Origin of the sequence: Ensifer sp. 22521, assembly GCF_052044795.1 — a bacterium.
Taxonomy (GTDB): domain Bacteria; phylum Pseudomonadota; class Alphaproteobacteria; order Rhizobiales; family Rhizobiaceae; genus Ensifer.
The window spans coordinates 1-226,327 of record NZ_JBQENM010000003.1 but is presented as its reverse complement, the minus strand read 5'-3'; the positions used below and the strand labels follow the sequence as shown (position 1 = coordinate 226,327).

Here is a 226,327-nt window from a genome sequence, read left to right as displayed (position 1 = left end):
TGTGCGGCACGAGCAAAAGCAGCGTCTCGCGCTCGCGCACCCGATAGGTCCGGTTCTCGTAGCGCAGGTTTCCAGCACCCGCGATCGTGTGCTGCAGCACCGTGAACGGCGTATTGCCGCGCTTCCGCCCGTCCCAGTCATAGGTGGCATTGGTGCGGACTTCATAGCCGGTGCTGGTAGGCATCGTGTGCAGGCTCTGGCGCCCCCGCGGCAGCGAAACCGTTCGCATGATCGGGCCATTATTGATCAAATCTTGCAGCATAAAATTACCCATGAAAGCACAATACCGCTCTGGCGGGGTCGGCGATTATACACATAATGACGGCCAATCGCGCAACAGTCGGCTCTTGTAATCGAATGGAAAGACGGATCCGCGGTCAGGTTGCACAGGCGGCGGGTCAGGATTTTTGAATTAATTTTACCCTTCGCTTGAGAGCGCGCAGTCCAGGAGGAGTGAAAAGGGCATGGCAAGTTTCAAGATCGCCATCATCGGCGCCGGCAGCATCGGCTTCACCAAGAAACTGTTCACCGACATTCTCGCCGTACCGGAACTGCGCGATATCGAGGTGGCGCTGACGGATCTCAGCGCCCGCAATCTGGAGATGATCAAGGCGATCCTTGACCGGATCGTCGAGGTCAACCGCCTGCCGACGAAGGTGACGGCGACGACCGATCGGCTGAAGGCGCTGGAAGGCGCCCGCTACATCATCAGCTGCGTTCGCGTCGGCGGTCTGGAAGCCTATGCCGACGACATCCGCATTCCGCTGAAATACGGCGTCGATCAATGCGTCGGCGATACGATCTGCGCCGGCGGCATCCTCTACGGCCAGCGCAACATCCCCGTCATTCTCGATTTCTGCAAGGACATCCGCGCGGTCGCAGAACCGGGTGCCAGGTTCCTGAACTATGCTAACCCGATGGCGATGAACACCTGGGCGGCGATCGAATACGGCAAGGTCGACACGGTCGGCCTCTGCCATGGCGTCCAACACGGCGGCGAGCAGATTGCCGAGATCCTCGGCGCCGGCGAGGGTGAACTCGACTACATCTGCTCCGGCATCAACCATCAGACCTGGTTCGTCGATGTCAGGCTCAAGGGCCGCAGAATAGGCAAGGACGAGCTCATCGCCGCCTTCGAGGCACATCCGGTGTTTTCGCAGCAGGAGAAGCTCCGCATCGACGTCTTGAAGCGCTTCGGCGTCTATTCGACCGAGAGCAACGGCCATCTCTCCGAATACCTGCCCTGGTACCGCAAGCGCCCGGAAGAGATCAGCCGATGGATCGACATGTCGGACTGGATCCACGGCGAAACCGGCGGCTACCTCAGATATTCGACGGAAACCCGCAACTGGTTCGAGACCGAGTTTCCGCAGTTCCTGGAAGCTGCCGGAAAGCCGCTCGATCCCAGCAAACGCTCGAACGAGCATGCGAGCCACATTCTGGAGGCGCTTGAGACGGGGCGTGTCTATCGCGGCCACTTCAACGTCAAGAATTCAGGCGTCATTACCAACCTGCCGGCTGATGCGATCATCGAATCCCCCGGCTTTGTGGATCGCTTCGGCATCAACATGGTCTCGGGCATCACGCTTCCCGAAGCCTGCGCCGCCACCTGCCTCGCATCGATCAACGTCCAGCGCATGTCGGTGCATGCGGCCGTGACCGGCGATCTAGACCTTCTGAAGCTCGCAATGCTGCACGATCCGCTCGTCGGCGCGATCTGCACGCCGGAGGAGGTCTGGCAGATGGTCGACGAGATGGTGGTCGCTCAAGGTCAGTGGCTGCCGCAATACGCCCACGCCATCGACGGCGCGAAGGAGCGCCTGAGCCGCGCCACCGTCAAAACGCGCGAGTGGAACGGCGCCGCCCGACGCCAGGTGCGCTCGCTCGACGAACTGCGTGCCGAGCGGCAGGCGGCCCGCGCCGCCGGCTGACCGATTGCGGAGCCGGCCACGTGAGGAGACGTGGCCTGCTACCGCCAACTGCCCGCACTTGCGGGACATTCCTGGACTTTTCGAGGAGGAGGTCGCCTGCGGGCGGCGAACAGATGAGGGAGAATCTGAGCCAATGACCAGCCACAGACTGACGAAAATGGCGAGCCTGCTGCTCGTCGGCATCTCGACCTTCGCCCTTCAGGCGGCGGCCTCCGATCCATCAGTCGTGCCCGAGCAGCCGCCATTCCCGGCCCAGGGCAAGATCACCTATGTGCCACGCGACTCGATCGCCGAATTCAAGGCACTGCCGGAATACAAAGAGCCGGCCTGGGTCACCGAAAAATACGTCAAGGCCGGCAAGCTGCCGCCGGTTGCCGAGCGCCTGCCGAAGGAGCCGATGGTCTTCAAGACCGGCAACATGCCCGATGGCGTCGGCGTCTATGGCGACACGCTGCGTCACGTGATCGGCGGCCGGCCGGAAGGCTGGAACTACTCGGCCGGCCAGAGCCAGGGCTGGGGTGGCATCGACATCGGCATGTCGGAATGCCTGACCCGCACCGCACCGCTCTTCCAGGTGGAAGCGAACGACGTCGAGCCGCTGCCGAACCTTGCCAGGAGCTGGGACTGGTCTGCCGACGGCCACAAGCTGACAATGCATCTCGTCGAGGGTGCGAAATGGTCGGACGGCGACCCCTTCGACGCCGACGACGTCATGTTCTACTGGGACGACAATGTCCTCGACCCGAATGTATCTCCGCTGAACGGCGCAACGCCTGAGACCTTCGGCGCCGGGACGACGCTGAAAAAGATCGACCAGTACACGGTCGAATGGACCTTCAAGGAGGCCTTCCCGCGCCAGCACCTCTATGCCATGGCCTATGGTACCTTCTGCCCGGGCCCGTCGCATATCCTCAAAGCCAAGCATCCGAAGTATGCCGGCACGACCTACGACCAGTACAAGAACGCCTTCCCGCCGGAATACATGAACATCCCCGTCATGGGCGCCTGGGTGCCGGTCGCCTACCGTGCTGACGATATCATCGTGCTGCGCCGCAACCCGTACTACTGGAAGGTAGACGAAGCCGGCAACCAGCTCCCTTACATCAACGAGCTGCACTACAAGCTCTCGACCTGGGCCGACCGCGACGTGCAGGCGATTGCCGGTTCCGCCGACCTCTCCAACCTCGAGCAGCCGGAAAACTTCGTCGAGTCGCTGAAGCGCGCCGCCCAGGATACGGCACCCGCGCGCCTTGCCTTCGGCCCGCGCCTCATCGGCTACAATCTGCACATGAACTTCTCGGCCAATGGCTGGGGCGAGCCGGACGAGCGGGCTCAGGCCGTGCGCGAACTCAACCGCAACGAGGATTTCCGCAAGGCCGTGACCATGGCGGTCGATCGCAAGAAACTGGGCGAAGCCCTGGTCAAGGGTCCGTTCACGGCGATCTATCCGGGGGGACTTTCCTCCGGCACCAGCTTCTATGACCGGGAGTCGACCGTCTATTATCCCTTTGACCTCGATAGCGCCAAGGCGCTGCTCGAAAAGGCGGGGCTGAAGGACACCGACGGCAACGGCTTCGTCAACTTCCCGGCCGGCAAGGCCGGTGGGCAAGACGTCGAGATCGTGCTTCTGATCGACAACAGCTACGCGACCGACCGCAACCTGGCCGAAGGCATCATCGGGCAGATGGAAAAGCTCGGCCTTCGGGTCGTGCTGAACTCGCTCGACGGCAAACAGCGCGATGCGACGAACTATGCCGGCCGTTTCGACTGGATGGTTCACCGAAACGGGCCGGAATACGCATCGGTTGTGCAGAACACGCCGCAGCTTGGCGCAACGGGTCCGCGCACCAGCTGGCACCACCGCGCGCCGGAGGGTGGACAGGTCGATCTGATGCCGTTCGAGCAGGAGCTTGTCGATACCATCAACAAGTTCATCGCCAGCAACGGCAATGCAGAGCGTGTCGCACTGATGAAGCAATATCAGAAGATCGCGACGACGAACCTCGATACGATCGGGCTTACCGAATACCCGGGGGCGCTGATCATCAACAAGCGCTTCGCCAACGTACCGACCGGCGCACCGATCTTCATGTTCAACTGGGCGGAGGACACGATCATGCGCGAACGCCTCTTCGTGCCTGCGGACAAGCAGGGTGACTTCGAGCTCTTTGCTGAACAGCTTCCGGGCAAGCCCGGCGAGAAAGGCCTCAGCAACTGATGCCACGCTGCTCCTCCGGTCGCAGGCCGGAGGAGCGCTCCATCACCCCAACCGACAGAAGGAAACGGCATGTTCAGGTTTCTGCTTGTCCGCATTGCCTCTGCCATCCCGGTGCTTTTGGTGCTGAGCGTTGCGACCTTCGCTATCATCCAGGCCCCGCCCGGAGACTATAGCGATTACATCCGCTCGCAGCTGATCAACCAGGGCGGCGCGTCCTACGAGGAAGCGGAAGCCCAGGCCCAGGCCTATCGCAAGGAGCATGGGCTCGATCAGCCGATGGCGGTGCAATACGTCAACTGGATGACCGGCATCCTGACGCGTGGCGATTTCGGCCACAGCCTCTATTACAACAAGCCGGTTGCCGACGTCGTCGGCGAGCGCCTGCCGCGCACGCTGGCGCTGGCGCTCGTCTGCCACATCTTGGCGTCGGTGATCGGCATTTCCTTCGGCATCATCGCGGCGACCCGGCAATATTCCTGGATCGACAGCCTGCTTTCGACGGTCGCCTTCCTCGGCATGACGGTGCCGCGCTTCCTGATGGCGCTGATCATCGTCTATATCCTCGTCTTCCACTTCAATGTCAGCGAAATCAACAGCTTCCACTCGGCCCGCTACGGCGGGGCGCCGTGGTCCTGGGATAAATTCGTCGACCTCGTCAAACATGTCTGGCCGGTCGTGGCGATCGCCACCTTCGGCGGCCTCGCCTACAATATGCGGGTGATGCGCGGCAATCTGCTCGACACGCTGAACGCGCAATATGTCGAAACCGCCCGGGCGAAGGGCCTCAGTGAAGGGGCCGTGGTCATGCGCCACGCGGTTCCGAACGCACTGCATCCGCTGATCATGTATCAGGGCGTGGTGCTGCCCTACATGCTGACGGGCGAGATCGAGACCGCGATCATCTTTGCGCTGCCGACCGTCGGTCCCGCCATCGTCGGCTCCATGTGGGTGGGCGACGTCTATGTCACCGCCACCTTCATGCTGGTGCTGTCGGCAACGCTCATCCTCGGCAACATCATCGCCGACATGCTGCTCGCAGCACTTGATCCGCGCGTGCGTCTGGGAGGAGCCCCGGCATGACCGCCGAGATTGAGACGACCCTTCCGCTCGTTGTCGAACCCAAGCACGAGCAGCACAATGAAAGCTACCAGGCGCTCGTCTGGCGGCGGCTGAAACGCTCCTGGACGGGCATGCTCGGGCTGGTCCTCGTCGGCCTGCTGATCTTCATGGCGCTCTTTGCCGACTTCCTGTCGCCGGTTGATCCGAAGGCAACGGGTGTCGCCTTCGCGCCGCCGCAGGCGATCAGCTTTGCCGACAAGGACGGCAACTTCGTCTTCCCGCCGCGCAGCTACCCGCTGAGCGAGGGCACGGAGCTTGACCCGATCACCTTTCAGCCGATCATCGGCCCCGATTACGACAATCCGCAGATCCTCGGCTTCTTCGTCAAGGGCGCGCCCTACCGGCTCTTCGGCCTGATCCCGGCCGAGCGTCATCTCTTTGGCGCGGTCGATGGCTCGCCGGTGCATCTGCTCGGAACCGACAAGTTCGGCCGCGACGTGCTGTCGCGCATTCTCGTCGGCTCGCGCATCTCGTTGATGATCGCCCTCATCGTCGTCTCGATCGTCACCATCGTCGGCACGACCGTCGGCATGGCGTCGGGCTACTTCGGCGGCCGCTTCGATGTCTGGACGCAGCGCTTCGTCGAACTGGTGCTCGCCTTCCCGCAATTGCCGCTCTATCTGGCGCTGACCTCGCTGATCCCGGTGACGGCACCCACCAATGTCTTCCTCGCCTTCGTCATCATCGTCATGTCGGCGCTCGGCTGGGCGCAGATGTCACGCGAGGTGCGCGGCAAGACGCTGGCGCTTGCCCGCATCGACTATGTGCGGGCGGCCATCGCCGTCGGCGCCAGCGACCGGCGTATCATCTTCCAGCATATCCTGCCGAACGTGATGAGCCATGTGATCGTCGCCGTCACGCTGTCGATCCCGCAGGTGGTGCTGCTCGAATCCTTCCTCGGGTTCCTTGGGTTTGCGGTCAAGCCGCCGCTCATTTCCTGGGGGCTGATGCTGCAGGATACCTCCACCTATTCCGTCATCGGGTCCTATCCCTGGATACTGTCGCCCGTCGCCTTCGTGCTTGTCACAGTCTTCGCCTTTAATGCTCTTGGCGATGGCCTGCGCGATGCCATCGATCCCTATTGAGGAGGACGCAACATGTCAGAGACAATCGACGCCCTCTCAGCTGCTCCGCCTGAGCGCAAGGACCTTGCCGAACGAAACGGCCGGCCGATCATCGACGCCCGCAATGTCGCTGTTCGTTTCAAGGTCGAACACGGCATGGTGGAGGCGGTGAAGGACGTGTCCTTCCAGCTCTACCGCGGCGAAACCATCGCCATCGTCGGCGAATCCGGCTCTGGCAAATCGGTGACGGCGCGCAGCGTCATGGGGCTTCTCTCCAAGCGCGCCACCATCGCTCCGCAGTCGCGCATCGACTATGACGGCAAGGACGTGCTGAAATTCTCGCCGCGCGAACGACGCGGCTTGCGCGGCAACCGGCTGGCGATGATCTTCCAGGAGCCGATGAGCTCGCTGAACCCTGTCTATACGGTCGGCACGCAGATCATCGAGGCGATCCGGGCGCACCGTAGGATCAGCCGCCGCGCCGCGACGGAGCGGGCGCTCGAACTGTTGCGCCACGTGCGGATCCCGGACCCGGAACTGCGGCTCAATCAGTATCCGCACCAGCTTTCTGGCGGCCAGCGCCAGCGGGTGATGATCGCGATGGCGCTTGCCAACGATCCTGATGTGCTGATCGCCGACGAGCCGACGACGGCGCTCGACGTCACCGTGCAGGCGCAGATCCTCAACCTGATCCGTGACCTGCAGCGCGAACTCGGCATGGCGGTGATCCTGATCACCCACGACCTGACGGTCGTGCGGCAGTTCTCCGACTACGTCTATGTCATGCAGTATGGCGAGGTGAAGGAGCACAACACCACGGCGGCGCTCTTTGCCAACCCATCCCATCCTTACACGAAGCGGCTGCTCTCTTCGGAACCTTCGGGTGCTGCCAAGCCGCTGCCGGACAACGCGCCGATCATTCTTGACGGGCGGGACGTGAAGGTCTCTTTCACGCTGAAGAAGGGCGGCCTGTTCCGCCCGCAGTTTTCCGAGCTCGTCGCCGTCGACAGGCTGAGCCTGAACCTGCGCAAGCATGAGACACTGGGGCTCGTCGGCGAATCCGGCTCGGGCAAGACGACCTTCGGCCAGGCGCTGATCCGTCTCATTAATGCCGATGGCGGCGAGGTCTTCTTTGACGGTATCCCGATCCACGACAAGGACCGGACCGCGATGCGGCCCTTGCGTTCGCGCATCCAGATCGTGTTTCAGGATCCCTTCGCCTCGCTCAATCCGCGCATGTCGATCGGTCAGATCATCGAGGAGGGCCTGGTCGTCAACGGCATCGGTCTGAACCGCAAGGACCGGCTCGACCGGGTGGTGGACGCGCTCACTGCCGCCGGCATGCCGGGCAACATCCTGTCGCGCTTCCCGCATGAGTTTTCCGGCGGCCAGCGCCAGCGCATCGCGATCGCCCGGGCAATCGCGCTCGAGCCGGAATTCATCCTGCTCGACGAGCCGACATCGGCGCTCGATCTCTCCGTCCAGGCCCAGATCATCGAGCTCCTGCGCAAGCTGCAGGACGAGCGGGGATTGAGCTATCTCTTCATCTCCCATGACCTCAAGGTCGTGCGCGCGCTCTGCCACCGGGTGGTGGTGATGCAGCATGGCAGAATAGTCGAGGAGGGGCCGGTGAGCGAAATCCTTTCCAATCCCAAGACCGCCTACACCGAAAGGCTCGTTAGAGCCGCCTTCGATGTGGCAGCATGACCACGAGAAAACAGAGGCAATCCATGACCAGACAACCCAAGATCACCTTCATCGGCGCCGGATCCACCGTCTTCATGAAGAACATCATCGGCGACGTGCTGCAGCGGCCGTCCCTGTCCGCCGCAACGATCGCGCTGATGGACGTCAACCCGCAGCGCCTTGGTGAAAGCGAGATCGTCGCCGGCAAGCTGGTGCGCACGCTCGGCGTCAAGGCCAAGATCGAAACCCATTCCAACCAGCGCAAGGCGCTCGAAGGCGCGGATTTCGTTGTCGTTGCCTTCCAGATCGGCGGCTATGAGCCCTGCACGGTTACCGACTTCGAGGTGCCGAAGAAATATGGCTTGCGCCAGACGATCGCCGACACGCTCGGTGTCGGCGGCATCATGCGGGGCTTGCGCACCGTGCCGCATCTCTGGAAAATCTGCGAGGACATGCTCGAGGTCTGCCCCAACGCGATCCTGCTGCAATACGTCAACCCGATGGCGATCAACACCTGGGCGATCTCTGAGAAGTATCCGACGATCCGCCAGGTTGGCCTTTGCCACTCCGTCCAGGGCACGGCCTTCGAACTGGCGCGCGATCTCGATATCCCGGTTTCGGAGATCCGCTACCGCGCCGCAGGCATCAACCACATGGCCTTCTATTTGACGTTCGAACACAAGCAGGCCGACGGCAGCTTCCGCAATCTCTACCCGGATCTGGTGCGTGGCTACCGCGAGGGACGGTTTCCGAAGCCCAGCCACTGGAACCCGCGCTGCCCTAACAAGGTTCGCTATGAGATGCTGACGCGGCTCGGTTACTTTGTCACCGAAAGCTCGGAGCACTTTGCCGAATACACGCCCTATTTCATCAAGGACGGCCGTCCGGATCTGATCGAGAAGTTCGGCATTCCACTCGACGAATATCCGAAGCGTTGCGTCGAACAGATCGAGCGCTGGAAGGGGCAGGCTGCCGCCTTCAAGGAGGCCGAGACGATCGAAGTGGCCGAAAGCCACGAGTACGCCTCCTCGATCATGAACTCGGTCTGGACCGGTGAACCCTCGGTGATCTACGGCAACCTCAGGAACAATGGCTGCATCACCTCGCTGCCGGCAAACTGCGCCGCGGAAGTTCCCTGCCTGGTCGACGCATCGGGCATCCAGCCGACCTTCATCGGTGATCTGCCGCCGCAGCTGACGGCGTTGATCCGCACCAACATCAATGTCCAGGAACTGACGGTTCAGGCACTCATGAGCGAAAACCGCGAGCATCTTTACCACGCCGCTATGATGGATCCGCACACGGCGGCCGAACTCGACCTCGATCAGATCTGGTCGCTCGTCGACGATTTACTGGTCGCCCATCGCGACTGGATCCCGGAATGGGCGCGCGTGTCGAAGAAGGTCCAGGCGGCTTAGCTCTTTCTCCCGGCTAAGCTGCGATCGAGCCCCGGAACCCTGGTTCCGGGGCTTGTCCTTTCGCTATACCTGGGCGGTTTGGGCTAGCGGCAGCACGATGCGCATGCAGGCGCCGCCGGAAGCCGAGCGCGCAACGTCGACGTAACCGCCGTGCAGGTGGACGATGCTCTGCACGAGGTTGAGGCCGAGGCCCGCACCCTTGCCGTTCCTCGTTGAGGCGCGTCTTGTCCGGTCCCGGTGGCAGCGAGGCGATGCGGGCGCCAAGGATGGCAACCGGCCGTACGCAGTTCGTGCGCGGCCTGCGCCAGGAAGCGCTTGTGCCTTGAACAGCCGTCGTCGAGCCCGGCCTGGCGCGATAGGTTCGTGAGGTGGCGTTGCGGTAACGGGAGGGCGAAGCGGAACTGCGGCGATCTCGATGTCGACGTCGTCCGGCTGGCCTTGACCGATATCGTCGACCCGCCGTTCGCACGGCGGATCATGACGCTCCACAACAGGCTGACATTGGATGCGAAGGATGTCGATTTCCTGTCGGGCCTCGGCCGGCGGCTGCTTATCTAACATCGCGGATACCAGCGATTCCTGGACCGCATCAGGCGTGCACCACGGATGGGCGTATCAGCGCCTTGTCAAATTGGCGCTCACGCAATCTCAAATAACAGTAAATACTAATACAACCTCTCTGAATAAGGCTTTCGATGTGATAAACTCATCGCGGGAGCAACAGCCGGCTTAGGAGATGTCGGCCTCCGTTTCATCTCGCAGTTCAGTCGTTCGTGGATGTCGAGGCAGTGTCTCCACCATGCCGGACCAGGTCAGGCCGTCCGCAAAGTCGACCTTTGACCAGAAACTCGGATTGGGAGGTGTATGATGGTTCGCAAAGTGTTTCTCATCTTGGCTGCCGCGGCGTCCGCGCTTGCGATCAACGGAGCCGCTTGGGCCGATTTCACGGTCCTCGTGCCATCGAGCAGCGAGGGTGATGGCCTTAGGGCTGCTGCTGACGACTACTCGAAGATGAAGGGCACGAAGGTGGAGATCGTGCAGGCGCCCTATGCCAACGTCTTCGAACAGGGCGCCAATGCAGGGGCAACCAAATCCGGCGTATTCGACATCATCCTGATGGATGACCCGTGGATTCCGTTCTTCGCCGAGAACGGACATCTCGAGGATTTGACACCATACTTCAAGAAAGCGGGCCTGGAGGGGCCGGACACCGACTTCCTGTCGAAGTCGCTGGCGATCTGCCGCAACCCTTACAATACCGGCCCCTATGTTTGTCTGCCCTATGTGGGAAACGCCCAGATGTTCTTCTATGACGCCGCCAAGTACAAGGAAGCCGGCGTCGACGCTCCCAAGACCTGGGATGACGTCTTGAAGGCGAGCCAGGCGCTGACCAAGGACGGCGGCGGCCGCTATTTCGGTTATGTCTTCCGCGGCGGTCAGGGTAACCCGGTCGTGGCCGACTTCATGCCGATCTTCTGGTCCTACGGCGCCGATATGTTCAACGAGGATCGCACAAAGGTGACGATCGACACGCCGGAAGGCGCGGCCGCGATGAAGACCTTCATGGCGCTCCGCGACGTTTCGCCAAAGGGGATCGAGAGCTACAACGCCAACGAAGTGGGCACTGCGCTTGCCGCCGGCACCGCCGCCTCGTCTATCAACTGGCCGAACTGGGTTGCGACCTTCGAGGATCCAAGCCAATCGAAAATGGTCGGCAAGATCTCCTACAGCCCGATTCCGGCGGGCACGAAACCGGGCAGCTCGGAAATCGGCCATTGGACCATGGGCATCATGTCGGCGTCCAAGAACAAGCAGGAAGCCTTCGACTTCATGCTGTGGGCGACCTCGCCCGAGCAGATCAAGATCTCCGCCGAGCGCGGCAATCCTCCTGTGCGAACCTCGGTCTTCACCGACCCGGAACTGACCAAGCAGGAGAAATTCCGCCATTACCCGGTGCTGATGGAAGCGATCCAGGCCTCGACGCCACGGCCGCGCCATCCGAAGTGGCCGGAGATCGAAAATGCCTTCGGCATCGAGCTTTCCAAGGTGGTCGCGGGCACGATCACGCCCGAGGAAGCGCTGAAGAACTCACAGGCAGCGGTCGAAGAAATCACCGGCCTTAAATAATAGGCGGACGCATATATCGGCGGGGCCACAGACCCTACTCTCGCGGCCGCACCGGCATCGGTCCGGTGGGGTCGCACTTGAGGTCTGTATGGACAGCGCCTGCAGGAGAAATCGATGTTGAAGCCCGGCAAAGGCACACCGGCGGCGTCGCGCCGACTGGGTGGCGCGTTCGAACATTGGACCGAGCGGCACCTGCGCTACCTGATGCTGGCGCCGACTATGCTCATCCTTCTGGCGCTGACGATCTTCCCCAGCCTCTACATGTTCTATGCGGCGGTCTACAAGATTAGCCCCAATCCCGATCTGCCCTGGCAATTCGTCGGTCCAGGCAATTTCGCGCGGCTCTTGACCGATGCACAATTTCACGTCGCGCTGCGCAACACTGCGGTCTTTACCATCGTTTCCGTGGCAGTGGAGTTCGTGCTCGGTCTCGGCCTGGCGCTGCTTCTTGATCGGTTCATTCGACGGCTCACCTTCTTGAAGACCGTGCTGATGATCCCGATGATGCTGCCGCCAATCGCCGTCGCGATCACCTGGAAGATCATCTACGAGCCACAGTTTGGCGTGCTGAACGAAATCATGTTCCGTCTCGGCCTTCCACTGCAGGCCTGGGCGGGCGACGTGAACCTTGCGATGTTTTCGATCATCGTTGCCGATGTCTGGCAATGGACGCCTTTCATCTTCCTTCTGATGCTGGCGGGGCTGGCAAGTCTCCCGGTCGAGCCCTACGAGGCGGCCGCGCTCGATGGCGCCTCGTCCTGGCGGCAGTTCTGGGATCTGACACTGCCGTTCCTCAAACCGGTGATCGCCATTGCGCTTTTGCTGCGCGTCATGGATGCGCTGCGCCTTTTCGATCTCGTCTTCATCCTGACGGGAGGAGGTCCCGCCGATCGCACCAAGGTCCTGAGCCTCTATATCTACCAGGTCGCCTACCGCTTCGCCGATCCCGGCTACGCGGCGGCGATATCGCTGTTCGTCCTGTTCGTGACGATCGTTCTCAGCACCTGGTTCATGAAACGCATGCGGCTGGCGGATTGACGATATGGCGACGACGACCCTCCCCACACGCAGCCGCACCAGAGAATGGCTCATCCGCCTGTCCGCCTATCTGGCGATCCTCGTCGCTTTGGTGTTCACGCTTTTTCCGATCTATTGGATCGCCGCGAACTCGTTCAAGTTCGACATCGATATCTTCGCCGTGCCGCCAGAATGGCTGCCGCGCAACCCGACATTGAAGCACTATGACGAAGCCTTCATTCAGCGACCGTTCCTGCGTTACGCGCTGAACAGCTTCCTCGTCGCGGCTGGCACGACCATCGTTTCCGTGGTTTTTGGTACGATGGCGGGTTATGCGCTGGCGCGCTTCAGCTATCCCTGGCAATGGCGCAAGCAGATTTCCTTCTGGATACTGTCGACGCGGATGATGCCGCCGATCGTCAGCATCATCCCGCTCTACCTGTTCTTCAACTACTTCGACATGCTGAACACGAAGTCGGCGCTGATCATCGCCTACACGGCCTTCAACCTGCCGTTCGCCACCTGGATGATGAAGAGCTATTTCCAGGACCTGCCGGTCGAACTGGAAGAGGCGGCGATCGTCGACGGCGACACGCGCTGGGGCGCATTTCTCCATGTCGCTTTGCCGCTCGCGCGTCCAGGGCTTGCGGCGACGGCCATCTTCTGCCTGATCATCTCCTGGAACGAGTTCCTGCTTTCCCTGATCATCACGCTCACCGAGCAGTCGCAGACGCTGCCGATCGGCATCGCCGGGCGGGTGACGCAGTACAAGACCTATTGGGGGGAAATCAGCGCCGCCGGCTTCATGGCCTGCGTGCCGATCGTCATCTTCGCTTTCATCGTTCAGAAGCATCTCGTCCGGGGGCTGTCTCTCGGGGCGGTCAAGGGGTGAGACGATGGCGTCCGTCACGTTCAACAACGTCTCCAAGAAGTTCGGCGAATTCCTCGCGGTGGCCGACTTCAATCTGGAGGTTCGGGACAAAGAGTTTCTCGTCCTCCTCGGCCCTTCCGGCTGCGGCAAGACCACGACGATGCGCATGGTTGCCGGTCTCGAGGAAGCGACATCGGGTGACATCTTCATCGATGCGGAGCGCATCAATGGCGTGCTGCCGAAGTATCGCGACGTGGCGATGGTCTTCCAGTCCTATGCGCTCTATCCGCACCTGACCGTCGAGGAGAACATCGGCTACCCGCTTAGGATCCGCAAAGTGCCTGAGGAGGAACGCAAGCAACGTATCTTCGAGGTTGCCCGGCGGGTGGAACTCGAGACCATGCTCTCCCGCCTTCCGAAGGAGCTCTCCGGCGGCCAGCGCCAGCGCGTCGCGCTCGCCCGTGCGATCGTGCGCACACCGCGCGTCTTTCTCATGGACGAGCCGCTCTCCAATCTCGACGCCAAGCTGCGCACCCAGATGCGCTCGGAGCTGAAACATCTTCAGCACGAGTTGCAGGTCACGACGATCTACGTCACGCATGACCAGATCGAGGCGATGACGCTGGCGCACCGGGTGGCAGTCATGAACAAGGGTGTGATCGAGCAACTGGGAACGCCGCGGGAAATCTACAGCAATCCGCGCACGCTGTTCGTCGCCGGCTTCATCGGCTCTCCGCCGATGAACCTCATCCCGGGGGAGGCGCGCGACGGAGTGTTCACAAGGGCCGGCTTCAGGGTCGGTGGGCTCGGCCGGGCGACCGTTTCCCGTGCCGTCCTCGGTGTTCGCCCGGAAGATGTCCAGGCAACGAGCCCCGCAGACCCCGATGTCAATCTGGTTGCGCCGATCTATTCGGTCGAGCTCACCGGCGAGAACACGCTGGTCAGCCTGCGGCTCGGCGCTCAATTGCTGACCTTGCGGGCAGACAAGAATTTCGCCGGCCAGATCGACCAGCCGATCGGCATCAAGGTCGTGGCCGACCGGGTATTTCTCTTCGATGGCGAGTCTCAGCGTCGTGTCGATTTCTGATTTCCGGGTGGCGGCCGCAGTCGTCGCCATCACGTTTGCGGCAGGGGCAGCCGTCGCTGATGACGGCCCGATCACCGGCAATCCGCTCGTCGATATTCCCGCCGGCCCCTTCGTCTTCGGCCGTGACGATGGCCCGGACAACGAACGTCCGGGCCAACTGGTGCTGGGCCACGTCTTTGCCATCAACCGCACCGAAATCACCAACCGTCAGTATCAGGATTTCGTGGCTGCAACGGGTCATCGTCCTGCGTTCTATGCCGACCACCCGCTTCTTGGTTTGGACGATCATCCTGTCGTCGGCGTAAGCTGGGCGGATGCCGATGTCTTTTGCCGTCACTACGGCCTCACCCTTCCGTCGGAGCAGCAATATGAGAGAGCGGCGCGCGGAACCGAGGGACGGGCGTTCCCTTGGGGCATGGCGCCGGCAGATTATCGGCGGGTCAATGCCGGCACGACAATCTGTTGCTCCGGCGATGCGAGCGACGGCTATCCGATGACCGCGCCGGCGATGTCGTTTGCCGCCGGCGCGAGCGGCGAGGGGGTACTCAATCTCATCGGCAATGTCTGGGAATGGACCAGTGATCTCTATGCGCCCTATGAACCCAAGGGAGCCATGGGTGGCAGATCGTATCGCGTACTGCGCGGCGGGTCCTGGAACAGCGATCCCGCGCATCTTACCACAACCTATCGTTTGGCTTATGATCCGGATTTCCGGTTCTCGGCCAATGGCGGCTTCCGATGCGTCCGTTCCGGCAGATGATGATCCTCGTCGCCTTTTTGCTTCTGGCAGCAGATGCCGCTGCCGAGCCGAAGGTCGCGTCAGGCTATCGGCTCGAAAGCTTTAGCAAAACCGGCGCCGCCTTCGCCGGCCTTTCTCGCGACGGCGAGGCTCTGCTCGTCACCGATCTCGCCAGTGGCCGGCTCTATCGCCGCATGCCGGGCGGCGATTTCGATGCGTTCGGTCCGGTCTTTCCCCATGGGCTCGATGTGATCGGCGATCCGACCGGTCCCTATCGCGTGTTTCGCGCCGGGGACAAACTGATCGTCGCCCAAGGCTGGACGCCCGCAAACGGCGCTGAGGGACCCTATGATCATGCGCTCATCGCGATCGACGGTACCGGCGGACGCCATGTTATCAGCGCCCATTTCTGGAACCCGTTCGACCTTGTCGCCGGCGAGGATGCCTATTACGTCGTCGACTCCGCGCGCAATAGTGTCGAGCGTCTTGGGGTCGATGGCCGCAAGCAGACGATCATGAGCTTCCACCGACTGCCGCAACAGGCGACCGCGTTGGAGACGCTCTCGCCGACGGAGTTCAAGGGTGAAGACAGCTACGAAGTCGACGCCGTGCCGACCGGTATCGCGCTTCGCGAGGGGCGCCTCTATGTCGCGCTGTTCGGCGGCTTTCCCTTCCTCGCCGGTGCCGGAAAGGTCGTTTCGATGGCCGAGAAAGGGGAGCGAACGGAGGTGCGGCTGGACGTTGAAGGCCTGAACGCACCGGTCGCCATCGCCTTCGACGACGAGGGGCAGATGCTCATCCTCGAACACGGCCTATACGACCAGCAGCAAGGGTTCCGGTCAGGAAGCGGCCGGCTGTTGCGGCTCGACAAGGCGACGGGCCGCCGGGAGACGGTTGTCAGTGGGTTGACGCGACCGGTTTCCATCCTCGTCTGGGATGTGAGGCAGATCGTCATCTCCGAACTTGGCGGCACGCTCCTCTTCCTGACACGCGAGGAGAGGCGCTGACGTCGCAGTTGCCGGGGCCGACTATCGTGACCTCATGCAGAAAATCAAAGTGCTACAGCGACCTTGCGCATCTGATATGACGCGCGGCGCTGCAGAGTGTGGCCGAGCCTCAACTCGCCCGCGCCTCCAGCCAGTTTTGCCACTCCGCCTCGCTGCCGTGGAAGACGTTGAGGTCGATCTTGCCGTCGACGCCGTGCGACAGGCCCGAGCCCGAATACTGCCAGAACAGCCACTTGCGGTTCGGGTAGACCTTGGACGGATGCTGGGCCACGGCCCTCAGCCAGAACGGATACTTCTGGAATGCGCCCTGCAGGTTGTCGGCATAAAAGTCCGGGGCGGTGTAAATGATCGGGCGCTGGCCGTAATGCGCCTCGAGCTTGTCCATGAAGACTTGCATCTTTTCGCGCACGCGTTCGGGCGACAGGCGGCGCTTGCAGCTTGATTCGCCGTTGTATTCGACGTCGATCACGGGCGGCAGCGCGCCGGGCTCGCGCGGAACGTTGCGAATGAACCAGTCGGCCTGCTCGCCGGCGGTGCGGCACCAGTAGAAGAAGTGATAGGCGCCGCGCCGCATGCCGGCCGCCTTGGCGGCGCGCCAGTTCTTCTTGAACATCGGGTCCAGATGGTCGCCGCCGTCGGTCGCCTTGATGAAGGCGAAGTTGGCCCCTTGAGTGCGCAGCTTTGGCCAGTCGATCTCGCCCTGCCAGCGGGAGACATCGACGCCGTGAACGGCCATCTTGCGCGGATTTTTGGCGCGGCCGAAATTGATCGGCTTGGCGTCACGGAAACGGTGACCATAGATCCGTGAGCGCCCCTGCGGCATTGCCTGCGTCACCGGATTGTCCGGTGCGACGAAGGCGACCGGGCGCGCGCCCGGAACGGGCATGGCCAGGGTCGTGGTTGTCGTCGTGGTATTGGCCGCGGGCGCGAAGGCTTCGGGTTCCGGAACCGGCCCGGCCCAGGCGAGCATTTCCTGCGGCGGTGCGGATTGGACGTTCTGCGGCGGCGTGACCTCGGCCACCCTTGCGCCGACATTGGCGACGGGTACCGGCGCGGCCGAAAGCACGACCGAACTGGTCGTTTCTCGCGACGGCCGCGGTGCGATCGTGTCCAGGCTCGAACTGGAAGAGCAGCCGGAGACAAGGCCGGCAAAGATGATTGCGGTCGCAGCTGAAAGACGCATGGGCACCCGTACGCAAAACAACGTCGACGGCAATCGCCGGCCGACAGGTGTGAAATAGCTAACGGAAGCTTACCCAAAAAGTTTGAATCCAATCTTACCAAGCCGACCCAACTTCACGCACTGGAGGTTGCAATCGGGGGGGCAGATTGACGCAGGCGCCGGGACGCTCTCAACCAGGGCTATATTCGACGCCGAGGCTCGTTCGTTGCCGCTTGCCGGTCCGATATTCGAGATTGCGGGCAATGGTTTCGTCAAGCGCACCCGAGGCGTCGGTGATCATCGTTGGCGCGAAATGCGAGCGGAAGCCTTCGCCGACACGAAAGGCCGGCGTGTAGAGCGGCCCAAGCGGCTGCGTCGTCGTGACATAAGTGAGATTGCCGTCGCTGCCCGAACGGGTCGGAAGACCATGGCGATGCATGATAGAGGGCAAGGCGAGGCGCAGGCTGTTGGCCAGCAGATGGATCATCTGCCGGCCCGAAAGCGAGCGACGGTAATTGCGGTAGAAGCCCAGGCAATGGCGCAGGATTTGGGTCCGGTTGCCGTCGAGGCGCGATAGCTTGCGGGCAAACAAGGCGACATCGTCAAGGTTGTCGAGGGGATGGGTCATCAGCGTGAACCCATCCATGTCGCGTAGTTTGGCAGAAGGAAGGAAGCGGCCCTCTGCGGCGCATTCGTCAAACAGGGGTGTGCCCAGCAGCGGGATCGTCAGGCTCAGGAAGGCCGGCAACGGCATTCTGCTCTCGCCGGTGATGAAGGCGAGTTCGTCCTGCATCGCCTGCATCGTCTGCGAAGACGGGTCGAACATCAGCCCGTACTGGAAGGCGACTCCGGCTTTGAGGCAGGTCTGAATGGCTTCCAGCTGCGGCACCACGAGGTTCTGTTTCTTTTGGTAGCGCTTCAACTGCGCTTCGTTCAGCGTCTCGACGCCGCTGAAGAGGCCGAGACAGCCGGCCGCGCGCACCGCTTCGAGATTGTCGGGGTCGCGAAAGAAATCCCCGGTGACAAGTGCAATCCAACCCTGAAACAGTCCCTCTTTCCAAAACGAGCGGATCAGGTCGAGCTTGGCATGGAAGGCGTCCTTGCTGTTGCCGTAGAAGTTGTTGTCGATGAACAGCACGTATTTCTTGGCCGGGACATTGCGCAATTGCGCTTCGATATAGCCGAGGTCGTAGCTGTGATAGCGCCGGCCTTCGGCGGTGAGCGCACAGAAGCTGCACTTGAAATTGCAGTAGCGGCTCGTCTCGACATAGCTGACCGGGCCGCCCCAGCCGGCGAGGTCGAAGCGCGGCAGGATCGTTTCGGAGACGGCCCATTCGCCGAAAACTTCCTTGATAACGGCCTGCATCTCCTCGACGTCACCTTCGCAGGCGTAGTCGAAGGTTTCGGCGCTCGAAACCGGCAGATTGCGGACGACCGGTCCGCCGGCGACGATGACGCAGCCTGGCGATTTCGTGCGGGCATAGGCGGTCAGATGGCGCATCCGGTCGAAGGCGGCGGTGACGCCCGTCAGCACCAGCATGTCCAGTTCCGCGAAGGCCGCCTCGTCGACGAGCGGTCCGTCGTGAAATTCGCTGTAAGCGCGAAGGCTCACGCGATTGCGGGCAAAGGCCCCCGCCAGGAACAGGTGGCCGGTTCCCTGCGGGATGAAGTCGGGGCGACCTTCCGGATTTCTGGTCTCGTCGAAATGCGCAAGCACGATCAGGACGCGCGGCACTCGATACTGGTTCACGCATGGCCTCCCTCGAACGCAACAACCGGGACATGGGGCGGAAACTCGGGCTGATCGAGCTGGAGGACTTGGCCCCAGGTGTTTTGCCGAACGGCAAACATTGTCTCCAAGGCCTGCCGCGCCGCAGCATCCTTCGGCCCCGCCGGGTGGCGCAACGAGGCGAGCGCCACGGCCGGCATCTCCAATTGTATCGCCTCTGCGAAGGCGTATCGCGCCACCCGCTCGGCGCGTCGTTGCTGGCCGTGATGCAGGTAAAGGGTCGCCTCGCCGAGTGCTGCCGTTGGGCGGCCGATCGGATAGACGCGCGCGAACCGCTCGAGCTTTCGCAGGACAAGCTGCGCCGCTGCCGGGTCGCCGCCCTCCGTGTCGCTCGCGACGTCGAACAGCCGGGCAAGCGCCGGCAGGGTTCGCGTCTTCATTGCCGGGTTGAGCGTCTGGCACCAGGAGAATGCCCGTTCGAACCACGCCTTTGCTTCGCCCGCGTCACCCTGCCGCCGGGCGGCTTCCACCAGAAGCGATGCGCCCTCGATGCAGTGTACGAGTTCCAGTCCTTCGGGCTTTGCGGTGATGATCTGCCTGAGTTCATCGAGATCGGCGTCGATGGCGGACCACCGGCCAAGCGCCGCATGGCCCCTGAGGCGGCCGAGCAGGCCGCAGCCAAGCACCTGGGTGTCGCCGCGCCTGCGGCCCTCTTCGCAGATGCGCTGAACCAGGATTTCCCATGGTGCTATGCCTTCGAAAGCGGAGGTCAGCAGCCAGGGGCCGGAAATCGTCTCGAGGCCAACGGCCACTTCACACCAGCGTCTCAAATCGCCGACGGTCGAGGCGTTGTTGAGGCCGGCCTCGAACGCCCGCTTGCCTTCACGCCAATGGCCTATGCCGATTTGGTACATGCCCGACAAAAGGTCGACGCGCACACGCGTTCCCAGTTGATCCACGCGCTCCGAAAGGGCGGCGGCCAATCGGCTGTAGTGCTCCGCCTGTTTGTGAAGCGGGATCACGCCGCATATGGCGCCGAGGCTCGCGTAATTGGTAGCGGTCGTCGGCGAGACATATTTGTTTCTTTCGGCAAGGTTCGTCGCCCGAAGCGTCGCATGGATCAGCCGCAGCTTCTCGCTGGTGAAGTAGTAGATCCGTGTCAGGTCCTCATGCGCCTTTGCCGCGAGAAGGAACGGATCGGATGGCGACCGCGAGATCTCGCGTTCCAGGATCCAGTCCTTGTCTCCATGGGTCACACGACGCCACACCTGTTCGGCAAGATCGAGAACGAGATGCAGCGCGAGGCCGGCGGAGGTGCGCGGAAGCGGCAGGCCGGAAAGCCGTAGGCCCTCCTCATAGGCATGCCTTGCAGCTTCGGCGCGGCCGAGGTTGAGACTGGCCTCCCCGAGCAGGAAACAGGCGGCCGCCCGTCGGGCAGGCGTGATCGTGATGGAGAGCTCGCGCGCGGTCTTGAAAAAGCGCTCGATCAGGTCGACGACAGCGGCATTGTCGAACTGGCGCAGACGCAGCTCGGCGACACGATCCAGGTAGTTGAATGCCAGCGCTGCATCGCCGGCGCGCTCCCAATGGCTCAATATGCGCGGCAGATTTTCCGCATTGTCGGGCTGCCCGCTCTCTTCCATCGCCTGGGCGATGGCGCGATGTGCCTCACGGCGCTGTTCCGACAGCATGCTGTCGTAAATGGCCTGGCGGATGACGGCGTGGCTGAATGTGAAACGGCCCGGACGGTCGTCCATGGGTTTGATTAGATGGGCCGCCTGCAGCCGCTCGATGCTTGCCTCGATGTCCAAGGCGGACTTCCTGATCGGTGAAAGCGCCTGGAGTTCGGCGATGGAAAAGGTCGCGCCCATGGCGCTTGCGATCTTCAGGAGAGCCTGGAGCTCAGCCGGGAGCTGGTCGGTTCGGGCGATCACGGTGACCTTGGCCGTATTGAGCAAGGTCGCTTCGTTCGAACGGGCTTCGGCGAGCGACAGGGGGACCTGGGTTTCCGCAGCCTTCGGCAATCGCCGTTCGCCGATCATCCGGCAGATTTCGCGTATGAGCAGCGGGTTTCCCGCCGACTGTGCATAGACCGCTTCGCAAAAGCCATCTGCCGGGGAGTTGCTGCCGATCGACGCGCGCACCAGTGAAATCGTGCCCTCGAAATCGAGGGGCAAGAGATCAAGTGTCTGCGCACCATTGTAATGTTGTCCGGTCCACCGCGTCAGGTCCTGTTGCGTCCTGGCCGTGCGGGTTGACACAACGACCGGGATCGGCGCCGTTCCGGAAACCAATCGGCCGAGCAGCTGACCGGATGCCTCGTCCAGCCAGTGGACGTCCTCAAGCACTACAAGGCCGCGCCCCCAGGAAAGGCTGTCGGTCATCAGATCGCGCAGCAATTCACGCAGCCGGTGCGACCGCCCGTCGCCTGACATCGCCCGGGTCTCGACCGTGTCGGTCAAGGTGAGGTTGATGGCATCGTTCAGCAACGGCGCCAGATGTGCGAGTTCCGGTCGGTGGGCGAAGAACTGCATCACCTGATCCGAGGCTTCGGCGCCGCGCAGGTCGCCGATACCAAGCAGGTCGCGGATCACTCCGCGCCAGGCAAAATAGGGCACGTCGCTTTCGATATCGTCGGCATTGCCGACCAGAACCTGGCTTCCACGGTCACGGCAGGTTTCGACGAAGGAACGAAGCAGCGCCGATTTGCCGACGCCGGAATCACCCTTAACGATCATCACGCCGGTGGCCTGTCCTCTGCCTGCGCGCTCCACATACGCGTTGAGTGCTGCAAGTTCGGCCGCCCGGTTGAAGAGAACGGGGGACTTGGTGTCGATGGTCGCGACGGTCTCGGCAATTGGCGCGAAGGCGACCACGCCGCCGCGCATGCCGGGCACGGCAAGTGTCCAGGGACCGGAAAAAGCAATCTGGCCGGCAGTCTCCTTCGCCGTTGCCTGGTCGACGAGAATGCGGCCTGCGGCAACGCTCGCCAGCCGGGAGGCCATGTTCACGGCGGCTCCAACGACAGTGTAGTCGGCACGATGGATCGTCCCGAGCGCGCCGCAGAAACTCTCGCCGGTCGAGATGCCGGCCGACAGGCCGAGATCCGGCTCGTCGAGTTCGTTCGACAGGCGAAGGGCGGCGATGATCGCCCGGCGCGCATTGTCGGCATGTTTTTTGCCGGGCAGGCCGAAAACGGCGAAGACTTCGAGCCCGCCGGAATGGAGCGCTGTGTGCAGGATCTCTCCACCGGTGCGGCCGACGACGGCAATCGATCGTGCTACGAGCTTGTTCAACCGATCGAGATCCGTATCGAGATCGCGCCCGACGATATGCACGAAAAGCGCGGTCACGATCCTGAGGTCTGCGAGCCATTGTGAAAGCGGTGAGAGCAGGCGGCTGCGCAGCGAAAGCGGTAGATAGGCTTCAAGCCGGTCGGTTGCGGAGCCCGGCTGAGTGCGGGGCGCTTCCTTCGTGGCCGAGCAGGGCTCGATGCTTTCGAGGCGTGTGGTCCCTTCCCGGTTCAGCCCGCCCTTGGCGCGCCTGCCGATCAGCTGCCACGCGGCATCGGAGACAAGAATTTCTCCGGCGTCGCTCAGTTGGCCGCCATGATCGGCCTGGGCCAGGCAGTCGCCTCCGACGATCAGCCAACGCTGGTCCGCGCGCGGCAGCAGATGCAGCAGCGTAATGGCGCCGGCACCGACGGCGATGCGCAGTTGAAGCGCGTCTTCGGGATTGCCCGGCCCGCCGATTTGCTCGCGGATACGTTCTGCACAATAACAGCTGCGCCAGGCCGTCTGTTCGAGATCATCCGGGGACGGTGCCCGCCAGCCGGCAATCAGGCTGTCGCCGGCGAAACTCAAGACCGTGCCGCCATGCTCCTCGATATGGTTGATGAGCTCGCCCATGAAGGCGTTCAGAAGCAGGCTGACGCGTTCGGCGCCGGCAGCGCGGTCGCTTTCGGACCATTTGGCGGTCAAACGCGTAAAGCCGGAAATGTCGGCGAAAAGCAGCGAGCCGAGAAAGTCTTCCCGAGCGGGGGCAGCCGATTCCGTTGCTGCCGGGGAGGACCATTGGACCAGGGCTCCGGACAGGTAACGTTGGAACTCATATTTGCCGGCGCCACCAACCACGCAAAATTCTCCCCAAGATTTTAGAGTAACACGCCTCCCGTCTGACTGAAAGTCGACTCACGCTGATCTACGGGACCCCAGTAACGGCAAGTAAATATCTGTTTCGCGCGGCTTTCGGACGGAGTAATGTTTGCCCGATTGTTCGAGGGGGTCTCGCAACAGGAGGGGACAATGGAGGTCGACTGGGCTGGTCCGGTTGCCGCCGTGACGCGCCGCGATGTCTTGCGGCTGGTTTCGGCGGGCGTGCTTGCAAATGTGCTTTCCGGATGCCGGCATCTGCCTTTGCCCGGCGCCTGCAGTCTCAGTCACCCGATCATCGACGTCCATTGCCATTTCTTCAACGCGGCGGATGTGCCGGTGGATGGCCTGGTTCGCTACGTGGCGCTGCGGGAGAAGATGCCGGAGAAAAGGCTCTCCGCGAACGCTGAGGAGGCGAAGGGGCTGGAAAATGCCCTGGTGGTCTTTCTCGTGACAGCGCTTGGCGATGTCGCGCCCAAAGCCAAACATGAACTTGCTGTTCTGAAAAAAGGCGCTCGGCGCCTTTCCGACGCCGAGCTCGCGCGGCGCAAGGACGAGCAATTGCGCGTCGCGGTAAGGGATCTGATCGCGCGCGCAGGCGAGCAACGATCGACGTTTTCGAGGCGCAGTCTTGGCGAATCCCCTGACTATGACGGTTTGCTGCGCCAGCTCGGCGGAACTCCCGATCTGCCCCAGACATTCCAGCGGCGTTCGGGCGGCGGCGTGAGTGAAGCGGATGTCGATACCGTCGCCACCGCCGCAAAGGCGCACGACCAGATCGGAACCTATCTTTCCTTCGTCCGGCTGATGCAGGACTACCGGGAAAACCTGGCGGAAGCCTATGTCAAGATCTTCGCTTCCAAATGTCGGCTCTCTCTGATCACGCCGAGCATCCTGGACTTCGATAAATCGCTTCACGGGACATCATCGCCACAGCGCGACCAGATCGACGTCATGGACGAGGTCCAGCAGATCGTCACCAGGAAGCACGGCATCCGCATGCACAGCTTCGTCGGCTTCGATCCGCATCGGGAAGCGCAAAGGCCGGGTTCATCGCTGGCAAACGTCCAGTACGCGATCACGGAAAAGGGCTTCATCGGTGTCAAAATCTACCCGCCGATGGGCTTCAAGGCATGGGGCAATGCGGATCCGGCGATCGATGGCGCGCTGAAGCGGCTCTACGCCTGGTGTCGCGACAACGATGTGCCGATCATGGCCCATGCGGAAAACAGCATCGGGGCCGGCTGCGGCTACGGCAATCTTGCAAGCCCCGCCTATTGGAAGAAGCTGCTCGACACGAACCAGTACGATAAGCTGCGGATCAATCTCGCGCATTTCGGCGCCTTCGACGAAATCCTGCGCCCGGGGGCGCCGACAGGCGTGATGGTCTCCTGTGCCCAGGACAAGTTTTCCGGGCCGCCGACCTGGGAAGAGATCATCGGCAGGACGATCGATCACGAGCGTCGCCCGAACCTGTTTGCGGATCTGAGCTATCTCAGCGAACTGGTCAGCAGCGACGACAAGAATCTTCACACGAAGATCCGGCAGCTGTTGGACGAATGGCTTGATGATTACGACCCGGACGCCCGCCATCTCATGTTCGGCACCGACTGGTCGATGATGGCGCTGGAGAAGGACTACAACGCCTATGTTTCGAGAATAGTCGAGCAACTGACGCTCGCCAGCGTCAGCGACGAGCACCAGCAGAATATCCTCTGGAGGAACGCTTCCCGCTTTCTCGGTCTCGACCGGCCCGGCAAAACCCGCGACCGGCTTACCGCCTATTGCGACAAGCACGGCCTGGGTTCGGCCTGGCTTTCAGAACTGGCGATTGCCTGAGGCAGAGCCACGGCGTCAGGTGATCCCGCTGTTTCCCTCGATCAGCGCCACGGCGCCGTGCGTGCAATCCACTCCCGCGTCCGCCCCTCTGGATCGGCATTCAGCGTGATATCGGTGACGACCGCGGCGCTGTCGGCGCCATGCTCGAAGACGCCGGCAATCCGGTCGATATTGAGGCCGCCGATCGCAACGAGCGGCAGCGGCGTGACGCGCTCCCGCCAGGCGGAGAGGCGCGGCAGCCCCTGCGGATCCCATTTCATCTGCTTGAGGATCGTCGGATAGATCGGTCCGAGCGCGACATAGTCGGGTTTGGCGGCAAGCGCCGTCTCCAGCTCCCTCTCGTCGTGGGTGCTGAGGCCGAGCTTCACGCCGGAAGAGCGGATTGCGGCAAGATCCGCATCCGCGAGATCCTCCTGGCCGAGATGGACGAAATCGCAGCCCTCGTCGATTGCGAGGCGCCAGTAATCGTTGACGACGAGCTGGCACCCATGACGGTCACAGATCGCCTTGGCCGCGCGGATCTCATCGCGAAGCTCTGCTTCCGGACGGTCCTTGACGCGAAGCTGCACCAGTTTCACGCCGAGCGGCACCAGCCGCCCGATCCATTGGGCACTATCGACGATGAGGTAGAAGGGGTCGAGTTTCACGCGAACACCGCCTTTCCGATGACGGGCGTGGAGGGAACGGCAAAATCGCGCGGTTCGAGCATGCCGGCCTCGAAGGCGTCGCGTCCGGCTTCGATAGCCCGGGCGAAGGCGGAGGCCATGAGGGCCGGTTTCGTTGCCCCGGCGACGGCGGTGTTGAGCAGAACCGCGTCGAAGCCGAGTTCCATCACTGTCGTTGCGTGTGAGGGCCGGCCGATGCCGGCATCGACGATCAGCGGCATATCCGGAAAATGGGCCCGCATGGCGCGCAGCGCCGGGATGTTCTGTGGCCCCATGGCGCTGCCGATCGGCGCGCACCAGGGCATCAGCACCTTGCATCCGGCCTCGACGAGGTGCTCGCCGACCACGAGGTCGTCGGTGGTGTAGGGGAAGACCTCGAAGCCTTCGGCGCAAAGGATGCGTGCTGCTTCGACCAGCCCGAAGACATCGGGCTGAAGCGTATCCTGATGGCCGATGACTTCGAGCTTGATCCAGTTGGTGCCGAAGACCTCGCGCGCCATCTTGGCGGTCAGCACCGCCTCCGACACCGAGTGGCAGCCGGCGGTGTTGGGCAGCACGTGCACGCCGAGCGACCGGATCAGTTCGAAGAAAGCGCCGCCCTGACGGCCGCCGGCGGTTTCGCGGCGCAGCGAAACCGTGACAATCTCGGTCGCCGACGAACGAACCGCGTCTTCGAGCGCGGCAGGCGAGGGGTAGCGGGCGGTGCCCAGAAGCAGGCGGGAACGCAGTTCCTGTCCATAAAGCGTCAGCACGTCTCAGCCTCCTTTCATCGGCGAGAGAATTTCGATCCGGTCGCGATCGCTGAGGGAATGGGCCGAGCGGTCGGCTCGGTGCACCAGCTCGCCGTTGACGGCGGTGGCAAGCCAATCCCCTTCGAAGTCGAGTGCGGCCAGGAGTTCGGCAAGGGTCGTGACTGTGAGGTCGTGATCCTCGCCGTTGACGGTCAATTTCATGCGGCGTCTCCCTTCAGGTTCTGGGCAAGGGCAAGGTTCGCCGCTTCCTCGGCCAAGGCCGGTGAAAGCAGGAAGCCGTGGCGATAGAGCCCGTTGAGCGTGATGGTGTTTCCGGCGCGCATGACGCGCGGCAGATTGTCGGCAAAGGCCGGCCGGACGCCGGTGCCGGTTTCGAGAAGGCGCGCCTCGCCGAAGGCGGGGTGAAGCGCATAGGCAGCGTTCAGCAATTCCATCAGCGAACGGGCGGCAATCGGACCGCCGTCGTCGGTTTCGATCATGGTCGCGCCGCACATGAACAGACCATTGCCGCGCGGTACGATGTAGAGCGGGATGCGCGGGTGGATGAGACGGACTGGCCGCGACAATTCCACTTCGCCGGTCTGCAGATAGAGCATCTCGCCGCGCACGCCGCGCAGGCCGGCGATGGCGCCGATCCGCGAAGCGCCGCTACAGTCGGCGATCAGATCGCTGTCGCTGCTACTATCCGCCTCGCCGATGAAGGCGACGCCGTTCTCGACGAGCTTTTGCCGCAGCAAGACAAGCGCCCGGCGCGGGTCGAGATGCGCCTCGCCGGGGAAGAACAACGCCTCTCGGAAGCGACCGGCAAGCGCCGGCTCCAGTCTCGCGATCGCTTCTCCGTCGAGCCATTCGAAGTCGGACGTGCGCGAAGCGAAGCGTTTGAGTTCGCCGACGTCTCGCGGCGGAGCGACGACGAGGGTGCCGTTGCGTGACACTTCGCCCGGAAGCGCACGGTCCCACCAGTCGATGGCGCCGATGCCGCGCGTCAGCACCGTTTCCTCGGCGCTCTCGCGTTCGCACCAGGGCGCCAGCATGCCGCCGGCAAACCACGACGCCGCCCCGCCGAAGTCCGGCTGCCGCTCGGCAACGGCCACCTCGACGCCACGGCCGATCAGCTCATGTGCCAAGGTCAGCCCGACGACGCCGGTGCCTTTGATCAGGACGCGCACGGTCAATGCGCCCAGCTACGGCGAGCCGAACGTCGGTCTGAAGGAAGCAGAATCGCGATGAAGATACGCATTGCCGAGGCTCCATTGTTGGAGACCCAGTTCGGACCGGAAGAGAGGGAAGGACGCCTTGCCGAGATCTGCTCGCGCGAACGCGAATGCGGCAGCGATGTCTGCACCGTCCCTACGCCAGTATGAACTGGATCAGGTTCAACGGGTCACTGCGCCGCGGAAGTCGCCTAGCAGAATCTCAGCCCCTTGTCGGGACACCCCTGGTGAATGCTTCAAACTGAGCGGCTGGAGCGGATTTTGTCAAGGGCTGCCGGCGTGTACCTCGCGTGCGGTTCTTCGGTTGAAAATTATCTATAAAAATTGAAGAGGCATGTGTTCTTGCGGCTCGGCGGTGTCCGTAGCGGGCATCGGTCGGGAGATCTGCGGATGGTGCGAGGCGCAAGGTCCGCAAATCTGGGCATTTGGCGGCTGCTCTCATTGCCATCAGCTGATGCCGCCAAGGCGGAGAGTTGCGGCATTTGCCCTTCTCGCCGCATCCGTTGAATCATATGAAAGCACGCTATGATTGAAGTAGCAGAGTGCGCTCTCCTTTTGGGTGGTTGCTTGATGCGGTGCCCGTGAAAATTATAGATAATAATGGATTCTATCTATTTTGCTTTGCCGCAAACAGGGAAGTGAACGAACATGCTGGATACAAACAGATCGACCGAGCCGACCTCGGGAGCCACCAAACCCGCCAAAACCGGTTGGAATCTGGCCGACGCGCAAAAAATCTATAATTTGCCGTTCAACGACCTTCTGTATCGTGCGCAGTCCGTTCACCGCGCCCAGTTCGACCCCAATGCCATCCAGATGAGCCGCCTGCTCTCGATCAAGACCGGCGGCTGTGCCGAAGACTGCGGCTATTGCAGCCAGTCGGCGCACTACCCGACGGGGCTGAAAGCGTCGAAACTGATGGAAGTCGAACGGGTTCTTGCAGAGGCACGGAAAGCGAGGGATGGCGGCGCGACGCGCTATTGCATGGGCGCCGCCTGGCGCAGCCCGAAGGAGCGCGACATGGAGGCGATCGTCGCCATGGTCCGCGGCGTCCGGTCGCTCGGCATAGAGACCTGCATGACGCTTGGCATGCTGACGCCGGAACAATCCGGGCGGCTCGCAGATGCCGGGCTCGATTACTACAACCACAATGTCGATACGTCGGAGCGCTTCTACGGCGAGATCATCACCACCCGCAGCTTTGCCGACCGGCTGGAAACGTTGGCAAACGTCCGCGAGGCCGGCATCAAGGTCTGCGCCGGCGGCATTCTCGGCATGGGCGAGACGGCTGACGATCGGATCTCGATGTTGGTGACGCTCGCCAATCTGCCGGTGCCCCCCGAAAGCGTGCCGATCAACATGCTGATTCCGATCCCAGGCTCGAAGCTTGCCGATGCGGCGCCCGTCGATCCGATCGATTTCGTCCGCACCATCGCACTCGCCCGCATACTCATGCCCGCGTCTCACGTCCGCCTTTCAGCCGGCCGCACCGACATGAGCGACGAGATGCAGGCACTCTGTTTCTTCGCCGGCGCCAATTCGATCTTCGTCGGCGAAACGCTGCTGACCGCCGACAACCCGGGCGAGGATCACGATGCGGCACTCTTCCGCCGCCTCGGGCTGAAGCCGATGGCGCCTACGGCAGAACCGGAAGCGGCCGAATGACCGCGGGCTTGCTCCACCGCTACGAGAAGACGCTTCACGGCCTTGAACGCAAAGGGCGTCGGCGCGAGCTTGTCGCGGTTGGTGGCGTTGACTTCACCTCCAACGACTATCTGGCGCTCGCCGGATCGCCGCGGCTGAAGGCCGCAATTGCCTCAGCGATCGACCGCGGCCTGCCGGTCGGGTCCGGCGGTTCGCGGCTGTTGCGCGGCAACCATGCGGAACATGAGGCGCTGGAGGCGGAGGCGGCAGCGTTCTTTGGCGTGGAGCGAACGCTACTCTTCGGCAGCGGTTATGCGGCCAATGCCGCCTTGTTTTCGACGCTGCCGCAGCGCGACGACATCATCGTCCACGATAGCCTGATCCATGCGAGTGCCCATGAGGGTATCGCCGCAAGCAGGGCCGGCGCGGTTGCGGTCAAGCACAACGACGTCGACGCCTTCGCCGATGCGATCGGCACTTGGCGAAAGCGCGGCGGCATGGGACATCCGTGGATTGCCGTTGAAAGCCTCTATTCCATGGATGGCGACCGGGCGCCGCTTGCGGATCTCGCTGCACTGGCCGCGCGGCATGATGGTTTTCTGGTGGTCGACGAAGCGCATGCGACCGGCGTTTTCGGACCCGACGGCCGTGGTCTGGCCGAGGAATTGGAAGGCCGACGGAATCTCGTTGTGCTCCATACCTGCGGCAAGGCGCTCGGCGTTTCCGGCGCCCTCGTTGGCGCAAACGCCGTGCTTTGCGACTATCTTGTCAACCGTGCCCGCAATTTCATCTATTCCACGGCGCCATCGCCGCTGATCGCTGCCGCCGTGCGCGAGGCGCTTGTGACACTGGCGGATGAGCCGCAGCGCCGGGCAGCGTTCGATGATCTCCGGACCTTCGCCAATCGGGCGCTTGCCGAAACCCTCGGCGTCGAAGGCAGCGGCTCGCAGATCCAGCCCGTCCTGATCGGCGACAACGGTCGCGCCGTGCGGATTGCGGCGCGGATGCGCGCCGAGGGTTTTGATATCAGGGCGATCCGTCCACCGACTGTTCCCGAAGGGACGGCGCGGCTTCGGATCGCGATCACGTTGAATGTCGACCGGCCGGTCATCGCGCGCATGTTGGAGCGCTTGAAAGTGGCGATGGCGGAGGAGCGGTCATGATGCCCCGTTTCGTCGTTACCGGCACGGATACCGGCATCGGCAAGACGATATTCTCCGCGGCGCTGACCGACGCGCTTTGCGGTTGCTACTGGAAGCCGGTGCAGTCGGGACTCGATGAAGAAACCGACAGCGAGGCTGTAGCGCGGCTCGGTCGGATCCTGCCCGAGCGCATCCTGCCTGAGACCTATCGGCTGAGGACACCGGCTTCTCCACATCTGTCGGCGCGGATCGATGGCGTGTCGATCCGACCTGAACATCTCTTGCCGCCCAAGGTCGACCGCCCGCTCGTCATCGAGGGGGCAGGCGGGCTTCTGGTGCCTCTCACCGAGCGGAGCGTATTTGCCGATGTGTTCGCGCGCTGGCAAATCCCGGTCATTCTCTGTGCCCGCACCGGGCTCGGCACGATCAATCACACGCTGCTGTCGCTCGATGCGCTCCGAAGCCGTGCGATCCCGGTCCTGGGTGTCGCCTTCATCGGCGACGAGCAGGCGGATAGCGAGGCGATCATCGCGGAACTGGGGGAGGTTCGACGGCTTGGGCGGCTGCCGCGGCTCGACCCGTTGACGCCGGAACGGCTGCGGCAGGCGTTTCGCGAGAATTTCAACGTCGACGATTTGCTGGAGGTGCCGGCATGAGAAATTCCACCGTCTGGTATCCCTTCACCCAGCATGCATTGGAGCCGGCGATGCGACGCGTCGTCCGGACCGAGGGCGCCTATCTCATCGACGAACACGGGGCGGCGATCCTCGATGCGATTTCGTCCTGGTGGGTCATCACCCACGGCCACCGGCATCCCGCCATCATGGAAGCGATTCGCATGGCCACGGAGACCCATGATCAGATCATCTTCGCTGAATACACCCACGCGCCGGCGGAAGACCTGGCGAGAGGGCTGATCGAGATCGCGCCACCCGGGCTCGCCCATGTGTTCTACTCCGACAGCGGCTCGACCGCGGTCGAAGTCGCGCTGAAGATGGCACTTGGTTTCTTCCACAATCTCGGCCGGCCGCGAAACCGTATCTGCGTGCTCGAACATGGCTATCATGGCGATACGATCGGCACGATGTCGGCGGGGGAAAGGGGCGTCTTCAATGCGCCTTACGCGCCGTTGCTCTTCGCCGTCGATCGGCTACCGTTTCCGGAGCTGGATCAAGAGCAGACGACGCTCGATGCCTTCGAGGCGGCCTGTGCCACCGGCGAGGTTGCGGCCCTGTTAATCGAACCACTGCTCCTCGGTGCGGGCGGTATGAAAACCTACGAGCCTTCCGTGCTTGCCGAGTTGAAACGGATCGCCGAACGGCACGGCAGCCTGTTGATCGCCGACGAGGTGATGACCGGGTGGGGAAGGACGGGCAGGCTGTTTGCCTGCGAGCAGGCTGGCATCACGCCCGATATTCTTTGCACCTCGAAGGGACTGACCGGTGGCGCGCTGCCCTTGGCGGCGACACTCTGCACGGCCGAGATCTTCGAGGCGCATCTCTCGACAGATCGACGCAAGACGTTCTTCCATTCGAGTTCCTATACGGCCAATCCTATCGCCTGCGCGGCAGCGCTCGCCAATCTCGCCGTCTGGAAAGAAGAGCCTGTGCGAGAACGGATCGACGCGTTGACGGAGCAGCAGCGTCGGCATGTCGCTCGCTTCGCCGACGATCCCCGGTTCAGCGATACCCGCCAGCTCGGAACGATTGCCGCGCTGGATCTCAAGGTTCCAGCAGGTGGCTATCTCTCCGAGATCGGCCCGCGGCTCAGGGCCTTCTTCCGCGAGCGGCGATTGCTGATACGCCCGCTCGGCAATGTCATCTATCTGATGCCACCCTATTGCGTGACCGCCGATGAGCTCGACCGGGCCTTTGGAGCGATCGACGAGGCGGCATCGCTTTTCGCGGCAGGGCGGCTGTGAGCGCCGCACGGTCATCTCGCGTTGTCGGTTTCGGCCATGCCGTGCCGGCACGGCGCGTTGCCAATGCCGAGATCGAAACGAAGCTCGGTCTCGATCCCGGCTGGATCGAGCGTCGTACCGGCATTCGCGAGCGGCGTTGGGTCGAGGATGGCGAGACATTGACGGGACTTGCGTCGAGCGCCGGCGCGGCGGCGCTCGAGGATGCCGGCATGCCGCGGGGCGATGTCGCACTGACCCTGTTGGCGACCTCCACGCCCGATCATCTCCTGCCGCCTTCCGCACCTTTGCTCGCCCACCGGCTCGGGCTCACCCGTTCCGGCGCGATCGATCTGGCCGGTGCGTGCTCGGGGTTCCTCTATGCTTTGACGTTTGCCGACGGCTTTGTCCGTTCGCAGGGAAAACCGGTATTGGTGGTGGCGGCCAACATCCTCAGCCGACGCATCAATCCGGCGGAAAGAGCAAGCGCCGTTCTCTTTGCTGATGCAGCCGGGGCTGTTGTCGTCGCGCCTTCCGATGATCCGCAGACCGGTTTGCTTGGCGTTGACCTTGCCGCCGACGGCAGCCGCTACGACCTGATCTCAATCGCAGCCGGCGGCAGCAGCCAACCGTTCTCACCGGGCCTGCAGCCCGAGGATTTCCTGATGACGATGCGCGACGGGCGGGAGATGTTCGCCCAGGCGGTGGAGATGATGACAGCCTGTGCCGTCCGCGCAATGGATGCCGCCGGCTGCAATCCCCAAGAGATCAGCCGCTTCGTGCCGCATCAGGCCAATGCCCGGATCTTTGACGCCGTCTGCGATCGCCTTGCCATCGAGCCTGCAAGAACCGTACGGATCATCGCGGACTACGGCAACTCGTCCGCCGCGACGATCCCGCTGTCACTATCGCTGACGCATAAAAATCGGCCGTTCGCTCGCGGGGAGAAGCTGCTGTTGACGGCAGCGGGCGCCGGGCTCACCGGAGGCGCGGTGGTGCTTGGCTGTTAGCCGGTGCGAGACGGGTGCGGAAATCGCGCGAAATTTTCGCGCCTCACTTGGGCAGGCTCGCAGTCAGGGCGTCCCAGGCGCTGCGCAGGATCCGCGGCGTATGAGGACTGGCTGCAGCTTGTATTCCTCCTGCAGCGCGTGGCTGCCGAGCACGCCGTCCAGCGCCAGCCGAGCGATCTCGTCGATCGGCTGGCGGATCGTCGTCAGGCGCGGCAGCACCAGCGAGGCAAGCGGGATGTCGTCGAAGCCGACGATCGAAAGATCGGTCGGCACGCGCACGCCCATGTCGCCGGCGGCGCGCAGAAGACCGATCGCCTGCTGATCGCTCGCAGTGGCGATCGCCGTCGGGCGCGTTGCTGCCGCTTGTGTCAGCATCTGCTTACCGAGCTCTTCGCCCGAGCGGTAGTCGAAGTGACCTTCGACGACCTGCGGGGCGACGTATTCGCCTGGATGGGTCGTGCGGAATTCCTCGAGTCGCTGCTTAAAGCCGTCGCGGCGCTCGCCCGACACCTCGGTCGAACTCGGTCCGCTGATGTAGCCGAGCCGGCGATGCCCGAGTGCGAGCAGATGATCGGCGGCGAGGTAGCCGCCCTGCCTGTTGTCGACGGCAACGAGTGCATGCCCGCTCAAGGGCCGGTCGACGGTTACCGTCCGCGTGCCGGCGACAAGTCCGTCGACGAGACTGTTGCTGACGGGAACAAGGATCAAACCGGCGGGCAGGCGCCCGAGCAGTGTCTCGATCTGCTGCCTTTCGGCCTCCGGATCGTCATGGGTGTTGGCAAGCAGGACCGAATATCCCTCGGCCGAAGCAAGCATCTCGACATGCTTGGCAAGCTCAGCGAAGAAGGGATTGGTGATATCGGGCACGACGAGCCCGATGATGTCGGTTTTGGCGAGCCTGAGACTGCGGCCGAGGATGTTCGGGCGATAGCCGATTGCCTCAATCGTTGCTTCCACTTTCTTCCGGATGTCTTCGCTGACGGTCTTGTTCTTGGCAAGGACGCGCGAAACGGTGCCCACGGAGACACCGGCACGCTGGGCAACATCCTTAATCGTCGGGTTCAAACGGTCGGCTCCAGTCCCATTTTCCGCATCGGCTGCGGTTAGAAATCATGCAGCAGATCAAAGCGTTATCGCAAGCCCCCGGGGTATCGGGTGGCGGCTGGTTTCTTCCTTTTAAATCAGAGAATGCCGGCAACAGATAGCGACTTCCAGCACAAATTTCACCGCGATGAAACGTTTCATATTGACAGCAGAGAGATGTTTCGCTCTTCTTGGCGGCAGAAGCGGTTCATTCGCATTCACTTGATGAAACGTTTCATCGATGGTTGGAGGACCGTCGTTTCACCGGAGGAGAACCCATGAAGCTTTCAAGATTCGCATCTATCGTCGCGCTCACTGTTGCCACTGCGCTCCCGACGATCGCGATGGCCGCCGACAAACCCGTCGTTGGCCTCGTCATGAAGTCGCTTGCCAACGACTTCTTCAAGAACATGCTCGAAGGCGCAGAGGCGCATGCAAAGAAGCGGGGCGACTACGAGCTCAAAGCCATCGGCATGCAGAACGAGACGGATTTCGAGAGCCAATTGAACGGCGTCGAAAACTTCATCACCCAAGGCGTCGACGCGATCGTCATCGCACCAGCCGACTCCCGCGCCATGGTCGCGCCGCTGAAGAAGGCGATGGACGCCGGCATCGTCGTCGTCAACTTCGACGTCTCGCTCGACGAGCAGGCGAAGAAGGATGCGGGTGTCGACCTCGCCTTCGTCGGTCCTGACAACCGCGGCGGCGCCAAGATGGTCGGCGATGCGCTCGCCAAGGACCTTGGCGCCGGCGGCAAGGTCGTGATCCTCGAAGGCAACCCGGGCGCCGACAATGCGGCGCAGCGCAAGCTCGGTTTTGAAGACGCGGTCGCCGCCGGCAAGCTCGATCTTCTCGATTCCCGCACGGCTCATTGGGAAACGGAAGAGGCGAATGCCGTCTTTTCCACCATGCTGACGGCGCATCCCGATATCCAGGGTGTGCTCGCGGCCAACGATTCGATGGCGATCGGGGTGGTCAAGGCGCTCGATGCGGTCGGCCGCAATGACATCAAGGTCGTCGGCTTCGACAACGTGCCAGCGGTCGCGCCCATGCTGAAGGACGGCAAGCTGCTCGCGACCGTCGACCAGTTCGGCTCGGAGATGGCGGCCAATGCGATCGACAAGGCGCTCGCCGTCGTCGCCGGCGGTCCCAAGCTTGAAGGCTGGGTCAAGACCGACATCAAACTCGTGACCAAGGACGACGTGAAATAGCCCAGAGATTGCTTCTACCGCACCGGGTGTCGCCCGGTGCGGCTTAGGCAGGAACAGCGGACGCGGGATGCGATTGGCTCCCGTTCGGAACTGCTGCGTTTCAAAGGGCTAGATTATGATGAACACGGAATCAGTGCGCGCGGATGCGGCTGACATTTCGACGCGGCCCGTTCTGGAGCTGCACGATGTCAGGAAGGCCTTCGGCGGCACCAAGGCGCTGAACGGCGTCAGCCTTTCTATTGAGCCAGGCGAAGTGCATGGCCTGATCGGCGAGAACGGTGCCGGCAAATCGACACTGATCAAGGTTCTCTGCGGCATCGTCCGTCCGGACGAGGGCGCGATCAACCTTGCCGGACGGCTCTATGCGCCGACGACGCCGCGCGAGGCCAAGGCCAACGGCCTCCAGGTCGTGCACCAGGAATTCAACCTGCTGCCCTATCTCTCAGTGGCGGAAAACATCTTCATCGAACATCTGCCGCGCAATGCACTTGGCGTTGTCAGGCTGCAGGAGATGCATGCCGGCGCGCGTGCCGCGCTCGACGCCATCGGACTCAGCGACATCGACGTGCGCTGGCCGGTCGAGCGGCTCGGCATCGCCCATCGCCAGCTCGTCGAAGTTGCCAGAGCGCTGATGACGGAAAGCCGCATCCTCATACTGGACGAACCGACGGCAACGCTGACGTCGCGCGAGACCGAGCGGCTGTTCAAGATCATCAACGAGCTTCGCAGTCGCGGCGTGTCGATCATCTTCGTTTCCCATCACCTCGACGAAGTCTTCCGCATTTGCGACCGAGTGACGGTGCTGCGCAATGGCGAGACGGTGTTCTCGCGGCCGATTGCCGAAACCAACCAGGACGAACTGGTGCGCGCCATGGTCGGCCGCAAGCTGCAACAGCAGATGGCGAGCGAAATGGTGTCGTTGGCGCGCCCCGAAGAAGCGCTGTCGCTCGTCAACTTCCGCCATCCGCAATCGCCCCATGCCCAAGGCATCTCGCTTCAGTTGCACAAAGGCGAAATCCTCGGGATTGCCGGTCTCGTCGGTTCGGGGCGCACCGAGCTCTTGCGCGCGATCGCCGCTGCCGAGCCACCGCTCTCCGGCGCGCTTCGTCTTGAGGGTGCGCCCGTTTCCTTCCGCTCGCCGCGCGAGGCGATCAATGCCGGCATCGGTTTCGTCACCGAGGACAGGAAGGAAGAGGGGTTGATCCTCAACATGCCGATCGCCGCCAATGTCACGCTCGCGTCTCTCTCGGACGTGTCGCGCGCCGGCATCCTCGACAGGAAGGCCGAGATCGCGGTGACGGAGCGGCTCGGTGCCGAGCTCAAGCTGAAATATGGCGGGCCGGGCAGGAATGCCGCGACCCTTTCCGGCGGCAACCAGCAGAAGGTGGTGCTCGCCAAGTGGCTGGCGCGCAATCCGAAAGTGCTTTTGCTCGACGAACCGACGCGCGGCGTCGACGTCGGCGCGAAGGCTGAAATCTATGCGCTGATCCGCCAGTTCGCCGAGCGTGGCCTGGCGCTGCTGGTCGTCTCCTCCGAACTGCCGGAGCTGATGACGCTGTCGGACCGCATCCTGGTGATGTCGCAGCACCGCGTCGTCGGCGAACTGTCGCGGCCGGAATTCTCCGAAGAACGTATCCTGCAATATGCCTACCAGGGCGAGCAGCAACAGGCGAGGCACTGAGATGCAAGCACTCGAAAAGACACAAGCAAGCGACACCGCCGATACGCGCCGGCTGACGGGCTGGTCGCCGAAGGTGCTCCTGCGCGATGCCGGTATCGGCCTGGCGCTGCTGCTTTTGATCGTGTTCTTCTCGGTCAGCACCGAGCATTTCCTGACGCCCAACAACATCTCCAATATCCTGACGCAGATCACCATCAACCTGATCCTCGCCGTCGGCATGACCTTCGTCATCCTGATCGGCGGCATCGATCTTTCCGTCGGCTCGATGCTCGCCTTCTGCGCCGTCGTCGGCGGCACGGTGCTGACGATCCCCGATCTCTCTGTGTTTCAGGCAGTAGCCCTTGCGACCCTTGCGGCCGTCGGCACCGGCGTGGTCTGCGGCTTCCTCAATGGCTGGATCAGCGCCTTCTGGGGGCTGCCCTCCTTCATCGTCACGCTCGGCATGCTGAATATCGCGCGCGGCGCAGCACTTCAGGTGACGGATGCGCGGACGATCTATTCCTTCCCGCCGAGCTTCAACGCCTTCGGTTCGCAGATGATCCTCGGCATACCCGTGGTCTTCCTGATCGCACTGGTGCTCGTCGCGATCGCCTGGTTCGTGCTGTCGAAGACGGTGTTCGGCCGGCTGCTCTATGGCATCGGCAACAACGAGGAGGCCGTGCGCCTCGCCGGCCACTCGCTGATGTTCTACAAGGTGGCGGCGTTCACCATCGCCGGCGCGCTCGTCGGCATTGCCGCCATGGTCTACATGGCCCGCCTCAACATCGCGAGCCCGATCATAGGCATCGGCTTCGAGCTCAATGCGATCGCGGCAGTCATCATTGGCGGCACCAGTCTCAACGGCGGCCGGGGCACGGTCATCGGCACATTGCTCGGCGCCTGCATCACCGGGGTTCTGGCCAACGGCCTCATCCTGTTCGGGCTCAGCGACTTCATGCGCCAGATGATAACAGGCGTTGTCATCATCCTCGCCGTGATCATCGACAAATATCGCGAGCGGCTGACGGGCATTTGATCGGGGCGGCTTGCCGCCCGCTCCCAACCAACGAGAAACGTTCATGCGCGCTGCTGGGGCGATAAGGCCCGCATGCATCGCAGTTTCGTGCCCGGATTTCCGTGGGCAGAGACAAGCTGAGGAAAGGATAGGCTGATGCTTATGAATGTTGACCCGGCACTGAATGCGGACGTGTTGCACGCGCTTCGCTCCATGGGCCACGGAGACCGGATCGCACTCGTCGACGCGAACTTTCCGGCCGACACGATTGCCCGCAACACCCGGCTTGGCCTGCCGCTGCACATTGCCAATGTTTCGGCTGCGCGCGCAGCCAGAGCCATCCTCTCCGTCATGCCGCTCGATACGCCGCTGCAGCCTTCCGCCGCTCGAATGGCACCAGAAGCCAAGGCGGGGGAGTTGCCGGATGTCCAGCGGGAGGTGCAGGCCGAAATCGCACGCGCGGATGGTGACGCGCCGAAGATGTACGCGATCGAGCGCTTCGCCTTCTACGAGGAAGCAAGACGCGCCTATTGCGTTATCGTGACCGGCGAGGCGCGCCTTTATGGCTGCTTCCTGTTCACCAAGGGCGTGGTTCCGCCCGCCAGCCATTGGGACGAGGCGATGTGACGGAAGTCGGCATCGTTGCTTCCTCGCCGCGCGGCATAATTACGCTCGGCCCGAGGCAGCCGGAAGCGCCAAGGACGCTGGTACCTTGACCCAGGCCGCGCCCGTCTGGCCGTGGTGGAAGCCATTGGAAAACGGGACTCCCGGATAAACGGATTCGAGCCTTGACAGGCTTTCGTCGATGGCGCGCCGGCCGGCGATCGCGTCGCCATAGATCTCGGCGACGGCGACCATGTCGCAATCCTGTGGCGATAGCCGGATCCGAGAGACGCCGGCGGCGGCAAGTTCGGGCAGTTCCTGCATCAGCGCCTGGCAGGTGTGCGACATGGTCTGCACGCCGTTCAGTGCGAGGAAAGGTTGACGGTCGAGCGTCTCGACGGTCAGGCCATCCGTGTCCTCGCCGCAGATGAACTGGCAATTGTCCTTGATCAGGCCCTTGGAACGGGCATGGGCGCAGCGCGCCGAGATCGCCAGCGGCACGCGACCGAAGGCGAAGATCTCGAAAGCGAGGCCCGGATTGTCCTTGATGATGCCGCGCACCGATGCCATCGGCAGTTCTGGCGGCAGACAGATGCTCGTCGCTCCCCTCGATGCCAATAGCCTGGCGGTTGCGCCGTTGTAGACGTTGACCAGCGGCCCGACTGAATGCGGCCTGCCGGCAAGCAGGTGCAGCGCGGATAGGTCGTTGGCCTCGATCGGGTAGGTGCTGTCACGCACCAGCCCGCGCACGAGCTGGCTTTCGCGTTCCAGCGCCACCAGCGCCAGCGAGGCGAGGCTCACCTCTTTGCCGGCACTCTCCAGCCGCTCGATGACCTCTCCGACATGCGGCTCGATGAAATGCAGCCGCTTCGAGCACACGGCCTCGCCGATCGTTACATGGGCGATCGGCGCTTCGTCGGCGATGCGAAAGTAGAAGTCGCGCCACTTGGGGCCGTCCCAGAGATAATAGACTGGGCCGAGGCTCAAGGCGGGTTTGGATGGGCTCGTAGATGTGGTCATGGGCCGATTACCTCCAGCGCTTTTCATAGGCGCCTGTTGTCGTCTTCCGGCCTTCGCTAAGCGCTTTCAGCCGCGATACCAAAGCGGGCCGCTCGGCGGCGCCGGCGGTCAGTGCCCGCCGCATGACCGAGACGACCTCGGCAACATAGGCCTTGCCGCGCTGCCGCCCTTCGATTTTCAGCGCGCTGACGCCCGCACTGCGCAGCGCATCGATATGGTCCATCACGTCGAGCGAAACCGGATCCTCAAAGGCATAACCGCGTTCGTCGGCAATATCGAAGCGCCCCTTGCAGAGCGTCGGGTAGCCGGCGGCCTCTCCGGCCGGGAAGCGGTTGATCGTGTAGTCGCCGAGCTCGGAGACGAGTTCGCGCCCGTCCTGGCGGTAGCGCACATGGCTTGCGGGCGAGCAGACGCCGTTCATGTTGGGCGACTTGCCCGTGGCGTAGGAAGAGAGCGAGCAACGCCCCTCGGCCATGACGCAGAGGCCGCCAAAGGCGAAGACCTCGATCTCGCAATCGATCTGTTTGGCTAGCCGGGCGATGTCGGCGATCGTCAGCGTGCGTGGCAGCACGACGCGTTTTGCCGCGAAAGCCTCGACAAGGAAACGAACGGCATCGGCATTGGAGGCGGAGGCTTGCACGGAGACATGCAGCCGCTGTTGCGGATGGCGTGCGACCGTGTAGGCCATCAGGCCGAAGTCGGCGAGGATGACGGCATCGGCGCCGAGTGCCACGGCGTCGTCCACCGCCTGGTGCCAGAGCGTCTCCTGGCCGGCGCGCATGAAGGTGTTGATCGCGACGAAGGTCATCACCTTGCGCTGCTTGGCATAGGCAATTGCCGTCCGGAGTTCCTCTCGGGAGAAGTTCAGCCCGGGAAAATTGCGGGCGTTGGTTTCGTCGCGAAAACCGCAATAGACCGCGTCGGCGCCGGCATCGACGGCTTCGCGGAAGGCGGCCGGCGTGCCGGCGGGGCAGATCAGTTCCATTGGGGAGCCTCCTCCTTGAGAACGCGGCCAAGTGCGCGCTCGCGGATTTCCTCCGTGGCGCGGCGCACGAGCGGTGCGAACGGCCCACTCATGTCAGCAAGATCGCGTGGGAGATCGATTTCGCAATCGTCGAGTGCGTTGCGCAGCGCCAGCATCGCCTCCATGTCGCCGCTGACGGTGAGATCGCGCGAGAAGAAGACGGCGTCGCCATCGATACGGCCTTCAAGCAACGCCAGCAGCAGCACCAATTCGCCTTCCATGCAGGCATCGGAAGCCGGCGCGCGCTCCTTGCGATGGACGGAAATGCGCGGCACGGCCGGTTCGACGAGAAAGCCGATCGGCAGATCGGAGGGCAGGAAGGCGTAGCGTTTGTTGGCATGGTCAGCCAAGCGATCGAAGAGGCCGGGATGGGTCTCGATCACGCGGGTGAAGACACGTTGCACCACGCTTTCGATGGCGATGATGGGAACGAAGCTGAGAGGTGCGGTGATCGCGAGCGGAAGTGACATTGTTACCTTTTGGGGCTACCTGCGAAGCGACGGAATCGGACGATGCGGCGCATGCTAGTCGCCCGCCGTCTGCGGTTGTTTGCGCCACGTCAAAGACAAGGGCCATTCGCCGCCACAAACAGGCTCCATGAACAGGACCTTCCGCCCGTCCCAGGGCTTTGCAACGCTTCAGGATTTTGTCGATACGCTCGAGCGCGAGGGCGACCTGAAGCGCATCTCACGGCCGGTTTCGCTGGTGCACGAGGTGACCGAGATCCACCGCCGCGTGCTTGCGGACGACGGGCCGGCGCTTCTTTTCGAGCAGCCGATCGATGCCTCTGGCGCCGTGCAGCCGATCCCGCTTCTCACCAATCTCTTCGGGTCGGAACGCCGGATCGAACGCGGTTTCGGCCTGATGCCGGGAGGGCTCGATGCGCTTGCCGCCGAACTGGCGGAACTGCGCGACCCCAGAGCGCCGCAGTCGCTGCGCGACGCCTGGGATCGGCTGCCTCTATTGAGATCGGCGATGTATATGCGGCCGCGAAAGGTAACGCGCGCACTCTGCCAGGAGGTCGTCTGGCGTGATCACGAAATCGACCTCGGGCGCCTTCCGGTCCAATGGTGCTGGCCGGGCGAGCCGGCGCCGCTCATCACCTGGCCGCTGGTGATCACGCGCGCCCCGGATGATCCGCTGGATGTCAATGTCGGCATCTATCGCATGCAGGTGCTCGGCCCCGATCGTGCCATCGTGCGCTGGCTCGCGCACCGCGGCGGCGCCCGCCACCACCGTCTGTGGCAACGGCTGGGTCAGGATATGCCGATAGGGGTCGTTATTGGCGCCGACCCGGCAACGATCCTAGCTGCCGTCATGCCGCTGCCCGACGGGTTGAGCGAGCTGAATTTCTCAGGACTGCTGAGGCGCGGCAGGACACAGCTTGTGAAGGCGAAGACCGTGCCGCTTTCGGTGCCGGCCAATGCGGAGATCGTGCTGGAGGGTACCGTCTCTGCCGTCGAAACGGTAGAGGAGGGTCCCTATGGCGACCACACCGGCTACTATAATTCGGTCGAGCCGTTCCCGGTCATGCGTCTGTCGGCGATCACCATGCGCCGGAACCCGCTTTATCTCTCGACCTATACCGGCCGGCCGCCGGATGAGCCCTCGCGGCTCGGTGAAGCGATGAACAGGCTGTTCGTGCCGCTGGTTCGCAAGCAGTTTCCGGAGATATCCGATCTCTGGCTGCCTCCGGAAGCCTGTTCCTACAGGGCCATGGTCGTCTCGATCGACAAACGTTACCCGGGACAGGCCAAGCGTGTGATGATGGGGCTTTGGTCGATGCTGCCGCAGTTCAGCTACACCAAGCTGATTATCGCCGTCGATCCCGATATCGACGTGCGCAACTGGTCCGATGTGATATGGGCCTTGGCGACTCGTTTCGATGCCAGCCGCGACGTGACGGTGATCGAGGGCACGCCGATCGACTATCTCGACTTCGCCTCGCCGCGCTCTGGCCTCGGCGGCAAGCTCGGGCTCGACGCCACCAACAAGATAGGCACCGAAACCGATCGCGACTGGGGGCGGGTCCTCGAAATGTCGCCAGAGGTCATCGGTCAGGTCGATGCGATCTGGGCCGGTCTCGGGCTTGGAGGACTGACACGATGACCCGAATGAAGATCGTGCTCGGCGTCACCGGCGCTTCCGGTGCAGCGATTGCGGTGCGCATCGCCGAGCGGCTCAGCGATATCGAAAGCGTCGAGCTGCATCTCGTCCTGTCGCCGGCGGCGCACCGCACACTCGCGCACGAAGTTGGCGCGGAGGCGCTTCCGTCGTTGTTACGTAGGGCTACCCGAACCTATGACCACGCCGACATCGGTGCGGCGATTGCGAGCGGATCGTTTTCGACGGCGGGCATGATCATTGCTCCGTGCTCCATGCGCACGCTTGCTGCGATCTCTGCCGGCATGGCCGACAACCTTGTGGTTCGCGCCGCCGACGTGCATCTGAAGGAGCGCCGCAGGCTGATACTGATGGCGCGAGAGACGCCGCTGCATCTCGGTCACCTGCGCAACATGTGCGCCGTCACGGAAATGGGGGCGATCATCATGCCGCCCGTGCCGGCCTTCTACCATCGACCTGAAACCGTGGACGCCATCGTCGACCATCTGGCGGCGCGGGCTATCGACCTCCTGGCGCTGCCGATCGCCCCGCTGGCAAGGGCCTGGCAAGGTGAAGGCTAGTCGAAGGCAGCAGCCTGGAGCAGCGGGTCGGCGCCGAAGAGGACCTCGTGACCGCCAAGCAGCAGCCAGACGGCAATCGCGACGGTGGCAAAGGCGGCGATGATCATCACCGGATCGGCACGCAAACGGGTTTCGCCCCGAAGAATCGCTGCGAAGGGCCAGACCGATGTGCCCTTCGAGGCCGCTTGCCAGCCGTCACCGAGACGACGGCGTGCGCGCTTTTCGAGCATGAAAAAACCGCCGACGGAAAACAGCGCGAAGCCGCCGAAAAGCACGAGCGAGCGCAGGTCGCCATTGGGCACGATGTGACCGGCGGCCCAGAGGAGGAAGCCCCAGAGCACCGGATGACGGGTGATCGTCACGATGGCGCCGGGCCGCTCGTTGCCCTGGTAGATCGAGATCGACAGCGCGTTCTCGCTGAAGAGGCCGGCCAGCACGAGAAAGATCCCTAGCGGCGCCAGCATGAAGGTCATCCACGCCTGCCAGGCGGCCGGTTCCCAGAGCGGGATGAAATCGAGCTGCAGCGCTGCGTGAAAAACGAACCCGAGAGCGAGCAGCGACAGCAGCGAGTAGACCGCGAAATAGGTCGAGCGGCCGAGCCGGTCGATCAGGCCCTGGCGCAGCGCCGGCCAGGCCGGCACCAGATGGAGCAGGAGGAAGACGGCGAAGGCGAGGAGGAAATAGGTCATGTCGATCTCCTCACGCATGGCGCCAGAGAAGCAGGCGTTCCGTTGCCACGTGGCGGCGAACGGTTTCGAAGAAGCCCCGCAACATGTAGCCGATCGCATCCCAGCTGAGCGAAGCCCTGTTGTCGAGAACGGCCTTCAGCACGTGCACCAGTTCGGCGGCTGCCCGATCGTCCTGGTCGTGTTCGGCGCGCAGTCGGGCGATCAAGGCGTCGCGATCATCAGTCGCTCGCCGGCCTTCGACTGCAGGAAACAGGATCATTTCCTCCAGCGCGTGGACGCGCCGGAGCTTTTCCGGAAGTTCCGTCATGATCACGCGGCAGCTTGTCAGGTCGATGCGGCGCGGAATGGAATCGGCGAGCGTCTCGAGGCGATCGCACAGCGAAAGAAGCTCGCGGTAAGCCTGTCCCAGCTCGTGGTGTTCCGAAAATTGCTGCTGCATCGATCTGCTCCGTTGAGTGTCGTGCTTGAACTACACCCAACGGCAACGGTCCTCTTTGACATTTCTCAAAGTCTGCGGCGTGACCGTTCATGGCTCGGACGCTTGTCTCGCGCGATACGAACGCGTTGGCGACGGGCGTCCTTGTCACAGCAATCAGATTGTGACTTTGAGTTTGCAAGCCCGGAACACGGCCGCGGCCCTTGGCCGGGCCGTCGGCGTCATTCACGGACGCGGTGTCAATCGATCAAGCCATGCAGTCAGTCTTGATCTTTCGCGGACCAAACCATTCTGATTGAAGTGGTGAACACAAAAATGCGCCCATGAATCCTCGTAGGCCATCTCCATACCTCCGGTGACCGCAGTCGTGCCTAGCCCGATCTCTGCGTAGGTAAACTCGAAACTGCCACTCGGACGTGCCATCGCAATGTGGAACGGTTGACCAGTAAACTCGTTGATCATCGGCCGACCGCTGCTGCGCATGACGCCGGGTATCTCTACTCTGGCGGTTCTGAGTTCCAGGTCCGCTTCAAGATAAATCGGCAGGAACAATGTCTCGCAAAACTCCGAGCATGTGGATGCGAACACGGAGAACAGATTGCTGAGTGGTGCGCCTGCTTCGCCCGAGATGATCGCTTCAAGCGCGCTCCGTTGCGCTTGATCCGCACGCTCGTCGATAACGATCAGGCGCTGGCCGTTTCCATCCTTGATTTCACCTGGCCACTTGTACATCGCCGCCCAGTTCAGGCCCGCTATCGGCGTATCGCCAAAGTAGCCTTCCACAATGTTGCCGACGAATGCCGACTGACAATGGCCGTGGGTGCTCGGCAGGTTGAACTGGCAGCCGCAGTTCATGGCGCAATTGCAGTTATCGTAAGTCTCGCTCTTGAATAGCCATTGGTCGATCATACCCTGATCCTCCCCTAGTTCGTGAGAGAGGGCAGCTCGTCAGGCTGAACTCTTCTGCATCGCTCCGCGCCCGCGACACACGCCCAGTTTGGATGCGGAAGAAACCGAAGCTGAGCAGTGCTGACAATGTGTCAACCGCGAGGCTCGAACTCCCATTATAGCATGACTCGGAAGGGCCGCTCACCGCTCCAAAAGAGGACTCTGACAAGCCGTCCGCGAGCGTGGTTATGAGTCCACTTCCTTGCGTCCAGGCAGCTGGCGCCGCGGAAGACTTCGTGCCTCAGCGATCGAGGAAGAGAACGATCGCGATGGCAACAGAGGAAAGGATCGCCGACAACGTCGCGCCGCGCTGAAGCACGCCCATGCGGTAGAGCACGAGGGCGAAGACGATGATGATGGGGGTGGCGACGGAAAGGCCGATCTGTGCGTCTGTCATCGGAAGGCTCCTTTGTTTCCCGCCAATAGCCCCGCCCCCTGCCGCCTTCTTTGCTCAATCGCAAAGACAGGGTGGGCGCCCGTGCCTAGCTCAAGCCTCAAGTTTTTGAAGCGGGATGAGGAAAAGTGTGTGCGGTTTTCCGCCCGCATCCCGCTCTAGCCCACGGAGGCGCTGACATGGATGCGCGCAGTCATCCGATTGCCGCGACGGCGGAAGAGGACACGACGGACACACTGCTGCTCTGGGTGCTCGTCTGGAGCGAACTTGCCGCCTTCGGCATTCTGCTTGCCGGTTTTCTGCTTGTCGGTCTCGTCCAGCCGGACGCGTTTGTTGCCGCCCGTTTGCATCTCGATCCGCTGCTTGCCGGTATCAACACGCTTGTTCTTCTGACCAGCGGCTGGCAGGCGGCCCTGGCGACAAGGCCGCGGGCGTCGCTCGGGCAGCGCCGGCGGGCGCTGGTGAATGCCGCGCTTATCGGCTTTGCCTTCGTGGCGATCAAGCTCTTCGAATACAGCACGGAGGCGGGCGTCGCCGGCGATCCTGCATTCGGCTCCTTCTTCGAACTCTATTTCCTCGTCACCGGTTTCCATCTGCTGCACGTCGTCTTCGGTGCCTTTGTGCTGCTCATCGTTGCGTGGCGCCCGGCATCCGGCAACGTCACCCTGATCACCACGCTGTGGCATGTGATCGATCTGGTCTGGATCGTGATGTTTCCGCTCGTCTATCTCGTGTGAGTGAAATGACCGACCGAAATCCCCGACAATTGTTCAACACCTGGCTCGTGCTCGCCGTGGTCGTGCTCGCGGGCATGGCGTCGATGGCGATCGCCGGACCGACGGCCCCCGTCGTCGCGGTCTTGCTCGGGCTCGCCGTCGTCAAATGCCGGTTTGTCGCGCTCAATTTCATGGGGCTCAGGCAGGCGCCGTCCGCCCTTCGCTTAGGCCTTTTGATTTGGCCCGTAACGCTCGTCCTGCTCGCCGCAGCGAAGCTGGTGTTGAGCACTGTTCTCTTCATCTGAGCTCACCCGCCGACTTGTTTGCCGAAACGCAAAGAAGCCGCCGCCGATTTCCCTAGACATGGGTTCGCCCCGATTGTTGCCGGCGTTGGAAGTACCGACGCCACACGGGGAGGGGATCAGATCAGCCGGCCGCGCTCTTCGCGGCCAACTGAAATCGAAAGGACCACGTGATGGCAGAACGCCTCACCAAAACCGGGGCCCGTAACGTCTTTTACGGCGGGTCCTTCTTTTTCTTCGCAATCTTCGTCGGGCTGACAGCTCACAGCCACTACTACATGCGGACGACCTCGACGGATGAAACGACGCTGACCGATGCGGTCGCACGCGGCAAACACGTCTGGGAAAAGAACTCTTGTATCAACTGCCACACGCTCCTGGGCGAGGGCGCCTATTTCGCGCCCGAGCTCGGCAATGTCTGGAAGCGCTTCGGCGGCGAGGCCGATCGAGACGGCGCCCGCGAAACGCTCAAAGCCTGGATGGCCGCCCAGCCGACCGGCATCGAGGGGCGGCGACAGATGCCGCAGTTCAACCTCTCCGAACAGGAACTCAACGACCTCGCCGATTTCCTCGAATGGACGAGCCGCATCAAGACCCAGAACTGGCCGCCGAACGAGGCGGGTTGAGCAGAGCAATTGGAGTGTGACACCATGAAATACCAAACCCAGAAGGTCGCGATGCTCTACTTCTACGGAGCGCTCGGCCTGTTCCTCGCCCAGGTGCTGTTCGGCGTGCTTGCCGGCACCATCTATGTCCTACCCAATACGCTCTCCGAGCTCCTGCCCTTCAATATCGTGCGCATGGTCCACACCAACGCGCTGATCGTCTGGCTGCTCATGGGCTTCATGGGCGCGACCTATTACCTGCTGCCGGAAGAGGCGGAAACCGAACTCTACAGCACGAAGATCGCCATTGCGCAGTTCTGGATCTTCCTGATCGCCGCGGCCGTCGCCGTCGTCGGCTACCTCCTGCACATTCATGAGGGGCGCGAATTCCTCGAACAGCCCTTCGCAATCAAGGTGGGAATCGTCATCGTCGCGCTGATGTTCCTCTACAACATCACGCTGACGGTGCTGAAAGGCCGCAAGACCACCGTCACCAACATCCTGATCTTCGGGCTCTGGGGTGTGGCGATCTTCTTCCTTTTCGCCTTCTACAACCCGATCAACCTGGCGCTCGACAAGATGTACTGGTGGTACGTCGTTCACCTCTGGGTCGAAGGCGTCTGGGAGCTGATCATGGCATCGGTGCTCGCCTTCCTGATGATCAAGCTCAACGGCATCGACCGCGAAGTCGTCGAGAAGTGGCTCTATGTCATCGTCGGCCTGGCGCTCTTCTCCGGTATTCTCGGCACAGGCCACCACTATTACTGGATCGGTGCGCCGGGCTACTGGCAGTGGATCGGTTCGCTGTTCTCGACGCTCGAAGTGGCCCCCTTCTTCACCATGGTGATCTTCACCTTCGTGATGACCTGGAAGGCCGGCCGCAAGCATCCGAATCGCGCAGCCCTCCTCTGGTCGATCGGTTGCTCGGTCATGGCCTTCTTCGGTGCCGGCGTCTGGGGCTTCCTGCACACGCTGTCTTCGGTGAACTACTACACCCACGGCACGCAGGTGACCGCGGCCCACGGACACCTCGCCTTCTTCGGCGCCTATGTGATGCTGAACCTGGCGGTCATGGCCTATGCCATCCCGGAGATCCGCGGCCGCGCGCCCTATAACCAGTGGCTGTCGATGGTGAGCTTCTGGACCATGTGCACCGCCATGTCGGTCATGACCTTCGCGCTCACCTTCGCCGGCGTCCTCCAGGCGCATCTGCAGCGGGTGCTCGGCGAAAGCTACATGGACGTCCAGGACCAGCTCGCGCTGTTCTACTGGATCCGCCTCGGCTCTGGTGCCGTCGTGCTGATCTCGGCGCTGATGTTCATCTGGGCGGTTCTCGTCCCCGGCCGCGAGCGCAGCGAGAAGCTCGCCGGCATCGTCCAGCCTGCCGAATGACGAGCCAACCGGCGCGGCTTGCCGCGCCGGCACCCCCAAGAATTCCCACCATGGAGACTTGCAATGAGCCCTGTCCAAACCGCCGTCAGCCGCGCGGCGCTCGATATTCCCGCTTATAGTCCCTCCGGCAATGAATGCGCGCTTTTCGAAAGCGCCTGGGTGCGGCAACTGCCGCTGCTCCTCAAGGGACCGACCGGTTGCGGCAAGACCCGTTTCGTCAGCCACATGGCAGCGAAGCTCGGCCTGCCACTTTCGACCGTTTCGTGCCACGACGACCTTGCCGCCGCCGACCTTACCGGCCGCTATCTGCTGAAAGGCGGCGACACCGTCTGGGTCGACGGCCCCCTGACCCGCGCCGTGCGCAACGGCGGCGTCTGCTATCTCGACGAGATCGTCGAGGCCCGCAAGGATGTCGCCGTGGTCCTGCACCCGCTGACAGACGATCGCCGCATGCTGCCGCTCGAACGCACCGGCGAACTGCTCGAAGCCCCGTCGAGCTTCATGCTGATCGTTTCCTACAATCCCGGCTACCAGAACCTTCTGAAGAGCCTGAAGCCCAGCACAAGGCAACGCTTCGTGGCGATCGAGTTCGACTTTCTGCCGCGGAACGAAGAGATATCAGTCGTTTCCCAGGAAAGTGGATTGCTGGAAAGCCAGGTGGCGCCGCTCGTCAATCTCGCGCAGCGGCTGCGCGCGCTTAAGGGGCATGACCTGGAAGAAGGCGTGTCGACCCGGCTGCTCGTCTATTGCGCCTCCCTCATTGATGCCGGCACGCCGGTCAGGGACGCGGTGCGGGCAGCGATGATCGAGCCGCTCACGGATGAACCGGATGTGCGTGCGGCACTTCTCGAAGTGGCCGGTTCGCTGATTGCCTGAGGTGGACCATGCTTGATTTCCTCGAGCTCGAAGAGACCGTCGGACGAGCCTGGCACCGCTTCGTCGGCAATACCAGAACCTGGCGACGTTACCCGGAAGAGGCGGTGAAGCTCGCCGACATGATGCCGGTGCTCGCCGTATGCTTTCGCGGTCACGGCGGTGAGGCGGCGGTGCAGATCGTGCCGGCCCGCGGTCGCACGTCGGGCCATCGCTTGCGGTGGCGGCAGCGCATGGGGCTCGGCGAAGAGAAGCTCGTCCAGCCGGCGCGCGACCACGCGTCGCTGATGCTGCCGGGCGAGATCGACATCTTTCCGACGAAAGACCTGAACCGGGATCTCTATCACTGGCTCGTCGCCTATATGGCGACGATGCCCGTTGATCCCATCGACGAAACCGATCCGCTCCGTCGCGACCTGGCGCTGGTATCGCGCGCCCAGGAAACGGTCGAGGAAGTATTCCAGCGGTTCCCCGGTCTCCGGCGGCGCTATCGGCGCCTGGCCGAGGCGACGCTTGCCGAGCGGCAGCGTGGCGCGCTGCCATCGATCGAGCAGCATCTCGAAAATCGTATCCTGCGCCTGTTGCGCAAGGTCGTAGGTGAGGCGGATGCGACGCTGCCGGTGATCTTCCCGCATCGCGCGCCGCCCGGTTACCTGCCGATGCTGCCGATGCCGCTTTGGCCAGACACGTTGCTGCGCACAGAAACGACGACCACGCGCGACGAGGATGTCGCCGCGACACCGGGCACTCAGAGTGCGGTTGCCGAAGTCGAACGCCACGTCGCCGTGCGCGAAAATCCGGAAAACCGCAAGGGGGAGCGCAGCCCCTTCATTCTCAACCGCTTCGAAAAGATCCTCGCCATGGCCGAAATGGTCAATGTCGACCGTCCCGGCGACGACAGCGACGACCACGACAGCAAGGCGGCCGAGGAACTCGACGACATGACGCTTGGCGAGCGCAAGGGACGCCCCTCGGCACGCTTCCGCTTCGATCTCGACCTGCCGCCGGAAGCCGTCGATGCGACGCCGTTGACGGCCGAGCTCAACTATCCCGAATGGAACTACCGAACCGGACAATACCTCAAGGACCATTGCCGGGTGCTGGCGACGCCTGCCTCGGCCCAGGAAGAGCGGACCGAGCTCACGGAGGAAAGCAAGAGCCTGATCCGCCGGGTGCGGCGCCAGTTCGAAGTGCTGCGCCCGCGGCACGAGATGCTGCGCGCGCAACTCGACGGCGCCGATCTCGATCTCGATGCGGTCGTGCGCGCCCGCACCGATCTCGCCGCCGGCGGCCAGGGCAGCGACCGCATCCATCTGATGAGCCGGCCGCAGGTGCACGACCTGGCGGTGACGATCCTCGTCGACGTTTCGCTGTCGACCGATTCCTGGTCCGACAATCGGCGGGTGCTCGACGTCGAGAAGGAGGCGCTGCTGATCCTTGCGCACGGGCTGTCGGCCTGCGGCGACAACCACTCGATCCTGACCTTCACCTCGCGACGGCGCGACTGGGTGCGGGTCGAAACGGTGAAAGCCTTCAACGAGGCGATGGGACCTCTGGTCGAAGCGCGCATCGCGGCGCTGAAGCCCGGCTATTACACCCGCATCGGCGCTGCGATCCGCCATGCCTCGGCCGAGCTTCGCCGACAACCGAACCGCAAGAAGCTCTTGTTGGTTCTTACCGACGGCAAGCCCAACGACATCGACCATTACGAGGGGCGCTTCGCACTCGAAGATAGCCGTCGCGCGGTCACGGAAGCACGGCGCAGCGGCATCAATACCTTCGCCGTCACGGTCGACCGCGAGGCGAAGTCCTATGTGCCTGCCATGTTCGGCCAGAACGGCTACGCCGTGGTCGGCAACATCTCGCGCCTGCCCGCGGCACTGCCGGCGATCTACCGCAATCTGGTGGGATAGTGGAGGTGGTAATCAGCCGAGAAGACAAGAAGGCCCGGCAATCGCCGGGCCTTTCGCGTTCAAGACGGGATAAGATCGCTCAAGCCGCCTTGCTGTGTACTCTCTGGGACTCATCGATATAGGCATCGAAGGCGGCCGCCACCGCGCGGATGACGAAGCGGTGTTCGGGGCGGACCGCGATGACGCCAGCCGCAATGTCGATCACGCCATCCTGCCGCAGCTCGGCCAATTTGCCGTTGCCTTCGACGAGCGACTGCCCGTCCCGGCCGTGCGCCGCGGCGATCGCGGGAATATCGACACTGAAATCGCACATCAGCCGTTCGATGATCGCGGCGCGCAGCCGGTCCTCGTCGGTCAGCCGGTAGCCCTTGGTGGTTGCGAGGCGGCCCGAGGCGATCCGGCGCGCATAGACACCGGGCGGCACCTCGTTCTGCACATAGCCGTCGCGCGAGCGGCCGATCGCCGAGGCGCCGAAACCGATCAGCGTCTCGCAGTTGTCGGTGGTATAGCCCTGGAAGTTGCGGCGAAGCCGGCCGGTCGCCTGGGCGGTGACGAGATCGTCGTCAGGCAGGGCGAAATGGTCGAGGCCGATCTGCCGGTAGCCGGCCTTGATCAGCGCCTCGCCGATGGCCAGCGCCTGTTCGGCGCGGGCGCTACTGTCCGGCAGTGCCGTCTCGTCGATCATGCGCTGATGCTTCTTGAAGCTTGGCACATGGGCGTAGCCGAAAACGGCGAACCGCTCCGGACGCATCGTGACGGCCGCTTCGACAGTCTCGATGCAGGAGCGCACCGTTTGATGCGGCAGGCCGTAGATCAGGTCGAAATTGATCCCGCCAATGCCGGCGCCGCGCAAATGGGCGACCGCTTCGGCCGTCTGCTTCTCACTTTGAATGCGATTGATCGCCTTCTGCACAACGGGATCGAAGCTTTGCACGCCAAGGCTGGCGCGCTTGACGCCGCCTTCGCCGAGCGCCTCGGCCATGGCGAGTGTCAGCCGGCGCGGATCGATCTCGACGGCGACGTTGGCCGACGGCGACAGTGCGAAGCGCTCACGCATCAGCGTCATCAGCGCGAGGAATTCGCGCGGCTCGATGATCGTGGGCGTGCCGCCCCCGAAGTGCACTTCCGCGACAGGCAGCGGCCTGCCGACGGTGTCGGCGACCATGCGGATCTCGTCTCTCAGCACGTCGAGATAATCGAGGATCGGATCGTCCTTCTTGGTGATCGTCGTGTGGCAGCCGCAGTACCAGCACATCGAGCGACAGAAAGGGATGTGCAGATAGAGCGACACGTCCTCACCTGCGGGGATCGCCTTCAGCCAGTCGCCGTAGGTGTGGTCGTCGACCGTTGCGGCAAAGCGTGGGGCGGTCGGGTAACTCGTGTAGCGCGGCAGGCGCATTTCACCGTATTTCAGGAGCGCGGAAGCTAACATTTCGTCCTCATCTGGGTGCCGATGGATGCACCTTTCTAGGCCTCGCGGCCCGGCAACTCTTTGCGAAAAGTCAAGGACGGGGGTGGTCTCGGCCAAACCGGGATTTGTTTGCGCTTCGACAAAATGTCGCGGGGCCATCGTCGCTAGGTTGCGGATATCCGGGGCGTGTGCGCCGGCGTTTCCCGGACCATCATCAAACGACGGCGCCTAGAGCGGATGACCATGACCATTGCAGAGACCGACAAGCCCTTCATCGATGTGCGGACCATTCCGCCGGTGGAGCGCCATCCGAAAATCTTCGGCATGCTGAATGCCCTTGCCGAGGGCGGCGCCTTCATCATCATCAACGACCACGATCCGCGCCCGCTGCACTACCAGCTGGAGACGCGCTATCCGGGCGAGTTCACCTGGGAGTATCTGGAGCAGGGACCGGCTGTCTGGCGTGTCGAGATCGGCCGGCAGCAGTCCTCCGGCTGCGATTGCTGCTGCGGCGGGCACTGAGCCTACGGTACGCCTCAAGAGCGGGATCGGGAAAAGTGTATGCGGTCTTCCGCTCACATCCCGCTCTAACTTACGAGAATCGATCACGTTTCTGGTTTTTGGTCGGCGCGACCAAAGCCATCGTGATCTAGGGGATGAACCGCCATGTTCGCAGCAACGCTATCCCGCTGGACGATGTCCTACTTCGCGGCGGCGCTGATCTTTCTCGTCCTTGGCGAGATCATGATGGTTCTCGGCTACGGCTACCCGGTCTCAGCCCTCGAGGCGCCCGAAACGCTGGCGCTCGTCCATGTCGTCGTCCTGGGCTGGTTGAGCCTGTTGATGACCGGCGCGCTGCTGCAGTTCGTGCCCGTCCTCGTCGGCCGGCCGCTTTCCTTCCCGAGCGTCGCGCTGCCGGCGCTCCTCTTCCTCATCGCCGGCATCGCCGGCCTGACACTTGGTTTCGTCAGCCTGTCCGGCGCGATAGATCTTCCGGTGACGCTGCTTCCTGTGGGAGCCGCTTTCTCAATTGTCGGGTTTTCGGTGCTTGGCTTTGCTTTCGCAGCCACGCTCTGGCATGCCCGCCCCCTGCCGCTCCCGGCCCGCTTCGTCGCGGTCGGTCTTGCTGCGCTCATCGGCACGATGCTGCTCGGCGGCGTCTATGCCGGGGTACTGTCGGGGTTGATCGATGCGGAAGCTGCGATCGACCTGACGATCGATGGGCTTTCACTGCATGCTTCCCTGGGCCTGTGCGGCTGGTTGAGCTTCACCACCATGGGCGTCAGTTATCGGCTTTTGACCATGTTCATGCTGTCGCCGGACAAGGAGCGGACGAGCAGTCGCGTGGTCTTCGCGCTTGGTGCCCTTTGCCTCGGCCTTCTTGCAGCGGCGGTGCCGGTCATTCTCGCGGGTACTTTTGGTCGCTCCTCGCTCCTACTCCTCGCCGTTGGCTCCGGCGCTGCCGTGGTGGCGATCTATATCGCCGATATCCTGCGGATCTATCGGGAGCGTCGCCGCAAGGCGATCGAGCTCAACAGCCGCGCCAGCATCGGCGCCTTCGCGTCGTTGATCGCTGCGACTGCGCTGTTCGTCGCGCTGCTCGCGACCGGCCGTCTCGACGCGGGTTCCGGTGCCGTTATCTATCTCGTCGCCTTCGGCTGGCTGACGGGCATGGGCCTCGCCCAGCTCTACAAGATCGTGCCGTTCATGACCTGGCTCGAATGCTACGGGCCGGCGCTTGGGCGTATGCCAACGCCAAGGGTTCAGGACCTCGTCGTCGAGGTCTCGGCCCTTCGCTGGTTTTGGCTCTATTATCTGACGGTAGCGCTCGGTACTCTGGCCCTGCTGATCGGTAGTGTTGTCCTCTTTAGCTTTGCGAGCCTCGGCCAATTGATTGCCGTCAATGCGCTCATCCTGGAGTTCGTGCGAACACGGCGTCTGATCAACGTTCCGGCTGAACTTCGATTGCCTGATGGACTTGTTCGACCAGGCCTGTTTTTGCCATCCATTCCTCACGGAGGTTCCCATGAGCCAAGATCCCTATGAACTCGATGTCCGGCCACTGTTGCGCGGTGGCAGCGACCCGTTCCAGGCCATCATGAATGCCGTTGACAGTCTGGCGCCGGGCCAGGCGCTGAAGCTGATTGCAACCTTCCGGCCCGTTCCGCTCTACAGCGTCATGGCCGGGCGTGGCTTCACCCATCAGGACCGCCCGCTCGACAATGGCGACTGGGAGGTTCTGTTCACGCCCGAAGGAGACGTCGACGAGATTAGGCTTTCGGTCGGCGAAACGGATCTCGACACCTGGCCGGACCCGAGCCGCCAGCTCGACCTGACGGAACTCGATCCGCCCGAGCCGATGGTGCGCATTCTGGCGACGGCCGAGAAAATGGCGGAGGGTGAAGTGCTGTTCGCGCTGCTCGCACGCGAGCCGCTGTTCCTCTATCCGGAGCTCGCCAAGCGCGGGCACAAATGGGCCGGCAATTTCGATGCGACCGGCGAGACCTACCGCATCCTTGTTCGCATTGGCGGGAGGCAATCTCATGTCGGCGCCTGAAACACTGGACCTCGAAGCGAAGATCCGCGATGCGCTGCGCATCATCATCGATCCTGAAATGGGCAAGAATGTCGTTGATCTCGGCCTGATCTATGACATCGACGTCCAGGAAGGCGGCATCGCCCGCGTCACCATGACGACAACGATCAAAGGGTGCCCTGCGACGGCCTTCCTCAAGGAGGCCGTGCAAAACTGCGTCTGGTATGTGCCAGGTGTCGAATATGCCGAGGTCCGCCTGACCTACGAGCCGCCCTGGACGCCTGAGATGATGGCCGACGGCGCGACCGAATTCGCGCACGGCGGCATCTTCTAAGAGTTGTCTTGCAACAAATAAAAGGCGCCGCTGATGCGGCGCCTTTTTTCTTCGGGTTCGAACGTGCAGTCAGGATGACGCGCGGGGCGATCGGCGATCGCAGACCAGCATCGGCCCGTATTCGAGCGCGAACAGCGCGAAGGCGGCAATCCACAACACGCCCGAAAGTGCAATCAGATGATGATAGTGTGCGGGCAGCACCTCTGCCAGCGGCCGGATCAGTGCTGCGGCCATGATGGCGACATAGGAGGCGGTGGTGAGTGCTGATCCCACCAGGGGCCGTCCCGTGTGGCCGCGACTGGCGCGGGTCATGACGGCGAGCATCATCGAGGCAATCACGCCGACGGTCAGCACGTGCATGACCGGGTATTCGCTCAGGAGTTCGACCGCTCCGGCGGCGACGGCCAGGAAGCCGAGCGGCACGAAGGCATAGGCTGCGTGCAGCACGAAGAGTAGCGTCTCCGGCCGGGTCGCCCATCCGCGCCAGCGGAACAGCCGCACCATGTGGAAGGCGCAGGCGACAAGCGCGATCGTCCCCGTGACGATGTGATCAGGTGCGAAGGTCCAGGCAGCGAGCGCCGCGACACCGATCAGGATCGCCGCGGTGTCGAAGCGGTTATAGGGCACCGGGAAATTTGTGCGCCCGACCTTGTTCAGCCAGTTGCGCGTGAAGCTCGGCACAATGCGTCCACCAACGATCATGATCAGCATGGTGTAGGCGCCGATCGCCAGTCGCGCCGCGGCATCGACGTCGAGGTCGCTGAGAACCGAAAGGTGAAAGCAGATATTGGCGGCGGACAGGAGCACCAGCCCGCCGATGACTTTCAGATCCTTCCATTTGCGACCGACGATCACCTCGCGCGCGCAGATCAGCAGGAGCACCGGCAGGAACAACGCTTCTATACCGGCCGCGACAGGCAGGCCGATCAAACCGCTCGATAGCAGAGCAATCCGGCCGACCACCCAGAGCCCGAAGAGGGCGGCGAGCGGACCGCCGGAGACCGGCAGCCTTCCCGTCCAGTTCGGGATCGCCGTCAAAAGGAAGCCGCCGAGGACGGCGGAGGAGAAGCCGAACAGCATCTCATGCGCGTGCCAGTGGGCGGCGCCGTAGTTGCCGGCAAGATCGAGCCCGAGAATCAGTGCCGAGATCCACAGCACCATGGCACCGATCGCCCAGAGCGCGGCACCGAGAAAGAACGGCCGGAAGCCATAGGAGAAAAGCACCGGCCCGGTGGTGGAGAGTCCGCGCGGGATACCGCCGCTCGGTTTCGGTCTTATGAGTCTGTCCAACATGATCGTCGTCCTCGTCGTGGGTGCTTGCGGACTTGCGGATGAGGCTTGATCTATCAATGGCTTCAGGGGGGCTCTTTGCGAAAACGCAAGTATCGCGGCCCCGCTTCGCCAGGTGTGTTCATGGGGGACAAAGAAAAACGATCGCCTCGAAACGATTTGTTCCAAGACAAAGACGCGATTCGTCTGTGGTTCTATTTCTTTTGTGACTGCTGGGGGACCGGTGGTCGAGACCGGAGGTGAGGCCGCCCAAGTCGGCGCCGCCCACCCTAACTCGTTGAATACAGGCGCGTTTCGCAGAAGGCCAATTCCGGCCGCTGGAGCGCGTCGAAGGAGAGCAAGATGACTGAACAACTTCAGATGACCCGCCGGACGATGCTTGCCGGCGCTGCCCTGGCGGGCGCGGTTGCGCCGCTTCTCCATACCGCTTCGGCACAGGCGGCCGGCGCCGTCACGGCAGCGGGCGCTGCCCCCGTCGATATCTCGACCCTGCCGCGCGTGAAGGTCGACCTCGTCAAGCCGCCTTTCGTCCACGCCCATGAACAGGTCGCCAAGACCGGACCGCGGGTCGTCGAGTTCACCATGACGATCGAGGAAAAGAAGCTGGTGATCGACCGCGAGGGCACCGAGATCCACGCGATGACCTTCAACGGCTCGGTGCCTGGCCCGCTGATGGTGGTGCACGAGAACGACTATGTCGAGCTCCGGCTGATCAACCCGGCGACCAATACGCTGCTGCACAACATCGACTTCCACGCCGCAACCGGCGCGCTGGGCGGTGGTGCGCTGACGCAGGTCAACCCGGGCGAGGAAACCACGCTTCGCTTCAAGGCCACCAAGCCCGGTGTCTTCGTCTACCATTGCGCGCCCGAAGGCATGGTGCCCTGGCACGTCACCTCGGGCATGAACGGCGCCATCATGGTGCTGCCGCGCGAGGGCCTGAAGGACGAGAAGGGTCAGCCGCTGACCTATGACAAGATCTACTATGTCGGCGAGCAGGATTTCTACGTGCCGAAGGACGAGGCCGGGAACTACAAGAAGTACGAAACCCCCGGTGATGCCTACGAAGATGCGGTGAAGGCGATGCGCACGCTGACCCCGACCCACATCGTCTTCAACGGCGCGGTCGGCGCGCTGACCGGCGACAACGCTCTGACAGCGGCTGTGGGCGAGCGCGTGCTCGTCGTCCATTCGCAGGCCAACCGCGATACGCGGCCGCACCTGATCGGTGGGCATGGTGATTACGTCTGGGCGACCGGCAAGTTCCGCAACCCGCCGGATCTCGACCAGGAAACCTGGCTCATTCCGGGCGGAACCGCGGGCGCTGCCTTCTACACATTCCGCCAGCCGGGTGTGTACGCCTACGTCAACCACAACCTGATCGAGGCCTTCGAACTAGGTGCTGCCGGCCACTTCAAGGTCACCGGCGATTGGAACGACGACCTCATGACTTCGGTCGTCAAGCCGGCGTCGATGTAGACGGCTGAAGCAAGGTGATTGCGGGGCCGCGATCTGCGCGATCCCGCACGCGAACAAAGGCACGCGCTCGTCAGCGCGTGCCCTTTCCCCGGAGACCTCCCATGGCCAGCAACAAGAAATCTGCGGTTTCGCTCCTCTCGCTCGCGGCCCCGGCCGTCCTTTTGGCCGCAATCGGTGGCGTGCTTTCGGCGAAGGTGGGGCTGTTCGATGATCTCAAGGACGGCGTCGACCTGTCGATCAGGCCGCCGGTGACCGTGACGATCGCACCGCGTCAAATGAGCTATCGGGCGGAGGGACACTTCCTGAAGAACGGCTTTGCTGTCGATGCGCCCATCGTCGTTGCGGCGCTCGAGCAGCCGCTCGAGATCATGAAGTACCAGGTGACGCGTCAGGATTTTGAACGCTGCATCGCCGACGGCGCCTGCCAGCAGCCGGAGGGCGGCCATGGTGCCGGCCTGTCGGGCGTGCCGATGACCGGGGTCAACTATACCGACGCGAACGACTATGCAGCATGGCTGACCAGGAAGACCGGCGAAATCTGGCGTCTGCCGACCGACCAGCAATGGGCCTTTGCCGCCGGCTCCAAGTTTCCTGACGATGCGCTCGGGATCGACGGCAGCAAGGACAATCCGGCGCTGCGTTGGTTGGCGGACTACGAGCGCGAGGCGAGCCGGCAGCGGGCGAAGGACCCGCTGCCGCAGCCTTCGGGCGCTTTCGGCGAGAACGAATACGGCGTTGCGGATCTGGACAGCAATGTCTGGGAATGGACAGAGACTTGCCACCGCCGCGTGACGATCGGCGACGATGGCGAGGTGCTGAAGGAGCAGCCCGCCTGCGGCATCTTCGTCGTCAACGGCAAGCACCGGGCGTCGATGAGCTTCTTCATCCGCGATCCGAAAAGCGGCGGCTGCGCCGTCGGCGTGCCGCCGGACAATCTCGGCTTCCGGCTCGTGCGCGATGGCCGCTGGTATTCGGGCTTCCTCTACGTCTTCGAACGCCGGCTCCAGGGCGCCGGGTGACATGGCGTGGTCGGGGAAACCGCTGGGGCCTGTCCGTCTCAGCCGACATAGGGTCCGATACATGCTTTTGCCCCTGGATCGTCATCGATCCAGGGGCAAAAGCATGTGGCGATCGTGGTGCGATAGCGTGCTTTGCGCATCTGACAGGACGTGCGGCGCCGTGGTCCTTTTGCAGGGTTCCGGGCTGTGCTAGAGCAGAGCAACTCAAACGGCAGGATGTAGGGCCAAAGTGGCTGCACTCGATCGCACACTCGTCAAATCGCTCCCTCTTTTCCAGAAAATGAGCGATCAGGAACTGGATTCGCTGCTGACGCGCGCCACGGTGCGGCGTGTTCCGCAGAACGAAGCCGTGTTCGAGCAGGGTGCGCAGGCCGACTTCTTCTTCCTGCTGCTGCACGGCCGGCTGAAGGTGACCCAGGTCACCAAGGACGGGCAGCAGATCATCGTCCGGGTCGTCAATCCCGGCGACCTCTTCGGCTTTGCCCGTGCGCTGCAGCGCAGGGACTATCCGGGAACGGCGACAGCCGCGACCGAGAGCCTGGTTCTCGCCTGGCCGACGGAGCTCTGGAACGTCTTCGTCGAGAAGAACCCTCACCTCGCCGTCAACGCCATGCATACGATCGGGCAGCGTCTCGACGAGGCGCATACCCGCATCCGCGAAATGTCGACGGAAGAGGTCGAACGCCGCGTCGCGCACACGGTGCTGCGGCTCGCCGAACAGGCCGGTAAACCCGACGGCGGCGGCATCCGCATCGACTTCCCGATCTCGCGCCAGGATATCGCCGAAATGACCGGGACGACGCTGCACACGGTCTCGCGCATCCTCAGCGCCTGGGAAGGGCAGGGTCTCGTCCAGGGCGGGCGGCAGAAGCTGACGCTCAAGGACATTCCAGGCCTGCGGCGCCTGGCGGAGCGGATTGGCGGCTAGAATGGTCGGCCGTACACCAGAGCGCGATCCTGCGACGTTCTTCCACATCGCATGACGGCCATTCACTTGCGAGTGACGAGCTATTGAGAACCCACCCCGCCAATGGCAAGATTGCACAATGTCGACGGGAAGGGATCTCAGATCACGGTTTACGGTGGTTCAGGGTCTACTTTGGAGCGACGATCCCGGGATAGAAGTCACCGTCGCCGCCTTCGTAGTTGCCGCTGTAATCGCCACCGCCGGTTTGGGAGCATGCGGCGAGGCCCAGAACTATTGCCAACAAGATTGTAGCGCGCATTTTTCTACCTTTTTCAGTTCATCGTTCACGACAGGGCTGTCGAAATTCCGTCCTATCATGTGGGGGATCAACCGATATCGGGCAATCCCAATGGCAGGATTTTGCTAGGGTTTTTCCGCCCGAACAGCGTAGCGATGCTGGGACTGCCGTGCCAGACCCTTGAAGACATTCCAGTTCCTGGCCTGGGTGCGATGGATTTCACGGAGGTCCCTGTCGACGGTGATGTCGACGAAGCCGGCCTTCTGCAACAGTTCGACGACGGCCTCGGCGCGGGCGCCCTCTGAGAAATGCACGCGGGAGAGAATGCTGCGATGCGTCGCCATCATCTGCGGTGAACCGGTCGACGTTTCCGCCCTGAAGAGGCCGAGGCGTTGTCCCCAGGCGCTGAGCTTCGAGAACAGCCGCTCGAGTGCTGTGGTGTTCACAAAGTCGCCATCGACAATCAGCAGCGTGCCGCCCGGTTTCATGACACGCAGCCATTCGGCAAAGGCTGCGGCCGGATCGACGAGTGTCCACACCAGGTGCCGGTTGACGATCACATCGTAATGGCCGTCAGGCTCCATGGTATTTTCGGCGTCGCCGAGCGCAAAGCGGATCGAGCGGCCACGCTTGCGGGCCTTTTCGCGGGCGCGTTCGAGCATGGGTTCGGCCCAATCCAGGCCCTGCACCTTGAAGCCGAGTTCGTCGAGCAGATGCGAGATGACGCCCGTCCCGCTGGCAAGGTCCAACGCGGCGCGCCCGGCGCCAGGCCCGAGGTGGCGTAGAAACAACGCGTGCCAGGCCGCGCGCTCCTCCTCCGAGAAGATCTCGTGTCCCGGTGACAGATCGAAGGTCGCGGCGCGCTCCGACCAGTAGGCCTTAATCTCATCCCGCAGGTTGTAGTTCTGCCGATCCGTTACATCGCTCATGTCGATACCGCCGTCTCTGTTTGGAGGCGTTCTAAAAGATAAATGTTGACTAATAAAGTCATGAAACATTAGATCGCGTCGATTTTTCCAGCGGAGCAGAAAACAATGCGGTTTTTCAACAGGGTGGCTGCGGCCGCCACGGGCTTTTGCGTGCTTTTTTCGACGGCAGCCTTCGCTGATGTCGTGACGCTGAAAGACGTGACCGGCCGCGATGTCGAGGTCAATGTACCGGTCGAGCACGTGATCCTCGGCGAAGGGCGCCAGATCTATTTCCTCGGTGCGCTCGACCGTGACGAGCCGTTCAAACGCGTCGTCGGCTGGCGTGACGATCTCTCCAAGGCTGACCCGGAAAGCTACGCCGCCTATCTCGCGAAATACCCTGATATCGCCAAGCTGCCGACCTTCGGCGGCATGAAGGACGGCACTTTCGACATCGAGCAGGCGGTGGCGCTAAAGCCCGATGTTGTCTTGATGAATGTCGATGCCAAGACTGCGACGGAGGAGGCCGGCTACATCGAGAAGCTCGCCAAGGTCGGCATTCCGCTCGTCTATGTCGACTTCCGCGAAAAGCCGATGGAAAACACCGAGCCGAGCATGCGTGTAATGGGCAAGCTGCTCGGCGAGGAAGAGAAGGCCGAGGAGTTCATCAAGTTCCGCGCCGACAGCATCGCCAAGGTGACCGACGTTTTGGCGAAGGCCAACCCGAAGAAGCCGCTGGTCTTCGTCGAGCGCGCCGGCGGTTACTCCGACGATTGCTGCATGTCTTTCGGCAACGAGAATTTCGGCAAGATGGTCGAATTCGCCGGCGGCGTGAACATGGCCAAGGACATCATTCCCGGCACCTTCGGCACGGTCAATCCGGAGCAGATCATCGCTGCGAACCCGGACCAGATCATCGTCACCGGCGGCAACTGGCAGGGTTACGTGCCGGGCGGCGCCTGGGTTGGGGTCGGTTATGGCGCGGATGTAAAGGAAGCGGCCCGCAAGCTCGAAAACCTGACCAAGCGCCCGGCCTTTACCGGCGTCCAGGCGGTCAAGGACGGCCAGGTCCATGCCATTTGGCACCAGTTCTACAACAATCCCTACCAGTTCGTCGCGATCCAGCAGATCGCCAAGTGGCTGCATCCGGATCTCTTCGCCGACCTCGACCCGGAAGCGACGTTCAAGGAGCTGCATGAGCGCTTCCTGCCGCTTCCCTATGAGAGCGGCTACTTCGTTTCGCTGACGGCCAGCAAGTAAGCAGATCGACAGCCGGAGGAGGGGAGGTCTCTACGGCGCCGCGCGTCTTATTAGACGCGCAAAGGTCGCCGTAGCACTTTGAATTGCTGCATGTTTTCGCCCTTAAATCGCATGCGATTTAAAAAAACAGCAGCAGCGTCGCGATCGAAAGGAATGAGAATGCCGATCTTCAGGAAAATCGCGTCGGCGATGATCGCCGCCATAGTGCTGGCGGCTCTGCCGGCTAGTGCCGCGGAAATCATCGACGTTACCGGCCGCCGGGTCGAAATCGCGCTGCCCGCCAAGCGCGTGCTGCTGGGCGAGGCGCGGCAGATCCATGTCGCGGCGGCGCTGAAAGGCGAGCATGTCTTCGACACGATCGTCGGCTGGCGCGACGATCTCGTGAAAAAGGATCCGGATTCCTACGCCGCCTATGTCGAGCGCTTCCCCGAGATCGAGAAGCTGCCGCGTTTCGGCTATATCCCTTCAGGCGATTTCAGCCTCGAAGCGGCGATCGCGTTGCAGCCCGATGTGTTGACCCTGAACCTCGAGGCTGAGAAGGCCGTCGAGGAATCCGGCTTCATCGAGAAGGCGGCGGCCGCCGGCATCGCCGTCGTCTATCTCGATTTCCGCGTCGATCCGGCTGCCAACAGCGAGAAATCGGTCGCAATCCTCGGCCAGCTCTTCGGCGCCGAGGCAAAGGCGCGTGAATTCATCGAATACCGCAATGCCCAGATCGCGTTGGTGACGGACCGCCTGAAGAAGGCGGGGGCAATCGCACGCCCCAAAGTCTTTATCGAGCGCTCTCCCGGTATCACCGGCGACGTCGTCTGCTGCCGAACCTTCGGTCCGGCCAATTTCGGCAAGATGGTGGAAGAGGCCGGCGGCCACAATATCGGTTCGGACGTGATCAAGGGCACCTTCGGCGACCTCAATCCCGAGCAGCTCATCGTCAGCGATCCCGACCATGTCATCATCACCGGCAGCAACTGGTCGGCGGAATCCGATCTCAACCAGTTCGTCAGCGTCGGCCGTGGCGCCGATACGGCGGCGGCTGAAGAGCGTCTGCGCGGCCTGATGCAGCGCCCGGGCTTTCCCGGATTGAAGGCGGTGAAGGAGGGCAACGTTCACGCCGTCTGGCATCAGTTCTATGGCGCGCCTTACGAGTTCATTCCGATCCAGCAGTTTGCCAAGTGGTTCCATCCGGAGCTCTTTGCCGACCTCGACCCGGATCGGACTTTCCGAGAGTTTCACGAGAAGTTCCTGCCGGTGACCTATCGCCCGGGCTATTTCGTTTCGCTTCCGAAGGATGGTGAGTGATGGTTGCCATGACCGACCAGGTTTCCGGCATGGAAGGACGAGGGCGCTACCGCGCCCTCGTCCTGCGCCGTTTGGTGTTGATCTTCTGTCTCATCGGCGCGCTGTTTGCGTCCGTCGCTGTCGACATGGCGCTCGGCCCCGCGAACTATCCGCTCGCCGATGTGCTGACGGCGCTGTTCCGGTCGGAAACCGTGAGCGACCAGCTCCGGGTGGTGATCTGGGACATCCGCATGCCGATCGCGCTGATGGCCGTGACGGTCGGCGCCTCGCTGTCGGTCGCCGGCGCGCAGATGCAGACGATCCTCGCCAACCCGCTGGCAAGTCCGTTCACGCTCGGCATCTCCGCCGCTGCCGGTTTCGGCGCGGCCCTCGGCCTCGTTGCCGGCGTCGCGGTCTTTCCGGTTGCGGTCCAGTACATGGTGCCGATCAACGCCTTCCTGATGGCGATGCTGGCGGCGCTCTTCATCCACTTCGCCTCCACCATGCGCGGCGTCACAGTGGAAACGATCGTGCTGCTCGGCATCGCGCTCGTCTTCACCTTCAATGCTGCGCTGTCGCTGCTCGAATACCTCGCCTCCGAGCAAGCGCTGGCCGCGGTCGTGTTCTGGACGATGGGCAGCCTCACCAAGGCAACATGGCCGAAGGTCTGGATCACCGGCGCCGTGCTGCTGTTCGCCTTGCCGCTCTTTGCACGGCACGCCTGGGCGCTGACGGCGCTCCGGCTCGGCGACGACAAGGCGGCGAGCTTCGGCATCAATGTTCGCCGGCTAAGGCTCGAGGCGATGATGACGGTCAGCCTGCTTGCGGCGATCCCGGTCTCCTTCGTCGGCACGATCGGTTTCGTCGGTCTCGTCGGGCCGCATATCGCCCGCATGCTGGTCGGCGAGGATCAGCGCTTCTTCCTGCCGGCCTCGGTGCTCTGCGGCGCGCTGCTGCTTTCGGTCACCTCGGTCGTCAGCAAGATGCTGATTCCGGGCGCGGTGCTTCCGATCGGCGTCATCACCGCGCTCGTCGGCGTGCCCTTCTTCTTCGTGCTGATTTTCACCAACAGGAGGCGTGCATGGTAAGCCTGACGCTGGAAAAGGTTGGTGCGAACTATGGCCGGCGCGTGGTGCTGTCGGACGTCAATACAGGTGTCCTTAGGGGCGGTGGCCTGACGGCGGTGATCGGTCCCAATGCCGCCGGCAAGTCGACGCTGTTCAAGCGCATCGCAAGCCTGACGTCCGGGCCCGGCACCGTCCACCTTTCGGACACGTCCAAGGGGCCCGAGGGCATCTGCTACATGCCGCAGGATACCGGCGCCAATGCCGTGCTCACCGTCTACGAGTCGGTGCTTCTGTCGGCCAAGCAGGGTTCCGGCTGGAAGGTGAAGGACGCCGAACTCGCCGAGATCGACCGGGTGCTCGGCGAGCTCCGGATCGCCGACCTCGCCTTTCGCGGTCTCGGCGAGCTTTCCGGTGGCCAGCGCCAGCTTGTCTCCATAGCCCAGGCCCTGGTGCGCAAGCCCGAAGTGCTGTTGATGGACGAGCCGACCTCGGCGCTTGATCTCTTCCGCCAGATCGAGGTACTCGGCTTCATGAAGCGCCTGTCGGCGCAGTCGGGCATGGCGGTGCTGATCGCGCTGCACGACCTGAACCATGCGCTGCGCTACTGCGACGACACGATCGTCATCAGCGGCGGTTCGGTGCTGGCGAGCGGCCCGACCCATGAGGTCATCACCGCGGACATGCTGCGCTCGGTCTACCGCGTCGAGGCGCGTGTGGAGGCTTGCTCCATGGGGCGCCCGGTCGTCATCGTCGATGAGTCGCTTTAGGCGCCAGAACAATTCCATGAAAATTTGAAGCGGTTTCCGTCTGGAACTGCACCAATTTAAGAGGCTGGAAAGCACTTCGCCGCCGAGGCGGCGAAGTGCGGCTTCTGAGATCAGGTCGGCTTGTGCCCCTTCAGGCCGTAGAAGGCGATATAGGCATAGCAGGCGACGGGCATCAGGAAGGCAAGGTGGATGCCGATGTTGTCGGCAAGGCCGCCCTGAACCAGCGGCAGCAGCGCGCCGCCGACGATTGCCAGGCACAGGATGCCGGAGCCCTGGCTCGTGTATTTCCCGAGGCCGTAGAGCGCCAGGCTGAAGATCGTCGGGAACATGATCGAGTTGAAAAGCCCGATCACCAGAACCGACCACATGGCAACGCTGCCGCCGGCAAAGACGGTTAGCAGCAACAGCACGATCGCTGCGACTGCGTTGAAGGCCAACGCCTTGCCGTCGTCGACGAAGCGCATCGCAACCGCGCCGATGAACCGGCCGACCATCGCTCCGCCCCAGAAATACATCACATAATGGGCGGCTTCGGCTTCGGAGAGGCCGGCAATATCGGGCTGGTTTAAGAAGTTGACGAGGAAGCTGCCGATGCTGACCTCCGCGCCGACATAGACGAAGATGCCGATGGCGCCGAGGACCAAGTGGCGGTAGTGCCAAGCCGACTTGCCGTCGGTGATCGGCTCGATCTCGTCATGCACTTCGACGGTCGGCAGCTTCAGGGCGGCGAAGAGCGCCGCAAGCAGCAGGAAGGCGGCGGCAAGAAGCAGGTAGGGCATCTTGACCGCGCTTGCTTCGGCGAGCCTCAGCGCGTCGAGCTGCTCCGGCGTCGCGTCGGCGGTGGCGACGACAGCAGCCGACAGGATCAACGCCGCACCGAACATCGGGGCCAGCGTCGTGCCGAGCGAGTTGAAGGCCTGGGTCAGGGTCAGGCGGCTCGCGGCCGTATCCGGCGGACCAAGCACGGTCACATAGGGATTGGCCGAAACCTGCAGCAGCGTGATGCCGCTTGCCAGCACGAAGAGAGCACCGAGGAACAGCGCATAGATGCGATAGCTTGCCGCCGGGACGAACAGCGCGCAGCCGATGGCGGCGATGACGAGGCCGAGCACGATCCCCCATTTGTAGCTGATGCGCTTGACGAGCGCGCCGGCGGGCAGCGAGACGATGAAATAGGCGCCGAAGAAGCAGAACTGGATCAGCATCGACTGCGTGTAGTTGAGCGAGAAGACGTTTCTCAGATGCGGGATCAGAATGTCGTTCAGGCACGTGATGAAGCCCCACATGAAGAACAGTGAGGTGAGCGCGAAGAGGGCAAATCGATAGCCCGTCGCGTCCGGTGACGCGGATGAGGCCGCGCGCGTGGGCTCAGCGCCCTTGGTGATGATACCTGCCAATGGATTAACCTCATGATGTCGTTGACGCCGGAGCTTGGGCCTTGGGAGGGCGTCGCATTGGACGCGCCGGCGCTTGGGAGCACGAAGATATCCGGCTGCGCGGCGCTTATACCGCGCGCGTAAGGCTTTGACAGTGTGAAAGGTAGGATTTCCCCGGTCGCAGGCCCGTCGCGAGGGCTGGCTATCGGTCAGAGCGTGGCCAGTTCGCGATTGGTAAGTGTGCCGACATGGGCCCGTTTGATGTCGAGCTTCCGTTCGAGCGCCGCCATGATGTCCTCGCTGAAATCGATCGATGTCAGTTCGGCGATTTCAGGCAGGGCTCCGGGGGTGAAGACGTTGACCTCAACGAGCTTGTCGCCGACCACGTCGAGACCGACGAGGAACATGCCGTCGCGCACCAGCTTCGGCCGCATCTGTTCGGCCACCGCGAGCATTTCCGGCGTGACGACGGCGGCGACGGGCCTGCCGTTGACATGCATGTTGGAACGTAGCTCACCTTCCGCCGGGACGCGCCGAACCGCAGCGTAGGTATCGCCGCGTTTGAGCGGCCGGCCGTTCATCAGGAACAGCCTGACGTCGCCTTCCGTTGCTGCCGGCAGATATTCCTGTGCGATCACATAGCCCATCTCGCTGACCGCCTCGAAGATCTGGTTGAGGTTCGTCTCGTGGCTGGAGCTAACCTTGAAGACGTTCTTGCCGCCGGAGCCCTGCAGCGGCTTCAGAATGACACCTTCCGGGTGCTCGTCGACAAAGGCCCTGATCTCCTCGATATGCTTCGAGATCAGCGTGGTCGGCCGGACGATTTCGGGAAAGTCCTGGAGATAGAGCTTGTTCTGCGCCCGCGTCAGCCCGTCGGGATCGTTGACGACGATTGCCCCGCGCTCGGCCGCAAGCCGCCCGAAAATCACGCCCGCCTGGGTGGCCCAGGGGCGCGGACCGGCGTCTTCCGACGGGTCGCTTCTCAAAAACAGAACGTCGACGTCGGCGATGTCCAGCGTCTCACGCCGCGTGGCGCCGCTCCGCAACGCGGCGATGAAGGTTTCGGCCTTGCGCGGCTTCGCCGCGCCGAGGTTGAGGGCGTGGATCATCAGGCGGCCATCGGGCCTCAGGATGAAATCACCAGGGGTGACGTAGACGATCTCGTGGCCACGGGCGAGTGCCGCAAGCGCAAGCGATGTCGTCGCATAGACCGTCTCTTCGCCCTCGATGGAGTTGACGAAAAAGGCGATGCGCATTTAGTTTCCTACTCTGCGACCATGTCGAGCGGGGTAATTCCCCTCTGGGCTCGCTGAAGTCGGTCGCGCGCTTTGACGTCATCGAGGAAAATAGGGCGAATGGCCGCGGCACCAAGGAGGCCGCGCAAATTGAGTTCCTGGATCGCACCGAAATGCGACGCGGCGATCTTGCCCATCCAGAAGGGCTCGAGACTGCCGCCGTCGGCGAGATGCTCGAGAAGCTGCAACAGGCCGCGCAGGTAGATCGCGTCCTTGACCAGCCCGCCGCCGCGATAGATGCGCAGCGTAATGTTGAAGGCCTCGGCGGTGCCGAAGCCGTGGCCGTCGACGAGCAGCCGGTAGGTGTCCGGAAACGGTGCGCCGTCAAGCAGGGCCGCGCAGCCGACGACTCTCGCCGCAAGCACCCGCAGCCGGTCCGCGGTCATGCCGGCGCTCAAGTATTCGGCGAAAACGGCAAGCCCTTCCTGCATGCCCTCGTAACCCGCAAGCCCGGAGCGGAGGATCCTGAGGCCCTGCGCCGAGCCGTTGAAGTAGGTTAGCAGGTGTACGCCGACCTCGTGGTTCAGCAGCGCCTCGACGCGATCGGGGTCGAGTGCCGAGCTTCGCGCGATTAGCAATTGGCCGCGCGAGACGAGCAGGCCGGCTGGCAGGTCGTCGCGAATTTCGACGGAGGCGGTGAAATCGGCGGACTGGCGCCGATAGGCTGATATCATCGCCTGGGCTCGCTCCCTTATGTAGTCGCAGTCGCGCTTGTTGCCGGATGTCGGAGACGAGGCGCCATCGGCTGCGGTGCGCGCGAGGATGTCGGACGCGGCGTTGAGAAGGTCGCTTTCCACCGGGCCGTAGAGTGCGCGGCCGAGTTCGACGAATTTGCGGGTCTCGCGCGCGGATATCATCGAGAGCTGCAGATCGACCTCCTGCTGCTTTTCCCGATAGAGGGCATAAAGCAGCGGATCTTCGAGGTGTTCGAAGTTGAGGGTGAAGAGTTTGCGCTTGGCCGTTTCGATCTGCAGCGCCAGCGGCCGATAGTAGAGGCGGGGGCTTCGGGAAAAGCCGCTCGACGCGAATTCCGCCCAGGCGGTTTCGGCGTTGATCGGCGTCACCGCGAGCAGGAAATCGAAGCTCGAGGCGATCTCGTCGATGCCGCGGTCGGCACGCACGACCGCGTCGACGAAGGCTTTCCGGCCAAGGGCGCGATGCGTCGGTAGCCGGAAGTCATCGGACCGCGCGCGGGCGAAGGCCGCAACGGCGCGGAGCCCAGCATCGAAGACGCTCGCAACCAGCCGCTCGCGCAATTGCGGATAGATGCGGCGGGTGCCCGGCTCGCAGTAGATGGGGGCAAAACGCACGGTGAGATGGGGATAGTCGAGCGCCAGGGTCTTTCGCCCTGCCCGTGCCTCCGGTTGCCGCTCGACAAGCGTCACATGCGGGGTCCGGAACTTTCCCTCGATCGTCGCAGCGGTCTCGATCAGTGCTTTCGCGGCAACCTGCTCGGCGCCGCTTAGCCCGGCGACGACCTCGATCAGGAAGGGCGGCAGGAACGGCGCGTCCTTGGCCGGCGGGTCATCGCTTTCGAGCTCGGCAAACTCGAGAACGATGAACATGCCCTGCCGCTCTTCGATCACGCGGCCGACCCGCTCGATGACGACGGCGGCGATATCGACGCTCGGAGCCAGCAGATAGGCGGCATTCGCCTGGGCGATATCGCGCGCGACCGGCTGCTGGTGCTCGGCTGCGATATGGACGCAGAGGAAGGGAAGCAGGCGGTCGATGTGCAGCCGTCCACCCTCGCCGAAGTCCCGTCGCACGGCGCGACCATCCTTCAGTCGGGCAATGGCTTCATCGAGCCACTCCGGGTCAGGGCTCGCGCGCATGGGTCTCCCGTCCGTCATCGCTGCCTCGCGAGCGCCTCGGTCAGGATCGGAACGAGTGATCCGACCAGTGTGCGCAGCGACCTCAGCGCTTCGAGGTCTGGCTTGCCGGTCCACTCGTCCATGAAGGTCTTCTTGAACTCGATCGCGATCGCGCAGCCCGTATCGGGAAAGTGCTCGTGGATGAAGCGCGTCTGTTCTCCGCGTCCCTGGAAGGCAATGTTTTCACGCACATCCACAGGCCGACCCGCGAGCGTGGTGGCGCTGATGGCAGCGACCAGCGTATCGATCACGTCGGCCCATTTGGCCCGATCCATGGAGGAGGTTCCGATGTTGATCTCGGGTGCCTCGGCGATATCGGCCGGTTCGGCCTCCGGCCCCTGCCGCCGATGGTTGTAGCTGTGTATGTCGAGCACGATGAAGCGCTGATGGCGGCGCTCGATCGCCGTCAGCATCGACCGGAGCATGGCATAGTATTCGTCATGGACGGCAAGGGATGTTTCGATCAACTCCGCAGGCGGCTGCTCCCGCCAGACGGAAAGACCCCAGGCCTGTGCGGGCTGGAGGTAGACGGCGCCTACGCGGGCACGATTGATATCGACCTCGAAGCGCGAGCGATGGACGACGATGCGGTTGGCAAGGTCCCGGATGATGAATTCGGTGAACGGGTCCTCCTCGCGCAGCCTTTCTTCCTCCGTCAACGCCACCAGCGCCCGGGCATCGCTGCGCATGGCATGCCCATTGTGGATCGCGGTGCCGACGATCGGTCCATCGCCGCGATTTACGGTCCACCAGGCGTTCTGCGTGGCTGAACGGAACTGTTCCGTCGGCTCGCGTTGCATGTTCGCTCCCGCATGCCCTCACTATGGGCGCTTCGGGAATGCAACTCCCGGGCACGCCCGAGAGTTCCGCAATGATTCAAAATTCCATGGCAGATCAGTCCGGTTCGGGGTGCCGTTCTCGGTTCCCGCTTCAGCGCGATGACACCCCGATTTCGCCGAGGATCCATTGGCGGAAGGCGCTGATCTTCGGTGAATTGCGCCGCGTCTCCGGGTAGACCAGCCAGTAGGCATGGTCGTCGTTGCAGAGAAGATCGAAGGGCTGGACGAGGCGCCCATCGGCCAGCTCGGCGGCGAAGAACGCCGGCGTCAGGATCGCCACGCCCTGGCCGGCCGTGGCGGCGTTGCCCTCATAGGCCTGCGCGCCCATGCTGGCGCCGGGACGACTGGAAAGCCCCTCTGCTGGCACATTCGCGGCCGCAAACCATTTCGCCCACCAGGGATCGCCGGGATCGAGCAGCGGCAGACCCAACAGATCGGCCGGCTCCTTCACCCCGCCGATACTGGCCGCGAGGCTCGGGCTGAGCATAGGGGTGAAGTCGGCGTTGATCAGCCGGTGCGCCGTAAGCCCCGGCCAGTCGCCGCGGCCTGAGCGAATGCCGATATCGACCTCCTCGCGGCTGAAGTCCACCAGGTGAGGCTCCGTTTGAAGGCGGACGGCAAGGGAAGGGTGGGCGATCTGAAAGGAGCCAAGACGCCGCGCCAGCCAATTGGAGGCGAACGTGGCGATCGTGCTGATGACAAGCGTTCCCTGGGCGCCGCCGCGCGCCGTGACATAGGCTTCGCTGAGCTGCTCGAAGGCCTGCGTGACCGCCGGAGCGAGCCGCTGTCCGACTTCTGTCAAGGCAATCTGCCGCGGTCGGCGCAAAAACAAGGGCGCGCCGACCCGATCCTCGAGAACCTTGATCTGATAACTCACCGCGGCCTGCGTCATGCCGAGCTCGGTTGCGGCCTTCGTGAAGCTTCCATGCCGGGCGACCGCCTCGAAGACGCGGATCGCCGTCAATGGTGGAAGCGGAAGTGTCTTATGCATTAAATGGCCTTATGCATGGTAAGCGATATTCGATTGGAAGGTGATGCCGCTCGTAACCATTTTCAAGATCCGTCCATTAGACGGATTGATGAAGAGGATGACGGCTATGACAACCATTCAAGTACGTAGTTTTTCGTCGACAAACGATTTTTCCGCGCGCTCCTGGCTGGCGCTTCTGTTCGCTCGAAAGCGCCGTGCGCTCCAGGTCGTCGATGTCAGAGACCTGTCGGATCACCTGAAACGGGACATGGGCTTCCTCGATGGCAACCGCCCCGACGCGAAGGACCTCCCGACCGCTTGACCGCTTCCGACCTGGGCGAGCCTCCCATCGCCCAGGTCCGTCAATTCCGCTGAGCGCATCACCATCACCGCGGCCTCCTTCCTCCATTGCACTGCCCCTTCACTCGCGGCTTTGACGTGCGCCAAAAGCGGAGCACTTTTTCATCTCTCGCCTGCTCTTTGGGTCAGAATTCCTTTAATCTACTATTTGAGTGGATAATCTCGGAAGGCTCGGTCAGGAGTCGAGCTGGGCAGAAACGCCCTCCGGTCGTCGCAGGTTTGCGTTGATCGGCTGAAAATGAGGTCCGAGATGAGTATGCTGCGGCAATTTGAGCGTTTGAGCGCAATTCGCGAGGTCCTGCAGGGCCGTTTGGAACTTCACGAGGCGCGGGACTGTTTCGGCTTCGACGATGTCGAGGACGGCACGGCCAATGAGCTCAGGGACCGCATCGCCGAACTCTCCGATGAAATCTCGACCTTGAGAAGTCGTTGCGACCGATACGAAAGCTTCGGCCGTCAATGACCAACCCGAAAGGCGGCAGCACGTCGCCGATGAATGGACCATCCCCATGACCTTGCATGTGAATTCACGCGTCGCGGATCACGCGATCAATCCGCTTTTTCTCGAACGCTGGTCGCCGCGGGCCTACTCGGGCGAAGAGATTTCCGAGGCCGAACTGTTCGAAATCCTGGAGGCCGCCCGCTGGGCGCCATCAGCCTACAATGCCCAGCCCTGGCATTTCGTCTATGCCCGCCGCGGCGGACAGGACTGGGAGAAGCTGCTCGGTCTTCTGAACGAGTTCAACCGCAGTTGGGCAAAGGAGGCTTCGGCCCTCATCTTCGTGCTGTCGAAAACCTCCCTGCTGCCGCCAGGCGCCAGCGAGGAGGTGCCTTCCTACACCCATTCCTTCGATACGGGCGCCGCCTGGGGCGCACTCGCCCTTCAGGCGGCCCATTCCGGCTGGCAGGCGCACGGCATGGCCGGCATCGACTACGACCGCGCGCGGGCCGAACTCGAAGTTCCCGAAAACTACCGGATCGAGGCTGCCGTCGCGATCGGACGCCTCGGCGATAAGGCTCTGCTTCCGGAGGCTCTGCAACAGCGCGAGCAACCAAGCCCGCGCAAAGCCCTCTCCGAAATCGTGTCTGAAGGGCGCTTCGTGGCCGGCTAAGCTTCGGCAGACTTGGACGGGGAGCGGGGGTACATTGCCGGCCCGCTCTCCTCAGCGATCGTCCGTTTCATCCTTGCTCGTCGCGTTCAGCGCCTGAACGCTGATGGCCGCGACGAGGCCGGTCAGGACGATGCCGGAAAAGCCTATCACCAGAGCCAGCAGCCGTGCGCTCAGGTGTTTGGGCGTGATGTCGCCGTAGCCGATCGTCAGCCCGGTGACGAAGGTGAAATAGAGGGATTCGTCGAGCCGCCATTCCTCGATGCGGCCAATAATGACACCGCACCCGGTCATCACGATCAGGATTGCGGAGAAGATCGGCCAGAGCACCTGAAGTTGCTGGTAGAGATTGGAGAAGAACAGGCGCCGCATTCTTTTTGAATGGCTCCTGCGATGAGATTTCGCCACGCAACCCTCCCTCTTGCCAGGTTGGAAGCCCGCCATGCCAACGATTCCGTACGCCTGCGACGGTCCGCCTTGGCTTCGCTCCCTGCCGCCGAAATTTCCTCTCGGCCCGGCACCCGCAGTCCTCAAGATATCCGCAAGTCGAGCAGCCTGCCAGCGCCTGCTTTGGTAGGCGACAAGCGATGCCCGAAGTGTGGCTGAGGCGTTCCTTGCAACGGATTTTACCCAGTGCTATCGCTTTAGAATGACTTCATGAAAGCTCCTGCCAGAGGATAGTCCGGATGGCATCGAACGAGCATTCGCCTGTCGGCGACGGTCGCGGTGCCACTGCGGGTTTCCGGCTCGACGTGATTGCAGGTCTCACGGCCGCTGCCGTGGTTCTGCCAAAGGCGATGGCCTATGCCACGGTCGCCGGTCTGCCTGTCAGTGTCGGTCTCTACACCGCCTTCGTGCCGATGATCATCTACGCGCTTCTCGGCACGTCCCGGGTGCTGAGCGTCTCGTCGACCACGACCCTTGCCATTCTCGCCGGAACACAGCTCGGCCTTGCCGTCCCGGATGGCGATCCCGGCAAGTTGATAACGGCAACCGCGACGCTGACGGCGATGACCGGTGGGCTTCTCATCCTGGCTTCGCTTCTCCGCTTCGGCTTCGTCGCCAACTTCATCTCCTCGCCGGTCCTGATCGGCTTCAAGGCCGGCATCGGCCTCGTCATCGTGCTCGACCAGGTGCCGAAGTTGCTCGGCCTTCACTTCACCAAGGAAGGCTTCTTCCGGGATATCCTGAGCATCGCCGGCCATCTGTCCGAGACCTCGCTACTGACGCTTGCAATTGCGGCTGCGGCGCTGGTGGCGCTTCTTGCGATGGAGCGGCTCTGGCCGCATTCGCCGGCGCCGCTTCTGGCGGTGGCTGCAGGCATTGCGCTTTCCTGGTTCGCCGGCCTCGAGGCGCTCGGTGTCTCCACCGTCGGCTTCATCCCGCAGTCTCTGCCTTCGATCACGCTTCCGAGCCTCGGTCTTGCGCAGGAGCTTCTGCCCGGCGCGCTCGGCATCGCTTTAATGAGTTTCACCGAGACCATCGCCGCCGGGCGTGCATTTGCCGCCCCCTCCGACCCGCCGATCAGGGCGAACCGTGAATTACTGGCAACCGGCGCTGCAAATCTCGGCGGCGCGCTTTTCGGCGCCATGAGCGCCGGCGGCGGAACATCACAGACGGCCGTCGTGCGTGCCGTCGGTGGACATTCGCAGGTGGCGTCGCTGGTCACCGCTGCGGCAGCGGCTGCCACGATGCTGGTGCTGGCGCCCCTGCTCGGTCTGCTGCCGCAGGCGGTCCTGGCGGCAATCGTCATCGTCTATTCGATAGGGCTTATCAAACCGGCGGATTTCTGGTCGGTCCGCAAGGTCCGGCGAATGGAGTTTCAGTGGGCGCTGGCGGCCTTCCTCGGCGTGCTGCTCTTCGGGACGCTGCAGGGCATCATCGTCGCGATCGTGCTTTCCTTCATCGGACTGGCCCGCCAGGCAGCATCGGCGAAGGTCTATGTCGTCGGCCGCAAGCGCGGCACCGATCGGCTCCGGCCGCTGTCGCCGGATCATCCTGACGACGAGACCTTCGAAGGGCTGCTGATCCTTCGGCCGGAGGGGCGCCTGTTCTTTGCCAATGCACAGCAAGTGGCAGACCAGGCGCAGATGCTGGTCGCCAAGCACAAGCCCAAGGTTCTCGTGCTCGACATGAGCCGGGTCTTCGATATCGAATATTCCGCGCTGCAAATGATGACGGAGGGCGAGCGTCGCATCAGCGAGCACGGGGTCACCGTCTGGCTGGCCGAGCTGAACCCGGATGTGCTCGCCTATGTGCGGGCCTCCGGTTTTGCCGATCAGCTCGGCCCCGATCGCCTGTTCGTCAACACGCGCACTGCCCTTCAGCATTATCTGGCGAGCACCGCCCCGGCTGCGGCCTGATTCACTCCGCGATCAATTCTCCGGTGCCGCCGAATGCCGGCGGGAAGTCGCGATACTTGGGCAGGCCATCCTTCATCGGCAGCACCGTCTCCTGATAGTTGACGTGGAGCGCGGGTTTGAACGGCAGTGTCGGGATGACCGCAGCAAAGACGTCCGTCACGCCCCAGAGCGGATGCTCGGTCATGAGGTGACCGCCGCAGGCCTTGCACCATTTGCGCACACTCGTCGCGGTCTTCTGGTAGCCGACAAGATTGTCCGCGCCCTTGACGATGCGGACCTTCTCCGGCGGCCAGAGCGTGAAGGCATTCACGGGTCCCGCCGACCACGTCCGGCACGAATTGCAATGACAGAAGCCCATGGCGGCCGGATCGCCGCTCACTTCGATCTCGACTGCGCCGCAGAAGCACTTTCCGTTGTAGCTGCCGTTCGCTGCCATGACTGTCTCCTTTCGGTTCGCGTCATCCGGAGAATGGGCTCTCGCGGATGGCCGATATGAACCCAAGCCTGAGCGTGTCACGCCTGATCCTGAGGTCAACGCCTCCTTTCGAGCTAGGTCCTATAGCCGGTTACCGGATGAGGCTTTGCTGCAGCACGATGCGAGCCGACAAACCGCCGCCCTGCCGGTTGCGGAGCTCGAGCTCCGCGCCGGTACGATCCAGCGCCCGTTCGACGATGCTGAGGCCCAGGCCGCTGCCGACCGATGTCTTGAAGCGGCCGCGGAAGAAGCGCTCGGTCACGTGCGGCATCTCCTCGTCGGGAATGCCAGGGCCTGTGTCGTTGATCACAATGACGAGGCGGCCGGCCGCCATCTCGCAGGTGCAGGAGACTGTTGCGCCAGGCGGCGAATGGTTGATCGCATTTTCCAGGAGGTTGCGCGCCGCCAGGCGAAACAGGTCCGGATCCATCTCGATCTTCACACCGAAGAGGTGCGGGTCGATGGCGACGTCGACCCGGTGAGCCTGGCCGGCGAGTTCGGTCCGAAGACCTGTCAATATTTCACCGGCATTGAAGGCTCCTGCTGGCTTGGCACTCTCGGAGGCCTCGACGGAGGCGATGTCGAGCAGTTGCCGCACCAGCTTGCCGGTCCGGTCGACCCCGGCGACAATCTGGCCGAGCGCCTTTTCACGGATCTCGCCGTCGTCGCTGGCAAGCGCGACCTGGGCTTGCGTCTTGAGGCCGGCCAGAGGCGTGCGCAGTTCGTGGGCGGCAAAGGCGATGAAGTTCTGTTCGCGCTCGCGGGCACCGGCGACGCGGGCGAAGAGGCCGTTCAGCGATTTCAACACCGGGCTGATTTCCCGCGTCGTGCCCACGTCTTCGATCGCGTGCAGATCCGAAGCCTCGCGCGCGGCGAGATCGCCCGCAAGTTTCCGGAGCGGTGCCAGCCCGCGCCCGACGCTGAGCCAGATCAAGACGGCCAGAAGGGGGATGATCAGCAGCGCCGGTAGCAGCAACCCCTTGACCAGATCGTTGACCAGCCGGTCGCGGATGCGAAGGTTGTCGCCGACGAGGACGCGTACGCCGAGGCTGGCATTCTCGACCGCGAAAACCCGCCAGGTCTCACCGTTGATGACGGTTTCCGAGAAGCCCATCGCATGCGGCGCGAGCGTCGTGTCGGGAGCGCTGTCCGACTTGCCGATCAGCGTGCCGTCCAGCGACCAGATCTGGCAGGAGAGCTGCCGGTCGTAGTGCGGGTGCTCCAGAATCGGAATCTTGATCGCGCTCTGCGCCGGACGGTTGGCGTCACCGTCGCCTTCCTCCTTCATCATGTCTGGGCTGACGATCAGCGAATTCACCATGCGCGCGGCCTCCATCAGCCGCGCGTCGAGCACACGCTCCACCTCGGCGCGCGTGCTGAGGAAGATCCACACCGTCGCTGACAGCCACAGCAGTCCTGTCGTGATCAACAGTATGGCGAAGAGGCGGGTGCGCAGCGACCGCATCAGCCGGCCCCACCCAGCCGATAGCCGATGCCCCTGACGGTTTCGATCAGGCCGGGGCCGAGTTTGTTGCGCAAATGATGGATGTGGACCTCGACGGCGTTGCTTTCGATTTCCTCCTGCCAGCCGTAGAGCCTGTCTTCGAGTTTGGTTTTCGAAAAGATGACGCCGGGATGTGCCATCAGCGTGTGCAGGATCGAATACTCACGCCGCGAGAGCTGCACCGGTTTGCCGGCCTGTTCCACCGATTGCCGGGCGGGATCGAGCCGCAGGCCTGCCCATTCGAGCGCCGCCGTCGCACGGCCGGTAGACCGCCGAGACAGCGCCCGCAACCGTGCGGCCACTTCGTCGAGGTCGAAGGGTTTCCCGAGGTAGTCGTCGGCGCCGGTGTCGAGGCCGGCCACGCGATCGCGAACTGTGTCGCGGGCCGTCAGCAGGAGCACGGGAGTGTCATTCTGGCTGGAGCGCAAGTCCTTGAGGATATCCATGCCGGAACCATCCGGCAGCATCAGATCGAGTACGATCGCGTCGAAGCTGTTGGCGGCGAGTGCCGTCGCCGCCGCGTCGCAGGTGCCGACCGCATCGGTGGTAAATCCGGCCAGCGCCAGGCCGACCTTCAGGCCGTCTCTGAGGATATCGTCGTCTTCGACGATCAGGACTCGCATTGCTATTCCTCACATTTTTGAGAGCGGAACTCTTAAATCGCTCCCTTAAGGCAGCCTTAAGGTAGGACTTCCCTCTGAAGCGGCATTGCAACAATCGAATCGTTGAATGCCCGATATGACCGAACCAAACGAGCCCTCTTCATCCACGGCCGATCACAAGACCGGCATCACGCTCACCCGCCGCAGCCTTGTCGTCGGAGCAGCCTCGCTGTTCGTCACCGGTTGCGCGACCGCGCGTCCGACGCCGGCGGTCGTGCCGGCGGCAACACCCGTCCGCGCCGCGGCCGGGCCGGTCGTGCCGCCGATGTACCACGCGATGCCGGATGAAGAGTTTCCGATCCCCGAGGTGAGGGTCGCCGAGATCGATCCGAAGTTCTGGCGACAGGAGGTGGATTATCCGAGCGGCGAGCGGCCCGGCACGCTCATCGTCGATACGCCGGCGAAGTATCTCTATCATGTGCTGCCCGGCGGGCGGGCGATGCGCTACGGCATCGGCGTCGGCCGCGAGGGTTTCGCGTGGTCCGGGCGGGCGATTGTCGCCTACAAGCGCAAATGGCCGCGGTGGACTCCGCCCGATGAGATGGTCGCGCGCCAGCCGAAGCTCGCGCCCTACAGCATCGCCAATGGCGGCATGCCGCCGGGCATCAAGAACCCGCTCGGCGCCCGTGCGCTCTACATCCACAAGGACGGCAAGGACACGCTCTATCGGATTCACGGTAGTCCCGAGGCGCATTCGATCGGCAAGGCGGTCTCGTCGGGCTGCATTCGCCTGCTCAATCAGGATGTCGTCTATCTCTACGATCAGGTGCGGGACGGTAGCACCATCGTCGTCATTCCGGATCCCACGAAGGGCGATCTGGCCATCGGCTAAGGCAGCCAACAGAGGTGGCGCGGGAATTCTGCAACACTCCGGAAACGAGTGCTCGCAGCGGGCGGCGATCCACGCCAAAGAATGATTATCACCACATTTCGGTCACGGTTCGGCCCAACAGCCTCGGGCCTCTCCTCAGAACATTTCCTACCGAAATCCCCAACCTGGAATAGAATAACGTGTCGATGAATTTGTCCCGCCGCTCGCTGCTCGCGGTGATCGCCAGCTCTGTCTTGAGCGCTTGCACGCAGATCCCGAAACCAGAACCGAAGCCGAAGCTGATCGAGCCGATCGCCGGGGACGGTGGCTCGCCGGAGAAGGCAGCCGATGCCTCGGGCGTGGCGACGAAGACCTTCGACTACGCCAAGGCCTATGCGCCGGTGAAGGACGAGGGCTACGACGTTCCAGGCATCCAGTACGGTGAGATCAAGCCGCAGTTCCTGCGCCAGGAAGTGGCCTATGCCACCAACGAGCCGCCCTATTCGATCGTCGTCGATACCCAGACGATGTTCCTCTACTACGTACTGCCGGGCGGTCGCGCCATCCGCTACGGCGTCGGTCTCGGTGCTGCGGGCCGCGCCTGGAAGGGGCGCGCGGTCGTGCACTGGAAGCGCAAGTGGCCGCGCTGGACGGTGCCGGACGACATGGTAGCGCGCCAGCCGCACCTCAAGAAATACGGCATCGACGCCGGCGGCATGGATCCGGGCCTCGACAATCCGCTCGGCGCGCGCGCCATGTACATTTTCCAGAACGGTCAGGACACGCTCTACCGCATCCACGGCTCGCCGCAGTGGCGCTCGATCGGCAAGAACGCATCCGCCGGCTGCGTGCGCATGCTGCAGCAGGACGCGATCGATCTCTACGATCGCGTCAGAGGTAAGACGCCGCTGCTCGTCTTGTGACGCGCTACGCTTTGGCGTGACCTTCCAGCTATCACCGGACGGCTTGCCTCAGAGCGGTTGAGGCGGCGGAAGTCCGTCCGGTCCCATTTGCATATAGTCCTGCGGCTGCGGCAGTGGCTGCGAATCCGGAAGTGGCTGGGAGTCCGGAAGTGGCTGTATTTCCGGCATCGGCTGCGATTGCACCATGCCCCCGCCCGTGAGATCGGTGACGACGATCGGCGTGCCGTTTGGCACGCGATTGTAAAGGTCGACCACGTCCTGGTTGATCATGCGCACGCAACCCGAGGATACCGATTTGCCAATGGTCCACCATTCCGGTGAGCCATGGATGCGGTAGAGCGTGTCCTCGCCGTTCTGGAAGATATACATGGCGCGCGCGCCGAGCGGGTTTTTGAGGCCGGGGTCCATGCCGCCGGCCTCGATGCTGAATTGTTGCAGCTCGGGCTGGCGCGCCACCATTTCGTTCGGCGGTTTCCAGCGCGGCCATTCGCGTTTGTACTGGATGACGCCGCGCCCGGCCCAGGCGAAGCCGGCGCGCCCGAGACCGACGCCGTAGCGCATCGCCTGGCCGTTCTCGTAGACCCGATAGAGAAAGTGGTTGCCGACGTCGACGACCAGCGTTCCCGGCCTCTCGCCGGTGGGGTCGGCGACCATCTGGCGATAGAAGCGGGGATCGATCTTCTCGTAGGGAATGGCCGGCAGCGGATAGGGTTCGTTCGGCTTCTCGCCGTACATATCGGCAAGGAAGGCGTTCATCTCGGGGATAGGTTCCGGCGCATAGGAGCGCGTCACCGTCGGCCGCGTCGAGGCACAGCCTGCCAATCCGGCGGCCGCGAGCCCCGCGGAGAGTTGCAGGAAGGTGCGGCGGCGGATCTCTCTTTCAGGCATAGAACCCTCGATTGTCCTGTGTTCGCTTCTGGCGATGCAACCGATCTTTCAGGCCAATTGTGCGTCGCCAGCCGACGAACGATCACAGGCCAGCGTAGGGATCCGCCAGCGCCGCTTCGGGTCGGCTAATAGGATACTTAGTTCCCGAGATCTTCGCTGCCAGCTTTTCGGCGCCGTTTTTCTCAAGGAGCGCCCGGAAGCTCGGATGCATGCCGCCGTCGACATAGGCGTTGAGCGGCGCCGACGTCTGGTTTGCCATCAGGCCCGCGAGCTTCGCGTCCTCCGATTGCAGCTTTGCCACGAGCCCGGCGTCTGGCGCCGTCGCAGCGGCGGGGCAGGCCGCGAGCGGATCGGACGGCTCGCCATCGGCGAATTCGGTGTTGAAGACATAACGGCGACCGCAGGCCGAAACCTTCGGCTGGCGCCTCGTCGTCTGGAAGATGTCGTAGCCCTGCTTAATGTTCTTCCAGAACTCGAAATTCGGATCACCGCGGTGCTTGGCCATGTTTTCGGCGGTCATGCGGAAAGGATAGGCCTGAACCTGGAAGGTGCCCTGGCCGCCGGCAAGCGCGCGCTGGACGACGGAGTAGATCTCGCCGACGCCCTGGTCTGTCAGTGCGTAACAGCCCGACGACGAGCAGGCTCCATGCACCATCAGCGCTTCGCCGGTGTAGCCGAGCGCCGATTCCAGCCGGTTCGGATAGCCCAGATTGAAGGACAGGAAATACTGCGACTTCGGATTCAGCATGCCGGCCGAGACATGGTAGAAACCCTCCGGCGCCTGGCGGTCGCCCACCTTCGTCTTCGGGCCGAGCTTCCCCGACCAGCGGCACATGGGGTAGGTCTTCAGCAGGGCGTATTGGCCCTGCTTGTTCTGTTTCCAGACCTCCAGTTCGCTTTCCTGCTTGAAGATGCGCACCAGAACCGGGCTTTCAGGCTTGCTGCCGTTCTTCGCCATGGCGGCGATCAGCTTGGCCGGGATCGGCGGCGGTTCGCGCACGTCGTCGGCATCGAGCGCCATGCAGCTGGAAAGCGCAAGTGCCAGCGCGCCGATCGCCAGAGCATACCGCATCCGACGCACGTGCGTGAAAAACTTGCCAGTGGAGGGCGTTTGGGAGGAGGGGCTCTGTATCGTCTCGCGCCGCATGCGGGCTCCTGGCTATGCTGCCGCCGCCCAGCGTCTTGCGTTCGGCGCGGTTACCGACGGCATGCGTTCGACGCATAGCGGGTCGGCTTTAGTTCAGCGATTAAGCGGTGGCAGCCCTGGCTGCAAGCCTTTGTCCTGGGCGCTGGCGATCAATAATACTTGAACGCGCGCCGCCATAGCTGCCCGCCGATTGGGCCGATGTTGAGACAAGATGGTGAATTTTTTCTCAACGCGGGCGCCCGGATTGCCCCAGGCGCATCAGTCCCGTGGTTCGCTGCCGGGCGCGTAGACGGTCTTCTGCTTGAACGCAAAAATGTTGCCGCAGCGGCAGCGGACCATGTGCTTGGCCGGGTCGGGAGAGGTGCGCTCGGTCGAAAAGCCCTTGGGCATGACGTCGATGAGAAAGCCGCGGTTACCGCCCTTCGCCTTGTCATTTTCAGAGGCTTCGGCGAAACCGGACGCTCCGCATTTCGCGCATTCCAGCTTTCTCGAATAACGATCCCGCGACGCCATCTTCCATCACACCTGATTGCGCTGCCGCGCCGTTCCGTCGAACCCGGACCTACAGGAGCCCGCCTTTCGGTTCAAGCTCGGCCGTTGTCATGACCGTCATTTCTCGCGCTCTATTGGGCGGGATGCATCGAGAAGCCGCAGCGGCATGCGACATCAGGCTTACCGATATCCAGTGACATCGGCCGGCTTGTTTGCCTCCATCACCTCGCGCATATAGCGCCAGCAATCGGGCCGCGAGCCGTCGAGATCGGTGAAACCGTAAACCTGAGCCAGTCCACCGCTCGACAGCGACTGGCCGTTCCAGCGCGCCCTGTCCGGATCGGCCGCCAGCGCCGCGACGGCGCGGCCGACGAAGCGCGGGCTTTCGGAAATGACGAAGTGCGGCTGGACCTTGGCCCCCTCCAGCCAGGTTTCCTCGGTCGCCTGAAAATGCTCCAGCATCATTTCGGAGCGCATCCAGCCGGGCGTGATCGAAACCGAGGTCGCACCGTGCGGCGCCAGATCCTTGGCATGGGCCCAGGCCATGCGGTTGGCCCCCACCTTGGCGAGGTCGTAGAAGGGGGAAATGCGGTAGTGAGTGGCATTGTACTCGGCGGTGCCGTCGGTGACCTCGACGAGCAGCCCGCCCGGCTTCTCTATCATCAGGGGCAGGGCGTAGTGCGCGGTGATCAGGTGGGTGTCGATGCCGAGGCGCAGAAGCCTCAGGCCGTTCTCCAGATTGTGCTCCCAGACGGACTTCTCCCACTCGAACAGGTTTTCTCCGCCCCAGACGTCGTTGACGAGGATATCGAGCCGCCCCTGTTCACGGCGGATGCGCGCGATCAGCGCTGCGACTTCGGCCGGGTGGAGATGATCGACCTGAACGGCAATACCCTTGCCGCCGAGGCTGGTGACGATGTCGGCCGTTTCCTCGATCGTTTCGGGCCGCTTGTATTCGGATTGCTGTTGCCTTGTGGTGCGGCCGGTCACGTAGACGGTGGCGCCGGCGGCGCCGAGTTCCGCGGCGATGCCGCGCCCGCCGCCCCGTGTCGCGCCGGCGACGAGCGCGATTTTTCCTTCGAGCGTCATTGTTTTCCTCCTTGGGGCCGATAGCCGCTGGTGCTTTCTCTTGAATGGGATATATAAATGATTGTTCGGTTATAAATGAGAGTCAAGATGCCACGACCAAAAACGATGCCAGACGAAGAGGTGCTGGTGGCTGCATTTGCGCTGATGCGGGCCGAAGGGCCGGATGGCCTGACTTTCGCGGCGCTCGCCGCAAGAACCGGCCTTTCCGGCGCCACCCTCGTGCAGCGCTTTGAAAACAAAACGAAGTTGATCCAGCGCGCGCTCAACCAGGCCTGGGACGGCCTTGACCGCCAGACGGCGGAGCTGGTGGCGACGGTGCCGAGAACGCCGGAGGGAGCCATCGCGCTGCTCGTCGGCCTGTCCGGCGATTATGGCGCCATCGAATCCTATGCCGACGATCTCCGGATTCTCCGGGAAGACCTGCGGGACCCGCTGCTGCGTGCGCGGGGAGCGAAATGGCGCGACGTGCTTTCCGGCGTGCTCGACGAATGTCTTTCGGGATTGCCCGCCGCTGCCCCTGGACTCGGACTCCTGATGGCATCGCAATGGCAGGGATCGCTGCTCTGGTGGAGTTTCGACCCAGAAGTGCCTGTCGCGGAGTTCGTCGAACAGAGCCTGCGGCGTTTCGTTGAGGCCTTTGCAAGGCAACCGACGGCCTGAGGTCAGCGCCACGGCCTTTCAGTCACCCGGTTGTCAAATCGCCGTGAGATGGCCGTGCAGTGGATGACGGCGGCGGAAGATCGTCTTAGATGCTGTTCCATGTTCAGATTTGCTGCCGTTCTCTTCGCCCGGATCGTCGCCTTGGCACTCGTCGTCCTGACGTTGCTCACCTTGCCGGCGGCTGCCCAGGTGGTGGCGCCGGTTTCGACCTTGCTGGAAGAACTGGCTTCGCGGCAGGAGCTTGAGCCCCTGAAGACCGTGATCGTCGCGCGTGACGGCAAGGTCCTCGCCGAGCGCGGCTATCGCGGCAACCGCGTGACCGACTCGACCAACATCAAGTCGGCGTCAAAATCGATCATCTCGGCGCTGGTCGGCATTGCGATCGACAAGGGATTGCTCGAAGGGCCGGACCAGAAGATCGCGCCGATCCTGAAGACGGACCTGCCGGCTTCGCCTGATCCGCGCATCAACGACATCACCATCGGCAACCTGCTGTCGATGCAGGCCGGGCTTGGCCGGCTGTCGGGGCCGAACTATGGCCGATGGGTCGCGAGCAGCAACTGGGTGCGTACGGCGCTCGCTCAGCCCTTCGACGACGACCCGGGCGGTGAGATGCTCTATTCCACCGCATCGACCCACCTGCTTTCGGCGATCCTGACGAAGGTCAGCGGCAAGTCAACCCTGGCGCTGGCAAGCGACTGGCTGGGGCTACTCGAGGGTTTTCGCATCGGATCCTGGGATCGCGATCCCCAAGGCATCTATCTCGGGGGCAACCAGATGGCGATGAGCGCCCGTTCCCTGCTTGCCTTCGGCGAACTCTACCGCAATGGCGGCCGCGCGACCTCAGGCCAGCAGCTTGTGTCATCAGAATGGATCGCAGCATCCTGGCAGCACCGCACCAATTCGCGTTTCTCCGGGGACGAGTACGGTTACGGCTGGTTCGACCGCCAGATCGCTGGCGAGGAGGTGCACTTCGCCTGGGGCTACGGCGGGCAGATGCTCTACATCGTGCCGAGCCTCGATCTGACCGTGGTGATGACCTCGGCCGAGAGCGGACCGTCAGCCCGCAACGGCTACCGCGATGCTCTACACTTTGTGCTCGGCGAGATCATCACAAGGGTGGAGGCCGCTCCGGAAACGGACGGATGACAAGCCTGCCGTGCCTCATGCTGGCTGGCGCGTGCCCAACAGCTGCCCCACGATATCGGGCAGGCATTCGATCGCGGACGCGTCCTTCAAATCGTCCTGAGACGCCTCGAATTCTGCAAGCTCGATACCGGCGACCTGGTGTCGGGAATTGCCGCGAAAGTCCCGTGCGTGCATATGCAATCGATATGTCGGATTGGATATATCGATTGCATACGAGCGATCGCAATTTGCTGCGTTCGAGGTTGGTGATATTGCTGCACGCGAATTGTCGCACAGGAGCGATCAACCATTGCCGCGCCGCCACAGAGCGCCAAAGTATGCGAAGAATTGAAAGGTAAGACAGTGTTTGCCACGAAGACAATCGAGACCGGCAACAAACCCGAATTCTACCGCGAACTGGCGAGCCAGCTCGGCGGGCTTCTGCATGACGAGCGCGACTTCATCGCCAATGCCGCCAATCTTTCCGCCCTCGTTTTCGATCTGGTGCCGGATCTGAACTGGGCCGGCTTCTATTTCCTACGGCCGAATGACGAACTGGTGCTCGGGCCGTTTCAGGGCAAGGTCGCCTGCGTGCGCATTCCGGTCGGTAAAGGGGTCTGCGGGGCTGCCGCCACGCAACGGCAGACGATGCTGGTGCCCGATGTGCATGCCTTTCCCGGGCATATCGCCTGCGATGCCGGGTCCCGCTCCGAGCTCGTCGTGCCTTTGCTCAAGGATGGCAGAGTGCTCGGCGTGCTCGATCTCGACAGCCCGAGCCCCAACCGTTTCGATGCCGAGGATCAGGCTGGGCTCGAGGTGCTCGCCGCGATTTACGTCGCGGCGAGCGATTTCAGTTAGATCGGTAGCTGGGCGCTAGCCTTCAAAACCTTCGATGACGATCTTGCCCTTGGCAGCACCGGTCTCGATGCGGCGGTGGGCTTCGCGCAGGTTTGCGGCATTGATCGGCGACAGCACCTCGGCAAGCGTCGTTTTCAGCCGTCCGGCATCGATCTCGTCGGCGACGAAGGACAGCAGCCGGTGCTGCTCGATCATGTCAGGCGTCTGATGCATCGGGCGGGCAAACATGAATTCCCAATGCAGGCTCGCCGCCTTGGTCTTCATGCCCGCCATCGGCATTGGCACGTCGGTGTTGTCGATCGAAACGATGCCCCCTTGAGGCCGGATCAGCTCGACCGCGTCGTCCCAATGGCGCATATCGTTGAAGATGGCGATGTGGTCGACATGGGAGAAGCCGAGCGCCCTGACCTGGGCAACCAGCGGCTCGCGGTGGCTGACGACGTGGTCGGCGCCGAGTTCCTTCACCCAGGCGATAGTCTCCGGCCGCGAGGCCGTGGCGATCACGGTCAGCCCGGCGCGCTTGGCAAGCTGGATGCCGATCGAGCCGACGCCGCCGGCGCCGCCGACAATCAGGATCGACTGGCCGCGATCCGCACCGTCCCGGTCGATCCCGAGCCGGTCGAAGAAGGCTTCATAGGCGGTGATCGTCGTCAGCGGCAGGGCGGCTGCCTCGGCGAAGCTTAGCGACTTCGGTTTGCGCCCGACGATGCGCTCGTCGACAAGCTGATACTGCTGGTTCGTGCCGGATCGCGTCAGGTCGCCGGCGTAGTAGACATGGTCGCCGGGCTTAAACAGGGTCACATCCGGGCCGACCGCTTCGACCACGCCGCTGGCATCCCAGCCGAGTACGCGCGGCGTTTCCTCGATCTTGTCCTTCGGCGCGCGCATCTTCACATCCACCGGATTGACGGCGACCGCATGGACGGCCACCAGAATGTCATACCCCTTGGGTTCCGGCTTCGGCAGGTCGACATCGAGGAAGCACTGCGGGTCGGAAACCGGGAGATAACGGGTGAGGGCGACGGCTTTCATGGCTTGCTCCTTGTCATGGACGAATGGTCTTGGGCTGTGAATTCGGCGGTGACGAAGACGAGTTCGGCGCCGCCGCTATTGGTCAGATCGTGCACGAAGGCGGTCTCCGGCGTCAGGTCGCTAAAGTGGCGCGTGTCGCCGGCGCGGTAGACCACGTCCGTGACCTTTCCGTCGCCCGAGCGCGACCGTGCCGTACCGTCGGTCAGCGCCGTCCAGAAATAGGGCCGGTCGTGGCGATGGGGGCGAAGCGTTTCACCGGGCTTCAGCCGCAGATGCCAGACGCGCAGGCTCTCTTCCTTTAGTACCAGCTCGGTGCCAATGCGATCGTTGACCAAGGCTTCCGCGCGCTCGTGTTCCGTCAATGGCGCGCTCATGCGGCGTCCTCCAGCGCCGGATAGGTAGAATATCCGTCGGTACTGCCGCCGAAAAGCTTGGTTCTGTCGAACGTTGCAAGCGGCAGGCCCTCCTTCAGCCGGCGCGGCAGGTCCGGATTGGCGATGAAGGAGCCCTGACCCTGCGTCGAGGCCAAGGCGCGCCGGGCATAGTATTCGGCCATCAGTGTATTCGGGACGTTGCCCGGCTGGTTGCTGCGCGCCCGCGTCATCGGCGCGAGCGCAATGCGGTTCGGCAGGGTCAACGAGCCGAGGGAGACAGGAGAAAAGAGTGTTGTCGGCATGGGGCGGTCCTTTTACGGGCGAAACGTCGGAGCGGGCGTTTGCGTCAGTTGATGAGCGCGCCGCCTTCGATGTCGATGACGGATCCGGTGGCGAATGGATTGTCGATGGCAAAGAGGTAGCCACGGGCGAGGTCCTCTGGCTTCCCGTACCGGCCGGCGGGCAAAGTCGCTGCGGCGCGATCGAACATGGCGTCGCGGGCGTCGCCGGCCATGCCGGCATAGGCCTCGGTCTGCGTCAGTCCGGGGCTGACGACATTGACGCGCAGCGGCGCCAGTTCCCTGGCCAGGATCTTCGCCACGGCCTCGAGAGCGGCATTCATCGCGGTCTTGACGAAGGTGCCGGGAACAGTCCGGCGGGCGAGAAAACCTGAGGTGAAGGTGATCGTGCCGCCTGGGCGCATGTACCTGGCGGCTTCGCGGGCGAGCACGATCGAGCCCCAGAACTTAACGTCGAAGGCGGCCTTGGCGGCATGCAGATCGATATCGGCAACTTTGCCGCCGGGGGCCGAAGAACCGGCCGTGACCACCAGATGGTCGATCGGCCCGAGCTTGCGGAAGTAGGCGGCAACGGAAGCGGCGTCGGCGATATCGAGGCCAGTGGCGCGGCTGGCGATCTCGACCCGGCCGGGACGCTGGGTCAGCGCCTTGGCGACGGCGGCGCCGATGCCGCTCGTGCCGCCGATGACGACGGAAACGGTATTGTCATTGAATGTCATGGTCATTCTCGTGCTCCAGGGGAATGTGGGGGAACGGGTTCGGAAAAGACGGCTTCGAGCAGCGGACCGCCGGGCGTGCGCAGAAACAGCCGGCGTTCGCCGATGTCGGCGAGATCCATCGTCGAATAGGGAATGGCGAGCCGGTCGAGCCTGGCCCGGAAGGCCGCGTAGTTGTCGAGCCGGAAGCCGACGTGATCGATCGCCTCGGCGGCCCGGTTGAAACCGCTGCCTTGACTGCCGATGATGTGCACGATCGGTTTGCCGTCGGCGTAAAGCCAGTAGCCCGGAATGCGCCGGATCGCCGCCGGGCGCTCGCCGACGGTCAGGTCGAAGACCGCTTCGAAGAACGCGCGCGTTCCCGCGATGTCGCCTGTGCGGATGGTCACGTGGTCGAGATGCATGCCGCGTCTCCTTTCGGGAAGGAATTTAGCTCTTGCGGCGCATCCGGATAATTGGCTTATTTCCAAAATTATATTTCGGAAGAGGCGAAAGATGTTGCTCGACAATCTGGCTCTGTTCCTTTTGATCGTCGAAAAGGGCGGGCTTTCCGCCGCAGGACGCGAAAAGGGGCTGTCGCCGGCCTCTGTTTCCGAGCGGTTGGCGGCGCTTGAAGCCCACTACGGTGCTGCCCTTCTGAAACGCACGACGCGCGCAATCAGCCTGACGGAGGAGGGCCGTCTGCTGGTCGATGGCGCCCGCCGGCTGCTGGCGGAGGCCGACGAACTTGAGACAGGCATCCGATCGGGTACCCGAACGATCTCGGGGCCGATCCGCCTCAGCGCCCCCGAAGATATGGGACGGCGCTACATCGTGCCGATCCTCGACCGCTTTCTTGCCGAGCACCCTGACGTGACGGTGGATCTCAATCTCACCGACGGCTACGTCGACCTCGTCGGTCAGGGCATGGACTTTGCCATCCGCCACGGCCTTCTCGCCGACAGTACGCTCCGGTCGCGCTCGCTCGGCGAAAACCGGCGAGTCGTCTGCGCCGCATCTACCTATCTGGAGGCCAGGGGCCGGCCGGAGCATCCGGACGATCTCTCCCGTCACGACTGCATCATCATGCGCTTCGGCGCCAATCTCGACAGGGAGTGGGCTTTTCAGGTCGATGGCAAGCCGCACAAGGTCATGGTGCGTGGCAGGCGCGTCGCCAATGACGGCGGGGTGGTTGGAGAATGGTGTCGCGCGGGGCACGGCATCGCGCTCAAATCCGTCTGGGACATTGCCGAGGACCTGGCGTCCGGTGCCCTTGTCGAACTCCTGAAGGATTTCTCTATAGGTGGGACGGGATTGCAGATCGTCTATCCGCCGCTCACCGTCCAGCCGCGCCGGGTGCGACTGCTGATAGACCGCATCGCCTCGGAGCTGAGTTCCATCGAGAGTGTTTTGCCGAGCAAGGGACGAACCTGAAGCCGCCAATCAGGGTCGCGCCCGTACCAGACGCCGTGGCCTTCGCGCAACAGTCCTTTTCCAATAGTCGGTGCGGCCGGTCTTGTCGCAGTTTCGGTTTGTCATGCCACACGTCAGTGCATTGCAGCACACCTCCGCTTCGCTTACAAAACATGAGTAACGTATTCAAGATAAGCGGCAGCGACCGGGCCGTACGTTCAGGATGATGGTGCGACAGCCGCACGCTGGAGAGGCAGATTGATGACCGATGCGATGGTGCGGGGGCTTCACGAGCGGGAAGAGGGCAGGATCCGCCGTTTCTTCAGCCGCCGCCTCAGAAACCGCGAGGACGCCGTCGACGCCACCCAGGAGACCTTCATGCGCATGCTGGAGGCATCGCGCTCGACCTTGATCGAAAACCCGCAGGCCTATCTGTTTCAGGTTGCTCGCTCGGTGGCGCGGGTCGCGTCCGAGCGAGCAGCGCGGGAGCGAGCGATGTTCGTCGAGGACAGCGAAGGCCTGGAGCATGCGGAGGACAGGCCGATCCAGGATCGCATCGTCAACGCCCGCCAGTGCCTGCTGATCATGGCGCGCACCATCCAGGGCCTTCCGAACCGCTGCCAGCAGGTCTTCATCCTCAGCCGTCTGCACGGCCTCAGCAACAGCGCGATCGCCGATGAGCTCGGCATCTCGAGAAACATGGTCGAAAAGCATATCATCCGAGCGCTGCTCGAATGCCGGAAGATGCGCGCCGAGATTATTTTCTGAGCGAACGTCAGGTAAAGCCGTTCTTTCAACTCTAAGATGATTGAAGCGATTCCCTTGGAGGGTTCGCCTGACGGCATTTTCAGTTCGACCGGAAGACGTGCATGAACGGCAATCGCCAGACCATCGATGATAGCACTCTGGAAGCGGCGGCGACGTGGGTTGCGAAGTTGCAGTCCGACGACGCGACGGCCGCCGACCGTGCGGCGTTCGAACTCTGGGTTTCCGCACATCCCGATCACCGGTTGGCCTATGAAGAATTGCGGGCGCTCTGGAGCGATCTCGGAGACGTGCCGATCCCCAGCGAGCGCCTCGGTGAATTGCGCGCCCAACGCCGCCGTCGGGTCGGCGGTTTCGTCGGGCTCTGTCTTGCAGCGGGTCTCGTCATGCTCTCGCTGGCGACGCCCTACGGCGACCGCTGGCGCGCCGACTTTTACACCGGCGTCGGTGAAATCAGGCGGATCACCCTGGAGGACGGGACCGAAGTCGACATGAACACCGACACGGCTCTCGTGGTTCGCTACGAGCAAGGCCGCAGAAAGGTGCGACTCCTGCGCGGCGAAGCATTCTTTGCCGTTTCGAAGAACCCGCTTCGGCCGTTTGTGGTCGAAGATGGGGCGCTGAGCGCGATGGCATTGGGGACCCGGTACTCCGTAGGCACGGCCGGTGCAGAACGAGCCGCCGGCGTCCAGGTGGAGGAGGGCCGCGTTGAGGTCGCGGCGGCCGGCCAGAAAGCGATCCTGGGTGCGGGCGAGGTGGCAACGATCGACAAACAGGGACGCCTGTCCCTGTCGAAGACGGATGTCGCGGCCGGGACGGCGTGGCGCGACGGCAAGCTCGTCTTTTCGCGCCGCCCGCTGCGCGACGTCCTGGCGACCCTCGAGCGCTACCGTCACGGCCGAATCCTGCTGCTCGACGAGGCGGCGGGCGGTCTCGATGTCTCCGGTATCTTCGATCTGCACGACACCGACGCTGCCCTGCAGGTTCTGGAAGCCAGTTTGCCGCTGCGTGTCATGCGGATTTCGGGCCTGATGGTCGTCGTTCAGTCGCGCTAGGAAAAACCCAAGCAGGCAAGGCCGCTCCAGGCCTGGCCATATTCATCGCTCAAAAAAATCGTCCGGTGACGTCAGGAGATCGCGTTCCCCGAACTCTTATTCAGAAGTGGCGGCGCTGCACATGGATCGAGGCAGCCTGCCCAGGAGTTGAGTAGGGGATCTCGGATGAGAATTATGCAGGGTCGCGGATCACGACGCCATTCTTTCACACGCCTGGCGCTTGCCGGCGTTTCTTTCATCGCCTGCGCGACGGCAGTCCAGGCACAGGCGACAACGGCACTGGCCGCGGTCATTGCGCCGAAGGCGTTCGCCGTTCCCGCGGGATCCCTCGAAGCGGGCATCCTGAAACTTGGCCAGCAGGCCGACCTGCGCCTTCTTTATCCGAGCACGCTGACGAGCGGAAAGACCACCAGCGGCGTCAGCGGCACGCTGGCGACGGAAGCGGCCGTTGCATCGCTTCTGGAAGGAACCGGCCTTCGCTATCGCTTCGTCGGTGAGAAGACCGTGCAGATCTTCGATCCGTCGGATGCAACGATCACCACCGGCGCCGTCGTCAAGGATGGCGCGACACAACTCGAAAAAATCACCGCGACCGGTGAGCGGACCGGTGCTGAGGGTATTGTCGAGACCGACGGTTATGTCGCGAAATCGGCGCGCGTCGCCACCAAGACCGATACGCCGGTCATGCAGACGCCGCAGTCGATGTCGGTGATCAGCCAGAAGCAGTTGCAGGACCTGAAGCCTCAGAACCTGCAGGAGGCGTTGAACTATACGCCCGGCGCCCGCGTTGGCCAGTACGGCGCCGAACCGCGCTTCGACGCCTTCAAGGTCCGCGGCATCGACCTGACGCTGACCGGCATCTTCCGCGACGGCCTGCGCCAGATTGCGAGCCCGAACGGCCTCTTCCGGCTGGAGCCCTATGGCGTCGAGGCGATCGCCATCCTGCGCGGCCCGGCGGCCTCCATCTACGGCGCCAGCAGCTCCGGCGGCATCGTCGACATCGTTTCGAAGCGGCCGACCAGCGATCCGCTGCGCGAAGTCGAAGTCCAGTACGGCTCCTACGGTCGGGTGCAGGGCGCCTTCGATGTTTCCGGGCCGCTCGATGACGAAGGCACGATGCTCTATCGCATGACCGGCCTTGCGCGTGACGGGCGCACCGAAATCGAGGCGGTCAAGGACGATCGTCTGTTCATCGCGCCCGCCTTCACCTGGCAGCCGGACGAGGGCACCAAGTTCACGCTGCTCGGCGAATACATGGATTCGACGACCGGTGGCACCTGGGGCTATCTCAACCGCTACGGGCCGGACGGCAAGTCGATCGGCGCGATCCCGACCTATGGTGGCGACGCCCGCTTCAACGATTTCACCCAGAAGCAGGCGCGTATCGGTTATGAGCTCGAACATGAGCTCTCAGACAACGTCACGCTCTTTCACAAGCTGCGCTACTCCGACATCTCGACGCGGCAGGAATGGGTGTTCGCCAAGTATCCGGGCCTGACCGTCGAGGACAATACCGGCCTTGCCAGCGACACCTATCTGAAGTTCGACTTCGACACGGGTGCCGCCGCGCACCAGCTGATCGCCGGCATCGACTACAGCTACATGAAGTACACCTCGCAGCAGGGCAGCGGGCCGGATCTCTTTACCGACGACTTCACCTATGTGCCGAAGCTGACCTCGACCCAGAAGCAGTCGCAAATCGGCATCGGCATCTACATCCAGGACCAGATCGAGTATGAGGCCTGGCGCCTAACGGCGGGCCTGCGCCACGACTGGGTGGACAACAAATATTCGGTCGACGGAAGGCGCTTCAACCGCGACGACAGCGAGACGACAGCGCGCGCCGCCCTCGGCTACGTGCTGCCGAACGGCATGATGCCCTATGTCAGCTACGGCACGGCTTTCGTTTCCAACCCGGGCGTGATCCTCAATCTCGGCGGCACCGATACGCCGGCGATGCCGACGCTCGGCAAGCAATGGGAAGCGGGCGTCAAGTACGAGATCCCCGGCCAGAATGCGACGATTACGGCCGCCGTTTTCAACATTGACCAGGAAAACGCCACCGTCTACGAGACGTCCTCGGGTCTCAATTTGCTGCGCCAGCTTGACCTCAGGTCGCGCGGTTTCGAACTCGAAGGCACGGCCTCGCTCGACAATGGCTGGAACTTCATCGCGTCCTATTCCTACAACGACGTCGAAATCACCAAGCTGACGTCGGAAACGCTCGGCAACCAGCTGAATTCCTCGCCCTACCATATGTTCTCGCTCTGGGCGGATTACGAGGTGCAATCCGGCGTGCTCGAGGGGCTCGGCGTCGGTGCCGGCGTGCGCTATGTCGGATCGAGCTTCGGCGACAACGTCCACACGCCGATCCTGAACAACCAGGCGCGCACCTTCGTCGACGCGTCGGTCCGCTACGATCTCGGCGCCGCCAATCCGAACTTCGAGGGCGTGCGGCTGCAGCTCAACGCGACCAACCTCTTCAACGAGGTCGAGCAGCTCTGCACCACGGGCTTCTGCTACTTCGACGAAGGCCGCAAGGTCGTCGCCAGCGTGCGCTATCGCTTCTGATGGCGTCGGAAAAGGCAATCCAGCCAAGGCCGTCGCCGGCCGCGATCTTCTTCGCGGTCGGTGGGCTCTATGTCGCGCAGAGCGTGATCGGCGGGCTGACGATGCTCGGCCTGCCGGCGGTCTTGCGGACGCAAGGCCTCCCGCTCGACCAGATCGGCCTCGTCTATCTGACGGTGCTGCCCTGGGCGCTGAAGTTCCTCTGGTCGCCGCAGGTGGAGCGTTTCCGCCTGCCGGCGGTCGGCCGCAACCGCTCGGCGGTCATCATTGTCGTCGGCGGCACGCTGTCGGCGCTGATGCTTGCGGTTCTCGGGTTCATCGGCCCGGAGCGGCTCTTCCCCGTTCTCGCCTGCGTGGTGTTCATTGCGCTCTTCACCTCGACCGTCGACATCGGCTGCGACGGTTACGCGGTCGAGACGCTGGCCGAAGAACACCACGGCTGGGGCAACGCCGCCCAGGTCGGCGGCGCCTATGTCGGCTCAGCGATCGGCGCCGGGCTGTTTCTGGTTCTGGTCGATCGGTTCGGCTGGGCGCCGGCCGTTTGGGTGATGGCGCTCGTCGTGCTTTTGCTCGGCCTTCCCTTCCTGTTTGGCCCGGGTTCGCGTCCGACGAGCGCAACGCGCAGCCATGTTCCGTCGCTGAAAGCGGCGCTCATCCGGCCGGAAGTGCGCAAAGGTCTGCTGCTCGCGGCGATCTACGTCTCGGGGCAGAAATGGGGCCTCGCCATGCTCGGCCCCTTCCTCATCGACTACGGCTTCGACCTTGCTTCGGTCGGTATGCTCAATGGCGTCGGCAGCATGCTCGTCGGCTTCGGCGGTGCGCTGTTCGGCGGCTTGCTCGTACGGCTGTGCGGCGCTGCCACGGTGCTGATCGGCGCCCTGCTCTTGCAGGTCACGATGCTGATCGCCTTCGCCTATGTCGGGGCGTCAGCCGATGTCTCGCGGCCGCTCGTGATGACCCTTGCGGTCGCCAGTTCTTCCGGCGTCATGGCGATCGGCTTCGTGGCGCTCTATGCCCAGTTCATGGGCTGGGCCGATCCGCGCCAGGCGGGTGTAGACTTCACCCTGTTCCAGTGCATGGACAGCCTCATCAGCATGGCCGGCGGCCTAGGTGCCGGCTGGATTGCCGAGCGTTTCGGCTATTCCGCCTTTTTTCTTTGCGCCGCCGGCGTTTCAACGGTCGCCGTGCCTCTGCTGGCGCTCCTGTTGCGGCGGCAGCCGATGCGGCGGCCACGCCTGCCGCCGACGCGCCAGCTTAGTAGTTGACAACCGGCAGGTAGATGATCGGCTGCCGGTCACGGACCAGGGCTATGCCCTCATGGCCATAGAGCACGCCCCTATGTTTGCTTCGGCACAGCCACAGTGTGTCTCCCGTCACCATGGCGTCCAGCAAGGGCGCGATCACGACATGTGGGTCGGGAAGCCGGTCTAGTAGGTCTGCGGGCACCTTGCCTGCCATACGTTCGATCGTCCGGACGATCCATTCCCTGAGGTCCTGTGGTGTGGTCTCCCGCACCAGTTCCAGGTCTACGGGATTGTAGCGCAGTCTATCATTGCTGCTCATCTCTTTGAACTCATGAAGGATTTGGGGTGGTACGAGCAATCTCCGTCGTCGGCCGGTTGCGGAACTGTCGGCGATAGCTTGCTGGCGAGATGGAGAGGGCGCGGGTGAAGTGCTGGCGGAAGGAAACAGTGGAGCCGAAGCCGGCCATCTCCGCCACGTGATCGACGGAACAGGAACCGGTCTCAAGCAGGCGTTGGGCGACGGCGAGCCGCTGCTGAAGAAGCCATTGGGTGAAGGTCGTTCCCGTCTTCTTGCGGAAATGGCGGGTGAAGCTGCGCAGGCTCATGCCGGCGTGATCCGCCAGCCGTTCCAGCGAAAGCGGCTCATCGAGATGTTCGATCGCCCAGGCGATCGTTGCGCTGAGCGGGTCGCCGCTGCCGGGAGCGGGCAGGGGCGCCTCGATATACTGCGCCTGGTCTCCGTGGCGATGCGGTGCAACGACCAGCCTGCGGGCGATGCGGTTGGCGATCTCCGCGCCGTGGTCGTTGCGGACGATGTGCAGGCAGCAGTCGATCGCCGCCGCCGTGCCGGCCGAGGTCAGGATATCGCCCTCGTCGATGTAGAGCGCGTTACGGTTCAGGGCGACCTGCGGATGGGCGCGTTCGAATTCGTCGGCCCAGGCCCAGTGCGTAGAAGCCGTTCGCCCGTCGAGCAAGCCGGCCTCCGCCAGGACAAAAGTGCCGAGGCAGAGGCCGACGATGCGTACACCCCTGTCGTGTGCGGTGCGTAGCGCGTTCAGCAGGGCTGCCGATGGCCGGTTACCCGGATCGTCCCAGGCCGGCACGATGATCGTGTCCGCTTCGCAGAGGCTGGAGAGGTTATGCTCCACTTCGATGCTGAAGCCCGACATGGTGCGGATAGAGCCAACCTTTTCACCTGCGATCAGCAACCGGTACCGTGGCACGCCGAGCTTCAGGAGGTCATCGCCGAAGACGATGCAGGGCACGGACAGATGAAACGGGCTGATGCCCTCGAAGGCGACGACGGCGACGGTGTGCATTGTGCGACTATCCGATGACATGTTGGCCGGAACCTATCATATATTGTCATTCAGGCCACTTTCGTGTGTTCGCAGCTTTCGCGATCTTCGCGGGCGTCAGATTGCGAAAGGAACCTCCCATGACACAACACCCGACCATCCGAACCATCGCTGGCGCTCCTGCTCCCGAAAGCCTCGATCCCGCGAAGACGGCCCTGCTGGTGATCGATTTTCAGAACGAGTATTTTGCCGGTCGCATGCCGATCCCGGATGGGGAGAAGGCGCTCGCCAATGCGAAACGGCTGATCGAACGCGCCGACACCGAGGGCATGAAGGTCTACCACGTCAAGCACGTGACGCCGGCCGGCAGCCCCGTGTTTGCCGAGGACAGTGCGACCTCTGACTTCCACCGCGACATCCGGCCGGCGGCCAACCATTCCGTGGTGCGCAAATCGTCGGTGAGCGTCTTCGCCAGCACCGACCTCGGCGAGCAGCTCAAGAAAACCGGGGTCGATACGCTCGTCATCATCGGGCTGATGACGCATGCCTGCGTCGCTGGTGCCGCGCGCGATGCCGTGCCACTCGGCTTCAACGTCATCGTTGCAGCGGATGCCTGCGCCACGCGCGACCTCGACACCAGCGACGGCGACGTCGTTCCACATGCCATGCTGCATCGCGCGTCGCTGGCGACGATCGACGACACGTTCGGCGATATCCTGACGACCGATCAGATCCTGTCACTCGCGCGTCGGTCCTGATCTGCGCATAGGCTACCGGTTCGGCCCGGAGAATGCTCAGGCCGAACCGCGCAGCATGATCTCGGCGCTGAGCAGAATGCGCTCATCCTCGGGGAAGGCACCGCCGTCGTCGGAGCTTTCCCCGAGCTTGAACAACAAGAGTTCGATCGCCAGTCGGCCGATCTCGTTGTAGTTCTGCGCCACCGTCGTCAGCGGCGGGCAGGTGTAGCGCGACAGCGGATGGTCGTCATGGCCGGCGACGCGCAGATCGGCGTCGGCGTCGCGGCCGACCTTGAGGCCGGACTGGAAGGCGGCGGCGATGACGCCGAAGGCGACGCGGTCGTTGGCGCAGAGCACCGTCTGCGTCGGGAAGCCGCCGGCGCCGAGGATGCGCAGCGTTTCGTCGAAGCCGAATTTCTCAAAATCCCAGGAGGCGTTCGGCGTGGTCTCGACCAGCGCCGGCTCCATCTTCAACTGCTGCATCGCTTCAAGATAGGCGCCGCGCCGCGCCAGGGCGTTGTTGTTGACCGGCGGCATGCCGAGATAGCAGGGCGGGCTTCCCGAGCGGCAGAGATAATCGACCATCAGGCGGAAGCTCTGGCGGTTGTCGGTGCCAACGAAAGAGGAGCTGTCGTCAAGCGGCGAGTCCACGTAGATCAGCGGAATGCTCTCGCCGAGTGCGGTCAGGGTCTTGTGATGCGACTGCACACCGAGCGGCGCGATGATGGCACCGGCGACGTTCATCGACTTGAAGGTCTCGATCGCCCGCTCTTCCATCTCGGGCCGACCGTCGGAAGAAAGAACGAAGGCGAGGAAGCCCGCCTGGTTGGCGATGTGCTCGATCCGGCGCGTCAGCGCCATGTAGAAGGGGTCGGTCGAGTTCGGGACGATGACGCCGAGGATATTGGTGCGGCGGCGGTTCAAGTTGACGGCAAAGATGTTCGGGCGAAAGCCGGACTGCTTGATTGCCGCCTCGATGGCATCACGGGTCTTTTTCCTGACCGAGCCCGGATCATTGAAGTATTTCGAGACCGTCGGCCGCGACAAGCCGACGAACTCCGAGAAATCCTCCATCGTCTTGATCTGTCTGTCCACGGTCGCTGTACCCCATATTGTTTTGATTTCGTTTATAGGTTCATTTCGAGGGGATAGGCAGTACCGGCTCGCAAATATTCACCGAACATAGGGCCTGACGCTAAGCGCGGCAGGCTGCAAAATAATCCTCGAGAACCCTGTCGACCGCGGCAATCGCCAGCGGTTTTGCCTTGGCGGCAACTTCGCCGTCACGCACGCGCTCGTAACTGCCCGGAAGATACTGGCTGATCAGAGTTTCCGGGATGTTGACGCCTTCAAGCAGCGACAGAAGTTCTTCCACCGCGGCAGCAACCTTCGGGTGCGGCCAGTAATAGCGGATGCGGTCGCTGTAGGAGAAATGCCGCTGCAGCCGCTGGGCCTCCGGCGAGCCGTGGTAATACTTGCCCCAGTTGGCCGGTTCCTCGCGCATGACGCTCTCGGTGACCGATGCCAGCGTCTGCTTGCGCGCGTCGGGGAAGAGGAAGGCGGCGATCTGGTCGAGGCCGTAAAGCGCCTCGCGCAGTGCGAAGGTGAGGCCCGGGCCGACCTTGAGAATGGCGAAACCGTCGGAGACGAGATCGCGAAGCGCTTCCGGTGTCTGGTAGTCGGTCGAATGCGCCTCGAAGACGATGCCGTCGAGTTGTCTCAAGCTGGCGCTGAGCTTTGCCGCTTTCTCCCTGTCATAGGCGATGACATTCTCGTTGCCGAACTCGACGCCCGGCTGGACGACTGCGCCGACGACACGCTTGAAGGCGTTTGCGGCGCCCGCCGCTTCGAAGGCCCGGCGATGGACGTCGACCGTCTCGATTGCCGCCTCGGGCGCCGTGACCACCAGCGTATCCAGTTCTTCGAGCGCGCCGCCCGGAACCGGGACTTCGGTGCCGATGATATAGACGGGAGCGATCCCCACTTGGCCGGCAATGGCGGCTTCGGCGGCGGCGGCAAGCCGTGCGGCGCGTTCCGCCGTCACCGCATCGGGCAGCGCCACCGGCTCGCCGGCGCAGCCCATGCTGGTATCGAGATGCAGCTTGGTGAAGCCGGCCTTGGCATAGGCCTCGATCATGGTCACCGCCTTTGCCATCGCGTCTTCCGCGGGCAGGTGCTTCCATGGGTTCGGGCCGAGATGGTCGCCGCCGAGGATGATCTTGTCCTTTGGGAAGGAAACGCGGTCGGCGATGCCGGCGACGAAACGGGTGAAATCGGCGGGCGTCATGCCGGTATAGCCGCCATCCTGGTTGACCTGGTTGCAGGTCGCCTCGATCAAGAGCGCTGCATCTTCTTCAAGGGCGCGCAGCATGGCCGCTTTGATCACCAGCGGATGCGCCGAGCAGACGGAGGGAATGCCACGCGGGCCGGGCCGCTCGCTCCAGCGAGCGATGTCGATCAGAAGGTTCTGTTGCATGGCGATCAGGCCTTTCGCGCGTTGATGAAGGTTTCGAGATCGGCGCGCGTCGAGGCGCCTTCCATCGGGCCGGAGATCATGACGGCGCGTGCGCCCGAGGCGTTGGCGAATTCCAGCGCTTCAGCGGGCTCCGCCCCGTTCAGCCAGAAGGTGACGAAGGTCGCGCCGAAGCAGTCTCCGGCGCCGGTGGGATCGACCTCCTCAACAGCAAAGCCGGGATGCGAGAGCGTGATTTCCCGATCGAAATAGCTCGCGCCTTCAGCGCCGCGCTTGACGACGATCACCTTGATGCCGGCGGCAAGCAGTTCCGAAACCGCCTCGGCCTCGGTCTTCGCCTTGGTGAACAGGAAGAGCTCCTGCCCGCTCGGCAGGAAGACGTCTGTCCTGGCAAGCACCGCGCGCAGCGCCTCGCGCATGCCGGGGCTATCGAGGATTTCCGGCCTGAGGTTCGGATCGAAGGACACCGTGCCGCCGGCCGCCTTGATCATCTCGATCGCTGCGATAATGCTCTCCACCACGCTTGGTGCGTAGAGCGACGAGCCCATCACATGCAGATGGCTGCAACCGCGCACCAATGCCCGCGCGGCGTCATCGAGACGGATCGCGCCGCAGGCGCTGTGGCGGATATTGAAGACGAAGGCGCGGCTGCCGTCGGGGCGATAGCGCACGAAGGCGCTGCCGGTGGTGCCGAGCGGATCAACCGCGATGCCGGAGATGTCGACGCCATCAGCCTTCAGGCGGTCGAGATTGACGTGGCCGAAATCGTCGTCGCCGACGCGCGAGATGATCGCGGCTGCCTGCCCGAGTTTGCCGACCTGGTCGATGAAGATCGCCGGTGCGCCGGAGGGGTAGGGGCCGATCAGGGGCGTCGCCTGGCGGAAGCCGTCGCCCTTCTCGGTCGCGATGATCTCCACGAGGATTTCGCCGATCGTCAGTATCTTGTGCATGGGTGTGTTTCTCTTCGGAGGATCAGCGCTTTGCTTGCTTGGCGCGCACGTCGAGCCAAACGGCGATCAGGATCACCAGGCCCTTTACGATGAGCTGGTAGAAGTAAGGGACGGACAGCATGTTCATGCCGTTGTTCATGACGCCGATGATGAGCGCGCCGATCAGCGTGCCGACCATAGTGCCGACGCCGCCGGCAAGCGAGGTGCCGCCGAGCACGGCCGCGGCGATCGCGTCGAGTTCGTAGCTCATGCCGGCATTGGTCTGAGCGGAGAACAGGCGCGAGGACAAGAGCACGCCGCTGATCGCCGCCATCACGCCCGAGATCATGAAGATGGTGATCTTCAGTCGGTCGACCTTGATGCCGGAATAGACCGCCGCTTCGCGGTTGCCGCCCGTCAGATAGGCGCGGCGACCGAAGCTCGTCTTGCTCAGAAGGATGTGGTTGACCACGAACAGAACGGCGACCACCCAGATGATGATGGGCAGGCCGAGGAAGCTCTCCGTGCCGATGGCGGTCCAGGTCGCATTCTCGATCATCGCCGGCGCGCCGTTGGTCGGCAGGCTGACCATGCCGCGGTAGATGCCCATCGTCGCTACCGTGACGATGAAGGAGGGCAAGAGCAGCTTCGCCGTCAGCACGCCGTTCAGCATGCCCATCAGGGCACCCGCCAGCAGCGTGACGACCAGCGCCGGCGCGAAGCCGAGACCGAAGGCGAAACATTGCGCCCCAGCCATGCCGGCCACTGCGATGATCGAGCCGACCGAAAGGTCGATCTCGCCGAGCAGGATCACCCAGGTCATGCCGAAGGCAGCGATCGCCACCACCGCCACCTGCTGCAGGATGTTCATGAAGTTGACGACCGACATGAAGCGCGGATTGAGGAAGGAGAAGATGACGCAGAGCATCACCAGCGACAGAAGGATGCCGCCATATTGTTTCAACGCCCGCATGAAGGCGGCCTGGGTCTCGGATTGCTGTGTCATGATTGGAATCCCGTTGCGTGCGCCATGATTGTTTCCGGGTTGAGGTCGGCGCCGGACAGGGTCGCGCCGACGACGCCCTCGTGCATGACGACGACGCGGTCGCTCATTCCGAGAACCTCCGGCAGCTCGGAGGAGATCAGCAGGATCGCCGTGCCCTCGGCCGCCAGCTGGCGGATGATCTTGTAGATTTCAAACTTGGCGCCGACGTCGACGCCACGGGTGGGCTCGTCGAGGATCAGCACCTTGGGCCGCGTCAGCAGCCACTTGGCGAGCACGATCTTCTGCTGGTTGCCGCCGCTGAGCGAACCTGAGGGCGTGTCGAGTGAATGGGTCTTGATGGCGAGCCGCCCGACTTCGGTGGCAGCGGCGTCGCGCTCGGCGCGCTTGCGGGTGAAGCCGAACGGTCCGGTGAAATCGGCAAGGGCCGCCATCGAGATGTTCCAGCCGACGCTGTGGCTGAGAACGAGGCCTTCTTCCTTACGGTTTTCGGTGACGAAGCCGATGCCGCGCGAAATCGCCTCTGCCGGCGAGCGGAAACGAACCGGCTGCCCCTCGAAGCGAACCGTGCCGGTCGCCGCCTTCATGCCGAACAGTGCGTTCATCACTTCGGAGCGGCCGGAACCGACGAGGCCGAAAAAGCCGAGGATTTCGCCGGGGCGGACGTCGAAGGAGATGTCGTCGAACTCGCCGTCACGGGTAAGATCGTCGACCGCAAGAACCGGGGTCGCATCCGCCTTCTGCTCATGGGCCGGCGGCGGATAGATCTCGTCCATGCGGCGGCCGACCATCAGCGCGATCAGCGCCTCGATGGTGACATCGTCACGATCATGGGTGGAGACATATTCGCCATCGCGAATGACGGTGATGTCGTCGCTGAGCCGCATGATCTCTTCCATGCGGTGCGAGATGTAGATGACGGCGACGCCACGTTGCTTCAGCCGGGTAATGATCTCGAACAGAATCTCGGCTTCGCTGTCGCTGAGCGACGAGGTCGGCTCGTCGAGAATGACCACCTTGGCCTCATGGCTCAGCCCTTTGGCGATCTCCACGAGCTGGCGCTGGGCGATCGAGAGATTGCCGACCTTCTCGCTGACGTCGATCGGCAGGCCGAGATCGGCGACGATTGCGCGGGCCTTGGCGACCAGCGCCTTGTCGTTGATGAACCCGAAGCGGCGCGGCTCGCGGGTGGCAAGAATGTTTTCGGCCACCGTCAGGTTGCTGCAGAGGCTGAGCTCCTGGAAGACGATCGCAAGCCCGAGGGCTGCGGCGTCCTGCGGATCGGCCGGCCGGTAGGGGCGCCCATCAAGCGTGATGACGCCCGAAGTTGCCTCGTGCACGCCGGCCAGAATCTTCATCAGTGTCGATTTGCCGGCGCCGTTTTCGCCGAGCAGCGTGTGCACCCGGCCGCGCCTGACCTTGAGACGCATGCTTTTCAGCGCCGCGACCTGACCGAAGGATTTGGTGACGTCACTGATCTCGAGGATGGTGTCCGTGGTCGAACCATGCATGGTGGCCTCCATACGACGCCGCGCGTCCCATTCGCGCGCTCAAAGGGCGAGCCGAGGCGCCTCCGGCCATATGCCGGAGCGCTCACTCCTGAGGTTGCCGCCGCCCGGCGGCGGCGGCTGTCCTGGGAGGACTTATTTCGCGGTGTAGACGCCGGGAACGATCGGCTGTTCGGCCGGTACGGTCTCGCCGGCGGCGACCTTGACGGCGGTGTCGACCGCCTGCTTGCCCATCTGGTCCGGGAACTGCTGGATGACGCCTACCATGACCGGATTGGTGTCGACGGCGTCGCGGGCTTCCTTCATGCCGTCAAAGCCGATGACCTTGACCTGGGATTCAAGGCCTGCGGCCTTGACTGCGACGGCAGCGGCGAGTGCTGCATCGTCGCCGAAGCCGAAGATACCGGTGATGTCAGGATTGGCTTGCAGCATGTTCTGGGCGGCGGCGAGCGCTTCGGCGCGGGTGATGCCGGTCTGGATCGCGACGATCTCCATGTCCTTGTGCTTGGCGATCGCTTCCTTGAAGCCGTTGACGCGGTTCACCACCGACTGGACCGTCGGGTAGTCGATGACGGCGACCTTGCCCTTGTTGTCGAGAACCTTGGCCATCAGTTCGCCGGCCTTGACGCCGCCGGTGAAGTTGTCGGTGCCAATATGCGAGGTGACGGTGGCGCCATTGGCCGGAACGTCGACGGTGATCACCTTGATGCCGGCCTTCTCGGCCTTCTCGATCGCGGCGCGCACGCCTTGGCTGTCGACCGGCGAAATGACGATGACGTCGACGCCCTTGACGATGAAGTCCTCGACGTCGGCGAGCTGCTTGTTGAGGTCCTGGTTGGCGATCGAGACCTCAAGTTTGACGTTCTTGGCTTCGGCTTCGGCTTTCATCGCGTCGGCGAGCTCGATGTAGAACGGATGCTGCTGGGTGAGCAGCGATGCGCCGATGCCGTCGGCAAAGGCCGTGGAGGCAAGGAGCGAGAGCGCCGTGCCGGCGACGAGCGATTTCAGAATGCGGGACATGTTCATGGTTTCCTCCCTGGAAACGGCGCGGGCCTTCGGTGTTGTGCAGCCAAGCTGGCGAGGCCCTCCCACCGCCGTCTTGGTGAGGGCGTAAAAACCACGAAACTTTGCGCGCGTCAATTTTTAAAAATACGCAAACAAAAAATAAAAAGCATACCGAGGAAATTTACTATACCTCCCCACGGTTCATCGCAGCCTGCTGAGCAGCCGCAAGGGCTCCCTCCAACTTCGTTGCGCGGATGACTTGCCTTTGCCCCTCCTCGCGCCAGATAGCGTGGCAAACGGTGACGGAGACGAGATCATGTCTGAGACCAGCAAGACGGCGTTGGTCCGAATCCTCGGGCGGGTACAAGGCGTTAGCTTCAGGGTTTGGGCCCGTGACGAGGCGCAGAAGCTCGGTCTCGTCGGATGGGTTCGAAACGAAGCCGATGGCTCGGTTGCCGCTCTGATCAGCGGTCCGGAGGAGGCAATCACCCTCATGCTCGAGCGTCTGCATGAAGGGCCGCCGGCCGCATGGGTTTCGAAGGTCGTTGCCGAGTTCGTCGAAGCGCCGGAAGACGTCAGCGGCTTTCGGATCACCAGATAGGCATTCGTGCCTCTGGTGATGCTGCCCAATACAGGTTGAGCTTCAGTTCTCCCGCCGCATCAGAGCGCGCGGCTGTCGCAATGGGCACAGCCCTGCGGCGATCGTGCGCGAAATCAATGTTGCGCTTCGAGACCGCTCGTTCTCCGCTCGCGGCCATAGGCACGGAGAAACGTCCTGACCGCCTGATGGGCGCTGACTTCCAGTTCCGCTTCGCTCGGGGCCTCGCCGAAAAGCCCGCCCATCTGCAAGTCTGCCTTGATCAGCGCGATGAACTGCCGGGCGGCGAGGTCGAAGTCATCGATGTCGAGCGGTGCTGAATGGGCGAGCCGGGCAAAAAGCGCCGCCAGCGCCCTGTCGGTCTTGCCCGGGCCCTGTTCCCGCCAGAACTGGAACAGATGCGGATAGCGATTGCCCTCCGTCGCGATCAGCTTCTGGATGAACTTGGCGTCCTGGTTGCAGATGCAGCTCTTGTTGAGGCGCACCGCAAAGGCGGCAAGCTCTTCCTCGAGGTTGTCGGCCTTTTCGGGAAACGTCGCGAGGATGGAGAACAGCATGCCATTGGCGCGATCCATAATGTCCTGGATCACCGCCATGAACAGCGTCTCTTTTTCGCGGTAATGGTTGTAGATGGTCTGGCGCGACACGCCGGCTTCGGCGGCGATCTCGTCGATGGCCGCGCCGGAAAAGCCCTCCCGGCAGAACACCTCGGCTGCCGCCTCCAGGATCGAGACGCGTTTCGCCAGCTGTCCTTTTTGCACGCGGGGGTCCGGCGAGGCGAAGTCATGTTTTTTCATAGAGCGAAGATAGAGCCCATTGACGATTTAGACAATGCTGTCTAATTTTACAGCTGTGTCCAAATTAATGGACTAAGTAGTCAGCGCAGGATGCGTCTCCCAAACGTTCGATCCTGGCACGACCGTCATCTTTTCGAGTTTCAATCCTGGCGGCAGCAATGCTGGCCTCGTGCCGGAGCGTTGTCGCCATTTCTGAAAGATCATTGCCATGACAGCGTCCTTCCTTCGCACGGCCATCGTCCTCGGTCTGATTTCGGCGATCGGTCCCTTCGCAATCGACATGTATCTGCCTGCCTTGCCGTCGATCGGCAAAGACCTGGCTGCTGAAACCGGCGTCGTGCAGCTCAGTCTGCTCTCGTTCTTCATTTCCTTTGCCATTTCGCAGCTCCTCTACGGACCGCTTTCCGATATCTGGGGACGCAAGGCGCCGCTCTATCTCGGCATCGGCCTCTTCACCGTTGCCAGCGTCGGCTGCGCGCTCGCAAACGACATCGAAACCCTGATCGCCTTCCGCTTTTTGCAGGGCATTGGCGGCGCTGCCGGCATGGTCATTCCAAGGGCCGTCGTCCGCGACATGCACACCGGCGTTCAGGCGGCGCGGCTGATGTCGCTCTTGATGCTCGTATTCAGCATTTCGCCGATCCTGGCGCCACTGGCCGGCAGCGCGGTGATCCAGTTCTACGGCTGGCGCGGCGTATTCTATGCGGTGATGATCGCCGCCTTCATCGGGCTGATCCTGCTGTCGACGCAATTGCAGGAGACCCGGCCCAAAAAGGACCGCGCCGATAGCAGCCTGGGGAGCGCACTCGCCGCCTACCGCCTGCTGCTCAGAGATCGCAACTTCCTGACGCTCACCTTCATCGGCGGGCTCGGGATCTCCGGGTTCCTGGTCTATCTCGCCAACTCGCCCTTCGTGCTGATCGACCATTACGGGCTGACGCCAACGCAATACAGCATTGCCTTTTCGATGAATGCCGTTTCGTTCTTCGCGGTGTCGCAGGCGACCGGCTGGCTTGGCGAGCGTTTCGGCCTGGTGCGGGTGATGCACCTCGCCGTCGCCGCCTTTGCGCTCACCATGGCCAGCATGTTCATCGTCATGAGCCTCGGCTTCAACCAGTTGCCCGTCATGGCCGCCTTCCTGTTCGTCGGCTACGGTGTGCTCGGCCTGGTGATCCCGACATCGGCGGTGCTGGCCCTCGAGGACCACGGCGAAATCGCCGGCACCGCATCGGCACTGATGGGCACGCTGCATTTCGTCACCGCCGCCGTCGCGATGGTTGTCGCAAGCTTCTTCTTCGACGGAACCGCCCTGCCGATGGCCGGAGCCATCGCGGCTTGCGCGCTTGCCGCCTTCCTGCTGACGCAGGCAACGATCGGCCGCAGCCGGGTGGTCGCGGCGGAATAACGAACCCCTTTGATGCGCGGAGCCGCCCAAAGACATCATGTCCTCGGGCGGTTCTTCATGTTCCCGCAGGTGCCTGGGGTTCCTCAGAAATCCCAGTCCTCGTCTTCGGTCGCGACCGCCTTGCCGATGACGTAGGAGGAGCCGGAACCGGAGAAGAAGTCGTGGTTCTCGTCGGCGTTTGGCGACAGCGCGGAGAGAATGGCCGGATTGACCTTGCAGGCCTCAGCCGGGAACAGCGCCTCGTAGCCGAGGTTCATCAGCGCCTTGTTGGCGTTGTAGTGCAGGAACTTCTTCACGTCCTCGGTAAGCCCGACGCCGTCATAAAGGGCTTCCGTGTATTTGGCCTCGTTGTCGTAGAGTTCGAGCAGCAGGTCGAAGGCGAAGTCCTTGATTTCCTGCCGGCGTTCCTCGGTCAGCCTCTCCAGGCCGCGCTGGAACTTGTAGCCGATATAGTAGCCGTGCACCGCCTCGTCACGGATGATCAGCCGGATCATATCGGCGGTGTTCGTGAGCTTGGCGCGGCTCGACCAGTACATCGGCAGATAGAAACCGGAATAGAACAGGAAACTTTCGAGGAAGACGCTGGCGACCTTCTTCTTGAGCGGATCGGCGGAGGCATACTGCTCCATGATCAGCGCCGACTTCTTCTGCAGAAACTCGTTTTCCTCCGACCAGCGATAGGCGTCGTCGACATCGGGCGTCGGGCACAGCGTCGAGAAGATCGAGGAATAGGAGCGCGCGTGCACCGCTTCCATGAAGGAGATGTTGGAAAGCACCGCCTCCTCGTGCGGAGTGATGGCATCCTCCATCAGCTTGACAGCGCCGACGCCGTTCTGGATCGTGTCGAGCAGCGTGAGGCCGGTGAAGACGCGGATGGTGAGCTTCTGCTCCTCCGGCTTCAGGGTCGCCCAGGAGGGGATGTCGTTGGAGAGCGGCACCTTCTCCGGCAGCCAGAAATTGCCGGTAAGCCGGTTCCAGACCTCCAGATCCTTGTCGTCCTCGATGCGGTTCCAGTTGATGGCGCGGATGCGGTTTGCTGGCTTGGTGTGCATGTTCATTTCGTTGTCCTCTCGGGCGTGGACGCCCCTCATCCGCCTGCCGGCACCTTCTCCCCGCTTGCGGGGAGAAGGTGTATGCCGCGCCATCTCGCATAATCTGGGCCGTCAGTGTGGCAGGTACCCTCTCCCCGCAGGCGGGGAGAGGGTTAGGGTGAGGGGCACTTAATGGGAACGCGGCGCTACAACGCGCAGGAAACGCAGCCCTGGACCTGCGTGCCCTCAAGCGCCATCTGGCGAAGGCGGATGTAGTAGATGGTCTTGATGCCCTTCTTCCAGGCGTGGATCTGCGCGCGGTTTATGTCGCGCGTCGTCGCCGTGTCGCGGAAGAACAGGGTCAGCGACAGGCCCTGATCGACATGCTGGGTCGCAGCCGCATAGGTGTCGATGATCTTCTCCGGCCCGATCTCGTAGGCGTCCTGGTAATATTCGAGGTTGTCGTTGGTCATGAAGGCGGCCGGATAGTAGACGCGGCCAATCTTGCCTTCCTTGCGGATCTCGATCTTCGAGACGATCGGGTGGATAGAGGAGGTCGAGTGGTTGATGTAGGAGATCGAGCCCGTCGGCGGCACCGCCTGGAGGTTCTGGTTGTAGAGGCCCCCTTGCGTGACCGCCTGTTTCAGTTCCAGCCAATCGTCCTGCGTCGGGATGCGGATGCCGGCCGCTTCGAACAGGCCCTTCACCTTCTCCGTCGCCGGCAGCCATTCGGCTTCGGTGTATTTGTCGAAATATTCGCCTGACGCGTATTTCGAGTTCTCGAAGCCCTTGAAGGTCACGCCCTTCTCGACCGCCAGCCGGTTGGATGCGCGGATGGCGTGATAGGTCACCGTGTAGAAATAGATGTTGGTGAAATCGATGCCTTCCTCCGAGCCGTAGAAGATGCGCTCGCGGGCGAGGTAGCCGTGAAGGTTCATCTGGCCGAGCCCGATCGCGTGGCTGTCGTCATTGCCCTTTTCGATCGAGGGAACCGAAGAGATATGGCTCATTTCGGAGACGGCGGTGAGCGCGCGGATCGAGGTCTCGATCGTCTGGCCGAAATCCGGACTGTCCATCGCCGCGGCAATGTTCAGCGAGCCGAGATTGCAGGAGATGTCCTTGCCCATGCGGGCGTAGGAAAGGTCGTCGTTGAATTCGCTCGCTTCGCTCACCTGCAGGATTTCCGAGCAGAGATTGCTCATGGTGATGCGGCCGGCAATCGGATTGGCCCGGTTCACCGTGTCCTCGAACATGATGTAGGGGTAGCCGCTCTCGAACTGGATCTCGGCGATGATCTGGAAGAAGTCGCGTGCCTTGATCTTCCGCTTGCGGATACGCGCATCCTCGACCATCTCGCGGTACTTCTCCGTCACCGAAATTTCGGTGAGGGGAACGCCGTAGACGCGCTCCACGTCATAGGGCGAGAACAGATACATGTCCTCGTTGTTGCGGGCGAGCTCGAAGGTGATGTCCGGGATGACGACGCCGAGCGACAGCGTCTTGATGCGGATCTTTTCGTCGGCATTTTCCCGCTTGGTATCGAGGAAACGCATGATGTCCGGGTGGTGGGCATGCAGATAAACAGCACCTGCCCCCTGGCGGGCGCCAAGCTGGTTGGCATAGGAAAAGCTGTCTTCCAAGAGCTTCATCACCGGGATGACGCCGGAGGACTGGTTTTCGATCTGCTTGATCGGCGCGCCCATCTCTCTGATGTTGGTGAGCGACAGCGCCACGCCGCCGCCGCGCTTGGAGAGCTGCAATGCGGAATTGATCGCGCGGCCGATGCTCTCCATGTTGTCCTCGACGCGCAGCAGGAAGCAGGAGACGAGCTCGCCGCGTTGCTTTTTGCCGGCATTGAGGAAGGTCGGCGTCGCCGGCTGGAAACGGCCGGAAATGATCTCGTCGACGAGATCGCGGGCAAGCTGTTCGTTGCCGCGCGCCAGCGTCATCGCCACCATGCAGACTCGATCCTCGTAGCGCTCCAGGTAGCGCTTTCCGTCGAAGGTCTTCAGCGTATAGGAGGTGTAGTATTTGAACGCGCCAAGGAAGGTCGGGAAGCGGAACTTCTTCCCATAGGCGTGGTCGTAGAGGTCGCGGACGAAATTGAAGGAATACTGATCCAGCACCTGCTGTTCATAGTAGCCCTCGGTCACCAGATAATCGAGCTTCTCCCTGAGGTTATGGAAGAAGACGGTGTTCTGGTTGACGTGCTGGAGGAAATACTGCTTCGCCGCCAGCCGGTCCTTGTCGAGCTGGATGCGCCCCTCTTCATCATAGAGGTTCAGCATCGCGTTCAGCGCATGATAGTCCAGCGCCGCTTCCGTCGCCTTCAGGGGGCGTTCGAGTGTTGAGACGTCCAAAATCGTTCCATCCCGTTTCTGACATTGGCGACGTCTTCCTCGGTTCCGAGAAGCTCGAACCGGTAAAGGTAGGGCACCTGGCATTTGGCCGCGATGACGTCGCCGGCGATCCCATAGGTCGCGCCGAAATTGCTGTTGCCCGCGGCAATGACGCCGCGGATGTGAGAGCGGTTGCCCGCATCGTTGAGGAAGCGGATCACCTGTTTCGGCACCGCACCCCGGCCGTCGTCGCCGCAATAGGTGGGCACGACCAGCACGAAGGGCTCGGAAACCGTAAGCGAAGCCTTACTTTCCTTGAGCGGTATGCGCGCTGCGCGAAGGCCGAGCTTTTCGACGAAGCGATGGGTGTTTTCCGAGCGGCTGGAAAAATAGACGATCAGGCCCACCGCCTGTCTCCTCTAGGAAAGCGCGCTGATCTTGTCGGGGCGAAAACCCGCCCAGTGTTCGGGTCCGGCGACGACGACGGGAAGCTGCATGTAACCGAGGCCCTTGACCGTTTCGAGCGCGTCCTGGTCGATGGAGATATCAATGACCTCGTAGTTGACACCCTGGCGATCGAGCGCCCGGTAGGTCGCGGTGCATTGGACGCAGGCGGGCTTGCTATAGACGGTAACGTTCATTTCTTCCTCGTTTGGTCGGCTGGATGAGAGCATGAGAAGGTGCACGGACACGCAGCCGCGATCCGGCGAAATGCAGGGCTGTCATGGCTGTGGCTCGCTCGGATCTGGACGCCCGGGCATGCCTCTTCGTCAGCTGCGCGGGAAACCGCGCCTCTTGATTGGCGAGCGATAGAATTTCAATGACGCGGGCATGACTTCACCCCGAAGCTTTCGACAGGCTGCCGGGGAGACGTCGAGACGATCAGGCAGGCTCATCCTGCCGCACTACAGCGCCGTGCGTCCTATCAGACGCGCAAAGGTCGCTGTAGCACTTCGATTTGCTGCATGTTTTTATCCTTAAATCGGCGACGATTTAAGGAAACATGCAGTGGACTCAACCCCTCCGGACACCCCGCCCGTGGACGTTTATTGCTCGAGGCAGGTCTCCTGGCTCACGGGTCTCAGCTTCCATCCCGACCTTCCCGAGGCCTCATGCCTCAGTGGTCCAATTCCGGACAGTCGCTCGCCGTCTACAGTTGCGGGGGCAGCTACGGCATAGCCTGGCGAAAACTCGCCGACGCACCGTATTCCCGTCTTAGCTCTCAATCCCTGCGAATCGAGAGAACCTCGAACACTAGATATAGTAGTTCATCGCAAATCTGCGTCAATAGGTTCGAGGTGCCTGAAGCCGGGGAGAGAAGGTGATTTCTTTCGCCGTGTGGATAACAAGGAGTAAACGACGGGATGCGGCGAAACCTGTGGGTGGAGAGCTTCTCGGCTTCGAGCCCGGCGCTCGCTCCGTTGCCGATCACTTGCGAAGAGGCTCCGGCACGTCGCTTTTAGAAACGCCACGCCGGATCTCTCCCGAATTCGGTCCACGTGCTGGCAGGTGGCAGATCACGACAACTGCGCTGTCTCTTGCCTCTGCGCTCCGTCAATCGCAGAGCGACATGCTTACGTCTTTGTTTTCTCCGGGCTGGGCTCGAGGCGAAGCCCTTGCCATTTGCGGCGCGTCGCCGCAATCCCGCTCCGACGAGGGCGGTGACTTGCGCGGATTGCCGTCCGTCGGCCAATGCCACGGATCGGCAATATCGCCGATGTGCGCCCGGACGGTCTCGTGATCCCGCGTCAATCCGATATCCTTCAGCTGGAATTCGCTGAACGTATCGATGTCGATGGTCGGGTTGAGCGCGTTCCCGGCCCAGTTCAGGGCATGAAGGATCGTTGATCGCACTGCGCTAAGCATTGCTATCCTCTTTGTTTTTGCTGTTGTGTTCGCGAAAAAAGTGAGGATTTTTGCTGCTTCGCGCAAAGCGATTTCTCGCATGCTGGCATAAAGAATGCTTATGTCAGGGCCATGAGCAAGATTCCTCCCATGAGTGCCGTGCGCGCCTTCGAAGCGGCCGCCAGACATCTGAGCTTCACCCGCGCCGCCGACGAGCTCGGCATGACGCAGGCGGCGGTCAGCTACCAGATCCGGCTGTTGGAGGAGCGCATCGGCACGCCGCTCTTCGTTCGTCTTCCGCGCGAGGTTCGGCTGACGGCGGCCGGGCGGCAGCTGGCGCCGAAGGTGACGGAAGCGATCGACCTTCTCGGGGCGGCCTTCTCGGAGATTGCCGACAAGACCGAACACCACCTGCACATTTCCGTGCTGCCGACCGTCGTGTCGAGCTGGCTCGGCCAGCGGCTCGCCTCGTTCCAGACGGCCCATCCGAACATCAGCATCCGGGTGCACATGTCGACCGAGCTGATCGACTTCAAGCGTGACGCCATCGATCTCGTGGTGCGCAGCGGCAACGGCGACTGGCCCGGCAACGACGTGTTCCCGCTTTTCCCTATCGATTACATGCCGGTCTGCACGCCGTCTTTCATGGAGAAGCACCAGCTCAGGCATCCCTCGGACGTCCTGCGTGTACGGCGCTTCGGCAACGCCAGCTGGTGGCGGCGATGGATGATCGAAACCGGGGTGGAGCCACCGGCGAGCAACGGTACCGAACTGATCTTCGACGTCCAGGCGATGGACGTCACGACGACTTTGAACGACCATGGCATCGCGATTGCCGTTTCAACCTTCCTGATGGACGAACTGAAGAGCGGCAGGCTCATCCGGCCCTTCGACCATGTGGTAAGAGATGGTCGCGCCTATTGGCTGGTCTATCCGCAGAGCAGCAGGCGGCAGAAAAAGATCCAGGCTTTTCGCGATTGGATTATTGCCGAGGCCGACGCATCGAATGCGCTGCTGGCGACAGTCGTGGGCGATTCCAGGTCGGCATCACCTCAAGCCGGGGTCGGAGCGAGCGCGCTCATGAAACCTGAATAGGGCTTGCTGAGCGGCGACGCATAGGCCCCGCGCTTGCTGGTCATAAGTCCCTGTGACACGAGTGCTTCCGCCTGCTTGACCGCGGCCGAAACGCCGTCGATGACAGGGACGTCATAGTCCGCTTGGAGCGCCCGGGCGAGATCGGCCATGCCGGCGCAGCCGAGCACGATCGCTTCTGCGCCATCCTGATTGAGCGCCAGCTCGATCTGGCGCCGGAGTTTGGCGAGCGCGTCTGATGCCTTGTCCTCCAGTTCGAGCACCGGGATGTTGGCGGCGCGGACCCTTGCCCGGTCGCCCATGCCGTAATGCCGGACGAGATTCTCGATCAGCACCCGTGACCGTTCGAGCGTGGTGACCACGGTGAAACGTTGCGCCAGCATGGCAGCGGTCGCGACGGCGGATTCGCAGAGCCCCACCACCGGTATGCGGGCGAGCGCACGGGCCGCCTCGAGGCCGGTGTCGTCGAAGCAGGCGATGACCGCGGCATCGGCGCCTGCGGCCTCGCCGTCGCGGATTTCGGCGAGCAGGCCCGGCAGGGCGACGGCGCCGTCATAATGCCCCTCGATCGAGGCCGGTCCCGATCTGGAGGTGCGCGCGAGAATTTCCGTGGCAGGGTTGGCGACAGTCCGAGCGGCCGCGGCTGCCTTGGCCGTCATCGACGCGGTGGTGTTGGGATTGATGATCAGGATGCGCATCTAGCCTAGCTCAGCTTTGCCTGGCGGCGTCGCAAGGTCAGAATGACTGCGAGCGCGACGAGGATGATGGTGAAGGAGAAGAGGGTGGTGACCGTGCCGAGCGCATAGAGCACCGGCGTCGTCACATTCGTAGTCATGCCGTAGATCTCGAGTGGCAGAGTGTTGTAGCTGCCCGAAGTCATCAGCGTGCGGGCGAATTCGTCGTAGGAGAGCGTGAAGCCGAAGAGGCCGACGCCGATCAGGCTTGGCGCGATCATCGGCAGGAGAACGTGCTGGAAGGTCTGCCAGGACGTCGCCCCGAGATCGCGCGCCGCTTCTTCATAGGCCGGTGAGAACCGGTTGAAGACCGCAAACATGATGAGCACGCCGAAAGGCAGCGTCCAGGTGAGATGCGCGCCGAAGCCGGAGGAGTACCAGGCGGGCTTCAGGCCGAACTGCTGGAAGACGACGCCGATGCCGAGCGAGATGATGATCGACGGCACGACGAGACTTGCGACGGTGAGATAGAAGAGCGCGGTTGCGCCGCGGAAGCGTCGGCGGAAGGCAAGGCCTGCAAGCAGGGCGACTACGACGTTGACCGCCATTACCATCAGGCCGAGCGTAAAGGAGCGCCGGAATGAGGCGCCGAAGTCGCCGACCGCCTGCCGTTCGAACAGGTTGTAGAACCAGTGCAGCGATAGGCCGTTCAGCGGAAAGGTCAGGCCGCCGTCCGGTCCCTGGAAGGAGAGGATCAGCACGGCCGACAGCGGGCCGTAGAGAAACAGCACGAACAGCGTGAAGAAGGTTGCGAGCAGGTAGAATTCCTTGCCGCGTCTCTCGTGGTTCATGTCAAAGCTCCTTGCGGATGTCGACGACGCGCAGGATCGCGGCGACCATCAAGAGCACGACGATCAGAAGCACCACGGCATTGGCGGCCGCTGCCGGATATTGCAGCAGCGACATCTGGTTCTTCATCATCAGCGCGACGGAGGCGCTCTGGCCGCCGGACATGACCTGCACCGTTGAGAAATCTGCCATGACGAGCGTGACGACGAAGATCGAGCCGATCGCGATGCCCGGCTTGGCGAGCGGCAGGATGACGTTCCAGAGGATCTGGCCGCCGGAAGCGCCGCAGTCGCGCGCCGCCTCGATCAGCGAGCGATCGATCCGCATCAGCGTATTGAAGATCGGAGTGACCATGAACAGCGTGTTGAGATGCACCATGGCAAGCACCACGGCAAAGTCGGAGTAGAGCAGCCACTCGATCGGCTGTGGGATCAGGCCGAGCTCGATCAGGGTCGAATTGACAAGGCCGTTGCGGCCGAGCACCGGGATCCAGGAAATCATGCGGATGATGTTCGAGGTCAGGAACGGCACGGTGCAGACGAGGAACAGCACCATCTGCATGGTCGTTGTGCGGACATGGAAGGCGAGGAAATAGGCGACCCAGAAGCCGATTAAGAGCGTCAGCGCCCAGACGAGGACGGTGAATTTCAGCGTGTTGAGATAGGTCTTCCAGGTGACCCACGAGCCGAGCGTATCGGCGTAGTTCATCGTCAGGAAGTCCGGATAGAGACCGGCGAAGTCATAGTCCCAGAAGCTGACGACGATGATGGTCAGGATCGGCAGCACGAAGAAGAAGCCGAGGATCAAAAGGAGAGGGGTTGCCTGGAGATGGGAGGCCAGCGCGCGCGGAGCGCCCCGGCGACGGGATGCCTTCTCTGTCCTGATTTCCCCTGGCTGAGACGTCGCAAGTGTCGCCATCGTCGTTCCTCTCTGGATTTCTGCGATCGGGGTCCGCCCCTCATCCGCCTGCTGGCACCTTCTCCCCCGCTTGCGTGAGAAGGGAGATGCGTCGCCGTCCCGTTCATTCTTGACCGCCTATGTGCACTCTCGGCCGGCCGATGTGGCACGTCCCCTCTCCCCGCCTGCGGGGAGAGGGATAGGGTGAGGGGGCGCTTCCGCGCCGACGATTACGCCGCGATGAACTCGTTCCAGCGCTTGATCATGTAGCGGTCCTCGTCCATCACAGAGTTCCAGCAGGCGACCTTGCCCATGCGCTCCTCGAACGAGCCGCCGTCGCGCACCGCACCTGCTTTCTCCATGATCTTGCCCTCCGGCGAAAGGATGTCGCCTTGGGCGGGCTTGCCTTCCACCCAGAAACCCCACTCGTCCTCGGACATGAAGCCCTTGGCGGTCTCCATCGCGGCGGAGTAGTAGCCCTGACGGTTGAGGTAGGCGCCGACCCAGCCGGAGAGGTACCAGTTGATGTACTCATAAGCCGCGTCGAGCTGTGCGCCCTGGAGATGGGCGGCAAGCCCGAGGCCGCCGCCCCAGGCGCGATAACCTTCTTTCAGCGGCTGGTACTTGCAGGCGATGCCCTTGGAACGGACGGCGGCGACGGCCGGCGACCACATGGACTGGATGACGACTTCGCCCGAAGCCATCAGGTTGACGCTCTCGTCGAAGGACTTCCAGAAGGCACGGAACTGGCCGTCCTGCTTGGCCTTGATCAGGAAGTCGATCGTCTTGTCGATCTCGTCCGTGGTCATGTTGCCCTTGTCGGCATATTTGATGTTGCCGAGCGCCTCCATGATCATCGCGGCGTCCATGATGCCGATCGAAGGAATGTTGAGGATCGCGGTCTTACCCTTGAACGCCGGGTCCATGATGTCGGCCCAGGTCGAGATCTCGCGCCCGACGAGATCGGGGCGAATGCCGAGCGTGTCGGCGTTGTAGATCGTCGGGATCAGCGTCATCCAGTCGGTCGGCGACTTGGCGAAGGTCTTGGAATCTTGCGCCTCGACGAAGCCGACGGTGTGCGGTGCGGTCCCCTGGGCGACCACGCTTTCGGGTTTCAGCTTGCCGTCGATGAACAGCGGCACGATCTTGTCGAAGTACTTGATCTTTTTCACGTCCATCGGCTGCATCACGCCGGCTGGGAAGACCTTCTTGGCAATCCAGTATTCGATGTCGGCGATGTCGTAGGAATCGGGCTGGGTCACCGCACGCTGGGCGGCGGCGTCGGAATCGGTCGCCGTCATTTCCAAGGTGATGCCGAGGTCCTGTTTGCACTTCTCGGCAATCGCATTGATGTTGGAAACGCCGGTGCCGAACTGGCGAAGCGTGATCGGGTTCTGGGCCCAAATGGTCGGGAAGCCGGTGATGGCACCCGATCCGGCGATGGCGCCGACGGCGGCAGCGCCGGTCTTCAACAACGATCGGCGTGTCAGGCCGGCGCCAGGCTTTTCGGTTTTGGTTTCAGTCGTCATGTGCAGTTCCCCTTTTTGTGATGGTTGGTAGCTCATGCGGAAAGGCGGCCGAGGGGGACGACGTCCTCCAGGGTCCAGCTCAGGCACACCGCGTCACCGACCGCGACAGGCTTCCTGAAATAGTCAGCGTCGCTGACGATCAGCGTGAAGTCGTCGCTGCCGGCACCGATGGCGGTGAGCTTCACCGAGGCGCCGCGGTACTCGATGTTGGAAACCACCGCCTGGAAACCGAGGCCCTTCTCGCCCGGCGGGTCGAGCCGCACGCGATCGGTGCGGATGCCGATGTCGATGGGCCGGCCGACCTCCTGGGCGATGTCGCGCACCGCGAAGGTCTGGCCTTCGGCGGTCTCCATTTCGACGACATCGCCGCTGATCGCGCGGACTTTTCCGGAGAGAACGTTGTGGTCGCCCATGAAGCGCGCGACAAAAGCGGTGGCCGGCCGTTCGAACACCGTGCGCGGGGCCGCGGCCTGCTCGATCCGGCCGTTGTTCATCACCACGATCAGGTCTGCGAGCGCCATTGCCTCTTCCTGGCTGTGGGTGACGTGCACGAAGGTGATGCCGAGCGTCTTCTGCAGCTTCTTGAGTTCCGCACGCATGCGGATCTTCAGGAATGGATCAAGCGCCGACAACGGCTCGTCGAGCAGCAGCGCTTCCGGCTCGGTGATGAGGGCACGGGCAAGCGCCACGCGTTGCTGCTGGCCGCCGGAGAGCTGGGCCGGGCGCCTGGAAGCATAGGCCTCCATCTGCATCAACTTCAGCATCTCGAGTGCCTTGGCGCGGCGCGCGTCGCGTTCTACGCCCTTCATCTTCAGGCTGAAGGCAACGTTGTCGACGAGGTCGAGGTGCGGGAACAACGCATAGGACTGGAACATCATCGCCGTGCTGCGCCTGGCCGGCGGAAAATCGGTGACGACGACGTTGCCGAGCCGCAGGTCGCCTGAGGAGATGCTCTCGTGGCCGGCGATCATGCGCAGCGTCGAGGTCTTGCCGCAGCCCGAAGGGCCGAGGAAGCAGCAATAACTGCCCGCGGGGATCTTCAGGCTGATCGAGTGCACGGCGGTAGTCCCACCGTACATCTTGGAAACGGATACGATATCGATCTCTGCGGCTTTCGACATGAGCGTTCTCCTTGCACCAGAGAAGAAGCATCAATCGTGCCAATTTCGTTCGCCGAGCCTAAGGCTATGTTTTCGCGCGAGAATGGCCGTTTCGGTTGCCGGCTGCAGTCGTTATCGGTTTAGGGCGACTGCTCACGAATTGAGCTTTTCGTCGTCAATATGCGCAAATTATTGTATACAATAGTATGAAATTTTGAGCACACCCACCGCAACGCTTCCATCGGGACGCGCAAGGGTGAACTTCGCGACCGGTTGGCTTTCCTGAAGGTGACGCTTTCATGGAGAAACTGAAAATCAGCTGAGAACGACTGTTACCAAACTGACATGGCAAGCCCCTAAAGACTGCGGCCAACCGCATCGGAGGGGAGAGAAATCCCTCCGATGAGCACGCCTTGAAGCCATCGTCGGAGGCCCGTTCCCATGAAGATCGTCCAGATCAGCGACACCCATCTCAGCCCCTCCAAGAGCCATTTCAACAACAATTGGGAGCCGGTTCGCGCCTGGATCGAGGAAATGGCGCCTGATCTCGTCATCCACACCGGCGACCTCACGATCGACGGCGCCGACCACGAGGACGATATCACCTTTTCGCTCGACCTGATCGGCCAGCTCTCGATGCCGGTGCTGATGGTCCCCGGCAACCATGATGTCGGCCATCTGCCCGGATCGCATCAGCCGGTCGATGTGGAGCGGCTCGCCCGCTGGCGCGGACTCGCCGGCCCGGATTACTGGGTCTCCGATCACGGTGATTGGCGGCTGATCGGGCTCAATAGCCTGCTTTTCGGTTTCGAAGACGAGGAAGAGGAAAAGCACTTCGCCTGGCTGGAGGAGCAGTTGCTCAGCCGCGATGGGCGCCAGGTGGCGATCTTTGCTCACAAGCCGCTCTTCGTCGATGACCCGAAGGAAGGCGACACCGGCTATTGGGGCATCCGTCCTCGCCAGCGCCAGCGCCTCTTTGATCTCTTCGCCGGCGCCGACGTGGCGCTACATGCGAGCGGCCATCTGCATTGGGCCTGGACGGGCGAACATGCCGGCACTGCGCTCGTCTGGGCGCCGCCGACCTCTTTCATCATCGATACGCTCGAGCGGCCGATGCCGGGCGAACGGCTGGTCGGCGCTGTCGTGCACACCTTCACCGATGGCGGCGTCGTGAGCGAGATCTCCGCGATCCCGGGCCTGACGAGCCACGTGCTCGATCCGATCGTTGAGGAAGTCTATCCGCAGGCGGCGAAGAAGAAGACCCTAGTGGAGGCGGAGCAATGAGTGTGCTTTCGCTGCGCGGCATCACCAAGTCCTATGGCGGCAACGCCATTCTGAAGGGTGTCAGCCTGGAGGCGGAGGCAGGCGAATTCATCGCGCTCGTCGGCCCCTCCGGTTGCGGCAAGAGCACGCTTCTGCGCATTGTCGCCGGGCTTGACCATGGCGACACCGGCGAGATCGTCATCGGCGGCCGTAGCGTCGCGCCGATGGCCGCGGCCGATCGCAACGTCGCGATGGTCTTCCAGTCCTATGCCCTCTATCCGCATCTGACCGCGGGAGAAAATATCGCTGTGCCGCTCGCCATGCGGCGGCTGACGGCGGCGCAGCGTCTGCCGTTCGTTGGCAATGTCCTGCCGGGGCAGAAGCAGATCCGCACCGATATCCAGCGTCAGGTCAAGGAAATGGCGCTGGCGTTGAAGATCGACCACCTGCTCGACCGCAAACCGGGCCAGATGTCGGGCGGCCAGCGCCAGCGCGTGGCGCTCGCCCGCGCCATGGTGCGGCGTCCGGCCGTCTTCCTGATGGACGAGCCGCTTTCCAATCTCGATGCCAACCTGCGCGTCCATGCCCGCGGCGAGATCGTCGATCTCCACCGCCGCGCCGGCGTCCCGACGCTCTATGTCACCCACGACCAGTCGGAAGCGCTGTCGATGGCCGATCGGGTCGCCGTCATGATCAGCGGCAATCTGCTGCAATTGGCGAACCCGAAGGAGATCTACGACAACCCCTCCCATGTCGAAGTCGCGCGCTTCCTCGGCCAGCCGGAGATCAACGTGGTGGAAACCCGCACCGATGCCGCCGGCATCGTCCGCTTCGGTGATTTGGTGCTGATGGCGAACCGGGGGCAGGCACCTGACGCGCCGGTGAAGCTTGCAGTCCGCCCGGAGTTCGTTCGCTTTAATCCGCAAGGTGCCGGCCGGCTGAGCGCGCGGGTCGAGCGGATGGAATTCCTCGGCTCGGAAGTGATCGTCCATGCCCGCCTCGATGCGATCGGCGAGGTGATGACCTCCAAGTCGGCGCCTGCCGAGGCCGCATCGCTTGCGATCGGCCAGCCTGTCGACGTCGAGATCATGCCCGAACGCGCAATGCTCTTCGATCACGAAGGTGCGCGGCTTCCGGCCGAACCGCTTGCTGTTGCGGCGACGCGGGAGAAGATTCATGGCTAGCGTCGCGACCTTCGAAACCGCACTCGCCGAGCCCGCGACGCGCGAGGCCCGCATCGCCTGGCTGCTCGCGCTTCCGGCGATCCTCCTCCTCTTTCTCTTCATCCTGCTGCCGACGCTTGCGGTGATCGTGCTCGGTTTTACCGATTTCGAGCTCGGCTACGGCAGCTTTCGTTTTGTCGGCTTCGAGAATTACGCCGAACTCTTCGGCGACCGCACCTTCCGCCGGTCGCTCTGGAACACCGCGGTTTACACGGCGATCGTCACGCCGGTCTCGATCGTTCTGGCGCTTGCGATCGCCATGCTGATCGAGGCGGAAACCAAGGGCCGGGCTTTCTTCCGCACGGTTTATTTCCTGCCGGTCGCCTCGCTGTTCGTCGCCATGGCGACCGTCTGGCAGTTCCTCTTCCATCCGACCATCGGCCCGATCAACACCTTCCTTGCCCTCTTCGGCATTGCCGGCCCCAACTGGCTCGGCGCTTCGGGCACGGTGCTCTACGGCCTCTCGATCATCGGCGTCTGGCAGTCGGTCGGCTTCAACATGGTGCTGTTCCTCGCAGGTCTCACCGCCATCCCGCGGGAGCTCTATTCAGCGGCCGAAGTCGACGGTGCCAAGTCCTGGCTCGACCGCTTTCGCCTGGTGACCTGGCCGATGCTCGGACCGACGACGCTGTTTGTCACCACCATCAGTATCATCAATTCGGTGAAGGTCTTCGAGACGGTGAAGACGCTGACCGAGGGCGGGCCAAACAAGGCATCGGAAGTGCTGCTCTTCACCATCTACCAGCAGGGCTTCGTCTACCTGCGCGTCGGCTACGCCTCGGCGATGACCGTCGTCTTCCTCTTGATCCTCGTCGTCCTGATGTTCCTGCAGTACCGCGTGCTCGACCGGAAGGTGCACTACGCATGATCACGAACGCTCTTTCCGTCGCCCGTATCGTCCGCCTCGCGGTCCTGTCGCTTGGCGCGCTGCTCTTCCTCGCGCCCTACATCTTCATGGTCTCGACCGCGGGCAAGGCGCAAAGCGAGATCTTCTCCTCGTCGCTGTCGCTGATCCCGGAGCAGTGGTCCTACATCGAGAACTTCTCCAAGGCTCTGTCGCGCGTCTCGATGACGACCCTGCTTTTCAACGGCGTTGTCGTCTGCGCACTGATCTTCGTCATCCAGATCGTCGTCGCCATTCCGTGCGCCTATGCCATGGCGAAGCTGAAGTTTCGCGCGGCCCGCGCCATGATGGTGCTGGTCATGCTCGGACTGCTGGTACCGATCCATGCGACGGCGCTGCCGATCTATGTCGCTTTCGACAAGCTGTCGGTGCTGAACAGCTACGCAGCACTTGTGGCGCCGTTCTCGATCTCGGTCTTTGCGATCTTCCTGTTCCTGCAGTTCTTCCGCGCCATGCCCGACGACCTGATCCACGCAGCAAGGCTCGACGGCATGTCGGAGGCGGGCATCGTCGCACGGGTCATCGTGCCGAACGCCTGGCCAGCGATCACCGCCTTTGCGATCTTCTCGGTGGTCGCCCACTGGAACGACCTCTTCTGGCCGCTGATCGTCGTCACCAACCAGGACTACGCGACTCCGCCGCTCGGCCTTCTCTTTTTCCGCGCGGCTGAAGCCGGCGACGACTACGGCGCGCTGATGGCGGCGACCCTCATCATTACCCTTCCCCTCGTTTCTGCATTTCTGCTGGCGCAGAAGCGCTTCGTCGAGGGCATCACCATGACCGGTCTCAAAGGCTGAACGGTCCAACCTGGAGCGCACCCCATGAAACATCTGAGACAGCTTTTCACCGCGGCTGCCGCATCGCTGATGCTCGCAGCCCCTGCCTACGCCGAGACCCAGCTTACGGTCCACTATCCGATGCCCGGGTTCTTCAAGGACGTGATGGACACGATCTCGAAGAAGTTCATGGAAGAAAACCCCGACATCAAGATCACCTTCGCCAACCCGTCGGCCACCTATGAGGAAGGCATCCAGACGATCATGCGTCAGGCAGGCACGGCCGAGATGCCCGATCTGACCTTCATCGGCCTCAACCGCCTGCGCATGGTCAACGAGCGCGACATCCCCGTCGATCTCGGCCCGTTCATTGCCAAGGACGGCAATATGACCGAGCAGGGCTTTTCAGAAAACATCCTGAAGCTCGCCCAGGTGGGCGGCAAGCAGGTGGGCCTTGCCTTCGCCACCTCCAACCCGATCATGTACTACAATGCCGATCTGGTGCGCAAAGCCGGCGGTGACCCGGACAGCCCGCCGAAGACCTGGGACGAGGTCATCGCGCTCGGGGCAAAGATCAAGGCGCTCGGCGACGGCAACGAGGGCATCGACTTCCGCTGGCAGGGCGACGACTGGATGTTCTCCGCACTGCTCTTCGGCGCCGGCGGCGACATGCTGAGTGCAGACGAGAGCAAGGTTGCCTTCAACGGGCCGGAGGGCCAGAAGGCCGTCGACGTGCTCGACCGCATGGTCAAGGAAGGTGGGCTGCCGGTTCTGACCAAGCAGGCTGGCGAGCAGGCCTTCGTTGCCGGCAAGATCGGCTTTGCGTTCCAGACGACCGGGGCGCTGCGCAACACGATCAAGAATGTTGGCGGCAAGTTCGACCTGCGCACCGCGCACATTCCGCTGATCGATCCGGTAAACGGCAAGCTGCCGACCGGCGGCAATGCCGTCGTCATCCTGACGCGCGATGCCGAAAAGCAGGAAGCGGCCTGGAAATTCGCGAAGTTCGCCGCCGGCCCCTATGGCGCCTCGGTCGTCGTTCCCGGTACCGGCTACGTGCCGAACAACGAGCTCGCCGCCAAGTCGCCGGAGTATCTCGCCAACTTCTACAAGGAAAACCCGTTGTTCCGCGCCGGTCTCGAGCAGATGCCGCTGATGCGCCCCTGGTATGCCTTCCCCGGCAGCAACGGCGTGAAGGTCACGCAGACGATCGTCGAGAACCTGTCGCGCATCGTTGAGCAGTCGACGACGCCGAAGGAAGCGCTGGACGAGGCTGCAGCCGAAGTCGAAAGCCTGCTGCCGCGTAGCTGATACTATTTCCTTGATGATTGTCGCCGCCCCGGAGGAAATTCCGCGGGCGGCGTTCCTGTGTCGCTCAGACGAGGTGGCGAACGGTCCCGCCCGCGTAGAGGCGGCAGTCGAGGTTGAGATGGCGGCAGCCGGAGGCGTTCTCGGCCATGTCGAGCAATAGCGCCGCCGCCGCAAGCCCCATGTCTCCGTCGGGCATCGCTATCGTGGTGAGTGTTGGGCTCATCAATCGCCCGAGGGCGATGCCGTCGAAGCCGGCGACCGAGACATCATCCGGTACGGAAAGGCCTTCGCGTCGGAGCGCCGCGATTACGCCGAGGGCGAGAAGGTCGTTGGAGGCGATGATCGCCGTCGGGCGGTGATGCGCGAGGACCGCCGCGAGGTCGAGGTTCTCGTAACCGTCGACGAAGGGGATCTCGACAGCCTCCATCGGCTGGACGCCTGCCTCCTGCATGGCGGCGGAATATCCGTCGTAACGCAGGCGCGCCCGGTCGGAGGAGTGGAAATGGCCGGTGACCACGACAATGCGATGATGCCCATGCGCAAGGATATGCCGGGTCAATTCGTAGCCTGCGCGGTAATTGTCGACCGTGACGGCGGCGGCGAAGCGGGCGACGGGCCGGTTGTTGAGAAGCACGGTCGGCGGCAGCGCCGCCGAAAGCGCCTCGCTGGTGCGGGCGTCGCAGAGCGTCAGGATCAGCCCGGTCGGGCGCTGCTCGAGCAGCGAGCGCACGGCGCGCGCCTCGAGTGCGGGATCATAATTCGATTGCGCGATCAGAACGCCATGGCTTGCTACCTGCATGCGGTGCTGGATGCCGGCAAGCGAGGCGGCGAAGACCGGGTTGGTGACGCTCGGCACCAGCATGCCGACGACCGGTTGGCTGCGGCTGGCGGTGCGCCCCGCGGCCGTCGCCGGCCGATAGCCGAGCTCGGCGGCGGCCCGACGCACGCGCCGTACCATCTCGTCGCTGACGGGGCCTTCGCCGTTGAGCACGCGCGAGACGGTCGCCAGCGAGCAGCCGGCATGAAAGGCGATCTGTTGCAGGGTAGCCATCGCTGCCCTCTAGCCGATCCCCGTGACAGCAGATTGAAGGCCACCCCTCGCTGTTTTTTCACATCGCGCATGAATTATTATTCATGCCATGAATTATATTGACAGACGGTGAGTCCGCGGCTTTAATCGCAATCGTCGGAAGTCGAGGAGGAGTTCCGGCGAACTCACATATTCAGCGGCCGCAAACAGGCGGTCCATCGGTTTTTGGGAGGGGCTTCGGCCCCGAGGAGGAACGCGTGCGCAAATTTTTCAGCACGACCGCTCTGGCGGTCATTGCAACGTCATTCTGGGCCGGTTCGGCAAGCGCCGAAACGACAAACCCGTTTCGCTGCCAGCCCGGCGAAAAATACGTCATGAACGTCATGGTATCCGGCGTCGAATACTGGTTCCCGGTCTATGAGATGTTCAAGCAGGCCGGCCAGCAGTTCGGCTGCGAGACCGAATATACCGGCACGCCGGAGTATGACGTCAACAAGCAGATCGCCACCTTCGACCAGGCGCTCGCCCAGAATCCGGCCGGGATACTGGTGCACCCGATGAACTCCGATCCGTTCATCGAGCCGATCAACCGGGCGATCGACCAGGGCACGGCCGTCGTCACCTTCGCCGCGGACTCGCCGCTGTCGAAGCGTGTTTCCTTCATCACCTCGGACAACAGCCGCGAAGGCACCTACGCCGCCGACGCGATCGCCGAGAAGATGGGCGGCAAGGGCGAGTACGCGGTTCTCGAAAACCCCGGCCAGGACAACCACGACAAGCGCATCACCGCCTTCGTCAATCGCATGGCCGAGAAGTGGCCTGACATGAAGCTCGTCGGCCGCGCCGCCTCGAACCAGGATCCGAACAAGGCCTATCAGGGCCTGATGAGCATCATCCAGGCCAATCCGAACCTCGGCGCAGTCTTCATGCCGGAAGCGAACTCTGCCATCGGTGCGGCCCAGGCCAGCAAGGAAAGCGGCGGCAAGGTGCTCGTCATGTGCGCCGACGTCAACGCCAACATCCTCGACATGATCAAGGCCGGCGAAGTCTTCGGCTCCATCAACCCGAACCAGGGCATGCAGGGCTATATGGGCTTCATGCTGCTGTGGATGGCCAAGCACCCGGAACTGATCGACCCGATGAACGACGCCAAGCGCGCCGGCTTCAACCCGATGAGCATCCCCTTCGTCGACAATGGTCTCTCGATCGTCACAGCCGAGAATGCCGACGACTTCTACTGGGACAAGTACCTGAAGCGTCGTGGTACCAAGGGTATCGACGAGTAAGGGCGAAAAATGGCTGCCCGGTCCGCTCCGGGCAGCCAATGATACGGGTGGAGGACGGCATGACAGCACAACCGGTTCTGGAGGTCCGGCGCGTCACCAAGCATTTCGGTGCGGTGAAGGCGTTGACCGAGGTGAATTTCCAGCTGGAGCGGGGAGAAATCCATGCGCTCTGCGGCGAAAACGGCGCCGGCAAATCCACGCTGATGAACATCATTGCCGGTGTGCTGCAGCCGAACGAGGGCGAGATCCTCGTTGACGGAGCACCTGTCAAAATAGGCTCTCCGGCGATCGCCCAGACGCTCGGGATCGGCCTCGTCCACCAGGAGATCGCGCTCTGCCCGGACGCGACGGTGGCAGAAAACATGTTCATGGCCGCCACCAATCGCCGCCGCTCGCCGCTGATGAATTACGGCGCGCTTGAGCGCGAGGCGCAAGGTGTGATGAACCGGCTGGCACCGATCGACGTCCGCCGGAAGGTCGCCGACCTCGGCATTTCCAGCCAGCAACTCGTCGAGATCGCCAAGGCGCTGACGCTCGACTGCCGCGTGCTGATCCTCGACGAACCGACGGCGGCGCTGACGGAAGCGGAAGCCCAGGCGCTGTTCGGCATCGTCCGCGATCTCAAGGCCGCGGGCATTTCGATCATCTATATCAGCCACCGCATGGCGGAGATCTTTTCGCTCTGCGATCGGGTCACCGTGTTTCGTGATGGTCGCCATGTGGTCACCGAGAAGATTGCGGACGTCACGCCTGATGACGTCGTGCGCCGCATGGTCGGCCGCGAGATCAGCCAGCTCTATCCGCCGAAACAGGCGCCGGAAGCGCGCTCGGGCGAACCCATCCTTTCGGTCCGCAACTTGAGCGACGGCGACCGCATCGACAGTGTTTCCTTCGATCTGAAGCGCGGCGAAATCCTCGGCATCGGCGGCCTGATCGGTTCGGGGCGCACCGAAATCGCCGAAGCGATCTGTGGTCTGCGGGCGAAATCGACGGGCGAGGTCGCTCTGCGCGGAAAGCCGCAGCGCATCGCCAATTACCGCGACGCGGTCAACGCCGGCATCGTCTACCTCTCCGAGGATCGCAAGGGCTCAGGCGTCTTCATCGACCTGTCGATCGCCCAGAATATCTCGGTCCTCGATCTGAAAACGCTGACTGGCCCGCTCGGATTGTTGAATTCCAGGGCCGAGGCCGATCTGGCGCGTGAGTTCGTCCGCCGCCTTGGCGTGCGCATGGGCGGCATCGACATGCCGGTCTCGTCGCTTTCGGGCGGTAACCAGCAGAAGGTGGCGATCGCCAAGCAGCTGGCCGTCCGCCCCCAGGTGATCCTGATGGACGAGCCGACGCGGGGCATCGACGTCGGCGCGAAATCCGAGATCCACCGGTTGCTGCGCGAGCTTGCGGAAACCGGCATCGGCATCGTCGTGATCTCGTCGGAACTGCCGGAGCTGCTCGGGCTCTGTGACCGGGTGCTGGTCATCCGCGAGGGCACGATTGCTGGCGCACTCGATGACACTGAAATGAGCGAGGAGGCGGTGATCCGCCTGGCGTCCGGCGTGACGCCGACGGATCGGATCGCGGCAGGCAGGGCAGCAAATGTCGCCTGAAAGAACGGAAAGAGCCGAGGAGGCGGAAATGGCAGTTGATACGATGGTTGCAACCGAGAGGGCGGTGCCGGCCTGGAAGCGCATTGGCACGATGCGCGAAGCCGGGCTGATCGCGATCATCCTGGCGCTTGGGCTCGTCATGAGCTTCGCATCGCCGCATTTTCTCACCTTCGGCAACATGCGCGCCATGCTGATGAGCTTCTCGGTCGAAGGCATCGTCGTCGTCGGCATGACGATCCTCTTGATCGTCGGCGGCATCGACCTTGCCGTCGGCTCGGTGGTCTGCTTCGCCATGGTGCTTGCCGGTTCGCTGTTTCTTGCCGGCGTCGATCCCTGGACGGCCTCGCTGGTCGGCATCCTCGCCAGCAGCATGATCGGCATGATCATGGGCTTCTTCGTCACCGTCGTCGGGCTCAACCACTTCATCACATCGCTGGCAGCGATGGTCATCGTGCGCGGCCTTTGCCTCGTCATCACCAAGGGCACGCCGCTGTCGCTCTTCACGCTGCCGGCCTCGTTCAAGGCGGTGGGGCAGGGCACCTTCCATGGTGTCCCCTATGTCATCCTGATCTTCGTCGCCGTCGTCATCCTCTTCGATTTCCTGCTCCGTCGGGCAACCGCCTTCCGCAAGGTGTTCTATACCGGTAGCAACGAGAAGGCGGCGCTCTACTCTGGCATCAAGACCAAGCAGGTGAAGTTCTGGGTGACGGTGCTCTGCTCGACGCTCGCCGGTGTCGCCGGCGTCATCTACATGTCGCGCTTCGGAGCCGCGACGCCGACCTTCGGCGTCGGCATGGAGCTCAACATCATTGCGGCGGCCGTCATCGGCGGCGCCTCGCTCAACGGCGGCTCGGGCACGATCCTCGGCGCCATTCTCGGCATCGCGCTGCTTTCGGTCGTCACCAGTTCGTTGATCCTGCTCGACGTGTCCGTCTATTGGCAGGACATGATCAAAGGCTGCATTCTCTTAGCTGCCGTTTCCATCGACCACTTGCTGCACAAGCGGAAGGCCGTCTGAACATGCCGATTGCCAAATCCACGCTGTCCCCGGTTTCGAATGCGCGCGAAGAACTTGTCGTCGCAAGGCAGATGCACCAGGCGCTCGTCCTGCATTTCCTCGAAGGGCTGACCCAGTCGCAGATCGCCGACCGGCTCGGCATTTCGCAGCCGACCGTCAACCGGCTGATCAAGCGCGGCCGCCAGCTCGGCCTGGTCGAGATCAAGATCAAATCGCCGATCGAGCCGCTGGTCGACATGGAAGAGCAGCTGCTGGCGATCGGCGGCATCCGCCGTGCGATCGTCGTGCCCACTGTCTCCGACAACCAGCAGACCGCCCTTCAGGCGGTCGGCGAGGCGGCGGCGCGTCTGCTGCTCGAAGAGATCGGCGATGGTGACACCATCTGCATCACCGGCGGCAAGGGCGTCAGCGCCGTCGTTGCCGGGCTGCAGGCACCGCGCCGCTTCGATGTCGAGGTCATCCCGGCGACCGGCTGCGTCCAGGGCAAGCACTATACCGACGTCAACCACGTCTCGACGCTGATGGCCGACCGGCTCGGCGGCCGGTCCTTTCAGATCCATGCGCCGCTTTTTGCCGACAGCGCTGCCGAGCGGGCGATGCTGATCAATATGCGCGCGGTGGCCGACGTTTTCGGCAGGGCGCGAGAGGCGAAGGTCGCGGTGGTTGGCATCGGTTCGATCCTGTCAGACGATTCGAGCTACTACGACCTGCATCCGTCATCGAGCACCGACCGGGCGGCGATCGAGCGCTCCGGCGCGAGCTGCGAACTGCTCGCCCATCTGCTCGATGAACAGGGCCGCCTCTGCGACTACAGCCTCAACCGTTCGCTGGTGTCGCTGACGCTTGAGGAGTTTGCCTCGATCCCGACGAAGATCGGAGTGGCAAGCGGCCCGAACAAGGCCGGGCCGATCCTCAGCGTCATGCGCGGGCGGCATCTCGATACACTGGTGACGGACGAGGCGACCGGTGAGCGTGTGCTCGCCATGGCAAGCGAAAAGGGACTTCTGGCATGAGTGGGGAACAGTTGATGCGCGAGATCGGCCGATCGGGCGTGAAGGCTTCGGCCGTCGGGCTCGGCACCTGGGCGATCGGCGGTTGGATGTGGGGCGGCACCGACGAGCGGGAATCGATCGCCGCGATCCAGGCCTCGCTCGACGCCGGCGTGACGCTGATCGACACGGCGCCCGCCTACGGCCTCGGGCGTTCGGAAGAAATCGTCGGCAAGGCGCTTGCCGGCCGGCGCGACAAGGCCATCATCGCCACCAAATGCGGTCTCGTCTGGCATACGGACAAGGGGCGGCACTTCTTCGACCAGGACGGCAAGCCGGTGCATCGCTACCTCGGCCGCGACGCCATCCGCCATGAGGTCGAGCAGAGCCTGAAGCGGCTCGGCACCGACTATATCGACCTCTACATCACCCACTGGCAGGACCCGACGACGCCGATTGAGGAAACCATGGCCGCCCTCGAAGAGCTGCGCCAGGCGGGCAAGATCAGGGCGATCGGCGCCAGCAATGTCGGCCGCGGCGAACTGGAACAATACATCGCAATCGGCGGGCTTGATGCGATCCAGGAACGCTTCAGCATGATCGATCGCGAGATCGAAGCCGATCTTTTGCCACTGACGAGGCGCAACGGCGTCGCGACGCTCAGCTATTCCTCGCTGGCGCTCGGTCTTCTTTCGGGCGGCATCGGGCCGGAGCGCGTCTTCTCGGGCGACGACCAGCGGCGCGATAATCCACGTTTCTCCGTCGGCAATCGCGAGAAGGTCGCAGCCTTTGCCAAGTCGATCCGGTCGATCGCCGAGAAACATGGCGCGACGATTGCCCAGATCGTGATTGCCTGGACGCTGGCACAGGAGGGCGTGACCTTCGCGCTCTGCGGTGCACGCAATCCGGGCCAGGCGCTCGACAATGCCCGAGCGGGTACGATCCGGCTCGACGAAGAAGACCTTAAGGGAATCGACGCGGCGATCGCGGCGAAGCTCGTCAACATGGACAGGTAACGGGCTGGCATCATGAACCGTGAAGAGATTTTCAACGGGCTCGTAGAGAGCCCGAAGGTGGACGTGTGCGTCCTCGGCGGCGGCATCAACGGCCTCAGCGTCTTTCGAGAGCTGGCGCTGCAAGGGATAAACGTGCTGCTCGTCGAGAAGCACGACTACTGTTCGGGCGCCAGTGCTGCGCTGTCGCGCATGGTGCATGGCGGCCTTCGCTATCTCGAAAACGGCGAGTTCAGCCTGGTGCGGGAATCGCTCGTCGAGCGTGACCGGTTGCTCAAGAACGCGCCGCATTACGTGGCGCCGCTTCCAACGACGGTGCCGATCTTCGATATTTTTTCCGGTCTCGCCAACGGGGCCGTGCGGTTTATGGGGCTGACCCGCCGTCCGAGTCGCCGTGGCGCGGTCGCAGTCAAGATGGGCCTTGGCATCTATGATTTCCTGACGCGCAAGCGGGCCCTGATGCCGAAGCACGCCTTTCGCGGGCGACGCGCAACGCTTGCCCGTTGGCCGGCGCTCAATCCCGACATCAAGAGTTCTGCCACCTACTACGACGCCTGGGTCAGCCAGCCGGAGCGTCTCGGTCTCGAGCTCCTGAAGGACGGACATGCTGCCGGCCCACATGCCCATGCGCTCAACTATGCCGAACTGGTCCTTGCGGCGCCCGGGCGATACGAGCTGAAGGACGGTGTCAGCGGCGCGGTCGTTACGATCGAGCCCACGCTTATCATCAACGCCACTGGCGGCTGGATCGATATCGCCAACGGAGCGCTGTTTCCCTCGACGTCAAAGCCGGCGCCGCTGATGGGCGGCACCAAGGGATCGCATCTCATCATCGACAACCCGGCGCTGATGGAAGCGCTCGACGGCCATATGATCTATTATGAGAACGAGGATGGCCGCATCTGCATCCTCTTTCCCTATCTCGGCAAGGTGCTGGTGGGCTCGACCGATATCCGCGTCGACGACCCGGAAACGGTGCGCTGCGAACCGGACGAGCGTGACTACATCCTGCAGTCGCTCGCCTGGGTTCTGCCTGATATCAAGATCCGGCGGGAGGAGGTGGTCTTCCAGTTCTCGGGCGTGCGGCCGCTGCCGGCAAGCGAGGACAGTTTTACCGGACGCATCCCGCGCGACCATTTCTGCACCTTCGTCGAAGCAGTCGACGATGGCCCGCCGGTGCTGTGCATGATCGGCGGCAAGTGGACGACCTTCCGCTCCTTCGGCGAAATGGCGGCAGATCTCACATTGGAGCGTCTGGGCCGGGCGCGCCGTGTCAGTACCGGCGAACGCGCCATTGGCGGCGGGCGGCAGTATCCGTCCGATCGCGATACATGGATCGACGACGTCGCGGCATCCACCGGACTTTCGCGCGAGCGCATGCGCACGCTGTTTACGCGTTATGGAACGGGCTCGAGGCAGATCGCCGATTTCATCGCTGGCGGTGCCGATCACGCCTTGCCATATCCGGATTACTCCGCGCGGGAGCTGCAGTTCCTGGTCCGCAACGAGGCCGTCGAGCATCTCGACGATCTCCTGCTGCGCCGCACGACGCTGGCGATATCTGGCGAACTCTCGCTCGACATGGCCGACGCCGCACTCGCCTTGCTCGCGAGCGAAAAACACTGGTCGTTGCCCCTCGCCGATCACGAGCGCAAACGCTTTCTCACCCTCCTCGCCGAGCGCCATGGCGTCGACGAGGAAACCCTTTCCGCACGGAATGAACAAAGGAGTGCATTATGCGAAACAACAGCAAGGTCCGGATGAACCGTCTTTTCGGTGGTGGACGTTGCCTCGATGTCGCGATCGATCACGGCGTCTGCAATGAACCGTCCTTCCTCAATGGTCTCGAAGACATGTCCGCCGTGGTGAAGGCTCTGGTTGCGGCGGCACCGGACGCGATCCAGATGAACTATGGCCAGGCTGACCTCTTGCAGGACGTGCCCGGCAAGGACAAGCCGGCGCTCGTCATGCGTCTCGACATGGGCAACCCCTATAACCGCATCCGCCACCGGCACATGTGGGCGGTGCTGCAGAACGAGGCCGAGCCGCTGATCGGCGCGCTGGCGATGGACGCCGCCTGCGTCGTCGTCAACCTGTTCATGCTGCCGGACGAGCCCGATCTCTTCCGCCAATGCGTCGCCAATATCTCGCGGGTGCGGGCCGATTGCGACAAATACGGCATGCCGCTGATGATCGAGCCCCTGGTCATGCAGCCGGTGACCGAACAGGGCGGTTACATGGTCGATGGCGATGCCGAGAAGATCGTGACCCTGACCCGGCTTGCGCGCGAGATGGGAGCCGATATCGTCAAGGCGGACCCGACCACCAACGCGGAAGATTTCCACAGGGTCGTCGAGGCGGCGCGCTGCCCGGTCCTGGTGCGCGGCGGCGGCAAAGAAGATCTGCGCAACGTCTTTGCCAAATCGGCGGCCTTGATGCGCCAGGGCGCAATGGGCATGGTCTATGGCCGCAACATCTACCAGCACGCCAATCCGAGCGCCGTCGTGCGCGGGCTGATGGCGATCATCCATGAGGATGCGGGCGGCGAAGAAGCTTACGCGCTCTATCAGCGCGGCTGAGAAGCGCTGGGACGGCATCGCGCCTCAGGGCGCGACGCCTCTTGTGACAGGGTGGAGCGCGTCGCCGTGGAGGACAGCGGCGACGTCTCGGTCGAACGGATTTAGAACCTTGGGAGGGGTTCGCGCATGGGAGAGTATCTGCTCGGGATCGACGCCGGGAACACCGTGATCAAGGCGGTTCTATTTGACCGAGAGGGCAACGAGATCGCGATGGCCGCTGAGGAAGGGCATAGCCAGGTTCCGACGCCCGGCCATGTCGAGCGAGGGCTCGGTGAGCTCTGGAGCCACGCAAAGGTGGTGATCCGCGCCTGTATCGAGCGTGCCGGTATCCGTGCTGATGAGATCGCTGCGATCGGCTGCGCCGGGCATGGCAACGGCCTCTATGCGCTCGATCGTAGCGGCGCGCCTTTGATCGGCATCCAGTCGCTCGATACCCGCGCAGCCGGCCTCGTGGAGGAATGGCAAGCCGAAGGCGTCGGCCAGCGCACCTATCCGATCGCCGGGCAGCGGCCCTGGCCATCGCAGACGCCGACGCTGCTTGCCTGGCTGAAACGCTTTCGCCCGGACCTCTTCGCTAAGATCGGCACGGTGTTTCTTTGCAAGGACTTCGTCGTCAATCGCCTGACCGGTGCCCGCGTCAGCGACGTCTCCGACATGAGTGGAGCGGGGCTGCTCGACGTCGCCGGGCGACGTTATGACGATGGGCTGATGAAGGCCTATGGCCTTCACGACTGCATGGATCTGTTGCCCGATCTCGCCGAAAGCGACGCGATCGTTGGAAGGGTGAGTGAAGAGGCAGCCGTGCAAACGGGACTGGCGGCCGGTACGCCTGTTGTCGGCGGCCTCTTCGACGTCGTCGCCTCGGCGATAGGATCCGGCGTGACAAAGACCGGAGCGGCCTCGATCATTGCCGGTACCTGGAGCATCAACCAGGTCATCATCGAAAAGCCGGACCTCAGCAATCCGATCTTCATGTTCTCGACCTTCGATCGAAACCGCTACATGGCGATCGAGGCGAGCGCGACGTCTGCCGCCAATCTCGAATGGCTGGTACGGGAACTGTTTCCACACGACGGCAAGGACGGCCGCTCACCCTTCGATCTGTGCTGCCAATTGGCGGCCGAGGTCGCGCCTGCGGCGAACGATCCGCTCTACCACCCGTTTCTCTATGGAGCGCAGCAGGATGGCAACGCGCGGGCGGGTTTCTACGGTGTCGCCGGCTGGCACACCAAGGGCCATCTGGTCCGTGCCGTGCTCGAAGGCGTCGCCTTCGGACATCGGCAGCACATCGCGACGATGCGAGCTGCAGGCGCGGGTTTCGACGAGGCGGTGCTCTCAGGCGGCGGATCGCGCAGCCTGATCTGGCCGCAGATCTTTGCGGATGTGCTTGATGTGCCGGTGACGGTCGCGCGTTCGCGCGAGACCGGCGCGCTTGGTGCTGCGATCACCGCGGGTGCCGGCATCGGTCTCTTTGCGGACATTTCCGCCGGAGCTGCGGCGATGGTGCAAACCGACCGCCACTACCGACCGAATGCCGCGCTCGGTGCACACTATGACCGGCGCTTCGCGATCTACGGTGAGATCGCCGCCGCCATGGCGCCGATCTGGCGCCGGCTGGCGACATCAGAGCCGTTGGCGAGGGAAGCGGCGGAGTGATCCGATTTCGGCGTGACGCCCTGCCGTTTGCCGGGCCTGCAACGGCAGGCCCCCTTTCGGGAAGGTCGTCGGCTTAGCAGGGCGCCGCTGCGAACCGGCGGCCCCGTCAGAAGCGCATGTTGATACCGGCCTTGATGACGTGGCTGTTGATGTCCTTTTCACTGGAGCCTGAAACGGTGCTGGTGCGGACATCGGGCGTCATGATGTAGTTGTACTCAAGCTTGGCCGACAGGCCGCCTGCGAAGGCTTGCTCGATGCCGGCGCCAACGAGATAACCGCCCTTGAAGCCGACGTCGTTGCGAACATCGCCGCCTTTCTTGTAGTTGGTCATCGCATAGCCGGCTGTGCCGTAGACGAGCGTCTGGTCGAAGGTGAGGCCGGCCTTCGCCTTGATCGCACCGCGCCATTTTTCCTTGAGCTTGCCGCCATTGACCTTGTGCTCCGTGTCGCCGAGGTAGGAGCCCTCGATCTCGGCACCGACGATGCCCGGGCCGGCCTGCATGTTGTAGCCGGCCTGGACGCCGAGCGCGACGCCGTTGCGATCGGCGAAGGGATTGGGGCTGCCGGTGAAGCCGAGGCCACCATGCGCACCGACATAGGCGCCGCTCCAGCTAAAGGCTGGCGGATCCTGATAATAGGGCGCGGAGAGGTCGGCTGCCTGGGACTGCTGGACGCCGAGGAAGGTTAGCAGGGTAAGACTGGACCAGATCGAAAACTTGCTGGATTGCCGCATGATATTGCTCCGTGGATTGGATAGGGCGCCCTTCGCGGCGCTTCGGTTCTTCCATTTCGCGTCTCGTGCCGGGTAGCGCGGTCGCGAAGCTTGGAAGATGCGCATCCTTTGTCGGCTCCACGGATTGCGCCAACATTGCACAAATTAACTAAGCTGCTGATTTCGTTATTAATTGTCTGTTAATCATGTTGGGTGCCACGCGATCTGTATCATGCCGCGGGCAAGGTGATGCGGAAGCAGGCGCCGCCGGCGGGTTCATCGACAACGGAAATGTGGCCCTTATGGCGACCAACGATTTCGCTGACCAGATGCAGGCCGAGGCCGGCGCCGTGGTCGCGCGGCTGCAGGCGATGGAACGGCTCGAAGATGCGTTCACGCTCGCGTTCGGGAATGCCGGGGCCTTCATCGGTGACCTCGATCACGCCGCCGCGCTCGACGCGGATGGTGATGAGACCACCGGCATGCTCGAGCGCATTGCGCACCAGGTTGGTGACCGCCCGCTCGATGGCGCCGGCATCGCCTCGCGCAACGACACGCTCGACGTCCGAAGCGAAGGAGAGTTCGCAGCCGGCCGAAAGCGCGAGCGGCGCGAGGTCGGCGGCGACGTCACGGCACAGCGACACTAGGTCGAGCGTGGAAAAGTCCGCGCCATCGCGATCGATCCGCTCGAGGTCCAGCAACTGTTCCGCAAGCCCCGCGATGCGATTGGAATCGATCAACAGGCGGTTTCTGAGCGGCCCGGCGTCCATGCTTTCCAGTCGCGTCTGCAGGATGGCGACCGGCGTCCTCAGTTCATGCGCCGCATCCAGAATGAAGCGCTGTCGCCGTTCGTACCCCTCGTCCAGTCGCTGCAGCGCGCCATTGAATGCCTCTACCAGCGGACGCACTTCGCCGGGAACCCGATGATCGGACAAGCGGGCGCCGCGGCGATCGACGTCGATCTTCTTGGCCTGATCGACCATATCGGCGAGGCCGGCAAAGGCACGCCTGACGATGATCGGGATGGCAAGGGCCGGGATCAGCACGACGATGAGCACGATCGGAAGCAGCACCAGGTTTGCCAGCAGGAAAACCGCGAAGGACGCGCTCCACAGCCGGCCACCGCCCGCAAGCACCGTATAGGTTCCGCTTTCCGTGGTCACCGAGCGCACGATCGACGAGAGCGTGTAGGGCTCGACGCTGTCTCGCATGTCGCCAAAGGCGATCCGATCCAGATGTTCGCCAATGTTGCGGTAGGCGTCCGGCACGGGGCCGCTGCGGATCATGTCGCCGCGTTCGTTTCTCGCGACGAACCAGAAATCAGGAGACTCGGCCCGCATGGCAAGCAATTGCGGTGTCTCGACCAGCGACAATCCACCTGTGGGATCCGACCGGATCGCGCCGGCTGCGACCGAAGCTGCGTCGGCATCGAGGAACTTTCCGCCAAGATCGGCGCGCGTCAGCAATGCCATGAGGCCGGCGACGACCGCCATCAACAGGAGCACCTGAAAGGTGAGGATCTGCCAGATCAGGCGCTTCTTCAAAGAGTTGACGGATGACGTGCTCATGGCGAAGGCCTCAGCAGATAACCAACGCCGCGGATGCTGTGGATCTCCACGCCGGCGCAGGTGTCGGCAAGCTTCCGGCGCAGCCGCGAGACATGCGCGTCGAGCGAGTTGGATTGGATCTCGTCATCGTAGCCGTAGACCGACTCCTCCAAGGTCGAGCGCTGTACCGTGCGACCCTGCCGCCGCGCCAGCGTCTCCAGCACCAGCAGTTCGCGACGGGGCAGGTCGAGCAACTGGCCGTTCACCTGCGCCTGCCTGCCGTCGAAATCGAAGACGAGTTTGCCGATGCGTGCCGTCATCGGGGCGATATCCGGCGAACGCCGCATGAGGGCGCGGATCCGCGCCAACAGTTCTTCCACGGCAAAGGGCTTGGCGAGATAGTCGTCGGCGCCCATGTCGAGGCCACGGACACGCTCGTCGACCGCGCCACGCGCGGTCAGAACAATCACGGGAACTCCGGATTTCAGCGCACGGACGCGCGGGATCAGTGACAGCCCGTCGCCATCGGGCAATTGGCGATCGAGGATGATGCCGTCATGCACGTGATTGGCGAGCGCCGCCAATGCATGGTCGAGCGTTGGCGCATGATCCAGGATCATGTCGTAGCGACCGAGCGCGGCGCTGAGCGCCGCCGCCATTTCCAGCTCGTCCTCGACAAGGAGCAGGCGCATTGAATTCTCCGAATACGATAGATGGTGCCTCACGTCTGGTCGACGAGGATTGCAGCAACGTTGCGGCGCATGGGTGCGCGGGCGTGTGCCGGTTCTAGCGGGACACGCAATGGCACGGCAATGCAGCCTCGTCAGGCTTTACCGTATTCGGTGGTGGGGCGTCGGATGGCCAAAATCGCCAGCGGCGGCTTGTCGCTTGCGGGGAACGCTCAAGGGGTCGGCTTTTGGGCGGCGGCACTGGATACCGTCGCCCTGTGAGGCTTTAGGCGATGGCCATCATCCGCTGAAACGCGTCGTAGGCGGCAAGCACCGTTTCCTTCTGGGCGTCGTGGCCAGCGATGAAGGCATCGCCATAGATGGTCTCGTCCGGATATTCGGTGATCAGCGTCAGCGGCGCCGTGTGGCGGTCGTCGACCGAGATCATGCAGGGAAAGCCGTTGATGATCCGGAAGCCGGTTTCGCCGGCGTGGGTCTCGTAGAGCGCGATCTGCGCGTCGTTATAGGCGAGCAGGCCAGGAACCTTGGCGAGCCGCTCGGTGACTGCCTCGACCAGCCGTTCGGCGCGGTCGGTCCAATCGGCATGATGGCGCATGATCAGGAAGAAGCCCTTGGGCAGCGTCCACATGGCGAAGCCCCGCGGCACGTAGCCCGAAAGCGGCCGGGTCCATTCGTGCGAGGGATAGCCGTGCAGGTTGACGTGCAATTGTGCGCCGGTCAGGCGTTCGGCTTCCTTGCGGATTTCGCGCTCGTTGAGCGCTGCGCCAGTGCGGTATTCGAGGTCATCGCCAAGTGCTGTGTAGCGGGCGGCGTGATGCATGTGCAGCGGATTGTCCACCCGCAGCCGCTGGTGCACGGCGTAGCCGTCGGGGTTTTCGAGCGGCGAGATGGTGAAATGGGTGCCTGAGCGGGCGGCAAGCGCCTGGGCTGCGCGCAGCACCCCGACGATGCCGGTCGTCTCGTTCGGATGCTGGCCGCCGCTGATCATGACCGGCGCATCAGTCCCCTTGTGGTAGCGGGCCTTCACCGGCCGGCCGGCGCGCGACTGTGCCTCGAAGGGCTGGCCATCGATCGCGGCGAGTTCCGTGTGGATCTGCGCCACCGTCAGCGGCGCTTCGGCGGTTTCGAGCGTCTGGGCTTCGCCCTCGGCATCCCCTGCCTGCAAGGGCCGCGCTTCGACGACGACGGTCGGCTTGCCGACGCCAAAGACGATCTCCGGTATGATCTGACCGGGTTTCAGCCCGCGGTCGCCGAGGGGACGACCGGACTTCTTCTGGAAGACTTCGAGCAGCGAGAAATAGAAGTCCTCGTGCAGCGCCTCACGAAGGCTCAAGACCTCTTCGCCGACGGGCAGGCGGAAGTCGGTGATCGGCAGGGTCACGCGGATGTTGAGCTCTTCGAAATAGGGCTCGCTATCGCCCCAGGCGTGGTCGGCAATCGCCTGCATGGTGCCGGCAAAGAGCCGCTCATAGTCGGTTTCGAGATGGCATTCGCGACATTTGTCGCAGCCTTCGTCGAGACGAATCCACCCGGTCGGCGAAAGCAGAGTTTCACCGACGAAATCGGTATGGATACGGTTTGGCGCGAAGACGGCGTGGCTTTGCTGGCGCCCATCGCGGAAAGTCAGCGCGACGTCGTAGGTGAAGGCTGCCTTGCTGCCGGCCTCAAAGCGGATATCGGCATCGCCGACGAGAGCGGCAAGCGGATAGGCTTCGAGCAGGAAGCGGTTCTGCGCAGCGCCCTCATGCTGGGGATAACCGACGACGACGCCGGCGAGTGCTGCGCGGTCGATCTCTTCGAGGAAGAAATGCAGCAGCGGCTTGTAGGCGCTCCTGAGTGTCGCCTTCACGCCAAAGCTGGCAAGCTTCTGTTCCGCTGCCTTGCGGCTTGCGGCATCGTCGAAGAGCCAGGCTTCGACTTTGGTGCCGCGGGCCGCTTCCTTGCCGTAGGTGGTGAGAAGGGTATCGAGCGTGCGCTCGAACGTGGCTGCAAAAATCGTCGTCATTGCGAAGCTTTGCCGGTTGGGGCCAGTCAGAGGCGCCAGCACTGACGAATCTCGCATCACCCGTTGCCCGAATCAATCCGCGAGAAGGCGGCAAGGACGGTTCGCTCCGACTGCATCAGATAGGCCTCGAGCGAAGCGGCTGCCTCCGCGGTCAATCCGGCCTCAAGCTTTTCGAGGATTGCTGCGTTGAGATCGACGTAAGGCGCGTGCAACAGCTCGGGATCGGCAAGCAGGCCGAAGCTGAGGCGCAATTCCGCGGCGATCTGGGCATAGAAGACGTTCAGCCGCTGGCTGTCGGCAAGGTCGACGATGGCCGCGTGAAAGACCATGTTCTCGCTGCCGACGGTGACCCAATCCTTGGCGGCGCGTGCCGTTCGTGCCCGCCCGACAGCCGCACGCATGCGCGCTACTGCCGGATGATTCGGGTAGGCCTTGGCGAGCGCCTGGCATTCGATCATGCGGCGTACCCGGTAGATATCGATGATCGAAGCCATACTGGGCGTGGCGACAAAGACGCCGCGATTGGGTTCGTGCCGGAGCAGGCCTTCCTTGGTCAGTAACCGAAATGCCTCGCGCAGCGAATTGCGCGACACATCCAGTCCGGCGCTGAGCGCCGCCTCGGACAGCCGCTGGCCGGGCTTGAGTTCGCCGGCGATCAGCTTGTCGCGGATTTCCTCCGCCAGCCGCGGCGCAAGCGCCGATGTGATATCTTGTTCGACCATCAAAGCCCCTTAGGCGGGCACGCATGAAGCGCAGCGCCCTGTAAAACGATATAGCGGTTTGGGCCCGCGGGAGCCAAGTGTGGGAGCGACGCAGTCTGTGGACGGAGGCAACACCACGTCGCGCACACGGTCCATCGGACGAATATGAGTGAGAAGACCCGCAGCCGTCTCCTTATCGTTGACGCGCGAAAAGAGGCAAGAGCTACCGCAAATGTGACTACAACGTGCGCAGCCAAGGCCTATAGGCGTGTTGCTCAACATTTTGGCAATCTGGTAGAACGATGCAGTAAAATTGTTGAACAATCTTGACAGAATTGTGAAACGTGTCACCGTGGCATCCGTTAACAAATTCATGCGGGCTCTCCTCGGAGAGAGAGGCAGTCCGCGAATAAGGAGGGGTTCATGGAACAGTCAGCTATTTCATCCGCAGGAGCGGTTCCGGCCGCACCGACGCCGATGTCTGTCACGTCGCGTCGCGCGGCGTTGACGGCGGCGATCTTCCTGATGGCCACCTCGGCCATCGGCCCGGGTTTCATCACCCAGACGGCGACATTCACCACCAAACTCGGCGCGGCCTTCGCCTTTGCAATCCTCGCCTCAATCCTGATCGACTTCGTCGTGCAGCTGAACATCTGGCGGATCGTGACGCTGACGAAGATGCGCGCGTCTGATCTCGCCAATGCGGCCATCCCCGGCTCCGGCTACGTGCTGGCCGTTCTCGTCATCATCGGCGGATTGTTTTTCAACATCGGTAACATCGGCGGCACCGGTCTCGGCATCAACGCGATGATCGGGCTTGATCCGAAGGTCGGCGGTGCGATCAGCGCCCTGCTCTCGATCGGTATCTTCCTGTCGAAGCGGGCCGGTATGGCGGTCGACCGCTTCATCATCCTTGCCGGCATCCTGATGATCGCATTGACCGTCTACGTTGCCTTCGCATCGGCACCGCCGGTCGGCGATGCGCTGTTCCAGACGTTCCTGCCATCCACTATCGATTTCGCCACCATCACCACCATCGTTGGCGGCACGGTTGGCGGCTACATCACCTATTCCGGCGCCCATCGCCTGCTCGACAAGGGCACGGTCGGCATCGAAAACCTCGGTGCGGTCAACCGCGCAGCGCTCACCGGCATCGCTGTCACTGGCGTCATGCGCTACGTGCTGTTCCTCGCGGTTCTCGGCGTGGTTGCGAGCGGCGTCGTCATCGACGTCTCGGGCAAGGGCGCAAACCCGGCGGCCCAGGCCTTCCAGGCTGCGGCCGGCGATATCGGCATGCGCATCTTCGGCGTCATCCTCTGGGCCGCCGCCATCACCTCTGTCATCGGCGCTGCCTACACCTCGGTTTCCTTCATCACCATTTTTAAGAAGGACATCACCGAACGCGCCCGCAACATCGCGACGGTCGTCTTCATTGCCGTATCGCTCTTCTTCTACGTGATCATCACAACACCCCCGGCCCAGATGTTGGTCTTCGTCGGTGGTCTGAACGGCCTTATCCTGCCGATCGGCCTGTCGATCTTCATCTACGCGGCCTGGGCTCGCTCCGATCTCATGGGTGGATATCGGTATCCGCGTTGGTTGCTGGCGCTTGGCGTGCTGGTCTCGGCGCTGACCTGGTACATGGGCTACAAGTCGATCGGCCCGATCTTTGCGCTGCTCACAGCCTAAAGCGGACGTGGAAAAGTGCGGGCGGTCAGCCGCCCGCAACCGGCCCTAACCTACGAGAATTGATCGCGGTTGTGATCTTGGACCGATGCGGGCCGCGATCAGTGCGATCCAAGGAGATCCGACATGACTGCCATCGATCTGAACAGCGACCTTGGCGAAAGCTATGGCGCCTGGGGCATGGGCGACGATGCGGCGATGCTTGCCATCGTTTCCAGCGCCAACGTCGCCTGCGGCTTCCATGCCGGCGATCCGCTCGGCATCTTGAAAACGGTGCGGGCGGCCGCTGAAAAGGGTGTTTCGGTCGGGGCACATGTATCCTATCCCGATCGCGTCGGCTTCGGTCGACGCGACATGGATGTCACCAGCGCGGAACTGACCGCCGACGTCATCTACCAGATCGGCGCGCTGAAGGGCGTTGCCGCTGCCGCCGGGGTTGCCGTTTCCTACGTCAAGCCGCACGGCGCGCTCTACAACCGCATCGCCCATGACCCGAAACAGGGCCAGGCGGTGATCGACGGCATCAGGGCCATCGATCCGGATCTGGTGCTGATGGGGCTGGCCGGTGCGCCCATCCTCGAACTCGCCCGCAAATCGGGCCTCAGGACCGTCGCCGAGGCCTTCGCCGATCGTGCCTATACGCTGGACGGCCAGCTCGTCTCGCGCCGTGAGCCGGGTGCCGTGCTGCACGATACGGGTGTGATCGCCCGCCGCATGCTGCAGCTTGCCCACGAGGGTTCGCTCGAAGCGATCGACGGCTCGACCATCAAGATCGATGCGCAGTCGATCTGCGTGCATGGCGACAGCCCCGATGCAGTCGCGATCGCTCGGGCCATCCGCCAGGCCTTCGAGACCGACGGCATCACCGTTCGATCATTCTTGGCAGCCTGAGCAGACACCGGGAGGAAATCATGATTGCGATCGAGAACCTCGGCCACATCGATGCGGGACCGGCGCGCCTGGCGCGTGAGCGCTACCGCGGCGGCAGCGTCGAGCCGACGTCCGGGGTTGCGCCCGGCTTCACCCAGGCGAACATGATCGTGCTGCCGCGAGACTGGGCCTTCGATTTCCTGCTTTACGCCCAGCGCAATCCCAAGGCCTGCCCGGTGCTCGACGTTTCCGATCCCGGCTCGCATGCGACACTGCTGGCGCCCGGTGCGGATCTGCGCACCGACCTGCCGCTCTACCGGATCTGGCGCGACGGCAAGCTTGCCGAGGAAACGGCCGATGCGACTGCCGCCTGGGCGGAACACCCTGATCTCGTCAGCTTTCTGATCGGCTGCAGCTTCACCTTTGAAACGCCGATGGTCGAGGCGGGGATCGAGATCCGCCACATCACCGACAAGACCAACGTGCCGATGTACCTGACCGACAGGGCCTGCCGTCCGGCCGGCCGGCTGCATGGCAATATGGTCGTGTCCATGCGGCCGATCAAGGCGAGCCGCGTCGCCGATGCGGCGACGATCTCCGGACGGTTTCCGGCGGTTCATGGCGCACCGGTCCATATCGGCGCACCGGAAGAAATCGGCATCCGGGATCTGGCGAAGCCGGAGTTCGGCGATCCGGTCAGGATCGAGCCCGGCGAGATCCCGGTGTTCTGGGCCTGTGGCGTTACCCCGCAGGCGGCCGTGATGGCGTCCGGCGTTCCCTTTGCCATCACCCACGCGCCCGGGCATATGTTCATCACCGACATTCCCGACACCGCCTATCACACCTGAGGATCCGATGCGCTTCCTTCCCGTCAACCTGACGACCCTTCTGGTCGAACTCGCCGATCTCGACGAGACGCTGGCGCTGTTTGCGTCGCTCGAAACCGATCCGGTCGAGGGCATCGTGGACATGGTGCCGGCTGCCCGCACGCTGATGATCCGCTTTCGCGCGGAAAAGCTCACGGCTGAGCGGCTGGCCGGAGATATCGCCACCCGCGACCTCTCCGCCCGTATCGCGCCTTCCGACCAACTCGTCGAAATCCCGGTTCGCTATGACGGCGAAGACCTTGCCGATGTGGCTGAACTGACCGGCCTTTCCGTCGAGGAGGTCATCCGCCGCCACACCGACAGCACTTTTACCGTCGCCTTCTGCGGCTTTGCGCCCGGCTTCGGCTATCTCGTCGGCGGTGATCCTGCGCTTCAGGTGCCGCGCCGCCAAAGCCCGCGCACCCGGATCCCGGCCGGCTCTGTCGCTCTGGCGGGCGCCTTTTCCGGTGTCTATCCGCAGGCGAGCCCCGGCGGCTGGCAGATCATCGGCACGACGCCGGAAAAGATGTGGGATCTGTCGCGCGATCCGCCGGCGCTGTTCCAGCCCGGCTACCGGGTGCGCTTTTTCGATCTCGAAAAGCGGTCGGTGTCGGTTTTGGCCACGCCGGTCAAGGCTTTGGACAGCGCTTCGGCCGCGATCGCTGCAGACGCGGTCACGCTGAAGGTGCTGGCCGCGCCGATGCCGGCGCTGATCCAGGATCTCGGGCGCTTCGGCCAGACCGGTCAGGGCGTGTCTTCCTCCGGCGCGCTCGACCGTGGGGCGCTGCAGGCGGCCAACCGTGTCGTCGGCAATGCCGCCGGAACGCCCTGCCTCGAAATCATTCTCGGCGGCTTTTCCTTCGAAGCGTCGGGCCGTACGGTCATCGCGCTCACCGGCGCGCCCTGTCCGATTTCGATCCGCGACGCTTGCGGGCGCACGATCACCGCCGAGACCTATCAGCCGGTCTCGCTGGAGCCCGGCGACGTCGTGACGCTCGGCCATGCATCGTGCGGCATGCGCAGCTATCTCGCCATCCGCGGCGGCTTGAAGGTGAAGCCGGTGCTCGGCAGCGCCTCGACCGATACGCTCGCCGTCGTCGGCCCGGGCCCCGTTACGGCGGGCACGGTCCTGACGGTTCAAGACGAAACCGGGGCGCTGGCGAGCGTCTCGCTGACCGAAACGCCAGCTTTCGCCTTTCCCGCTTCCGGAGAGACCGTGACGCTCGACGTCATCATGGGTCCGCGCAGCGACTGGTTTACGGATGCGGGCATCGCCAGCCTCTCCGGTCAGCTCTGGCAGGTGACGCCGCTGTCGAACCGTGTCGGCATCCGCCTTTCCGGTGAAACCGCACTCGAGCGCAGGGACAAGACGGAACTGCCGAGTGAGGGAACGGCGACCGGCGCCATCCAAGTGCCCCATAGCGGTCAGCCGGTACTGTTCCTCGCCGACCATCCGCTCACCGGCGGTTACCCGGTCATCGGCACGGTCGCCGAATACCATCTCGATCTCGCCGGGCAGATCCCGGTCAATGCCCAGATCCGCTTCCGGCCCGTGACGACGTTTGCGGATGTTCGGCCCACACGGGCCTGAGACTGCAACCCGGCCGCCCAGAAATTAGTGAGGAGACATCCATGCAGAAAGTCCTGATTGCCAATCGCGGCGAGATTGCAGTGCGCATCATTCGGGCCTGTCGCGACCACGGTCTGCAATCGGTCGCGGTCTATGCCGAGCCGGACATGGACGCGTTTTTCGTCAAGCTGGCCGACGAAGCCTATGGGCTCTCGGGCAGCCGCCCGGCCGAGACCTATCTCGATATCGCCAAGCTGATCGACATCGCCAAGCGCTCCGGCGCCGATGCCGTCCATCCCGGCTACGGCTTTCTTTCGGAGCGGGCCGAATTCGCCCGCGCCGTCATCGATGCCGGCCTCATCTGGATCGGCCCGGACCCGCATGTCATCGAAGCGCTTGGCGACAAGGTCGAGGCACGCCGCATTGCGCTGAGTGTCGGCGCGCCACTGGTTGCCGGCAGCGACGGCCCAGTCGAGACCGCCGCCGAAGTCATCGCCTTTGCCGAACAGCACGGGCTGCCCGTTGCCATCAAGGCGGCCCATGGCGGCGGCGGCCGTGGCCTGAAGGTCGCCTGGAAGATGGAGGAAGTGGCGGAACTCTACGATTCCGCCGTGCGCGAGGCCAAGGCCGCCTTCGGCCGCGGCGAGTGCTTCCTCGAGCGGTTCCTCGATCGCCCGCGCCACATCGAGGCGCAGGTGCTGGCGGACAAGCACGGCAACGTTCTGGTGCTTGGCACCCGCGACTGCTCTCTGCAACGTCGCAACCAGAAGCTCGTCGAGGAGGCGCCGGCGCCGTTCCTGTCCGACGCCCAGCGCCAGTCGATCCATGACGCCGCAAAGAAGATCTGTGCGGCTGCGGGCTACGCGGGCGCAGGCACGGTCGAGTTCCTGCTCGGCGTCGACGGCACGATCTCCTTCCTCGAAGTAAACACGCGTCTCCAGGTCGAGCATCCGGTGACCGAGGAGACGACCGGCATTGACCTCGTCATTGAACAGTTCCGCATCGCCGACGGCTTGCCGCTGCGGGTCACGGAAACGCCTGCACCGCGCGGCCACTCGATCGAGTTCCGGATCAATGCCGAGGATCCGGGCCGCGGCTTTTTGCCGACGCCGGGCGCAATCACGGCATTCGAGGCGCCCTCGGGTCCGGGCATCCGGCTCGACAGTGGCGTCATGGCGGGCTCGACGGTACCCGGCACCTTCGATTCGTTGATGGCAAAGCTGATCGTCACGGGCGCCACCCGCGAGGAGGTGTTGAGACGCGCCCGCCGCGCGCTGAAGGAATTCCGGATCGAGGGCATCGCCACCGTCCTGCCCTTCCATCGCGCCGCGATCGAAACGGAAGAGTTTGTCGGAGAGAGCGGCTTCAAGGTGCATACGCGCTGGATCGAGACCGATTTCGCCGCTCGCCTTTCCGCCGCGGCCCGGCCCGAGCCGGTTGCCGACGCGCATCTGATCCGCACCCATGTCGAGATTGACGGCAAGCGCCATGCGCTCGGCATTCCGGCAACGCTGCTCGCTGGTGTCGGCGGCCTCGCTGGCGCAAGCGCCAGCCTGGCGGCGGCAAAGGCAGAGGATGCGGCGAGCATAACCGCTCCGATCTCCGGCACCTTGCAGGCGTTCAAGGTCGAGGATGGCGCGGACGTCGCCGCCGGCGATCTGATCGCGGTGATGGAAGCGATGAAGATGGAAACCCAGGTCACGGCATCGCGGGCAGGCAAGATCCGGATCCGCACCGAGGCCGGCGCCTATCTGCAGGCCGGAGCGGAAATCGCCCGCTTCGAGGACTGAATTCGACCCCTGGCCACGCCCGCTGCGCGGGCGACGGCAAGGCATGATCTCCCAAGACTGCTGCGGTGGTCTGCGGGCGGACGAGCGATCGTCCGCCCGCTTTGTTTTTTACACCTGGTGCCGGCTTCCATGCGTATATCCGAAAAGCCGCGATTGCTTTTTTAACCGTAATTTAAATGCAAGATTACTACGTACTTATCGGTCAGTGCGCGCTGCAATTCCTCCTAAATAGCGCACGCAAACAGCCGGTCCTCCTCCCGCCGGTCTGGCTGACCATGTCCCCTCCCAACAACGCGATCGCGACATCACAGGAGTCACGGCAGTGACGTTCAAGAACCTATCGATATTGACCAAGGTCGGCCTTGTGGTCGTGGTCATGGGCATATCTTCCATTCTGATCGCGCTTGCCGGTGCGCGCGGTCTTTCCTCTCTCGGCGCGACCATCATCGACGTCGGCGCGCGCGAAGAGGCAGCACGCGAGGCGATGGACCTGCGCGTCGATATCATCGCCATCAGCCGCATGACCTACCAGCTTGCTGCAGCGCCCGAGAAAGCCGCCGATTTCGTCCAGGAAACCGAGAAGCGCGCCGGGGAAATGCTCGGCCGTCTGACGAAGATCGAGGCTGTTGCCGACGATGCGGAAGACAAGCTGCTGAACGACATCCGCATCACGCTCAACAGTTATTTCGACGAGATCCGCGCGATGATCGCGGTTGCCGCCGACAAGGGCACAAACACTGGCGCCGTCAAGGCGGCACTCGACAAGGCGCTCGAAGCCCAAAAGACGGTGACGGCGACGGTCAAGACCTACAGCACCTACTCCGGCGACGCGCTCGCCGCCGCCCGCTCCGAAGCGCTCAATTCCTCTTCCGTCGCGATGACCATCCTGGCCGCCGCCGCTGCGGCCTGCGTCCTCTTCGGCGTCGGCGTCAGCCTCTTCGTTGCCCGTCGTGGTATCGTCATGCCGGTGCGCGAACTCACCTCGACCATGAGCGAACTTGCCGACGGCAAGCTTGATGGCAACGGTACCGATGTCTCGCGCCAGGATGAAATCGGCGAGATGGCCCGTGCCGTCGAAGTCTTCCGCAAGAACGGCATTGCCATGCGCGCGATGAAGGCGCAGGAAGCCGCACTGCATGCCCGCAGCAGCGACCTGCAGTCGAACATCAGCGTCGTCGTCGCTTCCGCCGTTGCCGGCGACTTCACCGGCCGCATCACCAAGGACTATGAAAACGACGACCTCAACCGCTTCGCATCGAGCGTCAACGAGCTCGTCTCGAGCGTCGACCAGACGGTCAACGAAGTCCGCCGCGTGATCGCCGCACTCGCCGATGCCGACCTGACGCAGACCATGCGTGGCGAATTCCACGGCGCATTCGCCGAACTGCAGACGAACGTCAACCAGACGATGGTGACGCTGCGCTCGACGATGCAGAACGTACGCACCGCGGCAAGCACCATCAACGACAACTCTGCCGAGCTGAGTTCTGCCGCCAACGATCTGTCGAAGCGCACCGAACAGCAGGCCGCAGCGCTCGAAGAGACGGCCGCCGCTCTCGACGAGATCACTTCGACCGTGCGCACAGCTTCCGAGCGGGCGAATGAGGCGCATGAAATGGTGCGCGCCACCAAAGACAGTGCCGGCCGATCCGGCGCGATCGTGCGCAGCGCGGTCGATGCCATGGGCCGGATCGAGGATTCGTCCAACCGCATCAACCAGATCATCTCGGTGATCGACGAGATCGCCTTCCAGACCAACCTTCTGGCGCTAAACGCCGGCGTCGAAGCGGCCCGCGCCGGCGAGGCGGGTCGTGGTTTCGCCGTCGTCGCCCAGGAAGTGCGCGAACTGGCGCAACGCTCGGCCAACGCCGCAAAGGAGATCAAGACGCTGATCCACAGCTCAGCGTCGGAAGTCGAGAATGGCGTGGCGCTGGTGCGCTCCACCGGTGAGGCTCTGCTGGAGATCGAGACGCTGGTCAACAATGTCAGCGGCCACGTCAATACGATCGCGACGGCCGCCCGCGAACAGGCGACGGCGCTGCAGGAGATCAACACCTCGGTCAACCACATGGACCAGATGACCCAACAGAACGCGGCGATGGTGGAAGAAACGACGGCGGCAAGCGGCACGCTTGCCGAAGAAAGCCGCCAGCTCCGTACGATGCTGGCGAAGTTCAAGCTCGAAGCGCAGAGTGCACGCGACAGCTGGAGCCGGGCGGCCTGATCGAGGGGCGAAAGTTACACGCGCTCAAGTGAAGCCATATCTGCGGCGGCACTGTCCTTCCTGCACTGCATTTGCGGGGCAGGGCGCGGAGGCCGCCGCAGGCTTTTCAGAGGGGCGATAGTCTCCGCATTGCCGCCCCCGGGGATCCGGGTGGCTCCATCATTCTTCCTGAATTGCTGTGAAGCGCTGTTAGCGGCTATTCTGGAAGGCACACGTGTGAGTCGTTGATTTGCGGGACAACCGAATGACGCAGCAGTTCGACCTCTTTGCTTCGAACGAGGCAGCTACCAAAAAGGCAGGCGGCGGGTCAGCGGTCAAGAGGACCTCGTTGAACGAGGAAGATATGGTCCGTCACCTTCAGGCGACGGGCCGCTACCGCCTGCTGCAGCGGCTTGTGCCGCGCGCCGTGGTGCCTGTTGCTCGTCCCGGCTTTCCGCTGAAAGGCGTCATCCTCGATACCGAGACCACTGGGCTCAACAATCGCAAGGACGAGATTATCGAGATCGGGCTGATCGCTTTTACCTTCGATGAGAAGGGGAACCTCGGCGATGTGACGGGCGTTTATGGCGGTTTGCGGCAACCGGCCAATCCGATCCCTGCGGACATCACGCGCCTGACCGGCATTACCGATGCGATGGTCGCGGGAAAGGCGATCGATCTCGCCGAGATACGGACGCTGATGGAAAGAGCGGACCTTGTCATCGCGCATAATGCTGGCTTCGACCGTCCCTTCTGTGAGGCCTTTTCACCCGTCTTCGAAGGAAAGGCATGGGCCTGTTCCGTCTCTGAGGTCGATTGGTCCTCTCGCGGCTTCGAAGGCACGAAACTTGGTTATCTGATCGGGCAGGCCGGCTATTTCCACGACGGCCACCGGGCGGTCGACGATTGTTTCGCCCTGCTCGAAGTCCTTGCCAAGGATGGCGGCTCCGAAAACACGCCCTTTGCCGAGCTTTATCAGGCAAGCCAGCGATCGCGCATCCGCATTTTCGCGGAAAACAGCCCGTTCGACATGAAGGACCATCTGAAAGCGCGCGGTTATCGCTGGTCTGACGGAAGCGACGGCCGTCCGAAATCCTGGTGGATCGAGATCGCCGATGCTGCGCTTGAGGACGAGCTCCGCTATCTGCGCTCGGAGATCTATCGCTGGAATGAAGCCGATCCGCCGATCAAACGCTTGACCGCTTTCGATCGGTTCCGCGCCTGACAATCAGACGAGCACGCGGGATCGCCAGGGTAGACCTTGCGTGGACGCGGCCCCTGTCAATCAAATTATCCCGTTTTCTGCCGGCCTTTGTATGAAGGCAACCTGCCGATCGTAGCGCCAGCGCTGGCACCGGGCTGCACTGGCGGCGCCTTTCTCCTCGGTCGCGCCCGATGATGCTCAGTGCGGCGCTGTTCGAGATCCGGCAGCCTAACTGCTTCACCGACCCGCCTCTTCTCGATGAGCGGCCTTCAGGTCAATCGTGGCCTTGAGCTCTCTGCCTTCGGTGAGCCGATGGACGGTCTTCGTCTGCTTGGCGGCATTACTTTCATGGATGTCGAGCTGGCAAAGACACAAGGCGGCCTGCACGACGGCAAGAGCGTCACGGGCGTCCCAAAAAGACGGCGATCAGCCTTTACGGCGAATACGATATGCCCTGGGTTGAGGACCTGACGCTCACGGGTCGCGTCATTTACACCGGCAGCAGCTATTATGATCGGGCGAACACGCAGAAGGTTTCGGACTGGACGCGGGTTAATCTCGGCGCGCGCGCGAGAAAACGGCAATCCGTTGGAATTCCGGGCGACGGTCGAGAACGTTTTCAACGAGAACTACTGGGCATCGTCTGCCTGTGGCTTCCTCTCGGCCGGCGCACCACGCACGTTCATGCTTTCGGCTTCGGTTGATTTCTGAGGCTGCTGCCCAGATTTCAGTTAGCAAAAAGAAACGGCCGGCATATGCCGGCCGCTTCTCGTTTAAACTGCGTATCGATCACGTTTCCGGCGCATAGCCGAAGACGATGGCCGGATTTTCTGCTGTTTCAACCCAGACGCTCTTCGTCTGGGTATAGGCCATCAAGGCATCACGACCGGAGGAACGGCCATAGCCGGAGCGACCAAAACCGCCGAAGGGTGACATGACGCTGATCGTCTTGTAGCCGTTGATCCAGAAGGTTCCGGCCCGTACCTTGGAAGCAACGCGATGCGCGCGACCGACATCGCGGGTCCAGACCGCACCGGCAAGGCCATAGGGATTGTCGTTGGCGAGCGTGATTGCCTCTTCTTCATCGTCGAAGACGGTGACACCGACGACAGGGCCGAAGACCTCGTCGCGGGCGATCGTCATGTCCGGTTTGACGTTGTCGAGAATGGTCGGGGCGAAATAGAAGCCGCCGGAGGATTGAAGTGCCGTTGGCTTGGCGCCGCCGGTCGCAAGCTTGGCGCCTTCCGCCACGCCCTGCTTGACCATTTCCTCGATCTTCGCCCACTGACGGGCATTGTTGATCGGGCCGATCTGCGTCGTTTCGAGATAGGGATCGCCGACCGGGATGCGCGCGGCGGCCTCGGCATAGCGCTCGACGAACTGCTGATGCACCGAGCGGTGGACGAGCAGGCGCGAGCCGGCAACGCAGCTCTGGCCGGCGCCGGAGAAGATCGCCGACTGAGCGCCGACGATGGCGCGGTCGATATCGGCATCGGCAAAGACGATGTTGCCGGACTTGCCGCCGAGTTCGAGGATGCAGGGCACAACGTTCCTTGCGGCCGCCGCCGCAATTGCCGAACCGGCCAGCGCCGAACCGACGAAGACGACGAGTGCCGTCTTCGGATGCGCGACCATCGCCTGGCCTGCCGTCACGCCCTGGCCGGCGATGACGTTGACGAGACCACGCGGCGCGCCGCCCGCCTCGCAGAGCGCACCGAGCACCAGCGTGCTGAGCGGCGTCAGTTCCGACGGTTTGATGACGACGCCGTTGCCGGTGCAGATCGCCGGTGCGATCTGCCAGCCGCCGGTAAAGAGCGGCGCGTTCCAGGGGGTGATCTGCGCGACGACGCCGAGCGGCTCGTTGCGGGTGTAGTTCAGGTGCGAAGTCGGCACCGGGATGACCTCGCCATGGAGCTTGTCGCACCAGCCGGCATAATATTCGAACATTTCGGCGACGCGGACGGCCTCGCCGCGGATGTCGCGGATCGGTCTTCCGGCCGAACGGCTTTCGAGCTCGGCGATCTCGCCGGCGCGCTCGCGGATATTGCGGGCGATCTCGTTCATCACCCGGCCACGGGCCGAAGCGGTCATCGAAATCCACTCGCGCTGGGCACGCGCTGCGGCCTGCATCGCCGCGTCGACGACGTCCTTGCCGGCATCCTTGAAGGTGGCAAAGACTTCGCCGGTCGCCGGATCCGTCAGCTTCTGCTCATCGCCGGAGCCGGGCACAAGCGCACCATCCACATAGCTGCCGATTTCCGTGCCAGGAAGGAAACCGTGAAAGAGAGCGCGGATGCGCTCGGCCTTGGCGGGCATGGTCATGTCGTTCATCGTCGTTCCCTTGGGTATCAGTTGTCGTTGACGGGGCGGAAGGCGCCCATGCGGGTGAAGTCATCTGCATTGTCGAGCGGGCTCTCGGCCCAGAGCCTTGCGACAGCACGCGAAAGCGGCAGCTCGGCGCCGGTGCGCGCTGCAAGTTCGCTCGCAAGCCGCACGTCCTTGCGCATCAGCCCCATGGTGAAGCCGCTGTCGAAGCGGCCGTTCATCACCCAGGTCGGGAAATGCACCTCGCTGATCATCGACTTGCCGGAGGCGGCGTTCAGCACCTTCAGCGCCTCTTCCGCGTCAAGCCCGGCCGCAAGCGCCAGCTTCAGGCCTTCGCCCGTCGTCACCATATGGGCGGCGGCGAGCAGGTTGTTGACAAGTTTGGCGACGTTGCCGGCGCCGCTTTCACCCACATGCAGCGCCTTCGCCGACATCGCCTCGATGACGGGGCCGGCAAGGGCGACGTCCGCATCGCTGCCGCCGATCATCATCGTCAGCTTGCCGCTTGCGGCACCGGCCGGCCCGCCGGACACGGGCGCGTCGATGAAGCCGTGGCCGAGGCCGGCAAGGGCTGCGGCGAGATCACGCGAGACATCCGGCTCGGATGTCGAGGTGTCGATGATCACGACCCGCGGGCTGGCCGATTTCAGCGCCTCGAGATTGGCCTCGACGACAGCGGCGACGTCCTTCGCGGTCGGCAGAGAGAAGACGATGAAATCGGTATCGAAGAAGACGTCGGCGAGCGAGGCGACCGGGGAAACGCCACCTTCGGCCGCAAGGGTGCGCCGGGCTTCCGAAAGGTCGAAACCTTTGACCGCGAAACCCTCTCGGGCGAGCGTCGTCGCCATGCCGAGCCCCATGGCGCCCAATCCCACCACGCCCACTGTCGTTCGTTCCGCCGTCATGATCTTCTCTACCCTCGTCTGGTTCTGATGATCGGGCGAAGGTGGCATGCGGGGTGGCGAGCGGGTAGACGGCGCGCCTGGTACAATGCGTTGCTGGCGTGGCAACGTCTGCGGCGTTGTCCAGCGGCGCCGAGAGGGCGCGCTTAGCTGCCGAGAACCGTGGACGGCCGTTCAGAACTAAGGGCGAGGTGGCGCGGAGCCGATGCGTCAGCCGCGGAAGGATTGCATTTCTTCCGCGAGATGTTGGCCGAGTTTTTCGACCGAGAGCGGCAGGCGGCGGTGGGCGCGCACCATGAGGTGGGCACTCGCCTCGCGCAGCAGCGGATCGGCGAGGTCGATCGCCTGCATCGCCCCGCGCGCGATTTCGACGGCAACGGCCGTGCGCGGCAGGAATGTGACGCCGAGGCCGGCGGCAACGAAGCGGCGCAGCACCTCGATCGAATGGGTTTCGAGCAGCGGCGCCAGCGCCAGTCCCGCATCGGCCGCCACCCGCGCCACCAGTTGCGTCACGCCATTGCCCTTGCCGAGCAGCGCACAAGACGAGGTCAGGCAATCGGCGAGCTTCAGGTCGCGGCGTGTTGACAGCGGGTGACCTGTCGGCACGATGACGCAGAGCGGTTGGCGGGCGATTGCCAGCGCCCGGATGCGCGGGTCGGTGAAGGGGGTGTAGGCGATGCCGATATCGGCGTCGCTGTTGGCGATGGCGTCGACCACGTCTTCGGTGCTGCCGAGCTCGACGATGTAGCGCACGTAGGAGTGCGCCCTGGAGAACGAGGAAAGCCCGTTTTCCACCAGATCGGCCATGAAGCCCTCGCCGCAGCGAATACGGATGCGGGTCTGCTGCACGCCGCGGATCTGGTCGAGCTGTTCAGCGAGCAGTCCGTTGTCTTCGAGTACCCGCTTGCCGTGTTCGAGCACCAGTTCGCCGGCATCGGTCAAGACCGTGCCGCGCGCGGTGCGTTCGAAGAGGGAAAGGCCGATGTCGCGTTCGGTGTCGGCGATCTGCCGGCTGACGACCGATGGCGCCAGCCCCATATGCTCCGCAGCACCCCGGATCGAACCGATGCGCGCAACCGCCATAAAGATCCTGAGCGCTTTCGCGTCGAGTACATCCATGGCGGTCATGGATGCGACGGAATCCCCTCGGGGTCAACGACCAAGCGATGTGGAGATGAGGCGTGTCCAGAGGTTTACGCCCTCACCGATGATCGCGTCGTTGAAATCGTAGTGCGGTGAATGCAGGCCGGGATTGGCGCCTTCGCGCCGGGCGCCGAGCCAGAGATAGCAGCCCGGGCGTTCGTCGAGCATGAAGGCAAAATCTTCCGCGGCCATGCTTGGCGGCGCGTCGACGACGGTCAATGTGGTGTCCTCGGCGGCAATGGCACGCACAAGGGCGGCGGCAGCCGGGTCGTTGATCGTGGCGGGATAACGCCGCTGATAGTCGAACTCCGCCTTGCAGTCGAGCCCTTCGGCAAGCGCCGTGACGAGTACGCGCATGCGTGTTTCCAGCGTGTCGCCGACAGATTTGTCGAACCAGCGCGTGGTGCCGCGGATCACGGCTTTTTCCGGGATGACGTTCCAGGCGTCGCCGCCATGGATCTGCGTGACGGAGACGACGGCAGCTTCGAGCGGCGAGACGTTGCGGCTGGCGATAGTCTGCAACGCGGTGACAATCTGGGCGACCGCGACCAGCGGGTCGGCGCCCTCGTGCGGCATGGCGCCGTGGGCGCCGCGGCCGGTGATGGCGATTTCGAAGACGCCGAAGGCGGCCATCATCGCATCGTCGCGCGCGACCACCGAGCCGACGTCGAGCGCCGGCCAATTGTGCAACGCATAGACGGCATCGGCCGGAAAATCGCGGAAGAGCCCGTCGGCGACCATGACCTGCGCGCCGCCTTCGGCCTCTTCGGCCGGCTGGAAGATGAAGTGCACCGTGCCGTCGAAATCCATTTCGCTTGCCTGCCGCGCGGCGGCAAGCAGCATTGCGACATGGCCGTCATGGCCGCAGGCATGCATCTGGCCCTGCGTTTTCGAGGCATAGGCAACGCCGCTCGTCTCTATGATCGGCAGCGCGTCCATGTCGGCGCGGATGGCGATGGCGCGGCTCGACGTGCCGCGCGTGAGCGTGCCGACGAGGCCGGTGCCGCCATAGCCGTCCTTCACCGTGATGCCCCATTCGGCCAGCCGGCCAGCGATGAAGGCCGCAGTCTGCCGCTCTTCGAAGGCAAGCTCGGGATAGGCATGCAGGTGATGACGCCAGCGGATCGTTTCCTCGATGCGTTCGGGGCTGATGTCGTGGCGTGTCATGGTTTGCATCCTGTCGATGAAGGGATGGCTGGCCGGCCTGCGCGGGCCGGCCAATCCTTGTGTCAGGGTCTCGGTTATTGCCCGAGGCGCAGGAAGAGGTCGGCAACGACGACGGAGCCCATGTAGGTGCCGACCATCACGCAGATCGCGACGATGACGATCTTCCAGCCCGAGCGGCGGGCGATGGTGAATTCGCTCGCGGTGAGCGCGAGGCCGCCATAGGCAAGCGCCGGCGTTGCCAGCGCGAGAAAGTTCAGGTGTTCAACCTGTTCGCTGACCCAGGCCGCACCCGGGACGCCGGGGATGGTGATGAGGATCGCGATCAGCGACACCCAGGCGACACCAGGCAGGTAGAAGGGCACAAAGCGGGCGAGCGCCAGGCCGACGATGCAGGCGACGTAGAGCGTTGCCATGCCCGGGAGCGCCGTCAGCGGCGAGGTGCCGGTGCCGACCCAATTGGCGATAAGCCCGATGGCGCAAGCGATCAGAAGCAGGCCGGCATGGCCGACGACATCGATCTTGCGCTCGTCTTCGGCGTTAAGAGGGAGATCGTCGGCGTAGTTGGCGGAGGTGTTGGTCTGGTTGGCCATGATATCTCTCCCGATCAGGCTTGAGCGCGACGCTCGGACGGCCGAGCCTTGTTGTAGAGCCACTCGGTCAAGGGCAGCGCGACGAACATGCCGACATAGAGCCCGGTGGCATAGGTCAGGATGTTGCTGGCGGCGGCAAGCGCGAGGATGATGTCCTTCTGGTCGGGCACGGCAGCCACGAGGCCGCCGGTGCAGGCCGCCAGCATCGAGCCGGAGCCGACGCCGCAGGACATGGCGAGCGCACGCACGTCGAAGATGCCGAGGCCATGGACGATCGGCGGCATGATGGCGAAGACGAAGGTGCCGATCAGCGTGCCAGTCGCATAGACGCCCATGGCGCCCGCACCTTCCGGCGAGTTGAGACCGTACTTGTCGGCGATCAGCGCGAGGTTCGGTTCACGGTCGATCGAATAGGTCGCGCCGACGGCCTCGCGGCCCATCTTGAGCAGGAATACCGCGACCGGGAAGGCGACGAGAATCGTGCCGAGATTGCCGAGCTCCTGGAGCACCAGCGCCGGGCCGGCCTCGATGATCTTGGAGATCTGCGGGCCGACGGTCGTTCCGAACTTGGCGATGAACGGCATGATGGCGACGGTGATCATCGCGCCGGAAAGCTTGACCGCATCGCGCGACAGGAACTTGGCGCTCGCCTTGAAAATGGCGGGATTGACAAGGATGCCGAGCGCGAAAGCGTAGAGGATCGGCAGGAAGATGACGGTGCCGATGCCGATCGGAAGGCGTTGAATGCCGATCAGCTCGGAGACGATGACGATCGCCAGCACAAGGATGTGCAGATAGAGCGCGCCCGAGGCGGCTCCGGTTTTTCCGGTCATGATGTTCTCCTCTGGTTGGGAGCCAGTTGTTGTTCTTTGCCCAGATTTCACAGTAGGGGGAGAGGGCAAATTGCGGCTAGCCGGCCGGCAAGCAACGAAGTGTTGCGATTTGAGCAACGGGCTGGCCGTCGCTCCGGCGGCAATCGGGATCAGTCCCGCAGCGCCTTCATGTCATGGCTTCATTCCTGCATTTCATTCCAGCTGGCGTCACGACGAATCGTCGTCGCCTCTGCCCCAGCTGTTGCACAGCGGGAAGGGGGAGCCAAGCGCTATTGCCCCTCCTTTGCACTCCTCCGGAAGTGGCCAGGCGCCTGCGCGTTGCCGCATTCCATTGCTCCGGGGTCAGGTGAGTGGCCGAAATAGAATCCTCTGTAAAAATCCCTGAAAAACCCCCATTGAAATCGATTACATTTTCTGGCTTCATAGGTTTCGCAAGATTTGGGAGGATCTTATGAAGAGATTTATCGCCGCAGCGCTTGGCGCTGTCGCTACCATTGCCATTTCCGCTTCTTTCGCCAATGCCGAGACCTTCAAGATCGGCCTGTCCAACGGCTGGGTCGGCAGCGAATGGCGCACGCAGATGATCGACGAGGCCAAGGAGGCCGCGGCGAAGTGGAAGGAAAAAGGCGTCGACGTCGAAGTCTCGGTCCAGAGTGCCAATGTCGACGTGCCCGGGCAGATTGCGCAGGTGCGCAACTTCATTGCCGAGGGCGTGAACGCCATCATCATCAACCCCAACAGCCCGACCGCCTTCGATCCGATCTTCGCTCAGGCGAAGGAAGCCGGCATTCTGGTGATCGCGACGGACGCCGAAGTGTCGTCGCCGGATGCGATCTATGTCGGCATCGATCAGACGGCCTGGGGTGCGGCCGGCGCCAAGTGGCTGGCCGATACGCTCGGCGGCAAGGGCAAGGTCGTTGCCATCAACGGCGTCGCCGGTCATCCGGCAAACGAGATGCGCGTTGCCGGCTACAAGAGCGTCTTCAAGGATTATCCGGATATCCAGGTGGTCAACGAAGTCAACGCCAACTGGGATCAGGCGCAAGGCCAGCAGGCGATGCAGAACATCCTTGCGACCTATCCTGACATCAACGGCGTCGTCGTGCAGGACGGCATGGCCGCCGGGGCCTGGAAGTCGATCATGGATGCCGGCAAGACCGGCCAGATCGCCGCCACCGGCGAAATCCGCAAGGACTTCATCGACCTCTGGGTGAAGGACAAGCTGAATTCCGGCGCGACCGTCAACCCGCCCGGCGTCATGGCGAGCGCGCTCAACGTCGCGGTGCTGATGCTGCAGGGCAAGGAACTGAAGGAGCCGGCAACGGCGGGGCAGTACAAGAACGCCATGTATCTGCCGATCCCGTTCATCGATTCCAAGAACCTCGCGGACGCGGCCAAGCAGCTCGACGGCAAGCCGGGTTACTACTCCTACACCAACGCGCTTTCGATCGACGACGCGACGGCGTTGTTCAAGTAAGCTCTGATCCACCGGGCAGCTCGCATCTGAGTTGCCCGGCGGCCAATGCCGCCGACGGCTCCCAGGGCAGGATCGTATCGGGCATGAAATCAGCTGCAGCGGAGCTCGCCAAGGCGCGACTTGAGGTGGTGCAGCAAGCAACCAAAATGGTGGACAGCCGATGTCGAAACTGAGACTGAACGGCGTGAGCAAGGCTTACGGCGCAACGCTGGCGTTACGCCGCGGCGATCTCGACGTCGCCGCCGGCGAGGTGCATGTGCTGATGGGCTCCAACGGCTCCGGCAAGAGCACGCTCTGCAAGGTCATCGCCGGCAGCGTGCGCCCCGACGGCGGCCAGATCCTGATCAATGACAAGCCCGTGACGATTTCCGGGCCGCAAGCCGCGCGCGTTGCCGGCATCGGCATCTTCTATCAGGAACTCAGCCTGGCCAGCCATCGTTCGGTCGAAGAGAACATCTGCCTCTCCGCCCTGCCGGTGAAGGCCGGCTTCTTCATCGACCGGCGGGCGCTGAAGGCGCGGGCGGCGCGTTACATCGCGCTGTTCGCCGAGGTCGCCGGCGAAGGCTTCCATGCGGAGGCGCTCGTTGGCAATCTTAGGGCCGACCAGCGGCAACTGGTCGAAATCATGAAGGCGCTCGCCAGTGAAGCACCGATCCTGATCTTCGACGAGCCGACCTCGGCGCTCGATCGCGCCCAGGTCGATCGCTTCTTCGAAATCCTGCGTGGCCTCAAGGCGCAAGGGCGCGGCGTCATCTTCATCTCGCACCGAATGGACGAAATCACCGCGATCGGCGATCGCGTAACGATCATCCGCGACGGCGAGACCATCGAGACGCTCAAGCTCTCCGATACCGATCCAGCAACGGTGATCCGGCTGATGGTCGGCGGTGCCAGCGACATGCCGGCGGCCCGGTCCTCGGCGCCAGCGGTGGTGGAAACCCGGGCGAAGGCGGCGATCTCGGTCCGAAATCTAACCGGCAAGGGCTTTCGCGATGTCAGTTTCGAGGTGGCACGGGGAGAGATCCTCGGCCTTGGTGGTCTGCACGGCCAAGGGCAGTCGGCGCTGCTGAGAGCGATCTTTGGCGCAAGCGCCGTGACGTCAGGTGAGGTGACGATCGGCGGCGAACGCTATAACGCCAAGAGCCCGCGCGATGCGATCCGGCGCGGCTGCGCCTATGTCTCCGGCGACCGCGGCCGTGACGGGGTCATCAGCGGCCGCCCAATCATCGAGAATGTCACGCCGATCCACTATCTCCGCGACCGGCTGATGATTGCGCGGCCCTCAAGCCTGAAAAACAAGGCGATGCCGGCGCTCGCGGCGATGCACACGAAGTTTGCCAGCCTCTTCCATCCGATCAATTCGCTTTCCGGCGGCAACCAGCAGAAGGTGATCATCGCCCGCTGGCTGATCGACCGGCCCGACGTGCTGCTGCTCGACGATCCGACCAAGGGCATCGACCTCTCGGCCAAGGCCGATCTCTTCGCGCTGATCCGGCAGCTTGCGGCCGACGGCCTCGGTATTCTGCTCTATTCGTCTGAAGACGCCGAGCTGCTTGGCAATGCCAACCGCATCCTCGTCTTCAACGGCGGCTCGGTGACGCGTGAACTGACCGGCGACGATCGCACCCGCTACAATCTCTACCAGGCTGCATACGAGGCCGCGTGATGACATCGACAACGACCGACATGCGAACTTCCGGGGCGGGCGGCCTCCGTTCCTGGCTGGAGCGCTACCCCTTCCTGCCGGCGCTTGTGATCGTTGTTGCACTACTGGCGCTCAACGGCCTCTTCTCTCCGAATAGCCTGAGTTTTCGATCGCTGACTGGACTTCTCAGCACCTATATGGCGCTGATCATGCTGGCGATCGCCCAAACCTATGTGGTGTCCGCCGGAGACATCGACCTCTCGGCCGGCGCGACGCTGTCGCTGGTCAACGTGGCGATCGTCGTCTTGATGGAGCGCTGGGGCGGCGGTGCCGGTGCGGTGCTGCTCGCGCTTGCGCTCGGCGTCTTGATCGGCCTTGCCTGCGGCCTGGTCAACGGCCTCGTCGTCGCAGCCCTTCGCCTGCAGGCGATCGTCGCCACCTTCGCCACCAGCATCTTCTTCATCGGCCTGGCGCTCTACGTCATGCCGGTCGCCGGTACGCCGGCGCCGGCGCTCTTCTGGCGCACCTATGGCGGACGTCTGCTCGGCCTGCCTTTCGTCTTCTACGTGCTCGCGGCTCTCGCCGTGCTGCTCTATCTCCTGTCGCGCACCCGTATCGTGACCGAACTGCTGGCCGTCGGCGATGACCAGCAGGCCGCCTATCAGACGGGGCTGCCGGTCGTGGCTGTCCGCATTAGGGGCTACCTGCTCAGCGGCCTCTTCTCGGCGCTCGCGGCCTTCTGCCTGACCGGCGATACGGCCAGCGGCGATCCGCTCGTCGGCGGCAAGATGACGCTCTACAGCGTCGCGGCGGTCGTGCTCGGCGGCAGTGCGCTCGCCGGCGGCTGGACGACGGTGGTTGGTTCGCTGCTCGGCGCTCTGACGATCGGCCTCGTCAACTCGCTGGTCTTCTTCATGGGCACGCCTTCGGAATGGCAGAACTTCGTCCAGGGCCTTGCCATTCTCCTGGTGTTGATGGCCGGCGTGCTTGCCGGCCGGAGGGCACGCGCATGACTGCGGTTACCACCTTCTTCAAACAGCCATTGGTCGTTGCGCTGATCCTCATCGTCGCGCTGCTTTATCTCGGTCAAAGCCTTTCGCCCGGCTTCGCCTCGGCCGACCAGATCCTGCGTCTCCTGATCGTCGCCTCGCTGCTCGGCATCGTCGCCGCCGGCCAGAACGTCGTCATTCTCGGTGGCCGCGAGGGCATCGACCTCTCCGTCGGCGGTATCGTCTCCTTGTCGGCGATCATCGCCGGCAACGTCATGAACGGCGCCGATGGCGGTATCCTGCCGGCGGTGCTGGCCTGCCTGGCGGCCGGCGCGTTCTTCGGCTTCTTGAACGGTCTCGGCGTGACGCTTTTGCGCATACCGCCGCTGGTCATGACGCTTGGCATGCTCGGCGTGCTGCAGGGCCTGCTCGTCGTCATCCGCCAGGGTATCCCTTCGGGTCGGGCCGCGCCGGGGCTTTCGGCCTTCGTCACGCAACCCTTCGCGCTCGGCATTCCCGGCATCATCTGGCTCTGGATCGCGATCGGCCTGTTGATGGCCTTCATGTTGAACCGCACCGTCTTCGGCCACCGCATCTATGCGATCGGCTCGAACGAACATGCGGCCTATATGACCGGCGTCCCGGTCCGCCTCATGCGCGTCGGTCTGTTCATGATTTCGGGCATGTTCGCTGCGATCGCCGGGCTCTGCCTGCTCGGCTATTCCGGCTCGTCCTTCGCCAATGTCGGCGAGCAATACATGCTCTCCTCGATCATCGCGGTCGTCTTCGGCGGCACCTCGCTTGCCGGCGGCAAGGGCGGCTACACCGGCACCATGGCGGGCGCCCTGCTGCTCGTCATCCTCCAGGGCATCCTGACGACGGTCAATATCGACGAATCCGGCCGCCAGATGGTGTTTGGCGCGACGCTGCTGCTCCTGATGTTGTTCTACGGCCGTGGGCGGGCGATGCGGGCATGAGCGAGCGGCCGAAAATCAAGGACATTGCGGAGAGGGCCGGAGTCTCGGTCGCGACCGTTTCCCGCGCGCTCAGCGGCTCCAGCCTGGTGACCGACGAGACGCGCAAGCGCATCCACGAGCTTGCGCGCGAGTTGAACTACCGGCCGAACGTCAGCGCAAGAAACCTGAGGACACGCCGGTCGATGTCGGTGCTGCTCGTCGTGCGAGATGTTGGCAACCCCTTCTATCTCGAGATCCTCAAGGGCGTGGAGGCGACGGCCCGGGCGGCCGGGTACGCCGTTCTCATGGGCAATACCGAGAATGATCCGGATCGCGAGGTCGAATACTTCAACATGCTGCGCGATGGCCATGCCGACGGCATGATCCTGATGACCGGCAAGCTGCCGGAGCCGCAGCCGGGCGAAAGCGCTGCGGTTTCTCACCTTCCCATCGTCGTGGCGCTCGAAATGATCGAAACTGCAGGCTTTCCGCATGTGCAGATCGACAACTCTGCCGCGGCGCGTGAGGCGGTTGAGCATTTGATTGCACTCGGGCATCGCCGCATCGCCCATGTCGCCGGCCCATTGCCGGAGGTGATGGCGATGCACCGGCGTGACGGTTACCGGGCCGCGATGGCAGCCGCCGGTCTGCCGATCCCTGAGGGTTACGAGGTGCGCGGCGACTACCTGCTCGAAAGCGGAGAGGCCTGCGTCGCCGAACTCTTCGCCCTGCCGGAGCCACCGACGGCGATCTTTGCCGCCAACGACGAGATGGCCTATGGCGCGATCCACGCCTTGCGACGGCTCGGCTGCGATGTTCCGGGCGACGTCTCGGTCGTCGGCTTCGACGACCTCTATCTGAGCAAGGCCTTCTATCCGCCGCTGACGACGGTCAGCCAGCCGCGCGCCGATATCGGCCGCACGGCGATGTCGCTGCTTCTCGATATCCTGTCCGGCGACGATGTTGCCGCTGCACCGGCCGTCGTGCTGCCGACCGCCCTCAACATTCGCGGCAGCACCGCGCCGCCGAAGAAATGACCAGAGCGGGATGAGGAAAGTGAGGGCGGTATTCCGCCCGCATCCCGCGCCGACTTCAGAAAAACGACAACCCGGGAGAACAGAATGACACAGCTACCGAAGCAGACGCTGCGTGTGGGTTTCGTCGGATCGGGCTTCATCGCCCATTTCCATCTGAAATCGATGATCGGTGTGCGCAATGTCGAGGTGACCGGCGTCTTCAGCCGCAAGCCCGAAAACCGGGAGAAATTTGCCAAGGAGGTCGCCGCACTTGGTCTTGGCACCTGCCGCACCCATGGGAGCCTGGAGGCGCTGCTGACCGCCGATGATGTCGACGCGATCTGGATTCTCTCGCCCAATTACACCCGCCTCGACGTCATGCGTACTCTCCACAAGGCGGTCAAGGATGGCCGCAGCACGGTGTTTGCCGTCGCCTGCGAGAAGCCGCTTGCCCGCACCATTGCCGAGGCGCGAGAGATGCTATCGCTTGCCGAGGACGCCGGCCTCAATCACGGCTATCTTGAAAACCAGGTGTTCTGCACGCCGGTGCTGCGCGGCAAGGAGATCATCTGGCGGCGCGCCGTCTCGACCACTGGTCGCCCCTATCTGGCGCGCGCCGCGGAGGAACATTCCGGCCCGCACGAGCCCTGGTTCTGGCAGGGCGACAAGCAGGGCGGCGGCGTGCTCTCCGACATGATGTGCCACAGCGTCGAGGTGGCGCGCTACTTGCTCACGGCGCCCGGCGCACCGCGCAACTCACTGAAAATCAAGGCTGTCAACGGCACCGTCGCCAACCTCAAATGGACGCGACCCAATTATGCCGAACAATTGCGCAAGCGCTTCGGCAACGAAGTGGACTACCGCAACCGGCCGTCGGAAGATTTTGCCCGCGCCACGGTGACGCTCGAAGACCAGGACGGTAACGAACTGATGATCGAGGCGACCACCTCCTGGGCCTATGTCGGCGCCGGGCTGCGCATCCAGCTTGAACTGCTCGGGCCGGAATATGCGCTCGAATACAATTCGCTGAGCACCGGCCTGAAGATCTTCATGTCGCGCGAGGTCAAGGGGTCGGAAGGCGAAGACCTCGTGGAAAAGCAGAATGCGGAGCAGGGTCTGATGCCGGTGCTTGAGGACGAGGCGGGTGTCTATGGCTATACCGATGAGAACCGCCACATGGTCGAGTGCTTCCGCAAGGGCGAAAAGCCGCTCGAAACCTTCGAGGACGGGCTCGCCGTCGTCGAGATGCTGATGGGCCTCTACCGCTCGGCGGAAATCAACGCGACGCTCAAGTTCCCGGCACCGGAGCTCGAGCATTACGTGCCGGTCGTCGCGCGCCGGACCTGACGACCGCCTTTCCTCCCCGAACTCCATCACCAAACGTAGAGGTGTCGAAACGACGGGGCCACGTTCTGGGTCGCGCAGTTCATCGGCGGCGCTATGCGCCCATCCCACCTGTTCTCGCCGCCGCGAAAGACTGCGGCTGCGTGAGGGCAAAACTCTTTCCGAATTATACGCCCATGTCCGCGATCTTTGTTGACGGGGATCAATGCCGCCGCACGGGCTTCTACCTACGCTGATCCAGACCCTAAATCTGGTCGCCAGGAGAAAACCCGATGACATACAAGACCATTCTCGCCGTCGTTGGTGTCGATCATTCCGTGGAGCATCTGCGTTCGGCAGCACAGGTCTGTGCTTCCGCAAACGCCCACCTCTCCCTGTTGATCGTCAAGCTCGCCGCCTCACCGCCGATCGGCGATTATGCCGCCGCCATCTCCATTGATTGGCTGAACGAGCGGCAGCGTGACGTCGACAAACTCGAATCCTGTGCGGAAAGAGCTGTTGATGTTCTCACCAAGGAAGGCATCTCGTTCGGCGTCGAGACGAAATATACCGAGGTCGCCTGGGCCGATGACGAGATCGGCGAGCGTGCGCGTTACGCCGACCTGACGCTGGTCGGCGATGGCCTGATGCTGGACCCGGAACTGCGCTCCCGTACCATCGACGGGACGTTGTTCAGCTCCGCGCGCCCAGTCCTCATTATGCCCAGGGGCAAGACCGTGCGGCTTGATCCGAAGACCGTGGTACTCGCCTGGAACTCCAGGCTGGAAGCCGCGCGCGCGGTGCGTGAAGCGCTCGATCTGCTGATCGGAGCCGAGACCGTCTACGTCACGATGGTCGACCCCCGTTCCGCCTATGGCAAGAACGGTGAGGAACCGGGCGCCGATATCGCCGGTTATCTCGCCCGGCACGGCGTTTCCGTCTCCGTCGAGAGACTGCCGAGCGGAGGGCATCGGGTCGACGACGTGATCAATCGGTTTGCGTCGGATGTGGCGGCCGACCTGATCGTCATGGGTGCCTATGGGCACTCCAGGATGCGTGAACGCGTCTTTGGCGGCGTTACCCGTTCGATGCTCGAAAACGCCGTGGTCCCCGTGCTCATGGCGCATTGACCGGCAGCGCCCGGAACGGCGCGCAGCATTTGCCTGCGCGCCGACAATCGTTAGCCGGCAGAGGCGGCACGTCCGGTCACATCGTCGATCTCGATTTCGAAAAAGAGATGCGGCGATGCGCCTGCAACCGGCTGTTCACCGGGCTTCAGGCCACCCGGTTCCCACCAGTTGATGCGCTGTTCGAGAAGCGACCAGGCATTCATGCGCTCGCGGTGCCATTGCTTGGTGTCCGGCAGTTCCTGGTAGCGGCCGTGGATGACGACGCTTCGCCAATTCTGCCGATCCGTTGCCGTGTCGACCTGTACGCAGACACGCGGATTGGCGCGCATCCAGTCTATCTTCTGCCCGGGCATCGAAAAGCTGTAGAGCCGGTTGGCGGCCAAAGCATATTGGATGGGAACGATATAGGGCTGGCCATCTCGGGTACAGCCCAGGCGGGCGATATGGTTCTCAGCGACAAGGTCGAGACATTCCTGTCGCGTCATTTCTCTGATCAACATGAGGCTCTCCTCTTCTAAAGAGATCGTCCAACCGCCAGTCTCCGCCGACCAGGTATCCTGGCATTGATCTCGCTCAAGTCTCGTCGATTTCGGCTGCGTCCGTCGCCAGGCCCGAAGGCGGAGACGGATATGCGCCCGCCTCGTCGCTCGAAACCGTCGACGCCTTTCTGACATCGATCGGCGCCGGCCAGCCGCTAGATGCGGAAGCGGAGAAAAAGGCGCTCACGGGCTCGAAGTAGGGGGGTGGAACAACGCCATTCGAAAGGCGACTGTTAGTGGCATCACTCTAAATCGGCACCGACAGGCCGACCTTGACCGGGTCCATCGTCACGAAGGTGCGGAACCGCCTGATATTGGCATTGCCGAAGAACATTCGCCGCGTAAAGGCCTCGTAGTCGGCCATCGTCGGCACGATGACGACGAGCATGAAATCGACATCGCCGGTCACGTAGTAGCATTGCTGCACCTCGGGCGCGGCGGTGAATGCCACCTTCGCCGCGTCGAGCAGGGCGATCTGCTCGCTCTCGACCTCCACCTCTACCAGGATCGTCAGCGCCTGGTTGACGCTGACCGGATCGATCAGCGCGACATTGGCGCGGATGACGCCGGTTTCCTCCATGCGCTTGATCCGCCGCTGAACGGCCGGAGCGGATAGATTGACCGCTTCGCCGATCTGGCGCTGCGGCGTCGTGTTGTCCTTCTGCAGAATGGCGAGGATCGCGAGGTCGAAACGATCCAGTTCGACCTGGGGTTTTTTCGAAGGGGCCATCCGGTGCCTATCGGTTCATGCGTTCAGGGCGGTTGTGAGCGGAATGCCATGCGTCGGCATACCTGATCTGCTTTACAAACTTGCATCAGCGGTGATCATTTAGAGCGCATTTCTCGCCCGCGATGAAATAGATTTTCGCTGGTCTACGGAGATTGCACCATGTTCCTTGCCAACACCCATGCCGATTTCGGCCATCACCTGCTGCCCGAGGATGAGGACATGCTGTCGCTCGCGGCCGCAGCAAATGTCGAGCGGCAGCTTGCCCGGCGCCCCGATCATCGGCCGACACCGCTTCATGCCTTGCCTGCCTTGGCCAGCGAGATCGGTGTTGCGTGCATCTTCGTCAAGGACGAAGGCCATCGCCTGGGCCTTGGAAGTTTCAAGGCGCTCGGCGGCTCCTATGCTGTGATCCGTCTGGTGATCGAAGAGGCGGAACGGCGTCTCGGGCGCAGCCTCGATCTCGATGACCTCGATCAGCCCGAGGTCCGGGCGATTGCCGGGGCGATGACCTTCGGCTGCGCCACCGATGGCAATCATGGCCGGTCCGTCGCAATGGGCGCCCGGCTCGTTGGTGCGAGATCGGTGATCTTCGTGCATGCGGGCGTCAGCGAGAAACGCATCGAGGCGATCGCTCACTATGGCGCCGAGATCGTTCGGGTGGCCGGCACCTATGACGATTCTGTCCGCGAGGCGGCGCGGGTCTGCGACGAGAATGGCTGGACGGTGGTTTCCGACACATCCTGGCCCGGCTACGAATACATTCCCGGCCTGGTGATGCAGGGCTACACGGCGCTGCTCAGCGAGGCGTTGCGGCAGATGGAAGAGCCGCCGACCCATGTCTTCGTGCAGGCAGGCGTCGGTGGCATTGCCGCCGCCACCGCGGGACATCTGGCGTTGCGCTATGGAGCGGAGAGACCGCGTTTCGTCGTCGTCGATCCCGCACGGGCCGCCTGCCTCTACGAAAGCGCCAAGGCGGGGCAAACCGTCAAGGTACCACATGGCGAGCCGACCATCATGGCGATGCTCGAATGCTACGAGCCGTCGCTCGTCGCCTGGCGTATCCTGTCCCGCGTGGCCGATGCCTTCATGACCGTCGATGATGAGGACGCCGTTTCGGTCATGAACCGGCTCGCGCGCCCGAAGGGGGCTGACCCGGCGATCGTCGCCGGTGAGAGCGGTGGCGTCGGGCTGGCCGGGCTTCTGGCGGTTGCCCGAGATCCGGCGTTGCGGGAAGCGCTCGGATTGACCGCACAGTCGCGCGTCTTCGTCATGAATACCGAGGGGGCCACGGATCCCGAGCGTTATGCTGCCTTGGTGGGTCTGTCGCCCGAGACTGTCGCGAACACACCGAACGAAAGAGGGTGACTCATGGTGGGAATCGACTTTGATCGGCTTGTCGAGGATATGACCGCCTGGCGCCGTGATCTGCACGCGCATCCGGAATTCGGTTTTGAGGAGCAGCGCACCGCATCCTTCGTCGCGGCGAAGCTTCGAGAATTCGGGCTCGACGAGGTCGTGGAAGGCGTCGGCGGCACCGGTGTCGTCGGCCGGCTGAAACGCGGCAGTGGCAATCGCGCCATCGCCCTTCGCGCCGACATGGACGCGCTCCGGATACCGGAGCAGGGAGAGCAGTCCTATCGCTCGACCCGGCCCGGCACCATGCATGCCTGCGGCCATGACGGCCACACCGCAATGCTGCTCGGGGCAGCGAAAATGCTGGCAGAAGGCGGAGGCTTCGACGGCACCGTTTGTTTCATCTTTCAGCCGGCCGAAGAGTGGGGCAAGGGCGCGCTGGCGATGCTCGACGACGGCCTGATGGAGCGCTTCCCCTTCGACGAGATCTACGGCCTGCACAACATGCCGGGGCTGCCGGTCGGCCGCTTCGAGACCCGTGTCGGCGCGATCATGTCGGCGGAGGACAATTTCGAAATCGTGCTGAAGGGTGTTGGCGGGCATGCGGCGCGGCCGCATTGGGGCAATGAGACGCTTGTCGCGGCTTGCGCTACCGTCGTCAATCTGCAGACGATCGTCTCGCGGCGCCTTTCGCCGACCGATATCGGCGTCGTTTCGGTGACCGAACTCTTGACCGACGGCACGCGCAATGCCTTGCCCGGCCTCTCCCGGATCCTCGGGGACGCCCGCAGCTTCCGCCCCGAGGTCAGCGCCAAGATCGAGGCGGAGACGCGCGTGATCGCCAAGGGCACGGCGGATGCCTATGGCTGCGAGGTCGAGGTCAGCTACACACGCGAGTTCGTGCCGCTCATCAACGACCCGGCCTTGACCGGCCACGCCTTTGCTGCGGCGCAAGCGGTGTTCGGGCCTGAGAATGTCGCGACGGCCGCTGAGCCTATGACCGGTTCGGAGGATTTCGCGCGCTTCCTCGAGCACGTGCCGGGCTGCTTCGTCTTCATCGGCAACGGCGAGACGTCGGCGCCGCTGCACAATCCGCGTTACGATTTCAACGATGATGCCCTGATCTTCGGCGCGCGCTACCACGCGGAAATCACCCGGCAGAGACTGGCGCCGACTGAGCCCCGGCCATGAACAGAAATCCGCATGAAAGCAGGACAGCCAAGCCAATGCAGACCATCGATGCCGCGCGCCTCCTCGGGCGTATTCACGATCTTGGCGAGATCGGCCGCGATCCCCACGGGCAATTGACGCGACTGGCCGGTTCCGACAACGACAAGGCTGGCCGCGATCGCCTCGTCGCCTGGATCGAGGCGGCGGGTCTCGAAGTCGCCATCGACCGCATCGGCAATATCTTCGGCACCTGGCGCGACGAGGGTAATGCCGGCGAGGCGCCCATCATGCTCGGCTCGCACGTCGACACGGTCATCAATGCCGGCATCTATGACGGCTGTTACGGCGTGATTGCCGCGCTCGAAGTGATCGAAACTTTGAGAGAGCGCGGTCTGACGCCGGCCCGGCCGATCGTCGTTGCCGCCTTCACCAACGAGGAGGGCGTGCGTTTTGCGCCCGACATGCTCGGCTCGCTCGTCTATGCCGGCGGGCTGCCGGTGGAGAAGGCGCTTGCGACCGTCGGCACAGATGGCGCGGTGCTGGGAGAGGAACTCGCGCGGATCGGCTATGCGGGCAATGTCGAACCGGGGTTCCTCATACCCCACGCCTATGTCGAGCTCCATATCGAGCAGGGACCGGTGCTGGAGCGCGAGGGATTTGCAATCGGCGCGGTCGAAAACCTGCAGGGCATTTCCTGGCAGCGGGTGACGATCGACGGTGTCGCCAATCACGCCGGCACGACGCCGATGGCGATGCGCTGTGACGCCGGGCTTGCGGCCGCCCGCATCGGCCTTTTCCTGCGCGATCATATAACCCGCTCGAACGCTCCGAGCGTCGCGACCATTGGCACCATGCGTTTCGAGCCGGACGCAATCAACGTCATTCCGTCGCGGGCGGTCTTCACCGTAGACCTGCGCGACCCGGACGAGGATCGGCTGCAGGCGCTGGAGGCGGCGCTTGCGGATTTCCTCCTGCGTGTCGCCGCTGAAGAGGGTGTCGAGATATCGGTCGAGCGCCTGGCGCGTTTCCAGCCGGTCGCCTTCGATCTGGGCATTGTCGCCACGATCGAGGCTTCGGCGAAGGCGCGGGGCCTGAAGAGCCGGCGCATGACTTCGGGCGCCGGCCACGATGCGCAGATGATCGCACGCGTCGCGCCGACGGCGATGATCTTCGTGCCGAGCCGCGACGGCATCAGCCACAATCCGCGCGAACACACGGAGGCGGATGATCTGGTTGCCGGGGCGAATGTGCTGCTCGATGTCGTCGAGCGGATTGCTTGCAGCGGCTGGAAAGGCAGTTAGGAATACTCGCGGCGAGAAAGACGATGGTCTGTATCCGTAACTCCGCCGCCACACTCCGGCAGGTCGTGATCGGGATAGACATATCTCGAATGTAAAGCTCTGACGCCGGCTGAGCTGGTTCTCGCGCGTCAGAACCCGTTCCTACACGCACATCCGGAGTCCGGTTTCGAGAAATGGCGTAGCTCCCCTCCGTTGCGACGAAGTTGACCTGTCTTCAAGGCTCTCATTTCGTGTGAACGGTCTTCTGCCGGGCAGGAGATTCAGGCTGGCTCCGTTCGAAGCGCCTTTCCGGCGTCTGGCGGAAAAGGTTAAGGAAATTGCTGCCGCCGTGCCAGACCTTGCCGCTTGGTCCGTAATCCCGTGAGTCGCGCATCGATGAGTGGGGCTCGCTGTGGCTATCGCTGTCGATGACGGCAGCACCTCCGCCGCCTGCGCCGGTGCCGCCGGGAACGCCGCCTACGCCGCTGCCGTCACCGGTGCCCCAATTGCCACCACCCCCATCGCCGCCACCCTCTGTGCCGTTGCTTCCGCCGCTCCCGACGTTTTCGCCACCTTGGTCGCTGCCATCAGTGCCATTTTCACCATTCCCGCCGCCGACATCGTCGTCCGCATGGGCGGCAGAAATCCAGGAAAAACCCGTGGCAAAACTCCCGCTGTCGTCGAGGCGTGGCAGATCTCCAGCGAGTGCCACAAGGCCGCCTATCGACAGGGCCGTCAGTCTCAGCAGGCGTGTCCTCAAGTCATTCTCCTCGTAAACGGCGTTTTTTTCGTCGTCCTGCAAGAGCGCCGCAGAGGACGGCAGCTTGGCGTGAATGACGGGTCCGCCGGCGGCGACTTTTGCGTGAGTTTTACATATCGTTCAACCGATAAGGGGGCAAGCTATTCCCCCAGGGCCCAGCATCCGCCTTGCCGTCGGAAGGGACTACGAGGCGTCCCTCCCGACGTGTGCCCTTTAACTCTTATCTTCGACCTCAGCGACCGGCATATAGAGGTCGCCACCCTCGCGGTATTTCGCGGCCATTGCCTCCAGCCCCTCCTTCTGCGCTTCCGCACGAATGTCGTGCGAGATCCGCATCGAGCAGAATTTCGGGCCGCACATCGAGCAGAAATGCGCGACCTTGTGCGCCTCCTTCGGCAGGGTCTCGTCGTGGAAGTTACGGGCCGTCTCCGGGTCGAGAGAGAGGTTGAACTGGTCCTCCCAGCGGAACTCGAAGCGGGCGCGCGAGAGAGCGTCGTCGCGCACCTGGGCGGCCGGGTGACCCTTGGCGAGATCGGCGGCGTGGGCGGCGATCTTGTAGGTGATAACGCCCACTTTGACGTCGTTGCGGTCGGGCAGGCCCAGGTGTTCCTTCGGCGTGACGTAGCAGAGCATGGCGGTGCCGAACCAGCCGATCATCGCAGCGCCGATGCCGGAGGTGATGTGATCGTAGCCCGGTGCGATGTCGGTCGTCAGCGGGCCGAGCGTGTAGAACGGCGCCTCGCCGCAGACGGCAAGCTGCTTGTCCATGTTCTCCTTGATCTTGTGCATCGGCACGTGGCCGGGGCCTTCGATCATCACCTGACAATCCTTGGCCCAGGCGATCTTCGTAAGTTCGCCGAGCGTTTCCAGTTCGGCGAATTGCGCGGCGTCGTTGGCGTCGGCGATCGAGCCAGGGCGCAGGCCGTCGCCGAGCGAGAAGGAGACGTCATAGGCGCGGCAGATGTCGCAGATCTCCTCGAAATGCTCGTAGAGGAAGCTTTCCTTGTGGTGATGCAGACACCACTTGGCCATGATCGAGCCGCCGCGGGAGACGATGCCGGTGACGCGATCGACGGTGAGCGGGATGTAGTGCAGGCGTACGCCAGCATGGATGGTGAAATAGTCGACGCCCTGTTCGGCCTGCTCGATCAGCGTGTCGCGATAGACTTCCCAGGTGAGGTCCTCGGCAATGCCGTTGACCTTTTCCAGCGCCTGGTAGAGCGGCACGGTCCCGATCGGAACCGGCGAATTGCGGATGATCCATTCGCGGATGTTGTGGATGTTGCGGCCGGTCGAAAGGTCCATAACCGTATCGGCGCCCCAGCGGGTCGCCCAGACCATTTTTTCGACCTCTTCGGCCATCGACGAGGTGACGGCGGAGTTGCCGATATTGGCGTTGATCTTCACCAGGAAGTTCCGCCCGATGATCATCGGTTCGGATTCCGGATGGTTAATGTTGGCGGGCAGGATGGCCCGGCCGCTGGCGATTTCCTGGCGGACGAATTCGGGCGTCACATGATCGGGAACGTGTGCGCCGAAGCTTTCGCCGTCACGAACCTTCGCGCGTGCCGCATCGCGACCGAGGTTTTCACGGATCGCCACGAACTCCATCTCCGGCGTGATGATGCCGGCGCGGGCGTAGGCAAGCTGCGTTACCGCCTTGCCAGCAGTCGCCTTGAGCGGCGCGTGCTGGAACGGGAAGGTCGGCGTCAGCCGATCGCCGCTCGCAAAGCCATTGTCCTCCGGCCGCACGATCCGTCCCTCGTAGGTTTCCACGTCGCCGCGTCCGACGATCCAGTTGCGGCGAAGCCGCGGCAGGCCCGCCTCGATGCTGATCTCGGCGTCATCGGCGGTATAGGCGCCGGAGGAATCGTAGACGGTAACCGGCGGCTCGCCGGAGGTCGGGTGCAGCGCGATCTCGCGCATCGGCACGCGGATATCCGGGTGGAGGATGCCCGGCTTATGGATCTTGCGCGAGGCCGGAAGCGGGCCTTGGGTGACCGAGAGGGGGGTAGGCTTTGTGGCAATATTCATGACGAGGCTCCAAGTTTGCGATTGGAGACCCAGTTCTGATGCCGGAAGGATGAAAGACGCTCCGCCAGATGCTGGACGCACGGAATCCTGGCTTCGATATCTGCACCGTCCCTACGCCAGTATGAACTGGATCAGGTTCAACGGGTCACTGCGCCACAGCCGGCAAGCCGGCCATCCAGCAGAATCTCAGCCCCTTGCGGGACCCCCCTGGTGAATGCCTAAGAGATAGCCATCGAACGGCACAGGTCGTCAAGCGCGAATTCGTCGGTCGGCGAAGATGCAATTTTAGAGTGTATTTGGCCGCTGACGAGAGCTAGCTGCCGGATTTTTCCGGAATGCCGCGCTCCGCATAGTCGGCTCGGTTGATGCCGTGACGCTGGAGCTTGTCGTAGAAGGTCTTGCGCGGAATGCCGAGCGCTTCGATCGTCGCCTTGACGTCGCCGCGCTGGGCGCGAAGCGCCTCCTTCAGGATTTCCGCTTCGTAGCGTTCGAGCCGTTCCGGCAGGGCGAAACCAGACTGTTCAACGACTGCAATGGGCTGCCCCAGCGGGCCTTCGACCCCAAGTGCGACCCGTTCGGCAAAATGCGAGAGTTCGCGCACATTGCCGGGCCAGGCATGGGTCATCAGGTGTTGCTGCACTGCCGGCGAGATGTGAGGCACGTCGCGCTTGAAGCGCTCCGCCGCCCGCGTCAGGAAGTGCGAAAAGAGCAGCGGGATATCATCGCGGCGCTCGCGCAGCGGCGGGATCGACAGCGTCACGACATTCAACCGGAAGTAAAGATCCTCGCGAAAGTCGCCGCGCTGGGCCGGGTCGCCGAGGTCGATCTTGGCGGCGGCGATGACGCGGATATCGACGGGACGCACCTGATTGGTGCCGAGTGGCGTGATCTCGCGGGCTTCGAGAACGCGCAGCATCTTGACCTGGGTCGCCGGCGGCATCGCCTCGATCTCGTCGAGGAATAGCGTGCCGCCGCTCGCGTGTTCGATCCGGCCCACACGCTTCTTCAGGGCGCCGGTGAAGGCACCCTGTTCGTGGCCGAAGAGTTCGCTTTCGATCACCGTTTCCGGCAGCGCGCCGCAGTTCAGCGCCACGAAGTTGCCGTCGCGGCGCCGGCTCCAATTGTGGAGCAGCGTCGCGACCACCTCCTTGCCGCTGCCGGTTTCGCCGGCGACGAGCACGTCCACATCCGTGTCGGCGATGTGCCGGATCGTCTGGCGCAAGCGCTCCATGACCGGCGTCTGGCCGATCAGCGGCAGGCTGTCGCCAGCCGTTTCCGCCGCCCGTTTGAGCGCGCGGTTCTCCATGACGAGCCGTCGCTTTTCGAGCGCGCGGCGCACGCTCTGCACCAGCCGGTCGGCGGCAAAGGGCTTGGGGATGAAGTCGTAGACGCCATCCTGCAGCGCTTGAACTGCCATCGGTATGTCGCCGTGGCCGGTCACCAGAATGACCGGCAGGTCCTTGTCGAAGGTAGCGATGCGGCGAAAGAGCTGCAGCCCGTCGATGCCGGGCATGCGGATATCACTGACGACGATGCCATCGAAATTCGCGTCGAGGGTTTCCAAGGCTTCGGCGGCGCTCGCAAGCGAAGTGACGTCGAAACCGGCGAGCTCCAGCGTCTGCGTCATCGCCTTGCGCAGATAGTTGTCGTCGTCGATGAGGTAGACGGACGGCTGCATCGCTCAGGCCCTCTTCAGGCGAACCGTGAAGACGGTGCCCTTGTCGCTGGTTTCGACCGATATCTCGCCGCCATAGTCGGCGACGATCTCCTGGGAGATGGCGAGTCCAAGGCCGAGACCTTCGTCCTTCGAGGTGTTGAACGGCGTGAACAGATCCTCGCGGATATGCTGTGGTATGCCGGGGCCGTTGTCGGAAACGACCAGCAAGACCGTGCCGGAAGGGTCCTCCTCACAGCGCACGCGGATCTCGGCATCGCTGCGCTCGCCGAGTGCCTCCAAGGCATTCTGCAGGAGATTGATCAGGACCTGTTCAAGACGGATGCGGCTGCCGTAAACGCTGAGCCCGTTTTCCGGCAGGTCGATGATGATTGCATCCATGCGGCCGGCAAAGCGGCTGCGAAGCAGCATCAAGGCGCCCTCGATCACCTCGCGCATCGGTGTCGGCTCGGCGACGAAGCGGCCCTTGCGGGCAAAGCTGCGGAGTTCGTCGGTGATGGTACCGACCCTTTCGGTCAGCTCGGCGATGCTGACGAGGTTCTCCACCGCCGTTTGCTGCTGCCCCCGGTCGAGGAAGGTGCGGGCATTGTCGGCATAGGCGCGGATGGTCGCGACCGGCTGGTTGATCTCGTGGGCGACGCCGGCGGCCACTTGGCCGAGGATCGCCAGACGGTTCGCCTGAACCAGTTCCTGCTGCACGGCCTGGAGCTTCTCGCCGGTGCGCCGGTGATCGGCAATCTCCGTTTCGAGATGATCACGCGCAAGGCTGAGATCCTGGGTGCGCTCCGCCACGCGGTGCTCCAGTTCATCGCGCGCGGCACGCTCCCTTGTCGCAACCAAGGTCAGGGCCTGGCGACGACGCAGGAGGAAGGCCGCAAGCGCAAGCAGCGGCACGATCACGGCCAGCGCAATCAGCCGGGCCTCGCGGGTTGCCGCCGAGACCGCCCCATCCAATGGCGCCAGTTGCTCCAGCCGCCAGCTCGTGGTCGGAACCATGGTTTCGACCCGCAGGAACCGCCGCTCGCTGTCGCCGGGCAGCAGCGCATGCAGCTCGCTGGAGCCGTCGCTGGTCGGCTCGATGTCGCGGAACGGCAGCGGCAGCAGCGAGGCATCGCCGAATTGCAGGCTGTCGCGGATCGCAGCGACACGATCGCGCGGAATGGTTCTGGTGGTCATGAAGCGCCAGGACGGGAAACTGGTGATGAGCACGATGCCGCGCCGGTCGGTAACATAGACCGGCTTGCCGGAGGCGAGCCACTCCGCTTCCACATCGTCGAACTCGAGCTTGGCGACGACGACGCCGATCGGGCCGTCCTGCCCCTGCACCCGCCGGGAGATATAGAGTCCCGGCCGTTTGCTGACCGTGCCCATGGCGAAATGCTCCGCCTTGCCGTCCCGCATCGCCATGCGGAAATATTCGCGGAAGGCGTAGTCGTTGCCGACGAAGCTCGTCGGCTCACGCCAGTTGCTGGCGGCGACCGCGACGCCGTCGTTGCCGATCACATAAATGACGGCGGCGTCCGTGTTGGCGGCAAGTGCCTGCAGCTTCTCGTTCAACCGCTGCAGCGCCTGGCCGTCGCGGGTCGAAAGCGCTGCTTTCACCTCGACGTCGTCGGCCAGCACCAGCGGCGTCGAGCGCTGACGTTCGAGCACGGCGCGCAGCAGCGAGGCTTTCAGATTGGCATCGATCCGGCTCTGGGCGTCGACGGTTTCGAGCGCCTGGTTGCGTCCATATTCACCGGCGAACAGAAGGCCGGCTACGAGCAGCGCCAGAGCGAGGCCGGCGAACACCAGCCAGGTGCGGCGCATCGACCGGTCGAGATCTGCCAGGTTGAGGGGTGCGGATAGGGCACTGAACATGGCGCGATTGTGCATTTTTTCGCTCAGACTTCCAGGCGACCTGTGCGGAAATCCGCTCAACTCTTTGTGCGTGTCGAGCCGTGTGAACGAAACATCCACGTCGATTCAAGGGCTTGGCTCTCGCCGCAGAGAACTGGCACGCCCGTTGCAAATGACATCCTCATGACAGCCCGAGCTGTCGCGCATCGGAAATTGACCCGGGAGGCCCGGCATGACGCCGGACTGGGTCCAGTGGAGGATATCATGATTATCGACCAATCCGCGGAACCGCGCGGCAAGACACCTTTCTATCGTCATCTCTATGTCCAGGTGCTGGCGGCGATCGCCGCGGGCATCCTGCTCGGCCATTTCTATCCGTCGCTCGGCACCGAGCTGAAGCCGCTCGGCGATGCCTTCATCCGCCTCGTCAAGATGATCATCGCCCCGGTCATCTTCCTCACGGTTGCGACCGGCATTGCCGGCATGACCGATCTCGCCAAGGTCGGCCGCGTCGCCGGCAAGGCGATGATCTACTTCCTGACCTTTTCGACGCTGGCGCTGATCATCGGCCTGATCGTCGCCAATGTCGTTCAGCCGGGCGCCGGCATGCACATCGATCCGGCGTCGCTCGACGCCAAGGCGGTGACGACCTTTGCCGAGAAGGCACATGAGCAGACGATCACCGGCTTCCTGATGAACATCATCCCGACGACACTGGTCGGTGCCTTTGCCGATGGCGACATCCTGCAGGTGCTGTTCATCTCCGTGCTCTTCGGTCTTGCGCTGGCGATGGTCGGCAAGAGGGCTGAGCCAGTCGTCGATTTCCTGCACGCGCTGACGCTGCCGGTCTTCAAGCTCGTCGGCATCCTGATGAAGGCCGCCCCGATCGGCGCCTTCGGCGCCATGGCGTTCACCATCGGCAAATACGGCGTTGCCTCGATCGCCAATCTGGCGATGTTGATCGGCACCTTCTACTTGACGTCCTTCCTCTTCGTCTTCCTGGTTCTCGGCGCCGTCGCCCGCTACAACGGCTTCTCGATCATCGCGCTGATCCGCTACATCAAGGAAGAACTGCTGCTGGTTCTCGGCACATCCTCGTCGGAAGCGGCACTGCCGGGCCTGATGAGCAAGATGGAAAAGGCCGGCTGCAAGCGCTCGGTCGTCGGCCTGGTCATTCCGACCGGCTACTCCTTCAACCTCGACGGCACCAACATCTACATGACGCTGGCGGCCCTCTTCATCGCCCAGGCCATGGATATCCAACTGTCGCTCGGCGACCAGGTGCTGCTGCTGCTCGTCGCCATGCTGAGCTCCAAGGGTGCCGCCGGCATCACCGGCGCCGGTTTCATCACGCTGGCCGCAACGCTCTCGGTCGTTCCCGCCGTTCCGGTTGCCGGCATGGCACTCATCCTCGGCATCGACCGCTTCATGTCGGAATGCCGCGCACTCACCAACTTCGTCGGCAATGCGGTCGCGACGATCGTCGTTGCGAAGTGGGAAGGCGAGCTGGACGAGGCACAGATGGCGGCTGTCCTTGGTGGTCGCACGCCGGAAGCGCTGCCGCAGCCGGCACTGCAGCCGGCCGAATAAGCTTGCCTCCCAAGGCATGACTGCCTAAGCGCAGTCCGAACGCGGCCCGTNCCGCGTCGTCGTTTGGGCTCATTGCCCGCTCAGCGTCATCTTCGGTTTATCAGGCGCACCACCGTTCAAGTAGGCGATGAACTCCCTAAGCATCGGCACCCGGCGCGGGCGGAAGCTCTCGTCCGCCATGCGGACATCGGCGATGCGATCGACGCGGAATTTGCGGTAGTCCTGCCGGAGGCAGCACCAGGCGAGCAGCACCAGCACCCGCTCCAGATAGACGATCGCCAGCGGCAGCACCTGCCGGTCGGTCCTCTGTTGCCCAGCGTCCACATAGCCGATGACGACCGCGCGCTCCTGCCAGCAGGCTTCGCGCAGCAGGCTGACATCGGCCACCGGTGGATCCCGGCGTTCGAAGCGATAGACCTGCGATGCGGCGTGCAGCGCCTGGCGCTGCAACCGGTCGGGCAGCGTCGCCGTGATCTTCGAAAGCACAGCGCCTGCCGCGGCCGCAAGATCAGGCTCGCCCATGTGCTGCACTTCGGCGAGGCCGAGCACCAGCGCCTCGATTTCGAGTCGCGTGAAGGTCTGGGGAGGCAAGGCAATGTCCTCGGTCAGCCGGTAGCCGAAGCCCCGCTCGCCATCGATGACGGCGCCGGCGGCACGCAGGCTGTCGATGTCCCGGTAAAGCGAGCGCAACGACACACCGGTCTCTTCGGCGAGCCGAGCGGCCGTTACCGGGGAAGGGAGGGTGCGCAGCGCCTGCAGCAGGCGGAACAAACGATCACTACGGGCCATGACTGAAGATAGACGAAGCCTACTGACGGAAACTGACAGTTGGGCAACTGTATAGGTTTCGCATTCGCAAACGCAACCGAGGACTTCATCATGCTGACGCTCTTTCACGCCCCGCGCTCGCGCTCGTCGCGCATCATCACGCTGCTTCGCGAACTCGACGCCCTCGACAAGGTCGAAATCAAGATCGTCGACATCACCCGCGGTGACGGCAGTGGCCGGAAGGACCCGGCGAACCCGCATCCGGAAGGCAAGGTGCCGCTGCTCGTCCATGACGGCGTCGTGCTGTGGGAAAGCATTGCGATCATTCAGTATCTGACCGATCTCTTCCCGGAAAAGAAGCTGGCGCCGCCTGTCGGCGACCCGCAGCGCGGCCGTTATCTGAGCTGGCTTGCCTGGTATGCTGGCGTCGTTGAGCCGGTGCTGATCATGCAGGCGGCGGGGCTTTCGCACCCCTATCTGGATATCACCTTCCGCGGTCCGGAACAAATGGCACAGCGCCTTGAAAACGCGCTGAAGGACAGGCCCTATCTGATGGGCGAACACTACTCGGCGGTTGACCTGCTGCTGCATTCGCCCTTTGCCTGGTATCCTGCGGCGACACCGGACAGCGACGTCGTCAAGGCGTGGGTCGAACGCTGCGGGCAGCGCCCGTCGCTGCAATGGACCGTCGACTACGACACTCGCACCGCGGCTGCAGCCTGACGGTCACTCACTCCAGGTGGGTCCTCGACAGGAGCCCGCGAGGGCCCTTGTCCGGGCGAGGCAACGTTCCAGCTCATTTTCGTTTGAGATTGATCTCGCTCGTCACGATCCGCTTGCCTGAGGCGGGATCGACGTCGATCGTCGTCAGTTGCATGCCGTTGGTGCCGATCTTACGCAGGGTGAGATCGGCGCTGCGGTCGCCGTTGACTTCCTTGGCCCAGCGAATGGTGAGAATGATCGCGTCGCCGCGGCGGCTGCCGTTGAGACCGGCACGGCCGCCGCGCGGGCCGAGATAGGAGCCGCTATAGGTCGAGCCGGTATAGCGCAGTTTCGCGTCGACAGATCGCGAGATCAATAGCAAGCCGCGGCAAACACCCTCCATCGACAAGGCGAGACCACTGGCCTCGGAACTGAAATTGCAGGAGACATTGATGGGCGACATGTTGGCGCGGATGCGGACCGTTCCAGTGCCTGCCCAATTGCCGCCAAGCGTTTTCAGGAACGCGCCCTCGTCTGCCCGTGAGCCGCTCGCGGGCGTCAAGGTGAGCGCAATCATCAGGACCCATCGCCACATGCCTTTCGCCTCCCCTTTTTCGTGGATGCTACAACACCCCGTTGCTGCACACGAGCGTCAACGCAGCATGCGGCAGCGAAGTTCCTCAAAGCTCCTTATCCGACCAGATCTCTCGACCAATCAAATCGGGCAGCACGTCCAGGCAGCGATCAAAGGTAGAATCCAGGTCCGTTGCTGGTTCCAACGTCCCCGTTTTACCGTTGATACCCGAATCAGCGTTTCGCGCTCGCGACCCCGTAAAAGCCGATAAAGACTTCGTTACCTTCGAAGTATAGACCTCGATCTTCACTGCCGATGCGAATTAGGTATTGTTCGTAGGGGTGCGAGGGGAGCTGGGTTATGTTCAGTGTCACATGTTTTTTGCTTTCTTCAACCACTCAGAGTGGCCAATCCTGCATAAAGCCACGCACTAACCACCAGGTCATTTCAAGCGGCAGCAAGCAACAAACAGCGGATGCGCTGTCGGGCTTTTGCCTGTGACGGCGCGACAGGAAGTCGTCCCGTCCCCGGACGGCGGAACGCTGTTGACGCCTGCGCGGCTCGTCGGCGATCCGCTCTTTGCGGAGGCGTTGCGGCAGGCGGCCCTTCATATGGTCGCGATGCATGACGCCGCTCCGCGTATCGTGCGCTATACCGCCAGCTTGAGAAAATGGCTCCTCACACAAGCCATCCTAGCGTTGCATTTCGAGCGGCTGACCGATCCATCTCGCCCTGAGTTGACGGCGGCAAAGCTGATCGACTTTATCGCCGCCAACAGCGTTGCCAGCAAAAACACGGCGGCGGCGCACTTGGCCGAGATGCGCAACTATCGACTGCTGCTCGATGCGGAACAGGGCAGCAACAGGCGGATCAGGCCGCTGATCGTTTCCGATGTTGCCGAGGGCCTGATCCGACAGTGGTTCGAGGGGCACCTTTCGTCGCTCGACATGCTCAACGAGGGAACACGGCTGGCGCAGTCACAAACGCAGCCGGTGTTGATGCACCATGCACTGCCGCGTGCGACGCGGCGGCTCATCGCGGATCGCGCCTGGTGCGATCCACCCGAAAGCATTGCCGCCTTCGTCTCGACGGAGTCGGGAAGCAACATCCTGCACGATCTGGTGGCGCGGCTGCCGATGGGCGCTTTGTCCGATCAGCGGATTTGGGTAGGGCCTCTGAAGCTGAGCGAAATTACCAGCCGCTACATCATCTCGCGCACCCATGCGCAAAGGGTTTTCGCGCGTGCCGGTGACCTAGGCGTACTCGGCTGGGAGAACCCCGGCAGCCGCGGTCCTCTCTGGATTTCGCGTGGACTGGTCGACCATTACCGTCATTGGCAAGCGGTCAAGTTCGCAGCGCTCGATGAAGCCTTCGCCTGGGCAACGTGGCAGACAAAGTGAAAGGTGTGGCGGCCCCGCGCGCGTGCAGATTGTTTAAGTTGCGATGCGTAAATCGATCGGGCTGTCGCTCTCAGGATTTGCCGACCTGTCCTTAGCGCTGGACACGCCGCAAACGGCAAGGAACGGACCGGAAATCGAACCCTAGCCTGCCTATAGGCCGTGCAGAACCTGCGTCGCCTTGACGGCGGCCGATGCCCGGTTCTCGACGCCGAGCTTCACATAGATCTGTTCCAGATGCTTGGTCACCGTACGCGCGCTCAGGCCCAGGATCTCGCCGATGTCGCGGTTCGCCTTGCCCTTCGCGATCCAGAGCAGCACCTCGGATTCCCGCTGTGTCAGCGCGAAATGCTGGCGCAGCATTTCGTCGTCCGTCAGCCGGTTCTCTGCCGTCAGGCGGAAGAGATATTCATTCGGGCCGATGCCGCCGAGATAGGATATCTGCGGGCCTGATTGGCCTGGCTCATCGAGCGTGAAGCTTTCTTCGTGAGAGGACGGTCCCCGATTGCGGTTTTCCATCCAGCGCGCGATGCGTCTCGTGACCGTACTCAACCCATCGTCGCGGCCGGTTGCGGCATTGACGAGGCGGGTGGCCTGTGGGGTCGACCAGCAGATGCTGCCATCTGCGCGCACAGCCAGGAGATGGCGCCCGGCCGCGTCGAGCGCGACCCGCGCGCTCTGGGCCGAACGGGCGTTGGAGAGGTGGACGCGAATACGGGCCCGAAGCTCGTCGATGTTGATCGGCTTGGTCAGATAGTCGACGCCGCCCGCCTCCAGCGCACGAACAACGTGTTCGGTCTCCGTCAATCCGGTCATGAACAGTACCGGCGTCTGGCCGACGGCGGCGTTGGCCTTGAGGCGCCGGCAGGTTTCGAACCCGTCCATGCCCGGCATGACCGCGTCAAGCAGAATGACGTCGGGAGTGATGCGCTCCGCGATCGAAAGCGCGGCGTTGCCCGACGTTGCGATCAGCGCGGAGAAGCCGGATTGCTCTAGCGCTTCGGTCAGGAAGCCGAGAGCTTCCGGCGAATCATCGACGAGCAGAACGATGTCACGGCGGTCATAGTTCTCAGCCACGGGCGTCGCCTCCTTCTTGGGGGGTGTTCCTGAGGAAGGCGTCGTAGCCGGAAAGATCGAAGGCCTGCACATAGGTCCGCGCCTCCTCGACGAAGGATTGGTGTTCGGGTGCGAGCGCGATCTCCGTCAATTTGGCCTCGATGCCCCTGATGTAACCGATCTCGCCGAGGCGGATCAGTTCCTGCACATGATGAAGATCCGGACGCGTCATCGATCGGACCGTTGGCGCGGCATGCGGCGGCTGTTCCTCGTCCTCGTGGATCCAGGTCAAGGCGAGATGCACCGCAAGTTTGTCGACGAGTTGGCCGACGACGAAGGGTTTGGCGAGCGTGTCGTTGTGGCCGGTGAAGGCGCCAGTGGTCGAGCCATCGCCGATATTGGCCGACAGCATGATGATCGGCGCCGTTTGTCCTGCTTCACGCAGCCGCCCGGCGAGTTCCCAGCCGTTCATGCCCGGCATCGAGATGTCGATCAGGAAGAGGTCAGGGCTGACGTCCGCAAGGAGGGACAGGCAATCGGCCCCGGATGGGATTGCGAAAACCGTGAAATCCATGGGCACCAGGATTTCGCGCATCAGCGTGCGATGATCGGCATTGTCGTCGACGACGACAATCGTGCGCCGCGAGCCGAGATAGGAAGTGACGCGCCGTACGGGTGCCGCGAGCGCCGGACGGTCGACGGCCGAAAGCATCAACCGGACGCGGAAGGTGGTGCCTTTGCCAAGGGTGCTCGTGACGGCGATTTCGCCGCCGAGCGTCTGGGTCAAAAGCCGGGTGATCGTCAGGCCCAGCCCGAGGCCTGGCATGCTGCCTTGATGCTCGGCCTCGCCGCGCTGGAAGGGGTCGAAGATGCGCGGCAGGTCCTTGTCAGCAATGCCACGACCGCTATCGATAACGGTGAAGGTCGCCACCTGGCTTCGATAGGCGACATCCAGGCGGATGCCGCCACGCTCCGTGAATTTCAGCGCGTTGGAGAGAAGGTTGACGAGGATCTGGCGTAGGCGTTTCTCGTCGGTCTTCACATAACGCGGCAGACTGGCGGCGCGCTCATGCTCAAAGGCGATGCCTTTCGCCTGCGCCTGCGGCCGGAACATTTCGACGATCTGGTCGAGGAAATCGAAAATGTTGATCTCGTTGGAATAGACCTGCAACTTGCCCGCCTCGATCTTGGAGATATCCAGCAGCCCGTCTATCAGGCCGGAGAGATGATCGGCGCTGCGCTTGATCACCTTGATCGCGCCCTGTCGCGCCGGCGGTATGGTCTCGTCGCGCTCAAGCACCTGGGCATAGCCGAGCACGGCGTTGAGCGGCGTTCTGAGCTCATGGCTGAGACCGACGACGTAGCGGCTCTTGGCGCGGTTGGCGGCCTCCGCCGTCTCCTTCGCCTGCTGCAGGGCCGCATCGGTCTTCTTATGGGCGGCGATTTCTTTCAGCAGCAGCGTGTTCTGGCGGGAGGATTCTTCTTCGGCCACCACGCGGCTGTCATGGGCGAGCACATAGAACCAGGAGACGATGCCCGCGAGCACGGCAAAGACGAAAAAGACGATGGCGACGGTACGCTCGACCACCGCGGCGCTTTCCGGAGAAGCGCCGGCGGTCTGATGCGCGATCATTGCCAGGATCAGGCCTATGCCGGCAATCGAGAGGATCGCCGAGATCGCATAGCGACCAAGGCGCGTTGCCAGCTTTTCAGTGATGGCGCGCGGCAGCAGGGTGTTGGCGACGGTTGCGACCTGGGTGTTGAAGCGCGCCTTCGGCTTGCACATGTCGTGGCAGCGACTGTCGAGCGAGCAGCAGAGCGAACAGATCGGCGCCGCATAGGCGGGGCACCAGGCCATGTCCTCCGGCTCGAACGGATGTTCGCAGATTGAGCAGGTGATCTCGGTCCGGTTGGCCCAGCTCCTGCGCGGCTTGCGGGCGAGGTAGAATTTGCCATCGGTCAGCCAGGCGATCAGCGGAGAGGCGATGAAGGCGACGACGAGGGCAATATAGGGGGCAAGCGAGGCGGCAATTTCACCGAAGGCGCCGAAATGCGCCGTCAGGGCCACTGTCGCCGAGATCGCCATGGCGCCAAGGCCGACTGGGTTGATGTCGTAAAGATGCGCACGCTTGAATTCGATACCGGGCGGCGACAGGCCGAGCGGCTTGTTGACGAAGAGGTCGGCCGAGATGGTGCACAGCCACGCCATGGCGATGATCGAGAAGACGCCGAGTGTTTCCTCAAGTAGCCGGTAGATGCCGAGCTCCATCAACAGAAGCGCGATCGCAACGTTGAAGATCAGCCAGACGACGCGGCCCGGGTGGCTATGCGTCAGTCGCGAGAAGAAGTTCGACCAGGCGAGCGACCCGGCATAGGCGTTCATGACGTTGATCTTCAACTGCGACACGACGACGAAGGCGACCATCAGAAGCAGTGCCGCCGTTTCCGACGGGATCATGTAGCCGAAGGCGGTGTAGTACATCTGTGCCGGATCGGCGGCCCTGGTCGAGGGCACGCCGCTCGAGAGCGCCAAGACGACGAGGAAGGAGCCGGCGAGCAGTTTTGGCGCGCCGACGATCACCCAGCCAGAGCCGGCGAGGAACACGGCGATGCGGTGATGCAGCTTGCGCTGCCCGTCCGGCGGCAGGAAGCGCAGGAAGTCGACCTGCTCGCCGATCTGCGCCATCAGCGCGAAGATCACGGCGGACGCCGCACCGAACTCGACGAGGTCGAACGAGGCGATCGTGCCCGGTGGGCCGGACGCATGGTGGATGCCGGAATAGGCGAGCCAGGCGCCAACTTTCTCCCAGTCGGCAAGGGCGATGAAGACGAAAGGCAGGATGTTGAGCACGATCCAGAAGGGTTGTGTCACCAGCTGGAACTTGCTGATCAGCCGTACGCCATGGGTGACGAGCGGGATGACCATGACGGCACTGATGATATAGCCGATCCACAAGGGGATGCCGAGCGCCAGTTCGAGCGCGCCTGACATGATCGAGGCTTCGATCGCAAAGAGGATGAAGGTGAAGCTCGCATAGATCAGCGAAGTCAGCGTCGAGCCGATATAGCCGAAGCTGGCGCCGCGGGTCAGAAGATCGATGTCGACGCCATGGCGGATGGCATAGCGGCTGATCGGCAGGCCGACCGTCAGGATCATCAGGCTCGCAACGACAATAGCGACGATCGCATTGGTGGTGCCATAGGACATGGTGATGGCGCCGCCGATCGCCTCCAGCGCCAGAAAGGAGATTGCGCCGATGGCTGTCTGCGAAATGCGCTCGGAGGAAAAACGGCGCGCGCTTTTGGCGGTGAAGCGCAGCGCATAGTCTTCCAGCGTCTGGTTGGCGACCCAGCGATTGTATTCTCGCCGAACGGGAATGATGCGCTGGCGTGCCGCCATGGAGGTCCTAACGTGTCGTCAAGGGAGGATCTGCCTTTTTTCTTAGCACAGATGTTTTCTGCTTAAAATTGCTGCAGTGGCAAAAATGTGCGGTGCAGCAAAGAAAAAGCGAGACCAGCGGATTCGGCTATTGGGATAGCCGAATGCGGTGATCCGGGCGCATTTGAGGTCTGATGGCCTCGGCGGTCAGGCGGGGCTGCAATAAACTGGATTGCTGATGGCGCGGCGAACCGCGCGCTGCGCGAGATCGTCATTGGAGAGTTGCCACGGCAGGCTATTTCCGGGCAGCGCCTCGCGGAAAGCAGCGACGATGGCGTCCCGGCTCGCGACAGCAACGATCTCGGCGCGCAGGAAAAGAGAAGGCGAACCGGTGCAGCGCCCAGTCCAGTCGTCGGCTTCGATTGTCTGTTCGCCAATAATGCCCGAGGCGTCGAGCCATACGAGTTTGTCGCCCTTGGCGCCGCGAACCAAAGCCTCTGCCGCAACTTGCCCGGTGACGATCGATCCCATGGGCTGGCCGTTGGCGGTGAGTTCCAGATGCGGTCCCGTTGGGCCTTCGGTGACATAGCAGTGGCCGGATTTCATCGCGCCGAGCACGGCCTCTTCCGAAAGTTCTTCGAGAAAGAGCACCGTCGTCGGGCGGGCGAGCACGAGCGGGCCCTCCGGCATCAGTCGCGCCGGCTGATGGAAGTCGCTGCCGCCGATCGCCGAGATCTTCAGACCGGAGGCCAGCCGCTGCTGGTAGCGCTCCAGCGATACCCAGTTCCAGGCAAGCCAATGGGATTGCCAGACCTCCATGCAGTCGATCTTAGGCAGATCGTAATCCCAGGGGATGGTCGGCTTGTCGTGGTTGATCGACAGCAGGCCGCCGCGCTCATGCACGAGACGTTCGAGCGTATGGGCGTGCTCGGGTCTCGTCATGCGGAAATCGATCCAGTCGTCGACGCCGAAGACATTGGCGTGGCCGACGGCGGTGGTGACCTCCATGGCGCGCACGAAGACGAGTTCCGGGGACGAGTGTGGGTGAAAATAGCGCCGCTGGGTGATCGTGTTGTGATCGGCGACAGCGAGGAAGTCGAGCCCCGCGTGTCGCGCGGCGGCGTGCAGCAGTTCCGGCGAGCCGGCCGCATCCGAATGGAACGTGTGGCAATGAAGGTCGCCGCGATACCAGCCGGCCCCCTTGCGGACCGGAAACTGTCGCGCCGGCTGCGGCGCGATCGCACGCCGGCTGCTGTCATGGTCTGCGGTCACCAACACGTCGACGCCGCCTTCGGGGATCTTGTAGAGGCCGAGCATGACCTTCCATCGCCCGGACGGTATCTCGCCATGGATATAGCCGGGGGTGGCATCGTCCGTTGCGACGAAGAAACGGTCGCGTGCGCCGCCACTCCAGCCGCGAAAGCCCTCGGTGGTCGGATAGTCGGTGGCGCGCGGGTCAAGTGCGCCGAGGTCGATGATGCACTGCTCCGATTTCGGATAGCTCAGCGCCACGTCGATCCGCGTCACGCCCTCGGGTACATCGAAGGGCACGTAGAAATAGGGATCGGCCGCCTGGTGCTTGCGGGTGATCCTCGCGGAAAATTCCTGCATGGCGGCCTCAGCGCTCATCGGCCGCAGGAATGCGTGCACCGCTGTCGTCGAACAGCGTGATGTGCCTGGCGTCGAAGGCGAGATGCACCGATGTCCCGACCTTGATCTCGTCGTCGGTGAAAATGCGCGCGGTGACGCGGCCGTTGTCGCCGCGCTCAAGCGTGACGAGGCTCTCCGGCCCCATGTTTTCGTTGGCGAAGAGTTCGCCGGAAAGGACGTTGTCGTCGCCCGGACCCGCGATGCGCAGATGTTCGGGGCGCACTCCGAGTGTCATCTTGCCTGATCTTGCCGCCTTGGCGATGGCGTCATTCAATTCGATCGGTGAGAGCTTTAGGCCGTCGGCGCGCAGATGCAGCGCGCCTTCACCGATCGATGCCTCGACGGCAACAAGATTCATCGGCGGATTGCCGACGAAATTGGCGACGAAGGTGGTTGCCGGCCGGCGATAGATCTCGATCGGCGGGGCGAATTGCACGATCCGGCCCTTGTCCATGACGGCAATACGGGTTGCGAGCGCCATGGCTTCGGCCTGGTCGTGGGTGACGTAGACGGCGGTCATGCCCATGTCGCGCTGCAGATGGTTGAGAAAGCCGCGGGCTTCGAGACGGAGCTTGGCATCGAGATTGGAGAGCGGCTCGTCAAAAAGATAGACCTCGCTTGGATAGACCAGCGCCCGCGCCAGCGACGTGCGCTGCTGCTGGCCGCCGGAAATCTGGCTCGGCAACCGCTTCAGAAGGTCGCCAATCTTGAGCACGTCGGCCACCTCCTTGGCGCGGGCGTGGCGTTTGGTTTCCTGCTCGCCGCGCACCTTCAAGGGATAGGCGATGTTGTCGGCGATGTTCATATGCGGATAGAGCGCATAGTCCTGGAAGACCATGGAAATGCCGCGGTCCTTCGGATGCAGATAGGTGACGTCGCGGCCGCCAATCATCACCCGGCCAGAAGACGGCGTTTCGAGGCCGGCGATCATGCGCAGGCTGGTCGTCTTGCCGCAGCCCGACGGGCCTAGCAGGCAGATGAACTCGCCGTCGGCGATCTGGAAACTGATGTCGGGAACCGCGACGAAAGCGCCGAAGGTCTTGGAGATGTTCTGGAATTCGACAGAGGCCATGGCGGGTTTCCGATTACGACTTGATGCCACCGAAGAACCGGAAACCGAATTTCCAATTCACGAAGAGATAGAGGGCGATGACCGGCAGCGAATAGATCAGCGAATAGGCGGCAAGCAGCGTGACAATCGGCGTGCCGGCTTCCGAATAGAACGAGTAGATGGCGACCGAGGCGGGCATCAGCTTGTCGCTGCGCAGCAGGATGAAGGGGATGAGGAAGCTGCCCCAGATGTTGACGAAGGCCCAGACGACGACAACGACGATGCCGGGCCGAATGACCGGCAGCGCGACATCGAAAAAGGCCTGGAGCGGCGAGGCGCCGGCGACCATCGCGCTCTCCTCATAGGAGCGCGGGATGGCGTCGATGAAGTCCCTGAGAATGAACATCGCTGTCGGCAGCAGCCCGCCGGCAAAGACGAGGATGACGGCGAGATGAGTATCGATGAGGCCCGCGGCCGAGATGATCAGGAAGATCGGCACCATCGCGGCCGAGCCCGAAACGACTGACGAGAACAGCAGCAGGATATAGGTGACCGCGCCCTTGCCCGGGATCGGCGAGCGCGACAGCGCATAGGCCGCAAGCGTAGCCGCTCCACCGACCAGCACCACGCCGCCTGCCGCCTGGATGAGGCTGTTTAACAGCGCCTGCATGGCGAAAGTGTTCTGGAAGACGGTCGCGAAATTCGAGAGCGTGAAGGGCGAGGGGATGGCGAGCCCGAGTTCGGCCCGCGCATTGAAGGGCGCGAAGATGAACCAGACGAGCGGCAGCGCGAAGACCGTGCCGAGGAAGGTGGCGGCAGCGGAGAAGACCGTGCGCCTTACGAAGATGTTGGGAGCTTTGCGCATCATTCCGCCTCCACCGGCTTCTTGTGGGCAAGGCGAAGGTAGATGAGCGCGAATGCCAGGTTGATCAGCATGATGACGACGCCGACGGCGGCCCCCTTGCCGAACTCGAAGTCCTTGAAGGCGATGCGGTAGGTGTAGATCGAGAGGATTTCGGTACGGTAGGACGGACCGCCATGGGTGAGCAGGAACGGCGTGAAAACGTTGAAGGTCCACATGGTAATGAGGATCAGATCGGTCACGACGTGGCCGCGGATCAGCGGCAGCGCGATGTCACGCAGCTTCTGCCAGGAGGTGGCGCCGGCGACGTCGGCGGCTTGAAAGTAGCTCGGCGGGATCGACTGGAAGGCCGAGTTGAACAGCATCATCGAGAAGGCGGCACCCCGCCAGGTGTTGAAGAACACGATCACCCAGAAGGGCTGCTGCAGCAGCCAGTCGCCGGGCGGCAGGCCGAGGCCGCGCAGGATCATGTTGAGCGTGCCGTTGTCGTAGTCGAGAAAGGCAAACCAGGCGAAGCCGATCACCACTTCTGGCAGGATCCAGGCGGCAATGACTGCCGTCTGCAGGAAGGACTTGAGTGCGGGCGTCACCGACTGGCTGAGCCAGGCGAGCAGCAGGCCGAGGAGCGCCTGGCCGATCAGCGCCGAGAGCAGCACGAACTGGATCGTCAGGATCAGCGAAAACCCGAACTGGCCGCGGGTAAAGAAGGTCGCCGGATTGAAGAGCGCGAAATAGTTCTGCAGGCCGACGAAATCGGGGTCGACGGCCGTGCGGCCGAGCAGTGTGCGGTTGGTGAAGGAAACGAAAATCACCCAGAAGAAGGGAACGATGACGAAGACCCCGACGAGGGCCGTGGCCGGTGCCAGGAAAAGCGCGCCGGCGCGCGTCGAAAGCAGGGAGAATTTCTTCATGCGCGTTTCATGCCCATATCCTGGATCGGGAGCCCGGCCACGGATGGCAGCCGGGCGCTCTGTCGTTGGATCGAAGCGGGATGAGGGCCCCGTTGCGGCCACATCCCGCATTGGCTTTAGAGAGTGCTGACGGTGTTTTCTTCGCCGACGATGGCGATGACGGCCGCCTTGTACTGGGCCATCGCGTCCTCAGGCGAGAGCTCGCCGGAAACGACGCTTTCGGTCATGCGCTGGATCTCGGTCGAGACCTTGTTGTAATTGGCGTCGTTCGGACGGGCCGTGGTGATCGGCAGCAGCGTCGTTGCCGTTTCCGTCAGGAACGGCGAGTTCGGGATCGCCACGTCGTCGCGGATACGGATGGCGGGCTGGATTTCCTGGAACGCGTCGAGCTGCTCCTTGCTGTTCATGAACGAGAGCAGCGCCCAGGATTCGACAGGCGCGTCCGTATGCGGATTGATGACGAAGCCGGTGCCGCCGGACATCGTGACGAAATCCTGGCCGCGTAAGCCCTTTCCGGGTGCTGCGGCGGGCATCTTCTTCCAGGTCATGGTGTTGTCGCGATCGGCGACGGCGAATTCGGCGCCGGGTGCTGTGACCGAGCGATAGAACCAGTCGCCCTCGACGAGCATCGCAGTCTTGCCATCGCGGAAATTGGCGAAGGTGCGGTTGCGGCCGTCGGCAAGCAGCTGCGCGCGCTGGTCGCCGAGCTTGTCGTCGACATAGATGGTCTTGTAGAGCTTCAGCGTGTCGAGGATGCCCTGGCTCGACACGATATATTTGCCGCTGTCGTCGGTGACCTGTTCGCCGGTGCCGAGCAGCGCCATCCAGTAGCCCTGCATCGTGGTCGCCTCGCCCATGGAGACGCCGGCGTTGAGCTGCAACGGGAAGCTGTCGGGGGCCGCCTCCTTGATCTTGCGGGCGGCGTCGAGCAACTCATCCCAAGACTTCGGCTGCCAGCTGTCGGCATCGAGCCCGGCCGATTTGAAGAGGTCCTTGCGCACGAAGATCATGCGGGCGTCGGTGCCGAGCGCGATGCCATAGGGCTTGCCCTGGTAGCTCATCAGCGCCTTGGTGCCGTCGGAGATATGCTGCCAGCCCTCCCACTTCGGAACGTCTGGGCCGGCCACTTCCTCGAGCGACTTCAGGAGATTGCCCTGGACGAAGCTCGGGATCAGGAAGCCGTCGAAGCCGGAGACATCAGGGCCGGCGCCGGTGGAGAAATCGAGCGCGAGCTGCTGCGTCAGCTGCTCGTCCTCGCCGCCGAACTGGGTGAGCTTGACGGTGACGTCCTTGCCTTCGGCCTTCATCTTCTCGGTAAAGGCCGGAATGACCTTCTTTTCGATCCACTCGGCCATGCCGCTGTTTACGCCGCCGATGATGCAGCGGCAGGTGATGTTGAGTTCGGTGGCGCTCACGGGCGCGGCAAAGGCGATGGCCGCGGCTGCGCTGAGCAATAGGGAATGAAACCTGGTACGCATGTTTTCTCCTCCCGGTCGATCCTCTCAAGGACCCATGTGTCTGGCTGCGACAGTCCGGTCCTCCTCCAGGTCCGCTGTCCCGACGACGATCAAGAATGAACACGCTTTCATCTTTGTCAACACAGGCCAGGTGTTCTTTCTGCGATTGTCGGGAGAATTTCTATTCCACTTGACGAAATCGGCGAGTTGTCCTCTTTTGTGAGTGAACACGTTTTCATTTTGTGACGGATAGATGAACGATCGCGCCGAAAAGAAAGCTGCCCGAGCCACCGCAGACCAGGTGGCGCGCGCGGCCAATGTCTCCCGTGTCGCGGTGTCCCGGGCCTTCAACCCGAACGCCTCGCTGAAGCCGGAAAAACGTGACCGCATTCTCAAGGTGGCGCGCGAGTTAAACTACACGCCCGACATGGCGGCGCGTTCGCTGGTTACCGGACGTTCGCACCTCGTCGGCATGATCGTGCCTGATGTCTGCAGTCCCTGGGAGAGCCAGGAGATCGACGCGTTGACGACGGCGCTGCAGGCGGAGGGCTTTGCCACGCTGCTCTTCAAGGCCAAGGCTGATTTCAGCATGGATCCGCGCCTGCTCACCTATATGCGCGGCTTCAATCCGGATTCGGTGATCGCCTTTACCGAAAACATCCTGCCCGATGTGCTCTGCGGCTTTCTCGACCGCGCCGTGCCGATCTACGTGATCTACGACGACGTGAAGCAGTTTGCAGGCGCCGCATCCGGCACACTCTATGACCGGCTGCTCGTCCGGCAGAAAAACGGCATCGAACAGGCGGTGGCCCTGCTTCAGGGCTATGGCGCGCGCCGCATCGCCTATCTCGGCGGCAAGGCGCAGTCGCTCGCCAATGCCGAGCGCGAGCGCACGCTCAGAGAAACGTTATCCGAACGCGGCATGGATGCGCCGATCCTGCTTGCCGGGGACTACACCTATGACACCGCCTACCAGGCGACGCTTGATCTGTTCCGGATCGGCGAGGGCGCCGATGCGATCTTTGCGGCCAATGACGTCGGCGCCTTCGGCGCGATCGACGCGCTGCGCCACGAGCTCGGGCTTTCGGTGCCTGAGGACGTCAAGGTCGTCGGTTTCGACGACATCCCGCAGGCGCACTGGAAGAGCTACAACCTCACCACCGTGCGCATCGACCTCGAAGAGCGCGTGCGTGCGCTCGTCCGCCTCATCCTGATGCGGCTTCGTGCGCCCGATGCCGAGCCGTTTACCGAGACACTCAACACCCGCCTGATCGTGCGGGGCACCGTCGGCTGAAGGTAGCGAACATGACCAAAAAACGCATCCACGTCGTCTTCAAGACCCATCTCGACATCGGCTTTACCGATCACGCCGAGAAGATCCGAAAGCAGTATCACGAGCGCTTCATTCCGCAGGCGATCGAAACCGGCGCACACTTCTACAATGAGAACCCGGACGAGCCGCTGTTCGTCTGGACGACGGGCGCCTGGCTGATCTGGGATCACCTGAATTCTCGCTCGAAGGAAGAGGTCGCGCGGCTGGAGCAGGCGATCGAGCGCGGCCTGATCCGCTGGCACGCGCTGCCGTTCACGACGCATACGGAGTTGATGTCGCCGGACCTTTTTCGCACCGGGCTTTCCTATGCGCAGGAGCTCGACCGCCGCTTCGGCCTGAAGACGATCGCCGCCAAGATGACCGACGTGCCCGGCCATACGCTCGGCATGGTGCCGCTCTTGGCGCAAGCCGGGGTACGCTTCTTGCACATCGGCGTGAACTCGGCATCGCCGCCGCCGGAAATCCCTGACGTTTACCGCTGGCGGGCGCCTGATGGCGCGGAAATCGTCGTCATGTACCAGCGCTCCTATGGCGAGACTTATTTCCCGGAGGGGATTTCCGACGGCCTGAGCTTCGCCCATACGAGCGACAATATCGGACCGCAGAGCGTGTCGCAGACGGCCGAAGCCTATCGCGAGATCCTGAAGCACGAGCCCGGCGCCAGCGTGCGCGCGGCGACGCTTGAGGACTACGGCGCATTGATGTGGGAGGCACGCGAGCGCTTCCCGGTCGTGGAAAAGGAACTCGGCGATAGCTGGATCCACGGCAGCGGCACCGATCCGGAAAAGATCTCCCGCTATCTCGCACTGCAGCGGCTCTACGGTCGCTTCGCTGAGGAGCGGATGACGGCGAGCCGTCAGGCCTTCGGGCGCAAGCTGGCGCTGGTTGCCGAACACACCTGCGGCGTCGATATCAAATCTTTCCTGCGCGACGAAAAGGCCTGGGCGCGCCCGGCTTTCGAGGCGGCGCGAAAGACGGATCCTCGTTTCCACTATACGGAGGCATCCTGGGCGGAGCAGCGCGCCTATCTCGACCAGGCCGTTGCGGAGCTGGATGCGGAGGATGCCGCGCGCGCCGAAGCGGCGCTTGCCGAGCTTGCCGTTTCGCCGCGGCCCGAACCTGGCAGTGCTGCAGCAAGACTTGAAGTTGGCGGCTGGGTCATCGACCTCGATCCGGTAACGGGCGACGTTGCCGCGCTGACAGCGCCCCACGGTCGAACGATCCGCGGCGCCAACGGCTCGCTGATCGCCTATCGCTACGAAAGTTATGATGCCGGCGATGTGCGCCGTCACATGGATACCTACCTGACGCATTGGATGGACTGGGCGGTGCTCGATCATGACAAGCCCGGGCTTGCCCAGGTCGCGGAGGCCCGTTCGCAAACCTATTCACCTAAGCTTCGGGGCACGACGGCGACGTCGATCGTCGCGGCAATGCCGGCCGAGGCGGTCGAGCAATTCGGCGCACCGGCTGAGATCGCCATTGAATTCTCCGGCGGGAAGGACGGCCTCGATATCCGGCTGACGCTCTACGGCAAGAATGCCAACCGTATGCCGGAAGCAAGCTTCCTGTCGTTCACGCCCGAGGGGCGCTCTGAGTGGCTCGTGCGCAAGATGGGGCTCTGGCACGCGACCGACAATTTCGCCCGTGCCGGCGGTGCCCAACTTCAGGCGGTCACGGCCGTCCGGGGGACGCACGAAGCAGGCGCAGAGCTGATGGTCGAGAACCTCGATACGCCGCTGGTAGCACCTCAAGCATGGCCGTTCATGGCCTTCTGCAAGGATCTGCCCGATTATTCCGCCGGCATCCGTTTCAACATCCATAACAACAAATGGGGCACCAACTTTCCCATGTGGTGGGGCGGCGATTTCACGACGCGCTTCAGGCTCAGCCTCGGTGGCCGGTAAGCGACGAGGCATGGACTATCCCGTGCGGGCGTCGGAATCGGTTGATTGGAAAACCGGTCTCCTGAGAGCGGTTTGCATGGTGCCGCTCCCATAGGGGGACGTCGACGCGGCGGACATGCCTGCGGCGTGGCGGGGCAGATACCAGACATCGACAGGCAGCCTGCGACCGGGTAGCGAGACGTCGTTCTGCGCCAGCCAGTTGGCGGGCGGAACGGGGGCCCGGAGGCGCGCCATCAGCGCGGCCGATACCACCAGTGGCGCGTCCAGCGATTTGGACAGGCTTTCCAGGCGCTGGGCGACATTGACCGCATCGCCGATGACCGTGAATTCGCTGTGGCAACCGCTGTCCAGCACGCCGCCGACCACCTTACCGTAATGCAGGCCGATGCCGGCATCGAGGGCGGGCTGGCCGTTTAGCGCATTGTGGTTCTTCCAGTCGTTGAGCGCGTCGACGAGATCAAGCGCGCAGGCCATCGCCCGGTCTGCGTCGTCGTCCATGGGCCTCGGCTGGCCGAAGACGGCCATCACACCGTCGCCAATGAATTTGTCCACCGTGCCGCCATGCTCGAAGATCGTCTGCGAGACGAGCTGACGATACTCCGCCAGGACGAAGGCGAGTTCAGGAGCAGGGGCTATCTCGGAAAACAGGGTGAAATCGCGCAGGTCGACGAACATGATCGCAGCGTCTCGGCGTTCGAGGCCAAGCGCATCGCCTTTTTCCTGCAGCGCCGAGACCACCAGCGGCGAGAAAAACCGGGAGAGGTTCTGGCGTCGTTGATCCGCTTTTAGCGCTTCCTTGCGGGTGCGGTCGTGATCGCGCGCGAGAAGATAGATGGCAAAGGCAGTGAAACCGAAGCTGACGGTCAGGCCGAGATCCTGGTTGAAGAACGATCCGAGCAGGGAAAGCGTGCCGGCGGCCTGATGCCTCGCGGCGGTCGTTGCGAGCATCGCCACCCAGGCAACGAGCACGATGCTTGAAAAGATGAGAACGAGCCGACGTTCGAGCTTCAGGCCGACATGGACGAGCAGGATAAAGGCGACGACCAGGCCCGTGGTCGTCAGATTGTGGTTTTCCGTCACCGGCCCGGCAAGAATATGCGCGTAGAGGAGCAGCGCGACCAACACGGCGTCGAGGACCACGAAAAAGGTCTTCAGCCACGAACGGCCAGGCAGGTAGCGGGCCGTCGCCACGGAGGCGATGCTGATCGCGAGATAGCTGACGACGACGATCGCGTGCATCCATTCTGCGCCCTCGTTGCCGCCGAGCAGGAGGTTTGCGAGCAGGATGGCGAAAGCGACGAAGCGAAGCAGGATCGAACGCATTTCGCGGGCGAAGTCCCAATGGGGATGCAATGAAGACGTCATGCCTGTCGGCCCCGAGATTTGAAACACCCTGCCCCCCGCGCAAGCACGACCGTTGCTGTCGTTGCCGGCCCTTGCTGACAGTCGATTCGCGTCGATTCCGTGACGCGATTGCGCGGTCCGATGCCGTTGGCGTGTCTGGTTCTAGAGCTTCCAACGGTGGCAAGGTCAAGCATGACGGCGCAATTGTGCGTGAGCTTCGGCCTTCCCGTCGTCGGCCGTTCCTCTTTGCCCCCGGCGCCTACGTAGAATGACGTATGTGCAGTGCAGCGTGGCTGTCCGATGATCCCCTCAAGCAACGGCTAAAAAGCACCGAAGGCCTTGTTGCTCCAGAACGAGAGGGGTTCCATCAGATGAATATCAAGGCAAGCGTCACCGGCGCATTCCTGGCTGCCGTCCTGTCGACGACGGCGTTCAACGGCGCCTTCGCCGCCGATGACACGATCAAGGTCGGCATCCTGCATTCGCTTTCCGGCACCATGGCGATCTCCGAGACGACGCTGAAAGATGCCATGCTGATGCTGATCGACGAGCAGAACAAGAAGGGCGGCCTGCTCGGCAAGAAGCTCGAAGCCGTCGTCGTCGACCCGGCGTCCGATTGGCCGCTCTTTGCCGAAAAGGCGCGCGAGCTGGTCTCGGTCGACAAGGTTTCGGCGGTCTTCGGCTGCTGGACTTCGGTGTCGCGCAAGTCGGTCCTGCCGGTGTTTGAGGAGCTCAATTCGATCCTCTTCTATCCGGTCCAGTACGAGGGCGAGGAAAGCCAGCGCAACGTCTTCTATACCGGTGCCGCGCCGAACCAGCAGGCGATCCCGGCCGTCGATTATCTGATGGCGAACGAAAGCGTCGAGCGCTGGGTGCTCGCCGGCACCGACTATGTCTATCCACGCACGACCAACAAGATCCTCGAGGCCTATCTCATCTCCAAGGGCGTGAAACCCGAGGATATCATGATCAACTACACGCCCTTCGGCCATTCCGATTGGCAGACGATCGTCTCCGACATCAAGAAGTTCGGTTCGGCCGGCAAGAAGACCGCCGTCGTCTCAACCATCAACGGCGATGCCAACGTACCCTTCTACAAGGAACTGGCGAACCAGGGCGTGAAGGCTGAGGATATCCCGGTCGTCGCCTTCTCGGTTGGCGAAGAGGAACTCGCCGGCCTCGATACCACTCCGCTTGTCGGGCATCTGGCGGCGTGGAACTATTTCCAGTCGGTCGACACGCCGGCCAATGCCGAGTTCATCAAGACCTGGAAGGCCTATACCAAGAACGACAAGCGCGTGACCAACGACCCGATGGAAGCGCATTATATCGGCTTCAACATGTGGCTGAAGGCAGTGGAGAAGGCAGGCACCACTGATACCGACGCCGTTCTCGACGCGATGATCGGCGTCTCCGTGCCGAACCTCTCGGGCGGCTATTCGACGATGATGCCAAACCACCACATTACCAAGCCGGTGCTGATCGGCGAGATCCAGGGCGACGGCCAGTTCGAGACCGTCTGGGAAACCCCCGGCCTCGTCGTCGGCGACGAATGGTCCGACTACCTGCCGGACTCCAAGGACCTGATCTCCGATTGGCGCGCGCCGATGTCGTGCGGCAACTTCAACGTCGCCACCGGCAAGTGCGGCGGCAAAGGCTCCTGATTTCATCACCGAGTCATAGACCGGGCGGGCAGTCCGCCCGGCCAATCCTTGCATGACGAAATCCGGGGGCAAGCATCCCTCCGTCCGATGATGCGGCCGGGCGGAGGGATCTTAACGTGAAATCCTCGACCGAAACGCCAGTCGCCCACGCGACACGGCAAGACCCGAGCGAGAGGGTAATGTACCGAATTCTGCAGATCCTGTTTGTTGCGCTGTGCCTGTTGATATCGACCCATGTGGTCGGTCTGCGTGCGGCGGACGACCTTGGTGCGCTGGTCGACCAACTCGGCGCCGCGAAACTTTCGGATATGGACGAGCGGATCTCGGCGCTCGCCAAGACCGGTGACGCCAAGGTCATTCCCGTATTGGAGGCGTTGGGCGAGGGGGAACTCTACCAGCGCAAGTCCGACGGCAAGGTCTTCCTCGTCAAGGCGCAAGGCGCGGACCTGTTGCTCGTCGATCCCGTGACAGGCATGGAAGCCGGCGAAGCGCCAAAGGCGGCGATGCAGAAGGTCAAGGTCAACAATGCCGTGCGCCGCGCGGTTCGCAGCGCGCTGGGCGGCCTGACCCTTTTCAGCGATGACGCCGGCGCGCGACTGAAGGCGGCGCAGTCGATGCTGCAGACGCCGAATGCCGATGCGCTCGAGGCGATCGAGACGGCCATCGCGGCCGAAAAGGATGCAACTGTCCGCAAGGTTCTCGACGAGGCACGTGCGGTTTCGCTGCTCGTCTCGGATCGCGGCGACGATGAAAAGCACCAGGCGATAACACTCCTTGCCGAGGGCAATGGGCGCAACGGGCTTGCCGTTCTGACATCCGCGCTGGCCACTGCCGATGCTTCCCTCAAACCCGATATCGAGGCGGCGATCGCCCGCATCGAACAGACCCAGGCGCTTTGGAGCGCCGGCCAGAATGTCTGGTACGGCCTTTCGCTCGGCTCCGTTCTGCTGCTGGCGGCGATCGGGCTCGCGATCACCTTCGGCGTCATGGGCATCATCAACATGGCCCATGGCGAGATGGTCATGCTCGGCGCCTACACGACCTTCATGGTGCAGGAGGTCGTGCGCAATTCCTATCCCGCGCTTTTTGACTGGTCGCTGGCGATCGCCTTGCCGCTTGCCTTTCTCGTCACCGGCGCCGTTGGTCTTGCAATCGAACGCGGCGTCATTCGTTTCCTCTATGGCCGCCCGCTGGAAACCCTGCTTGCCACCTGGGGCTTGTCGCTGATCCTGCAGCAGGCGGTGCGCTCGATCTTCGGGCCGACCAACCGTGAGGTCGGCAACCCCTCCTGGATGTCCGGCGCCTTCGAGCTTGGCGGGCTGACGATCACCTGGAACCGGCTGTGGATCATCGTCTTTGCGCTGGCCGTCTTTGCCGCTCTGCTGTTCCTGTTGAAACGGACATCGATGGGCCTGCGGATGCGGGCGGTGACCCAGAACCGCCGCATGGCTTCCTCCATGGGCATCCGCACGCCCTGGGTCGATGCGCTGACCTTCGCACTCGGTTCGGGCATCGCCGGCATGGCAGGCGTGGCGCTGTCGCAGATCGACAATGTCTCGCCCAATCTCGGCCAGGGTTACATCATCGACAGCTTCATGGTCGTGGTCTTCGGCGGGGTCGGCAACCTCTGGGGCACGCTCGTCGGCGCCTTCTCGCTCGGTATCCTCAACAAGTTCCTCGAGCCCTATGCCGGCGCCGTGCTCGGCAAGATCCTCGTGCTCGTGTTGATCATCCTGTTCATCCAGAAGAAACCGCGCGGGCTCTTCGCGCTCAAGGGAAGGGCGGTCGAAGCATGATCACCTCGTTTCTGATGAAATCGCTGGATCGCAGCATCTTCGTCATCGTGGCGATCCTCCTCGGTCTTGCCATCGCCGTACCCGCGCTCAACCTTCTGACCGCGCCCGACCATCCGCTGCACGTGCCGACCTATCTGGTCTCGCTGTTCGGCAAGTATCTCACCTATGCGCTGCTGGCGCTGGCGCTCGATCTTGTCTGGGGCTTCTGCGGCATTCTTTCGCTTGGGCACGCCGCTTTTTTCGCGCTCGGGGGCTATGCCATGGGCATGTATCTCATGCGCCAGATTGGCGCGCGCGGCTCCTACGGCAATCCGCTGCTGCCGGATTTCATGGTGTTCCTCAACTGGAAGGAACTGCCCTGGTTCTGGTACGGCTTCGACATGTTCTGGTTCGCCGCGCTGATGGTGGTGCTGGTTCCGGGGCTGCTCGCCTTCATCTTCGGCTGGTTCGCCTTCCGCTCGCGCGTCAACGGCGTCTATCTGTCGATCATCACCCAGGCGATGACCTATGCGCTGCTGCTCGCCTTCTTCCGTAACGACATGGGCTTCGGCGGCAACAACGGGTTGACTGATTTCAAGGATATCCTCGGCTTCAGCATCCAGGCGGATGGCACGCGCGCCACACTGTTCGCGGTCTCGGCGCTGATACTGGCGCTCTGCCTCATCCTCACCTCGGCGATCGTTCGCTCCAAATACGGCAAGGTGCTCGTCGCCGTGCGCGACGCGGAAAGCCGCACCCGCTTCCTCGGATACCGGGTGGAGCACATCAAGCTCTTCGCCTTCACCGTCTCGGCGATGATGGCGGGCATCGCCGGCGCGCTCTACGTGCCGCAGGTCGGCATTATCAATCCCGGCGAATTCGAACCCGGCAATTCGATCGAGGTGGTGATCTGGACGGCGGTCGGCGGGCGCGGCACGCTGATCGGCCCGATCGTAGGCGCCATCCTCGTTAACGGCGGCAAGAGCATCTTCACCGCTGCGTTTCCTGAATTCTGGCTCTTCGCCCTCGGCGGTCTTTTCGTGCTCGTCACCCTGTTCCTGCCGAAGGGCGTCGTCGGAACGGCCAGCGCCTATTTCGCCCGCCGGCGTGCTGAGCGTAGGGCGCAGACGGGCGAAACGCCGGACAATCTTGCTGTTGAACCCATTGCGGCGGAGTAGGCGACATGAACCAGACGATCGGCCAGACCAAACCGACCAGCCTTCTCTATCTCGATGGCGTCTCCGTCTCCTTCGACGGCTTCAAGGCGCTCAACGCGCTCTCCTTCGTCATCGAACCCGGCGAACTGCGGGCGATCATCGGCCCAAACGGGGCCGGCAAGACGACGATGATGGACATCATTACCGGCAAGACCCGACCCGACGAGGGGCAGGTTTTCTTCAAGGGCGGGATCGACCTGACGAAGAAGGACGAGGCTGAGATCGCCTCGCTCGGCATCGGCCGAAAGTTCCAGAAGCCGACGGTCTTCGAAAGCCATACGGCGTGGGACAATATTGAACTCGCCTTGAACCGAAGACGAGGCGTCTTCGCGACGCTGTTCTATCAGCTGACGGCCGCGGACAAAGCTCGGATCGAGGAAATCCTTGCGACCGTCCGGCTTTCTGCGCGTCGCGACGATCTCGCCGCCAACCTCTCGCACGGCCAGAAGCAGTGGCTGGAGATCGGCATGCTGCTTGCCCAGGAGCCGGAACTGCTTCTGGTCGACGAGCCCGTCGCCGGGATGACGGATGCGGAAACGGCCGAGACCGCGGTTCTGCTCAAGGAGATCGCAAAGACCCGATCCGTGGTGGTCGTCGAGCACGACATGGGCTTCATCCGCGAATTGGGGGTCAAGGTTACCTGCCTTGCCGAAGGTGCAGTGCTGGCGGAAGGCTCGATCGACTTCGTCAGCAGCGACCCGAAGGTCATCGAGAACTATCTCGGCCGGTAATGCCCCATCCAGCAAACGTCATAGGAGGGCGCGCCATGCTGAGCGTCGAAAACGTCAATCTTCACTACGGTGCCGCGCAGGCGCTGCGCAACGTATCGATCACCGCCGAGATGGGCAGGATCACTTGCGTGCTCGGCCGCAACGGTGTCGGCAAGTCGAGCCTGCTCCGGGCCGTTACCGGTCAGCATCCGGTCAGCGCCGGCGCGATCGGCTTCAACGGCGTAGCACTCGCGGGTATGGCGCCCTACCGCCGTGCCAAGGAAGGCATCGGCTACGTGCCGCAGGGCCGTGAAATTTTTCCGCTGCTAACGGTGAAGGAGAACCTCGAAACCGGCTACGCCCCGCTGAAGCGGGGCGATCGCTCCATACCGGAAGACGTCTTCAATCTGTTTCCGGTTCTGCGTTCGATGCTTGGGCGCCGCGGAGGCGACCTCTCCGGCGGGCAACAGCAGCAACTGGCGATCGGCCGGGCACTGGTGACACGGCCGAAGATCCTGGTGCTCGACGAGCCGACCGAGGGCATTCAGCCTTCAATCATCAAGGATATCGGCCGCGCGATCCGTTACCTCAGGGATTCGACCGGAATGGCGATCCTGCTGGTCGAGCAATATCTGGATTTCTGCCGGGAACTCGCCGATCACGTCTACATCATGGACCGCGGCGCCGTGGTGCACGAGGGGCCGCCAGAGACGTTGGATACGGCCGAGGCTCGGCGACATCTCACGGTTTGATCACCCGCTACCGGCATCTCGGGTGTCAGGTGTCCTGCAAGCGGCGCCACCGCTCGCGTGCGCAGGTGCGGGCGCCGCGGACCGAACCTCAGTCCACCGACGGCTCATTTATGAGAAATCGCCATCTCTGCCATGAAAGCGCCAAGAAAGCGCACTAAATCTATGCAGTAACTTACGTAATTTCTTGAGAATGGTGCGGTTTGGGTGTAGGACATCCTAAGCGAAAGAGTGCGGCCGTCACAACCCGTTACCTCCGGCAAATGCCTGAGGAGCGGATTTGTGGCGGCCTTCTTGTTCACGAAAGCGAAGTGACATGTTGACCAAAAAAGGAAAATACGGGCTCAAGGCCCTTGTCGACCTGGCTCAACTGGAGCCCGGAGAGACCGCCTTCATCACCGAGATCGCCACGCGGAACAATATTCCGAAGAAGTTCCTGGATGCGATCCTTCTCGAACTGCGCAATGCCGGCATCCTGCGCTCGAAGAAGGGCCCGGGCGGCGGCTATTCTCTGTCTCGACCAGCCTCCGACATCCGCATCGGCCAGGTCATCCGGACGCTGGATGGGCCCTTGGCGCCGATCCGCTGTGCCAGCCGCACCGCCTTCGAGGCCTGCGACGACTGCGCCGATCCGGTCAACTGTCATGTGCGCAAGTCGATGAGCAATGTTCGCGACGCGATCGCCTCGATCCTCGACAACATGACGCTGGAGCAGTTCGCCGCCAATGACAACGCCTCCGAGATCGTGGCGTTGCGCGATGCCGAGGCGGGCTGAGGCGGCGCGGAAGCGGGTAGGACATTTCCAACGGCCGCGCCGCTGTGGAACTAGATTGCTGTTATTATCTATATAATATGTGCATTATTTCGCCTCAACCATGGAGAGGCGGATGAGCAACGTACATTTCCTCAAAGAGCCGGTGGCGGCCGACAACAGCGCACATGATCAAAAACGGCGGGAGCTGTTTGCCCGCGCCGAGACGCTGTCTACGGATTTTGTCCGCCGCGGCGCCGAACTCGACCGCGTCGGCGCGCCGCCGCGGGAAGAGATAGAGGCTCTACGCCAGGCCGGGCTGCTGACGGCACTGCATTCGCCCGAGATTGGCGGAGCGGGGCTGAGCTGGGTCGACGGGCTTCGGCTGGTGCGCATCATCGCGCGCGGCGAAAGCTCGATCGGCCAATTGCTTGGCTATCACTACGTCAACAGCCAATATGTCTACTGGGCCGCTGCCGATCCGAAGCAGGCCTGGGTGCTTGGGGCGGAGACCGTCGAGCGGCAGCTCTATTGGGGGGCCGCGGTCAACCCGCGCGATCCCGGCCTCACGCTGGAACGGCGCGGTGGCCACTATGTGCTGAACGGCCGCAAGACATTTTCGACCGGCGCGCATGTCTCCGACCGCATCAACGTCAACGCCGCGATCGACGGCAAGATTGCCAATTTCGTCGTGCCGACCGACCGGCCGGGTTACATCACCAACGACGACTGGGACAATATCGGCCAGCGCCTCTCGGACAGCGGCAGCGTCGAGTTCCGCGATTTCCCGGTCTACGAACGTGATTTCATCCTGCCGCTTGCCGATCCCTCCGATCCGCCAGCGGTGCAGGCGACGTTCAACACGCCGCTGATCCAGCTCGTCTTCGTCAATTTCTACCTCGGCACGGCGGAAGGTGCGCTTGCCGCGGCCCTCGACTACGTCCGCAGCACGACGCGTCCCTGGGTGACATCGGGTGTCGAACGCGCCGGCGATGATCCCTACATCCTCGAACGGATCGGCGAGTTGCAGGCGAGCCTGAAGGCGTCGGTCGCCTTGGCCGATACGGCGGCGGTAACCGTCGAGGCGGCACTGTCGCAGGGGAGGTCGGTGACGGCCGAGACGCGCGGTGAAGCGGCGATCGAGGCCTATGCCGCCAAGGTGCACTCGACCCAGGTCTCGCTCGACGTGACGACGAAGGTCTTCGAGCTGATGGGCGCACGCGCCACGGCAGGGCACTATCGCTTCGATCGTTACTGGCGCAATGTCCGCACTCACACGCTGCACGATCCGGTCGCCTACAAGGCGCGCGAAGTCGGCGATTTCGCATTGAACGGCCGGATCCCGCCGGTAAGCCTTTACAGCTGAGCTCTGCCCCGCAGGCGCGATCGCCTCGGCCTGAAAGAAAAACGCCGCCTGGACCAGGTCCCGGCGGCGTTTATTGGATGGCCCCGCCTTAAGCGGAGGCTGCGATTGCTTGTCGCTGTCCGCCGAGATCCCGATAGCCGGCGCCCGGATGCGGCGCTGCAAGCCTTGGCCCGGCGCCGAACAGCTTTTCCCTGAGCGTGCCCTGGCGATAGTCGGTCTTGTAGACGCCGCGTTTCTGCAGTTCCGGTACCAGCAGGTCGACGGCGTCCTCGAAGGTCTCGGGCGTGACCGCATAGGCGAGGTTGAAGCCGTCGACATCGGTCTCCTCGACCCATTCCTGCATGAGGTCGGCGACCGTCGAAGGCGAGCCGACGAAGACTGGTCCGAAGCCGCCGATGCCGACCCAGTCGGCCATCTCGCGCACCGTCCACACGCGATCCGGGTCGATGGTCGTGAAGGTCTCGACGGCCGATTGCACAGCATTGGTGTAGCGGTGGCGCAGCGGTTCGTCCGGCGCGAACTGGCCGAAATCTATGCCCGTCCAGCCGGAGATCAGCGCCAGTGCGCCCTCATAGGAGACGTGCCTGCGGTACTCGTCGAACTTCTTCTTCGCCTCGGCATCGGTTTCGCCGAGGATCACCGTCTGCAGATTGAAGGCAAGGATTTCGCGCGGGTTGCGACCGGCGCGCTCTGCCGCCTCCCGGACATTGACGACATAGCGTTTCAATACGGTCTTTGAGGGCGCGGCGACGAAGATGCACTCGGCGTGAGCCCCGGCGAAGTCCTTGCCTCTGCTCGAAGAGCCAGCCTGGTAGAGCACGGGCGTACGCTGCGGCGAAGGCTCGCTCAAGTGGATGCCGGGGACGGTGAAGTGGCGGCCGCGGTGATTGATCGGGTGCACCTTGTCGGGATGGGTGAAGATGCCGGTTGCACGGTCGCGGACAACGGCACCGTCCTCCCAGCTGCCTTCCCAGAGCTTGTAGCAGACCTCCAGATATTCCTCTGCGAGATCATAGCGGTCGTCATGGCGCGTCTGCTGCGCCTGGCCGACATTGAGGGCGCCACTGTTCAGGTAGGAGGTGACGATGTTCCAGCCGATCCGCCCTTTGGTCAGATGATCGAGTGTCGAGATGCGGCGGGCGAAGGTGTAGGGATGCTCGAAGGAAAGCGACGCCGTCAGGCCGAAACCCAGATGTTCCGTTTCATGGGCCATCGTCGGCACCAGTTGTAAGGGGTCGTTGACCGGAACCTGGGCCGAATGGCGAAGAGCCGCGTCTGCGTTGCCGTTCAGCACGTCGTAGACGCCGAGCACATCGGCGATGAAAAGGCCGTCGAACTTGCCGCGCTCGAGCGTTTTTGCCAGATGCACCCAATAGTCGAGGTCCTTGTAGCGCCAGGACTGGTCGCGCGGATGGGTCCAGAGCCCCGGCGACTGATGGCCGACGCAATTCATGTCAAAGGCATTCAGCCGGATTTCGCGACTCATGGAGTTCTCCTTCGGGCAAGCTTGGGCGTTGCCCGAAGCGTTGGTCACGCCTCGGGCCGCTTGTGCGCGGTCAATGGGATCAAAGTGCGCCGTTCTTCGGCGGCTTGACGCCGTTCAGGTGGTAGTTGCCGACGACGTGATGCTTCCAGCGCACCGGGTCGTGCAGCGTGTGGGTGCGGGCGTTGCGCCAATGCCGGTCGAGGTTGAGCCCGATCTTCGTCGAGGCGGTTCCGGCGAGTTCGAAGAGCGTGTTGCTCGTTTCCAAAGCGATCTCGGTCGTCAGAACCTTCGCCGCGGCAACGGCAAGCGTTGCCACGACGACGCTTTCCTCGGTGCCGTTGATCTGGGCGACATCGACCTTCTTGCCGGCGCGTTCGACGGTGGCGGTTGCCGCCTCCAGGCGGATGGCGAGCTGGCCGATGCGGGCGATCGTCAGCGGGTCGTCGGCCGCTTTCTCCACGCCGCTGTCCATCCAGGGCCGCGCATGATCGCGTACGAAATTGAGGGTTTCGGCAAAGGCCGCCCGGGCGATGCCGAGGTCGATGCCGGCATGAATGATCTGGCCGACGGAGCCGATCGTCGTCGGGCGCTCGAAGCCGCGGTGATGGCGCACCACCGCATCGGCGGTGACATAGACATTTTGCAGCACGGTCGTGCCGCTGCCGGTCGTGCGCTGGCCGAAGCCGTCCCAGTCATCGATGATCTGCAATCCTTCGGCGCCGCGCGGCAAGAACGACATGGTCAGCTTGTCGTTTGGATCCAGAGCGAAGACCACGATCCATTCGGCAAACAGCACGCCGGTCGAATAATACTTGCGCCCGTTCAGCCGGAAACCGGGACCATCGGGCGTCAACCGCGTCGCGTAGTCGCCGACGGTCTTCGTGCCGCGCTCGGAAAGGGCGTTGCCGAAACGGTCGCCGGCAAGCGCACGGCCGAAGAAGAACGCCTTCTGCTCTTCGGTGCCATCGGTGCGCAGCGCTTCCAGAATGTAGAAGTGGTTCTGCGGGATCTGGCCGATCGAGCTGTCTGCTTCCGCGAGGATGGCGGTGATCTCCGCCAGAACTGCATTGGAGACGTCGATGCCGTCGTATTCCGGCGGCACGGTGATCGCGAGCAGGCCGGATTGGGCCAGCGCATCGAGCTCGTCGAAGGGCAGGATGCGATCCGTATCCCGCACATTGGCGCTCTTCGCAAATTCCGCCGCCAGTTCGTGGGCGATCGACAGCGCTTCCTCTTCGCTCTCGATCCGGTGCGCCGGGGCTCGTGTTTTCTCGGAAAGCCGCGAGATCGTTCCCATGTGACTGCTCCCTGTCGATTGAGGTGCATATCAGTGAATTATCTGGCAGAGCCGGGTAAGATAGTATATTCTATAGAAATTATCGATTTGAGATTTTCGTTTCTGCCGCGATGGCGGCCCGGTGTTTACCTTTGGGGCGGGATCGTTAATATCGAGTCGGGGGGAGGCCGCGGGGGGAAACCTTGGTCGCGGCATGCGGCGTGCGTGCGTGCCGATTTCCCGCCAAAATTGACTGCGGCTCAGGGAACTATCACCCGATTTGCGCATTGCGTCATCGCCTGCAGTTTAACCAGTCGCGTGGCCACAGAGTATCGGCCACCCGGCACGAACACAAACACATGCTGACAGAATTGGCCATTCGCGTTTCCCGGCCTTAACCACTGAAGGAGACACAAATGACGAATTTCCTGCCTGCTCTACATGAAGGGCACGCCTCCATCACGCTGCAGAACCTGTTTCGCGATGCTCTGGAGGCCTATGACGACTGGGGCGCAAACATGCCCGAGCCGTTCGTTGCGTTCGAAGGTAAGCTGCTTCCGATCAGCGAAGTCTTCGATTGGATGAAACCTTGTACCGACATCATGCCGGCGAACCTCCTCGGCATCGTCACGGACCGGCTGAACAAGCCTTGGAGCGGTGAAGGTCCGCTCGACGCTATGACCGTCTCGACGGCGGCACGCGTGATGGCTGTTCTTACGCGACGGCAGTTGCGCAGCTTCGGTCGTGGCTCGATCGAGGTCTTTGCCGAGCGCTTCAACCATCCGGTGCAGGCCAATGCCTGATCGGTGAATCCCTGAGGAGCGCGTTCGCGCGCTCCTCACCAATGGCGCGCCGTTCGGCGATCGATTTCGCGACGCTCGGTGTCGCACCCCTTTCTTGCCGGATCGCCTTCCCGTAAACACGGGAGCTAGCGGATGTTCGAACGAACCGCCTTCCTTGGCGAGTTCGATGCGCTGGCCGGTTTGAGCCAAGTGGCCGGCGTCGCCGAAGCGCAGGGAGAAATCAAGGGTGGTACGGGTCATGGCTGCGGCCACAATCTGCTCGGCACCGGTTCGTTGCTCGCTCCCGTCGCGCTTACCCGCTACCTGAAGGACAACGGGCTGCCGGGTACGATACGCTATTATGGTTGCCCCGGCGAGGAGAGCGGTTCCGGCAAGACCTTCATGGCGCGCGCCGGCGTCTTCGCCGATGTCGATACGGCGCTGACCTGGCATCCCGCACCCTTCAACGGCGTTCGCTCGACCAACAATCTCGCCGTGCTCGAAATCTACTACCGCTTCAAGGGTGTGGCGGCGCATGCGTCCAACGGCGCCCATCTCGGCCGCAGTGCGCTCGATGCGCTGGAACTGATGAATGTCGGCGTCAACTTCCTGCGCGAGCACATGCCGCAGGATTGCCGTGTGCACTATGCGATCACCGATGCGGGCGGCAAGGCGGCAAACGTCGTCCAGGCGCGTGCCGAGGCGCTCTATCTGGTGCGGGCGCCGCAGATGCCGGAAGCACTGGCGCTGGCTGCGCGGATCGACAAGATCGCCAAGGGCGCGGCGATGATGACCGAGACCGAGGTCGAGATCGTCTTCGATCGCGCGGCGACGAACCTTCTGCCCAACATCGCACTGGAGACGGCAATCCATCAGAACATGGTGGCGCTCGGCCCGATGCCTTTCGACGAGGCCGACATCGCCTTTGCCAAGGACATCCAGAAGACGCTGACGCCGGAGGCGATATCGAGCAGCATCCGGCTCTACCAGATCAAGGGCGACGTCTTCGCCAACAGCCGTCTCGACGGTTCGACGGCCTGCATCTCGGCCTTCGCGATTTCGAGGGGCAGTCACATTTCCGTGCCGGCTCGACCGATGTCGGCGATGTGAGCTGGATCACCCCGACCGCGCAATGCTGGGCACCCGCCTGGGCGATCGGCACCGCGCCGCACACCTGGCAGGTGGTGGCGCAGGGCAAGAGCCCGGCCGCGCACAAGGCTTTCGCCCATGCGGCGAAATCATTGGCGGCAACGGGTCTCGATCTGATCCTCGATGCCAATCTGCTGGCGCGCGCAAAGGTGGAGTGGCGCGAAAAAACAGAGGATAAACCCTATCAGTGCCCGATCCCGGATCACATCGGCCCCAAGCTCTCATTGCCATTTGACGGTTTTGTCGAACGCCCGCGCCGCCGTCGCGGGCGTTTTCTTTTGCGAGATTGGCACCCCCAGCGTGTTGCTCGCCATTGCCGCCGATCGCGGTCGAAGTCTTGACGCGAATCAGAAGCTCCGGCATCTCTGTTACGGAGTTTTTCGAATAAGTGCTGATTGGCCGTATTTGGATTAAATCTCTGTTAGTGCATCGCCGCAGCGTTGTGCCGCGATGCATGCAAGGAGTAGGGCGAAATGACGATGACGGCAACCCAGGCAAGGCAGGACGCGGATCACTCCCAGGCTCGCCGTCCGGCCGACGAAGCGATCGCGGCCGATGCGCGCGCGCTTTCCGACCAGTTGAAGGCCATGCGCGAGCGGCTCTTCCCGCCGACGGCGATGAAGACGCTTCGCAGTTTCACCTCGGGCGAGGCGGCTAAGCTGATCGGTGTCTCCGACGGGTATCTGCGCCAGCTTTCGCTTGCCGGCGAGGGCCCACAGCCGGATACGGGGCTCGGCGGTCGCCGGTCCTATTCGCTCTCCGACATCAACGCGCTTCGCCGTCATCTCGCCGAACAGGCGCTGGCCAAGGGCAATGCCGTCAAGGCGCGTAGCTACCTCAAGTGGCGTGACCGGGAAGCAGGCGAGCACCTGCAGGTAATCTCTGTCACCAACTTCAAGGGCGGCTCCGGCAAGACGACCTCGTCGGTGCATATCGCGCAATATCTCGCTATGACAGGCCATCGCGTGCTGGCCGTCGACCTCGATCCGCAAGCCTCGCTTTCCGCCCTCTTCGGCTATCAGCCGGAGCTTGACCTCACCGGCAACGACACGCTCTATGGCGCGATCCGCTACGACGCCGAAGCGCGGCCGCTGAAGGACATCATCCGCAAGACCTATTTCGACGGCCTCGATCTCGTGCCCGGCAACCTCGAGCTTCAGGAATTCGAGCATACGACGCCGCAGGCGCTGAGCGCTCGCCACAACGGCAGCGACGCCGGCCCGCTGTTCTTTGCCCGCGTGCAGACAGCGCTCGCCAGCGTCGCCGATGACTATGATGTCGTCATCATCGATTGCCCGCCGCAGCTCGGTTATCTGACACTCTCGGCCCTTTGCGCTTCGACCTCCGTCATCGTCACGGTGCATCCGCAGATGCTCGACGTCGCCTCGATGAACCAGTTCCTCTACATGACGTCGGATCTCTTAAGCGTCGTGCGCGAGGCCGGTGGCGAGCTGAATTTCGACTTCCTGCGCTATCTCGTCACACGCTTCGAGCCGAACGACGGGCCGCAGGCACAGATCGTCGGCTTCATGCGCTCGCTCTTCGGTGAGCGGGTGCTGACCTCGGCCATGGTGAAATCGACGGCGGTCTCGGACGCCGGGCTGACGAAGCAGACGCTTTACGAGGTCGGGCGCGAGAATTTTACGCGCGCCACCTACGACCGCGCGGTCGAATCGCTGAACTCGGTCAACGGCGAGATCGAAGCGCTCATTCATGCGGCATGGGGGCGCTGATCGAATGGCTGGCAATCGCAAGAACGAACTGCGCGCCCTCTTCTCCGGCAATGTCCAGCCGGCAGGTCCGGCCGCGCCGGCTGATGAAGTGCAGCCTGCCACTGCAACGAGCGCTCAGCCCGCCGGGTCCGCGGCCGCTAAGGCACCGCTTGCCGAAGTTCCCCGCGCCGCTTCCGGCGCGATCAAGGCCATGGGCCTTTCTCTCGGCAGCATCACCCGCGAGGCGGAAGAGGCGCGCGCGCTGCGCGAAGCCCTGACGCAGGGCGAGCGCGTCGTCGATCTCGATCCGGATCTGGTCGATGCCTCCTTCGTCGGCGATCGTCTGACGGACGGCGAAACCGACGACCCGGATTTCCTGGCGCTAGCCGACAGCATTCGCGACAGCGGCCAGCAGTCGCCGATCCTGGTGCGCCCGCATCCGGAGAAGCACGGCCGCTACCAGACGGCCTATGGCCACCGGCGCCTCAACGCCGTGCGCAGCCTCGGCATCAAGGTCAAAGCGATCGTCCGGCCGCTCACCGACGACGAGCTGGTGCTCGCACAGGGCAAGGAAAATGCCGAGCGGCGCAACCTCTCCTTCATCGAACGGGCGATGTTTGCCTCCGCGCTTGCCGACCGCGGCTTCGACCGCAAAGTGATCGGCGAGGCGCTCGCCGTGCAGAAGAGCGAGCTGTCGCGTTTGATCCAGGTTGCCGAAGGCGTGCCGCCTGTTATCGCCCGCGCCATCGGCCCGGCTCCGAAGGTCGGCCGCGAGCGCTGGATGGCGTTTGGTGCGCTGCTTGAAGACGAGGTCGCGGTCCAGGCCGCGCAGGAAGAATGCCGCTCCCGCCGCTTCCTCGAAGCCGAAAGCGACCACCGGTTCCAGATTCTCTTCACCCGCTTGTCGCGTAAGCCGAAGGTGGAAACGATGAAGCCGGAAACAATGGTCGACGCCGGCGGACGGGCCTTTGCCAAGCTGAAGCGCGACGGCAAGAACGCCCGCATCGAGTTTGCCGCCGACGTCGATCCTGCCTTCATCGACGAGGTTGCCGAGTTGCTTGCCAAGCGCCATGCGGCTTTCACGGCCGGCCGCGAAGGCTGACCAGCAGCGGCTTCACTTGGGGTTATAATCAGACCTCGCAACCACTTCCAGTATAAATTCATCGCATCCCCGGCTAACTAATGGGATGTTTGCGTTTGATCCTCGTTTAGATACGGAATGATTGATGTGTACGTTTGGTGGCGATGAGTATTAAATCGGTGTCGGCAGTAATTATCTTATGAAGTAAATGCGGAATGTTGCAGGTTATACATTAGAGCGTTTCCCTGACTGATTGAATCATTTGGGCTTTGCAAATCAGATGGGTTCTGATTCAAACTTTCTGCCGATGGAGGTCGGCAGATAATGTCGAAAGCCCTTTCCGTTGATCTTCGCGCACGTGTTCTTGCCGCCGTCTCAGCCGGAGCGTCGCACCGGGAGGCTGCCGAGCGCTTTGGCGTCAGTGCGGCCAGCGTGAGCCGGTGGCGAAACCTGCAAGTCCGTCAGGGCCATGTTCGACCGGGTCCGCTGGGTGGAGACCGTCATTCGTACAAAACCGAAGCCAACGCCGACGCGATCATGTCGTGGCTTGAGGAACACCGGGACGGCACCTTGTTCGAACTTCGTGATGCCCTTGCAGCTCAGGGCATCGCCATCAGCAAGTCGGCGCTGCACCGTTTCCTTGTCCGGCACACCGGCTCGCAGCGGACGTAGCGAGCACTAAGATGGCAGGCATCTGCGGACTAAACTCATTGCTGCTCTTGCAATCAAGCCATACGGAGAGAATTGCTCCAAAGGCCCTGATCCGGGCCGACTTGGTGAGCAATCTCTATGATCTGCTGGTAGGAGATCGGAGTTCGGGGTGATCGCAGCTTGACCACCGAAACTGGGATCCACCCCAGGCTTTGCTTCACCTTTCGCGCCGTCGGGAAGCTTGGTGATCGGCAAAGGCGGCGAGGGCGGTCGCTTGAAGGTTGATCTGGAAGAGAATGGGCGCGGACCGCGAACGTACATGCCGTAGTCAACGCTCGTTGGGCCTGTTGCGTTTTCCGGTTCTGGCAGATAGTCACCGGATTGAAAATTCAGGTGACTAGGAACTCAATGATGTCGAAGCAATCTGGCGTTGTCGTGGTGTTTCCGGTGTACAACGGCGCCAAGACGCTGGAGGCGAGCCTTCAGTGTATCGCCGACCAAGAGTTTAGAGATTTCCGCGCGATCATCCTAGAAAACTGCTCCACGGATGACACGGTGAAGATCGCCGAGAAGTTCTGCGAGCGGGACCGTCGCTTCTCGATCGTGCACAACGAGCAGCATCTCAGTGCAATGGATAATTTCGCTAAAGCTTTCCGCCTCGGAGCGGACAGTGGCGATTTTTTCTGCCTTCGCGCATGTGACGATTTCTCTTCGTCGGACTTTCTCTCCAAGCTCGTCGGCGCCCTAGAAGTTGACGATAGCAAGCTGCTTGCCACGGGTTCGACCAAGAGCATTCGCGGCGATGTGGTAAGACTTAAACACCCATCGCCCTCGACGTTCGGCTTCCCGCGTCGCTATGCTGCCGGAGAAGTCCCGCGGAACCTGACATTCCCTGGTGAATGGGTCTATGGTGTATTTCGCTCATCGGCCATCGATACGCTGATGGGGCGATGGTACGAGTTCAATAATCCCTGGTGCGTGGCGTCATACGTCATTGCCGAGTTCGTAATCCGAGACCTCGTTGCGTACGTGCCCGGCCCAACTTACGACTTCATGGAGGGATCGGGATCGGAGAAAAAGTATGGCGCGAAGTCGTTCCGCGACAAACTGCGGCAACGGCTAGCCTATACGCTCGGGTGCTATAAACTACTCCACAAGCTTCCAAGGGCGAGCCTCTTCACCAGAATGAAGTTTTTCCGAATGTGCTGGAATGACGCTCGAAGGAAAACGCGCTACAAACTCTTCTGGGTATTTTGAGCACCCTCTGATCGTCCATGGATCATATAAAGGTAGCCGAACTCAACGGGTTCACCGGCATCGGATTCTATCAGGTATCGGATTTCGTCTTCGGAACGAAGAACCGACAGCCGCCGCTCCTCTCCCGGCAAGAAACCAAGAGCTGTGTATAGCCCGATTGCTTTATCGTTGTTAGCGAAGACGTTGAGGTGGATCGATTTCAGCCCAAGGTCCGCAAAGCCCCAGGCCAAGAGGCTCTGAACGGCCGCCGCTGCAATCCTCGGATAGGTCGAAACCTCGCCACGTAGAACGTTGTCAAGTTCGGCACTTTCTTCAGTTAGGTTGGCGAAGCCGACGTTGCCAATAAGCTTGTCATCAGCATCGATGATCAAGAATAGAATCCGGTCTCCGCTGGGCACAACCACCTTTTCGAGCCAGTTGGCCGTGCGGGCTTCGGTTGCCTTGAATTGGGTAAGGAAGGCCTCCTTGTTGGCATTCCGCCATGCGGTGAGAGCGGCAATCGTCGTGGGGTCAGAAGCATTCGCCTGGTCGAGACAGCAGAGGCGACCAATCACATGGCCGCCATCTGACACGATCGGAATCATGAGCGAGTGTTGGCGGTCTTCATTCGCCTTTACAAAGACCGGATCAAACTTTGCCATCAACTGCCTCGCTCACTTTGACGTCTTGAGACGCCGGCAATAGCCGCCTGGCGATGACGAGAATACCAATTTCCCGTTGATGGCAGGATCTACCTCAAAATCCTGGGTTTCCGTCAGATACTGACGCAAAGCGGTCAAAGGATCATTGCCCGTTTCCCACTGTTTGGATCGCTGGATTGCGCTGCCTTCCGGTATATGGCCGACCACGGTGTCAGCTACGACGAGATAGCATCCGTCGCTCACCAAAGGCCCGTATGCTCGGCATTCGTCGAGGACGTGCTTGAATGTGTGGTCGCTGTCCAGAACGACCATGACCTTAGCACCCGGCGGGATAAGTGCCCGTACCTGCTCGAGTGTCGATTCATCCGTCGACCCTCCTTGCACGAGCTCAATCCGATCCGCCAGGTGATGTGTCTCGATAGACTCGCGGTTGTGCGCTCGAATGTCGATGTCAACGCCGATCACCTTTGCTTCGGTCTGTCCAGTCGCAGCAAGGATAGAGGCCATGAAGATTAGAGAACCGCCACGCGCGACACCTGTCTCGATGATCACGTCAGGTCTCGTGTTCCAGATCGCCTCTTGGGTCGCCATAACGTCTGCCGGCAATTGGATAATAGGAACACCCATCCAAGACCACAGATACGGGTAGTCGTAGCGGTTCAGGGACATCAGCAGTTCGACAGACTGCTTCAGCGCATCTCCATCCTGCGCGAGCGCACGGCTCATCCTATCTTTATGAGCCTCAAACTCCTGGCGGTCGTCCGTTGTCGACATGCCTCTTCTCCGTTGTCATGAATGGCGCGTCGTGCACCAATCCAAATTCACATTAGCACGTGGCTCAGGAGGTCGCTTTCGCTGAGTACCAAATTTGGCGGGTGTCCCTTGCGGACATAGTGCTCGCGGTCGCGGACTTCCGTGACGAACACGGCGGTACGGCCAACCTCAGTCTCCGTCAGCTCTGTTGCTGGGGCCACGATCTCAATCTCAGATCGTAGGCCAACCTCACGCAGAAGGTCTGCCAACGAATCGTGGTTGTCGACACCGTGTAGCAGCAGTTTTTCGACTTCGGGAGCGGTGTTGGCCTGTTGGGCAAGTGTTTGGACGGCCACCATCAGAGGCAGGACATTACGCGCCTCGGCGACCTCAGGGTGACTGGCGAACCCCCCCATCATAAGCCGGGTGTAGAGTTCGTAGGCTCGGACATAGTCCCGCTTTTGGAACCACATTCGCAAGGCAACCGTCATCCGCACCATCGTGAAGTCGAGGACTTGGGCGTCGCGCGTGCGGCGCTTATCAGCGTTCATGTCCACTGCCCCCCGTTTTGCGCCCATGTAGAGGAAGTATTCTAGCCCGCCCCGATAGCGGTCCCACGCGGTCAGAACTTCGGCGTGGCCGGCTTGTGGGCGGTCGCGTGTGATTTTCGAGCGGATCACTTGGCGATAGAACGGATTCTTGAGGAAGGCAACGGCCCCCTGGTCTAGGAAATGCGCGAGATGCGAGAATGCCCAGTAGGCAAAGTGGCGCTGGACTAGAGCTGACCGGAGCGCGGAAGATCGGAAGATGGCGATCTCGGGAAACACGTGTCCGTCAATCAAAAAGTCGAAGCAACTTTCGAACGCCTGCTTCTTGAACTTGGTGTTCTTCGCGACGGAATAGAAGGGCGGATTGTCTCGTCCATCCACTTCATCATGGGTGTACCAAGGCGCGTAGCAAGCACCGACATCAATATTCAGATCGAGATACCTGATCGCCTCGATAATCCCCTCATTGATAAGCAAATCGTCGTCCGCGAGGTAGATAACATATTCTCCCAGCGCGTGCCGGTATGAGCCCAAGCTATTGGCTTCCGCTCCGAAGTTCTCTACTTGCCGGAAGTAGCGGATGGGCAACCCCTTGCCGAGGAAACGTTTGACGACCTCGCAAGTATCGTCCGTCGAGGCGTTGTCGGAAACAACAATCTCGTAAGAGAAGGGAAATTTGTAGAGGTCGACGAAGTAGCTGAGAGCCTTCTCCAAGAAGGGTGCGCGATTATACGTCGGTATGCAGATACTCAGTTTTATCTGGTGCAAGGCGCCCTCCATCATCGACCAACGGGGGCCCGTGAGGCCGATCACGCAAGTCGTTTGTAGCGGCCTTTATCGGTTTACTGTCTTGTGTGAGCCTTGCCTTGAATTGCCCTATTTATCCATGCGCCTTGTAGCGGCGTTGGTTCTCGTTCTTCCTCTCTGGTTGGGTCAACTTCCAGATTTTGTGGGACAAAGCTTAGAAGCTTTGTGGTTGATTGGCCTTCTGCCTAAACGTTGCGCCAGGGCTGTTCGATCGTTCGTCGTCGGCGCCGATGTCACGACACAATATCCGCGAGAAGCGATTCGGGCAGAATCCAGGAAGGCCTCCCATGAGGGCTGTCACTGCGCGCACTGATACCAGAATTCATAGACCTGATTTCGGAGAGGTCGACCTTCGGTAATCACACAGTCCCTTCCACCTTGGTTTTCAAGATACCTCCGGGCGGTGCTTCGGAGCTTCTCATCCAGCATCAAGGGCGTAACGAACTTGGGTGGGGCAGGCGAAGCGGCTACCGGCGAGACCATGAGAGATTTGTCGGTCTTGTGACGGTAGACATCGAACTTCTCTCCTTCGAGTTCCACCCTCTGAGCCTCGAAGTTGTAGGTATTCATTCGCGCCCATTCCAATGTGGAAGAACAGCCCCCGAGATTTAAGGCTGCAATGAACCCGATCAAGAAGATGATTCGCATCAACCCTCGCAAACAATTTACCCCAGGATAGACTGGGCGTCGGTTTTTCGGAAGAAGTTGCCTCCCTCATTTCGACAGGAAAGGGGCGTGGGCTGCCTGACATTCCAGTGGCCTGCCATGCTTCCCTCGCCGCATGAGGAGCAGGAAGTTCTACAGCATGCTCTGTACTGGTTCGTTGGCGCCTCCTACGGCGGGCGTGATGACCAGGCTGGGCGTTTTCTGACTGAGGGTATCTGGGATAGCGGTACTCCTCTTATGTTCGTTTGCGAGGGTTCCCCACCGGGGTCCTGCCTCCAACTTTGTTCAACAAACAGATGATTTTGGCACGCCTACTTTGGGCTGACTACCGGTCTAAGACTTCCCGAGCGGCGCAACCTCTTGACGATGCATATATTGGACTGGACGTCTATAAGGACTCTATTTCCGTGGCCGTTGCCGAAGCGGGAAGGTTGGGTGAAGTTCGCCTCACCGGTATTGCGCCAATGGCGCTCGGCGTCATTTTCGCAGAGGCGGTCCGGCGGGTCGTGCTGGTGATAGTCGGAAAGGGGGGATTATAGCACGCTGCTCACCGAGGCGGCCGCCACCGGCGTCCCGATGGGCACCGCCTTCAGCAGCGCATCAATGACCATGTCTGCCCCCTCGATGGCCAGATGGTCGCTATTCCAATAGAGGAACGTCGGCTCGCGATAGGCCATGCAATAAGAGCCGTCGCAGAAAAGCGGACGCGGATCAAACTTCGACACGCTCGGATGCTCCGACAGGACGGCCGCGAGGGAGTTGTCGAACGACTGGATGCGGGCGCGGAAATCGGGTTCCGGGATACCGCACTTGTCGAGCGATTTGGCGCTCAGGCTTCCCCGAAGCGACGCCATCAACGGATTATCGAAGCCCACGCAATCGCGCGGCCTGAAAACCATGTCCGGGATGTCGCCGAGGACGATGACGCGCTTTCCTTGCGCGGCGAGGGCCGCCAGCATCTTCCGGCCAGCATTTTCAAACCGCTCGCGACGCTCATCGGTGAGGTCAGCTGCAACCCGCTGGCCCTCGATGTTCTCATATTTCATGCCGGCGGCGAGGACGCTGTAATAGCCGGCGAGAATGACGGTCTCGATCGATCGGTTCTTCTCAAGAAAGGCGATCGTGTCGGCAGCGACTTTTTCGCAGCGGGCATGTCCAGAGAAGGGCAAGCAATTTGGCGCGCTGGTGTTCAGGACGCTCAAGCTCGGCAGCTTCTTCGCCAGGCTCTGGAAATATTGGTGAGCGTGCGAATCGCCGATGATTGCGACATCGGCCGGCCTGTCCTTGGACAGCAGGCAACTCCATGCGTCCGCAAGATCCGGGTACACCTCGGCGCATGTGGCGTTTTTCAGCGGGTGCGGGTAGTCGGCGAAAAGGACGGCGGCGGAAGGCGGCGACAGCTCGACTCGGCTTGGTATGCCGTTCATGCCGTAGACACCGGCGCCGGTGAAGAGCAGCGCAATCATGCCCGCGGACAGCGCCGGCACCCACACCCGCTTGTCACCACCATATCGAATCGGGCGCTCGATAAGGCGGTATGTCGCCCAGGCGAGAGCGATGGCCGCAAGCACCGCGATCGTCCGGCTCTCCCACGCTATTTCGCGATAGACGCCGTCGGCCTTGCCGATCCGAAGGAACGCGAGAATCGGCCAGTGCCATAGATAGAGTGGGTAGCTGATCAGGCCAAACCAGACCGCCACCTTATTAGAAAGCACCGTTCGGTTGATCACGGCGGCCGGCCCTGCCGCCATCAGGAGCACAGCGCCCGCCACCGGCAGCAGCGCCCAAGCGCCCGGGAAAGCATAGCTCTTCTTGATCACCAGCAGGCCGACGACGATCAGGACTAGGCCCAGGACAGAGAACCCGTCGCGGTGGCGGTCGCTCGGCGATATGCCTTGCGCCAGGCAATAGGCGAGAATCCCGCCCGCCATCAGTTCCCAGAACCGGGTCGGCGGCGCATAGAATGCCAAGGTTGGATCGGCGTAGGTGTAATAGACGCCGGCCGCGAACGAGGCGGCCGCGATCGTCAGAGACAACTTGAGGAACGAAAACCGCCAGCGCCAGGCGAGCCATAGGAAAACGGGCCAGACGATATAGAATTGCTCCTCGATGCCGAGCGACCACAAATGCAGCAGAGGCTTCAGTTCCGACGACACGTCGAAATAGCCGACCTCCTGCCAGAGCAACAGGTTGACGATGAAGGCGGCGCTGCCGGCGACGTGCTTCCCGACCTGGGCGTATTCATCAGAGAACAACCCGAGCCAACCTGCAGCGAGACAAGCGGCCAAAACCGTGATCAGGGCTGGGAATATCCGGAGCACACGCCTGGCATAGAACTTCAGGATGGAGAAGGTTCCAGCCTTCAGTTCGCGGAGCAGGATACCGGTGATCAGGAAACCGGAGATCACAAAGAAGATGTCGACACCGACGAAACCGCCCTTCAGCTTTCCACCGGGAAAGGCGTGGTAGATTACGACGGAGAGGACGGCGATGGCTCGGAGGCCATCGATGTCCGGCCGATACTTTTCGGCATGTTGTGTCGACATGATTTGCGCTTGCTGACTGAGTGCTTCCTCACCTGCGATTATCGACCAGAAATTGCTGGATCAAGTGGGATCGCGCTGTTTGCTACGTTGGGCGCAATTTATCCCGTCGGATTGTGGCGGCTTCGCCGCCAGCACCTGAAGCGGATCTGCTTGTTGAGCCAAAACTCCAGCGTCGTCCGGAAGTACTTGGCGAGACGCAGAGCGGTATCCGTGGTTATTGGTGTTTGCTCCGCCGCTAACTGAGGAACAGACCAAGGCGATCTAGATCGGCAATACGGTGAAGTACAAGGACAACGGAAACGTCTACTTCACGTGGATGGCCGACGGGACGCTACTCGGAATCTACGACAAGAAAGATGGCACTCACACCTGGGCAGATGGCACGTGGACCGTGAAGGACAACACCTTCTGCTTTGAATCGCATTGGAAGAATGCGTCTGGAACGACAGTCTTCACCTACGCGCCCTGCAAGGCGTGGTTCAAAGCGGGCAAGGCTATCTAAACGAAGTCCATCTCGGGCGACGGCAGCTTCTACGATGACGAGATCAAGAAGTTTTCAAAGGGTGACAAAGTCACGGGCCGCCTGGAAGCGGTCAAGACTTCGATAAAACAGCACTTGCGGCGTAGCGAGCATTCGAGTGGGACCTGCCATTTGGTGCGTTTGCATGCAGAAGTGTTTGTCGGCGCGGGGTGCCAATCGGCCGCCGCGCTGATTCATGCCGATCGTCGTGGCGAGCCGTAAATGGCAAGTCCAGCGTCGGAGACCGCCCCAAACGCGCATTGTGCATCGGACACTACCCAAAATAGTTACTTGATCCACGACATTCTTTAGGTTCAACTAATATTTACGGGAAGCGCTGGGGGAACTGCTCAACTGCCCTGCGTTGTATGTGCGATCTCGGGCCAGGTGCCCGCCCTCGTCGGTGAACTATTCGGCCGACGGGGTGCCATTCCTTTGCCCAGGATCATATCAGCGAGGGTTCAGGTTGGCGGCTCTACCAAACCGATCGGGCGATGTACTATGCAACCAATAAGTTGCCGAAAGCCAACAAGGGCCTCGCGTTTACTGGCGGGAAGACCAACTTACCCCCATTACGGTTACCCTGACGTGGAGGGCTCACAATGGAGAGTGTGGCCGACTTGGATCAGCGTAATCACCAAAAGCCGAAGGCGAGACGCCGAGCCTCGCCCCAAGCGCAGACACGGTATGCATGCGACAGGCCGGCAAATCTTTGGCTTTCCGATCGGGTTCGTGGCGTTGCCCTCACGGCTGAAATCGTAAACCGCGGCACGACTACTATGCGGATATTTTCGGCGTCCGGATTCTGCACGTCCAAGGGGAACAATATGTCTTGGAGACCGACGCTCGCCGCCAGACAGAACAGGCGCTCTTACTAGCTCGGCTGATGGCTAGTGCTCGCGATGTAATTGATCGACCGAGAGAGTGGTTATGAGGACCGAGTTCGACCTGGAATCGATAGAGAGGGCTTGTGTTGCAGCCGCGATCGACCCCAGCAAATGGAACGGTGCGATGGATGTCGCGGCCACGGCCACCGGCTCCTATGGAGCCCTGCTTTTTGACGCGCAAAATCGACTGCCGGGATTTCCCCAGAGCGAATCCATGGCGGGTGCCGTCGATAGTTATATCAATGGAGGTTGGGTCGAGCGGGATGTCCGCTACGGTGTGAAACCACTTCTTATCCGGAAGGGTATCGCGACGGACCTCGATTTGTTCACGTCCGATCAGATTGCCAGGCACTCGTATTATCAGGAGTTTCTTGCCCCACATGGATTACGCTGGTGCGCATGTGTGAAGGTGGCATCTGGGGACAGCCTTTGGGTCCTCTCACTTCAGCGCTCCATTGAGCAGGGCCCATTCTCCCCGACGCAACTCCAGACACTAACCAATCTTTCCGGCCGGCTAGGCACTGCCTCCGCAATATCTCGAATGCTTGGCTTTGCTCGCATGGATGCCGCGCTTGACGCTTTTGAAACGAGCCGGGTTGCTGCTATCGCCTTTGACGCAAAGGGCCATGTTGTGAAGCTCAACGGGTCGGCGGAAGGTATGCTGGATGGAGCGTTACGCATTGTCGACAGAAGGCTGTGCTCCTACGACACGAACTCCACGACCACGTTCAATAGATCACTGAGGCAAATTTTGCTCCACGGATCATCCTGCTCCGCAGTGGTCGCGTTTCCGAGACCCGGGCTCTTCCCGATCCTTGCGTGCGTCGTTGGGCTTAAATCCATCGCTTTCAACCCGCTGGCACCGGGTCAAGCCGTCGCAGTGCTGATCGATCCCCAGATTGGGCGGACACCTGGCCAAGCTGCCATTCAGGCCTGTTTTTCGCTCTCGGCGGCAGAATCAAAACTGGCAGACAGGCTTGCGACCGGCGCGTCTTTAGAGGAAGTGGCAAGCGTCTGCGGCATATCCTATGAGACCGCGCGGAACCAACTCAAAGCCGTTTTCAGCAAGACGGGTACTCACAGGCAATCGGAGCTCGTGACTCTACTTTCCCGGATTTGCCATATTCCCGCGAGGTGACCCATCTGCTCGAAGCCGGTTTGACCCAAATGGGTCATGCGCTGTTTCGCACACTGTGTTTAGTTACTGCTAATATACGGCGCGTCGCCGCTGTCACCATCGCGAGTGCTGGCCTCGCGGAGAATTGCGGTCCCAACGCGCTTTGCTTGAGAATTGATCGGATTCCGTAATGTAAATTCATATTGGGGAGGGAAAAATGGCCGAGAAATACGGAACGAACGGCAGCGACGTCATTAGCGGAACCGAGGAGGACGATGTCCTGCACGGCGGTCCGCAAGCCGGCGACCCCTCCCTTGAGGTCGGCGATGACGAGATCAATGGATTGGGCGGCAATGATGTCATCTACGGGTATGGCGGCCAGGACACGCTGACCGGGGGGGCCGGCTACGACTACCTGGATGGCGGCCTTGGCACTGATACGCTCGACACGGGTGCCGACGGCGGCCAGGCCTTTGGTGGCAGCGGTGACGACGGCCTGATCGGCGGCGACGGCGCCGACTATCTGGCCGGCGGCGAAGGCAGCGACACGATCAATGCCGGAGCGGGCGACGACACGCTCATAGACGATGACAATGCGGCCTCTTCCGGCAATGACATTCTCAACGGCGGATCGGGCAACGACACACTCTACAGCTACGGCGGGGCCGACACGCTCGACGGTGGCGACGGCGAGGACACGGCGGTGATCGACCGCTCGACGGCAACGGCTGCGCTCAATATCTCGATGATCAGCACGACGGCAGCCACCGCGATCGGCGATGGCACGACCTTCGTCAATGTCGAGCACGTCCAGATCACCGGCGGTTCGGGCGACGACGTCATCACCACGTTGGACGGGAATGATCAGCTTTACGG

The 226,327-nt window shown here is 62.9% G+C and carries 203 protein-coding genes, 2 pseudogenes and 3 riboswitches (1 of these 208 cut by a window edge); of the genes and pseudogenes, 112 read left to right on the top strand and 93 right to left on the bottom strand.

Going from position 1 to position 226,327, the window contains the following annotated elements; genetic code table 11:
* Nucleotides 1-274, bottom strand: the 5' end (the start) of a protein-coding gene (locus tag ACTJKE_RS05180; protein WP_440691331.1) for a helix-turn-helix domain-containing protein. The gene continues 662 nt to the left of window position 1, outside the view; only the first 274 of its 936 coding nucleotides appear in the window; it begins with the start codon at nt 272-274; its stop codon lies beyond the left edge, outside the window.
* A gap of 190 nt (nt 275-464) precedes the next feature.
* Between ACTJKE_RS05180 and ACTJKE_RS05175 the strand changes: the two genes are divergently transcribed.
* The 6 genes from ACTJKE_RS05175 (at nt 465) to ACTJKE_RS05150 (ending at nt 9,436) form a co-directional block, all read left to right on the top strand.
* On the top strand, nt 465-1,931 hold the full coding sequence (locus ACTJKE_RS05175; RefSeq protein ID WP_440635568.1) for an alpha-glucosidase/alpha-galactosidase: 1,467 nt from the start codon (nt 465-467) through the stop codon (nt 1,929-1,931).
* Between the two features lie 133 nt (nt 1,932-2,064).
* On the top strand, nt 2,065-4,149 hold the full coding sequence (locus tag ACTJKE_RS05170; RefSeq protein ID WP_440691329.1) for an ABC transporter substrate-binding protein: 2,085 nt from the start codon (nt 2,065-2,067) through the stop codon (nt 4,147-4,149).
* 69 nt (nt 4,150-4,218) lie between these two features.
* The gene (locus ACTJKE_RS05165) at nt 4,219-5,229 is read left to right on the top strand and encodes an ABC transporter permease (protein WP_058329707.1); all 1,011 of its coding nucleotides are present in this window, start codon (nt 4,219-4,221) and stop codon (nt 5,227-5,229) included.
* Entirely contained in the window at nt 5,226-6,353 is a 1,128-nt protein-coding gene (locus tag ACTJKE_RS05160; protein WP_058329708.1) for an ABC transporter permease, read from the top strand. The genes ACTJKE_RS05165 and ACTJKE_RS05160 overlap by 4 nt, the downstream gene beginning before the upstream one ends.
* Before the next feature lie 12 nt (nt 6,354-6,365).
* Nucleotides 6,366-8,039 carry an ABC transporter ATP-binding protein gene (locus ACTJKE_RS05155; RefSeq protein ID WP_440635571.1) on the top strand — a complete coding sequence of 558 codons (1,674 nt, stop codon included), beginning with the start codon at nt 6,366-6,368 and terminating at the stop codon, nt 8,037-8,039.
* A gap of 23 nt (nt 8,040-8,062) precedes the next feature.
* Nucleotides 8,063-9,436, top strand: coding sequence for an alpha-glucosidase/alpha-galactosidase (locus ACTJKE_RS05150; RefSeq protein WP_058329710.1), 1,374 nt, complete (start codon nt 8,063-8,065; stop codon nt 9,434-9,436).
* Nucleotides 9,437-9,499: 63 nt separating this feature from the next.
* On the opposite strand, the gene ACTJKE_RS05145 is transcribed toward ACTJKE_RS05150, so the two are convergent.
* On the bottom strand, nt 9,500-9,610 hold the full coding sequence (locus tag ACTJKE_RS05145; protein WP_306341294.1) for a hypothetical protein: 111 nt from the start codon (nt 9,608-9,610) through the stop codon (nt 9,500-9,502).
* 189 nt (nt 9,611-9,799) lie between these two features.
* Here ACTJKE_RS05145 and ACTJKE_RS05140 point away from each other — a divergent pair, with 189 nt between their 5' ends.
* From ACTJKE_RS05140 to ACTJKE_RS05110, 7 genes are all read left to right on the top strand, one after another.
* Nucleotides 9,800-9,994 carry a hypothetical protein gene (locus tag ACTJKE_RS05140; protein ID WP_162764597.1) on the top strand — a complete coding sequence of 65 codons (195 nt, stop codon included), beginning with the start codon at nt 9,800-9,802 and terminating at the stop codon, nt 9,992-9,994.
* 309 nt (nt 9,995-10,303) lie between these two features.
* Nucleotides 10,304-11,563 (top strand): ABC transporter substrate-binding protein, encoded by a 1,260-nt coding sequence (locus ACTJKE_RS05135; RefSeq protein ID WP_058322819.1) that lies wholly within the window; start codon nt 10,304-10,306, stop codon nt 11,561-11,563.
* A 114-nt stretch (nt 11,564-11,677) separates the two neighbouring features.
* The gene (locus ACTJKE_RS05130; RefSeq protein ID WP_058322820.1) at nt 11,678-12,601 is read left to right on the top strand and encodes a carbohydrate ABC transporter permease; all 924 of its coding nucleotides are present in this window, start codon (nt 11,678-11,680) and stop codon (nt 12,599-12,601) included.
* A 4-nt stretch (nt 12,602-12,605) separates the two neighbouring features.
* On the top strand, nt 12,606-13,472 hold the full coding sequence (locus ACTJKE_RS05125) for a carbohydrate ABC transporter permease (protein ID WP_057251899.1): 867 nt from the start codon (nt 12,606-12,608) through the stop codon (nt 13,470-13,472).
* A gap of 4 nt (nt 13,473-13,476) precedes the next feature.
* Nucleotides 13,477-14,538 (top strand): ABC transporter ATP-binding protein, encoded by a 1,062-nt coding sequence (locus tag ACTJKE_RS05120; RefSeq protein ID WP_058329711.1) that lies wholly within the window; start codon nt 13,477-13,479, stop codon nt 14,536-14,538.
* Nucleotides 14,525-15,298 (top strand): formylglycine-generating enzyme family protein, encoded by a 774-nt coding sequence (locus ACTJKE_RS05115; protein WP_245299169.1) that lies wholly within the window; start codon nt 14,525-14,527, stop codon nt 15,296-15,298. The genes ACTJKE_RS05120 and ACTJKE_RS05115 overlap by 14 nt, the downstream gene beginning before the upstream one ends.
* Nucleotides 15,277-16,284, top strand: coding sequence for a ScyD/ScyE family protein (locus tag ACTJKE_RS05110; RefSeq protein WP_058329712.1), 1,008 nt, complete (start codon nt 15,277-15,279; stop codon nt 16,282-16,284). The genes ACTJKE_RS05115 and ACTJKE_RS05110 overlap by 22 nt, the downstream gene beginning before the upstream one ends.
* A gap of 109 nt (nt 16,285-16,393) precedes the next feature.
* On the opposite strand, the gene ACTJKE_RS05105 is transcribed toward ACTJKE_RS05110, so the two are convergent.
* From ACTJKE_RS05105 to ACTJKE_RS05095, 3 genes are all read right to left on the bottom strand, one after another.
* Nucleotides 16,394-17,467 (bottom strand): glycoside hydrolase family 25 protein, encoded by a 1,074-nt coding sequence (locus tag ACTJKE_RS05105; protein ID WP_058322823.1) that lies wholly within the window; start codon nt 17,465-17,467, stop codon nt 16,394-16,396.
* A gap of 169 nt (nt 17,468-17,636) precedes the next feature.
* Nucleotides 17,637-19,196 carry a B12-binding domain-containing radical SAM protein gene (locus tag ACTJKE_RS05100; RefSeq protein ID WP_440691327.1) on the bottom strand — a complete coding sequence of 520 codons (1,560 nt, stop codon included), beginning with the start codon at nt 19,194-19,196 and terminating at the stop codon, nt 17,637-17,639.
* Nucleotides 19,193-23,308, bottom strand: coding sequence for an AAA family ATPase (locus ACTJKE_RS05095; protein ID WP_440691325.1), 4,116 nt, complete (start codon nt 23,306-23,308; stop codon nt 19,193-19,195). The genes ACTJKE_RS05100 and ACTJKE_RS05095 overlap by 4 nt, the downstream gene beginning before the upstream one ends.
* 171 nt (nt 23,309-23,479) lie before the next feature.
* Here ACTJKE_RS05095 and ACTJKE_RS05090 point away from each other — a divergent pair, with 171 nt between their 5' ends.
* The gene (locus ACTJKE_RS05090; RefSeq protein ID WP_113511442.1) at nt 23,480-25,165 is read left to right on the top strand and encodes an amidohydrolase family protein; all 1,686 of its coding nucleotides are present in this window, start codon (nt 23,480-23,482) and stop codon (nt 25,163-25,165) included.
* A 41-nt stretch (nt 25,166-25,206) separates the two neighbouring features.
* Here the strand turns inward: ACTJKE_RS05090 and ACTJKE_RS05085 are convergent, their stop codons facing one another.
* From ACTJKE_RS05085 to thiO, 4 genes are read right to left on the bottom strand one after another with little or no spacing between them, the layout of a single operon-like run.
* The gene (locus ACTJKE_RS05085) at nt 25,207-25,812 is read right to left on the bottom strand and encodes a thiamine phosphate synthase (RefSeq protein WP_058322828.1); all 606 of its coding nucleotides are present in this window, start codon (nt 25,810-25,812) and stop codon (nt 25,207-25,209) included.
* Nucleotides 25,809-26,582, bottom strand: a complete 774-nt coding sequence (locus ACTJKE_RS05080; protein WP_058329716.1) for a thiazole synthase — start codon at nt 26,580-26,582, stop codon at nt 25,809-25,811. The genes ACTJKE_RS05085 and ACTJKE_RS05080 overlap by 4 nt, the downstream gene beginning before the upstream one ends.
* Before the next feature lie 3 nt (nt 26,583-26,585).
* Entirely contained in the window at nt 26,586-26,783 is a 198-nt protein-coding gene (thiS, locus tag ACTJKE_RS05075; RefSeq protein ID WP_057251890.1) for a sulfur carrier protein ThiS, read from the bottom strand.
* Entirely contained in the window at nt 26,780-27,751 is a 972-nt protein-coding gene (gene thiO / locus ACTJKE_RS05070; protein ID WP_440691403.1) for a glycine oxidase ThiO, read from the bottom strand. The genes thiS and thiO overlap by 4 nt, the downstream gene beginning before the upstream one ends.
* A 160-nt stretch (nt 27,752-27,911) precedes the next feature.
* Nucleotides 27,912-28,032, bottom strand: a riboswitch (TPP riboswitch).
* A gap of 412 nt (nt 28,033-28,444) precedes the next feature.
* Between thiO and bioB the strand changes: the two genes are divergently transcribed.
* The 5 genes from bioB to ACTJKE_RS05045 are packed head-to-tail and all read left to right on the top strand — an operon-like array spanning nt 28,445 to nt 33,489.
* A complete protein-coding gene (gene bioB / locus ACTJKE_RS05065; protein ID WP_058329717.1) occupies nt 28,445-29,461 on the top strand; it encodes a biotin synthase BioB in 1,017 nt (338 codons plus the stop codon).
* The gene (locus ACTJKE_RS05060) at nt 29,458-30,603 is read left to right on the top strand and encodes an 8-amino-7-oxononanoate synthase (RefSeq protein ID WP_440635580.1); all 1,146 of its coding nucleotides are present in this window, start codon (nt 29,458-29,460) and stop codon (nt 30,601-30,603) included. The genes bioB and ACTJKE_RS05060 overlap by 4 nt, the downstream gene beginning before the upstream one ends.
* Nucleotides 30,600-31,238, top strand: coding sequence for a dethiobiotin synthase (gene bioD / locus ACTJKE_RS05055; protein ID WP_058329718.1), 639 nt, complete (start codon nt 30,600-30,602; stop codon nt 31,236-31,238). Before ACTJKE_RS05060 ends, bioD begins: the two co-directional genes overlap by 4 nt.
* A complete protein-coding gene (locus ACTJKE_RS05050) occupies nt 31,235-32,503 on the top strand; it encodes an adenosylmethionine--8-amino-7-oxononanoate transaminase (RefSeq protein WP_058329719.1) in 1,269 nt (422 codons plus the stop codon). The genes bioD and ACTJKE_RS05050 overlap by 4 nt, the downstream gene beginning before the upstream one ends.
* The gene (locus ACTJKE_RS05045; RefSeq protein WP_058329720.1) at nt 32,500-33,489 is read left to right on the top strand and encodes a beta-ketoacyl-ACP synthase III; all 990 of its coding nucleotides are present in this window, start codon (nt 32,500-32,502) and stop codon (nt 33,487-33,489) included. Before ACTJKE_RS05050 ends, ACTJKE_RS05045 begins: the two co-directional genes overlap by 4 nt.
* Before the next feature lie 63 nt (nt 33,490-33,552).
* On the opposite strand, the gene ACTJKE_RS05040 is transcribed toward ACTJKE_RS05045, so the two are convergent.
* A complete protein-coding gene (locus tag ACTJKE_RS05040; RefSeq protein ID WP_058329721.1) occupies nt 33,553-34,554 on the bottom strand; it encodes a LacI family DNA-binding transcriptional regulator in 1,002 nt (333 codons plus the stop codon).
* Between the two features lie 296 nt (nt 34,555-34,850).
* Here ACTJKE_RS05040 and ACTJKE_RS05035 point away from each other — a divergent pair, with 296 nt between their 5' ends.
* From ACTJKE_RS05035 to ACTJKE_RS05020, 4 genes are all read left to right on the top strand, one after another.
* Nucleotides 34,851-35,783, top strand: coding sequence for a sugar ABC transporter substrate-binding protein (locus tag ACTJKE_RS05035; protein WP_057251882.1), 933 nt, complete (start codon nt 34,851-34,853; stop codon nt 35,781-35,783).
* 118 nt (nt 35,784-35,901) lie between these two features.
* Nucleotides 35,902-37,464 (top strand): sugar ABC transporter ATP-binding protein, encoded by a 1,563-nt coding sequence (locus ACTJKE_RS05030; RefSeq protein WP_058329843.1) that lies wholly within the window; start codon nt 35,902-35,904, stop codon nt 37,462-37,464.
* Between the two features lies 1 nt (nt 37,465).
* Entirely contained in the window at nt 37,466-38,479 is a 1,014-nt protein-coding gene (locus ACTJKE_RS05025; protein WP_057251881.1) for an ABC transporter permease, read from the top strand.
* A gap of 135 nt (nt 38,480-38,614) precedes the next feature.
* Nucleotides 38,615-39,085 carry an RbsD/FucU family protein gene (locus tag ACTJKE_RS05020; protein ID WP_058329722.1) on the top strand — a complete coding sequence of 157 codons (471 nt, stop codon included), beginning with the start codon at nt 38,615-38,617 and terminating at the stop codon, nt 39,083-39,085.
* Nucleotides 39,086-39,124: 39 nt separating this feature from the next.
* Here ACTJKE_RS05020 and ubiV read toward each other — a convergent pair whose 3' ends face one another.
* The 3 genes from ubiV to ubiT are packed head-to-tail and all read right to left on the bottom strand — an operon-like array spanning nt 39,125 to nt 41,575.
* On the bottom strand, nt 39,125-40,081 hold the full coding sequence (ubiV, locus tag ACTJKE_RS05015) for a ubiquinone anaerobic biosynthesis protein UbiV (RefSeq protein WP_440691323.1): 957 nt from the start codon (nt 40,079-40,081) through the stop codon (nt 39,125-39,127).
* Nucleotides 40,082-40,088: 7 nt separating this feature from the next.
* Entirely contained in the window at nt 40,089-41,066 is a 978-nt protein-coding gene (ubiU, locus tag ACTJKE_RS05010; RefSeq protein WP_440691321.1) for a ubiquinone anaerobic biosynthesis protein UbiU, read from the bottom strand.
* A complete protein-coding gene (ubiT, locus tag ACTJKE_RS05005) occupies nt 41,057-41,575 on the bottom strand; it encodes a ubiquinone anaerobic biosynthesis accessory factor UbiT (RefSeq protein ID WP_058329725.1) in 519 nt (172 codons plus the stop codon). The genes ubiU and ubiT overlap by 10 nt, the downstream gene beginning before the upstream one ends.
* A 127-nt stretch (nt 41,576-41,702) precedes the next feature.
* On the opposite strand from ubiT, the gene ACTJKE_RS05000 reads away from it, so the two are divergent.
* Nucleotides 41,703-43,214 (top strand): UbiD family decarboxylase, encoded by a 1,512-nt coding sequence (locus tag ACTJKE_RS05000; protein WP_440691319.1) that lies wholly within the window; start codon nt 41,703-41,705, stop codon nt 43,212-43,214.
* The gene (locus ACTJKE_RS04995) at nt 43,211-43,789 is read left to right on the top strand and encodes a UbiX family flavin prenyltransferase (protein ID WP_058329727.1); all 579 of its coding nucleotides are present in this window, start codon (nt 43,211-43,213) and stop codon (nt 43,787-43,789) included. Before ACTJKE_RS05000 ends, ACTJKE_RS04995 begins: the two co-directional genes overlap by 4 nt.
* On the opposite strand, the gene ACTJKE_RS04990 is transcribed toward ACTJKE_RS04995, so the two are convergent.
* The 4 genes from ACTJKE_RS04990 to ACTJKE_RS04975 form a co-directional block, all read right to left on the bottom strand.
* Nucleotides 43,786-44,478 carry an NnrU family protein gene (locus ACTJKE_RS04990; RefSeq protein ID WP_058329844.1) on the bottom strand — a complete coding sequence of 231 codons (693 nt, stop codon included), beginning with the start codon at nt 44,476-44,478 and terminating at the stop codon, nt 43,786-43,788. The genes ACTJKE_RS04995 and ACTJKE_RS04990 overlap by 4 nt on opposite strands.
* Nucleotides 44,479-44,488: 10 nt before the next feature.
* The gene (locus ACTJKE_RS04985) at nt 44,489-44,917 is read right to left on the bottom strand and encodes a hemerythrin domain-containing protein (RefSeq protein ID WP_058329728.1); all 429 of its coding nucleotides are present in this window, start codon (nt 44,915-44,917) and stop codon (nt 44,489-44,491) included.
* 222 nt (nt 44,918-45,139) lie between these two features.
* A complete protein-coding gene (locus ACTJKE_RS04980) occupies nt 45,140-45,823 on the bottom strand; it encodes a DUF1326 domain-containing protein (RefSeq protein WP_440691317.1) in 684 nt (227 codons plus the stop codon).
* A 280-nt stretch (nt 45,824-46,103) separates the two neighbouring features.
* Nucleotides 46,104-46,259: a hypothetical protein gene (locus tag ACTJKE_RS04975; RefSeq protein WP_089044838.1), complete on the bottom strand. Its 156-nt coding sequence runs from the start codon at nt 46,257-46,259 to the stop codon at nt 46,104-46,106.
* Nucleotides 46,260-46,435: 176 nt separating this feature from the next.
* Between ACTJKE_RS04975 and ACTJKE_RS04970 the strand changes: the two genes are divergently transcribed.
* From ACTJKE_RS04970 to ACTJKE_RS04945, 6 genes are all read left to right on the top strand, one after another.
* Nucleotides 46,436-46,993 (top strand): cytochrome c oxidase subunit 3, encoded by a 558-nt coding sequence (locus ACTJKE_RS04970; protein WP_057251872.1) that lies wholly within the window; start codon nt 46,436-46,438, stop codon nt 46,991-46,993.
* A 5-nt stretch (nt 46,994-46,998) separates the two neighbouring features.
* Nucleotides 46,999-47,277: a cytochrome C oxidase subunit IV family protein gene (locus ACTJKE_RS04965; protein WP_058329730.1), complete on the top strand. Its 279-nt coding sequence runs from the start codon at nt 46,999-47,001 to the stop codon at nt 47,275-47,277.
* Between the two features lie 170 nt (nt 47,278-47,447).
* Nucleotides 47,448-47,900, top strand: a complete 453-nt coding sequence (locus ACTJKE_RS04960) for a c-type cytochrome (protein ID WP_057251870.1) — start codon at nt 47,448-47,450, stop codon at nt 47,898-47,900.
* 24 nt (nt 47,901-47,924) lie between these two features.
* A complete protein-coding gene (locus ACTJKE_RS04955) occupies nt 47,925-49,271 on the top strand; it encodes a nitric-oxide reductase large subunit (protein WP_058329731.1) in 1,347 nt (448 codons plus the stop codon).
* A gap of 63 nt (nt 49,272-49,334) precedes the next feature.
* The gene (locus tag ACTJKE_RS04950) at nt 49,335-50,147 is read left to right on the top strand and encodes a CbbQ/NirQ/NorQ/GpvN family protein (protein ID WP_058329732.1); all 813 of its coding nucleotides are present in this window, start codon (nt 49,335-49,337) and stop codon (nt 50,145-50,147) included.
* 8 nt (nt 50,148-50,155) lie between these two features.
* On the top strand, nt 50,156-52,057 hold the full coding sequence (locus tag ACTJKE_RS04945; protein ID WP_058329733.1) for a nitric oxide reductase activation protein NorD: 1,902 nt from the start codon (nt 50,156-50,158) through the stop codon (nt 52,055-52,057).
* A gap of 79 nt (nt 52,058-52,136) precedes the next feature.
* On the opposite strand, the gene hemN is transcribed toward ACTJKE_RS04945, so the two are convergent.
* On the bottom strand, nt 52,137-53,489 hold the full coding sequence (hemN, locus tag ACTJKE_RS04940; protein ID WP_440691315.1) for an oxygen-independent coproporphyrinogen III oxidase: 1,353 nt from the start codon (nt 53,487-53,489) through the stop codon (nt 52,137-52,139).
* Nucleotides 53,490-53,711: 222 nt separating this feature from the next.
* Here hemN and ACTJKE_RS04935 point away from each other — a divergent pair, with 222 nt between their 5' ends.
* From ACTJKE_RS04935 to ACTJKE_RS04920, 4 genes are all read left to right on the top strand, one after another.
* Complete coding sequence (locus ACTJKE_RS04935; RefSeq protein ID WP_093235290.1) at nt 53,712-53,990, top strand: DUF2249 domain-containing protein; 279 nt, start codon at nt 53,712-53,714, stop codon at nt 53,988-53,990.
* A 144-nt stretch (nt 53,991-54,134) separates the two neighbouring features.
* Nucleotides 54,135-55,514 (top strand): hypothetical protein, encoded by a 1,380-nt coding sequence (locus ACTJKE_RS04930; RefSeq protein ID WP_440691313.1) that lies wholly within the window; start codon nt 54,135-54,137, stop codon nt 55,512-55,514.
* Nucleotides 55,495-56,025 carry a DUF2249 domain-containing protein gene (locus ACTJKE_RS04925; RefSeq protein WP_058329736.1) on the top strand — a complete coding sequence of 177 codons (531 nt, stop codon included), beginning with the start codon at nt 55,495-55,497 and terminating at the stop codon, nt 56,023-56,025. Before ACTJKE_RS04930 ends, ACTJKE_RS04925 begins: the two co-directional genes overlap by 20 nt.
* A complete protein-coding gene (locus ACTJKE_RS04920; RefSeq protein ID WP_058329737.1) occupies nt 56,012-56,338 on the top strand; it encodes a metal-sulfur cluster assembly factor in 327 nt (108 codons plus the stop codon). The genes ACTJKE_RS04925 and ACTJKE_RS04920 overlap by 14 nt, the downstream gene beginning before the upstream one ends.
* 69 nt (nt 56,339-56,407) lie before the next feature.
* Here ACTJKE_RS04920 and ACTJKE_RS04915 read toward each other — a convergent pair whose 3' ends face one another.
* On the bottom strand, nt 56,408-57,631 hold the full coding sequence (locus ACTJKE_RS04915) for an NnrS family protein (RefSeq protein WP_058329738.1): 1,224 nt from the start codon (nt 57,629-57,631) through the stop codon (nt 56,408-56,410).
* A gap of 339 nt (nt 57,632-57,970) precedes the next feature.
* Here ACTJKE_RS04915 and nirK point away from each other — a divergent pair, with 339 nt between their 5' ends.
* The 3 genes from nirK (at nt 57,971) to ACTJKE_RS04900 (ending at nt 61,054) form a co-directional block, all read left to right on the top strand.
* Nucleotides 57,971-59,107 (top strand): copper-containing nitrite reductase, encoded by a 1,137-nt coding sequence (gene nirK, locus ACTJKE_RS04910; RefSeq protein WP_058329739.1) that lies wholly within the window; start codon nt 57,971-57,973, stop codon nt 59,105-59,107.
* A gap of 101 nt (nt 59,108-59,208) precedes the next feature.
* Nucleotides 59,209-60,126, top strand: coding sequence for an SUMF1/EgtB/PvdO family nonheme iron enzyme (locus tag ACTJKE_RS04905; protein ID WP_440691311.1), 918 nt, complete (start codon nt 59,209-59,211; stop codon nt 60,124-60,126).
* A gap of 229 nt (nt 60,127-60,355) precedes the next feature.
* Complete coding sequence (locus ACTJKE_RS04900) at nt 60,356-61,054, top strand: Crp/Fnr family transcriptional regulator (protein WP_245296285.1); 699 nt, start codon at nt 60,356-60,358, stop codon at nt 61,052-61,054.
* 402 nt (nt 61,055-61,456) lie between these two features.
* Here ACTJKE_RS04900 and ACTJKE_RS04895 read toward each other — a convergent pair whose 3' ends face one another.
* Nucleotides 61,457-62,260 (bottom strand): class I SAM-dependent methyltransferase, encoded by an 804-nt coding sequence (locus ACTJKE_RS04895; RefSeq protein ID WP_058329741.1) that lies wholly within the window; start codon nt 62,258-62,260, stop codon nt 61,457-61,459.
* 105 nt (nt 62,261-62,365) lie between these two features.
* Here ACTJKE_RS04895 and ACTJKE_RS04890 point away from each other — a divergent pair, with 105 nt between their 5' ends.
* Complete coding sequence (locus ACTJKE_RS04890) at nt 62,366-63,499, top strand: ABC transporter substrate-binding protein (RefSeq protein ID WP_440660246.1); 1,134 nt, start codon at nt 62,366-62,368, stop codon at nt 63,497-63,499.
* 50 nt (nt 63,500-63,549) lie between these two features.
* Here ACTJKE_RS04890 and ACTJKE_RS04885 read toward each other — a convergent pair whose 3' ends face one another.
* Nucleotides 63,550-63,702, bottom strand: coding sequence for a hypothetical protein (locus ACTJKE_RS04885; protein WP_162733605.1), 153 nt, complete (start codon nt 63,700-63,702; stop codon nt 63,550-63,552).
* On the opposite strand from ACTJKE_RS04885, the gene ACTJKE_RS04880 reads away from it, so the two are divergent.
* From ACTJKE_RS04880 to ACTJKE_RS04870, 3 genes are read left to right on the top strand one after another with little or no spacing between them, the layout of a single operon-like run.
* Entirely contained in the window at nt 63,689-64,798 is a 1,110-nt protein-coding gene (locus ACTJKE_RS04880) for an ABC transporter substrate-binding protein (protein ID WP_440691309.1), read from the top strand. The two genes, ACTJKE_RS04885 and ACTJKE_RS04880, sit on opposite strands and share 14 nt — an antisense overlap.
* Entirely contained in the window at nt 64,798-65,865 is a 1,068-nt protein-coding gene (locus tag ACTJKE_RS04875; protein ID WP_440660251.1) for a FecCD family ABC transporter permease, read from the top strand. The genes ACTJKE_RS04880 and ACTJKE_RS04875 overlap by 1 nt, the downstream gene beginning before the upstream one ends.
* Nucleotides 65,859-66,611: an ABC transporter ATP-binding protein gene (locus ACTJKE_RS04870; protein ID WP_057251854.1), complete on the top strand. Its 753-nt coding sequence runs from the start codon at nt 65,859-65,861 to the stop codon at nt 66,609-66,611. The genes ACTJKE_RS04875 and ACTJKE_RS04870 overlap by 7 nt, the downstream gene beginning before the upstream one ends.
* 110 nt (nt 66,612-66,721) lie before the next feature.
* On the opposite strand, the gene ACTJKE_RS04865 is transcribed toward ACTJKE_RS04870, so the two are convergent.
* The 5 genes from ACTJKE_RS04865 to ACTJKE_RS04845 all read right to left on the bottom strand — a co-directional run bounded on the left by ACTJKE_RS04865 (nt 66,722) and on the right by ACTJKE_RS04845 (nt 72,986).
* Nucleotides 66,722-67,996 carry a sugar MFS transporter gene (locus tag ACTJKE_RS04865; RefSeq protein WP_440691401.1) on the bottom strand — a complete coding sequence of 425 codons (1,275 nt, stop codon included), beginning with the start codon at nt 67,994-67,996 and terminating at the stop codon, nt 66,722-66,724.
* 200 nt (nt 67,997-68,196) lie between these two features.
* Entirely contained in the window at nt 68,197-69,243 is a 1,047-nt protein-coding gene (locus ACTJKE_RS04860; protein WP_440691307.1) for a glutathione synthase, read from the bottom strand.
* Nucleotides 69,244-69,251: 8 nt separating this feature from the next.
* The gene (locus tag ACTJKE_RS04855; RefSeq protein ID WP_440691305.1) at nt 69,252-71,117 is read right to left on the bottom strand and encodes a flavohemoglobin expression-modulating QEGLA motif protein; all 1,866 of its coding nucleotides are present in this window, start codon (nt 71,115-71,117) and stop codon (nt 69,252-69,254) included.
* A 14-nt stretch (nt 71,118-71,131) separates the two neighbouring features.
* A complete protein-coding gene (locus tag ACTJKE_RS04850) occupies nt 71,132-71,956 on the bottom strand; it encodes an N-formylglutamate amidohydrolase (RefSeq protein ID WP_440691303.1) in 825 nt (274 codons plus the stop codon).
* A gap of 130 nt (nt 71,957-72,086) precedes the next feature.
* Entirely contained in the window at nt 72,087-72,986 is a 900-nt protein-coding gene (locus tag ACTJKE_RS04845) for a LysR substrate-binding domain-containing protein (protein ID WP_440691301.1), read from the bottom strand.
* A gap of 106 nt (nt 72,987-73,092) precedes the next feature.
* Between ACTJKE_RS04845 and ACTJKE_RS04840 the strand changes: the two genes are divergently transcribed.
* From ACTJKE_RS04840 to ACTJKE_RS04830, 3 genes are all read left to right on the top strand, one after another.
* Complete coding sequence (locus ACTJKE_RS04840) at nt 73,093-73,287, top strand: hypothetical protein (RefSeq protein WP_440691299.1); 195 nt, start codon at nt 73,093-73,095, stop codon at nt 73,285-73,287.
* 288 nt (nt 73,288-73,575) lie between these two features.
* Complete coding sequence (locus ACTJKE_RS04835) at nt 73,576-73,788, top strand: hypothetical protein (RefSeq protein ID WP_057251848.1); 213 nt, start codon at nt 73,576-73,578, stop codon at nt 73,786-73,788.
* A 46-nt stretch (nt 73,789-73,834) separates the two neighbouring features.
* Nucleotides 73,835-74,437: a nitroreductase family protein gene (locus tag ACTJKE_RS04830; protein WP_058322866.1), complete on the top strand. Its 603-nt coding sequence runs from the start codon at nt 73,835-73,837 to the stop codon at nt 74,435-74,437.
* Between the two features lie 51 nt (nt 74,438-74,488).
* Here the strand turns inward: ACTJKE_RS04830 and ACTJKE_RS04825 are convergent, their stop codons facing one another.
* On the bottom strand, nt 74,489-74,806 hold the full coding sequence (locus ACTJKE_RS04825; protein ID WP_058329749.1) for a potassium channel family protein: 318 nt from the start codon (nt 74,804-74,806) through the stop codon (nt 74,489-74,491).
* A gap of 314 nt (nt 74,807-75,120) precedes the next feature.
* Here ACTJKE_RS04825 and ACTJKE_RS04820 point away from each other — a divergent pair, with 314 nt between their 5' ends.
* Entirely contained in the window at nt 75,121-76,797 is a 1,677-nt protein-coding gene (locus tag ACTJKE_RS04820) for a SulP family inorganic anion transporter (protein ID WP_440691297.1), read from the top strand.
* Between the two features lies 1 nt (nt 76,798).
* On the opposite strand, the gene ACTJKE_RS04815 is transcribed toward ACTJKE_RS04820, so the two are convergent.
* The 3 genes from ACTJKE_RS04815 to ACTJKE_RS04805 all read right to left on the bottom strand — a co-directional run bounded on the left by ACTJKE_RS04815 (nt 76,799) and on the right by ACTJKE_RS04805 (nt 79,399).
* Nucleotides 76,799-77,233, bottom strand: a complete 435-nt coding sequence (locus ACTJKE_RS04815) for a GFA family protein (protein WP_058329751.1) — start codon at nt 77,231-77,233, stop codon at nt 76,799-76,801.
* A gap of 130 nt (nt 77,234-77,363) precedes the next feature.
* Complete coding sequence (locus ACTJKE_RS04810; protein ID WP_440660259.1) at nt 77,364-78,737, bottom strand: ATP-binding protein; 1,374 nt, start codon at nt 78,735-78,737, stop codon at nt 77,364-77,366.
* Nucleotides 78,737-79,399: a response regulator gene (locus tag ACTJKE_RS04805; RefSeq protein ID WP_057251842.1), complete on the bottom strand. Its 663-nt coding sequence runs from the start codon at nt 79,397-79,399 to the stop codon at nt 78,737-78,739. The genes ACTJKE_RS04810 and ACTJKE_RS04805 overlap by 1 nt, the downstream gene beginning before the upstream one ends.
* A 115-nt stretch (nt 79,400-79,514) precedes the next feature.
* On the opposite strand from ACTJKE_RS04805, the gene ACTJKE_RS04800 reads away from it, so the two are divergent.
* Nucleotides 79,515-80,270, top strand: coding sequence for a L,D-transpeptidase (locus tag ACTJKE_RS04800; protein WP_440660261.1), 756 nt, complete (start codon nt 79,515-79,517; stop codon nt 80,268-80,270).
* A 185-nt stretch (nt 80,271-80,455) separates the two neighbouring features.
* The gene (locus ACTJKE_RS04795; protein WP_440691295.1) at nt 80,456-81,172 is read left to right on the top strand and encodes a L,D-transpeptidase; all 717 of its coding nucleotides are present in this window, start codon (nt 80,456-80,458) and stop codon (nt 81,170-81,172) included.
* Nucleotides 81,173-81,220: 48 nt separating this feature from the next.
* Here ACTJKE_RS04795 and ACTJKE_RS04790 read toward each other — a convergent pair whose 3' ends face one another.
* The 4 genes from ACTJKE_RS04790 to ACTJKE_RS04775 form a co-directional block, all read right to left on the bottom strand.
* Entirely contained in the window at nt 81,221-82,060 is an 840-nt protein-coding gene (locus tag ACTJKE_RS04790; protein WP_440660264.1) for a L,D-transpeptidase family protein, read from the bottom strand.
* A gap of 82 nt (nt 82,061-82,142) precedes the next feature.
* Nucleotides 82,143-83,132, bottom strand: a complete 990-nt coding sequence (locus ACTJKE_RS04785) for a hypothetical protein (protein WP_440691293.1) — start codon at nt 83,130-83,132, stop codon at nt 82,143-82,145.
* A gap of 333 nt (nt 83,133-83,465) precedes the next feature.
* Nucleotides 83,466-83,720, bottom strand: a complete 255-nt coding sequence (locus ACTJKE_RS04780; RefSeq protein ID WP_113511483.1) for a hypothetical protein — start codon at nt 83,718-83,720, stop codon at nt 83,466-83,468.
* A gap of 159 nt (nt 83,721-83,879) precedes the next feature.
* Nucleotides 83,880-84,788: an SDR family oxidoreductase gene (locus ACTJKE_RS04775; RefSeq protein ID WP_440691291.1), complete on the bottom strand. Its 909-nt coding sequence runs from the start codon at nt 84,786-84,788 to the stop codon at nt 83,880-83,882.
* Nucleotides 84,789-84,875: 87 nt separating this feature from the next.
* Between ACTJKE_RS04775 and ACTJKE_RS04770 the strand changes: the two genes are divergently transcribed.
* The 3 genes from ACTJKE_RS04770 (at nt 84,876) to ACTJKE_RS04760 (ending at nt 87,434) form a co-directional block, all read left to right on the top strand.
* Nucleotides 84,876-85,448, top strand: a complete 573-nt coding sequence (locus ACTJKE_RS04770) for a TetR/AcrR family transcriptional regulator (RefSeq protein WP_058329758.1) — start codon at nt 84,876-84,878, stop codon at nt 85,446-85,448.
* 99 nt (nt 85,449-85,547) lie between these two features.
* The gene (locus ACTJKE_RS04765; RefSeq protein ID WP_440635617.1) at nt 85,548-86,597 is read left to right on the top strand and encodes a serine hydrolase domain-containing protein; all 1,050 of its coding nucleotides are present in this window, start codon (nt 85,548-85,550) and stop codon (nt 86,595-86,597) included.
* Nucleotides 86,598-86,939: 342 nt separating this feature from the next.
* Nucleotides 86,940-87,434, top strand: coding sequence for a GAF domain-containing protein (locus ACTJKE_RS04760; protein ID WP_440691289.1), 495 nt, complete (start codon nt 86,940-86,942; stop codon nt 87,432-87,434).
* A gap of 15 nt (nt 87,435-87,449) precedes the next feature.
* Here the strand turns inward: ACTJKE_RS04760 and ACTJKE_RS04755 are convergent, their stop codons facing one another.
* The 5 genes from ACTJKE_RS04755 to ACTJKE_RS04735 are packed head-to-tail and all read right to left on the bottom strand — an operon-like array spanning nt 87,450 to nt 90,259.
* Nucleotides 87,450-88,466, bottom strand: coding sequence for a zinc-binding alcohol dehydrogenase family protein (locus ACTJKE_RS04755; RefSeq protein WP_440691287.1), 1,017 nt, complete (start codon nt 88,464-88,466; stop codon nt 87,450-87,452).
* Nucleotides 88,463-88,840, bottom strand: a complete 378-nt coding sequence (locus ACTJKE_RS04750) for a hypothetical protein (protein WP_058329762.1) — start codon at nt 88,838-88,840, stop codon at nt 88,463-88,465. Before ACTJKE_RS04750 ends, ACTJKE_RS04755 begins: the two co-directional genes overlap by 4 nt.
* The gene (locus ACTJKE_RS04745) at nt 88,837-89,142 is read right to left on the bottom strand and encodes an oxidoreductase (RefSeq protein WP_440691285.1); all 306 of its coding nucleotides are present in this window, start codon (nt 89,140-89,142) and stop codon (nt 88,837-88,839) included. The genes ACTJKE_RS04750 and ACTJKE_RS04745 overlap by 4 nt, the downstream gene beginning before the upstream one ends.
* A gap of 44 nt (nt 89,143-89,186) precedes the next feature.
* The gene (locus ACTJKE_RS04740) at nt 89,187-89,864 is read right to left on the bottom strand and encodes an SDR family oxidoreductase (RefSeq protein ID WP_440691283.1); all 678 of its coding nucleotides are present in this window, start codon (nt 89,862-89,864) and stop codon (nt 89,187-89,189) included.
* Nucleotides 89,861-90,259 carry a glyoxalase gene (locus tag ACTJKE_RS04735; protein WP_440635628.1) on the bottom strand — a complete coding sequence of 133 codons (399 nt, stop codon included), beginning with the start codon at nt 90,257-90,259 and terminating at the stop codon, nt 89,861-89,863. Before ACTJKE_RS04735 ends, ACTJKE_RS04740 begins: the two co-directional genes overlap by 4 nt.
* A 91-nt stretch (nt 90,260-90,350) precedes the next feature.
* On the opposite strand from ACTJKE_RS04735, the gene ACTJKE_RS04730 reads away from it, so the two are divergent.
* The 5 genes from ACTJKE_RS04730 to ACTJKE_RS04710 all read left to right on the top strand — a co-directional run bounded on the left by ACTJKE_RS04730 (nt 90,351) and on the right by ACTJKE_RS04710 (nt 96,900).
* On the top strand, nt 90,351-91,268 hold the full coding sequence (locus ACTJKE_RS04730; protein ID WP_218373186.1) for a LysR family transcriptional regulator: 918 nt from the start codon (nt 90,351-90,353) through the stop codon (nt 91,266-91,268).
* 240 nt (nt 91,269-91,508) lie between these two features.
* Nucleotides 91,509-92,015, top strand: a complete 507-nt coding sequence (locus ACTJKE_RS04725) for an RNA polymerase sigma factor (RefSeq protein ID WP_440635631.1) — start codon at nt 91,509-91,511, stop codon at nt 92,013-92,015.
* Nucleotides 92,016-92,116: 101 nt separating this feature from the next.
* The gene (locus tag ACTJKE_RS04720; RefSeq protein ID WP_440691281.1) at nt 92,117-93,067 is read left to right on the top strand and encodes a FecR family protein; all 951 of its coding nucleotides are present in this window, start codon (nt 92,117-92,119) and stop codon (nt 93,065-93,067) included.
* Between the two features lie 165 nt (nt 93,068-93,232).
* Complete coding sequence (locus ACTJKE_RS04715) at nt 93,233-95,638, top strand: TonB-dependent siderophore receptor (protein ID WP_440635634.1); 2,406 nt, start codon at nt 93,233-93,235, stop codon at nt 95,636-95,638.
* Nucleotides 95,638-96,900, top strand: a complete 1,263-nt coding sequence (locus ACTJKE_RS04710; protein ID WP_440691279.1) for an MFS transporter — start codon at nt 95,638-95,640, stop codon at nt 96,898-96,900. The genes ACTJKE_RS04715 and ACTJKE_RS04710 overlap by 1 nt, the downstream gene beginning before the upstream one ends.
* Here ACTJKE_RS04710 and ACTJKE_RS04705 read toward each other — a convergent pair.
* Nucleotides 96,890-97,198: a hypothetical protein gene (locus tag ACTJKE_RS04705; protein WP_440635638.1), complete on the bottom strand. Its 309-nt coding sequence runs from the start codon at nt 97,196-97,198 to the stop codon at nt 96,890-96,892. The genes ACTJKE_RS04710 and ACTJKE_RS04705 overlap by 11 nt on opposite strands.
* Nucleotides 97,199-97,208: 10 nt before the next feature.
* Nucleotides 97,209-98,198 (bottom strand): GlxA family transcriptional regulator, encoded by a 990-nt coding sequence (locus ACTJKE_RS04700; RefSeq protein WP_440691277.1) that lies wholly within the window; start codon nt 98,196-98,198, stop codon nt 97,209-97,211.
* Between the two features lie 119 nt (nt 98,199-98,317).
* Here ACTJKE_RS04700 and ACTJKE_RS04695 point away from each other — a divergent pair, with 119 nt between their 5' ends.
* Nucleotides 98,318-98,935, top strand: coding sequence for an isochorismatase family protein (locus ACTJKE_RS04695; protein ID WP_440635642.1), 618 nt, complete (start codon nt 98,318-98,320; stop codon nt 98,933-98,935).
* A 36-nt stretch (nt 98,936-98,971) separates the two neighbouring features.
* On the opposite strand, the gene ACTJKE_RS04690 is transcribed toward ACTJKE_RS04695, so the two are convergent.
* The 6 genes from ACTJKE_RS04690 to ACTJKE_RS04665 all read right to left on the bottom strand — a co-directional run bounded on the left by ACTJKE_RS04690 (nt 98,972) and on the right by ACTJKE_RS04665 (nt 105,853).
* Entirely contained in the window at nt 98,972-99,988 is a 1,017-nt protein-coding gene (locus ACTJKE_RS04690) for a LacI family DNA-binding transcriptional regulator (protein WP_440635756.1), read from the bottom strand.
* A 121-nt stretch (nt 99,989-100,109) separates the two neighbouring features.
* Nucleotides 100,110-101,390, bottom strand: coding sequence for a D-tagatose-bisphosphate aldolase, class II, non-catalytic subunit (locus ACTJKE_RS04685; RefSeq protein WP_440635644.1), 1,281 nt, complete (start codon nt 101,388-101,390; stop codon nt 100,110-100,112).
* 5 nt (nt 101,391-101,395) lie between these two features.
* A complete protein-coding gene (locus ACTJKE_RS04680) occupies nt 101,396-102,337 on the bottom strand; it encodes a tagatose kinase (protein ID WP_440691275.1) in 942 nt (313 codons plus the stop codon).
* 22 nt (nt 102,338-102,359) lie between these two features.
* Entirely contained in the window at nt 102,360-103,322 is a 963-nt protein-coding gene (locus ACTJKE_RS04675; protein ID WP_440635648.1) for an ABC transporter permease, read from the bottom strand.
* Complete coding sequence (locus tag ACTJKE_RS04670; RefSeq protein ID WP_440635650.1) at nt 103,319-104,830, bottom strand: sugar ABC transporter ATP-binding protein; 1,512 nt, start codon at nt 104,828-104,830, stop codon at nt 103,319-103,321. Before ACTJKE_RS04670 ends, ACTJKE_RS04675 begins: the two co-directional genes overlap by 4 nt.
* 132 nt (nt 104,831-104,962) lie before the next feature.
* A complete protein-coding gene (locus tag ACTJKE_RS04665) occupies nt 104,963-105,853 on the bottom strand; it encodes a substrate-binding domain-containing protein (RefSeq protein WP_440691273.1) in 891 nt (296 codons plus the stop codon).
* A gap of 295 nt (nt 105,854-106,148) precedes the next feature.
* Between ACTJKE_RS04665 and ACTJKE_RS04660 the strand changes: the two genes are divergently transcribed.
* On the top strand, nt 106,149-106,433 hold the full coding sequence (locus ACTJKE_RS04660; protein WP_440691271.1) for an acylphosphatase: 285 nt from the start codon (nt 106,149-106,151) through the stop codon (nt 106,431-106,433).
* Between the two features lie 113 nt (nt 106,434-106,546).
* Here ACTJKE_RS04660 and ACTJKE_RS04655 read toward each other — a convergent pair whose 3' ends face one another.
* Nucleotides 106,547-107,227 (bottom strand): TetR/AcrR family transcriptional regulator C-terminal domain-containing protein, encoded by a 681-nt coding sequence (locus tag ACTJKE_RS04655; RefSeq protein ID WP_440691269.1) that lies wholly within the window; start codon nt 107,225-107,227, stop codon nt 106,547-106,549.
* Nucleotides 107,228-107,435: 208 nt separating this feature from the next.
* On the opposite strand from ACTJKE_RS04655, the gene ACTJKE_RS04650 reads away from it, so the two are divergent.
* Complete coding sequence (locus tag ACTJKE_RS04650; protein ID WP_440691267.1) at nt 107,436-108,632, top strand: multidrug effflux MFS transporter; 1,197 nt, start codon at nt 107,436-107,438, stop codon at nt 108,630-108,632.
* Nucleotides 108,633-108,715: 83 nt separating this feature from the next.
* On the opposite strand, the gene nrdF is transcribed toward ACTJKE_RS04650, so the two are convergent.
* The 5 genes from nrdF to ACTJKE_RS04625 all read right to left on the bottom strand — a co-directional run bounded on the left by nrdF (nt 108,716) and on the right by ACTJKE_RS04625 (nt 114,036).
* A complete protein-coding gene (nrdF, locus tag ACTJKE_RS04645) occupies nt 108,716-109,690 on the bottom strand; it encodes a class 1b ribonucleoside-diphosphate reductase subunit beta (RefSeq protein ID WP_057252101.1) in 975 nt (324 codons plus the stop codon).
* Between the two features lie 179 nt (nt 109,691-109,869).
* Nucleotides 109,870-112,023, bottom strand: a complete 2,154-nt coding sequence (nrdE, locus tag ACTJKE_RS04640) for a class 1b ribonucleoside-diphosphate reductase subunit alpha (protein ID WP_440691265.1) — start codon at nt 112,021-112,023, stop codon at nt 109,870-109,872.
* Entirely contained in the window at nt 111,993-112,409 is a 417-nt protein-coding gene (gene nrdI / locus ACTJKE_RS04635) for a class Ib ribonucleoside-diphosphate reductase assembly flavoprotein NrdI (protein ID WP_057251815.1), read from the bottom strand. Before nrdI ends, nrdE begins: the two co-directional genes overlap by 31 nt.
* A gap of 12 nt (nt 112,410-112,421) precedes the next feature.
* On the bottom strand, nt 112,422-112,643 hold the full coding sequence (gene nrdH, locus ACTJKE_RS04630; protein ID WP_057251814.1) for a glutaredoxin-like protein NrdH: 222 nt from the start codon (nt 112,641-112,643) through the stop codon (nt 112,422-112,424).
* A 399-nt stretch (nt 112,644-113,042) separates the two neighbouring features.
* Nucleotides 113,043-113,267, bottom strand: a riboswitch (cobalamin riboswitch).
* A gap of 289 nt (nt 113,268-113,556) precedes the next feature.
* A complete protein-coding gene (locus ACTJKE_RS04625; protein ID WP_440660274.1) occupies nt 113,557-114,036 on the bottom strand; it encodes a hypothetical protein in 480 nt (159 codons plus the stop codon).
* Between ACTJKE_RS04625 and ACTJKE_RS04620 the strand changes: the two genes are divergently transcribed.
* The gene (locus ACTJKE_RS04620) at nt 113,998-114,942 is read left to right on the top strand and encodes a LysR substrate-binding domain-containing protein (RefSeq protein ID WP_057251812.1); all 945 of its coding nucleotides are present in this window, start codon (nt 113,998-114,000) and stop codon (nt 114,940-114,942) included. The two genes, ACTJKE_RS04625 and ACTJKE_RS04620, sit on opposite strands and share 39 nt — an antisense overlap.
* Here ACTJKE_RS04620 and ACTJKE_RS04615 read toward each other — a convergent pair.
* The 5 genes from ACTJKE_RS04615 to ACTJKE_RS04595 form a co-directional block, all read right to left on the bottom strand.
* Entirely contained in the window at nt 114,900-115,637 is a 738-nt protein-coding gene (locus ACTJKE_RS04615) for an aspartate/glutamate racemase family protein (protein WP_440691263.1), read from the bottom strand. The genes ACTJKE_RS04620 and ACTJKE_RS04615 overlap by 43 nt on opposite strands.
* 5 nt (nt 115,638-115,642) lie before the next feature.
* Entirely contained in the window at nt 115,643-116,464 is an 822-nt protein-coding gene (locus ACTJKE_RS04610; RefSeq protein ID WP_058329775.1) for an ABC transporter permease, read from the bottom strand.
* Between the two features lies 1 nt (nt 116,465).
* Nucleotides 116,466-117,380 (bottom strand): ABC transporter permease, encoded by a 915-nt coding sequence (locus tag ACTJKE_RS04605; protein ID WP_058329776.1) that lies wholly within the window; start codon nt 117,378-117,380, stop codon nt 116,466-116,468.
* Between the two features lie 209 nt (nt 117,381-117,589).
* The gene (locus ACTJKE_RS04600) at nt 117,590-118,888 is read right to left on the bottom strand and encodes an ABC transporter substrate-binding protein (RefSeq protein ID WP_057251808.1); all 1,299 of its coding nucleotides are present in this window, start codon (nt 118,886-118,888) and stop codon (nt 117,590-117,592) included.
* A 32-nt stretch (nt 118,889-118,920) separates the two neighbouring features.
* Complete coding sequence (locus ACTJKE_RS04595) at nt 118,921-120,009, bottom strand: ABC transporter ATP-binding protein (protein WP_440691260.1); 1,089 nt, start codon at nt 120,007-120,009, stop codon at nt 118,921-118,923.
* A 420-nt stretch (nt 120,010-120,429) separates the two neighbouring features.
* On the opposite strand from ACTJKE_RS04595, the gene ACTJKE_RS04590 reads away from it, so the two are divergent.
* Genes ACTJKE_RS04590 through ACTJKE_RS04570 form a run of 5 tightly spaced genes read left to right on the top strand, consistent with a single transcriptional unit; the run spans nt 120,430 to nt 125,465 of the window.
* The gene (locus tag ACTJKE_RS04590; protein ID WP_440691258.1) at nt 120,430-121,272 is read left to right on the top strand and encodes a metallophosphoesterase family protein; all 843 of its coding nucleotides are present in this window, start codon (nt 120,430-120,432) and stop codon (nt 121,270-121,272) included.
* Nucleotides 121,269-122,435: an ABC transporter ATP-binding protein gene (locus ACTJKE_RS04585; protein WP_440691256.1), complete on the top strand. Its 1,167-nt coding sequence runs from the start codon at nt 121,269-121,271 to the stop codon at nt 122,433-122,435. The genes ACTJKE_RS04590 and ACTJKE_RS04585 overlap by 4 nt, the downstream gene beginning before the upstream one ends.
* A complete protein-coding gene (locus ACTJKE_RS04580; RefSeq protein ID WP_440691254.1) occupies nt 122,428-123,342 on the top strand; it encodes a carbohydrate ABC transporter permease in 915 nt (304 codons plus the stop codon). The genes ACTJKE_RS04585 and ACTJKE_RS04580 overlap by 8 nt, the downstream gene beginning before the upstream one ends.
* Nucleotides 123,339-124,175, top strand: a complete 837-nt coding sequence (locus ACTJKE_RS04575; protein WP_057251803.1) for a carbohydrate ABC transporter permease — start codon at nt 123,339-123,341, stop codon at nt 124,173-124,175. The genes ACTJKE_RS04580 and ACTJKE_RS04575 overlap by 4 nt, the downstream gene beginning before the upstream one ends.
* A 24-nt stretch (nt 124,176-124,199) precedes the next feature.
* The gene (locus ACTJKE_RS04570) at nt 124,200-125,465 is read left to right on the top strand and encodes an ABC transporter substrate-binding protein (RefSeq protein WP_440691252.1); all 1,266 of its coding nucleotides are present in this window, start codon (nt 124,200-124,202) and stop codon (nt 125,463-125,465) included.
* Between the two features lie 64 nt (nt 125,466-125,529).
* Here ACTJKE_RS04570 and ACTJKE_RS04565 read toward each other — a convergent pair whose 3' ends face one another.
* A complete protein-coding gene (locus ACTJKE_RS04565; RefSeq protein WP_440691250.1) occupies nt 125,530-126,516 on the bottom strand; it encodes a LacI family DNA-binding transcriptional regulator in 987 nt (328 codons plus the stop codon).
* A 236-nt stretch (nt 126,517-126,752) separates the two neighbouring features.
* On the opposite strand from ACTJKE_RS04565, the gene ACTJKE_RS04560 reads away from it, so the two are divergent.
* From ACTJKE_RS04560 to ACTJKE_RS04525, 8 genes are all read left to right on the top strand, one after another.
* Nucleotides 126,753-127,781 (top strand): substrate-binding domain-containing protein, encoded by a 1,029-nt coding sequence (locus ACTJKE_RS04560; protein ID WP_057251800.1) that lies wholly within the window; start codon nt 126,753-126,755, stop codon nt 127,779-127,781.
* Nucleotides 127,782-127,840: 59 nt separating this feature from the next.
* Complete coding sequence (locus ACTJKE_RS04555) at nt 127,841-129,385, top strand: sugar ABC transporter ATP-binding protein (protein ID WP_057251799.1); 1,545 nt, start codon at nt 127,841-127,843, stop codon at nt 129,383-129,385.
* 28 nt (nt 129,386-129,413) lie between these two features.
* Nucleotides 129,414-130,403, top strand: a complete 990-nt coding sequence (locus tag ACTJKE_RS04550; RefSeq protein ID WP_065373275.1) for an ABC transporter permease — start codon at nt 129,414-129,416, stop codon at nt 130,401-130,403.
* 2 nt (nt 130,404-130,405) lie between these two features.
* The gene (locus ACTJKE_RS04545; protein WP_113511496.1) at nt 130,406-131,416 is read left to right on the top strand and encodes a sugar-binding transcriptional regulator; all 1,011 of its coding nucleotides are present in this window, start codon (nt 130,406-130,408) and stop codon (nt 131,414-131,416) included.
* On the top strand, nt 131,413-132,408 hold the full coding sequence (locus ACTJKE_RS04540; protein ID WP_112996787.1) for an aldo/keto reductase: 996 nt from the start codon (nt 131,413-131,415) through the stop codon (nt 132,406-132,408). Before ACTJKE_RS04545 ends, ACTJKE_RS04540 begins: the two co-directional genes overlap by 4 nt.
* A gap of 12 nt (nt 132,409-132,420) precedes the next feature.
* A complete protein-coding gene (locus tag ACTJKE_RS04535) occupies nt 132,421-134,169 on the top strand; it encodes a glycerol-3-phosphate dehydrogenase/oxidase (RefSeq protein ID WP_440691246.1) in 1,749 nt (582 codons plus the stop codon).
* Nucleotides 134,142-134,984 (top strand): class I fructose-bisphosphate aldolase, encoded by an 843-nt coding sequence (locus ACTJKE_RS04530; protein ID WP_057251794.1) that lies wholly within the window; start codon nt 134,142-134,144, stop codon nt 134,982-134,984. The genes ACTJKE_RS04535 and ACTJKE_RS04530 overlap by 28 nt, the downstream gene beginning before the upstream one ends.
* Before the next feature lie 126 nt (nt 134,985-135,110).
* Nucleotides 135,111-136,640, top strand: coding sequence for an FGGY-family carbohydrate kinase (locus ACTJKE_RS04525; RefSeq protein WP_057251793.1), 1,530 nt, complete (start codon nt 135,111-135,113; stop codon nt 136,638-136,640).
* Nucleotides 136,641-136,746: 106 nt separating this feature from the next.
* Here ACTJKE_RS04525 and ACTJKE_RS04520 read toward each other — a convergent pair whose 3' ends face one another.
* From ACTJKE_RS04520 to ACTJKE_RS04500, 5 genes are all read right to left on the bottom strand, one after another.
* Nucleotides 136,747-137,373 (bottom strand): outer membrane protein, encoded by a 627-nt coding sequence (locus ACTJKE_RS04520; RefSeq protein ID WP_113511498.1) that lies wholly within the window; start codon nt 137,371-137,373, stop codon nt 136,747-136,749.
* A 209-nt stretch (nt 137,374-137,582) separates the two neighbouring features.
* Nucleotides 137,583-138,920 (bottom strand): sensor histidine kinase, encoded by a 1,338-nt coding sequence (locus ACTJKE_RS04515; RefSeq protein ID WP_058329788.1) that lies wholly within the window; start codon nt 138,918-138,920, stop codon nt 137,583-137,585.
* The gene (locus ACTJKE_RS04510; protein ID WP_440691244.1) at nt 138,917-139,591 is read right to left on the bottom strand and encodes a response regulator transcription factor; all 675 of its coding nucleotides are present in this window, start codon (nt 139,589-139,591) and stop codon (nt 138,917-138,919) included. Before ACTJKE_RS04510 ends, ACTJKE_RS04515 begins: the two co-directional genes overlap by 4 nt.
* 262 nt (nt 139,592-139,853) lie before the next feature.
* Complete coding sequence (locus ACTJKE_RS04505; protein ID WP_440660283.1) at nt 139,854-141,593, bottom strand: M14 family metallopeptidase; 1,740 nt, start codon at nt 141,591-141,593, stop codon at nt 139,854-139,856.
* 56 nt (nt 141,594-141,649) lie between these two features.
* Nucleotides 141,650-142,315 carry a GntR family transcriptional regulator gene (locus ACTJKE_RS04500; RefSeq protein WP_440691242.1) on the bottom strand — a complete coding sequence of 222 codons (666 nt, stop codon included), beginning with the start codon at nt 142,313-142,315 and terminating at the stop codon, nt 141,650-141,652.
* A gap of 402 nt (nt 142,316-142,717) precedes the next feature.
* On the opposite strand from ACTJKE_RS04500, the gene ACTJKE_RS04495 reads away from it, so the two are divergent.
* The 8 genes from ACTJKE_RS04495 (at nt 142,718) to ACTJKE_RS04460 (ending at nt 153,187) form a co-directional block, all read left to right on the top strand.
* Complete coding sequence (locus ACTJKE_RS04495; protein ID WP_058329792.1) at nt 142,718-143,983, top strand: NRAMP family divalent metal transporter; 1,266 nt, start codon at nt 142,718-142,720, stop codon at nt 143,981-143,983.
* Nucleotides 143,984-144,106: 123 nt separating this feature from the next.
* Complete coding sequence (locus tag ACTJKE_RS04490) at nt 144,107-144,871, top strand: LamB/YcsF family protein (protein WP_058329793.1); 765 nt, start codon at nt 144,107-144,109, stop codon at nt 144,869-144,871.
* Between the two features lie 20 nt (nt 144,872-144,891).
* Nucleotides 144,892-145,698: a putative hydro-lyase gene (locus ACTJKE_RS04485; RefSeq protein ID WP_058329794.1), complete on the top strand. Its 807-nt coding sequence runs from the start codon at nt 144,892-144,894 to the stop codon at nt 145,696-145,698.
* 7 nt (nt 145,699-145,705) lie between these two features.
* The gene (locus ACTJKE_RS04480) at nt 145,706-147,307 is read left to right on the top strand and encodes a 5-oxoprolinase/urea amidolyase family protein (protein WP_058329795.1); all 1,602 of its coding nucleotides are present in this window, start codon (nt 145,706-145,708) and stop codon (nt 147,305-147,307) included.
* Between the two features lie 41 nt (nt 147,308-147,348).
* Entirely contained in the window at nt 147,349-149,076 is a 1,728-nt protein-coding gene (locus ACTJKE_RS04475) for an acetyl/propionyl/methylcrotonyl-CoA carboxylase subunit alpha (RefSeq protein ID WP_058329796.1), read from the top strand.
* A 322-nt stretch (nt 149,077-149,398) separates the two neighbouring features.
* Nucleotides 149,399-151,300: a methyl-accepting chemotaxis protein gene (locus ACTJKE_RS04470; protein ID WP_440660291.1), complete on the top strand. Its 1,902-nt coding sequence runs from the start codon at nt 149,399-149,401 to the stop codon at nt 151,298-151,300.
* A gap of 244 nt (nt 151,301-151,544) precedes the next feature.
* On the top strand, nt 151,545-152,504 hold the full coding sequence (locus ACTJKE_RS04465; protein ID WP_440691239.1) for a 3'-5' exonuclease: 960 nt from the start codon (nt 151,545-151,547) through the stop codon (nt 152,502-152,504).
* A 428-nt stretch (nt 152,505-152,932) separates the two neighbouring features.
* Nucleotides 152,933-153,187: a hypothetical protein gene (locus ACTJKE_RS04460; protein ID WP_440691237.1), complete on the top strand. Its 255-nt coding sequence runs from the start codon at nt 152,933-152,935 to the stop codon at nt 153,185-153,187.
* 85 nt (nt 153,188-153,272) lie between these two features.
* Here the strand turns inward: ACTJKE_RS04460 and ACTJKE_RS04455 are convergent, their stop codons facing one another.
* From ACTJKE_RS04455 to ACTJKE_RS04430, 6 genes are all read right to left on the bottom strand, one after another.
* Nucleotides 153,273-154,805, bottom strand: a complete 1,533-nt coding sequence (locus tag ACTJKE_RS04455) for an aldehyde dehydrogenase family protein (protein ID WP_440691399.1) — start codon at nt 154,803-154,805, stop codon at nt 153,273-153,275.
* 26 nt (nt 154,806-154,831) lie between these two features.
* Complete coding sequence (locus tag ACTJKE_RS04450; protein WP_440691235.1) at nt 154,832-155,713, bottom strand: NAD(P)-dependent oxidoreductase; 882 nt, start codon at nt 155,711-155,713, stop codon at nt 154,832-154,834.
* Nucleotides 155,714-155,920: 207 nt separating this feature from the next.
* Nucleotides 155,921-156,838: a LysR family transcriptional regulator gene (locus tag ACTJKE_RS04445; RefSeq protein WP_245296288.1), complete on the bottom strand. Its 918-nt coding sequence runs from the start codon at nt 156,836-156,838 to the stop codon at nt 155,921-155,923.
* A gap of 24 nt (nt 156,839-156,862) precedes the next feature.
* The gene (locus tag ACTJKE_RS04440) at nt 156,863-158,020 is read right to left on the bottom strand and encodes a M20 aminoacylase family protein (protein WP_440691233.1); all 1,158 of its coding nucleotides are present in this window, start codon (nt 158,018-158,020) and stop codon (nt 156,863-156,865) included.
* 74 nt (nt 158,021-158,094) lie between these two features.
* The gene (locus ACTJKE_RS04435; RefSeq protein ID WP_057251779.1) at nt 158,095-158,610 is read right to left on the bottom strand and encodes a hypothetical protein; all 516 of its coding nucleotides are present in this window, start codon (nt 158,608-158,610) and stop codon (nt 158,095-158,097) included.
* Between the two features lie 14 nt (nt 158,611-158,624).
* The gene (locus ACTJKE_RS04430; RefSeq protein ID WP_057251778.1) at nt 158,625-159,443 is read right to left on the bottom strand and encodes a DUF3100 domain-containing protein; all 819 of its coding nucleotides are present in this window, start codon (nt 159,441-159,443) and stop codon (nt 158,625-158,627) included.
* A gap of 451 nt (nt 159,444-159,894) precedes the next feature.
* On the opposite strand from ACTJKE_RS04430, the gene ACTJKE_RS04425 reads away from it, so the two are divergent.
* From ACTJKE_RS04425 to ACTJKE_RS04395, 7 genes are all read left to right on the top strand, one after another.
* Entirely contained in the window at nt 159,895-160,920 is a 1,026-nt protein-coding gene (locus tag ACTJKE_RS04425; protein ID WP_057251777.1) for an ABC transporter substrate-binding protein, read from the top strand.
* Nucleotides 160,921-161,080: 160 nt separating this feature from the next.
* Nucleotides 161,081-162,586, top strand: coding sequence for a sugar ABC transporter ATP-binding protein (locus ACTJKE_RS04420; RefSeq protein WP_058329802.1), 1,506 nt, complete (start codon nt 161,081-161,083; stop codon nt 162,584-162,586).
* Entirely contained in the window at nt 162,586-163,578 is a 993-nt protein-coding gene (locus ACTJKE_RS04415; RefSeq protein ID WP_058329803.1) for an ABC transporter permease, read from the top strand. The genes ACTJKE_RS04420 and ACTJKE_RS04415 overlap by 1 nt, the downstream gene beginning before the upstream one ends.
* The gene (locus ACTJKE_RS04410; protein WP_057251774.1) at nt 163,575-164,531 is read left to right on the top strand and encodes an ABC transporter permease; all 957 of its coding nucleotides are present in this window, start codon (nt 163,575-163,577) and stop codon (nt 164,529-164,531) included. Before ACTJKE_RS04415 ends, ACTJKE_RS04410 begins: the two co-directional genes overlap by 4 nt.
* On the top strand, nt 164,528-165,547 hold the full coding sequence (locus ACTJKE_RS04405) for a LacI family DNA-binding transcriptional regulator (protein ID WP_440635708.1): 1,020 nt from the start codon (nt 164,528-164,530) through the stop codon (nt 165,545-165,547). Before ACTJKE_RS04410 ends, ACTJKE_RS04405 begins: the two co-directional genes overlap by 4 nt.
* An 84-nt stretch (nt 165,548-165,631) precedes the next feature.
* Nucleotides 165,632-166,873, top strand: coding sequence for a Gfo/Idh/MocA family protein (locus ACTJKE_RS04400; protein WP_440635710.1), 1,242 nt, complete (start codon nt 165,632-165,634; stop codon nt 166,871-166,873).
* A gap of 269 nt (nt 166,874-167,142) precedes the next feature.
* Nucleotides 167,143-167,979, top strand: a complete 837-nt coding sequence (locus ACTJKE_RS04395; protein ID WP_440635712.1) for a universal stress protein — start codon at nt 167,143-167,145, stop codon at nt 167,977-167,979.
* 50 nt (nt 167,980-168,029) lie between these two features.
* On the opposite strand, the gene ACTJKE_RS04390 is transcribed toward ACTJKE_RS04395, so the two are convergent.
* Both ACTJKE_RS04390 and ACTJKE_RS04385 read right to left on the bottom strand, forming a co-directional pair.
* On the bottom strand, nt 168,030-168,479 hold the full coding sequence (locus tag ACTJKE_RS04390) for a pyridoxamine 5'-phosphate oxidase family protein (RefSeq protein WP_057251770.1): 450 nt from the start codon (nt 168,477-168,479) through the stop codon (nt 168,030-168,032).
* 286 nt (nt 168,480-168,765) lie between these two features.
* Nucleotides 168,766-169,248 (bottom strand): Lrp/AsnC family transcriptional regulator, encoded by a 483-nt coding sequence (locus tag ACTJKE_RS04385; RefSeq protein WP_057251769.1) that lies wholly within the window; start codon nt 169,246-169,248, stop codon nt 168,766-168,768.
* A 159-nt stretch (nt 169,249-169,407) separates the two neighbouring features.
* On the opposite strand from ACTJKE_RS04385, the gene ACTJKE_RS04380 reads away from it, so the two are divergent.
* The 3 genes from ACTJKE_RS04380 to ACTJKE_RS04370 are packed head-to-tail and all read left to right on the top strand — an operon-like array spanning nt 169,408 to nt 173,072.
* Nucleotides 169,408-170,613: a diaminopropionate ammonia-lyase gene (locus ACTJKE_RS04380; protein WP_057251768.1), complete on the top strand. Its 1,206-nt coding sequence runs from the start codon at nt 169,408-169,410 to the stop codon at nt 170,611-170,613.
* A 3-nt stretch (nt 170,614-170,616) separates the two neighbouring features.
* A complete protein-coding gene (locus ACTJKE_RS04375; RefSeq protein ID WP_440635715.1) occupies nt 170,617-171,792 on the top strand; it encodes a M20 aminoacylase family protein in 1,176 nt (391 codons plus the stop codon).
* A 35-nt stretch (nt 171,793-171,827) separates the two neighbouring features.
* Nucleotides 171,828-173,072 carry a Zn-dependent hydrolase gene (locus ACTJKE_RS04370; protein ID WP_440635717.1) on the top strand — a complete coding sequence of 415 codons (1,245 nt, stop codon included), beginning with the start codon at nt 171,828-171,830 and terminating at the stop codon, nt 173,070-173,072.
* A gap of 223 nt (nt 173,073-173,295) precedes the next feature.
* Here the strand turns inward: ACTJKE_RS04370 and ACTJKE_RS04365 are convergent, their stop codons facing one another.
* The 4 genes from ACTJKE_RS04365 to ACTJKE_RS04350 all read right to left on the bottom strand — a co-directional run bounded on the left by ACTJKE_RS04365 (nt 173,296) and on the right by ACTJKE_RS04350 (nt 179,395).
* On the bottom strand, nt 173,296-173,811 hold the full coding sequence (locus ACTJKE_RS04365) for a hypothetical protein (protein ID WP_440635719.1): 516 nt from the start codon (nt 173,809-173,811) through the stop codon (nt 173,296-173,298).
* A gap of 213 nt (nt 173,812-174,024) precedes the next feature.
* Complete coding sequence (thiC, locus tag ACTJKE_RS04360; protein WP_440635721.1) at nt 174,025-175,845, bottom strand: phosphomethylpyrimidine synthase ThiC; 1,821 nt, start codon at nt 175,843-175,845, stop codon at nt 174,025-174,027.
* Between the two features lie 90 nt (nt 175,846-175,935).
* Nucleotides 175,936-176,064, bottom strand: a riboswitch (TPP riboswitch).
* A 94-nt stretch (nt 176,065-176,158) separates the two neighbouring features.
* Nucleotides 176,159-177,523 carry a sigma-54-dependent transcriptional regulator gene (locus ACTJKE_RS04355; protein WP_440635723.1) on the bottom strand — a complete coding sequence of 455 codons (1,365 nt, stop codon included), beginning with the start codon at nt 177,521-177,523 and terminating at the stop codon, nt 176,159-176,161.
* 3 nt (nt 177,524-177,526) lie between these two features.
* The gene (locus ACTJKE_RS04350) at nt 177,527-179,395 is read right to left on the bottom strand and encodes a sensor histidine kinase (RefSeq protein ID WP_440635725.1); all 1,869 of its coding nucleotides are present in this window, start codon (nt 179,393-179,395) and stop codon (nt 177,527-177,529) included.
* Between the two features lie 228 nt (nt 179,396-179,623).
* Here ACTJKE_RS04350 and ACTJKE_RS04345 point away from each other — a divergent pair, with 228 nt between their 5' ends.
* Nucleotides 179,624-180,949, top strand: coding sequence for a dicarboxylate/amino acid:cation symporter (locus ACTJKE_RS04345; RefSeq protein ID WP_440635727.1), 1,326 nt, complete (start codon nt 179,624-179,626; stop codon nt 180,947-180,949).
* 69 nt (nt 180,950-181,018) lie between these two features.
* On the opposite strand, the gene ACTJKE_RS04340 is transcribed toward ACTJKE_RS04345, so the two are convergent.
* Nucleotides 181,019-181,738, bottom strand: a complete 720-nt coding sequence (locus ACTJKE_RS04340; protein ID WP_057251762.1) for a helix-turn-helix transcriptional regulator — start codon at nt 181,736-181,738, stop codon at nt 181,019-181,021.
* A 90-nt stretch (nt 181,739-181,828) separates the two neighbouring features.
* On the opposite strand from ACTJKE_RS04340, the gene ACTJKE_RS04335 reads away from it, so the two are divergent.
* Nucleotides 181,829-182,440, top strand: coding sequence for a glutathione S-transferase family protein (locus ACTJKE_RS04335; RefSeq protein ID WP_113512658.1), 612 nt, complete (start codon nt 181,829-181,831; stop codon nt 182,438-182,440).
* Nucleotides 182,441-182,513: 73 nt separating this feature from the next.
* Here ACTJKE_RS04335 and ACTJKE_RS04330 read toward each other — a convergent pair whose 3' ends face one another.
* Nucleotides 182,514-183,014, bottom strand: a complete 501-nt coding sequence (locus ACTJKE_RS04330; RefSeq protein WP_058329813.1) for a hypothetical protein — start codon at nt 183,012-183,014, stop codon at nt 182,514-182,516.
* A 524-nt stretch (nt 183,015-183,538) separates the two neighbouring features.
* On the opposite strand from ACTJKE_RS04330, the gene ACTJKE_RS04325 reads away from it, so the two are divergent.
* The gene (locus ACTJKE_RS04325; RefSeq protein ID WP_245296289.1) at nt 183,539-184,393 is read left to right on the top strand and encodes a hypothetical protein; all 855 of its coding nucleotides are present in this window, start codon (nt 183,539-183,541) and stop codon (nt 184,391-184,393) included.
* 150 nt (nt 184,394-184,543) lie between these two features.
* Here the strand turns inward: ACTJKE_RS04325 and ACTJKE_RS04320 are convergent, their stop codons facing one another.
* From ACTJKE_RS04320 to ACTJKE_RS04290, 7 genes are all read right to left on the bottom strand, one after another.
* A complete protein-coding gene (locus ACTJKE_RS04320) occupies nt 184,544-185,467 on the bottom strand; it encodes a response regulator (RefSeq protein WP_440635732.1) in 924 nt (307 codons plus the stop codon).
* The gene (locus ACTJKE_RS04315; protein ID WP_113512648.1) at nt 185,460-188,846 is read right to left on the bottom strand and encodes an ATP-binding protein; all 3,387 of its coding nucleotides are present in this window, start codon (nt 188,844-188,846) and stop codon (nt 185,460-185,462) included. The genes ACTJKE_RS04320 and ACTJKE_RS04315 overlap by 8 nt, the downstream gene beginning before the upstream one ends.
* 186 nt (nt 188,847-189,032) lie before the next feature.
* Nucleotides 189,033-190,436, bottom strand: coding sequence for a CehA/McbA family metallohydrolase (locus ACTJKE_RS04310; protein ID WP_058329816.1), 1,404 nt, complete (start codon nt 190,434-190,436; stop codon nt 189,033-189,035).
* A gap of 7 nt (nt 190,437-190,443) precedes the next feature.
* On the bottom strand, nt 190,444-191,547 hold the full coding sequence (locus ACTJKE_RS04305; RefSeq protein WP_113512646.1) for an ABC transporter ATP-binding protein: 1,104 nt from the start codon (nt 191,545-191,547) through the stop codon (nt 190,444-190,446).
* 13 nt (nt 191,548-191,560) lie between these two features.
* Nucleotides 191,561-192,391, bottom strand: a complete 831-nt coding sequence (locus tag ACTJKE_RS04300; protein WP_058329818.1) for a carbohydrate ABC transporter permease — start codon at nt 192,389-192,391, stop codon at nt 191,561-191,563.
* On the bottom strand, nt 192,391-193,299 hold the full coding sequence (locus ACTJKE_RS04295) for a carbohydrate ABC transporter permease (protein ID WP_440635736.1): 909 nt from the start codon (nt 193,297-193,299) through the stop codon (nt 192,391-192,393). The genes ACTJKE_RS04300 and ACTJKE_RS04295 overlap by 1 nt, the downstream gene beginning before the upstream one ends.
* Nucleotides 193,300-193,415: 116 nt before the next feature.
* On the bottom strand, nt 193,416-194,777 hold the full coding sequence (locus tag ACTJKE_RS04290) for an extracellular solute-binding protein (protein WP_058329820.1): 1,362 nt from the start codon (nt 194,775-194,777) through the stop codon (nt 193,416-193,418).
* Between the two features lie 232 nt (nt 194,778-195,009).
* On the opposite strand from ACTJKE_RS04290, the gene ACTJKE_RS04285 reads away from it, so the two are divergent.
* Nucleotides 195,010-196,050, top strand: a complete 1,041-nt coding sequence (locus tag ACTJKE_RS04285; protein ID WP_058329821.1) for a LacI family DNA-binding transcriptional regulator — start codon at nt 195,010-195,012, stop codon at nt 196,048-196,050.
* An 11-nt stretch (nt 196,051-196,061) separates the two neighbouring features.
* Nucleotides 196,062-197,996, top strand: a complete 1,935-nt coding sequence (locus tag ACTJKE_RS04280; RefSeq protein WP_440691231.1) for a DUF5054 domain-containing protein — start codon at nt 196,062-196,064, stop codon at nt 197,994-197,996.
* Nucleotides 197,997-198,011: 15 nt separating this feature from the next.
* Here ACTJKE_RS04280 and ACTJKE_RS04275 read toward each other — a convergent pair whose 3' ends face one another.
* On the bottom strand, nt 198,012-199,361 hold the full coding sequence (locus tag ACTJKE_RS04275) for an adenylate/guanylate cyclase domain-containing protein (protein WP_113512642.1): 1,350 nt from the start codon (nt 199,359-199,361) through the stop codon (nt 198,012-198,014).
* A 350-nt stretch (nt 199,362-199,711) separates the two neighbouring features.
* Between ACTJKE_RS04275 and urtA the strand changes: the two genes are divergently transcribed.
* The 7 genes from urtA (at nt 199,712) to ACTJKE_RS04240 (ending at nt 207,572) form a co-directional block, all read left to right on the top strand.
* A complete protein-coding gene (urtA, locus tag ACTJKE_RS04270; RefSeq protein WP_057251750.1) occupies nt 199,712-201,004 on the top strand; it encodes an urea ABC transporter substrate-binding protein in 1,293 nt (430 codons plus the stop codon).
* Nucleotides 201,005-201,183: 179 nt separating this feature from the next.
* The gene (gene urtB / locus ACTJKE_RS04265) at nt 201,184-202,800 is read left to right on the top strand and encodes an urea ABC transporter permease subunit UrtB (RefSeq protein WP_440635742.1); all 1,617 of its coding nucleotides are present in this window, start codon (nt 201,184-201,186) and stop codon (nt 202,798-202,800) included.
* Nucleotides 202,797-203,957 (top strand): urea ABC transporter permease subunit UrtC, encoded by a 1,161-nt coding sequence (gene urtC / locus ACTJKE_RS04260; RefSeq protein WP_058329825.1) that lies wholly within the window; start codon nt 202,797-202,799, stop codon nt 203,955-203,957. The genes urtB and urtC overlap by 4 nt, the downstream gene beginning before the upstream one ends.
* Nucleotides 203,958-203,962: 5 nt before the next feature.
* Nucleotides 203,963-204,727, top strand: coding sequence for an urea ABC transporter ATP-binding protein UrtD (gene urtD, locus ACTJKE_RS04255; protein WP_440691228.1), 765 nt, complete (start codon nt 203,963-203,965; stop codon nt 204,725-204,727).
* Between the two features lie 35 nt (nt 204,728-204,762).
* A complete protein-coding gene (gene urtE / locus ACTJKE_RS04250; protein ID WP_057251746.1) occupies nt 204,763-205,458 on the top strand; it encodes an urea ABC transporter ATP-binding subunit UrtE in 696 nt (231 codons plus the stop codon).
* 313 nt (nt 205,459-205,771) lie between these two features.
* Nucleotides 205,772-206,230 (top strand): RrF2 family transcriptional regulator, encoded by a 459-nt coding sequence (locus tag ACTJKE_RS04245; protein WP_029742909.1) that lies wholly within the window; start codon nt 205,772-205,774, stop codon nt 206,228-206,230.
* A 112-nt stretch (nt 206,231-206,342) separates the two neighbouring features.
* Nucleotides 206,343-207,572 (top strand): acyl-CoA dehydrogenase family protein, encoded by a 1,230-nt coding sequence (locus tag ACTJKE_RS04240; RefSeq protein WP_113512636.1) that lies wholly within the window; start codon nt 206,343-206,345, stop codon nt 207,570-207,572.
* Between the two features lie 88 nt (nt 207,573-207,660).
* On the opposite strand, the gene ACTJKE_RS04235 is transcribed toward ACTJKE_RS04240, so the two are convergent.
* Nucleotides 207,661-209,058, bottom strand: coding sequence for an LLM class flavin-dependent oxidoreductase (locus ACTJKE_RS04235; RefSeq protein WP_440635746.1), 1,398 nt, complete (start codon nt 209,056-209,058; stop codon nt 207,661-207,663).
* Between the two features lie 79 nt (nt 209,059-209,137).
* On the bottom strand, nt 209,138-210,355 hold the full coding sequence (locus ACTJKE_RS04230) for an SfnB family sulfur acquisition oxidoreductase (protein ID WP_440635748.1): 1,218 nt from the start codon (nt 210,353-210,355) through the stop codon (nt 209,138-209,140).
* 395 nt (nt 210,356-210,750) lie between these two features.
* Here ACTJKE_RS04230 and ACTJKE_RS04225 point away from each other — a divergent pair, with 395 nt between their 5' ends.
* The 6 genes and pseudogenes from ACTJKE_RS04225 (at nt 210,751) to ACTJKE_RS04200 (ending at nt 216,966) form a co-directional block, all read left to right on the top strand.
* Nucleotides 210,751-211,137, top strand: a complete 387-nt coding sequence (locus ACTJKE_RS04225; RefSeq protein WP_057251743.1) for a hypothetical protein — start codon at nt 210,751-210,753, stop codon at nt 211,135-211,137.
* Between the two features lie 147 nt (nt 211,138-211,284).
* Nucleotides 211,285-212,480, top strand: a pseudogene (locus ACTJKE_RS04220) (amidohydrolase); the annotation flags it as partial.
* Between the two features lie 264 nt (nt 212,481-212,744).
* A complete protein-coding gene (repA, locus tag ACTJKE_RS04215; RefSeq protein WP_440635760.1) occupies nt 212,745-213,998 on the top strand; it encodes a plasmid partitioning protein RepA in 1,254 nt (417 codons plus the stop codon).
* Nucleotides 213,999-214,002: 4 nt separating this feature from the next.
* Nucleotides 214,003-215,079 (top strand): plasmid partitioning protein RepB, encoded by a 1,077-nt coding sequence (gene repB, locus ACTJKE_RS04210; RefSeq protein WP_440635750.1) that lies wholly within the window; start codon nt 214,003-214,005, stop codon nt 215,077-215,079.
* Between the two features lie 303 nt (nt 215,080-215,382).
* Nucleotides 215,383-215,724: pseudogene (locus tag ACTJKE_RS04205) on the top strand (helix-turn-helix domain-containing protein); the annotation flags it as partial.
* 396 nt (nt 215,725-216,120) lie between these two features.
* Complete coding sequence (locus ACTJKE_RS04200; RefSeq protein ID WP_440638839.1) at nt 216,121-216,966, top strand: glycosyltransferase family 2 protein; 846 nt, start codon at nt 216,121-216,123, stop codon at nt 216,964-216,966.
* Here ACTJKE_RS04200 and ACTJKE_RS04195 read toward each other — a convergent pair.
* The 5 genes from ACTJKE_RS04195 to ACTJKE_RS04175 all read right to left on the bottom strand — a co-directional run bounded on the left by ACTJKE_RS04195 (nt 216,942) and on the right by ACTJKE_RS04175 (nt 222,927).
* A complete protein-coding gene (locus tag ACTJKE_RS04195; protein ID WP_440638837.1) occupies nt 216,942-217,607 on the bottom strand; it encodes a GNAT family N-acetyltransferase in 666 nt (221 codons plus the stop codon). The genes ACTJKE_RS04200 and ACTJKE_RS04195 overlap by 25 nt on opposite strands.
* Nucleotides 217,608-217,619: 12 nt before the next feature.
* Nucleotides 217,620-218,381 carry a cephalosporin hydroxylase family protein gene (locus ACTJKE_RS04190; protein WP_440638835.1) on the bottom strand — a complete coding sequence of 254 codons (762 nt, stop codon included), beginning with the start codon at nt 218,379-218,381 and terminating at the stop codon, nt 217,620-217,622.
* A 47-nt stretch (nt 218,382-218,428) separates the two neighbouring features.
* A complete protein-coding gene (locus tag ACTJKE_RS04185) occupies nt 218,429-219,676 on the bottom strand; it encodes a glycosyltransferase family 2 protein (protein WP_440638833.1) in 1,248 nt (415 codons plus the stop codon).
* Between the two features lie 336 nt (nt 219,677-220,012).
* Nucleotides 220,013-220,285, bottom strand: coding sequence for a hypothetical protein (locus ACTJKE_RS04180; RefSeq protein WP_440638831.1), 273 nt, complete (start codon nt 220,283-220,285; stop codon nt 220,013-220,015).
* Nucleotides 220,286-220,914: 629 nt separating this feature from the next.
* Nucleotides 220,915-222,927 carry an acyltransferase family protein gene (locus ACTJKE_RS04175; protein WP_440638829.1) on the bottom strand — a complete coding sequence of 671 codons (2,013 nt, stop codon included), beginning with the start codon at nt 222,925-222,927 and terminating at the stop codon, nt 220,915-220,917.
* A gap of 277 nt (nt 222,928-223,204) precedes the next feature.
* Between ACTJKE_RS04175 and ACTJKE_RS04170 the strand changes: the two genes are divergently transcribed.
* The 3 genes from ACTJKE_RS04170 to ACTJKE_RS04160 all read left to right on the top strand — a co-directional run.
* Nucleotides 223,205-223,429: a DUF995 domain-containing protein gene (locus ACTJKE_RS04170; RefSeq protein ID WP_440661871.1), complete on the top strand. Its 225-nt coding sequence runs from the start codon at nt 223,205-223,207 to the stop codon at nt 223,427-223,429.
* Nucleotides 223,430-224,377: 948 nt separating this feature from the next.
* Complete coding sequence (locus tag ACTJKE_RS04165) at nt 224,378-225,472, top strand: helix-turn-helix transcriptional regulator (RefSeq protein ID WP_440691226.1); 1,095 nt, start codon at nt 224,378-224,380, stop codon at nt 225,470-225,472.
* A gap of 196 nt (nt 225,473-225,668) precedes the next feature.
* Nucleotides 225,669-226,327: calcium-binding protein (locus ACTJKE_RS04160; protein WP_440661872.1), on the top strand; the 659-nt coding region annotated here is incomplete at its 3' end.

What these genes read in the sequence shown, in the direction of transcription:
- ACTJKE_RS05175 (WP_440635568.1), top strand. Translation starts at nt 465, where the DNA reads ATGGCAAGTTTCAAGATCGCCATCATCGGCGCCGGCAGCATCGGCTTC.
- ACTJKE_RS05170 (WP_440691329.1), top strand. Translation starts at nt 2,065, where the DNA reads ATGACCAGCCACAGACTGACGAAAATGGCGAGCCTGCTGCTCGTCGGC.
- ACTJKE_RS05165 (WP_058329707.1), top strand. Translation starts at nt 4,219, where the DNA reads ATGTTCAGGTTTCTGCTTGTCCGCATTGCCTCTGCCATCCCGGTGCTT.
- ACTJKE_RS05160 (WP_058329708.1), top strand. Translation starts at nt 5,226, where the DNA reads ATGACCGCCGAGATTGAGACGACCCTTCCGCTCGTTGTCGAACCCAAG.
- ACTJKE_RS05155 (WP_440635571.1), top strand. Translation starts at nt 6,366, where the DNA reads ATGTCAGAGACAATCGACGCCCTCTCAGCTGCTCCGCCTGAGCGCAAG.
- ACTJKE_RS05150 (WP_058329710.1), top strand. Translation starts at nt 8,063, where the DNA reads ATGACCAGACAACCCAAGATCACCTTCATCGGCGCCGGATCCACCGTC.
- ACTJKE_RS05135 (WP_058322819.1), top strand. Translation starts at nt 10,304, where the DNA reads ATGGTTCGCAAAGTGTTTCTCATCTTGGCTGCCGCGGCGTCCGCGCTT.
- ACTJKE_RS05130 (WP_058322820.1), top strand. Translation starts at nt 11,678, where the DNA reads ATGTTGAAGCCCGGCAAAGGCACACCGGCGGCGTCGCGCCGACTGGGT.
- ACTJKE_RS05125 (WP_057251899.1), top strand. Translation starts at nt 12,606, where the DNA reads ATGGCGACGACGACCCTCCCCACACGCAGCCGCACCAGAGAATGGCTC.
- ACTJKE_RS05120 (WP_058329711.1), top strand. Translation starts at nt 13,477, where the DNA reads ATGGCGTCCGTCACGTTCAACAACGTCTCCAAGAAGTTCGGCGAATTC.
- ACTJKE_RS05110 (WP_058329712.1), top strand. Translation starts at nt 15,277, where the DNA reads ATGCGTCCGTTCCGGCAGATGATGATCCTCGTCGCCTTTTTGCTTCTG.
- ACTJKE_RS05105 (WP_058322823.1), bottom strand. Translation starts at nt 17,467, where the DNA reads ATGCGTCTTTCAGCTGCGACCGCAATCATCTTTGCCGGCCTTGTCTCC.
- ACTJKE_RS05090 (WP_113511442.1), top strand. Translation starts at nt 23,480, where the DNA reads ATGGAGGTCGACTGGGCTGGTCCGGTTGCCGCCGTGACGCGCCGCGAT.
- thiS (WP_057251890.1), bottom strand. Translation starts at nt 26,783, where the DNA reads ATGAAATTGACCGTCAACGGCGAGGATCACGACCTCACAGTCACGACC.
- bioB (WP_058329717.1), top strand. Translation starts at nt 28,445, where the DNA reads ATGCTGGATACAAACAGATCGACCGAGCCGACCTCGGGAGCCACCAAA.
- ACTJKE_RS05060 (WP_440635580.1), top strand. Translation starts at nt 29,458, where the DNA reads ATGACCGCGGGCTTGCTCCACCGCTACGAGAAGACGCTTCACGGCCTT.
- bioD (WP_058329718.1), top strand. Translation starts at nt 30,600, where the DNA reads ATGATGCCCCGTTTCGTCGTTACCGGCACGGATACCGGCATCGGCAAG.
- ACTJKE_RS05050 (WP_058329719.1), top strand. Translation starts at nt 31,235, where the DNA reads ATGAGAAATTCCACCGTCTGGTATCCCTTCACCCAGCATGCATTGGAG.
- ACTJKE_RS05035 (WP_057251882.1), top strand. Translation starts at nt 34,851, where the DNA reads ATGAAGCTTTCAAGATTCGCATCTATCGTCGCGCTCACTGTTGCCACT.
- ACTJKE_RS05030 (WP_058329843.1), top strand. Translation starts at nt 35,902, where the DNA reads ATGAACACGGAATCAGTGCGCGCGGATGCGGCTGACATTTCGACGCGG.
- ACTJKE_RS05025 (WP_057251881.1), top strand. Translation starts at nt 37,466, where the DNA reads ATGCAAGCACTCGAAAAGACACAAGCAAGCGACACCGCCGATACGCGC.
- ACTJKE_RS05020 (WP_058329722.1), top strand. Translation starts at nt 38,615, where the DNA reads ATGCTTATGAATGTTGACCCGGCACTGAATGCGGACGTGTTGCACGCG.
- ubiV (WP_440691323.1), bottom strand. Translation starts at nt 40,081, where the DNA reads ATGACCACATCTACGAGCCCATCCAAACCCGCCTTGAGCCTCGGCCCA.
- ubiU (WP_440691321.1), bottom strand. Translation starts at nt 41,066, where the DNA reads ATGGAACTGATCTGCCCCGCCGGCACGCCGGCCGCCTTCCGCGAAGCC.
- ubiT (WP_058329725.1), bottom strand. Translation starts at nt 41,575, where the DNA reads ATGTCACTTCCGCTCGCGATCACCGCACCTCTCAGCTTCGTTCCCATC.
- ACTJKE_RS05000 (WP_440691319.1), top strand. Translation starts at nt 41,703, where the DNA reads ATGAACAGGACCTTCCGCCCGTCCCAGGGCTTTGCAACGCTTCAGGAT.
- ACTJKE_RS04995 (WP_058329727.1), top strand. Translation starts at nt 43,211, where the DNA reads ATGACCCGAATGAAGATCGTGCTCGGCGTCACCGGCGCTTCCGGTGCA.
- ACTJKE_RS04990 (WP_058329844.1), bottom strand. Translation starts at nt 44,478, where the DNA reads ATGACCTATTTCCTCCTCGCCTTCGCCGTCTTCCTCCTGCTCCATCTG.
- ACTJKE_RS04985 (WP_058329728.1), bottom strand. Translation starts at nt 44,917, where the DNA reads ATGCAGCAGCAATTTTCGGAACACCACGAGCTGGGACAGGCTTACCGC.
- ACTJKE_RS04980 (WP_440691317.1), bottom strand. Translation starts at nt 45,823, where the DNA reads ATGATCGACCAATGGCTATTCAAGAGCGAGACTTACGATAACTGCAAT.
- ACTJKE_RS04975 (WP_089044838.1), bottom strand. Translation starts at nt 46,259, where the DNA reads ATGACAGACGCACAGATCGGCCTTTCCGTCGCCACCCCCATCATCATC.
- ACTJKE_RS04970 (WP_057251872.1), top strand. Translation starts at nt 46,436, where the DNA reads ATGGATGCGCGCAGTCATCCGATTGCCGCGACGGCGGAAGAGGACACG.
- ACTJKE_RS04965 (WP_058329730.1), top strand. Translation starts at nt 46,999, where the DNA reads ATGACCGACCGAAATCCCCGACAATTGTTCAACACCTGGCTCGTGCTC.
- ACTJKE_RS04960 (WP_057251870.1), top strand. Translation starts at nt 47,448, where the DNA reads ATGGCAGAACGCCTCACCAAAACCGGGGCCCGTAACGTCTTTTACGGC.
- ACTJKE_RS04955 (WP_058329731.1), top strand. Translation starts at nt 47,925, where the DNA reads ATGAAATACCAAACCCAGAAGGTCGCGATGCTCTACTTCTACGGAGCG.
- ACTJKE_RS04950 (WP_058329732.1), top strand. Translation starts at nt 49,335, where the DNA reads ATGAGCCCTGTCCAAACCGCCGTCAGCCGCGCGGCGCTCGATATTCCC.
- ACTJKE_RS04945 (WP_058329733.1), top strand. Translation starts at nt 50,156, where the DNA reads ATGCTTGATTTCCTCGAGCTCGAAGAGACCGTCGGACGAGCCTGGCAC.
- hemN (WP_440691315.1), bottom strand. Translation starts at nt 53,489, where the DNA reads ATGTTAGCTTCCGCGCTCCTGAAATACGGTGAAATGCGCCTGCCGCGC.
- ACTJKE_RS04935 (WP_093235290.1), top strand. Translation starts at nt 53,712, where the DNA reads ATGACCATTGCAGAGACCGACAAGCCCTTCATCGATGTGCGGACCATT.
- ACTJKE_RS04930 (WP_440691313.1), top strand. Translation starts at nt 54,135, where the DNA reads ATGTTCGCAGCAACGCTATCCCGCTGGACGATGTCCTACTTCGCGGCG.
- ACTJKE_RS04925 (WP_058329736.1), top strand. Translation starts at nt 55,495, where the DNA reads ATGAGCCAAGATCCCTATGAACTCGATGTCCGGCCACTGTTGCGCGGT.
- ACTJKE_RS04920 (WP_058329737.1), top strand. Translation starts at nt 56,012, where the DNA reads ATGTCGGCGCCTGAAACACTGGACCTCGAAGCGAAGATCCGCGATGCG.
- ACTJKE_RS04915 (WP_058329738.1), bottom strand. Translation starts at nt 57,631, where the DNA reads ATGTTGGACAGACTCATAAGACCGAAACCGAGCGGCGGTATCCCGCGC.
- nirK (WP_058329739.1), top strand. Translation starts at nt 57,971, where the DNA reads ATGACTGAACAACTTCAGATGACCCGCCGGACGATGCTTGCCGGCGCT.
- ACTJKE_RS04905 (WP_440691311.1), top strand. Translation starts at nt 59,209, where the DNA reads ATGGCCAGCAACAAGAAATCTGCGGTTTCGCTCCTCTCGCTCGCGGCC.
- ACTJKE_RS04895 (WP_058329741.1), bottom strand. Translation starts at nt 62,260, where the DNA reads ATGAGCGATGTAACGGATCGGCAGAACTACAACCTGCGGGATGAGATT.
- ACTJKE_RS04890 (WP_440660246.1), top strand. Translation starts at nt 62,366, where the DNA reads ATGCGGTTTTTCAACAGGGTGGCTGCGGCCGCCACGGGCTTTTGCGTG.
- ACTJKE_RS04880 (WP_440691309.1), top strand. Translation starts at nt 63,689, where the DNA reads ATGATCGCCGCCATAGTGCTGGCGGCTCTGCCGGCTAGTGCCGCGGAA.
- ACTJKE_RS04885 (WP_162733605.1), bottom strand. Translation starts at nt 63,702, where the DNA reads ATGGCGGCGATCATCGCCGACGCGATTTTCCTGAAGATCGGCATTCTC.
- ACTJKE_RS04875 (WP_440660251.1), top strand. Translation starts at nt 64,798, where the DNA reads ATGGTTGCCATGACCGACCAGGTTTCCGGCATGGAAGGACGAGGGCGC.
- ACTJKE_RS04870 (WP_057251854.1), top strand. Translation starts at nt 65,859, where the DNA reads ATGGTAAGCCTGACGCTGGAAAAGGTTGGTGCGAACTATGGCCGGCGC.
- ACTJKE_RS04860 (WP_440691307.1), bottom strand. Translation starts at nt 69,243, where the DNA reads ATGCGCATCGCCTTTTTCGTCAACTCCATCGAGGGCGAAGAGACGGTC.
- ACTJKE_RS04855 (WP_440691305.1), bottom strand. Translation starts at nt 71,117, where the DNA reads ATGCGCGCGAGCCCTGACCCGGAGTGGCTCGATGAAGCCATTGCCCGA.
- ACTJKE_RS04850 (WP_440691303.1), bottom strand. Translation starts at nt 71,956, where the DNA reads ATGCAACGCGAGCCGACGGAACAGTTCCGTTCAGCCACGCAGAACGCC.
- ACTJKE_RS04845 (WP_440691301.1), bottom strand. Translation starts at nt 72,986, where the DNA reads ATGCATAAGACACTTCCGCTTCCACCATTGACGGCGATCCGCGTCTTC.
- ACTJKE_RS04840 (WP_440691299.1), top strand. Translation starts at nt 73,093, where the DNA reads ATGACAACCATTCAAGTACGTAGTTTTTCGTCGACAAACGATTTTTCC.
- ACTJKE_RS04835 (WP_057251848.1), top strand. Translation starts at nt 73,576, where the DNA reads ATGAGTATGCTGCGGCAATTTGAGCGTTTGAGCGCAATTCGCGAGGTC.
- ACTJKE_RS04830 (WP_058322866.1), top strand. Translation starts at nt 73,835, where the DNA reads ATGACCTTGCATGTGAATTCACGCGTCGCGGATCACGCGATCAATCCG.
- ACTJKE_RS04825 (WP_058329749.1), bottom strand. Translation starts at nt 74,806, where the DNA reads ATGCGGCGCCTGTTCTTCTCCAATCTCTACCAGCAACTTCAGGTGCTC.
- ACTJKE_RS04820 (WP_440691297.1), top strand. Translation starts at nt 75,121, where the DNA reads ATGGCATCGAACGAGCATTCGCCTGTCGGCGACGGTCGCGGTGCCACT.
- ACTJKE_RS04815 (WP_058329751.1), bottom strand. Translation starts at nt 77,233, where the DNA reads ATGGCAGCGAACGGCAGCTACAACGGAAAGTGCTTCTGCGGCGCAGTC.
- ACTJKE_RS04810 (WP_440660259.1), bottom strand. Translation starts at nt 78,737, where the DNA reads ATGCGGTCGCTGCGCACCCGCCTCTTCGCCATACTGTTGATCACGACA.
- ACTJKE_RS04805 (WP_057251842.1), bottom strand. Translation starts at nt 79,399, where the DNA reads ATGCGAGTCCTGATCGTCGAAGACGACGATATCCTCAGAGACGGCCTG.
- ACTJKE_RS04800 (WP_440660261.1), top strand. Translation starts at nt 79,515, where the DNA reads ATGACCGAACCAAACGAGCCCTCTTCATCCACGGCCGATCACAAGACC.
- ACTJKE_RS04795 (WP_440691295.1), top strand. Translation starts at nt 80,456, where the DNA reads ATGAATTTGTCCCGCCGCTCGCTGCTCGCGGTGATCGCCAGCTCTGTC.
- ACTJKE_RS04790 (WP_440660264.1), bottom strand. Translation starts at nt 82,060, where the DNA reads ATGCCTGAAAGAGAGATCCGCCGCCGCACCTTCCTGCAACTCTCCGCG.
- ACTJKE_RS04785 (WP_440691293.1), bottom strand. Translation starts at nt 83,132, where the DNA reads ATGCGGTATGCTCTGGCGATCGGCGCGCTGGCACTTGCGCTTTCCAGC.
- ACTJKE_RS04780 (WP_113511483.1), bottom strand. Translation starts at nt 83,720, where the DNA reads ATGGCGTCGCGGGATCGTTATTCGAGAAAGCTGGAATGCGCGAAATGC.
- ACTJKE_RS04775 (WP_440691291.1), bottom strand. Translation starts at nt 84,788, where the DNA reads ATGACGCTCGAAGGAAAAATCGCGCTCGTCGCCGGCGCGACACGGGGC.
- ACTJKE_RS04770 (WP_058329758.1), top strand. Translation starts at nt 84,876, where the DNA reads ATGCCACGACCAAAAACGATGCCAGACGAAGAGGTGCTGGTGGCTGCA.
- ACTJKE_RS04765 (WP_440635617.1), top strand. Translation starts at nt 85,548, where the DNA reads ATGTTCAGATTTGCTGCCGTTCTCTTCGCCCGGATCGTCGCCTTGGCA.
- ACTJKE_RS04755 (WP_440691287.1), bottom strand. Translation starts at nt 88,466, where the DNA reads ATGAAAGCCGTCGCCCTCACCCGTTATCTCCCGGTTTCCGACCCGCAG.
- ACTJKE_RS04750 (WP_058329762.1), bottom strand. Translation starts at nt 88,840, where the DNA reads ATGAGCGCGCCATTGACGGAACACGAGCGCGCGGAAGCCTTGGTCAAC.
- ACTJKE_RS04745 (WP_440691285.1), bottom strand. Translation starts at nt 89,142, where the DNA reads ATGCCGACAACACTCTTTTCTCCTGTCTCCCTCGGCTCGTTGACCCTG.
- ACTJKE_RS04740 (WP_440691283.1), bottom strand. Translation starts at nt 89,864, where the DNA reads ATGACCATGACATTCAATGACAATACCGTTTCCGTCGTCATCGGCGGC.
- ACTJKE_RS04735 (WP_440635628.1), bottom strand. Translation starts at nt 90,259, where the DNA reads ATGCATCTCGACCACGTGACCATCCGCACAGGCGACATCGCGGGAACG.
- ACTJKE_RS04730 (WP_218373186.1), top strand. Translation starts at nt 90,351, where the DNA reads ATGTTGCTCGACAATCTGGCTCTGTTCCTTTTGATCGTCGAAAAGGGC.
- ACTJKE_RS04725 (WP_440635631.1), top strand. Translation starts at nt 91,509, where the DNA reads ATGACCGATGCGATGGTGCGGGGGCTTCACGAGCGGGAAGAGGGCAGG.
- ACTJKE_RS04720 (WP_440691281.1), top strand. Translation starts at nt 92,117, where the DNA reads ATGAACGGCAATCGCCAGACCATCGATGATAGCACTCTGGAAGCGGCG.
- ACTJKE_RS04715 (WP_440635634.1), top strand. Translation starts at nt 93,233, where the DNA reads ATGAGAATTATGCAGGGTCGCGGATCACGACGCCATTCTTTCACACGC.
- ACTJKE_RS04710 (WP_440691279.1), top strand. Translation starts at nt 95,638, where the DNA reads ATGGCGTCGGAAAAGGCAATCCAGCCAAGGCCGTCGCCGGCCGCGATC.
- ACTJKE_RS04705 (WP_440635638.1), bottom strand. Translation starts at nt 97,198, where the DNA reads ATGAGCAGCAATGATAGACTGCGCTACAATCCCGTAGACCTGGAACTG.
- ACTJKE_RS04700 (WP_440691277.1), bottom strand. Translation starts at nt 98,198, where the DNA reads ATGCACACCGTCGCCGTCGTCGCCTTCGAGGGCATCAGCCCGTTTCAT.
- ACTJKE_RS04695 (WP_440635642.1), top strand. Translation starts at nt 98,318, where the DNA reads ATGACACAACACCCGACCATCCGAACCATCGCTGGCGCTCCTGCTCCC.
- ACTJKE_RS04690 (WP_440635756.1), bottom strand. Translation starts at nt 99,988, where the DNA reads ATGGAGGATTTCTCGGAGTTCGTCGGCTTGTCGCGGCCGACGGTCTCG.
- ACTJKE_RS04685 (WP_440635644.1), bottom strand. Translation starts at nt 101,390, where the DNA reads ATGCAACAGAACCTTCTGATCGACATCGCTCGCTGGAGCGAGCGGCCC.
- ACTJKE_RS04680 (WP_440691275.1), bottom strand. Translation starts at nt 102,337, where the DNA reads ATGCACAAGATACTGACGATCGGCGAAATCCTCGTGGAGATCATCGCG.
- ACTJKE_RS04675 (WP_440635648.1), bottom strand. Translation starts at nt 103,322, where the DNA reads ATGACACAGCAATCCGAGACCCAGGCCGCCTTCATGCGGGCGTTGAAA.
- ACTJKE_RS04670 (WP_440635650.1), bottom strand. Translation starts at nt 104,830, where the DNA reads ATGCATGGTTCGACCACGGACACCATCCTCGAGATCAGTGACGTCACC.
- ACTJKE_RS04665 (WP_440691273.1), bottom strand. Translation starts at nt 105,853, where the DNA reads ATGAACATGTCCCGCATTCTGAAATCGCTCGTCGCCGGCACGGCGCTC.
- ACTJKE_RS04660 (WP_440691271.1), top strand. Translation starts at nt 106,149, where the DNA reads ATGTCTGAGACCAGCAAGACGGCGTTGGTCCGAATCCTCGGGCGGGTA.
- ACTJKE_RS04655 (WP_440691269.1), bottom strand. Translation starts at nt 107,227, where the DNA reads ATGAAAAAACATGACTTCGCCTCGCCGGACCCCCGCGTGCAAAAAGGA.
- ACTJKE_RS04650 (WP_440691267.1), top strand. Translation starts at nt 107,436, where the DNA reads ATGACAGCGTCCTTCCTTCGCACGGCCATCGTCCTCGGTCTGATTTCG.
- nrdF (WP_057252101.1), bottom strand. Translation starts at nt 109,690, where the DNA reads ATGAACATGCACACCAAGCCAGCAAACCGCATCCGCGCCATCAACTGG.
- nrdH (WP_057251814.1), bottom strand. Translation starts at nt 112,643, where the DNA reads ATGAACGTTACCGTCTATAGCAAGCCCGCCTGCGTCCAATGCACCGCG.
- ACTJKE_RS04620 (WP_057251812.1), top strand. Translation starts at nt 113,998, where the DNA reads ATGAGTGCCGTGCGCGCCTTCGAAGCGGCCGCCAGACATCTGAGCTTC.
- ACTJKE_RS04625 (WP_440660274.1), bottom strand. Translation starts at nt 114,036, where the DNA reads ATGTCTGGCGGCCGCTTCGAAGGCGCGCACGGCACTCATGGGAGGAAT.
- ACTJKE_RS04615 (WP_440691263.1), bottom strand. Translation starts at nt 115,637, where the DNA reads ATGCGCATCCTGATCATCAATCCCAACACCACCGCGTCGATGACGGCC.
- ACTJKE_RS04610 (WP_058329775.1), bottom strand. Translation starts at nt 116,464, where the DNA reads ATGAACCACGAGAGACGCGGCAAGGAATTCTACCTGCTCGCAACCTTC.
- ACTJKE_RS04605 (WP_058329776.1), bottom strand. Translation starts at nt 117,380, where the DNA reads ATGGCGACACTTGCGACGTCTCAGCCAGGGGAAATCAGGACAGAGAAG.
- ACTJKE_RS04600 (WP_057251808.1), bottom strand. Translation starts at nt 118,888, where the DNA reads ATGACGACTGAAACCAAAACCGAAAAGCCTGGCGCCGGCCTGACACGC.
- ACTJKE_RS04595 (WP_440691260.1), bottom strand. Translation starts at nt 120,009, where the DNA reads ATGTCGAAAGCCGCAGAGATCGATATCGTATCCGTTTCCAAGATGTAC.
- ACTJKE_RS04590 (WP_440691258.1), top strand. Translation starts at nt 120,430, where the DNA reads ATGAAGATCGTCCAGATCAGCGACACCCATCTCAGCCCCTCCAAGAGC.
- ACTJKE_RS04585 (WP_440691256.1), top strand. Translation starts at nt 121,269, where the DNA reads ATGAGTGTGCTTTCGCTGCGCGGCATCACCAAGTCCTATGGCGGCAAC.
- ACTJKE_RS04580 (WP_440691254.1), top strand. Translation starts at nt 122,428, where the DNA reads ATGGCTAGCGTCGCGACCTTCGAAACCGCACTCGCCGAGCCCGCGACG.
- ACTJKE_RS04575 (WP_057251803.1), top strand. Translation starts at nt 123,339, where the DNA reads ATGATCACGAACGCTCTTTCCGTCGCCCGTATCGTCCGCCTCGCGGTC.
- ACTJKE_RS04570 (WP_440691252.1), top strand. Translation starts at nt 124,200, where the DNA reads ATGAAACATCTGAGACAGCTTTTCACCGCGGCTGCCGCATCGCTGATG.
- ACTJKE_RS04565 (WP_440691250.1), bottom strand. Translation starts at nt 126,516, where the DNA reads ATGGCTACCCTGCAACAGATCGCCTTTCATGCCGGCTGCTCGCTGGCG.
- ACTJKE_RS04555 (WP_057251799.1), top strand. Translation starts at nt 127,841, where the DNA reads ATGACAGCACAACCGGTTCTGGAGGTCCGGCGCGTCACCAAGCATTTC.
- ACTJKE_RS04550 (WP_065373275.1), top strand. Translation starts at nt 129,414, where the DNA reads ATGGCAGTTGATACGATGGTTGCAACCGAGAGGGCGGTGCCGGCCTGG.
- ACTJKE_RS04545 (WP_113511496.1), top strand. Translation starts at nt 130,406, where the DNA reads ATGCCGATTGCCAAATCCACGCTGTCCCCGGTTTCGAATGCGCGCGAA.
- ACTJKE_RS04540 (WP_112996787.1), top strand. Translation starts at nt 131,413, where the DNA reads ATGAGTGGGGAACAGTTGATGCGCGAGATCGGCCGATCGGGCGTGAAG.
- ACTJKE_RS04535 (WP_440691246.1), top strand. Translation starts at nt 132,421, where the DNA reads ATGAACCGTGAAGAGATTTTCAACGGGCTCGTAGAGAGCCCGAAGGTG.
- ACTJKE_RS04530 (WP_057251794.1), top strand. Translation starts at nt 134,142, where the DNA reads ATGCGAAACAACAGCAAGGTCCGGATGAACCGTCTTTTCGGTGGTGGA.
- ACTJKE_RS04525 (WP_057251793.1), top strand. Translation starts at nt 135,111, where the DNA reads ATGGGAGAGTATCTGCTCGGGATCGACGCCGGGAACACCGTGATCAAG.
- ACTJKE_RS04520 (WP_113511498.1), bottom strand. Translation starts at nt 137,373, where the DNA reads ATGCGGCAATCCAGCAAGTTTTCGATCTGGTCCAGTCTTACCCTGCTA.
- ACTJKE_RS04515 (WP_058329788.1), bottom strand. Translation starts at nt 138,920, where the DNA reads ATGAGCACGTCATCCGTCAACTCTTTGAAGAAGCGCCTGATCTGGCAG.
- ACTJKE_RS04510 (WP_440691244.1), bottom strand. Translation starts at nt 139,591, where the DNA reads ATGCGCCTGCTCCTTGTCGAGGACGAGCTGGAAATGGCGGCGGCGCTC.
- ACTJKE_RS04505 (WP_440660283.1), bottom strand. Translation starts at nt 141,593, where the DNA reads ATGACGACGATTTTTGCAGCCACGTTCGAGCGCACGCTCGATACCCTT.
- ACTJKE_RS04500 (WP_440691242.1), bottom strand. Translation starts at nt 142,315, where the DNA reads ATGGTCGAACAAGATATCACATCGGCGCTTGCGCCGCGGCTGGCGGAG.
- ACTJKE_RS04495 (WP_058329792.1), top strand. Translation starts at nt 142,718, where the DNA reads ATGGAACAGTCAGCTATTTCATCCGCAGGAGCGGTTCCGGCCGCACCG.
- ACTJKE_RS04490 (WP_058329793.1), top strand. Translation starts at nt 144,107, where the DNA reads ATGACTGCCATCGATCTGAACAGCGACCTTGGCGAAAGCTATGGCGCC.
- ACTJKE_RS04485 (WP_058329794.1), top strand. Translation starts at nt 144,892, where the DNA reads ATGATTGCGATCGAGAACCTCGGCCACATCGATGCGGGACCGGCGCGC.
- ACTJKE_RS04480 (WP_058329795.1), top strand. Translation starts at nt 145,706, where the DNA reads ATGCGCTTCCTTCCCGTCAACCTGACGACCCTTCTGGTCGAACTCGCC.
- ACTJKE_RS04475 (WP_058329796.1), top strand. Translation starts at nt 147,349, where the DNA reads ATGCAGAAAGTCCTGATTGCCAATCGCGGCGAGATTGCAGTGCGCATC.
- ACTJKE_RS04465 (WP_440691239.1), top strand. Translation starts at nt 151,545, where the DNA reads ATGACGCAGCAGTTCGACCTCTTTGCTTCGAACGAGGCAGCTACCAAA.
- ACTJKE_RS04460 (WP_440691237.1), top strand. Translation starts at nt 152,933, where the DNA reads ATGCCCTGGGTTGAGGACCTGACGCTCACGGGTCGCGTCATTTACACC.
- ACTJKE_RS04455 (WP_440691399.1), bottom strand. Translation starts at nt 154,805, where the DNA reads ATGACCATGCCCGCCAAGGCCGAGCGCATCCGCGCTCTCTTTCACGGT.
- ACTJKE_RS04450 (WP_440691235.1), bottom strand. Translation starts at nt 155,713, where the DNA reads ATGACGGCGGAACGAACGACAGTGGGCGTGGTGGGATTGGGCGCCATG.
- ACTJKE_RS04445 (WP_245296288.1), bottom strand. Translation starts at nt 156,838, where the DNA reads ATGACCGCCATGGATGTACTCGACGCGAAAGCGCTCAGGATCTTTATG.
- ACTJKE_RS04440 (WP_440691233.1), bottom strand. Translation starts at nt 158,020, where the DNA reads ATGACACGCCACGACATCAGCCCCGAACGCATCGAGGAAACGATCCGC.
- ACTJKE_RS04435 (WP_057251779.1), bottom strand. Translation starts at nt 158,610, where the DNA reads ATGGCCAACCAGACCAACACCTCCGCCAACTACGCCGACGATCTCCCT.
- ACTJKE_RS04430 (WP_057251778.1), bottom strand. Translation starts at nt 159,443, where the DNA reads ATGACCGGAAAAACCGGAGCCGCCTCGGGCGCGCTCTATCTGCACATC.
- ACTJKE_RS04425 (WP_057251777.1), top strand. Translation starts at nt 159,895, where the DNA reads ATGAAGAGATTTATCGCCGCAGCGCTTGGCGCTGTCGCTACCATTGCC.
- ACTJKE_RS04420 (WP_058329802.1), top strand. Translation starts at nt 161,081, where the DNA reads ATGTCGAAACTGAGACTGAACGGCGTGAGCAAGGCTTACGGCGCAACG.
- ACTJKE_RS04415 (WP_058329803.1), top strand. Translation starts at nt 162,586, where the DNA reads ATGACATCGACAACGACCGACATGCGAACTTCCGGGGCGGGCGGCCTC.
- ACTJKE_RS04410 (WP_057251774.1), top strand. Translation starts at nt 163,575, where the DNA reads ATGACTGCGGTTACCACCTTCTTCAAACAGCCATTGGTCGTTGCGCTG.
- ACTJKE_RS04405 (WP_440635708.1), top strand. Translation starts at nt 164,528, where the DNA reads ATGAGCGAGCGGCCGAAAATCAAGGACATTGCGGAGAGGGCCGGAGTC.
- ACTJKE_RS04400 (WP_440635710.1), top strand. Translation starts at nt 165,632, where the DNA reads ATGACACAGCTACCGAAGCAGACGCTGCGTGTGGGTTTCGTCGGATCG.
- ACTJKE_RS04395 (WP_440635712.1), top strand. Translation starts at nt 167,143, where the DNA reads ATGACATACAAGACCATTCTCGCCGTCGTTGGTGTCGATCATTCCGTG.
- ACTJKE_RS04390 (WP_057251770.1), bottom strand. Translation starts at nt 168,479, where the DNA reads ATGTTGATCAGAGAAATGACGCGACAGGAATGTCTCGACCTTGTCGCT.
- ACTJKE_RS04385 (WP_057251769.1), bottom strand. Translation starts at nt 169,248, where the DNA reads ATGGCCCCTTCGAAAAAACCCCAGGTCGAACTGGATCGTTTCGACCTC.
- ACTJKE_RS04380 (WP_057251768.1), top strand. Translation starts at nt 169,408, where the DNA reads ATGTTCCTTGCCAACACCCATGCCGATTTCGGCCATCACCTGCTGCCC.
- ACTJKE_RS04375 (WP_440635715.1), top strand. Translation starts at nt 170,617, where the DNA reads ATGGTGGGAATCGACTTTGATCGGCTTGTCGAGGATATGACCGCCTGG.
- ACTJKE_RS04370 (WP_440635717.1), top strand. Translation starts at nt 171,828, where the DNA reads ATGCAGACCATCGATGCCGCGCGCCTCCTCGGGCGTATTCACGATCTT.
- thiC (WP_440635721.1), bottom strand. Translation starts at nt 175,845, where the DNA reads ATGAATATTGCCACAAAGCCTACCCCCCTCTCGGTCACCCAAGGCCCG.
- ACTJKE_RS04355 (WP_440635723.1), bottom strand. Translation starts at nt 177,523, where the DNA reads ATGCAGCCGTCCGTCTACCTCATCGACGACGACAACTATCTGCGCAAG.
- ACTJKE_RS04350 (WP_440635725.1), bottom strand. Translation starts at nt 179,395, where the DNA reads ATGCACAATCGCGCCATGTTCAGTGCCCTATCCGCACCCCTCAACCTG.
- ACTJKE_RS04345 (WP_440635727.1), top strand. Translation starts at nt 179,624, where the DNA reads ATGATTATCGACCAATCCGCGGAACCGCGCGGCAAGACACCTTTCTAT.
- ACTJKE_RS04340 (WP_057251762.1), bottom strand. Translation starts at nt 181,738, where the DNA reads ATGGCCCGTAGTGATCGTTTGTTCCGCCTGCTGCAGGCGCTGCGCACC.
- ACTJKE_RS04335 (WP_113512658.1), top strand. Translation starts at nt 181,829, where the DNA reads ATGCTGACGCTCTTTCACGCCCCGCGCTCGCGCTCGTCGCGCATCATC.
- ACTJKE_RS04330 (WP_058329813.1), bottom strand. Translation starts at nt 183,014, where the DNA reads ATGTGGCGATGGGTCCTGATGATTGCGCTCACCTTGACGCCCGCGAGC.
- ACTJKE_RS04315 (WP_113512648.1), bottom strand. Translation starts at nt 188,846, where the DNA reads ATGGCGGCACGCCAGCGCATCATTCCCGTTCGGCGAGAATACAATCGC.
- ACTJKE_RS04310 (WP_058329816.1), bottom strand. Translation starts at nt 190,436, where the DNA reads ATGCAGGAATTTTCCGCGAGGATCACCCGCAAGCACCAGGCGGCCGAT.
- ACTJKE_RS04305 (WP_113512646.1), bottom strand. Translation starts at nt 191,547, where the DNA reads ATGGCCTCTGTCGAATTCCAGAACATCTCCAAGACCTTCGGCGCTTTC.
- ACTJKE_RS04300 (WP_058329818.1), bottom strand. Translation starts at nt 192,391, where the DNA reads ATGCGCAAAGCTCCCAACATCTTCGTAAGGCGCACGGTCTTCTCCGCT.
- ACTJKE_RS04295 (WP_440635736.1), bottom strand. Translation starts at nt 193,299, where the DNA reads ATGAAGAAATTCTCCCTGCTTTCGACGCGCGCCGGCGCGCTTTTCCTG.
- ACTJKE_RS04290 (WP_058329820.1), bottom strand. Translation starts at nt 194,777, where the DNA reads ATGCGTACCAGGTTTCATTCCCTATTGCTCAGCGCAGCCGCGGCCATC.
- ACTJKE_RS04285 (WP_058329821.1), top strand. Translation starts at nt 195,010, where the DNA reads ATGAACGATCGCGCCGAAAAGAAAGCTGCCCGAGCCACCGCAGACCAG.
- ACTJKE_RS04280 (WP_440691231.1), top strand. Translation starts at nt 196,062, where the DNA reads ATGACCAAAAAACGCATCCACGTCGTCTTCAAGACCCATCTCGACATC.
- ACTJKE_RS04275 (WP_113512642.1), bottom strand. Translation starts at nt 199,361, where the DNA reads ATGACGTCTTCATTGCATCCCCATTGGGACTTCGCCCGCGAAATGCGT.
- urtA (WP_057251750.1), top strand. Translation starts at nt 199,712, where the DNA reads ATGAATATCAAGGCAAGCGTCACCGGCGCATTCCTGGCTGCCGTCCTG.
- urtB (WP_440635742.1), top strand. Translation starts at nt 201,184, where the DNA reads ATGTACCGAATTCTGCAGATCCTGTTTGTTGCGCTGTGCCTGTTGATA.
- urtC (WP_058329825.1), top strand. Translation starts at nt 202,797, where the DNA reads ATGATCACCTCGTTTCTGATGAAATCGCTGGATCGCAGCATCTTCGTC.
- urtD (WP_440691228.1), top strand. Translation starts at nt 203,963, where the DNA reads ATGAACCAGACGATCGGCCAGACCAAACCGACCAGCCTTCTCTATCTC.
- urtE (WP_057251746.1), top strand. Translation starts at nt 204,763, where the DNA reads ATGCTGAGCGTCGAAAACGTCAATCTTCACTACGGTGCCGCGCAGGCG.
- ACTJKE_RS04245 (WP_029742909.1), top strand. Translation starts at nt 205,772, where the DNA reads ATGTTGACCAAAAAAGGAAAATACGGGCTCAAGGCCCTTGTCGACCTG.
- ACTJKE_RS04240 (WP_113512636.1), top strand. Translation starts at nt 206,343, where the DNA reads ATGAGCAACGTACATTTCCTCAAAGAGCCGGTGGCGGCCGACAACAGC.
- ACTJKE_RS04235 (WP_440635746.1), bottom strand. Translation starts at nt 209,058, where the DNA reads ATGAGTCGCGAAATCCGGCTGAATGCCTTTGACATGAATTGCGTCGGC.
- ACTJKE_RS04230 (WP_440635748.1), bottom strand. Translation starts at nt 210,355, where the DNA reads ATGGGAACGATCTCGCGGCTTTCCGAGAAAACACGAGCCCCGGCGCAC.
- ACTJKE_RS04225 (WP_057251743.1), top strand. Translation starts at nt 210,751, where the DNA reads ATGACGAATTTCCTGCCTGCTCTACATGAAGGGCACGCCTCCATCACG.
- repA (WP_440635760.1), top strand. Translation starts at nt 212,745, where the DNA reads ATGACGGCAACCCAGGCAAGGCAGGACGCGGATCACTCCCAGGCTCGC.
- repB (WP_440635750.1), top strand. Translation starts at nt 214,003, where the DNA reads ATGGCTGGCAATCGCAAGAACGAACTGCGCGCCCTCTTCTCCGGCAAT.
- ACTJKE_RS04200 (WP_440638839.1), top strand. Translation starts at nt 216,121, where the DNA reads ATGTCGAAGCAATCTGGCGTTGTCGTGGTGTTTCCGGTGTACAACGGC.
- ACTJKE_RS04195 (WP_440638837.1), bottom strand. Translation starts at nt 217,607, where the DNA reads ATGGCAAAGTTTGATCCGGTCTTTGTAAAGGCGAATGAAGACCGCCAA.
- ACTJKE_RS04190 (WP_440638835.1), bottom strand. Translation starts at nt 218,381, where the DNA reads ATGTCGACAACGGACGACCGCCAGGAGTTTGAGGCTCATAAAGATAGG.
- ACTJKE_RS04180 (WP_440638831.1), bottom strand. Translation starts at nt 220,285, where the DNA reads ATGAATACCTACAACTTCGAGGCTCAGAGGGTGGAACTCGAAGGAGAG.
- ACTJKE_RS04175 (WP_440638829.1), bottom strand. Translation starts at nt 222,927, where the DNA reads ATGTCGACACAACATGCCGAAAAGTATCGGCCGGACATCGATGGCCTC.
- ACTJKE_RS04165 (WP_440691226.1), top strand. Translation starts at nt 224,378, where the DNA reads ATGAGGACCGAGTTCGACCTGGAATCGATAGAGAGGGCTTGTGTTGCA.